This window comes from Ensifer sp. ENS08, assembly GCF_014852195.1.
GTDB classification, from domain to species: domain Bacteria; phylum Pseudomonadota; class Alphaproteobacteria; order Rhizobiales; family Rhizobiaceae; genus Ensifer; species Ensifer adhaerens.
On the sequence record NZ_JACVBF010000018.1, the window covers coordinates 1 to 172,957 of the forward strand.

General features: G+C 60.6%; 151 protein-coding genes, 1 tRNA gene, 1 rRNA gene and 2 pseudogenes. 69 read left to right on the forward strand and 86 right to left on the reverse strand.

From position 1 onward, the window contains the following. The first annotated feature begins 5 nt into the window (after positions 1–5). Positions 6–120, forward strand: a 5S ribosomal RNA gene (gene rrf / locus IB272_RS28085). Positions 121–326: 206 nt separating this feature from the next. After that, positions 327–403 (forward strand) — tRNA-Met (locus IB272_RS28090). A gap of 144 nt (positions 404–547) precedes the next feature. Here the strand turns inward: IB272_RS28090 and IB272_RS28095 are convergent. Genes IB272_RS28095 through IB272_RS28110 form a run of 4 tightly spaced genes read right to left on the reverse strand, consistent with a single transcriptional unit; the run spans position 548 to position 3,957 of the window. Next, complete coding sequence (locus tag IB272_RS28095; protein ID WP_192445560.1) at positions 548–1,813, reverse strand: ABC transporter substrate-binding protein; 1,266 nt, start codon at positions 1,811–1,813, stop codon at positions 548–550. A 19-nt stretch (positions 1,814–1,832) separates the two neighbouring features. Further along, a complete protein-coding gene (locus IB272_RS28100) occupies positions 1,833–2,879 on the reverse strand; it encodes an aldo/keto reductase (protein ID WP_192445507.1) in 1,047 nt (348 codons plus the stop codon). A gap of 1 nt (position 2,880) precedes the next feature. Then, entirely contained in the window at positions 2,881–3,231 is a 351-nt protein-coding gene (locus IB272_RS28105) for a TIGR04076 family protein (protein ID WP_192445508.1), read from the reverse strand. 12 nt (positions 3,232–3,243) lie between these two features. Next, positions 3,244–3,957: a GntR family transcriptional regulator gene (locus IB272_RS28110; RefSeq protein WP_192445509.1), complete on the reverse strand. Its 714-nt coding sequence runs from the start codon at positions 3,955–3,957 to the stop codon at positions 3,244–3,246. A gap of 95 nt (positions 3,958–4,052) precedes the next feature. Between IB272_RS28110 and IB272_RS28115 the strand changes: the two genes are divergently transcribed. Genes IB272_RS28115 through IB272_RS28135 form a run of 5 tightly spaced genes read left to right on the forward strand, consistent with a single transcriptional unit; the run spans position 4,053 to position 8,952 of the window. Beyond that, positions 4,053–4,865 (forward strand): ABC transporter ATP-binding protein, encoded by an 813-nt coding sequence (locus IB272_RS28115; protein ID WP_112977180.1) that lies wholly within the window; start codon positions 4,053–4,055, stop codon positions 4,863–4,865. Further along, complete coding sequence (locus IB272_RS28120) at positions 4,862–5,608, forward strand: ABC transporter ATP-binding protein (protein ID WP_192445510.1); 747 nt, start codon at positions 4,862–4,864, stop codon at positions 5,606–5,608. The genes IB272_RS28115 and IB272_RS28120 overlap by 4 nt, the downstream gene beginning before the upstream one ends. Continuing rightward, positions 5,605–6,516 carry a branched-chain amino acid ABC transporter permease gene (locus tag IB272_RS28125; protein WP_192445511.1) on the forward strand — a complete coding sequence of 304 codons (912 nt, stop codon included), beginning with the start codon at positions 5,605–5,607 and terminating at the stop codon, positions 6,514–6,516. The genes IB272_RS28120 and IB272_RS28125 overlap by 4 nt, the downstream gene beginning before the upstream one ends. After that, positions 6,513–7,472 carry a branched-chain amino acid ABC transporter permease gene (locus IB272_RS28130; RefSeq protein ID WP_192445512.1) on the forward strand — a complete coding sequence of 320 codons (960 nt, stop codon included), beginning with the start codon at positions 6,513–6,515 and terminating at the stop codon, positions 7,470–7,472. The genes IB272_RS28125 and IB272_RS28130 overlap by 4 nt, the downstream gene beginning before the upstream one ends. Positions 7,473–7,482: 10 nt before the next feature. Then, entirely contained in the window at positions 7,483–8,952 is a 1,470-nt protein-coding gene (locus tag IB272_RS28135) for an aldo/keto reductase (RefSeq protein WP_192445513.1), read from the forward strand. Between the two features lie 42 nt (positions 8,953–8,994). Here IB272_RS28135 and hydA read toward each other — a convergent pair whose 3' ends face one another. From hydA to IB272_RS28160, 5 genes are all read right to left on the reverse strand, one after another. Continuing rightward, positions 8,995–10,425, reverse strand: a complete 1,431-nt coding sequence (hydA, locus tag IB272_RS28140) for a dihydropyrimidinase (protein WP_192445514.1) — start codon at positions 10,423–10,425, stop codon at positions 8,995–8,997. A 23-nt stretch (positions 10,426–10,448) separates the two neighbouring features. Next, entirely contained in the window at positions 10,449–11,720 is a 1,272-nt protein-coding gene (locus tag IB272_RS28145; RefSeq protein WP_192357873.1) for a cysteine desulfurase-like protein, read from the reverse strand. A gap of 29 nt (positions 11,721–11,749) precedes the next feature. Beyond that, positions 11,750–12,499 carry an amino acid ABC transporter ATP-binding protein gene (locus IB272_RS28150; protein WP_192445515.1) on the reverse strand — a complete coding sequence of 250 codons (750 nt, stop codon included), beginning with the start codon at positions 12,497–12,499 and terminating at the stop codon, positions 11,750–11,752. Then, a complete protein-coding gene (locus IB272_RS28155; RefSeq protein ID WP_112977457.1) occupies positions 12,499–13,170 on the reverse strand; it encodes an amino acid ABC transporter permease in 672 nt (223 codons plus the stop codon). Before IB272_RS28155 ends, IB272_RS28150 begins: the two co-directional genes overlap by 1 nt. A 63-nt stretch (positions 13,171–13,233) precedes the next feature. Further along, on the reverse strand, positions 13,234–14,028 hold the full coding sequence (locus IB272_RS28160; RefSeq protein WP_192445516.1) for an ABC transporter substrate-binding protein: 795 nt from the start codon (positions 14,026–14,028) through the stop codon (positions 13,234–13,236). 154 nt (positions 14,029–14,182) lie between these two features. Between IB272_RS28160 and IB272_RS28165 the strand changes: the two genes are divergently transcribed. Beyond that, the gene (locus tag IB272_RS28165) at positions 14,183–14,881 is read left to right on the forward strand and encodes an FCD domain-containing protein (RefSeq protein ID WP_192357875.1); all 699 of its coding nucleotides are present in this window, start codon (positions 14,183–14,185) and stop codon (positions 14,879–14,881) included. Positions 14,882–14,903: 22 nt separating this feature from the next. Here the strand turns inward: IB272_RS28165 and IB272_RS28170 are convergent, their stop codons facing one another. From IB272_RS28170 to IB272_RS28225, 12 genes are all read right to left on the reverse strand, one after another. Further along, the gene (locus IB272_RS28170; RefSeq protein ID WP_192357876.1) at positions 14,904–15,686 is read right to left on the reverse strand and encodes an SDR family oxidoreductase; all 783 of its coding nucleotides are present in this window, start codon (positions 15,684–15,686) and stop codon (positions 14,904–14,906) included. Next, positions 15,686–16,615, reverse strand: a complete 930-nt coding sequence (locus IB272_RS28175; RefSeq protein WP_192357879.1) for a dihydrodipicolinate synthase family protein — start codon at positions 16,613–16,615, stop codon at positions 15,686–15,688. Before IB272_RS28175 ends, IB272_RS28170 begins: the two co-directional genes overlap by 1 nt. Further along, entirely contained in the window at positions 16,612–18,072 is a 1,461-nt protein-coding gene (locus tag IB272_RS28180) for an amidohydrolase family protein (protein ID WP_192372642.1), read from the reverse strand. The genes IB272_RS28175 and IB272_RS28180 overlap by 4 nt, the downstream gene beginning before the upstream one ends. After that, positions 18,069–19,538, reverse strand: coding sequence for an ABC transporter substrate-binding protein (locus tag IB272_RS28185; RefSeq protein WP_192372644.1), 1,470 nt, complete (start codon positions 19,536–19,538; stop codon positions 18,069–18,071). Before IB272_RS28185 ends, IB272_RS28180 begins: the two co-directional genes overlap by 4 nt. Then, positions 19,535–20,563, reverse strand: a complete 1,029-nt coding sequence (locus IB272_RS28190; RefSeq protein ID WP_192372646.1) for an oligopeptide/dipeptide ABC transporter ATP-binding protein — start codon at positions 20,561–20,563, stop codon at positions 19,535–19,537. Before IB272_RS28190 ends, IB272_RS28185 begins: the two co-directional genes overlap by 4 nt. After that, positions 20,560–21,540, reverse strand: a complete 981-nt coding sequence (locus tag IB272_RS28195; RefSeq protein ID WP_192445517.1) for an ABC transporter ATP-binding protein — start codon at positions 21,538–21,540, stop codon at positions 20,560–20,562. Before IB272_RS28195 ends, IB272_RS28190 begins: the two co-directional genes overlap by 4 nt. A gap of 17 nt (positions 21,541–21,557) precedes the next feature. Then, positions 21,558–22,430: an ABC transporter permease gene (locus IB272_RS28200; RefSeq protein WP_112976828.1), complete on the reverse strand. Its 873-nt coding sequence runs from the start codon at positions 22,428–22,430 to the stop codon at positions 21,558–21,560. A gap of 7 nt (positions 22,431–22,437) precedes the next feature. Further along, the gene (locus IB272_RS28205; protein ID WP_102018850.1) at positions 22,438–23,403 is read right to left on the reverse strand and encodes an ABC transporter permease; all 966 of its coding nucleotides are present in this window, start codon (positions 23,401–23,403) and stop codon (positions 22,438–22,440) included. An 82-nt stretch (positions 23,404–23,485) separates the two neighbouring features. Continuing rightward, positions 23,486–25,054, reverse strand: a complete 1,569-nt coding sequence (locus IB272_RS28210; protein WP_192445518.1) for an ABC transporter substrate-binding protein — start codon at positions 25,052–25,054, stop codon at positions 23,486–23,488. Positions 25,055–25,101: 47 nt separating this feature from the next. After that, entirely contained in the window at positions 25,102–25,497 is a 396-nt protein-coding gene (locus IB272_RS28215) for a VOC family protein (RefSeq protein WP_112976830.1), read from the reverse strand. After that, positions 25,494–26,873, reverse strand: coding sequence for an amidohydrolase family protein (locus IB272_RS28220; RefSeq protein ID WP_192445519.1), 1,380 nt, complete (start codon positions 26,871–26,873; stop codon positions 25,494–25,496). The genes IB272_RS28215 and IB272_RS28220 overlap by 4 nt, the downstream gene beginning before the upstream one ends. Then, on the reverse strand, positions 26,870–27,529 hold the full coding sequence (locus IB272_RS28225; protein ID WP_112976866.1) for an aspartate/glutamate racemase family protein: 660 nt from the start codon (positions 27,527–27,529) through the stop codon (positions 26,870–26,872). The genes IB272_RS28220 and IB272_RS28225 overlap by 4 nt, the downstream gene beginning before the upstream one ends. 199 nt (positions 27,530–27,728) lie before the next feature. On the opposite strand from IB272_RS28225, the gene IB272_RS28230 reads away from it, so the two are divergent. After that, on the forward strand, positions 27,729–28,436 hold the full coding sequence (locus IB272_RS28230; RefSeq protein ID WP_112976832.1) for a GntR family transcriptional regulator: 708 nt from the start codon (positions 27,729–27,731) through the stop codon (positions 28,434–28,436). 318 nt (positions 28,437–28,754) lie between these two features. Here the strand turns inward: IB272_RS28230 and IB272_RS28235 are convergent, their stop codons facing one another. The 3 genes from IB272_RS28235 to IB272_RS28245 form a co-directional block, all read right to left on the reverse strand. Further along, a complete protein-coding gene (locus IB272_RS28235) occupies positions 28,755–30,800 on the reverse strand; it encodes a PAS domain S-box protein (protein ID WP_192445520.1) in 2,046 nt (681 codons plus the stop codon). 158 nt (positions 30,801–30,958) lie between these two features. Then, positions 30,959–34,582 carry a response regulator gene (locus tag IB272_RS28240; protein WP_192445521.1) on the reverse strand — a complete coding sequence of 1,208 codons (3,624 nt, stop codon included), beginning with the start codon at positions 34,580–34,582 and terminating at the stop codon, positions 30,959–30,961. Positions 34,583–34,843: 261 nt separating this feature from the next. Next, positions 34,844–36,109 (reverse strand): MFS transporter, encoded by a 1,266-nt coding sequence (locus tag IB272_RS28245; protein WP_192445522.1) that lies wholly within the window; start codon positions 36,107–36,109, stop codon positions 34,844–34,846. A 95-nt stretch (positions 36,110–36,204) separates the two neighbouring features. Here IB272_RS28245 and IB272_RS28250 point away from each other — a divergent pair, with 95 nt between their 5' ends. The 3 genes from IB272_RS28250 (at position 36,205) to IB272_RS28260 (ending at position 39,659) form a co-directional block, all read left to right on the forward strand. Then, positions 36,205–36,654, forward strand: coding sequence for a helix-turn-helix domain-containing protein (locus IB272_RS28250; protein WP_089045712.1), 450 nt, complete (start codon positions 36,205–36,207; stop codon positions 36,652–36,654). A gap of 114 nt (positions 36,655–36,768) precedes the next feature. Next, the gene (locus IB272_RS28255) at positions 36,769–37,953 is read left to right on the forward strand and encodes a GGDEF domain-containing protein (protein ID WP_089045711.1); all 1,185 of its coding nucleotides are present in this window, start codon (positions 36,769–36,771) and stop codon (positions 37,951–37,953) included. Between the two features lie 503 nt (positions 37,954–38,456). Next, the gene (locus IB272_RS28260) at positions 38,457–39,659 is read left to right on the forward strand and encodes a TCR/Tet family MFS transporter (RefSeq protein ID WP_113080394.1); all 1,203 of its coding nucleotides are present in this window, start codon (positions 38,457–38,459) and stop codon (positions 39,657–39,659) included. Between the two features lie 9 nt (positions 39,660–39,668). Here IB272_RS28260 and IB272_RS28265 read toward each other — a convergent pair whose 3' ends face one another. Next, positions 39,669–40,514 carry a sulfotransferase gene (locus IB272_RS28265; RefSeq protein ID WP_060520981.1) on the reverse strand — a complete coding sequence of 282 codons (846 nt, stop codon included), beginning with the start codon at positions 40,512–40,514 and terminating at the stop codon, positions 39,669–39,671. A 31-nt stretch (positions 40,515–40,545) separates the two neighbouring features. Further along, a complete protein-coding gene (locus tag IB272_RS28270) occupies positions 40,546–41,751 on the reverse strand; it encodes a glycosyltransferase family 4 protein (RefSeq protein WP_143106254.1) in 1,206 nt (401 codons plus the stop codon). Between the two features lie 198 nt (positions 41,752–41,949). Between IB272_RS28270 and IB272_RS28275 the strand changes: the two genes are divergently transcribed. Beyond that, positions 41,950–43,479, forward strand: a complete 1,530-nt coding sequence (locus IB272_RS28275; protein ID WP_192445523.1) for a pectate lyase — start codon at positions 41,950–41,952, stop codon at positions 43,477–43,479. 315 nt (positions 43,480–43,794) lie between these two features. Continuing rightward, complete coding sequence (locus tag IB272_RS28280) at positions 43,795–45,927, forward strand: exopolysaccharide transport family protein (protein WP_162731906.1); 2,133 nt, start codon at positions 43,795–43,797, stop codon at positions 45,925–45,927. A gap of 375 nt (positions 45,928–46,302) precedes the next feature. On the opposite strand, the gene IB272_RS28285 is transcribed toward IB272_RS28280, so the two are convergent. Next, the gene (locus IB272_RS28285; protein WP_090427288.1) at positions 46,303–47,643 is read right to left on the reverse strand and encodes an oligosaccharide flippase family protein; all 1,341 of its coding nucleotides are present in this window, start codon (positions 47,641–47,643) and stop codon (positions 46,303–46,305) included. Between the two features lie 310 nt (positions 47,644–47,953). On the opposite strand from IB272_RS28285, the gene IB272_RS28290 reads away from it, so the two are divergent. The 4 genes from IB272_RS28290 (at position 47,954) to IB272_RS28305 (ending at position 52,033) form a co-directional block, all read left to right on the forward strand. Continuing rightward, positions 47,954–49,273: a polysaccharide biosynthesis/export family protein gene (locus IB272_RS28290; protein WP_090427291.1), complete on the forward strand. Its 1,320-nt coding sequence runs from the start codon at positions 47,954–47,956 to the stop codon at positions 49,271–49,273. A gap of 161 nt (positions 49,274–49,434) precedes the next feature. Continuing rightward, complete coding sequence (locus tag IB272_RS28295; RefSeq protein WP_090427293.1) at positions 49,435–50,118, forward strand: PIG-L deacetylase family protein; 684 nt, start codon at positions 49,435–49,437, stop codon at positions 50,116–50,118. Between the two features lie 37 nt (positions 50,119–50,155). Then, the gene (locus IB272_RS28300; protein ID WP_112772863.1) at positions 50,156–51,364 is read left to right on the forward strand and encodes a DegT/DnrJ/EryC1/StrS aminotransferase family protein; all 1,209 of its coding nucleotides are present in this window, start codon (positions 50,156–50,158) and stop codon (positions 51,362–51,364) included. Positions 51,365–51,442: 78 nt separating this feature from the next. Continuing rightward, complete coding sequence (locus tag IB272_RS28305) at positions 51,443–52,033, forward strand: sugar transferase (RefSeq protein WP_060520987.1); 591 nt, start codon at positions 51,443–51,445, stop codon at positions 52,031–52,033. Here the strand turns inward: IB272_RS28305 and IB272_RS28310 are convergent. From IB272_RS28310 to rfbF, 11 genes are all read right to left on the reverse strand, one after another. After that, complete coding sequence (locus IB272_RS28310; RefSeq protein ID WP_034798297.1) at positions 51,999–53,372, reverse strand: O-antigen ligase family protein; 1,374 nt, start codon at positions 53,370–53,372, stop codon at positions 51,999–52,001. The two genes, IB272_RS28305 and IB272_RS28310, sit on opposite strands and share 35 nt — an antisense overlap. A 75-nt stretch (positions 53,373–53,447) precedes the next feature. Beyond that, positions 53,448–54,257: a 3'(2'),5'-bisphosphate nucleotidase CysQ gene (cysQ, locus tag IB272_RS28315; RefSeq protein ID WP_112976840.1), complete on the reverse strand. Its 810-nt coding sequence runs from the start codon at positions 54,255–54,257 to the stop codon at positions 53,448–53,450. 53 nt (positions 54,258–54,310) lie between these two features. Continuing rightward, positions 54,311–56,200, reverse strand: coding sequence for a sulfate adenylyltransferase subunit CysN (gene cysN, locus IB272_RS28320; RefSeq protein ID WP_192445524.1), 1,890 nt, complete (start codon positions 56,198–56,200; stop codon positions 54,311–54,313). Next, positions 56,200–57,099 (reverse strand): sulfate adenylyltransferase subunit CysD, encoded by a 900-nt coding sequence (gene cysD, locus IB272_RS28325; protein WP_112772859.1) that lies wholly within the window; start codon positions 57,097–57,099, stop codon positions 56,200–56,202. The genes cysN and cysD overlap by 1 nt, the downstream gene beginning before the upstream one ends. Positions 57,100–57,210: 111 nt before the next feature. Further along, entirely contained in the window at positions 57,211–57,648 is a 438-nt protein-coding gene (locus tag IB272_RS28330) for a GtrA family protein (protein WP_162731905.1), read from the reverse strand. Then, the gene (locus IB272_RS28335) at positions 57,620–58,633 is read right to left on the reverse strand and encodes a glycosyltransferase family 2 protein (RefSeq protein WP_112772870.1); all 1,014 of its coding nucleotides are present in this window, start codon (positions 58,631–58,633) and stop codon (positions 57,620–57,622) included. The genes IB272_RS28330 and IB272_RS28335 overlap by 29 nt, the downstream gene beginning before the upstream one ends. Before the next feature lie 14 nt (positions 58,634–58,647). Then, a complete protein-coding gene (locus tag IB272_RS28340) occupies positions 58,648–59,628 on the reverse strand; it encodes an NAD(P)-dependent oxidoreductase (protein WP_090427309.1) in 981 nt (326 codons plus the stop codon). Between the two features lie 93 nt (positions 59,629–59,721). Next, a complete protein-coding gene (locus IB272_RS28345; protein ID WP_112976842.1) occupies positions 59,722–60,945 on the reverse strand; it encodes a class I SAM-dependent methyltransferase in 1,224 nt (407 codons plus the stop codon). A 2-nt stretch (positions 60,946–60,947) separates the two neighbouring features. Next, entirely contained in the window at positions 60,948–62,198 is a 1,251-nt protein-coding gene (locus IB272_RS28350; RefSeq protein ID WP_112976843.1) for an aminotransferase class I/II-fold pyridoxal phosphate-dependent enzyme, read from the reverse strand. Beyond that, a complete protein-coding gene (gene rfbG / locus IB272_RS28355; RefSeq protein WP_192445525.1) occupies positions 62,188–63,345 on the reverse strand; it encodes a CDP-glucose 4,6-dehydratase in 1,158 nt (385 codons plus the stop codon). The genes IB272_RS28350 and rfbG overlap by 11 nt, the downstream gene beginning before the upstream one ends. Positions 63,346–63,348: 3 nt before the next feature. Beyond that, positions 63,349–64,173: a glucose-1-phosphate cytidylyltransferase gene (gene rfbF / locus IB272_RS28360; protein ID WP_051659417.1), complete on the reverse strand. Its 825-nt coding sequence runs from the start codon at positions 64,171–64,173 to the stop codon at positions 63,349–63,351. Between the two features lie 403 nt (positions 64,174–64,576). Here rfbF and IB272_RS28365 point away from each other — a divergent pair, with 403 nt between their 5' ends. After that, on the forward strand, positions 64,577–66,214 hold the full coding sequence (locus IB272_RS28365; protein WP_112976845.1) for a glycosyltransferase family 39 protein: 1,638 nt from the start codon (positions 64,577–64,579) through the stop codon (positions 66,212–66,214). Positions 66,215–66,252: 38 nt separating this feature from the next. Here IB272_RS28365 and IB272_RS28370 read toward each other — a convergent pair whose 3' ends face one another. The 3 genes from IB272_RS28370 to IB272_RS28380 all read right to left on the reverse strand — a co-directional run bounded on the left by IB272_RS28370 (position 66,253) and on the right by IB272_RS28380 (position 69,302). Then, positions 66,253–67,356: a glycosyltransferase family 4 protein gene (locus tag IB272_RS28370; protein WP_348646642.1), complete on the reverse strand. Its 1,104-nt coding sequence runs from the start codon at positions 67,354–67,356 to the stop codon at positions 66,253–66,255. Between the two features lie 73 nt (positions 67,357–67,429). After that, a complete protein-coding gene (locus tag IB272_RS28375; protein ID WP_112772853.1) occupies positions 67,430–68,089 on the reverse strand; it encodes a response regulator transcription factor in 660 nt (219 codons plus the stop codon). Between the two features lie 127 nt (positions 68,090–68,216). Beyond that, on the reverse strand, positions 68,217–69,302 hold the full coding sequence (locus IB272_RS28380; RefSeq protein WP_112976847.1) for a glycosyltransferase: 1,086 nt from the start codon (positions 69,300–69,302) through the stop codon (positions 68,217–68,219). 425 nt (positions 69,303–69,727) lie between these two features. Between IB272_RS28380 and IB272_RS28385 the strand changes: the two genes are divergently transcribed. The 3 genes from IB272_RS28385 to IB272_RS28395 all read left to right on the forward strand — a co-directional run bounded on the left by IB272_RS28385 (position 69,728) and on the right by IB272_RS28395 (position 72,395). Further along, positions 69,728–70,633: a formyltransferase family protein gene (locus tag IB272_RS28385; RefSeq protein WP_112976848.1), complete on the forward strand. Its 906-nt coding sequence runs from the start codon at positions 69,728–69,730 to the stop codon at positions 70,631–70,633. 87 nt (positions 70,634–70,720) lie between these two features. Continuing rightward, complete coding sequence (locus IB272_RS28390) at positions 70,721–71,692, forward strand: ATP-grasp domain-containing protein (protein WP_192445526.1); 972 nt, start codon at positions 70,721–70,723, stop codon at positions 71,690–71,692. A 4-nt stretch (positions 71,693–71,696) separates the two neighbouring features. Beyond that, the gene (locus tag IB272_RS28395) at positions 71,697–72,395 is read left to right on the forward strand and encodes an HAD family hydrolase (RefSeq protein WP_112976850.1); all 699 of its coding nucleotides are present in this window, start codon (positions 71,697–71,699) and stop codon (positions 72,393–72,395) included. A 90-nt stretch (positions 72,396–72,485) separates the two neighbouring features. Here IB272_RS28395 and IB272_RS28400 read toward each other — a convergent pair whose 3' ends face one another. Then, a complete protein-coding gene (locus IB272_RS28400) occupies positions 72,486–73,676 on the reverse strand; it encodes a calcium-binding protein (RefSeq protein WP_112976851.1) in 1,191 nt (396 codons plus the stop codon). A gap of 251 nt (positions 73,677–73,927) precedes the next feature. On the opposite strand from IB272_RS28400, the gene IB272_RS28405 reads away from it, so the two are divergent. From IB272_RS28405 to IB272_RS28440, 8 genes are all read left to right on the forward strand, one after another. Further along, positions 73,928–75,709, forward strand: a complete 1,782-nt coding sequence (locus tag IB272_RS28405) for a type I secretion system permease/ATPase (protein ID WP_192445527.1) — start codon at positions 73,928–73,930, stop codon at positions 75,707–75,709. Between the two features lie 38 nt (positions 75,710–75,747). After that, positions 75,748–77,028, forward strand: a complete 1,281-nt coding sequence (locus tag IB272_RS28410) for an HlyD family type I secretion periplasmic adaptor subunit (RefSeq protein ID WP_234824582.1) — start codon at positions 75,748–75,750, stop codon at positions 77,026–77,028. 891 nt (positions 77,029–77,919) lie between these two features. Next, on the forward strand, positions 77,920–79,938 hold the full coding sequence (locus IB272_RS28415) for a nucleoside-diphosphate sugar epimerase/dehydratase (RefSeq protein ID WP_234824586.1): 2,019 nt from the start codon (positions 77,920–77,922) through the stop codon (positions 79,936–79,938). 40 nt (positions 79,939–79,978) lie between these two features. After that, entirely contained in the window at positions 79,979–81,202 is a 1,224-nt protein-coding gene (locus IB272_RS28420) for a glycosyltransferase family 4 protein (RefSeq protein WP_192445528.1), read from the forward strand. 213 nt (positions 81,203–81,415) lie between these two features. Then, positions 81,416–82,546 carry a glycosyltransferase gene (locus tag IB272_RS28425; RefSeq protein WP_192445529.1) on the forward strand — a complete coding sequence of 377 codons (1,131 nt, stop codon included), beginning with the start codon at positions 81,416–81,418 and terminating at the stop codon, positions 82,544–82,546. 343 nt (positions 82,547–82,889) lie between these two features. Further along, the gene (locus tag IB272_RS28430) at positions 82,890–83,741 is read left to right on the forward strand and encodes an ATP-binding protein (RefSeq protein WP_112976854.1); all 852 of its coding nucleotides are present in this window, start codon (positions 82,890–82,892) and stop codon (positions 83,739–83,741) included. A gap of 257 nt (positions 83,742–83,998) precedes the next feature. Then, complete coding sequence (locus IB272_RS28435; RefSeq protein WP_112976855.1) at positions 83,999–84,910, forward strand: NAD-dependent epimerase/dehydratase family protein; 912 nt, start codon at positions 83,999–84,001, stop codon at positions 84,908–84,910. 184 nt (positions 84,911–85,094) lie between these two features. After that, positions 85,095–85,388, forward strand: a complete 294-nt coding sequence (locus IB272_RS28440; RefSeq protein ID WP_112976856.1) for a hypothetical protein — start codon at positions 85,095–85,097, stop codon at positions 85,386–85,388. A gap of 15 nt (positions 85,389–85,403) precedes the next feature. Here the strand turns inward: IB272_RS28440 and IB272_RS28445 are convergent, their stop codons facing one another. The 4 genes from IB272_RS28445 to IB272_RS28460 form a co-directional block, all read right to left on the reverse strand. Next, entirely contained in the window at positions 85,404–85,904 is a 501-nt protein-coding gene (locus tag IB272_RS28445) for a GNAT family N-acetyltransferase (protein ID WP_162728859.1), read from the reverse strand. A gap of 62 nt (positions 85,905–85,966) precedes the next feature. Further along, complete coding sequence (locus tag IB272_RS28450; RefSeq protein ID WP_089045683.1) at positions 85,967–86,503, reverse strand: tail fiber protein; 537 nt, start codon at positions 86,501–86,503, stop codon at positions 85,967–85,969. A 33-nt stretch (positions 86,504–86,536) separates the two neighbouring features. After that, positions 86,537–87,037, reverse strand: a complete 501-nt coding sequence (locus tag IB272_RS28455; protein WP_246810453.1) for a tail fiber protein — start codon at positions 87,035–87,037, stop codon at positions 86,537–86,539. A 51-nt stretch (positions 87,038–87,088) separates the two neighbouring features. Then, positions 87,089–87,610, reverse strand: coding sequence for a tail fiber protein (locus IB272_RS28460; protein WP_192445530.1), 522 nt, complete (start codon positions 87,608–87,610; stop codon positions 87,089–87,091). 241 nt (positions 87,611–87,851) lie between these two features. Between IB272_RS28460 and IB272_RS28465 the strand changes: the two genes are divergently transcribed. Continuing rightward, a complete protein-coding gene (locus tag IB272_RS28465; protein ID WP_192445531.1) occupies positions 87,852–94,367 on the forward strand; it encodes a putative Ig domain-containing protein in 6,516 nt (2,171 codons plus the stop codon). Positions 94,368–94,599: 232 nt separating this feature from the next. Here the strand turns inward: IB272_RS28465 and IB272_RS28470 are convergent, their stop codons facing one another. After that, on the reverse strand, positions 94,600–95,010 hold the full coding sequence (locus IB272_RS28470) for a 4-oxalocrotonate tautomerase family protein (RefSeq protein WP_192445532.1): 411 nt from the start codon (positions 95,008–95,010) through the stop codon (positions 94,600–94,602). A gap of 110 nt (positions 95,011–95,120) precedes the next feature. Here IB272_RS28470 and IB272_RS28475 point away from each other — a divergent pair, with 110 nt between their 5' ends. Beyond that, on the forward strand, positions 95,121–95,984 hold the full coding sequence (locus IB272_RS28475; RefSeq protein WP_192445533.1) for a LysR substrate-binding domain-containing protein: 864 nt from the start codon (positions 95,121–95,123) through the stop codon (positions 95,982–95,984). A 126-nt stretch (positions 95,985–96,110) separates the two neighbouring features. Here IB272_RS28475 and IB272_RS28480 read toward each other — a convergent pair whose 3' ends face one another. Then, positions 96,111–96,860: an SDR family oxidoreductase gene (locus tag IB272_RS28480; RefSeq protein ID WP_192445534.1), complete on the reverse strand. Its 750-nt coding sequence runs from the start codon at positions 96,858–96,860 to the stop codon at positions 96,111–96,113. A gap of 346 nt (positions 96,861–97,206) precedes the next feature. On the opposite strand from IB272_RS28480, the gene IB272_RS28485 reads away from it, so the two are divergent. Together IB272_RS28485 and IB272_RS28490 are read left to right on the forward strand one after the other, a co-directional pair. After that, complete coding sequence (locus IB272_RS28485; protein ID WP_192445535.1) at positions 97,207–97,650, forward strand: hypothetical protein; 444 nt, start codon at positions 97,207–97,209, stop codon at positions 97,648–97,650. A gap of 8 nt (positions 97,651–97,658) precedes the next feature. Then, positions 97,659–98,258: a GNAT family N-acetyltransferase gene (locus tag IB272_RS28490; RefSeq protein ID WP_192445536.1), complete on the forward strand. Its 600-nt coding sequence runs from the start codon at positions 97,659–97,661 to the stop codon at positions 98,256–98,258. A gap of 71 nt (positions 98,259–98,329) precedes the next feature. On the opposite strand, the gene IB272_RS28495 is transcribed toward IB272_RS28490, so the two are convergent. From IB272_RS28495 to IB272_RS28505, 3 genes are all read right to left on the reverse strand, one after another. Next, positions 98,330–99,109, reverse strand: coding sequence for an ABC transporter substrate-binding protein (locus IB272_RS28495; protein WP_060521016.1), 780 nt, complete (start codon positions 99,107–99,109; stop codon positions 98,330–98,332). Positions 99,110–99,236: 127 nt separating this feature from the next. After that, a complete protein-coding gene (locus IB272_RS28500) occupies positions 99,237–99,632 on the reverse strand; it encodes a VOC family protein (RefSeq protein ID WP_113079461.1) in 396 nt (131 codons plus the stop codon). 78 nt (positions 99,633–99,710) lie between these two features. After that, positions 99,711–100,619, reverse strand: a complete 909-nt coding sequence (locus IB272_RS28505; protein ID WP_192445537.1) for a DMT family transporter — start codon at positions 100,617–100,619, stop codon at positions 99,711–99,713. 456 nt (positions 100,620–101,075) lie between these two features. Here IB272_RS28505 and IB272_RS28510 point away from each other — a divergent pair, with 456 nt between their 5' ends. Both IB272_RS28510 and IB272_RS28515 read left to right on the forward strand, forming a co-directional pair. Beyond that, positions 101,076–102,176: a DUF475 domain-containing protein gene (locus IB272_RS28510; protein ID WP_034800249.1), complete on the forward strand. Its 1,101-nt coding sequence runs from the start codon at positions 101,076–101,078 to the stop codon at positions 102,174–102,176. A gap of 1,397 nt (positions 102,177–103,573) precedes the next feature. Then, positions 103,574–104,491, forward strand: coding sequence for a zincin-like metallopeptidase domain-containing protein (locus IB272_RS28515; RefSeq protein WP_113079459.1), 918 nt, complete (start codon positions 103,574–103,576; stop codon positions 104,489–104,491). Between the two features lie 407 nt (positions 104,492–104,898). Here the strand turns inward: IB272_RS28515 and IB272_RS28520 are convergent, their stop codons facing one another. Beyond that, a complete protein-coding gene (locus IB272_RS28520) occupies positions 104,899–106,089 on the reverse strand; it encodes a DUF1173 domain-containing protein (RefSeq protein ID WP_192445538.1) in 1,191 nt (396 codons plus the stop codon). Positions 106,090–107,404: 1,315 nt separating this feature from the next. Here IB272_RS28520 and IB272_RS28525 point away from each other — a divergent pair. The 3 genes and pseudogenes from IB272_RS28525 to IB272_RS35065 form a co-directional block, all read left to right on the forward strand. Next, entirely contained in the window at positions 107,405–107,728 is a 324-nt protein-coding gene (locus IB272_RS28525) for a DUF736 family protein (RefSeq protein ID WP_034800240.1), read from the forward strand. 340 nt (positions 107,729–108,068) lie between these two features. Beyond that, positions 108,069–108,236, forward strand: coding sequence for a hypothetical protein (locus tag IB272_RS28530; protein WP_167550717.1), 168 nt, complete (start codon positions 108,069–108,071; stop codon positions 108,234–108,236). Between the two features lie 49 nt (positions 108,237–108,285). After that, positions 108,286–108,521 (forward strand): annotated as a pseudogene (locus IB272_RS35065) (prevent-host-death family protein); the annotation flags it as partial. Positions 108,522–108,951: 430 nt separating this feature from the next. On the opposite strand, the gene traG reads toward IB272_RS35065, so the two are convergent. Genes traG through IB272_RS28545 form a run of 3 tightly spaced genes read right to left on the reverse strand, consistent with a single transcriptional unit; the run spans position 108,952 to position 111,372 of the window. Further along, on the reverse strand, positions 108,952–110,865 hold the full coding sequence (gene traG / locus IB272_RS28535; protein WP_113079457.1) for a Ti-type conjugative transfer system protein TraG: 1,914 nt from the start codon (positions 110,863–110,865) through the stop codon (positions 108,952–108,954). Further along, the gene (locus IB272_RS28540; protein WP_113079456.1) at positions 110,856–111,095 is read right to left on the reverse strand and encodes a conjugal transfer protein TraD; all 240 of its coding nucleotides are present in this window, start codon (positions 111,093–111,095) and stop codon (positions 110,856–110,858) included. Before IB272_RS28540 ends, traG begins: the two co-directional genes overlap by 10 nt. Continuing rightward, a complete protein-coding gene (locus IB272_RS28545; RefSeq protein WP_089045666.1) occupies positions 111,085–111,372 on the reverse strand; it encodes a TraC family protein in 288 nt (95 codons plus the stop codon). The genes IB272_RS28540 and IB272_RS28545 overlap by 11 nt, the downstream gene beginning before the upstream one ends. 219 nt (positions 111,373–111,591) lie before the next feature. On the opposite strand from IB272_RS28545, the gene traA reads away from it, so the two are divergent. After that, entirely contained in the window at positions 111,592–116,211 is a 4,620-nt protein-coding gene (gene traA, locus IB272_RS28550; RefSeq protein ID WP_192445539.1) for a Ti-type conjugative transfer relaxase TraA, read from the forward strand. 25 nt (positions 116,212–116,236) lie between these two features. On the opposite strand, the gene IB272_RS28555 is transcribed toward traA, so the two are convergent. From IB272_RS28555 to IB272_RS28630, 16 genes are all read right to left on the reverse strand, one after another. Then, positions 116,237–118,039 (reverse strand): MmgE/PrpD family protein, encoded by a 1,803-nt coding sequence (locus IB272_RS28555; protein ID WP_192445540.1) that lies wholly within the window; start codon positions 118,037–118,039, stop codon positions 116,237–116,239. Between the two features lie 58 nt (positions 118,040–118,097). Then, positions 118,098–119,027, reverse strand: a complete 930-nt coding sequence (locus tag IB272_RS28560; RefSeq protein ID WP_089045657.1) for a carbon-nitrogen hydrolase family protein — start codon at positions 119,025–119,027, stop codon at positions 118,098–118,100. Further along, the gene (locus tag IB272_RS28565; RefSeq protein ID WP_060643751.1) at positions 119,027–119,674 is read right to left on the reverse strand and encodes an RraA family protein; all 648 of its coding nucleotides are present in this window, start codon (positions 119,672–119,674) and stop codon (positions 119,027–119,029) included. The genes IB272_RS28560 and IB272_RS28565 overlap by 1 nt, the downstream gene beginning before the upstream one ends. Positions 119,675–119,707: 33 nt before the next feature. Beyond that, a complete protein-coding gene (locus IB272_RS28570; RefSeq protein ID WP_192445541.1) occupies positions 119,708–120,568 on the reverse strand; it encodes a TauD/TfdA family dioxygenase in 861 nt (286 codons plus the stop codon). Between the two features lie 122 nt (positions 120,569–120,690). Beyond that, positions 120,691–121,779 carry an ABC transporter ATP-binding protein gene (locus tag IB272_RS28575; protein WP_192445542.1) on the reverse strand — a complete coding sequence of 363 codons (1,089 nt, stop codon included), beginning with the start codon at positions 121,777–121,779 and terminating at the stop codon, positions 120,691–120,693. Further along, positions 121,776–122,579: an ABC transporter permease gene (locus IB272_RS28580; RefSeq protein WP_113136167.1), complete on the reverse strand. Its 804-nt coding sequence runs from the start codon at positions 122,577–122,579 to the stop codon at positions 121,776–121,778. Before IB272_RS28580 ends, IB272_RS28575 begins: the two co-directional genes overlap by 4 nt. 15 nt (positions 122,580–122,594) lie before the next feature. Beyond that, the gene (locus tag IB272_RS28585) at positions 122,595–123,404 is read right to left on the reverse strand and encodes an ABC transporter permease (protein ID WP_246802053.1); all 810 of its coding nucleotides are present in this window, start codon (positions 123,402–123,404) and stop codon (positions 122,595–122,597) included. Positions 123,405–123,484: 80 nt separating this feature from the next. After that, positions 123,485–124,525, reverse strand: coding sequence for an ABC transporter substrate-binding protein (locus IB272_RS28590; protein ID WP_192445543.1), 1,041 nt, complete (start codon positions 124,523–124,525; stop codon positions 123,485–123,487). Positions 124,526–124,741: 216 nt separating this feature from the next. Continuing rightward, on the reverse strand, positions 124,742–124,990 hold the full coding sequence (locus IB272_RS28595) for a hypothetical protein (protein WP_060643745.1): 249 nt from the start codon (positions 124,988–124,990) through the stop codon (positions 124,742–124,744). A gap of 276 nt (positions 124,991–125,266) precedes the next feature. Beyond that, positions 125,267–125,704, reverse strand: coding sequence for a type II toxin-antitoxin system VapC family toxin (locus IB272_RS28600; protein WP_034800191.1), 438 nt, complete (start codon positions 125,702–125,704; stop codon positions 125,267–125,269). After that, on the reverse strand, positions 125,701–125,967 hold the full coding sequence (locus IB272_RS28605; protein ID WP_034800189.1) for an AbrB/MazE/SpoVT family DNA-binding domain-containing protein: 267 nt from the start codon (positions 125,965–125,967) through the stop codon (positions 125,701–125,703). Before IB272_RS28605 ends, IB272_RS28600 begins: the two co-directional genes overlap by 4 nt. A 379-nt stretch (positions 125,968–126,346) precedes the next feature. Beyond that, a complete protein-coding gene (locus IB272_RS28610; RefSeq protein WP_192445544.1) occupies positions 126,347–127,639 on the reverse strand; it encodes an amidohydrolase family protein in 1,293 nt (430 codons plus the stop codon). Beyond that, a complete protein-coding gene (locus tag IB272_RS28615) occupies positions 127,636–128,577 on the reverse strand; it encodes an ABC transporter permease (protein ID WP_089045893.1) in 942 nt (313 codons plus the stop codon). The genes IB272_RS28610 and IB272_RS28615 overlap by 4 nt, the downstream gene beginning before the upstream one ends. A gap of 1 nt (position 128,578) precedes the next feature. Then, complete coding sequence (locus IB272_RS28620) at positions 128,579–129,628, reverse strand: ABC transporter permease (RefSeq protein ID WP_060529687.1); 1,050 nt, start codon at positions 129,626–129,628, stop codon at positions 128,579–128,581. Next, positions 129,618–131,258, reverse strand: a complete 1,641-nt coding sequence (locus IB272_RS28625; RefSeq protein WP_210339526.1) for an ABC transporter ATP-binding protein — start codon at positions 131,256–131,258, stop codon at positions 129,618–129,620. The genes IB272_RS28620 and IB272_RS28625 overlap by 11 nt, the downstream gene beginning before the upstream one ends. 18 nt (positions 131,259–131,276) lie before the next feature. Beyond that, a complete protein-coding gene (locus IB272_RS28630; protein WP_060643741.1) occupies positions 131,277–132,302 on the reverse strand; it encodes a BMP family protein in 1,026 nt (341 codons plus the stop codon). A 520-nt stretch (positions 132,303–132,822) separates the two neighbouring features. Between IB272_RS28630 and IB272_RS28635 the strand changes: the two genes are divergently transcribed. Both IB272_RS28635 and IB272_RS28640 read left to right on the forward strand, forming a co-directional pair. After that, entirely contained in the window at positions 132,823–133,977 is a 1,155-nt protein-coding gene (locus IB272_RS28635; RefSeq protein WP_192445545.1) for an amidohydrolase, read from the forward strand. Positions 133,978–134,093: 116 nt separating this feature from the next. Then, complete coding sequence (locus tag IB272_RS28640; RefSeq protein WP_089045889.1) at positions 134,094–134,375, forward strand: hypothetical protein; 282 nt, start codon at positions 134,094–134,096, stop codon at positions 134,373–134,375. A gap of 190 nt (positions 134,376–134,565) precedes the next feature. On the opposite strand, the gene IB272_RS28645 is transcribed toward IB272_RS28640, so the two are convergent. Then, a complete protein-coding gene (locus tag IB272_RS28645) occupies positions 134,566–135,486 on the reverse strand; it encodes a nucleotidyltransferase and HEPN domain-containing protein (RefSeq protein WP_089045888.1) in 921 nt (306 codons plus the stop codon). 151 nt (positions 135,487–135,637) lie between these two features. On the opposite strand from IB272_RS28645, the gene IB272_RS28650 reads away from it, so the two are divergent. The 3 genes from IB272_RS28650 to IB272_RS28660 all read left to right on the forward strand — a co-directional run bounded on the left by IB272_RS28650 (position 135,638) and on the right by IB272_RS28660 (position 139,034). Beyond that, positions 135,638–136,597, forward strand: a complete 960-nt coding sequence (locus IB272_RS28650) for a LysR family transcriptional regulator (protein WP_089045887.1) — start codon at positions 135,638–135,640, stop codon at positions 136,595–136,597. Positions 136,598–136,745: 148 nt separating this feature from the next. Then, the gene (locus IB272_RS28655) at positions 136,746–137,450 is read left to right on the forward strand and encodes an autoinducer binding domain-containing protein (protein WP_063979496.1); all 705 of its coding nucleotides are present in this window, start codon (positions 136,746–136,748) and stop codon (positions 137,448–137,450) included. Between the two features lie 51 nt (positions 137,451–137,501). Further along, positions 137,502–139,034, forward strand: a complete 1,533-nt coding sequence (locus IB272_RS28660; protein WP_089045886.1) for a hypothetical protein — start codon at positions 137,502–137,504, stop codon at positions 139,032–139,034. 180 nt (positions 139,035–139,214) lie between these two features. Here IB272_RS28660 and IB272_RS28665 read toward each other — a convergent pair whose 3' ends face one another. After that, a complete protein-coding gene (locus tag IB272_RS28665) occupies positions 139,215–139,583 on the reverse strand; it encodes a MarR family transcriptional regulator (protein ID WP_089045885.1) in 369 nt (122 codons plus the stop codon). 93 nt (positions 139,584–139,676) lie between these two features. Between IB272_RS28665 and IB272_RS35070 the strand changes: the two genes are divergently transcribed. The 15 genes from IB272_RS35070 to IB272_RS28730 all read left to right on the forward strand — a co-directional run bounded on the left by IB272_RS35070 (position 139,677) and on the right by IB272_RS28730 (position 150,684). Continuing rightward, positions 139,677–140,198 carry a hypothetical protein gene (locus tag IB272_RS35070; RefSeq protein WP_089045884.1) on the forward strand — a complete coding sequence of 174 codons (522 nt, stop codon included), beginning with the start codon at positions 139,677–139,679 and terminating at the stop codon, positions 140,196–140,198. Between the two features lie 2 nt (positions 140,199–140,200). Then, positions 140,201–140,866, forward strand: coding sequence for a lytic transglycosylase domain-containing protein (locus IB272_RS28670; protein WP_192445546.1), 666 nt, complete (start codon positions 140,201–140,203; stop codon positions 140,864–140,866). After that, complete coding sequence (locus IB272_RS28675) at positions 140,863–141,162, forward strand: TrbC/VirB2 family protein (protein ID WP_060643736.1); 300 nt, start codon at positions 140,863–140,865, stop codon at positions 141,160–141,162. The genes IB272_RS28670 and IB272_RS28675 overlap by 4 nt, the downstream gene beginning before the upstream one ends. Positions 141,163–141,166: 4 nt before the next feature. Continuing rightward, entirely contained in the window at positions 141,167–141,508 is a 342-nt protein-coding gene (locus tag IB272_RS28680) for a type IV secretion system protein VirB3 (RefSeq protein ID WP_089045882.1), read from the forward strand. Beyond that, positions 141,483–143,867: a VirB4 family type IV secretion system protein gene (locus IB272_RS28685; protein ID WP_192445547.1), complete on the forward strand. Its 2,385-nt coding sequence runs from the start codon at positions 141,483–141,485 to the stop codon at positions 143,865–143,867. The genes IB272_RS28680 and IB272_RS28685 overlap by 26 nt, the downstream gene beginning before the upstream one ends. Then, complete coding sequence (gene virB5 / locus IB272_RS28690; RefSeq protein WP_090427443.1) at positions 143,867–144,565, forward strand: P-type DNA transfer protein VirB5; 699 nt, start codon at positions 143,867–143,869, stop codon at positions 144,563–144,565. Before IB272_RS28685 ends, virB5 begins: the two co-directional genes overlap by 1 nt. Beyond that, complete coding sequence (locus IB272_RS28695; protein WP_034800549.1) at positions 144,562–144,774, forward strand: EexN family lipoprotein; 213 nt, start codon at positions 144,562–144,564, stop codon at positions 144,772–144,774. Before virB5 ends, IB272_RS28695 begins: the two co-directional genes overlap by 4 nt. Positions 144,775–144,796: 22 nt before the next feature. Continuing rightward, entirely contained in the window at positions 144,797–145,732 is a 936-nt protein-coding gene (locus IB272_RS28700) for a type IV secretion system protein (protein ID WP_089045880.1), read from the forward strand. Between the two features lie 38 nt (positions 145,733–145,770). After that, the gene (locus tag IB272_RS35075) at positions 145,771–146,046 is read left to right on the forward strand and encodes a hypothetical protein (protein ID WP_060582389.1); all 276 of its coding nucleotides are present in this window, start codon (positions 145,771–145,773) and stop codon (positions 146,044–146,046) included. Positions 146,047–146,050: 4 nt separating this feature from the next. Beyond that, positions 146,051–146,722 carry a virB8 family protein gene (locus tag IB272_RS28705; protein WP_192445562.1) on the forward strand — a complete coding sequence of 224 codons (672 nt, stop codon included), beginning with the start codon at positions 146,051–146,053 and terminating at the stop codon, positions 146,720–146,722. Further along, entirely contained in the window at positions 146,722–147,576 is an 855-nt protein-coding gene (virB9, locus tag IB272_RS28710; protein ID WP_192445548.1) for a P-type conjugative transfer protein VirB9, read from the forward strand. Before IB272_RS28705 ends, virB9 begins: the two co-directional genes overlap by 1 nt. Before the next feature lie 9 nt (positions 147,577–147,585). Continuing rightward, entirely contained in the window at positions 147,586–148,758 is a 1,173-nt protein-coding gene (virB10, locus tag IB272_RS28715) for a type IV secretion system protein VirB10 (protein ID WP_112984674.1), read from the forward strand. Between the two features lie 10 nt (positions 148,759–148,768). Continuing rightward, positions 148,769–149,761 carry a P-type DNA transfer ATPase VirB11 gene (gene virB11 / locus IB272_RS28720; RefSeq protein WP_060582405.1) on the forward strand — a complete coding sequence of 331 codons (993 nt, stop codon included), beginning with the start codon at positions 148,769–148,771 and terminating at the stop codon, positions 149,759–149,761. A 99-nt stretch (positions 149,762–149,860) separates the two neighbouring features. Beyond that, the gene (locus tag IB272_RS28725) at positions 149,861–150,136 is read left to right on the forward strand and encodes a hypothetical protein (protein ID WP_060643727.1); all 276 of its coding nucleotides are present in this window, start codon (positions 149,861–149,863) and stop codon (positions 150,134–150,136) included. 101 nt (positions 150,137–150,237) lie between these two features. Continuing rightward, positions 150,238–150,684: a universal stress protein gene (locus IB272_RS28730; protein ID WP_089045877.1), complete on the forward strand. Its 447-nt coding sequence runs from the start codon at positions 150,238–150,240 to the stop codon at positions 150,682–150,684. Between the two features lie 185 nt (positions 150,685–150,869). On the opposite strand, the gene IB272_RS28735 is transcribed toward IB272_RS28730, so the two are convergent. The 5 genes from IB272_RS28735 to IB272_RS28755 form a co-directional block, all read right to left on the reverse strand. After that, entirely contained in the window at positions 150,870–151,037 is a 168-nt protein-coding gene (locus IB272_RS28735; RefSeq protein ID WP_089045876.1) for a hypothetical protein, read from the reverse strand. A gap of 278 nt (positions 151,038–151,315) precedes the next feature. After that, the gene (locus IB272_RS28740; protein WP_089045897.1) at positions 151,316–151,483 is read right to left on the reverse strand and encodes a hypothetical protein; all 168 of its coding nucleotides are present in this window, start codon (positions 151,481–151,483) and stop codon (positions 151,316–151,318) included. A 206-nt stretch (positions 151,484–151,689) separates the two neighbouring features. Continuing rightward, on the reverse strand, positions 151,690–153,207 hold the full coding sequence (locus IB272_RS28745) for a tripartite tricarboxylate transporter permease (protein ID WP_060583819.1): 1,518 nt from the start codon (positions 153,205–153,207) through the stop codon (positions 151,690–151,692). Positions 153,208–153,221: 14 nt separating this feature from the next. Further along, complete coding sequence (locus IB272_RS28750; protein ID WP_034800575.1) at positions 153,222–153,713, reverse strand: tripartite tricarboxylate transporter TctB family protein; 492 nt, start codon at positions 153,711–153,713, stop codon at positions 153,222–153,224. After that, positions 153,710–154,654 carry a tripartite tricarboxylate transporter substrate binding protein gene (locus tag IB272_RS28755; RefSeq protein ID WP_034800577.1) on the reverse strand — a complete coding sequence of 315 codons (945 nt, stop codon included), beginning with the start codon at positions 154,652–154,654 and terminating at the stop codon, positions 153,710–153,712. The genes IB272_RS28750 and IB272_RS28755 overlap by 4 nt, the downstream gene beginning before the upstream one ends. A 460-nt stretch (positions 154,655–155,114) precedes the next feature. Here IB272_RS28755 and IB272_RS28760 point away from each other — a divergent pair, with 460 nt between their 5' ends. Further along, positions 155,115–155,564, forward strand: a complete 450-nt coding sequence (locus IB272_RS28760) for a DUF1801 domain-containing protein (RefSeq protein ID WP_192445549.1) — start codon at positions 155,115–155,117, stop codon at positions 155,562–155,564. A gap of 60 nt (positions 155,565–155,624) precedes the next feature. On the opposite strand, the gene IB272_RS28765 is transcribed toward IB272_RS28760, so the two are convergent. Next, positions 155,625–156,692, reverse strand: a complete 1,068-nt coding sequence (locus IB272_RS28765) for an ABC transporter substrate-binding protein (RefSeq protein WP_192445550.1) — start codon at positions 156,690–156,692, stop codon at positions 155,625–155,627. Positions 156,693–156,769: 77 nt separating this feature from the next. Here IB272_RS28765 and IB272_RS28770 point away from each other — a divergent pair, with 77 nt between their 5' ends. Both IB272_RS28770 and IB272_RS28775 read left to right on the forward strand, forming a co-directional pair. After that, positions 156,770–157,447: a response regulator transcription factor gene (locus tag IB272_RS28770; RefSeq protein ID WP_034800583.1), complete on the forward strand. Its 678-nt coding sequence runs from the start codon at positions 156,770–156,772 to the stop codon at positions 157,445–157,447. Next, complete coding sequence (locus IB272_RS28775; protein WP_192445551.1) at positions 157,444–158,823, forward strand: sensor histidine kinase; 1,380 nt, start codon at positions 157,444–157,446, stop codon at positions 158,821–158,823. The genes IB272_RS28770 and IB272_RS28775 overlap by 4 nt, the downstream gene beginning before the upstream one ends. 118 nt (positions 158,824–158,941) lie before the next feature. On the opposite strand, the gene IB272_RS35430 is transcribed toward IB272_RS28775, so the two are convergent. The 6 genes from IB272_RS35430 to IB272_RS28800 all read right to left on the reverse strand — a co-directional run bounded on the left by IB272_RS35430 (position 158,942) and on the right by IB272_RS28800 (position 165,220). Continuing rightward, positions 158,942–159,064, reverse strand: coding sequence for a hypothetical protein (locus IB272_RS35430; RefSeq protein ID WP_255381084.1), 123 nt, complete (start codon positions 159,062–159,064; stop codon positions 158,942–158,944). Between the two features lie 213 nt (positions 159,065–159,277). Continuing rightward, positions 159,278–160,303, reverse strand: a complete 1,026-nt coding sequence (locus IB272_RS28780; protein ID WP_034800589.1) for an ABC transporter permease — start codon at positions 160,301–160,303, stop codon at positions 159,278–159,280. A 31-nt stretch (positions 160,304–160,334) separates the two neighbouring features. Continuing rightward, entirely contained in the window at positions 160,335–161,876 is a 1,542-nt protein-coding gene (locus IB272_RS28785; protein WP_192445552.1) for a sugar ABC transporter ATP-binding protein, read from the reverse strand. 165 nt (positions 161,877–162,041) lie between these two features. After that, the gene (locus tag IB272_RS28790; RefSeq protein WP_192445553.1) at positions 162,042–162,971 is read right to left on the reverse strand and encodes a sugar ABC transporter substrate-binding protein; all 930 of its coding nucleotides are present in this window, start codon (positions 162,969–162,971) and stop codon (positions 162,042–162,044) included. Positions 162,972–163,200: 229 nt separating this feature from the next. Next, entirely contained in the window at positions 163,201–164,013 is an 813-nt protein-coding gene (locus IB272_RS28795) for a TIM barrel protein (RefSeq protein WP_192445554.1), read from the reverse strand. A gap of 175 nt (positions 164,014–164,188) precedes the next feature. After that, positions 164,189–165,220, reverse strand: a complete 1,032-nt coding sequence (locus tag IB272_RS28800; RefSeq protein WP_060610346.1) for a LacI family DNA-binding transcriptional regulator — start codon at positions 165,218–165,220, stop codon at positions 164,189–164,191. 163 nt (positions 165,221–165,383) lie between these two features. On the opposite strand from IB272_RS28800, the gene IB272_RS28805 reads away from it, so the two are divergent. From IB272_RS28805 to IB272_RS28830, 6 genes are all read left to right on the forward strand, one after another. Then, complete coding sequence (locus IB272_RS28805) at positions 165,384–166,475, forward strand: fatty acid desaturase family protein (RefSeq protein WP_192445555.1); 1,092 nt, start codon at positions 165,384–165,386, stop codon at positions 166,473–166,475. 30 nt (positions 166,476–166,505) lie between these two features. After that, positions 166,506–166,823 carry a MocE family 2Fe-2S type ferredoxin gene (locus IB272_RS28810; RefSeq protein ID WP_060583797.1) on the forward strand — a complete coding sequence of 106 codons (318 nt, stop codon included), beginning with the start codon at positions 166,506–166,508 and terminating at the stop codon, positions 166,821–166,823. A gap of 49 nt (positions 166,824–166,872) precedes the next feature. Next, positions 166,873–168,099, forward strand: a complete 1,227-nt coding sequence (locus tag IB272_RS28815) for an FAD-dependent oxidoreductase (RefSeq protein WP_192445556.1) — start codon at positions 166,873–166,875, stop codon at positions 168,097–168,099. A gap of 48 nt (positions 168,100–168,147) precedes the next feature. Continuing rightward, the gene (locus IB272_RS28820; RefSeq protein WP_192445557.1) at positions 168,148–168,984 is read left to right on the forward strand and encodes a 3-methyl-2-oxobutanoate hydroxymethyltransferase; all 837 of its coding nucleotides are present in this window, start codon (positions 168,148–168,150) and stop codon (positions 168,982–168,984) included. A 43-nt stretch (positions 168,985–169,027) separates the two neighbouring features. Continuing rightward, a complete protein-coding gene (locus tag IB272_RS28825; RefSeq protein WP_246810454.1) occupies positions 169,028–169,840 on the forward strand; it encodes a sterol desaturase family protein in 813 nt (270 codons plus the stop codon). Between the two features lie 308 nt (positions 169,841–170,148). Further along, positions 170,149–172,128, forward strand: a complete 1,980-nt coding sequence (locus IB272_RS28830; protein WP_192445559.1) for a methyltransferase domain-containing protein — start codon at positions 170,149–170,151, stop codon at positions 172,126–172,128. Between the two features lie 416 nt (positions 172,129–172,544). Here IB272_RS28830 and IB272_RS28835 read toward each other — a convergent pair. Further along, a pseudogene (locus tag IB272_RS28835) lies at positions 172,545–172,858 on the reverse strand (ATP-binding protein); the annotation flags it as partial. Between the last annotated feature and the right edge of the window lie 99 nt (positions 172,859–172,957).

Consider the following 172,957-nt stretch of genomic DNA (forward strand, 5'->3'; position numbering starts at 1 on the left):
GCCGACCTGGTGGTTCTGGCGGGGTGGCTGCACCCGTTCCCATTCCGAACACGGCCGTGAAACGCCCCAGCGCCGATGGTACTTCGTCTTAAGACGCGGGAGAGTAGGTCGCTGCCAGGTCTGCAAATCGCAAGAAAATCCGGAAATCTTCTCGACACAAAACTCGGCCAAGCCGAAACGCAAGGGCCGCCACCAAGCGGCCTTTTTGCGTAGGTAAAATCGAAACACACAACGGGATTTTGCTTCGCAAAACCCGGACCGGAAAAAGCATAAACCGCCAAGCGGTTTACGCTACCGCGCCAAATCCCACAGGGATCTGCGCTGGACGCGGGGTGGAGCAGCCCGGTAGCTCGTCAGGCTCATAACCTGAAGGCCGCAGGTTCAAATCCTGCCCCCGCAACCAAACATACTTGAAAAAGTCTAACCGCTCCCATCTAACGGGGCGGTTTTTGCGTTCGTGGAGGCGAACTCGCTGATGTCCGGTCTGGATACCCTTGCGGTATCGGGCGGCCCTGACGAGCCGCCCGGTGTAGTCTCTGGGGTAGCACTACTTCGAGGGCGAGGCCTTGATTGCAGACACTGCCTCGGATTCCATCTGGCCTACGGTCGTCACCTCCCCGTCGGTGAGCTTCCAGAGGCGGAAGGGGCCGGTGATGTCGCCGTACTGGTCGAAGCTCACAGGGCCGATGACGCCTTCGTACTTGATCGGCTTGCCGTCCTTCAGCAGGCCGAGCGCCTTCTCGAATTCCGCCTTGCCGGCGTAGATCGGCGTGCCGCCGGGTGCTGTGACTTCCGAAATCGCGGTCTTGATCGCGTCCTTGTCGGCCTTACCGGCCTTGGCGATCGCAAGGGCGACGATGGCACCGGCATCGTAGGATCGGTCGGCGGCGGGTGCTGACGGTTCAATGCCACCGGAGAATTCTGCGTAGTTCGCGTTGAAGTATTCGGTGGAGGCCGTCGGCGTGGTTCCCGACGAAGTGCCATAGGCCTCGTTCAGATACTGTGGGCCGACGCTTGCGATGAAGTCCTTGGAATTCATGCCATCATTGAACAGGAATTTCTGCACGCCACCGCCGGAAATCCAGGCGCGGGCAATCGTCGCGCCGTCGACCGGTGTCGAGACGAGGTAAAGCGCATCCGGTTCGCCTCCCATCGCGACTGAAGCTTCAGAGGAATAGCTCGCCTGCTTCTCGTTATAGGGGGTCGTCGAGGTGATCGTTCCGCCGAGCTTGGTGTAAGCGGCGGTGAACTCCTGCATCAGATTGTTGCCGAAGTCGTTGTTGACGTGAATGATGGCAATCTTCTTCATCCCCTGGTCGAGCGCATATTTGGCTGCCGCCGTTCCCTGCAGCGCATCCGAGGTGATGGTGCGGAAGAAGACACCGTTGGTCTTGCCTTCGCGGCCGAGCGCCGTCAGCGTCGGGGAGGAGGAGGCCGGAGACACCTGGACTACACCGGCCGGCGCTGTGACAGATGTCAGGATCGGGATCGACACCGAGGAAATTATCCCGCCGATGATGACCGGCACCTTCTTGATGTTGACGAGCTGTGTGGCCTGATCGACGGCGACATTGCCTTGGCTCTGGCTGTCACGGGTGTCAATCACCAGCTTGCAGCCGCCGACGCCGCCCGCGTCGTTGAAGTCACGAAAGGCCATTTCTACGGATTTCGCGCCTGCCTTGCCGTATTCGCCGGCGGGGCCGGTCAGCTCCATGACCACGCCGACGGTGATGTCGCATCCTTGTGCTGCGGCAGGTGCGGCACCAATTGCAATGCTCGCGAGCATGGTTGAAGCCAGGACGAGGCGTTTCATCTGATATCCCTTGTTCATGTCACTCCCCTTTGTTGAGATTATATTTCATGATGCTGCCGTGACGCCCGGTGCGGTCCCGCTCGAGCGTGTAGACGTCGCCTTCCAGATCGCGTGCTCCAGCGAGGGCAGTCTCGATCTCCCCCAAGTCGACGTCTGAGAGGACGAGATTGGAGATGGCGAGGTTGGAGGTGAGGTGATCGCGATTGCGGGCGCCGACAATGACTGCCGTCACACCGGGCCGGCGGAGCATGGCGGCGCTGGCAATCGTTGCGATGTCGGTTGCATGGCGGTCGGCCACCTTGCGAAGTGTCGACAGCAGTCCCTGGAACAGATCCCAGCCGCCGAGGTCGTCGATGATCAGCTTGTACTTGGTCAGCGAGCGGTTTTCGAGCGGATGCTGCGGTTCTGGTTTGCGGAGCCAGCGGTCCGACAGGAAGCCGCCGGCGACCGTGCCATAGCAGAACAGCGCAAAGTCGTGGCGGGCTGCGAGTTCCACCATGCGCTTTTCCGGGCGCCGGTCGAGCAGCGAATACTGCAGTTGCAGCGAAGTCAGCGGGATCCCGCCATCGAGGATTGCCGTGACATGCTCGCTGTCGAAATTCGTGACGCTGATCTTGTCGATCCGCCCATCCTGCTGGAGCTCTTTCAGCCAGCCAAGCGTCTCCAGCCAGGCAGGCATTTCGTAGTCCCACCAGTGAAACTGGACGAGATCCAGTCGCTCCATGGCGAGCCGTTTGCGCGACGTGTCGATCACACCTTCCACATAGGCCTTGGTGATTGTCGGCAGGACGCCGAGATCGGGCACGAACTTCGTGTGGACGCGAATCTGGTCGAGTGCTGCCTGGCCCTGCATGTCACGGTAGCGCAGCCGGAACCGTCCGATCAGGTCTTCCACGCCGGTATAGATGTCTGCGCAGTCGAAGGTGGTGATGCCGGCATCTGCGAAGGCCACCATGTCTTCGATGGCTGTCTCTTCATCGATGGCACCATGGCCACCGGCAAGCTGCCATCCGCCGCGAATGACGCGGGAGATCTCGTAACCCGGGGCGATGGAGATACGCTGCATGTTACTCTTTTCCTTCGAGGGGCACGGATGTCGTGGCGGCATGGCTGAAACGGCGAAGCCCGGTGCGCCGGATCCGCAATCGGGTGGAGCAGTTGGGATCTGGACAGGCGATGTCCGCATCCGTGGTCATCCAGTCATGCGCATGGGTCGGGCGCTGCTTAGCGGCGAGCAGGGGAAGCACGGAGGCGAGGGAGTAGATCGACAGCCCCTGTCCCGGCGGAAGATAGAGCATCTCGCCGTGGAGCTCGAAATAGTCGCCGGTCTTGGCGCCGCAATAGACGGCCCCACCCTCCGGGATCACCACCTCGACACGTAGGTCAAAGAGCTCGAATGTGTCGTCGGTGATGCTCATCGATGCTCTCCCTCATGCCGCTTCTTCGCCGGCGTCGAGACGCCCGCGCACGAGATCGAACGAGCGCCCGATGTCATTGGAAAGCGCGTTTACCGCAGCCTCTTCATCGCGCGACTCGAGGGCCTCGATGAGTGTCCAGTGATGGTTCGTCGCAGCCAGTCCGCCTTGTTCGTCGTGGATATGGGCGGCGGCCCGGACCACCGGGCCGGACTGGAGCCAGAGGCTTTCCACCATCGGGATCAGCACACGTGAGGAGGCGGCCCGATAGATCTGGAAATGGAAGCGATGGTTGATTTCAGAGGTGATCGGGCCAACGTCCTGGCCATGCCGCTCGAAAGCTGCCTCGCAATCCCGGTTGATCTGTTTCAGGCTTTCGATGTCTTCCGCCGTCAGTCGATGACAGGCGAGCGCCACCAAGCGCCCCTCGATCAGGATACGGGCACGTTCCAGGTCGTCGAGGCGGTCGCGGGTAATCAGCGGCACGCGGACGGAGCGATTAGGCAGGGCCTCCAGGGCCTGTTCGGAGACGAGCCGGCCGAGCGCTTCTCGTACCGGCATGGTGCTCGTCTTCAGCCGATCTGCCATGTCTACGATCCGCAGCATGTCGCCTGCGGAAAAGCCGCCATTGATCAATGTGCGGCGCAGCTGGTCATAGACGCGATCCTGCAAAGTCTCTCGACCGACAGGCGTGAGGAAGTCGCCCGATTGGCCAATCGTGTCCGTCATCCCGCCTCCAAGCCTCCCGGAAATATCGGTTGATTTTCGCGTCCACGTAAAGTTTGATCAAACATCACGGATCAAATCAAGGTTCATTTTTGAAGATGGCTGCTGCCCATTCCCAACCATCACGATCGTTTCAGAGTGCCGCAGCACCGCCTGCCATCGAAGCACGGCATCTGACGAAGCATTTCGATGGGCTGACCGTGGTCTCCGACATGTCGCTTCAGCTCGCACGGGGCGAGATCCTGGGCCTGATCGGGCCGAACGGTGCGGGCAAGACCACCATGTTCAATCTGCTTGCAGGCAGCCTCAAGCCCAGCTCCGGCGAGATCTGGGTCGAGGGGCGTGAAGTCTCGAGCCAAGCGCCGGAGCAGCGCATCGCCCATGGGGGCGCTCGGACTTTCCAGATCCCGCGGCCTTTTCTGGAAATGAGCGTGCTTGAGAACCTCTTGGTCGGCGCTCAGAAGCAGACGGGCGAAGGCCTGTTTGCCAATTTCCTCAAAGCTGGTCTGGTGCGCCGCGAAGAAAAGGCAGCACTTGAGAAGGCACATGCGATCTTGGAGTTCGTCACGCTTTCGCGGCTGGCCCATGAACCCGCGCGCGTGCTGTCCGGCGGGCAGCGCAAGCTTCTGGAACTCGCGCGCGTCCTGATGGCCGATCCGCAGGTGATCCTACTCGATGAGCCGGCAGCAGGGGTGAACCCTGCTTTGCTCGAAGTGATCATGGAGCGAGTGGTGGCGCTGAACGCGGAGGGCAAGTCCATTCTCCTCATCGAACACAACATGGACATGGTGTCGAGGCTGTGCTCGCGGGTAGTGGCCATGGCGCTCGGCAAGCTGCTAGCCGAGGGTGCGCCGGCTGATGTGGCCGCCAATCCCGCAGTCATCGAAGCCTATCTTGGCGGTGGTGCATGATCGATCTTATTCTCAACACCTCTGCGCTGGTCGCAGGCTATGAGCCTGACCTTCCGATTGTTCGCGGCGTGGATTTTTCCGTCTCACAGGGCGAGCTCGTTATCCTTATTGGACCGAACGGCGCTGGCAAGTCCACGTTCGTCAAGGCGATTGCCGGCATGGTGCCGGTGCATTCGGGTCGGATCCATCTGGCGGGGAGGGACATCACGGATGTCGCTCCTCACCGCAAAATGGCCGAAGGTCTGGCCTTCGTGCCGCAGACGGACAATGTCTTTGCCAGCATGACCATCCTGGAAAACCTCCAGATCGCCGTTGCGCTCCTGCCGAAATCAGAGCGTAACCTCGCTATCGAGACGATCCTGACGCGTTTTCCGGATCTTGCCGTCAAGCCGAAGCGCCTGGCAGGCGCACTCTCCGGTGGGCAGCGGCAGATGCTGGCTGTGGCACGCGCGCTGGCGCTCAATCCGCCGGTTCTGATCCTCGACGAACCCTCCGCCGGCCTCTCGCCAAAGATCGTCGGCGAGGTCTTTTCCATGCTGAAGCGCATCAATGGCGAGGGCGTGACGATCGTGCTGGTCGAGCAGAACGTCAAGGCGGCCATGGCGATTGCCGATCGCGCCGTCATTCTGGCCGAAGGGCAGATCCGCCACGAGGGGACGCCTGAGGATCTCGCCGATGATCCACTCATCGGAAAGATCTATCTCGGCACGACTGGGCGCGCAGCCAGTGAGGTCGCGTCATGAACCCGCAATTCCTGATGGACGGACTGATTGCTGGCGCGATTATCGGCTTGGGCGCGGTCGGCGTGACGCTTACCTATTCGATCCTGCGCTTCTCCAATTTTGCGCATGGTGAGCTTCTGTCCTGGGGTGCCTATCTCGCACTCGGCATCAGCAGTGCGCTTGGCGTATTGGCAGCAGGGCTTACGACGCCGATTGGTCCGTTCTCCTTTGGTTGGGCGCTCCCGATCGCTGCGGTGCTCGCCATCGCACTGACGGGGCTCCTGGCGCTTGCCGTAGACGCGGCGCTGTTTTCGAGCTTCCGGCGACGCGGCAGCGCCATCATCATCATGGTCATGGCAAGCTTTGGCGCGTCGCTTGCCCTGCGCAGCCTGCTCGAATTCTTGTTTACCTCGAAGCCTGCCTATTTCAGCCAGGCGCTGCAGATTGCGATGAAGCTGGGACTGGGTCTCAGAGCCACGCCGGACCAGCTGGCCATGCTGGCCGTGGCTCTGGTCTCTGTCGTCACCGTGCATCTCGTCATGACGCGGACGGATATCGGCCGGGCCATGCGTGCGGTCAGCGAAAATCCCGGGCTTGCCGGTATCGCCGGCATCGATGTTCGCCGGGTCATCCGAACGGTCTGGTTCTTAGGCGCCGCGCTCGCCTGTGTCGCCGGCATCATGAGTGGCCTGATCATCCAGATCCGCCCCTATCTCGGGCACGATCTTCTGCTGCCCTTGTTTGCGGCCGCCATTCTCGGCGGTATCGGTTCGGTTCCGGGCGCCATGATTGCCGGCCTGTTCATCGGTCTTTCCGAAGCCTTCACGGTCCAGCTGATCGGGGCCGAATGGCGGGCGGCGGTGTCCTTCGCCATCCTGATTGCGGTTCTTCTCGTCCGCCCCCGCGGCCTGTTCGGAAAAGCGACATGAGCATCGATCTTATCGCCTATGGCGCCTTCTTCCTCACCATGGCCTTCACCTATGCGATCATCTGCCTGGGGCTGAATGTTCAGTGGGGCATGACGGGACTGTTTAATGTCGGGATCGCCGCATTCGTCGCGGTCGGCGCCTATACCTCGGCGATCCTCACGACGCCGGACACGGCAGAGCGCTTTGGCGGCTTCGGCATGCCGATTGCCGTTGGGTGGCTGGGAGCTGCCATCGTCTCGGGAGCGCTTTCCTGGGCCGTCGGCGCGCTGACGATCCGTCTGAGATCCGACTACCTCGCCATCGCAACCTTCGGCGTCGCTGTCACCGTTCAGCTCTGCATGCTCAACCTGCAGAGTATCACCGGCGGGGCCTTCGGGATCGGCTTCATTCCCCGCCCGTTCGCCGATCTGCAGGGCAATGCGCTGCTCTTCAGTCTCGCCAATTGCGGTCTCATGGCCCTTGTCGTGCTGGTCCTCTATCTCGGGCTGCAGCATTTGTCGCGCAGCCCCTGGGGACGTGTCTTGCGGGCGATCCGTGAAGACGAAGTGGCCGCGCAGGCGCTCGGCAAGCGACCTGTCCGTTTTCGCTTGCAGGCATTTGCCAGCGGCGGCGCAATCATGGGCCTGGCAGGGGCCGCGCAGGCACACTTCATTGGCTTTATCGCGCCCGACAACTACATGCCGGTCCTCACCTTCCAGGTCTGGGCCATGTTGATCGTCGGCGGTTCAGGCAACAATCGCGGTGCCATTGCGGGCGCCATTCTCGTCTGGGGGCTCTGGGCTCTCACGGCCGCTGCCGTCTCCGCCTTCGTTCCGCCTGAAGAACAGGCGCGTGCCGCCGCATTGCAGATCGTCGCGATCGGCGTCGGGCTTTGCCTCATGCTTCTGCTGCGGCCGCGCGGCCTGTTCGGCGAGGTGAGCCCGCTCGCGCGCCTGAGCCGCAACAAACAATCCTGACCATCGAGGAATGATCTCCGTGTCCCAGCATCCAGAACGCATCAATCTCACCGCGGACCTGTCGATCAGCCGCCTCGTCTGCGGCCTCTGGCAGGTTGCCGACATCGAAAAAGATGGTGTTGCCGTCGATCCGGAGCAGGGGGCTGATGCACTGCAAGCTTATGCGGAGGCCGGGTTCGACAGTTTCGACATGGCCGATCATTACGGATCAGCGGAGATCATCACCTGCCATCTCCTGAAGCGCTACGCCACTGGCGAAAAGCGACCGGTGGCCTTCACCAAATGGTGCCCTGAGCCTGGTCCGATGACGCGCGATGTGGTGCGCCGGGGTGTGGAGGAAAGGCTTACCCGTCTTGGCGTCGACAAGGTCGACCTGTTGCAGTTCCACTGGTGGACATTTGAACACCCAGCCTGGCTCGATGCCCTGCACGAAATGCAGGTGATAAAGGAGGAGGGCCTGATCGGAGCCCTCGGTCTTACAAATTTCGATGCAGCCCATCTCAATCTTGCACTGTCGGACGGGATCGAGATCGCTAGCAATCAGGTCTCCTTCTCTCTGATCGACAGGCGCGCCGCCGGCGATTTGTCGTCCCTTTGCCTCAAGCGCGGCGTTAAGCTTCTGGCCTATGGCACGCTTTGCGGCGGCTTCCTGTCGGAGAAGTGGCTCGGTCAGCCGGAGCCCGCATCGATCCCCGACTGGAGCCGCTCAAAATACAAACGCTTCATCGATACGGCCGGCGGATGGAGAGTCTATCAGGGTATACTGCGGGCGGCATCCACGATCGCCCGCAAGCATGGCGTTTCGATCTCCAACGTGGCCAGCCGCTGGGTTCTCGAACATCCGGCCGTTGCTGCGACAATCATCGGGGCACGGCTCGGTGAAAACGAGCATCGCGACGACAACCTGAAGGTCTTTACCTTCGAACTGGATGCGGGTGATCGAGATCTGCTCGACAACGCCTTTGCCGAAGCCACACCCATTCCCGGCGATTGCGGCGATGAGTATCGCAAGCCGCCCTTCCTGACAGCATCCGGCGACCTCAGTCATCACCTCGATGCGATCCCGTCCGTTTACAAGGCAGTTCCCGTGCCGGGGCGCGAGGATCGCCTGCGTGTTTCCTCCGGCAGCATCTGGGAACCGCTTGCCGGTTACAGCCGGGCCGTGCGCGTCGGTGACCGGATCCTGGTATCGGGCACGACGGCGACGCACGGCAGTAACCGTTGTGTGGCACCCGGCGATCCGGGCGCGCAGGCGACCTATATTCTCGACAAGATCGCCGCATCCATCTCCGCGCTAGGCGGAAAGATGGAGGATGTCGTCCGCACGCGCATCTATCTCAAGGATGCATCACAGTGGGAGCCTGTCTCGCGTGCCCATGGCCGCTTCTTCTCCGAGGCCTTGCCGGCGAACACCTTGATCGAGGCCGGTGCGCTTGTCGGCGAGTATGAAGTCGAGATTGAAGCGGAAGCCGTGGTTTAGGTTTTTCTTGCGGGCGGCATGAGAGCGGCGCCGCCTGTCAATCTAGGGCCTCACTGACGCGACCGATTTGGTGTCCGCGATCAGGTTCGAGCGCTTGCGGCTCTGATACTGTCCTTGGCTGGCCTCCACGACAGAGCCGCGCTCCATGATCGTCTGGCCGCGGACGAGCACTCGTACCGGCCATCCCTGAATCTCCTGTCCTTCATAGGGCGTGTAGTCGGCGCCGTGCTGGAGGATCTGGTTGGTCAGGGTCACGCGCTCCTGCGGATCCCAGAGCGCGATGTCGGCGTCTGAGCCGATCGCGATTGTACCTTTCTGCGGATACATCCCGTAGAGCTTGGCGTGGTTGGTCGATGTAACCGCGACGAAGCGATTGATATCGATCCGGCCCTTCATCACCCCTTCGGAAAACAGGATCGGCAGGCGGGTTGCCACACCCGGAATGCCGTTCGGGATCCAGCGAAAATGGCGCTTGCCCTTCTCGTTCAGCTTGCCTTCCGGATCGTCGAAGCGGAAGGGGCAGTGGTCGGAGGAGAAGAGGTCGAAGACGCCCTGCTCGATCCCCTCCCAGCACGCATCCTGGCTTGCCTTGTCGCGCGGCGGCGGCGAGCAGACATATTTCGCCCCATCCAGACCTCCGAGGTCGAGATCATCTGCCGTCAGCATCAGATATTGCGGGCAGGTCTCGCCGGCGATCTTCTGGCCACGCTGGCGGGCGCGGCGGATTTCCTCCATCGCCTCGCGGTTAGAGACATGGACGATAACCATCGGCACATCGACGATTTCGGCGAACGAGAGGGCGCGATGCGTTGCTTCGCGTTCTGCCGCGACCGGCCGGGTCGTGGCATGATATTTCGGCGCGAGTTTCCCCTCTTCTTCATGCCGGCCGATCAGGTAGCGGATGGCGTCTTCGTTTTCGCAATGGACCATGACCAGCGCGCCGGTGCGACGCGCGGAATCGAGGGTTGCCAGGATCTCGTCGTCCCGCAGGCGAAGTCCCTCATAGGTCATGAAGACTTTGAGAGAGGTGTAGCCGTCTTCGACGAGAGCCGGCAGTTCCTGGCCGAGCACTTCCGCCATCGGATCAGTGATCACGAGGTGGAAGGAAACGTCGACATGGCATTTTCCGTCGGCCTTGGCGTGGTAGATCTTCAACGCTTCACGCAGGGACTGCCCCTTTTCCTGCATGCAGAAGGCGAGCACCGTGCTGTTGCCCCCGATCGCCGCGGACCGCGTGCCGCTGTCGAAGTCATCCGCCATGACGATCCCGTCGCCCGAGGGCTGGTCGAGATGCACATGGCTGTCGATGCCGCCGGGCAGCACGAAGAGGCCGGAAGCGTCGATGACCTCATCGGCTTCCGTCAGCTCTGCCGCCAGCGCCACGATCCGGCCGTCCCTGATGCCGACATCGCTCACAAATGTGTCGCTTGCCGTTACCACCGTTCCGTTGCGGATCACCGTATCGAAGCGCATCAGTCAGTCCTTTTCGTTGATTTTCAGCTTGCCTTGGCAAGTCCCGCCTCACCGGCGAGGATGGTGTCGAGGGCCGCGGTGAAGCGATCGACTTCCTCGATCGTGTTGTAATGCACCATCGAGACACGCAGCATGCCGCCATGGTCGGTCAGTCCAAGATATTCAGCAAGCCGACGTGAATGGAAGTCTCCGAAGCGCATGGCGATCTTCTCGGCGTCCATGGCCTTGCAGAGGTCTGCCGCCTCGCGTCCATCGAAGCGGAAGGCAATGGTGGGCACACGTTGGCTGTCGGGGTTCGCCGACTGCCCGATGATCCGGCAGTCGTTGCGCGAACGAAGATAGGTCAGAAGCCGCTCGGTGAGCGCGTCTTCCTGAGCGGTGATCGCGCCATAGGCAGCTTCGATCTTCTGCCTGACAGTTCCGGTTTCGCCGGCCTGTTCGCCGAGTGAAACGAGATAGTCGACGATGCCACAGGTCGAATAGGCGAGTTCGTAATTGGGATTGCCCGGCTCCAGTTTGCCCGGCACTTTGTCCCGGCCGTAGAAGTAGTGGTAGAGCGTGTCGAGCTCGAGCAGCAGGTCGTATTTGCCGTACATCAGCGCGTAATGCGGACCATAGGTCTTGTAGAGGCTGAAGACGTAATAGTCGACGTCGAAGGCCTGCACGTCGACCGCCCGGTGCGGGGCATAGGCGACGGCATCAACGCAGATCTTGGCGCCACGGGCATGGACGAAATCGGCGATCTCGCGGATCGGATTGATGGAGCCGAGGATGTTCGAGCAATGAGTCACACAGACGAGCTTCGTGCGCTCGCTCATCAAGGGGGCGAGATCGGCGAGGTCGAGTGACAAAGTTTCCTTGTTCAGCGGCCAGATCTTCAAGATGACGCCGCGTTCCTGCAACCGGTCCCAGGGACCGATGTTGGATTCGTGATCCGATACAGTGATGATGATCTCGTCGCCGGCCGTCAGCTGGCTGTGCATGGCGCGGGCGAGGTTTTGCAGCAGTGCGGTGGTCGAGTTGCCGAAAACGATCTCTTCCGGACGCTGTGCATGCACGAGATGCATGGCGGCGGTCCGCGCCTCGTAGAGGGCTGCCGCCGCGGCCTGCGAGACTTCGTAGGAACCGCCGAGCTGGACGTTCTTCTCATAGAGGAAGGTGTTGATCCGCTCGACGGCAATTTTGAGGATCTGGGAGCCTCCCGCATTGTCGAAGAAGGTCCAGCCGCGGGCCAGGCCCGGGAACTGGCTGCGCACATAGTCGAGATCGAGCGACTTGGTGGAAGGTGTTGCCATTGCGGGTGTCCTCCGATGTTTTTTCCTGTTTAATGGTTGAGGACTGCGCGGAGGAAACCGCGCGTCCGCTCATGCTTGGGGGCGTCGAAGATGTCTGCCGGGGTGCCGCTTTCGACCAGCCTTCCGCCATCCATGAAGATCACCCGGTCAGCGACCTGGCGGGCAAAGCCCATTTCATGGGTGACCACGACCATGGTGACGCCTGATCCGGCAAGCTTGCGCATGACATCAAGCACTTCGCCGACCATTTCTGGATCAAGCGCCGAGGTCGGCTCGTCGAAGAGCAGGACGCGCGGCTCCATGGCCAGCGCCCTGGCGATCGCCACGCGCTGCTGCTGGCCGCCGGAGAGCTGACCTGGGAACTTCTCCGCTTGCTCGGAGATGCCGACGCGGGCGAGCAGTTCGCGGGCCTTACGTTCCGCTTCCGCCACGGATGTGCCGCGCACCCGCATCGGAGCAAGCATGACGTTTTTCAAGACGGTCATGTGCGGAAAGAGATTGAAGGACTGGAAGACCATGCCGACTTCGGCGCGGACCTTTGCGAGGGCCGGGCCGGGCTCGACGCGGATGCCGTCGACGGTGATCCGGCTTTCCGGCGCGAAAGCTTCGAGATGGTTGATGCAGCGGATCAGCGTGGACTTGCCCGAGCCCGACGGGCCGATGACGCAGACGACTTCGCCTTCGGCGATGTCGAGGTCGATACCGTGCAGGACGGTGAAGGCGCCATAGGCCTTGGTGAGCCCGCGGATAGAAATGAGAGGAGCGGTCGTTGCGGTCATCAGCGCTTCCCCCGGCTGAAGTGTTTTTCGAGACGCGAGACGACGGCGACCATCGGCCAGAGCAGGGCGATATAGATGAGCGCCGCGCCGATCAGCGGTGTCGGATTGGCGGCGAGCGCCTGGGCCTGGGTCGCCTGCTTGAGGAGATCCGGCATGGCGACGACGGAGGCGAGCGCCGTATCCTTCATGACGTTAATGCAGTTGTTGGTGAGCGGCGGAATGACGATGCGGATCGCCTGGGGCAGGATCACGTCGATCATGGTGTGGCGGTTCGACAGACCGAGCGCTGCGGAGGCCTCGAACTGGCCGTGCGGGATCGCCTCGATGCCGGCGCGGAAGATTTCCGCCGTATAAGCCGCCGAGACCAGCGACAGTGCAGTGACGGCCGAGAGGAAGGGTGAAAGGCGAATGCCGATGAAGGGCAGGGCATAATACACGATGATCAGCAGCACCAGCAGCGGGATCGAGCGGAAGATGTCGATGTATATGCGGATGAGGATCTTGATGAGGCTCGGTGCATAGAGGCGCGTGACCGCCAGGAAAAGGCCGCCGGCAAGACCGACGAGAATGCTCGTCACCCCGATCTGCAGGGTCACGATCAGCCCCCACAGTAAGACTGGAAGGCTGTTAGCCAGGACATCGAGGTTGAAGAAGGTATTGATGAGTGTCATGCCGCATCGGCTCCCATGGCAGGCCGGCGGAACGAGACCGTCCCGCCGGCCGCGTTTCGAGCGTTACTTGCCCTTGGGCATGTCGAGGACGGCGACCGTCGAGGTCGTGTCTTCGGCCTTGGCGCCGAACCATGTCTCGTGCAGCTTGGCGATAAAGCCTTCCTGCTTCAGTGTGCTGATGACGGCGTTGACTTCGGTTGCGAGCGGATCGTTCTTGTTGAACATGATCGAGTATTTCTCGCCGGTCGGGATGCGCTCGACGACCTTCAGTTCCGGCTTGTCCTTGACGTAGTAGAGCAGTGCAGGGATGTCGGAAATGTAACCGTCGACGCGGCCAGCGACGAGATCGAGCATGGCCGGCTGCAGGCCTTCGAAGCGGCGGATCTCACCGAGCTTGTATTCTGCCTTGTGCGCGTCGGCCCAAATGTCGCCGGTCGACCCGGTGTCGACGCCGACGACCTTGTCGCCCATGTCCTTCAGACCCGTGATGCCGGAGGCGGCCGTCACGGTGAGCGACTGGTCGCTGTCGTAATAAGGCTGGGCGAAGGTAACCGATTCCAGGCGCTTTTCGGTGATGGTGATCGAGGAGATCGCCATGTTGATGCGGCCGGACTGGACTGCCGGGAAAAGGCCGTTGAAGGGCGTGTTGACGAACTCGACTGTCTTGCCGAGGCGCTTGGCAATCTCGTTGACGAGGTCGACCTCGAAGCCCGACACCTTGCCGCTGGCGTCTTCGAATTCCCAAGGTACGTTGCCGATATTGGCGCCGACGGTCAGGTCGGCGGCATAAGTGGAGGTGCCGAACGCGGCCAGCAGGCCCGCGAAGATGGATGCTTTAAGTCCGGTTGAACGTGTCATGAGAGTTCCCCTTGTTTTTTGAACATGTCTCAATCTACATTGGTCTAACTGGTCAGACCAGTCAGGCCAAACAAGCATGCTGCTTTGTGCTTGGCAAGAGGATGGCGGAAAAAATAGATTGCGCGTTGAAGCACGCCGCCAGGAAAGGGACTGCATGTTCAACAAGACGCTCGTTCCCCAGTCCGTGGCACGCGAAATCCAGGGTATGATCCAGTCCGGACAGCTGAAGCCGGGCGAGAAGATCCCATCCCAGCGGGAGTTTTCCCAGAAATTCGGTATCAGCCGGGCCTCTCTGCGGGAAGCGTTGCTGACATTGGAAACGCTCGGGCTTTTGAAGACCGAGGCTGGGCGGGGCACCTTCGTTGCGAGCCCTTCTGCGCCCAGCTCGGGTGCAGCTGGTCACATGGCACCCTGGCGCTATTCCGACAGCCATTCGGTGTTCGACGTCTTCCAGACGCGCATCCTGCTGGAAGGCGAGATCGCCCGGCTGGCCGCGGGGCGTCTCACCCAGTTGCAGCTCGACCAGATGGAGCAGGCGACCCGGACGATGGAAGAGTGCTGGGCGAGCCAGGATCTTCTGGCCAATGTCGAGGCGGATCTCGAGTTTCACGGCACCATCGTCTCCGCCTGCTCGAATGCCATGCTCAAGGCGCTGTACCAGACGGTGCGGGATCAGGTGGCGGAGACTCAACGTCAGCCGATCCCGATCACCGACCCGGAGCGCATGCGGGAATCGATCGGCGAACACCGCAAGATCATTGCGGCACTCAGGGCCAATGACGGTGCACGGGCGAAGCTCGAGATGGAAACGCATATCCGCAATACGGCGCGCTGCGCGGGTCTGGAGCCGTAAGCCGGGTCTGCCTGGCAAACCGTCACACAGATCTTATCGCCCCGCCATCCACCCGGATCTTGCTTCCCGTTACGTAGGACGCGGGCTCGGAGGCCAGGAAGACGGCAACGGCGGCGAATTCCTCCGGCCGACCGTAACGTCCTGTCGGAATACCGGCCGCGGACTCGGCGGCGATCGCCTCGACGCTCTTGCTTGAGCGGCTGGCTGCGGCTGCATCGAGTTCGTCCACCCTTTGTGTGTGAATGCGCCCCGGAAGAAGGACGTTCACGGTAACGCCGTCTGCTGCCACTTCCGCAGCGAGTGTTTTCGACCAGCCGATCAGGGCCGAGCGGATGCCGTTCGACAGTGCCAGCCGTGCGATCGGCTGTTCTACGCCTGAGGAGGCAATCGATATGATCCGACCCCAGCGCTTTTCCCGCATGCTTGGAAGGAGACTGGTGGTCAGATGAAAGATGTTGGCGGCCATCGTCTCGAAATGATTGAGCCAGTCCGTTCGTTTCGCATCGATGGCTGCGGCCGGCGGCGGGCCGCCAGAATTGTTGATGAGGATGTCGACACCACCTGCCGCAACAAGAGACGCAATTGCCCCATTCACGCTGTCGATGTCGGAGAGATCAAGCTGCAGCGGGATGACGGGACCGGCCGTTGGCGCGAGTTCGGAAGCCCAAGCCCAGATGGCGGAGGTGTTGCGGGCGGCGGCATGGACCGTCACCCCTTCTTCCGCGAGCCCGCGGGCGATCGCCGCACCCAGTCCGCGGCTTGCACCCAGCACGAGAGCGGTTTTGTTTTTCAAGCCGAGTTCCATCAGCCGAGCTCCTTCAATCGTCTGTCCTGGCGCGTTATGAGGCGCTCGATCTCGCTGATATCTGCGGGAGAGAGGGCTCCGCCCGGTTTGCGCAGTGCCGACGTGGCGATGGCACCTCGTTTCGCCATGATGTATTTCCGGATGGAAAGGCCAAGGCCCGGTTGCTGTTCGTAGCGGGCGAGCGGGAGATAGGCGTCGAAGATGTCCTGGGCGCGCTCCGGATTTCCCTGCTCGTTATGGTGGACGACGTCGCGCATCATTTCCGGATAGGCAAAGCCTGTCATGGCGCCGTCTGCCCCGCGCGCCATCTCTTCGGGCAGGAAGATGCCGCCATTGCCGCACAGGATCGAAATGCGCCTCTTGCCGGAAGTCTCCGAAGCGGTTCGTAGTGCGGTAATCTTGGAAAGACCGGGCCAGTCCTCGTGTTTCAGGCAGACACAGGTCGGGATCTGATCGATGATCGTCTGGATCACGGAGACGGGGATGGTGACGCTCGTGACGAGAGGGAAATCCTGCAGCACGAAAGGCGTATCGCCGATGAACTCCGCCGCCTGCTTGTAGTAGGTGACGATCTGCTGATCGTTGCGCAGGGACGAGGGGGGAGCGATCATCACGCCAGCCGCGCCATCATCCATGACCATCGAGGTCAGAGCCTGCATCTGGGCAAAGCCTGCAGCAGAGACGCCCGCCACAACCGGCACGCGGCCATCGACCCTGCGTAGGATACGTCGGACATAGGTCTGCGATTCCTCGATGGTCAGCTTTTGCGCTTCGCCCATCATCCCAAGCACGGTCAGTCCCGTCGCGCCGCGCTCGAGGTAGAAATCCACCATGCGGTCCGTGCTTTCCAGATCGAGATCACCCGTTTCCGTGAAGGGGGTGAGTGCTATGACGTAGACGCCTCTTGCCTCTTCATTCAGCCTCATCATTGGCTGTCTCCTTGATGTTTCGAATATCTTGCATGGCCAAAAAAGCCTTCGGGCTGGCCGATCATCTTTTCGAGGCCCATGCGCTCGATCAGCAACCGGGCTTGCTTGTCGGCTTCTGCGATGACCTCACCGAGGTCCGTCAGAAGAGGCCGGCCACCTTCGAGCAGGATCTGCCCGTCGATCACGACAGTGTCGACGTCGTTCCCATTGGCGAAATAGGCCAGGCGGAAGATCGGCATCTGGTAAGGCGCTAAGTGTGGGCGCTGCATATCGACCACCACGATGTCGGCCTTCTTGCCGACTTCGAGGGAGCCGAGGTCCCGGTCTAGCCCCAGGGCGGTCGCCGCATCGATCGTCACCATCTCAAGGGCCTTGCCTGGAGGCAGGACCGAGGGATCGCGAAAATGGGCGCGGTGATAGTGCATGCATTGCTGCATGTGCCGGAACATGTCCGCCGATCGGTCGGGAGCGGTTGCGTCGGAGCCGATGGCGACCACAGCGCCAGTCTCAATCAGTTCGATCGCCGGGCACCGGCCGAGGATGGAGGCGATGGCACTGGGGTTATGGGCGATGCGGGTGCCGGTATCGGCGATGATGCGGATCTCTTCTGGCGTGATGTCGATGGCGTGGGACAGAAGCGCGTTCGGTCCGAGGATGCCGAGCTTTTCGGCGCGGGAGACGGAGCCCCTCCAATGACCATCCTGCGTGAACACCACACCCGCCTCGCGTGAGAGCGCCCGCACGGCCTTGGTTTGTGCGACCGCGGCTTCGTAGTCTGCGGCTGACATGTCGCGTTGGTGTTCGTCACGCAGGACGGGGGTGAGCAAGGCGATGTTCAGGCGTCCGCGCCCGTGCCACAGATCAAGCAGTTTCCGACTGACGCCAAACTGTTCCTCGAAGGTCACCGGTCGTTCTGACGCCTTGCCGTCGTGCCAGGACGCATAGGTTCGCGGATGCGGGGGGCGTGTCGGTCCGACGGCGACGACCGAGCGCGTGCCGACTGCCGCGACGCCCTCGCAATGGGCGCTCCCATAGGCGACGTCATCCGTCCGCATGATCGTGTCGCCGCCACCAAGAAGCGAAACGCCGGTGGTGACGCCGAAGCGCAGGCGCTCGAGGGCGGCAAGCCGCGCCTCCGCAAACCAGAATTCGGGTGTCGAGCCGACGGTATAGGCAGCGTTGCAGATCTCTTCCCAGTGATTGCCTTGCTCCATGCCCATGGTCTTGATCAGACCGTGGCCGGCATGGGCATGGACGTCGATCATGCCGGGCATCACCACCTTGCCGCTGGCGTCGATATGGCGCTCGGCCTGATATTCTCTGGCGATCTCGTCCGTGTGCCCCACCGCGACGATGCGATCGGCAAGAACAGCGACCGCACCCTTGTCGAGGACGCGGCGACTGCCGTCCATGGTGAGGATGGTTCCGTCGCTAATGATCAGATCGACGCGCCTCATGGTGCTCTCTCCCCAGACTGGAAGTCAGGGAGCCGCGTCACGTCGAGCACGCAGTCGTGGCGCATGCGCCAGTCCGGCCAGGACCCGGACAGGCCTGTCACCCTCAGCGGATTGTAGAGATAGAGCCATGGAGGATCCACTTGCAGCGTGTGGAAGGCATTCTCGAAGATCTCCGCACGCTCATGCTGATCAACCGTTGCCCGGCCCTTGTCGAGCATGTCTTCGGCCTTGGCATTATGGAAGCCCAGCCACCAGGAGCCTTGGGCTCTGTGGTCGATCTTTTCCGCGAGGATGCGGAAGGTGCTCAAGGGGCTGGAATCGAAGACGCACATGTCGCGCACCTGCTTCAGGCGGACACCATGGGCGTAGGCCTCGCGGTCCGCGTGGAGGTGTACGTTCAGTGTCACACCAATTGGGGCAAGCTGCTCGGCAAGAGCGGCCGTCAGTGCCTCGGCTTCATCGGGAAGGCGCGTCGGGCAGTCGACCTCGATGGTCAGGCCTTCGCTGAAGCCGGCCTCGGCAAGCAGCATTTTTGCCTGATCGAGATCAGGGCGCAGATCCTCTGATGGCAGGCTGCCGAAATGCACGGGGCTGACGAAGCCGGTCAGTGGCTTTGCTGCACCGCTCACCACCCGATCAATCAGGGCCTGGCGGTCAATCGCCAGATTGAGAGCGCGGCGAACGCGGCTGTCCGTCAGGGGTCCCCTAAAGGCATTGAAGAGATAGATGACGGCGACGGGCACGAGTGATGTGACCCGCGTATGCTCGGCCGTTTCTTCGAGCGCTTTGGAGGCTTCGTAGTCGAGGCTGTTTGCCACCTGCGCCTGGCCGGAGATCAGCATGCCCAGCCGCGTCTCCCTTTTCGGTTCCAGGCGAAAGATGAGTTCGGCATTGGCTGGTCGCTCGCCATGCCAGCCACCGAAACGTTCGAGGTGAAGGGCATGGCCGGGTTCGCAGGAAACCAGGCGATAGGGGCCTGTACCGACCGGCTGCGACGTGTCTCCCGCCTCGTAGCGGTCCAGTGCTGAGGGAGCGACCACGTAGCCATAAACCAGGATATCGAGGAGATCGGCGATCGGCTTCGACAGGCGGATGGCGACTGTTTGGGGATCGACCGCCTCGATCTCCGCATCTCCAAGATACTGGTGCCAGACCCCGAGCGCACCGAGCGTGTAGCCTTTGTCAGGACGGGCCATGCGTATCAGGGATTGGCAGACGGCCGCCGCATCGCAGGGGGTGCCATCGTGAAAGCTCAAGCCTTTTCTCAGCCTGAACGTCCAAATTCGCGCATCCGGCGTGACATCCCAGGAGCTTGCCAGTGCTGGCACGTAGCCATCATCCTTGCCATAGCGCACTAGTCCGTCGAACAGGGCGTCGAAGACGGCCAGCATGTCATTCGCATCGGTGCAGTCATGCGGATCTTCGAGGGCAAGGCGCGGTTGAACAATGACGACGGGTGAACTCACTGGCTTTTCCTTTCGGCATCATTGCGATCATGGAGGTGGCATGCAACGGCGCTGCCATCCGGTTGGGGCGTCAGAACCGGACGCTCGATCGCGCATCGATCGAAAGCAATGGGGCAGCGGGTTCTGAAGCAGCAGCCGGAGGGCAGGCGCAGTACGCTTGGCACTTCGCCGACGATCTCGATCTTCGGTTTCGCCAGCGTCTTGTCGATGGTCGGCGCGGCCGAAAGCAGAACCTGCGTATACGGATGTTTCGGCTGGCTGAACAACTGGTCGCGGCTGGCCGTCTCCACCATGAAGCCGAGATACATGACGCCGATGCGATCGGCGATGTGGTGAACCACCGAAAGGTCATGCGAGACGAACAGATAGGAGAGGCCAAACTCGTCGCGCAGGTCCATCATCAGGTTGAGGATCTGCGCCTGGATCGAGACGTCGAGCGCTGAGACAGGCTCGTCGGCAATGATGATCTTTGGCCGGACCGACAACGCGCGTGCGATGCCGATCCGCTGCCGCTGACCTCCGGAAAACTGATGCGGGTAGCGTCCCGCCTGTTCGGCATTGAGGCCGACCTTTGCCAGCAGCGCGATCGCCTCGTCATGGAGTTCGCGTCGGCTGAGCTTGCCCCCGGCCTGAGCGCGTCTCGGCTCCATCACGATGTCCCTGACCCGCTGCCGAGGGTCGAGGGAGGCATAAGGGTCCTGGAAGATCATTTGTAGTTTGCGGCGGATCGCGCGCATTTCGCGAAATTGCATCCGCGAAATGTCTTCCCCGTCGATCCGGATTTCGCCTGCGGTCGGCTCGTAGATCCGGGCGATGGTCTTGGCCACGGTCGACTTGCCGCAGCCGGATTCGCCCACCAGGGCCATGACCTCGCCGGGTGCAATCGACAGGTCGATACCGTTGACCGCCCGCACCTGCTTCTGAGGAGCGAGAAGTTCTCCCTTTCCGAACTGCAGCCGATCGAAAAGACCTCCCACGGGGAAGGCTTTGACCAAGCCTCTAACATCGAGCACGGGGGTCGTCATGGCGCCGTCTCCTCCAGCGGGAAGTGGCAGGCTGCATCGAGCGAGCCGCGCACGGGGGTGAGCGCCGGCGTTTCTGCCGAGCAGATGGCCTGAGCCCTGAAACACCGGTCCCTGAAACTGCATCCCTCACCGAGCGTGCGGATGTCTGGCACCGTGCCGGGTATCTGGCTGAGGCGCTCCCGGCGATCGGTGATCTTCGGGATGCTGTCCAGGAGACCGCGCGTATAGGGATGGGCCGGGGAGCGGATGATCTCGCTCGTGACTCCCCTTTCTACGACCTTTCCGCAATAAAGCACGACCACCCTGTCTGCCATCTCGGAGACAACCGCGAGATCGTGGGTGACGAGGATCATGGCCGCTCCGCGCTCGACAATCTGGCGCCGCATGAACTTGAGGATCTGGGCCTGGACGGTGACATCGAGAGCCGTGGTCGGTTCGTCCGCGATGATCAGGCGGGAACCGGCCAGGAGCGCGATGGCAATCACGACGCGTTGGCGCATGCCGCCCGAGAACTGGTGCGGGTAGGCGTCTAGGCGGCTGGCGGCCTCCGAGATGCCGACATCTTCGAGCATCTCGATGCAGCGTGCACGCCGTGCATTCTGATCGAGATCGGTATGCAGGCGCAGCATTTCGTCCATCTGCCGCCCGACCGTGTAGACCGGATTGAGAGACGTCATGGGGTCCTGAAACACCATGGCGATCTCGCCGCCGCGCACCGCGCGCATTTGATCCTCGCTCTTGCGCGTCAGGTCTTCGCCGGCAAAAACAATGCTGCCTGCCTCGATACGACCGGGGGGATCGATCAGGGCGAGAATGGAAAAGCCGATCACAGATTTGCCGCCACCGGACTCGCCGACGAGGCCGACCACCTCGCCCGGGCAGACATCGAAGCTGACGCCGTCGACGGCCCTAACTACGCCGCCGAATGTATGGAAATGCGTTTTCAGATCCCGGACTTCGAGAAGTGCTTCGCCCATGGTCACTGTCTCCTTCGTCATTTCAGCCGCGGATTGAGTTCGTCTCGCAGGAAGTCACCGAACAGGTTGATGCCGAAGACGAGGAACATGATGAACAGCCCGGGAAAGGCAGAGGTCCACCAGATGCCCGAGAACAGGACATCGAACCCCTCCTTGACGAGCAGGCCCAGCGAGGGCTCGGTGATGGGGACGCCGACACCAAGGAAACTCAGCGAAGCTTCGATCAGAATGAAGGTGCCAACCTGGATTGTGCCAACCACGATGAGCGGCGTCATGACGTTCGGCAGCACGTGACGTATGATGATCTCGCCGTTTCCTAGCCCCGCCACCTTGGCCGCCTGGATGTATTCCTTCTGGATTTCGCTCAATGTCGATCCGCGAACAGTGCGGGCGTAAACCACCCAGCCGACGGCGGTGAGCGCGATCAGAACCATGCCGATGCCTGTCCCGAATGCCGACATCAGGAAGAGCGCAATCAGCATCGAGGGAAATGACAGCTGGATGTCTGCGATGCGCATGATGATGCTGTCGACGATACCGCCGTAGTAGCCGGAGATCAGCCCGAGTGCCGTCCCGATCACGCAGGAGAAGATCATGGCGGCGAGGCCGATGAAGGCGGAAATCCGCGCGCCATAGACGATGGATGCGAGCACGTCGCGGCCCTGGCCATCGGTCCCGAGCAGATACCTGCTGTCACCACCCTCCAGCCATGCCGGCGGCTTGAAGCTGTCCATCAGTTCCAGCTGGGATACATCGTAAGGGTCCTGGGCGACAAGCAGCGGCCCCAATGTCGCCAGCAGGGCGAAGAAGGCGAGCAGTGCGCTTCCGAAGACGGCCGGTAGATTTCGGCGGTAGTGAAAGAAGAATTCCGAAGAGAAGAACCCGGTCATGCGATCCTCACTTCACGGTAATGCGCGGGTCGATCAGCGTGTAGACGATGTCGACGATGAAATTGATGGCCACGAAGATGAACGCCGTCAGCATCAGGTAGACGACGATGACGGGGCGGTCGCCGCGGTAAATGGAGTCGATCAGCAGCTTGCCGGTTCCTGGCCATGCGAAGATCGTTTCGGTGATCGTTGCGAAGGCGATGAGATCGCCGAGCTGGAGGCCGAAGATCGTAACGACTGGGATGAGAGCGTTCTTTAGGCCATGCCTGAACAGGATGTTCTGACGAGACGCACCCTTCGCACGGGCAAACCGCATGTAGTCCTGCCGCATCACCTCCATCATGCCCGCACGGGTCATGCGCAGCATGATGGCAAGGGTGGCAAGGGCCAGCGTCACGGAGGGCAGGATAATGTGCGACCATCCGTCCGCCGTGAAGATGGATATGCGCAGGCCTAGGATTTCCACCGTATCACCGCGTCCGGAGGAGGGTAGAAGCTGGTAGCGCACGGAAAAGAAGAAGATCAGCATCATGCCCACCCAGAACCCGGGGAGGGAAATGCCGAGCAGCGAGCCTGCCATGATGCCGCGAGACACCGGCTTGTTCGGATTTGCCCCGGCATAGACGCCGAGCGGCACGGCGATTACGGTCGCCAGCATGATTGCGACGAGCACCATCTCGATCGTTGCCGGCAGACGCTCCAGGATGAGGTCCATGGCGGGCTGACGGAACACATAGGAGCGCCCGAAATCGCCCTGCAGCATGTTGCCGAGGAAGATGAAATACTGGCTCAGCAGGGATCGATCGAGACCCAGGAGACGGCGGGCCTGTTCGATCTCGGCGGTGGTGGAATCGATCGGGATCACCATGAAGACGGGATCGCCGGTAAAGCTCATCATCAGGAAGACGATGACCGATACGCAAAAGAGTACCAGCACCATCTGCAGGAGCCGCTTGATCGTGTAACCCAGCAAGGCAGTGTCCCGTCATGAAGAAGTGAGAAATTCGGGACTGTCTCCCTAAAGGTCGACAATCCCGCGTTCGTTCGGGGCAGGCTTATTCCTTGACGTCGATCTCGTAGGCCCAGAGGAACTTGTCCGCGCGCGGTGTCATCTCGACATTGGTCTTTGCGGCATAGAGATCCTGCTCGTAGTGGATCGGAATCATCGGGATGTCTTCCATCAGGATCTTGGTGACTTCCTGCAGATAGCCGTCGCGCTCTTCGAGCTTGGAGGTCGCATCGGCCTTGTCGATCAGCTCGTCCACCTTCGGATTGGAATAGGATCCGCGGTTGACCTGGCCATAACCTTCCTTCTTGTCGCGCGAGTAGAACATCACGCTGTACATCGAGCCGCCGTCACCGGACGGAACGTCCCAGCCACTCATGATCATGCTGGACTTGTCGCTTGGTACCCGGATGTAGCCGAAGAAGTTGGACTTCGGCATCAGGTTGAGCTTGAGATCGATCTTGATCTTGCCGAGCATAGAAGCGAGCGCCTGAGCGATCTGCTGATCGTTGACATAGCGGTTGTTGGTGGTGTCGAGGGTCACCGTGAAGCCGTCTGCATAGCCGGCCTCGGCCATCAGAGCTGCGGCCTTCTCGAGATCGAAGGGATACATGTCGCGGAAGCTTGCACCGTCGACGTAACCCGTGTGGGAAGCAGGGACATACTGCTCTGACGGTGTCGACAGGCCGTTCATGATGATCTTGTTGATCGCATTGACGTCGATCGCGCGGACCATGGCTTCACGGACGCGACGATCCATTATCGGGTTCTTGTCGAGCGCGATGGTCGGACTTTTCTCACGATGGTCGATCGAGACCACGACGTTGAGCAGGCTCGGCTTGGTCATGACCTTGTAGCGGTCATCCGCCTTGACGCGGTCGACGTCGCGGACGTTGAGATCCTGGATGACATCGACTTCGCCGGTCAGCAGGGCTGCCGTACGGGTGGCGCCATTGGTGATCGGGCGGAACGTGACCTCTTCGATCTTCGGTGCGCCGGCGAAGTAGTCAGCATTGGCGGCAAGAGTGATGTGATCTTCCTTGATCCATTCGACCAGCTTGTAGGGGCCGGTGCCAACGGGCTTCAAGTCCAGCTGTTCGTCGCCCACCTCCTTGGCATACTTCTCGCTGAGGATCAGGACGGCCGCCAGATCGTTTGGCAGGACTGCGTAGGGCTTGGGCGTCTTGATCTCGACCGTGTAGTCATCGACCGCAGTGAAGGAAGCGATATTGGCGCCGAGATTGGCCATCAGCGACTTCTTCAGACGGTCAAGAGTGAACACAACATCCGACGCCTTGAGCTCTTCGCCGTTGTGGAACTTGACGCCGTGGCGCAGCTTGAACACCCAGGTCGTGTCGTCCTTGAGCTCCCAGCTTTCTGCAAGGCCGGGTCCGAAGGACAGGTCGGCATTGCGACGCACCAGAGGATCGTAGATGTGGTAGAAGAGGATGTTGCTGGACAGCTCCTCGCCCGCCTGGGGGTCGAGATTAACGGCGTCCGACGTCAGGCCGACGGTCAGTTCCTTGGCATGGACCAGGCCGCCGAGGGCCGTCGAGCCCAACAGGACGAATGCGGCAAGGGCCGCGATACGTCCGGATTTCATGCGAAGATTCAGCATTTTTAGTTCCCCTTTTTTGGTATGCCGACACGTTTGCATGCGCGTTTTCACCGAAGTACGGATTGCACCTCGATCTGGTAGCCTTCCGGGTCTTCCAGCACGAACGCTCGAATTCCGAGAGAGACGCTGTCCTTTGGTTCCGTCAGCCCGATCGCGTTCTGGCTCGAGAGATAGCGATGCCAAGCGTCGACATCCGGCACGCGGATGCAAAGCTGTACGGGCTTGATCGGATTGGCGCGATGCATTCCACGCGCCTCGTCAACGAGACCGACATAGGCATGCTCGGCAATCTTCAGGATCTTCGACCAGCCCTGATCGATCTCGAGCGGGAAGCCCATCACCTCTGTGTAGAAGTCGAACGCTTTGGGCAGGTCGACGTAGTAGAAGAAGGTGATGGCCTTCTCGACGATGCCGTGGTCGGGCCGCGTGGGTGCCTCAGTCATGTGATAAGATCCTTTGGAAACCATGTGCTTTCGCCGCGGCGCAGATAGCGTCCGCTACCGGGCGTGTTGAGGACCGAGCGGCCGTCATAGGCGAGCCTGCCTGCGTGATAGGTCGCGGCAACCCGTGCAGCGAAACGCCGTCCGTCATAGGGGCTCCAGTTGAGACCATCGTGGGCACGGCTCGCCTCCCAGACATCGTCGCCCTCGGCGAGGATCGTGATGTCGGCATCGGCACCGGCGACGAGAGCCCCCTTGCGCGGATAAAGGCCGAAGAAGCGGGCAGGGCGTTCGGCGAGGTATTCGGCACAATAATGCGCTGCATCGACGCCACGCTCCTTTGCGACGGTAAAGAAGGCAGGCAGCAGCGTCTCCATTCCGGGGACGCCCGCACCGGCATCGAAGATGCTGTCGGTGAACTTGTTGTCGATCGGCCAGCTGGAATGATCGGAGCTGACAAAGGCAATCCGGCCCTCGACCAGTTCCTGCCAGAGCCGGTCGATTTGACCAGGACGAATGGGTGGGTTCACCTTCATCCGCGCGCCGAGCTCTTCACCGTCGCGCTCGGGATCGAACCAGAGATAGTGGACGCAGAGTTCTCCGGTCGCTCTGAAGCCCTCTTGCGCATAAATGTCGACCAGCGTGAACCCACGCGGCGTGCTGATGTGCACGATATGCGCATGGCCGCCCGCACTGGCGGCAAGTTCGAGAAAATGCACGGTCGATGCCAGTTCTGCTACTTCAGGCCGGCTTGGCGAATGCGCGTTGATACCGTTTCGCCCTTCGGTTCTTGCACGCGAAACCCGTGAGCGGACGATCTCCTGGTCTTCATTGTGCAATCCAAGCGGTAGGTCGGTTACCGCAAGCGCTTCCAGCAGGTCGAGGGCGAGTGCCGCATCGATCCTCGGAAAACGGGTGGGGCTGCTCTCGAAGGCGGAGATCTTGAAGGCGACAACGCCACCATCGGCGAGCGATTGCACGTCGCCGAGGGATTGCCCGGGCATCACCGTGCCGTAGAGCGCGACATCGCAATGAGAGAAGCGTTGGACGGCTTCGACCTTGGCGTCCAGGTGCTCTCTGGTGCTCAGAGGGGTCGGGTTGTCATAGGGCATATCGACGATGGTTGTGACCCCGCCCGCAATGGCGGATCGGGTCGTCGGCTCGATCCCGGGAAGGCCGAGATAGCTGCCCGCATGCGTTTGTCCGTCGACGATGCCCGGCAAGACAAAAGCGTCTCCAGCATCGTGAACGGTGCCTGCCGCAGGTGCCTGGCCTTCTCCGATTGCGTGAATGATCGAGCCTGAGACCGCGACCCAGCCGTTGGCAATGGTCATCTGGGGCGTAACGATCCGCCCACGAATGACGAGATCGATGCTCACAGTGACCTCCTGCGGTAGCCGAGTTCTGCCTGCATGCAGGCAAGGGCGACACCGGCCTGAACCGGGTCGATGACGGGCAAGCCCAGCTCTGCTTGCAAAGCCTCCCGGTAGATCCCAAGGCCGGCGCAACCGAGGATGACTGCCTCGGCGCCGTCCTGATCGCGAAGCGTCGAGGCAATACGTGTGACAGGCACGACCGCATCCTGGGCAACGAGTTCGGCAACGGTCATGTTGATCGACCGATCGCCTGCAAGTCGGCCATCCAGTTGAAGGTCTTCAAGGTAGCGCCTGTGGCGCTCGATCGAAGACGGCCCCATCGATACGATCCCGAAACCCCGGCCAAGTCCGAGTGCAGTCAGATAGGCCGCTTCGGCAATGCCGATGACCGGGACATTCGTGGCGGCGCGTATGGTCGAAATGCCGGGATCCGAAAAGCAAGCGATCACCACGACGTCTGCCTTTGCTGCCTGCACAGCCTCAACCAACAGCGGCACCACTTCGGCCACATGGGCATCTGTCTCGATACCAGCGGGCGCGCCTTCCAGTTCAATGCAGAGGATCTCGTGACCATTGCCCGTGAAGGGCCTCAGGCACGCTTCCATCGAGTGCGTGACGGCCTTCGAGCTGTTCGGATTGATCACCAAGATATGCGCCACGGTTCCTCCAAGATGGCTCTCCGAAGCCATCAAACTATGATATTTATCGTAGTATACTACGAAATATCTCATGTCAAAGGCTGGCAATCTTGCGGAGTCGGAAAAAGTGGAGGAGAAGACATAAAGGCGCGTGAAGCCTTGTGATCCACGAGCGGGTGCTGGCAGACAGCCCCCCAATCGAGCTTGGAGAAATTCCGTCTTGCAGAGCCTCAGCGTCGAAAGTGGTCCCTCGCCGGCCCGGCAGAAGAAGATATCTCTGACGGAGACAGCCTATCTTTCGCTGCGTGCGCGGGTCCTGTCCGGCACCTTGAGGCCGGGGGCCGAGTTTTCGGAGCTCGAACTTGCGGAACAGCTTGCCATGAGCAAAACGCCGGTGCGGGAAGCGCTCGGTCGATTGGTTGCAGAAGGTTTGATCGAAGCCTTTCCGAGGCGGGGCTACCGGGTAACGCCCGTGACGGTGAAGGACATCAACGATCTCTTTGTGATCCGTGCGATGACCGAAGGCACGGCCGCTGCAATGGCCGCCCTCAATCTTTCAGCCGCAGACCTCGACCGGCTCGAAGCTCTGGCGGATGCTCGCTATGACCCGCAGCAGGGCGAGAGCGTGCAGTCCTTCGTCAAGGCCAACCGCGATTTCCATCTGGCAATCGCCGAGGGCGCGAACAATCCTCGACTCTTGGCGCTGGTAGCAGCGCATCTCGACGAGTGTACGCGTCTCTTCTACCTCGGCGCCGTCAGTCGCGACGTCAATCCGGAAACCAGCGCCGATCATCGACACATCGTCGATGTCCTACGTCTTCGCGATCCTGATCTTGCGCGAGCCGCCATGGTGGAGCACAGCGAGCATACGCAAAAGGGTATTCTGAAGGCGTTGATTTCCAGCGACACTACGTCGTTGACGCTGTGATGTGTGCGGGGAGGTCGTACTTCCTAGAGGTTGCGTCTTCCGCAATGCGCGCGGACTACGTGCTCAAGAGGTGCCATGTCGTACAAGTCTCTGTGCAATCAGGCCCCCGCAACCAAATCAAAAAAGCCCGCCTGGAGAAATCCAGCGGGCTTTTTGACGTTCCGGGACAGGGAAGGGACGCCAACAGGCGCAAGTCGCAAGCTCAGGCAAGGGTCATCGCGTTCAGCGCAAACGCACGCTCCAGTGGGACATAATGGCCGCAAGCCGGGAGGACGTGCAAACGGCCGTCGATGGCGGCTGCGGCCTGCAAGGCGCCCCTCACTCCGGCGGCTGCAGGCGATCCTTGGGGACGATCAGGCGTATGATCAGGCCTTGCGAGTGCCACTGGCGAAGAATTTCGCCGCCGAACTGCCTTTCGATCGTCAGCTTGGCAAGCTTGGTGCCGAAGCCCTCGGTCCCGGTCCGGGTTACCTGAGGCCCGCCCTGTTCGGTCCATTTGAGTTCCAAGGTCTCGCCGCGATCGATGCATTCGATGTCGAGGGAACCGGTGGCGGTCGAGAGGGCACCGTACTTGGCGGCGTTGGTGGCAAACTCGTGCACGACCAACGAAAAGCCGGTAATCGCGGTGCGCGAGATGCCGAAATCGCAGCCACGCGTCGTGACCCGGCGAAGGCCCTGTGGCGTTTCGCCGTCATAGGGCGAGAGCAATGTCGAAAGCAGTGCCTGCAGATTGGCCCGGCCTTCGCCTGCGCCATCACGATCGGGCGTCGGCAAGGTGAGCACGTGTGCGCGCGCCAGCGACCCCAGCCGCGCAACGACGGCTGACGCCAGCTCTTCGGCGGATGCGGCGGCCTTGGCGCTCAGCGACACGACGCTGCTCGAAACCATGAACAAGTTCTTCACCCGGTGCGCCATCTCCTGGATCAGCAGGTCCTTCTGCTGCTCGGCCTGCCGGCGCTCGCTGATGTCACGGGCGATCTTAGAGGCGCCGATGACCAGGCCGGCATTGTCCCGGATCGGCGAGATCCGCAGCGAGATCGGGATGAGCCCGCCATCCTTGCGCTGTCTGAAGGTTTCGAAGTGGTCGACGCGCTGTCCGGCACGAACCTTTGCCAGGATCTCCAGTTCTTCGCCGAGGCGATCCTCCGGGATCAGCAGCGTGACCGGGCTGCCGACCGCTTCTTCGACCGTATAGCCGTAGAGGCGCTCGGCGCCGATGTTCCAGCTGGTGATGATGCCGTCCAGATTCATCGACAGGATCGCATCTTCCGAGGATTCGACGATTGCCGCCAGTTGCTGGGCCGCGCGTTCCGTCGCGCGGCGGATCGCCAGCTCATGTTCGACTGCCTTGAGCAGATGGGCGTTATCGATGGCAATCGCCGCATGTGCGGCGATCGAGGTAATCGTCGCCTCGGTCTCGGCGGTAAAGACAGCTGGAAGATCATGGCCAAAGAAGAGCCCGCCGTGAACATCACCGGACCGTGAGACCACGGGAACCGCGAGGTAGCTTACCACCGGCAGGTGCCCCTTCGGCATGCCGAAATGCGGTGCGGACTGTCCGTAGCGCGGGTCGGTTCGGATGTCGTCGGAGCGTACGATGCCGAGGCCGCGAAAGGTAGGCTCGAATACCGCGGTGTTGCGGGGCAACTGGAAATTTTCGAAGGCCGCGCGCGGTACGCCTGAGAGGGCGTAAAGCGTGTAACGCTCGCCGTCCGGGTCGGCGAGATTGTAGAAGAAGGCGCCGAACTTCGCCCCGGCAAGCTCGGTGGCGGCGTCGGTCACCGTCTGAACTATGTGATCGAGATCAAGGTTGCTGGCGATTGCCTTGGCTATGCGATCGACCGCCTGCAGCCGGCGTTCCGAGGCCTTGCGCTGGGAAATGTCGAGGATGCTGACATAGGTGCGCTCGCAGCGTGCGCCTTCAAAGGTGACGGTGAAGACCACATCCAGCCGCCGCCCGCGCAGCGTCTGCACGACGGCTTCGCTGCCGAAGCGCCTCTGGCCCTGCCAGAGCGCCATCAGTTCTTCTAGGAAGATCGGCGTCGTCTCCGGCAGAAAAACGTTCGAGAGTGAACGCAGCAACTCGTCCTTCTCGGTGGCCTCGAACAGTTCCACGGTGAAAGGATTGACGTCGACGATACGCACCTGCGCGATTGCTTCGTCCAGGCGGCTGGGGTGAGCCTTCAGGTGGGCGCGCAGATCCTCGACGCCATCCGAGCGAAGCTGATCCAGCAGATCGCAGACTGCGGAGAAGTCTTGCTCCCACACCGCGACGCCGGCGTTTTCGAAGATCTCGCGGAACCGCGCCTCGCTCTCGCGATAGGGCTGTTCGGAGGCGTTCGCGCTACTATTGTCGACCAGCATATTGATCGCTCCCACGAACCCGAAGTGGAACCGCATCGGTGATGGCCACACGTTGCGAAAGGCCGCCGCCGCTTTGCGGCGCGTTCTGAAAAGCTACCGCAAGCGAGCCGAAATGCAACGGTTTCCGAAGGAAAGAAGGCTCGATCAAGCGCGGTCCCTCAGTGCCGAAAACGAAGGATGGACTTGGGCTCGCCGACGAGCAGGGCAGCGGCCTCGAGCAATTGTCGAGGGTTGAACGGCTTTGCCAGCAGAGCGGTGTCGGCAAAGCCCGGGGGCAGAGCCTCGCGACCGTAACCGGATACAAAGACGAAGGGGACCTTCTTGTCTGCCAATGCAGCGGCGATCGCGTCAACCGGCTGGCCGCGCAAATTGGCGTCGAGCAGCGCGGCATCCAGGGCCATCTCGTCGATCAGGCGTAGCGCATCGCCGGGTGTCGCGGCCGGGCCGGCGACCTCAGCATCCTCTTCCTCGAGAATCGCGGCAATTTCGAAGGCGATCAGCGCTTCATCCTCAACCACCAATATTCGCTTTCCCTTCAGTTTCGTCGACGCGGCCGGGGCGTTGGCCGCCGGCGCTTCTCTCACAGGCTCCTCCAAGTCGGACAGGGTACTCGGCGGAACATGGGCCTCGAGCGGCAGCCGCACTTCCCAGCGCATGCCATCTGCCTCGGTCGTCAGGTGGGCGCTTCCGCCGCCTCCCGTCGCGACTTTCTCGATCAGGCTGGTGCCGAAGCCTGGACCGAGCGGCATCTTGAGTGGTGGTCCGCCCTGTTCTGTCCAGTTGAGACAAAGTGCATCGCCGCTTACGCTCCATTCGATCGACACCGTCCCATCGCTTAAGGAAAGCGCACCGTGTTTTACTGCGTTGGTTCCGAGTTCGTGCAGGACCATCGCCACATGCGTTGCCGTCTGCGCATCGAATCGCACCGGTGGTCCGGAGGTCGTGACCCGGCGCGCGTCGGCAGTTCCCCACAAGAGCTGATCGCGAATGATGTCGCCGAGGTCAGCCCCTTCCCAAGCCGTTCGGGTCAGAAGCGAGTGCATGCGCGACATTGACTGCAGGCGTCCGCTGAAGCTTGCGGCAAAGTCGGCGGGGTTCTTGGCCGAGCGCAACGTATGCTGGGCGATCGCCTGGACCGACGCGAGCATGTTCTTGACCCGATGGCTGAGCTCGCTGAGCAGACGTTTCCGGGTCTCTTCAGCCCGCTTGCGGTCGGTAATGTCACGCGCCGCACCGAACCACTCTGCGATGTCCCCGTTGCTGTCGAGCATCGGTATGGCGCGCGAATGGGTCCAACCAAGGCTGCCGTCGCGGCGAATGACCCGGTGCTCCATTTCGAAAGCGGCCTTGTTGTCGATAGCATCGCCAATGCGCGCGAGCATCAGCGTCTGGTCTTCAGGCGGAATGTAAGTTTCGAGCCAACTGTCGCTTGGCTCGTCCGTGTCGGCAACGAAGTCCTTGCCTTGCAGAAACCGCATCTCGTGCCAGTCGGGACCCATGCGGTAGACGATATCCGAACTCGCGGTGACCAGAGCACGGAAACGCTCTTCGCTCGCGCGCAGGGTCTCCGCGGCTTCCATGCGATACTGCGACATCTTCAGGTGCGCCTCGATCCGGGCCAAAAGCTCGCGTGCGCTGAAGGGCTTGATCAAGTAGTCGTCCGCGCCCGCCTGCATGCCCTCGATACGGCTCTCCTCACCGGCTCGCGCCGACAAAACGATTACCGGCACGGTGTTGGTACGCGCGTCCGTGCGCAGGCGCCTGAGCAGTTCGATCCCATCGAAGCCTGGCATCATGATGTCCGTGAGGATCAGGTCCGGCTTTTGCGACCCGACGGCGGCGAGTGCCTCTTCGCCGTTGCCGACGATCTTGAGATCGTATTGCGCGCTGAGAAGGCGGCGTAGATAGTCGCGCATATCGGCGTTGTCATCGACGACCAGCAGGGTTCGGCGGCTGCCATTTCGTTTTTCCGGCGAATGCGGCGCCGGGTCGACCTCCGGCAGACCCGCATCCGAGGACGGATGATCCGGCAGCCATCGCAGCGCCTCCTCCACGAACGGCGCTGCGCCGACGGTCGTCGATGAGCGATCCTCGCCATTGCCGTTGCGGTGCTGCGCAGGAGCGCGACTACCTTTGGGGATTGCCACGCTAATGGTCGTGCCTTCGTCGAGGCGACTTTCGGCCGAGACCGTTCCACCATGAAGTTTCACCAATTCCTGGACGAAGGCGAGCCCGATGCCTGAGCCCTCCTGGCTGCGACCCCTTGCGCCTTCGACGCGATGGAAGCGCTCAAAAAGGCGGGGCATCTCGTTGGCAGGAATGCCGATGCCGGTATCGCGGACCGTCAGGACGAAATTGTCGCCATCGTCCGCGAGTTTGACGGCGACATCGCCCCTGAGCGTGAATTTGAGGGCATTGGAGAGGAGGTTGAGGACGATTTTCTCCCACATCTCGCGATCGACATAGGCCGGTTCTGGCAGCGGCGGCGTATCGACGGTCAGGTTCAGCCCAGCCATTTCCATCGCCGAGCGAAAGGCGCTGGCAAGCTCTGCCGTCGTCGTCGCAAGGTTCGTCGGCTCGAAGCGTGCTTGCAGGCGCCCGGCTTCGATGCGCGAGAATTCAAGCAACATGTTGACCAGCTTGAGCAGGCGCAGCGAGTTGCGATGGGCAATGAGCAGACGGTCGTAATCGTCCGGACGCTCTCCGCTACGGGCCAGCAGGTCCTCGATGTGACCGAGCATCAGCGTGATCGGCGTGCGGAACTCATGGCTGACATTGGAGAAGAAGACGGTCTTCGCCCGGTCTATCTCCGCGAGTGCTTCGGAACGTTTACGCTCGTCCTCATAGGACTGGGCGTTGGCGATGGCGCTGGCGATCTGCGCTCGCATGAGATGCAAGAAATCGTGGTAGTGCTCGTCAAGCTTCAGGCGAGGATTGATGCCGACCACGAGAAAACCGGCGGCATCGCGGGCATTGGCCGCGGGCAACGGAAGCACGGCTGCCGTATGTGGTAGATTGGGATGGTTTTTGCTCGCGGACGGCGGGAAACGGCGTCCGAGATCATCGACAAGCATGGGTTTCAGGTCGGCACCGAAATACCAGCCTGCGGAACTGTCCTTTAGCGCCAACTCCACCTCTGCCGGGCACAGCGCGTGATTCGGTTCAAGGCCTGCCCATCCGGAAAGCCGGGCTCGTTTGCGGCCGGGCTCCACGAGGTAGAGAAGGGCGAAGGGCACGTCTCGCTCGTGCGTCTTGAATGTTTCCGCTGCGATCACGCAGGCCTCGTGGGGCGATCGTGCATCGCCCGAGCGAAAAGCAAGATCCCGAAGGACGACGATACGGCGCTCGCCGATCACCTTATCGGTAATTTCGGACACAGTGGCGAGCACGCCGCCGATCCCGTTTTCTGCGGTCTCGTCCGGCACGGGGCTGTAGGCGATGGTGAAATGGGTTTCTTCCAGAAAGCCGTGTCTATTGATTTCGAGCTCGATGTCATCGTTCCAGGTGGCAGGGCCGCCATGGAAGGGCGTATCGATCAGCGGCTTCAAGACATGCCAGATCTCGCTCCAGCATTGGCTGACCGGTTTGCCGAGTGCCCAGGGGTGTTTGGCGCCGAGCACAGGGCGATAGGCCTCGTTGTAGATCGAGACATACTGTGGCCCCCACCACAGCAGGAGCGGAAACCGGTTGCGCAGGAGGAAGGGGATCATAATCTTCAGCGTCGGCGACCAATTCTCCATCGGTCCGAGAGGGGTCGGGGACCAGTCAAAGTTGTCGATCAACGACCGCATCTCGTCGTGAGATGCCGGCCACACATTTCCCTTGGCTACTACATCGCTGTCGGACGTGTTTTCGGCGTCTGACATTGCGTTGATCCCCGATAGATGACGCTCAAGCAACCTAAACGCCCGGTTTGGGGAAGGGTTCCGTAGGGTCGGCGAGAGTGATGTCGAGACGTCTGGCGAAGCGGAGGAGGGCTGGCGGGCCAAGAGCATGACCGCCTGCCGCCGAGGGCGGCCATGCGCAGTGCGGGTGGTGGCGAACTAGCCGTTCAGCATCGCGCCGCCTTGTGGACCTGCGGGTTCCGTCATCAACCAGAACAGTAGGGTTAGGAGGCTGAGTGCCGCGCCCATCAGGCAGACGCCATGCCATCCGCCATAGGCATAGGCGATGGTAGAAAAGGACGATCCGAGCGCACTGCCGAGCGAATAAAAGAGCATGTAGGCGGCTGTGAGCCGGTTCTGAGCTTCCGGACGGACGCGATAGATAAGTGCCTGGTTCGTCACGTGCACGGCCTGAAGGCCGAAGTCGAGGACGAGGACGCCGGCAACGAGCCACAGGAGCGATTGGTCCAGCAGCGAAATCGGCAACCACGCAGCGAGCATCAACGCCAGCGAGATGCCGGTCGTGCGCTGACCAAATCCGAGATCGGCCCAGTGTCCGGCGCGAGAGGCCGCAAGTGCTCCGGCAATCCCTGCCAGCCCAAAGAGACCGACCTGGGTATGCGATAGTGAAAACGGCGGCACGCTCAGCGGCAGGACAAGCGGGGTGAGCAGCGTCGTCACATTGGCGAAGATCAGCATGGCGATGATGCCACGGACGCGCAGAACCGGCTCCTGGGCGATTAGCGTGAAGGTGGAGGCGACGAGGCGGAGATAGCTGAGCTTGCTCGTTTCCCGCTGCTGATCCGGCAGCAGCTTGTAAAGCAACAGAGCGATCAAAAAGGTGAGCACAGAGGATACAATATAGACCTCCCGCCAGCCGGCCAGATCGGTCAGAAATCCGGCGACGGCGCGAGCCGAAAGAATGCCGATGACGATGCCGCTGGTGACAAATCCGACCACCCGACCCCGTTCCGCCTGATGAGAGAGGCTGGCCGCATAGGCCACCAGCGCCTGCGTGAGGACCGCAAGCATGCCAACTGCGGCGATGGAGACCATGAGCATTTCGACGGTGGCTGAAAGGGCGACGAAGCCAAGGGCTGCGACCGACAGCAGCGACTGAAAGATGATGATCTTGCGGCGATCGAAAAGGTCTCCGAGGGGGACAAGCAGGATCAGGCCGAGCGCGTAGCCGAGCTGGGTCGCCCCGACGATCAGGCCGGCGCGTGTTTCCGACAGATCGAGGTCGGCGGCCATCACGTCGAGCAAGGGGTGGGCGAAATAGGCGTTGGCGACCGCGAGGCCGGCGGCGAAGGCAAAGAGCGTCATCATCGGACGCGTCAGCCGCGATGCCGGGCGGGCGCTGGCGACCGGGCACGGGACATCGTTCGCAGCGCCGGCCGGCGCCGCAGCAATTTTACCATCCATTGGACGTATTCCTTGTTATGGTTTAATAATGAAACCAAGGAATGGATATCATTTTGGTTTCATAATGCAACCAAAAATCCAAATGGAGATCATGCATGGTGGCCCGCAGACGGCTGAAGGAAGACTATTGCCCCAGCGCGCGATCACTGGATGCGATCGGTGACTGGTGGTCGCTGCTGATCGTGCGCGATGCGTTCGATGACGTCCGCCGCTTCAGCGATTTTCAGAAGAGCCTTGGCATTGCCAAGAACATCTTGACGGACCGCCTGAGAACGCTTGTCGAGCGCGGCATTCTCGAAACGGTTCCGGCAGGCGAGGCGAAAACGAGGGTCGAGTACCAGTTGACGGCGAAGGGCCGCGACCTCTTTCCGGTCATGGTCGCCTTGCGGCAGTTCGGCGAAAGGCACTTGTTCCAGCCCGGCGAGGAGCATTCGTTGCTAGTCGAGAAGGAAACGGGCCTGCCGGTTAAGCTCGATATCCGCACGCAGGATGGCCGGCCGATCGATGCGGCAGGGACGGTGCTGATCAAGGTTCCCGAGGCGTGATGTCGCTTCAGGCCGGCCCGCGCGCCGGGGCAGTGAACCGTTCTAACTTTAGACGAATATACAGCTTTCTCTGCTAGTCTGTGCCGAGTCTTTCCGCAGTTCGGGAAATAGGCGATGGGCGTTGTGACGCTAGACCAGGTAGAAGGCCAGATCGCGCGAGGCTTTCGCTATCTGCATTTTTCGCCCGAAATAGAAGAGCTCTTCCGCAAGGACTATGCGGCAGAGCGCGTGCGGCTCGCCGCAATCTGGGGCGTGATCGGTATCTTTATCTACGATCTCGTCTATTTCGGCGACCACACCATGTTGCCGGATGTCTTCACCGGGTTGTTTACCGTTCGCTTCCTGGTGTTCACGCCCTTCGTTATCGCCTGCATCCTGGCGGTGCGGCGCTGGCCGGATGCCCGTCTTTACGATGTCCTGGCGGTCGCGATCGCGGTGCTGGGCGTGACCCTGCCGATGGCCGTGGCCACGCAGAGCGCCAGCCCTTACCTTTTCGTCTACCAGAACGGCAATTCCGCTGCCTTCCTGTTCTTCGTCATCGCGCTCCGGCCGCGTTTCTTTGCCGTTCTTTCGGGGCTTGCGCTGATGTGCGCGTCGCACTTCACCACGACGCACCTGACCGGCGCCTTCGACGACGTAACCTATTCCGGCATCATCACCTTCTATCTGACGCTGTCGATATTCCTGGCGGTGAGTGCCTATTTTCTGGAACAGAAGGACCGGCAGAATTTTCTCAATCAGTTGAGAGGCAGCCTCCTTTGCCAGCAACTCGAACGCAACGCTGAACGGGATGAACTGACGGGGCTATTGAACCGTCGGTCGCTGGCGCGGATCGGCGGCATGCTGTGGAACGAAGCGCCGGGGGAGACCGCAGTTTCGGCGATCCTGCTCGATATCGATCACTTCAAGCGGTTCAACGACGTTCATGGCCACATTGAAGGCGACGCTTGCATCCGCGCAGTCTCGCAGTGCATCCGCGCCGCCGTCGACGAGGCCGCTTTCGTCTTCCGTTTCGGCGGCGAGGAGATACTGGTGCTGGCGCCTGGACGGGAGCCGCTGCAGGCTTTGGCGATGGCAGAGAGGATCAGGTCTGCAATCGAAGGGCTGCGCATACCGCATCGCGGCCTGACCGATGGCTGCGTGACCGCGAGCCTCGGGACAGCGTCGGCGATCGCCGCGGATACGACGCTTGAGCGACTGCTGCAGAAAGCAGACGACGCGCTTTATGAAGCCAAGCGCATGGGTAGGAATACGGTCGTGCTGGCCACGGACGCAGAGCCCGACGCGCAGGTTGCCTAGGTGGCGGCCGTGCCGGGAAAAGTGCGGCCTCCTGGCCTCCAAATCAGCGAAAGGACCGGGGTGCCCTTCCATCAACATGGGACGACGATGACCCGATCGGTCGAGCGTCGAATTCTCCATGATTTGGTTCGGCGGGCCACGGGCGATGAGCCGGCCGGTGCCCGGCGCTGGGCACCGGGATAGCGGGCCACAGAGCCAAGCGCAATAGTGGAGTGTAAATTTCATGTTATAGGCGTGCGCGGAGGTAGGGATTGCGGCGTGCGGCTATCTGACGTAAATATTGCCCGTCGCGAAAAGCGACCGCTTCCCTTGATCCGCTCAGTGGCGGAGTAAACAGGTGGACGAATTGGCGTCCAGGCGGTCGAGTACATGCCATCCCCGCCTATTTCGGCGCGGATCGGCCAGCGTCTCCCAGAAACCAGATATCTGACATTTCGTCAGCCCCTGCTCGCGAGCCATTGGCGCCTGTCGGTGCCGCACGCTCGCGTCTACCGGAGCGTGCCATGACCACACCCCTCACCACGAAGAAGCCACTTATCGTCATTTTTGCTGCCATTATCCTCGATGCCGTCGGCATCGGGCTGATCTTTCCCATTCTGCCGTCGCTGCTTAAGGAGCTCACGCAGACGGACGACGTCGCGCCGCTCATCGGCACAATGACGGCCCTCTATGCAGTGATGCAGTTCGTGTTTGCACCGGTGCTCGGTGCGCTCAGCGACCGCATCGGCCGGCGGCCCGTCTTGCTGCTTTCTCTCGCAGGAGCCGCCATCAACTACCTGTTTCTGGCTTTCGCCTCCAACCTCTGGATGCTTTTCGCAGGTCGCGCGATCGCCGGCCTCACAAGCGCCAACCTGGCGGTGGCGACCGCCTATATCACCGACATATCGCCGGAGGAGAAACGCGCCCGCCGTTTCGGCCTGTTCAACGCCATGTTTGGCATCGGCTTTATCGTCGGCCCGGTGCTGGGCGGTATCCTCGGCGACCATGGCTTGCGGCTGCCCTTCATTGCAGCCGCCGTTCTCAACGCCTGCAATTTGCTGCTGGCGCTTTTCGTCCTGCCGGAATCACGCATTCCCGGCCGGCAGAAGATCGACCTGGCCGCGCTCAATCCGATCCGTCCGCTCCGCTGGGCCTTCTCCGCCAAGGGCTTGATGCCAATCGTCGTTCTGTTCATCACCTTCAGTGCGACCGGCGAGGCCTACAGCACCTGCTGGGCGCTGTGGGGCAGCGATGCCTTTCACTGGAACGGGCTGTGGATCGGTCTTTCGCTCGGTGCCTTTGGGGTCTGCCAGGCCCTTGCCCAGGCTTTCCTCCCGGGGCCAGCGGTGAGAAGGCTCGGCGAACGCGCGACGATCCTGACAGGTGTTGCCGGCGCGTGCGTTGGCTTGGTCGTCATGGCATTTGCGACGGAAGGCTGGATGATCTTCGCCATCATGCCGGTATTCGTTCTTGGCGGCATCGGCGCGCCGGCCTTGCAGTCCCTTGCAACCCGACAGGTCGCTGAGACCCAGCAAGGCCAGTTTCAGGGCGTGCTGGCGTCGGCGGTAAGCCTGGCATCGATTGTCAGTCCGCTCGCATTCTCGAGCTTCTATTTCGTCTTCAGGCAGGAATGGCCAGGCGCCATCTGGCTGTCGGTCGTCGCCGTCTATCTGGTGGCCGTACCGCTCGTTCTCAGTCTGCGATTTGGGCGGCGCGCCGAGGGCTAGGCGCCTGCATCAGGCCGCTGGTCGCGCGCTACCGGCGGCCGCCTGCAGCCAGCCTGAAAGGTCCTGCTTCAGAAGCGCGCCGAGCCTTTCGGTCTCCGGCGCGTAGAATTCGACCAGCCGGTTGCGCAGATCCGTCGGCAGCGGCACATAGTCGAGTTCGCGGGCGACCATCGAGCGCAGGCCCTTCACGATGGGGTTGCTGCGAAACGGTGCCGCGATCGGCTTCAGCGGCTGAAGAAGTCGACGCAGCTTCGGCGGCACGACAGGCACCGTCTTGTCCTTGACTTTGTTGACGACCGGATAAAGCGGCGACGACAGCTGCAGAAAGTCTCTGACCGCGTCGAGATGCGCCTGCGGGTTCTGGCGCATATGCTCATAGAGGAGAACCTGCAGGTTTTCGGCTGGAAACAGATCGAGATAGGCTTCGAGCTGGCGGCAATAGAGACCGCCGACCAGGAAACGTCCTCCCTTTGCCTGGCGTGGATCGAGATACCGGGTGATGTCGGTGCCGACTTCCCCGCGGCGATAAAGCATGCAGTAGTCGGAATAGGCGCGGTCGACGGGATTGCGCAGCTGCGCGATCAGCCGTGCGCGCGGCAGCGCCTTCTTGATGCGGGCAGCTGCTTCCGGCTCGTCGAGGTAGGAATTGGATTTCTCGCCGACGATGGTCTGTTCAGGTTTGGGCTCGAATTGCCCCAGATACCAGCCGTCGCCCTTTTCGAAGTTGCGGCTGAAGAAGTGGAGCTCGGGATCCGGCATATAGACGGAAGGGTTCTGCTGCAGCGACTGCTGTAGCCAGGTGGTCGCGCTCTTGGCGGCGCCGATGATCAGGAAATCGATATCCGAGAGCTGCATGTCGTTCTCTTTCTTTCCGCTGTCGGTGGGCTCAGTGCGCGGCGTGTGCCGAGATGTCGGACGGCCGTCTTCCGAGAATTCGCTGATAAATGCTGACGATGCCGTCGACATGGGGCTTGATGCCATAGGCGGCAAGCGTCGAGGTGCGCGCCGTTTCGCTGATGCGCTGCCACTCGTTACGGTCTTTCAGCAGGCGCTCCATCGGGGCGACGAAAGCCTCTGGGTTTTCCGGCTCGACGAGAAAACCGGTCACGTCGTTCTCGATCGCTTCGGGATTTCCTCCGTGATTGGTGGCGACGACCGGGGTGCCGTACATCATGGCTTCGATGAGCGTTCTGCCGAACGGCTCGCTCATGGCCGGCACGAGGAGAATGTCGACGGCGCACATATAGGGCGCGACCGGATGGCGAAATCCCATGAGGTGGATCTTGTCGGCGATCCCGAGAGCGCGCGCGCGTTCTGCTGTCTCAAGGTCGAGCCGCGGCCCTGCCTGTTCGGGTGCGCCGAAAAGCAGGCCGGCTATCGGGAAATCCGGATTGCTGCGGTGAAAGGCGTGCACCGCCTCGACGAAACGGAGAGGGCGCTTGCGCTCGTTGAGAAGCCCGAAGTAGCCGACGAACCGCGTCTCCTCCGGCAGGCCGAGTTCGCGCACCAGCGCGAGCCTGCTTTCCTCCCGATCGGGGACCTGATCCGGATGCCGGAAGGGGCTGTGCAGTACCGAGATACGCCCCTCAAGCGGGAGCAACGGCTTTGCCGGCTGCGCAAATCGCGAAACCGTGACCACGTGCTTGGCAAGAAGCGGCGCAAGCATGTTGACCGCCCGGGCGCGGGGGTCGCCGCGGTGGTGCCACAGAAGTTTGGCGCCGGCCAAGTAGGTTGGAAGCGCCCAGGTGGTATGGATCGCGCCGTCGTTGGTGTGCACGATGTCGATGTTGTGCCGTCTCAGGAGATTGATGATCTTCACCATCGAGATCGGATAACGCAGCGCCGAGAAGGATCGCGTCGCGAAAGGACGATCCCGTTGCGGCGAGAGGATGTCGATGTCCTCGATCGTGACATAGTCGATCTTGTTTTCGTCCATATATCTGGAAAGCGCCTTGCGCGGATGATGCACGAAGACGATGGGGGTTATCCGGTCCCTGTCGAACGACGATATGAGGTTGAGCGCGGAAATATGGCTCCCCCCGATATCGTCACCCGAAAATGGAAATCCGACGGTAATGGCTTTTTGAGACACGAAACGAGGTCCCGAAAGTAAACTAAATATCGCAAGACTGTAGCACCGTCTCAATGCTACTTCGAGAGGTCAAAAGCGCGAGTTATATACCTAATTCGGGTGATGCAAATAAATCGAATTGACGAACTATAACAAAAGTGGAAAGCTTCGCCCCGAATTGCGCGAAAAATATTCTTTTGATTGACGATATAGGGCGGAATGAATTGCCCTGCACGAGCGTTTTCAAGCTTCTGGAGCGGGGCCTCGCCAAAAGGCTTTGGGAGTAACTATATGCCGATTGAAATTTTCATGCCGCGCACACCAGGTGCGCCGCAGCCGGCCGGCCATTTCGGTTCTCGGTCTTTCCAGCAACAGACTCGACGCGCAAAGGCTTTTCAGCATGGTGCGCGCACGCTTGCCCTGCTTTCCGCCTTGTTGGGTGTCGCGGCTTCCGCCAGCGAGCCGCAGATGGTCGCGTTTCCCGGTGCCGAAGGGCACGGCAAGATGGCGCAGGGCGGCCGCGGCGGCCGCATCATCCAGGTGACGAGCCTTGAGGACTCCGGCCCGGGCACGCTGCGCGAATGCATCGAGGCGACTGGAGCTCGAAATTGCGTGTTTCGCGTGTCCGGCATCATCCGGCTCAAATCCTCGCTCGTGATCGGTGATGATAGCAACTCGGTCTCGATCCTCGGGCAGACAGCGCCGGGCGGTGGCATTTTGCTGACCATCGACCAGACGAATGACGAACTAAGGCATACCCCGCTTGTTGCCAAACAGACGCACGACGTGATCGTCCGGCATCTGCGCATTCGGCCGCGGCTGCCGAACTCCGTCAAAAACGTCCACGCGGCGGTGATCGAAAACAGCCAGCGCGTCTATTTCGACCATACATCGATGTCCTGGGCGACCGACGAGAACGTCAGCACCTATTCCAACACGACCGACATCACCATCGCGAATTCCATCTTTGCCGAGGGGCTGAACAAGCACAGCAAGTGCACCCTGCTCGGCGCCGATCCGAGAGTCCCGCAGAACATTACCTTCTGGCGAAATGCCTGCATCTCCAACAATGACCGGAACCCCGACAACAACCACTACGGAAAATCCTGCATCGAGATCGTCAACAACGTGTTTTTCAATGCACGTTCCGAGTGGGGAGAGGTGTTCTCGCAGTATCCCGGCGGCACGCCGATTTCTTATGTCGGCAACTACTTCAAGGCAGGTCCGAGCACTGTCGAGAAAACCTACGCAATCAAATGGCAGAACGTCGAAAGCGCCGGCCAGCCTCAGATCTACGAGAGCGGCAATGTGTTGTGGGCGCCGCCATCCAAGTCGCTTCAATTGCTTTCGCCGGGAACAGACCAATTCGTGGTGAACCGTCCGCCTTGCCCCTTGGCGGTTGATACGCTCCTTGCAGCCGGTGAGGCATATGAAGAGGTTCGTGGCCAGTCCGGTGCGTTTCCCCGCGACGATCTCGATGTCGCCTGGATCAAGGATATGGGTGCACAAGGCGAGAGGGGAGCAGGGCGCATGGTGGTTGCGCCTGGCGAGATCCCCGCGATTAAAGAGGCACATGCGTATGGCGACGAGGACTTCGATGGAATGGCCGATAGCGTGGAGGAAAAATTTGGCGGCGTCGTCGGCGTGAATGACGCCTGGGAGCCTGCCTCGACCGATGGGAGCATGCGCTTCGATCAATTCATGGAATGGTTGTCGCAGGAGCGGATTGCCGGTCGCTACCCGAAGTAGAGGTGGCCCACGGGTTCTCTTCTGCGGCGGCCCGGAAGTGCCCGAGAATGTCTGTCAACCGTGCAGGTCAAATCGTTCCGTGGTTCGATAGCAACCAACTATTGCTCTTCCGGACGTCGTATAATATAGTTTTCTAAATTTGAATGTTATTTCTATGTCAGTATTTTACCTGCGTGGCGTTGTCGATTGCCGCGCGGTTTATGTGCGGGCGTGCTTATACTTCTTTCACGTCAGGTATTTCTATCAAATTTATATGTTAGGGCTCTCATGCTGACCATCGATCGCAAAGTCGAAGCGCCTCCAGGGCGAGGCCAAATGCCTGCGGTTCAGTATCGGGAGGCGCGCGTTGCGCCGCGCGGATATGGCATCCGCGATCTGTTCGAGCTTTTCCGCCGGTATCGCGTCGTCTTCTTCTCGCTGCTGGGATCTGCGTTGCTTGCGACGCTGTTAACGGCCGCATTGCTGCCGCGCTCCTATACCGCAGCTTCGGCCATCGTTTTCGACCGCAACGACGTCCGCCCCTACGAGGCGCAGGTCGAATTGCGCAAGCTCGAACGCGACCGGTCGGTGATGGAAACGGAGCTGGACGTGATCCGCTCGCGCGTCTTCGTGGGCGTCGTCGTCGATGCGCTCAACCTGGTCAACGATCCCGATTTCAACACTTACCTGCCTGAAATCCGGAGCGATCATGAGACGTTCCTGCAGTCGTTCTTCGCCAACATCTCCGAGCTCATTTTCGGCGCGCCGGAAGAAAGTACCCAGAAGGAGCGGCTGATCTCGGAAAACGTGCAGCGCAACCGCGCCATCTCGACGCTGCTGAACTCCTATGTCGTCACCCGTACCGGGGAAAGCCTCGCGCTGACGATCCGCGTGGTGCAATCGAACCCCTTGAAAGCGGCCACGATCGCCGATGCGCTCGCCGAGCAATATCTCTCCTGGACGGCGAAAAAGACCGAAGAGGCCACGAACAACACGGTTGCGTACTTGCGCGGCGAGATGGCCAACAGCGCCACCCGAATTGCTGGCATGGAGCGCGATATCGCCGCCTTTGCCCGCGACAGCGACCTGACCTTCGATCCGCAGGATGATGTTCTAAGAGCCCGCATGCTACAGCTGAACGAGCAATATGTGACCTTGCGCGTCGAGGAAGCGGGCGCGGTTGCGAAATACAACGAGGCCAAGCAGTTGGTGTCTGCGGACGGCAAGGAATTGGCCGGCGGTGCGCTAATCTCGACGCAGCTTGATCAGTTGCGTGCTGAAGAGGCGCGGCTCGAGCGCACGCGTGCGCAGCTCGGCGCCAAGTTCGGCAAGAACCACCCGCTGGTCCTCGACGCCACAAACGAGCTTGAGTCCGTGCGCACCATGATCGGCAACGAGGCGCAGCGCCTCGTGCACGAACTGGCAAACAATGCCAAGGTGGCAACGGTGCGCGCCCAAAAATTCCAGACGGAACTGAGCGCGCTGCAGGACAAGGTCCAGGGGCGCAACCTTGCCGAAATCCGTCGGCGTGAACTTGCCCGCGACCTTCAGTCGGAACAGGCGATCTATGACCAGATCGTGCTCAGGCTGGGCGCGCTCAACCCCGAAAGAGGCGAGTACAAGCCGACCGCACGGATCGCGTCCTATGCGGAAGTGCCGACGAAACCGACGTTCCCGAATAACACGCTAGTGATCGTCGCCGGCAGCATCGGGGCCGTTCTGCTCGCGGTCGTCGGGGTGATCATTTCGGACTCCCTGGAGAGCAGGCTGTACCTGCCGCGCGACGCCGAGCAACTGCTCAACCGTCCGAACCTTGCCAGTGTGCCCGATATGCGCAAGCGCTTGCGGAATGCGTCGGCCTTTTATCACTACATGCTGAACAATCCGGAGTCGCCGGCGGCGACCGCCATGCGCACGCTATGCATGGCCTGGCTTACGATCGACCATGAGGCGGGCGGCAAGGTGGTGATGTTGTGCTCGCCGGCGCTTGGAGACGGCAAGACTACGGTTGCGCTCGGCATGGCGACAATGGCAAAGGTCGACGGACTGCGCCCGATCGTCATCGACCTTGACATGTCGGCGCAGAGCGCGCCGAACATTGCCGGTGCCAACACCAAGGATACCGCCATCACGGCGCCGCTAGAAGGCAAAGTCGATATCAAGAGCCGGATCGCGACGTCGCCGGCCTATCCCCACCTTGAGTTCATTTCGGTGCGGCCCGGCCTGATGAACCTCGATGTCCTTTGTGCCGAACTGCGCGACAGCTACGATCTCATCATCGTCGACGCGCCGGCCGTCGAAGAAAACGAAGGCGTGATCTGGCTCGCGTCGCACGTCGATTCGGTCATTCTGGTCTGCCGCTCGGGCGGCACGACGGATCGCCAGCTCGCCAATGTTCAGCAACGGTTGTCACTGAACCATGCGGTTATTCTCGGCAGCGTCATGAACTACTGCGACCGGTCGGAGTAGGCGCCGCCGTCAGGCCGGGTGGGAAGGGCCCTCGCAACTGGCGAGCGCCGACGGCCAAAGCCGCCTAAGTCGGTCATTTAATCGGCCCATCGTCAAATTGCGAAAGTCATTATGTTCGACAGTCGCATCCGTTGCCGGCTCGTTCGAGCGCGCGTTGGCCTGGCTTCGTGTCGAAGCAGCTTTCGGTGTGCGGTGATCGTCGCTAACGTCTGCGTCCGAACGATCGGTGCAGCCGCTTTGGCAAAGTTCTTGTTCCCTAGGGTCGGCGTAAACTCGTCGAAGGTCAGTGCGACACATGAGTTCGCTCGCGTCGATAGGGGGCGGGTCAGGCTGACTGACGCTGAGCCCGGCAAACGGAAAACCGATTACCCAAGGTCACCGCTTAGTGTCCAGCTTGCGGCGATAGGCGATCGCCATCTGCACAAACCAGACGCCGGACATCACGATATGCGCAACGTTCGCGCCCACGGCACCGACACGTGGGATGAGGGCGATTGCCGTGAAGAGGAAGAGGACGCCCCCAAGAAGCGCGCTTTGCAGCAGGATCTTTTCGTGTCCCATAGCGAGAAGGGCCGAATAAAGGGTTCTGCCGCAAAGAAACATGATGACGGCGACGAACTGCACCATGACGAGAGTGGCGGCCGCCTCGAAACCCGGGCCGGCCGTCACGCGCAGCACCCATTCAATGGTCAGATACGCGCCGACGAGGGCGCAGACGCCGAAGGCGAAGAGCAGCCATGCTGTCTGGCTGACGGTCTTTCTAAATTCGTCTATCCCCTCGGTTGCCCAGACGCGCGAAAGATCCGGATAGAGCACGGCCTGAACCTGCTCGCCCGCCTGCTGCGCGATTTTCGCCACCCGCTTGGCGATATGGTAGAGGCCGGCAGACCCGGGATCAGCGAGGTAACCGACAAGAAGCGTGTCGAATTCGAAGGCGCAGGCTTGGATGATAAGCGCCATGTTGGTCCACAGCGAGAAGCTCCAGAAACCGGGGAAGCGGGTCCGGATATCGCCGAGCGGAACCCACATGACGCCGGTCAGCCCCTGCTTGCGCAACTCGCGGAAAGCCCAGACGGTCCTGTTCAGGCTGCTGCAGATCTGCGACGCCATCCACAGCAGCATGAACTCGAACAGCCCCCATCCGAGATAGACGCCGGCAAGGCACAGGAGGGCCCTGAGGATGCTGGCCGCGACCTGCCCATAGGCGACAATCTTGAAGCGGCCATAAAGCCGCATCACCGCCGTCGGCATGCCGGTTACCTGGAATGGCAGGACCGCGCAGTAGATCAGCACGAAGCGGCTCATCTCTTCGGAAATGCCGAAAAGCGGTCCGGCAAATAGCACGATCAGCACCGCCAGCCCCCATCCCGCAAGGGCGGTGGCGAGATCGATCAGCAGGCCGAATTTGAACAATGCCTTGAGGTCGTCGGTCTCGCCGACCTGAAGGGCCTTCGCCCCGTATTTGATGAGCGGCTGCCAAGAACGGAAGCTGACGAAGCGCTCGATGCCGCGAGTGTAGGCGAAGGACAGGGCCAGGAGCCCATAGTCGGCAGGGCCGAGCGCACGCGCCGTCAGGGCAAAGCCGGCCAGTCCGATGAAGGCGCTGGCGAAGTTGCCGGTCAGCAGGTGCGCTATGTTCTTGAGCCGTCCGTGGAGGTCCGCCTCGGCTTGCCAGGCTAAACGATACTTTCTTGTCTTTTTTAGTAGTGATTCCAATAATATCACAAAATTACATCCTGCTTCGAGGTTGCAATTACGTCTGTTTCATGGAAGAATGCTAATATGTGTTTTAGTGTTCTCGCACTGCGAGGAAAATTTGTTTCCCTGTTTCTGGGAAAATTTAATTACTTATCCATATGCAATTAAAAATTGTGCAGTGGAACCTGTTTTTGAAGCATATCATAGTGACCGAAAGAAATTACAGAGGTCTCGTAAAATAAATTCATCCATTGCTGGAGTTTAATTTCCGCTTCTTTTGGTGCGGTTGAACCACCGTGAAGTTCGGATTTATTCATTAGAGGGAAGCATGAAGTTTCCGGCTCAGACAATCTTTCGCATCGTCAGTCATATCGCTTTCGTCGCGACGGCGACGTTGTTGCTGACGGGTCCCCTTCACGCTGCCGGCGCATCGACCGCCAGTACGCCCAGCGCCACCGCATCGGGCGCTGCAACAGCGAGCGCCGTGCCCACGACCCAGGCGGCGCCCGCCGCCTACCGGGTTTCGGTCGGGGACGTGCTGTCCTTCGACATATTGGATGATGCCGAGTTGCCGACGTCGCTGACGATTGCGACCGATGGAGCGGCCGCATTTCCCTTGATCGGCGCGTTCAAGATCGAGGGGCGAACCATTCCTGAGGCGGTTGACGCCTTGCGCAGCGAATATCTGTCCCGCCAGCTGCTGACCGATCCGAAGCTGTCGCTTTCTATCGTAACGGTTCGCCCTGTGCTGATCCTTGGCGAAGTGCGCACACCTGGCTCCTTCGCCTATTATCCGGGACTGACGGTCGAGCAGGCCGTCGGCCTTGCCGGTGGACCACAGACGGCGATGAGCAATCCGGCTGACCGCATCATCGCCCAGGCGAAGCTGCGCGGCACGATCGAGGAAACGGATGTTGAGATCGTGCGAGAGGCGGTCTACACCGCCCGGCTTTACGCGCAATTACGCGGTTCCGAGAAGGTCGACCTCAAGGATATTCCGGAAAGCGTCAAGATGTATGTCGATGAAGTTTCGGTCGGTCCCGTGGTCGCGATCGAGGAGAAGATCCTGAAGACGGACCTGCTGTCGACAAAGAACCAGATGGAGATCCTCAACCAGAGCATCATGCAGACGGAGGCGAGCCTCACGATCCTCGACAAGCTCAAGGAGCAGCAGGAGGAGGTCGTCGCCCTCAACGAACAGGTTGAGGCGAGGACGCTCGCGCTCAGGAAACGGGAGCTGAATACGGAATCGGAGCTTTCACGGGTGAAAATGGCGACTTCGAGCGAAAAATCGCGATTGCTGGAGCTTATCTCCGAGATCGGGCGCTCCAACCGCGAGCTCGCGAACCTGAAGCTACAGCTCGAAACCTTGAAGGCAAACCGCGAGAAGGAGATCCTGACCTTGCTCCAGGAGCGCGAGGCCACGCTCAAGAAGCTCGAAACGCAGCGTCAGTCAACCAAGGAGCAGATGGTCCTGATGGCTGCTGCCGAGGTCGATTCGAGCAAGAACGAACAGGTATCGTTTCTCTACAAGATCGATCGGGAGACCGGTCGCGGCGAGGCCAAGACCCGGCAGAGCATCGAGGCCACAAAAGTTACGGCTGTGCTGCCTGGCGATGTCATCTTCGTATCGATCGCCGGCCTGTAGCTTCGGAATAATAGGGGCTTCGGCCGTGCATAGATGGAGAGTTGCGTGAGGGGCGAGTTTGCATGTGGGCTGACGTCGGGCTTTGACGACGAGGATGACCGTCATTGTCGGGAAACGGTTCTGAGATCGGCGGCGATCGGGGTGTTGGCGAGGGCAGCAGGATGAGCCTGATGGAAACGCTCGGACGAACGCTGGTCATCGCACCGCATCCCGACGACGAGGTTCTGGGCGCCGGCGGAACGATGGCGCGGCTGGCGGCGCAAGGAAGCGACGTCTTCGTGGCTGTTGTCACAGAGGGAAAACCACCGGCCTATGATCGCGCCTCGGTGGAAGCCGTTCAAGCCGAAGCCCATGAGGCGCATCGGATTCTCGGGGTCAAGGAAACGCGCTGGCTGGGTTTCCCCGCCGCAGCCCTTTCCGAAACCTCCCATTCGGCGCTTAACGCCGCGCTGTTCGAGCTGGTGCGCTCCATCGCCCCGCAAACGCTGATCATCCCCTTTGTCGGCGACATGCATGTCGATCATCAGTTGATTTTCCTGTCGTCGATGGTGGCCGCAAGGCCGCATCAGCCCGGCTATCCCAAGGTGATCCTGGCTTACGAGACGTTGTCGGAGACAAACTGGAACGCGCCTTATGTGACGCCGGGCTTCGCACCGAATGTGTTTGTCGACATCAGCGACCATATCGATCGAAAGCTTGCGGCGATGAAGGCGTTCAAGTCCCAGGTTCGGGCGGCGCCGCATGAGCGCAGCCTCGAGACCTTGAACGCGCTCGCCACATTGCGCGGCGCAACCGTGCTGAAATCGGCCGCCGAGGCCTTCGTGATGGTGCGGCAGGTCATCTGATATTTCCGGAGTTTTCAGTTGAGCGAGGGAGCAAGCTGTGGCGACGTGGCCGGTATATGACGAGGAACAGATTGCGGATGTTGCCGCGGTGTTAAGGTCGGGCAAGGTGAATGCCTGGACCGGGCCGCACGTTGCAGCCTTCGAGGAAGCCTATGCCCGTGCACTCGGGCGCAAGCACGCCATCGCGCTTGCGAACGGTACGCTTGCGCTGGAGCTGGCGCTTTTCGCGCTCGGTCTCGAACCCGGCGACGAGGTGATCGTGACGCCGCGCAGTTTCGTCGCCTCGGCGTCGTGCGTTTCGTTTTGCGGCGGCGTTCCCGTCTTTGCCGATGTCGACGAGAACAGCCAGAACATCAGCGCCGCAACGATCGCACCGAAGATCACCAACCGGACAAAGGGCATCATCGCGGTCCACCTGGCAGGCTTTCCCTGCGACATGCAGGAAATCATGGCCCTCGCCAGACAGGCCGGACTTTGGGTGATCGAGGATTGCGCGCAGGCCCACGGCGCGGAGATTGACGGCAAGCCGGTCGGAAGTTTCGGCGATATCGCCGCGTTCTCCTTTTGCCAGGACAAGATCATCACGACCGGCGGCGAGGGTGGCCTGATCGCTCTTGACGACGAGGCACTGTGGAAGAAGGCCTGGAGCCGTAAGGACCACGGCAAATCCTATGACGCGGCGTTCCTGCGAGAGCATCCGCCGGGTTTCCGATGGCTGCATGAAACGATCGGCACGAACTGGCGCATGACATCGCTGTCGGCCGTTCTCGGCTCGAGGCAATTGGAGCGCCTTCCGGCATGGCACGCGACAAGGTCTCGCAACGCTGCGATCCTCGACGAGGTGGCCCTAGAGCTTGCAGCGTTGCGCGTACCGACGTTGCCGAAGGGATATCGCCACGCGTACTACCGCTACTACGCTTTCGTTCGGCCGGAGGCATTGAAGCCCGGGCACGATCGCGACTGGATTGTCGCGGCGATGAACGCGGCAGGTGTGCCGTGTTTTTCCGGAAGCTGCTCGGAGGTCTATCTGGAGAAGTGCTTTACCGATCTTGGGCTTTCGCCGTCCGAGCGGCTCCCGGTCGCACGAAGGCTGGGCGAAACCAGTATCGCGCTTCTCGTCGATCCGGCGCAGAGCGAAGAGGCGATGACCAAGGCCGCCCGCTTCCTGCATGCCGTCGTCACCGAAGCGTCTCTTCCCGCTCTGGGTCAACGCGCGCCGGTGCTTGAAATGGAAGCGCGGGCATAGAACCGCGATTTCGGAAACGGTCGAGCAGCCGCGACGCGGTTGCCCGGCCATGTGCCGACCGGTGCATGGGAGTTGAAGATGAAGCGGTGCTTTGACATCGTCTTTGCGTTGGTCGCGGGCCTCTTGAGCCTGCCGATCATGCTGGTGGTCGGGATTGCGGTCGCCATCTGGCTTGGGCGGCCCGTGTTGTTTTACCAGACCCGGGCGGGGCTCGACCGGCGTCCGTTTCGCATGATGAAGTTTCGGTCGATGTCGGATGCGCGAGACGCCGAAGGCCGCCCCCTCAGCGACGCCGAGCGCACGGGACGGTTCGGGCTTCTGCTTCGCCGGACGCGCCTGGACGAGTTGCCCGAGTTCTGGAACATCCTTATCGGCGACATGAGCCTCATCGGCCCGCGGCCGATCCTTCCGGAGACGATCGACGCGCTGGGCGAGCGCGGGGTTCGTCGCTGCAGCGTTCGGCCGGGGCTCACCGGCTGGGCTCAGATCAGCGGCAACGCCATTCTTTCGAACGACGACAAGCTCGATCTTGATCTCTGGTACATTGCCAACCGATCAGCCTGGGTCGATCTCAAGATCATCGCCGAAACTGTTCTGGTGATGATCCTCGGGGATCGGATCAGCGAACGCCGGCTCAGCGCGGCACGCCAGAGCGTGCCTGAGCGATAAGATCCTTCTGCCGCAGTTCGGGTTGTGGCGCCGGTTCGGGTTGGGCAAAGGCGTCCGACGTCGCTTTTGCCGAAGCTGAGAGCGCGATGTAGGCGCAGGCAAGGGCCACGGGCAAGACGAGCGGGAAGGGCCAGAAGCGGCTATAGGCGTGCGGCACGGCATTCGCGACCAACAGCAGCATGGAGACGTTGGCGACGATGCAGCCTGCAAACGGTCGCCCGCCGGGAAGCCGCGCCACGGCCAGCGCCGGACCGAAGGCCGAAAGCAGCATCACCAGAAGACCCACCGCCGAGATCAGCCCGCCTTCCGTCCACAGGAGCAGATAGAGATTATGAACCGGCTGGTGAATGGCGCTCGCGATCCGGTACTGGTCCGCGCCGACGCCGAGCAGCAAGGTGCTGTCGGTCATGTTCATCGCTTCATAGATCAGATCGACGCGATGATCGAACGTGCCGGCCTGGCCGATGTCGCCGCTTTCGAGCGCTCCGAGCACGCGTTTCTGGAATGCGGCCGGAAGATAGTCGCGGGCGGATGTGAAGACTGCGAGAACGATGCCGGCCAAAAGGACGACGTTGATGATCAGCCGCTTCCAGTTGACGCCGATGATAGCAAATACGCTCATGCCGAAGACAAGGGCGATGAGGCCAGTGTTGGAGCCGGTCAGCACGATCCCGTAGATCAGGATAAATAGGGCAAAGACGGCATAGATTCGGTTGAGCCGCTTCGTCGTGATCAACACAAGCAGGATCGGGACCGCGAGCGCTATCACCGCCGCGCACTCGTTTTCACGCTCCATAAGGCCGCTGAAGCGGCCGTTGCCGCTGACGAAGTTCGTGTTCGTGCGGCCATCAATATGGATGAGATAGATGCCCTGGAAACAAAGGACGAGGATCGAGAACACATAGGTCTTCGCGAGCAGCACGAGCTGATCGAGCGTACGACCGCTGAACAATAGCACTACAAAGAGATAAGCGTAGAGATATTGGGTGACGACGACGATGCCGCGCATCGGATCCGGGCCCGCGATGCTGCTTACCAGCAGGCCGGAGACCAGCATTGTCAGCCCCAGCCACCACAATCCGCTGCTAACACGCCCGAAGAGCTGAAGATCGATATTGCGGTTGAGTAGCGCAAAGCAGAAGCAAAGAAAGGCGAGGAAATCGGCGACCGTAAAGTTCGTATCGCCGTAGCGAAAATAGTTCATCGAGCAAAAAAAGACGGCGCCGACCAGCAGAAGGAACTCGATCTTTTTGGTGAGCACGATGCCTGGCGCGTCGCGGCGAGCGGCTTCGCGGCGAGCAGCCAATCCGGCCGAAAGGGTATGGTTGAACATGTTCATGGCATGCCGTCACCTTCAACCAACACAAGGCCGTGCGCTCGAACGTCGTCTTCAGGCATTCTAGACTTTCTCCCTTTAGTCTGCTTCCTTTTCGCAGGCCTCCGGCCCGCAATCACGCCCCCAGCCGATGAACCCTGGATTGGCGAAATCGCAATCATTTGCCTGACGCCGCTTTCCGTAGCGGAACGGTTGCCCGTCAAGCGTCGTGACGCGCCCGCCGGCAGCGCGCAGCACGGCATCACCGGCGGCCGTATCCCATTCCATCGTGCGACCGAAACGGGGATAGACATCGGCGAGCCCCTCGGCCAGCAGGCAAAATTTGAGCGAGGAGCCCACCGACGTGCAGTCGCGGATTGCGTTCTGCTCCAGAAAATCCGCCGTCTCGGCATCGCTGTGCGAACGGCTGGCAACCGCGGTCAGATTTTCAGGCCGTTCTCGACACCGTATTTCCGTGGTCCCGGTGATGGCAAAGTCGGCGGTCACCTGAAACTTCTTCGCCCGTCCCCCTTCTGCGACATAGCCAACGAGCCGAGCGGGCGCAAAGACGACGCCAGCCACCGGCTCGCCGTCGCTGATCAAGGCGATGTTGACGGTGAAGTCACTTCGCCGGTTGATAAATTCCTTCGTTCCGTCGAGCGGGTCGACGAGGAAGAAGCGCCGGCCCTCGATCTCGGGCACTGAGCCTGCCGCGACGGCTTCCTCGGCGACCACCGGGATATCGGGGAATGCTCGAGCCAAAATGGCAAGGATGATCTCTTCGGCACGCCGGTCCGCTTCGGTGACCGGCGAACGGTCGGCTTTTTCATCGACCGTGATATCACGCGCATAGACGTCTAGAATGGCCTTGCCAGCCTCTATCGCTGCGGCCGTGAGCGTATCGATCATTATCTTTCTCCGTACTGCCGCTGGGAGCGTCGTCTGCCGCGCCGGACTGGTCGTTATTGATTGTCCAGGTAGGCCTCGATTTCGCCTGCAAGCGCCGTGACTTCGCGGCCCACGGTGTGCAGGTGGATTTCCGGCCTCTCCGGGCGCTCGTAAGGCGAACTAATGCCCGTAAAGTTGCTGATCTCGCCGGCGAGCGCCTTCTTGTAGAGGCCCTTGGGATCGCGGCGCGCGCATTCCTCGATCGGGGTGTCGACAAAAATCTCGATGAATTCGCCCGGGCCGAACAATTCGCGGGCCATGCGGCGCTCCGAGCGGAACGGCGAGATGAACGAAACGAGCACGATTAGGCCCGCTTCGGTCATGAGTTTCGCGACTTCGGCCACGCGTCTGATGTTCTCGACGCGGTCTTCTTCGGTGAAGCCGAGATCGCGGTTGAGGCCGTGACGGACATTGTCGCCGTCAAGCAGGAACGTGTGCTTGCCCCGGGCGTGCAGCATTTTCTCGACAGTGTTGGCGATCGTCGATTTGCCCGAGCCGGAGAAACCGGTGAACCACAGCACGCGCGGCGTCTGATGATTGAGCGCGGAGCGGGCCTTCTTGTTGATGTCGAGGGCCTGCCAATGCACGTTGAGCGCGCGACGCAGCGGAAAGTCGATCATGCCGGCGCCGACCGTGGCGTTGGTGAAGCGGTCGATCAGCACGAAGTTGCCGGTGGTCCGGTTGTCCTTGTAGCTGTCGAAGACGATCGGCGCCTGGGTGGAGAGATTGCAAACGCCGATCTCGTTCATGCGCAGCGATTTTGCCGCTTCCTCGGCGAAGGTGTTGACGTCGATCTGGTGTTTGAGGCTGGTAATCGTCGCGCTGACGCTGTCGACTTCCGTGCGCAGGATGTAGCTGCGTCCGGGAAGCATCGCATCCGAATGAAGCCAGATCACGTGCGCCATAAACTGATCGGCGACATGCGGCCGATTTTCCGGCGGCACGAGCATGTTGCCGCGTGAGATATCAAGTTCGTCCTCCAGCACGAGCGTGACAGACTGGCCCTCGACCGCGCGCGCAAGCTTGCCGTCATAGGTGACGATTTCCTTGACCCGGGTGAGCTGGCCGGATTTTGCCACCGCGAGCGGATCGCCGACAGCTATGCTGCCCGATGCCACCTGGCCGGCAAAGCCGCGAAAGTCGAGATTTGGGCGAAGGACCAGTTGCACCGGGAAACGGAATTCCGCTTCGGCTGCCTCTTCCTCGATCGGCACCGTCTCGAGATGCTCCAGCAATGTTGGACCGCCATACCAGGGCATGTTTGGCGAACGGCTCGTCATGTTGTCGCCAAAGCGCGCCGAAATCGGGATCGGCGTGATCGTCGAGAAGCCGAGGTTCTCGGCAAAGGCCCTGTAGTCGGCGACGATCGTGTCGAAGACCCTGCGGTCAAAACCGACGAGGTCGATCTTGTTGACGGCAAGTACGACATGGCGCACCCCGAGCAAGGACGCGATGAAGGAATGGCGCCGCGTCTGCTGAAGAATACCCTTGCGGCTGTCGACGAGCACGACTGCAAGGGCCGCCGTGGACGCCGCAGTGACCATGTTGCGGGTATACTCCTCGTGCCCCGGCGCGTCGGCCACGATGAACTTGCGGCGCGAGGTAGCAAAGAAGCGATAGGCAACGTCGATGGTGATGCCCTGTTCTCTTTCTGCCTCCAGGCCGTCGATCAGGAGTGCGAAGTCGATGTCGCCGTTGTTTGCGCTGGTGCGTTTGGTCTCGCGCTTAAGTGCTGCGAGCTGGTCGTCGAAGAGCAGCTTGCTATCGTACAGCAGGCGGCCAATCAGCGTCGACTTGCCGTCGTCGACCGAACCACAGGTCATGAAACGCAGAAGCGATTTCTTCTCCTGTTTGGCCAGATATTCGAGCACGCTGCCCGGTGTTGCGGGAATGCTGGCGGTCATCAGAAGTACCCCTCCCGCTTCTTCTTCTCCATCGACGCGGTTTCGTCCGCGTCGATCAGGCGGCCGTGCCTTTCCGACGTGCGGGCGGTCAGCATTTCGCGGACGATGTCCTGGAGTGTCGTGGCGTTGGATTCGATCGCAGCGGTGAGCGGGTAGCAGCCAAGCGTGCGAAACCGCACCAGGCGCTGCTCAACCTTCTCGTCCGCATGGAGCGGCATGCGCTCGTCATCCACCATGATCAGCATGCCGTCCCGCTCGACGACCGGACGGCGTGCGGCGAAGTAAAGTGGCACGATCGGGATGTTTTCCTTGAGGATATATTGCCAGATGTCGAGTTCCGTCCAGTTGGACAGGGGAAAGACACGAATGGATTCGGATGGGCCGACGCGCGTGTTGTAGCTCTTCCAGAGCTCGGGCCGCTGGTTCTTCGGATCCCAGGCGTGCTGAGCGTTGCGGAAGGAGAAGATGCGCTCTTTTGCCCTGCTCTTTTCCTCGTCCCGCCGCGCCCCCCCGAAGGCCGCATCGAAGCCGTATTTGTCGAGTGCCTGGCGCAGCGCAATCGTCTTCATCACATGCGTATGCACGTTGGAGCCGTGGGTGAAGGGGTTAATCTGCTGCTCGAGGCCGTCGCGATTAATATGAACAAGCAGGTCGATGCCGAGTTCGGCCGCAGTCCGGTCGCGAAACTCGATCATTTCTCGGAATTTCCAGGTGGTGTCGACGTGGAGGAACGGGAAAGGCGGCTTGCCGGGATAAAATGCCTTCATCGCCAGATGCAGCATGACGGAGGAGTCCTTGCCCACCGAATAGAGCATGACCGGTTTCGCAAAGGTCGCGGCGACCTCTCGGAATATGTGGATCGCCTCGGCTTCCAGGCGCTGCAAATGAGTTAAGGACATCGGTGCTAATGCTCCAATATTGCAAAAAAACTTGAAACCTCAATTATATATTGCGTTCCGTTTGGAAGTGTATGTATTTTTTAAATTTAGATCTTAACTATACTTATTGTTCTAGGCGTTAGTTCTTGTGGTCGTAGTTGGCGCCTCTGAGCCACGAAAGACCCACAATCGCGACGCCAGATAATTCCAGACAAAGACGATCGGGACGCTGATCACCTTGGCGACCGGTGCCGGGATCGTTAGGGCAAGGCCGGTGACGATCCCCGTCGATATCAAGAGACCCGTCAGGGTGGCAGCGACAAATTTCACCGCCTGCACATGGCTGTGGGCAGCGCGGAAGGTCCAGGTGCGATTGAGCATGTAGCTGACCGCGATGCCGCAGGAATAGGAAACGAGGTTGGACAGCGTTGGCCGAGCCCCCAGGAAATAGAGCGTGTTAAACAACACCATGTCGAGCAGGGTCGTCACGGCTCCCACAGCCGCAAACCGTGCAAGCGTTTCGCCGGCACGCTGCCGGGAGCTAGCGTCTTTTGTTGTCGGCAACGACATCGCCGTGCCTCCAATCCGGCATCGCCGGAGCCGGCCGCCGGTGTTCGTCGTCGTTGAGCGACGCTTCGATAATCGGGGCGGGCCGGCGTTTCGACTGCATGAAGATACGGCCCACATACTCACCCATGATGCCGAGAAAAATCGCGTTCAAGGTGATCGAAATCAGAAGCAGGATCGTTGTCGTTGCAAAGCCCGCCGGCCAGTCCTGGCCGAACAGAAGCTTGCCGACGAGGTAGCCGAACAGAAGCAGCAGCGTTGCTGTGCCCATCACCAGGCTTGCCATCGAGGCCAGTCGCAAGGGTGTCAACGAATGGTTGAGGATCCCATCGACCGCAAGCGACAGCATAGCCTTGAATGGGAACTTGCTTTCACCCGCGACACGGGCCTCACGGTCATACTCGAAGCCAACCTGCGAGAAACCCATCGCACTGATGAGTCCGCGCAGATAGGGCGAGGTGTCGTCGACCTTCCGCAGTTCGTCGAGGATGCGTCGGTCGACAAGGCGGAATTCGCCGGCGTTGAGCGGCAGGTCGTCCTCGCTGAGCGCATTGATACACCAGTAGAAGGCACGGCGGATGCGCGTCGTCAGCCATCCGTCCTTGAGCGTGCGACGGATGCCGTAAACCACCTGGTGTCCGTGGTGCCAAAGCTCCAGCATCCCCGGAATGAGATGGGGCGGATCCTGTAGGTCGCAGTCGATCTGGACCGAGCAGTCGCCCGTGGCAGACTTGTAAGCGACGAGAAGCGAGCGTTGATAGCCGATGTTGCGGCTGAAACGGATCACCCGGACGGTCGGATCCTCGCGGGAGATCTCGGTCAGAATGGGGAATGTGCGGTCGGTGGAATGGTTGTCCATGAAGATGATCTCGCGGTCGTAGCCAGGCAGGCTTCGAAACACGTCAACGATCGCCTCATGGGCGCGCCGAACATTGGACTCTTCGTTGAAAGCCGGCACCAGGATCGAGATTTTGGGTCTCTGCTTCATCGCCACCACCATCTTCACGCCGTTTCTCGAGACCAACGGCCGGCGTTCGAACTGGGCAGCGCGGGGGCCTGCCGGTGCCACTCGACCGTGCGGGTTATTCCCTCGCGCAAGGGGATGCGCGCACTCCAACCGAAGAGGTCCTTGGCGCGCGCCGTCGATGCGCGCAGCTCGTTTGCGCCCGCCGACATTCCTCCCAGACGATATTCGATGAGATCAGGGTCGGCGCCCGTCCGCTCGACGATGAGTTCAGCGACCTCCCGCATGGTTGGTGCGATGCCACTTGCGACATTGACAAGCCGCGTGCTGACCGGCGCGTCGGCGATGCGAAGCAGTGCGTCGACAACGTCGCTCACATGAAGCAGATCGCGACGGTCGCCGGAATGGTGGACAACGCAGGGCTGACCGGCAAGGCAACGTTCGATGAACAGAGGGATCATGAATTCGGTCGACTGCGTTGGGCCATAGACCAGAGCCAGCCTGGTGGTGATCACGGGGAAGGGCAAGCGTCTCTGCAATCCGCCGATGAGGTGGGTGGCAGCAGCGAGTTCGGCACCATAGGCGGTGGCGGGCATTTCCCGGCTCTCTTCCTCATAGGGTCTGGGCGCGGTGCCGTATTCGGCAATCGATCCGGTCCGGATGATTTTCAAGGGCGGATGGGGAACGCTGCTTGCGGCGCCGAGAAGGTTCAACAAAGCGGCGAGGTGTTCTTTGATGCCTGCCTTGGCGTCGCTCAATTCCGCTTCCTCGCGTCTCCTCGGGCGTGCGGCGAGATGGAAGACGAACTCAGGTGAGATCTCCGACAGGCAACACTTCATGGCGTCTTCCGACTGGAGGTCGAAGTTGTGTCGTTCAATCGACTGATCGAGCGCGTCCAGTCGGCTGTCGTCGGAGCCGGGCCGAACCACGACATGGACTTCGTGGCCGACATCAAGGCAGGTTCGCGTCAAATGCGAACCAATGAAGCCAGCAGCGCCCGTAATCAGAACCCTCGACATCGCCCATTCCTATTTGCGCAGGACAGTCGGATTGAAGCCCCGGTCGAGTGCGCTTCCACCGCGACGGGTGGAAACGCCTCACCTCCGTCGCTTTCAGTTGACCATGGCCGGGTACGGCAACGGCAAGAGGAAGCGGCCGCCATGCGCGGCGAAGTCCGCCTGCTGCGCGCGGATCTCATCGAAGAAATTCCACGCGAGCACCAGAAGCACGCCGGGCGCATCCTCCCGCAACACGTCCGGGGAGCGAATTGGTATTTTCATGCCCGGCGAATATAGGCCCTGCTTCAAGGCATTCCGGTCAACCAGGTAATCGAGCCTGTCCGGGCCGATCCCAAAATAGTTGAGCAAGGTGTTTCCCTTGGCAGGTGCACCGTAACCTGCGACGGTGACGCCGTCTTTCTTGAGCTGGTCCAGCATGGCGATCAGATCGACGCCGATCTTCCGGATGCGCTCGGCAAAGGCAAGATAGGTATCCGCCTCGAGCATCCCTGCCTTGAGCTCTTCCGCAAGCATCTCGCTGACGATCGCAGTCGGGGGCGTGGCTGTGGCGGCGTGTTTGAGGAAAACGCGCATCGAGCCTCCATGCACGCCGAGACGATGAACATCGACGACGTCAAGGTCGAAGTACCCGCCGAGCTTGACGAGCGATAGTAGGCTGAACTCGGATACATGCTCGTGATAGATCGTGTCGAACTCGTTGTTTTCGAGAAGATTTTTCGCCCAGGGCACTTCGATGACGAAGACACCATCATCGGCCAGCCAGCCTTTGACGCCAGCCATGAAGTCATGAAGATCGCCGATGTGGTTGAACGTGTTTGTGGTGACGATCGCTTTTGCCGAACCGTACTCACTGATCAGTCGGCCTGAGCCGCTATGGGTAAAGTAGCCGACGTCGACGTCGACACCGCGCGAGCGGGCGATCTCGGCCAGGTTCGCCGCCGGGTCGACGCCGAGCGTCTTTCCACCCACCTTGTTGCACGCCGAAAGCAGGAGGCCGTCATTGCAGCCGATGTCGACGATGAGCCCGTCGCCGGCGGCCTTCTTCAAAATTCCGGCCAGTCCAGCAAAATGGTCATGCATGGATGTAGCGCTCGATGGGACGTAGAGATAGTGCTCAAAGAATCCGTCGGGAACCTGGTCGGAGACCTGGATCAATCCACAGGTCAGGCAGGCCTGCGAGTCTAGCGGATACATGGGCTGGTTCGCGGGCACATCTTCCGGGCGCACGAAGCTGTTTGCCGGTGGGTGATCGCCCATGCAGAGAAACGTCAGTGGGTCGGCTGCAAGGCAGGCGCGGCATCTCAAAAGGCGTGTCATTTTCAAGCTCCAGGTTGCTCAAAGGAGGCTGTTTGCTGCTGGCGGCGCTTGCTGGCGCCCGAGCTCGCGAATTGCGTGGCGAAATCGCTGAACGACTGGTGGATATGGTCCAGGTGCGCCTGTGTCAGGCCATGGTGGCAGGCGAGCAGAATGCCGCCGCGCATCACGTCGTCGGCGACCGGATAGCCGCGCGGCTCGACCTTGCTATGAACGCCGCTCATCGCCGGTTGGCGCAGGATGTTTCCGGTAAACACCGGTCGGGTCTGGATGTCGCGCTGTTCCAGGAAGATCTGCATCTCCCGGCGGGTGAATGGCGCATCCGCGCGCACAGTCATCGGGAATGCCAGCCATCCGGTTCGCGAAAGCGGCAATTGCTTCGGCAGGACGAACCAGTCCTCGTAGGCCTCGAAGAAGGCGCGCTGCTTGGCGAAGTTGCCCTCGCGCGCATCGATGTTTTGCTGCAGCCGATCGAGCTGGACAAGCCCGAACGCCGCGCCCATTTCGGACGGTTCGATGTTGAAACCCAGCACTTCGAACACGAACTTGGCGTCGTAGTCGAAGCCGTCGAGGTCGATGTTGAACCGGTTCTCGATGGTCTCGGACTCGACAAAGAGCGAGGATGTGCGGCCCCAGGAGCGATAGAGCATTGCCTTTCGCGCCAGTTCGTCGTCGTTGACGCAAACCATGCCGCCGTTGCCCGCCGCGGTGATGACATGCGAGCCATAGAAGCTGGTCGTGCTGATATCGGACCGCGCGCCGGTGCTTGTATCCCTGATCGTCGCGCCGAGCGTGTCGGCGCTGTCTTCGATCACCAGCAGTTTGTGCGCGTCGGCGATGGCGCGAATGCGATCCCAGTCGGGCAGGTTCCCGATCAGCGAAGGGATCATCACCGCCTTCGTCTTTCTGGTAATCATCCGCTCGATCGCATCGACATCGATATTGTAGGTACCTTCGACGACGTCGACGAAAGCCGGGATAAGACCGGCGCGCACGATCGGGGCGACGGTCGTCGCAAAGGTCAATGCGGGCGTGATGACCTCCGATCCCTTCGGAAGGTCGGCGATTTCGATGGCGAGATGGTTCGCGGACGAACCTGAATTCACCATGATGCCATGCCGTTTCGCAAAGAGCATCGCGACACGTTCCTGCATCGTCCTGACGGCCGTGCCCATCTGTGTCGATGAGCGCAGGACTGCCACGACGGCATCAATCTCTTCCTGACCGTAAACGGACTGTCCGTAATTAACTCGCATCTTTCCAATCTCCGATGTCGCGCAATGGCAATGGTCTTGCTTCGTGTTCGACTTCCTGTTTCCAGGCGGCGGTGTATTGCTCGATCTGATGCTCCGAGAACGACCGTATGTTCCTCGGATCCTCCCTATACTTGCGGTACCAGGCGACAGTCATGGTTACGGTGTCGCGCAGGCGCAGCACCGGCTTCCAGCCGAGTTCCGTGCGGGCCTTGGTGCTGTCGAGGCGCAGGATGGTCGATTCCACCGGTGCGTTTACCTGCGGCTCGACGATGTACTTCGGTGGCGCGTCACCCCATTGGGCAACGACCATGTCGGCAAGCGTTCCGACATTGACGGTCGCTTCCTGGTCGGGGCCGAAATTCCAGCCGCCGGCAAAGCGCGTTCTGCCGTGAAGCAGGTGCGCCGCCAGCATCATGTAACCGCGAAGCGGTTCGAAGACATGCTGCCACGGCCGGATGCTTGACGGATTGCGCAGCCGCGCGGGGCTGCCGCCTTCCACCGACCGGACCAGATCGGGCACGAGCCTGTCGGCACCCCAGTCGCCGCCGCCGATGACGTTGCCGGCGCGCACGCTGACGAGCTGAGGCCCGTTGGGGTCATTGAAGAACGAGGATCGATAGGCCGCTGCGACGAGTTCAGCGCAGCCTTTCGATGAGCTATAAGGATCGCGCCCGCCCATCGGGTCGTTTTCCCGATAGCCCCAGACCCATTCGCGGTTCTCGTAGCACTTGTCGCTGGTGACGACGATCACGCCCTTCAGGGATTTCATGCGCCTTGCCGCATCAAGCACGATGGCGGTGCCGACGACATTGGTCGCATAGGTGTCGACCGGGTTCTCGAAGGAGGCGCGAACCACGGCCTGCGCGGCCATGTGAATGACGAGATCGAAATCCTGTCCGCCGATTGCCCTCGCCACGTCGGCGGCAGACCGGATGTCGCCCTCATGGCCGTCGATGACGTCGCCGAGGTCGGCCGCCAAGTAGAAGGACGGTATCGACGGTGGCAGCGAGAGGCCGACCACCGATGCGCCCAGTCGCCTTAGCCAGAGCGAGAGCCAGCCTCCCTTGAAACCGGTGTGTCCCGTGATCAGGATCTTTCGGCCACGGAACGCCTCGGCAAGGTCGACCTCGCTGGTGATCAAAGCCATGTCCTACATCCGTACGTGATGGGTGGAGGGTGCGGCTGTCGCGGCGGAAAGGTGATCGCGTTCAAAGTGCAGCCACGGCGGATCTTCGCTTTCGCACAGCCCGTTCAGGTAATCGCGATCGCGGATCGTATCCATCGGATGCCAGAAGCCGTGATGCTTGTAGGCAAACAGTTGACCGGCCCTGGCGAGATTGGTCAGCGGCGACATTTCGAGCGGTTCGGAAAGGCTCGGAATGTAGTCGAGGACGCCGGGTTCAAAGACGAAGAAGCCGCCGTTGATCCAGGTTTCCTTCTTCTGCACCTTCTCGGTGAACTCGACGACCTGGTCACCTTCGATCTCGAGGTTGCCGAAACGGGCCGGTGGCTGCACGGCGGTAACTGTCGCAAGGCGCCCGTGCGAGCGGTGAAACGCCAGCAGCGCCTCTATGTCGATGTTTCCGACGCCGTCCGAATAGGTCACCATGAAAGGCTCGTTGTCGAGCCATTCGCGCAGCCGCAGGAGCCGCCCTCCAGTCATCGTCGACAGGCCGGTGTCCACGACAGAGACATTCCAGTCGAGCGGATGATTGGGGTGCAGCACCATCGAGCCGCTTCCGAGCGCAACGGTAAAGTCTGCGGTCGACAGATGGAAGTTATGGAAGAAGCTCTTGATCGACATGCACTTATAGCCGCCGGCGACGACAAAGTCGCGGTGCCCCCAGTGGCTGTAAATGTCCATGACGTGAAGAATGATGGGTTTGCCACCAATCTCGACCATCGGCTTGGGAATACGCGTGGTTTCCTCGGCCAGGCGCGAGCCAAGCCCTCCCGCAAAGAGAACGACTTTCATAGCGGTCTCCAAGAAGATATGTTTGGGATAGTGTTGACGTCTCAGGTTTTATTCATGAGCAATCGCGATCCAATGCGCGATTTGAGCGTTTTCAATAACTGATTAAAATGCACGTCAATAAAAGCAGGTGGTTACCTGCGCGCTACGGAATATGTCTGGATAAGTCCCAGGGTTTCCGTTATGTTAAGTAACTAATATACAAGAAATACCTTATATTCTGCTTGGCCGCAAGCCTTTTTACGTGTCAGGTTTATCCCTGCACGCTTGTCGGGGTTGTCCCGCTAGGCCATGCGCCGCTGCGCATTACGATCCTGTGTGATCTATTTGAAGCCGTGTGCGACTGCATCGTTCCCGTCGCCAGCCTGTATTTTATACTTCGTCTATTTTTGTTCGGGGTTTTTGCATGACCTATCCAGCAAGTGTTTCTTCGGAAAGACAGGAAACTGTTGAAGGAAAATCGGTCGGGATTTTCTATCAAGTCGCCGCGGCCCTGTTCTTCCTGTTCGTTTTCTATTTTCTGTTTCTTCGGATCATGAATTTCGAGATGCGGCGAGACGAGCAGCTGTATGTGCCGCCGGCCAGGCTCTTGAACGACCAGTCGCTCTACGCCGATTTCTTCTACAATCATCCGCCGGCCTCTGCGTGGTACTTCTACGGCATCAGCAAGCTGACCGGGTCCAGCGACCTGCTCTTAAGCGGTCGCCTCGGTGTCTTCCTGGCCTGGATCCTTATGGCAGTCGCTGTCGGCGGCGTGGTGTATGTGTTGACGCGTTCGGCTTGGGCAACTGTCTGTGTCGGCATCCTGTCGCTGGTGAACGAGTTGTTCCTGACGCAGACGGGTGTCGGCGCCACCAACAATTTCCTGCCGTGGCCCTTCGCCTTTCTCGGCCTCAGTCTTTTTCTTCTCGCCCTGCGTAATGAACAGCGCCGTTCGTTTTTGGTGGCGCTGGCCGGGTTTCTGCTGGCCTTGGCCGTGTGTTTCAAGCTGAGCGCCATCGCCTTCATCCCGGCCGTGGCCGTGGCCGCATTCCTTCTGCCGCGATCGCTGGCGCTGAAGGATCGTATTGCCAAGGTCGCGGCGCCGCTGCTGGTCGGCGGTCTTGCCGGCGGCGCGCCGATCCTTTTTTATCTCGTCAGGGATCCGCAGCTCTTCCTGGCGCATGTGGTGCGCTACCATACCGGTCCGCATCCGCAATACTGGCGGCTGATGAGCGGCGACGGGGAGGGCGGGGCGATGTCGCTCGCCCAGAAACTGGTCATGGCGCAGGATATATGGCTAGCGCCGGCCGTGGCCGTGGCGCTTGCGGCGATCATCGCCGTCGCGTTCATCGTTCTTGCCCGGCGCACCGACAACGTGGCGGTCGAACCACAGCTGCGCATGGGGGAGGTGCTCGTGCTTGCGGGCGTGCTCGTCTGCAGCTTTGTGCTGAGCTTCGTTCCGACGCCCGGGTTCCCCCAGTATTTTGCGCCGCCGCTCGTCTGCCTTCCGCTGGCGTTTGGCCTTTTGCTCGAGGCACTTGGTCCGCGCGCACTCCCCACGGTGCGGCCGATCCTGCTGTCGGCCGTACTTGTCGTCCTTGCGGTCAACGCGCCGCGCCTTGGTCAATACCTCGGCAAGGCGACCCATCCGCAGCAGTGGACGACGATGCGCGTGCATGAGGGAGGCGTGACGATTGCTGAGAGAATGCAGGCCGCCGGCGTCACCGGCAAGGTTGCGACGCTCGCGCCCATCTATCCGCTGGAAGGCGGCCTCGATGTCTATGCCGAGCTGGCGACAGGGCCGTTTGCCTACCGCACCGCCGACATGACGAGCCCCGAGCTGGCGAAGTACTACAAGATGACGTCACCATCGACGATCGAAGCGCTGTTCGAGAAAGACCCGCCGGCGGCGTTTCTGCTTGGCTTTGAAGACGAACTGGAAAAGCCGATGCGTGCCTATGCGGAAAGCCACGGCTACGTGCAGTCCGCGTCTCTCGGTTTCAAGGACAGATATGGGATCCCGACCCTCTACCTGAAGCCAGCAACGCCGCCCGGGTCGTGATCGGGTGATGCGGCGTCGCCTCCTGAGGCGGTGCCGTATCAGGTCGATACGCGCGCTGCCGGGTAAAGCGCGTGGGTCTCTTCAGGAGCGGCGATGACGTCATCCCACTGCTTTAGCACCGACTGGATAGCGTAGCGCGTGGCAACCGCGCGTGCGCCCATGGCGCCGATCTGGTGCCGGAGTGTCGCGTCGGCCGCCAGGCGGGCTATCGCGTCTGCCAGTCGGCGAGTGTCCTCCTTGGGGACGAGCATGCCAACCGCCGGCGTGTCGATGATTTCCGACGGCCCCCAAGGACAATCAAAGGCGATGCTGGCAAGGCCCGCGGACATCGCCTCCAGCAGCACATTTGGGAAGCCTTCGAAGCGCGAACTGAGGACGAAGATATCGCCGGCGTTGATCCACTCGACCGGTGATTTCGTCGTGCCCGGCAGACGAACGCGGCTCGAAAGGCCTAGGCGTCGGACCTGTTCCTCAAGCGCCGGCCTTTCCGGGCCTTCGCCGAAGATGGTCAGCGTCATGTTCGGCGCGCGCCCCGCGATATCGGCAAAGGCGTCTATCAGTAGATCGAAGCCCTTCTGCCTGTCCAGGCGGCCGACGGCTAGCACGCGGGTGTTGGTGCCTGACTGTTTGGCACGTACATGCTGAAGCGTGATCGGATTGGGGATGATCACAGCCTTGGCTTTGAGGGGCGGTGGCAGCGAATTCACAGCTTCCGTCGTCTGCATCACCAGCCGCTCCGCCAGGCGAGCCGCCAGCGGCCGCGCCAATCGCCATAGCGGGTTCATGTCTTGCGTATTGAAGTTGTTTCGCTCGGAAAGGACGAGCCGCAGGCCGAGGCCGCGGCTGGCAAGCACGACTATGATGTTGACCTTCGTCAGAAAGGAGATGACGAGGTCCGGCGATAGGGCGCGCAGGCGCGCGCGCAATCGGGCGATACGCTCGACTGTCCTGAACACAGGCACCGACGAGCCGCCGCCCAGCGCCTCCACGCGGACGGACCTGTCGTAGGCAAAGTAGGTCTCCGGGGTTTCTGCGTTGAGCGCGAGCACGTGCACTTGGTCACCGCGGGCCGAGCGATGGCGCGCAAGGATGTTGACGATCTTTTCAGCGCCGCCGGCACCAAGCCCCGAAAGCACAAACACAATTCGCAATGGCGGCTCCTGTCTCGATTAGGGGCAAGCTGACATCCCGCCTGCGCCCCGACCCGACCACGGCTTATACGGCGCTCATCCAGCCGTGGGTCAAGGCGAAATGGACAATCTGCGCCCGCGTGTGGAGCTGCAGCTTCTCCGTCGCGCGGGCCTTATATGTTTCGATCGATTTGACGCTGACATTGGCGCGCGCGCCAATTTCCTTGTTGGAATACCCAAGGGCTACGAGGCGTAGAACGTCTTGCTCGCGACGGGTCAGCCCCGGCACCCCCCCCGTCTTCATCGCGCGCGACCCGGGATTTGGTGCCGTGCGCGTCAGTTCCTGGGCAGTTGGCGGATCGAGGTAGAGCCCACCATGCGTGACGGAGCGAACGGCAAGTAGCAGGTGTTCTGGCGCAGAGCATTTCTGGAGGAAGCCCTTGACGCCGATCTGAAGCGCCTGCTGCGCGTAGGAGCGCTCCGGGTAAATCGTCATCACCACCACATAGGCCGAAAGCTGCTGCTTGAGTATTTGCTCCGCGAGCGTAAGGCCGCTCATGTCGGGAAGGGCAATATCGATGACCGAAACGTCCGGCTCTGTTTCCTTGATCAGCGCCAGCGCCTCCGCACCCGTTCCGGCCGAGCCGACGCAGACGATATCGTTGGTCGTCTCGATCGTCGCGCGGGCGCCGACGATGACGAGCGGATGGTCGTCGATGATGACTGTGCGTATCGGCTTCGTCATGCTGCCCGCCTGACTGTCGGCGCCAAGTCCCCCGACATTCGCTTAGGTCGCGCCTCTTTGTTATTGTCGTTCATGTGTCGGTCCCCCTCTCCGAATTTTTTCCGCAGCTTGAGCCGTGCGGTGGCTGCTAGAAAGTCCTCAGGAAATTGGAGTAACGCCGTTCGATGTTGTGCAGCGTGTATTCGCTTTCTATACGATTGCGGGCGAGATGCGCGTACCGGCCATATTCCTCCGGCGATAGGTCGAGCACCTTGCGCATGGCGTCGGCAAAGGCCTCGGGATTGCGGGCGGGCACGACGATCCCGGCATTGCCGGCAACCTCTGCCGCGTCTCCCACGTCCGTTGCCACCACCATTTTTGCGTAGCTCATCGCCTCGGCAACGACGTTCGGAAAGCCTTCTGTTCTGGAGGACAGGGCGAGGATGTCGATGCTGCGGTAGAAATCCTCCATGTCCGCGACCTCGCCCCTGAGGTCGATGGCCTCGCTTGGCAATCCGGCATCGGAAATCAGCTGGACGACTTCGGGATTGTCCCAGGCTAGTCCCCGTCCGGCCGCGAGAAAGCGCGTGTCGGGATGGGTGCGCAACACCGAGGCGGCGGCGCGAAAGAAGGTGGCGTGATCCTTCTGCGGGTGGAAACGCGCGACGATCCCGATCCGCCGGGGCGGCGCTTCATGGCCTGCTGCCACTGCCGGAATTTCAAAGCCGTTCGGGATGACGACCGAATTCAGGTTGCGGTAGCCATAGGCGCGGTGCATTTCGCGCGCGCGTGACGAATTGTAAATGATGCCGGAGGCCGAGCCGGAGAGCACGCGGGCGGCGGCGATCGCCATATGCGAGCTTCGCGACAGCGAGGCAACATCATCCAGCGACTGGCGAACATTCCAGATGACCGGCGTTGCGCGGCGCGCAAGCTTGGCAGCGACCGTGCCGACCACCATGGCGTGGTACATCCAGCACAGCATGACACTCGGCTTTTCCTGGCGGATGATGTTGGCAAGCCGCATCGTGCCGTGCAGGATGGCCGGGAGCGAGTGTGCGCCGAGCGCCACATACTCGACGCGCGGATTGTCCGCGAGGTCACGGTTTCGCGCCGAGACATCGAGCAGCGATACGACCATAACGCGTTCGTCAGATGACGCCTTGAGCAGGCGCGCGAGCATCGTCTCAGCTCCGGCGCTTGCGCTGAAATTGGTGATCAAATGCAATATCATACCGTGGATCCGAAGTTGCGCCGCCGTTTGGGCCTTCGTCCGCATTCCCTGAGCCTGACGACAGGGCGCACCTGGGTGCTTCCCGGCGGGGGCACAAGCATTAAATTCCTGGACGCGCCCAGTGCACGCCAAGACATCAACTTCCTATTGCCTCGATTATGGACACTTCGGACGCGATTATTTCTGAAATAGGTTCGTACTCTAAATTGACCTTCCAGGGCGCGCCCTAGAATGCAGTGGTTTCAAGATACAACGGCAGACACTGTCATGCAATTATTCTCTTGCAGTATAGCCCGGCTCTGAAATAGCATCCCGTCATATCATACTTGAAATACATTAATATCGCCCGGATGGGTTATTTCTTCCCTTGGTTGTGATCCGAGTTGTATATTGCGCTCTGACACATTGTGCATTTGAGAACCAAAATGCGTTTTGCTCTGGTTGGTGCCGTCGAAGGATCCTTAATCGCGCTCAATGCCCTGTTGGCGAAGGGGATGCTGCCGTCCCTGGTGGTTACGCTGCCGCCGGAGGCTGCGGATCGCCATTCCGATTTCGCGGACTTGACGACGCCGGCGCGCGCGGCAGGCAGCGCGGTCTGCCATACGACGAATGTGAACGCCGAAGACACGCTCGCAGCCATCCGCGCGAGCGCCCCGGACCTCGTCCTGGTCCTCGGCTGGTCGCAGATCTGCCGCGAGGCCTTCCGTGCCATCCCGCGGCTGGGCGTGATCGGGTTTCACCCGTCGGCGCTGCCGCGTCTGAGAGGCAGGGGTGTTATCCCCTGGACCATCCTGCTTGACGAAAAGACCACGGGTTCGTCGCTCTTCTGGATCGACGAGGGCACGGATTCCGGCCCCATCATTCTGCAGCGTCTGTTTTCCGTCGCGCCGGATGAGACCGCGCGTAGTCTCTACGGTAAGCATGTGCGCAATCTGGCGGAGATGGTGCCGGAGGCCGTTGAATTGGCCGCAGCCGGCAAGGCGCCGCGGGTCGAGCAGGACCACAGCCTGGCAAACTATTGTGCAAAGCGTGTCGCCGAGGATGGCTTGATCGATTGGCAGCGCCCGGCAGCGGAGGTGCTGCGACTGATCAGGGCGGTCGGCGAGCCCTATCCCGGCGCCTTTTCGCGCCCGGACGGAAAGGTCGTCCATATCGATGCGGCGCGGCCCTTCGCGGACTCCTTCCGTTACATCGGCCTTGCCGCGCAAGTTCAGACTCATACGGCGGATGGCTTTACCGTCATGTGCGGAGACCGGCAGTGCATCGAGGTAACCGCGTGGCGCACGGCCGACGGCCGGCGCCCCCCGGTGCACAGCAAGTTGGGAGCGTAATCGCGCGGGCATTGCATCGGGTTCAGTCAGGCGGGGCCACAGTGATTGCCTTGGCCCCTCGTCCTAACAGTCAAGGAGAAGGCTTGTATGGCGTACCGATCGTTCAAGATCCTTGTCTCTTCCGCGGGAAGGCGTGTTGGCCTGATCGAGTGTTTTCGCCGGGCAGCGCGCGCGCTGGACATCGATCTCCAAATTCTGGCCTGCGATCTTGATCCTGACCTGAGCGCGGCCTGTGCAGTCGCCGACCGGGCTTTCGCGGTACCCGCCTATAATCACCCGGAGTTCACGGGCCGCCTGGCGGAGATCGCGCGGGCGCATGATGTGCGCCTGCTCGTACCAACGATCGATCCCGAACTGGTGCCGCTTGCGGCAGCGGTGGGGGATTTCGACCGCTTCGATTGCCGCGTGCATGTGAGCACTCCGCCGGTCATCGACGTTGTGCGCGACAAGCTCGAAACCATGCGCGTGCTCGACGCGGCCGGGGTGCCGGTCCCGCGAACCGGCATGCTGGAGGAGGTTCGCGGCGAACTCTCCCGCTGGGACTGGCCGCTGTTCCTCAAGCCCAATGCCGGGAGCGCAAGCCGCTCGATCAGCATGGTGCGCGCAATGGCCGATCTGCCTGAAACGACAGCAGAGCCGATGATCCTGCAGCAATATCTCGACGGCCCGGAGCATACGGTCAATGCGTTCGTCGATGACGGTGGCACATTGCAGTCGGTCATTTCGCATCGGCGCTTGCGCATAAGGGCAGGCGAAGTCGAAAAGGGCGTCACCGAGCGCCATAAGGCGCATCGGGCGATGGCTGAGGGTATCTTGCGGGCGTTGCCCGACTTGCGCGGTGCGTTCTGTTTCCAGGTCATGGACGATCGGCTCACCGGCCCGCGGGTGATCGAAATCAACGCCCGTTTCGGCGGCGGCTATCCGCTTGTGGATCATGCCGGCGCGACCTTTGCCCGATGGCTGCTGGAGGAAGTGGCGGGCTTGCCGAGAACGGCGCATGACGATTGGCGAGAAGGTGTGTTGATGCTGCGATACGACGCGGCGGTCTTCAGGGGATAAGCGGATGGGCGGGCAGGTGCTTGTCTTCGATCTCGACGATACACTTTATCTGGAGCGGGATTTCGCCCTAAGCGGATTCAGGGCCGTTGATGCCTGGCTGGCGAACCATCTGGGCGCGGAAGGCTTTGCCGGGCACTGCGAGGCAGCTGCTGCGAGCGGGCCCAGCGGACGCGTTTTCGATACGGCGCTGGCAGCGATGGGCATTGCCGTCGACGAAGCGTTGGTCGGCCAGTTGGTTGCCGTCTACCGCGGACACCAGCCGGAAATAGCTCTCGCCGACGATGCTCGCCGCTATCTGGAGCGTGCGCGCGTCGGCCGAAGAGCGATCATTACCGACGGGCCTGCGGCCACGCAACAGGCCAAGGTCAAAGCGCTGGGGCTCGAAGCCTTGGTGGACCGGGTGATCTTCACTGATCTTTGGGGGAGAGAATTCTGGAAGCCGCATGCTCGGGCCTATGAGGCGATCGAGACCTGGGCGGACGTCAAGCGGGACAATCTCATCTACATCGCCGACAATCCGGTGAAGGATTTCGTCACGCCGCGCCGGCGCGGATGGCAAACGGTGATGGTCGCGCGCGAAGCGCGGGTTCACCGCACGGCGGCGCCGGATGATGCACACCAAGCCGATAGGCGGATCAGCGATCTAGACGAACTGGACGAGGCATTGCGATCACTCGCCGCTGGTGAAGCGGTCTCTCGGTGAGCTTTTCGCGAACTGGACTGCCAATACAGGCAGGAACGGGCGGTAGTGGCGGCCGCGGAGCGCGTATTCAAACCCGCGGCCGCCGGTATTTTACGCGAAGGTGAAGTCTGCCGCGCTGAAGTTGGCCGCAGACAGGGTACCGTTCGGATCGTCGACGACGATCTGGAACGCGTGGCCGGCCGAATCCTGCGCCTTCAGGATCACGTCGCCGCTCGGGTCGTCATAAGCATAAACCGTGCCGGGGCCGCCGGTGTTGGCATAGCGGGTGATGCCGAGCTTTTCGAGGACGATGCGATCGAGACCATCCTGATAGTCCATGATGGTATCCTGGCCGTTGAGTGCGCCAGCGCCCTTGAGCACGAAGCGGTCGGCGTCGGCGCCGCCCCAGAGAAAGTCTGAGCCGGTCTCGCCGATCAGGGTGTCCCTGCCAGCGTCGCCGCGGATCGTGTCGTTGCCCGAGCCGCCGTAGAACAGGTCATCGCCATCGCCGCCATTCAGCGTGTCGTTGCCGTCTTCGCCGCTGATGCTGTCGTTGCCGCCATCACCATAGACGAGGTCGTCGCCTGCGCCGACGCTGATCTTGTCGACGCCAGCACCGCCATGGGCCTCATCACGACCGTTCTCAGAATCGAGAATGTCGTTGCCGTCGCCGCCGTCGAGATAGTTGTCGCCGTCGCCGCCATCGACCCGGTCATCGCCGATGCCGCCATAGACGTGGTCATTGCCGGACTGGCCCTTGAGCGCGTCGTTGCCGCCTTCGCCATAGATGTAGTCGTCGCCGGCGCCGCCGCCGACGGCCTGCGTCGTAACCTTGCCGGTCGCCGGATTGATGCGATTGACGAAACCGTCATTGCCGTCGCCGGCATAGATGATGTCATTGCCCGCGCCACCGTCGATATATTCCTCGCCGGCACCGCCGTAGAAGGTATCGTTGCCAGCACCGCCGAGCATGGTGTCGTGGCCATCGCCGCCGTCGAGTGTGTCGTCGCCGTCCTCGCCGTCGAAGATGTCGTTGCCCAGGCCACCCATGAAGCGGTCGTTGCCAAGGCCGCCATCGAAGGAGTCGTTGCCGACACCGCCTTCAGCATAATCGTCGCCTGGACCGGCCTTGAAGAAGTCGTTGCCGTCGCCACCGTACATCCGGTCGTTGCCGTCGCCACCGTCGAGATAGTCGTCTCCGGCATAGCCCCAAAGGCTATCGTCGCCGCCATATCCATAAATTGTGTCAGCTACGTTCGTGCCATAAAGCGTGTCAGCTACGGGTCTTCCCTTAACGATCATGTTTCCATCCTTTATTAGTGTGGCAGAATACGCGCCGTTGCTTTTACCGACCGCCGCGCAAAGACAGCAAGCGACCTTAGCGTGTGAAAACTGTGATCTGTCGTGTTAAATGGTGGGGGTCTAAAATAGCATCTATAAGCAACCGCTACAACAGATGTATAGTACCTACTCAACCTCCGGCACGTTGACATCGGGGAACACTTCCATCGATACGGCCCCACTCAAATTCCTGGAAACGGTGTCGTTGCAGCATGGTAGACAACAGAATCACAAGCGGCAGTTTACGATCTGCGTTCCGGCGCAGCGTCATAGATCTCGGCTTGTTCTCGACGGTCGTCAACGTGTTGGCGCTGACCTCGCCGCTGTTCCTGATCCAGGTTTATGATCGGGTTTTGCCCTCTTCGAGCATCGAAACGCTCGTCTATCTCACGATTATCGCGTTCCTTGCCTTCGCGTTCCTCGGCCTGCTTGATGTGATCAGGGCGATCTATGCGGTGCGCATGGCGGCCAAGCTCGACAGCGAGCTCGGGGCGGCCGCCTTTGCGAACGTGGTCGCGGCAGCGGGCCGGGAACCGGGCGATATCCAGCCTTTGCGCGATCTTGCGACCGTTAGAGGCTTCGTCGCTTCACGCGGCACGCCGGTCCTCTTTGACCTGCCGTTCTCGCCGGTGTTCGCCGCACTCCTTTATCTCCTGCATCCGCTGCTCTTTCTGATGACGACGATCGGCGCGATCGTGATCCTGCTTATGGTTTTCCTCAATCAGTACATGAACAAGAAGGCGTCGCAGTTCGCGCAGGAGCGTATCACCAGCGCTAATCTCACGGCGCAGATGTTCAGCCGCAATGCCGAGACTGTGCGTGCGATGGGCATGACGAACAATGTCGGTGAGGTCTGGGGCCGCCAGTTTGCTGCCGCGACCGCGGCAGCCGACGGAAGCCTCGTCGTCAACGCAATCTTCGGCGGCATATCGCGATCGATCAGAATGATCCTGCAGATGGCGATCCTTGCTGTTGGCGCGACCCTTGTCTTAAAGGGGCAGATGACTGCCGGCATGATTTTCGCGTCGTCGATCCTATCGGGCCGCGCGCTGCAACCGCTCGATCAGCTGGTGGGGATCTGGAAGCAGGCAATGGATGCGCGCAGCGCCTGGTCGCGGTTCGAAAAGGTGATCGAGGCCGGCAGTGTCGATAGCCGCAAGCTTCTGTTGCCGAACCCCGCCGGCGATATCGCCGTGCGTGATTTGCTCTATGTTTCGCCCGACGCTGGAGCCGACCCTGAGCCGATCCTGAAGCGGCTGAATTTCACGATCGCTGCCGGCGAAAGCGTTGCAGTGGTCGGCCCTAGCCGGGCGGGCAAGTCGACGCTCGCGCGACTTCTAACCGGCGCCGTTGCCCCGACAGCGGGCTCGATCACCATTGATGGTGCGGACCTGAGAACCTGGGACGTGACGCAGCTCGGCAGCCTCATCGGCTATCTCGCACAGGACGTGCAGCTGCTGCCGGGCACGATCGCCGCCAATATCTCCCGATTCGAGCCGGATGCAGCCGACGAGGCGGTGGTTGCGGCCGCGCGGGCGGCTCATGCCAACGATCTCATCCTGTCGCAGACGAAAGGCTATCAGACCCCGATTGGGCCCGGTTCCAACAATCTCTCCGGCGGCGAGCGGCAGCGCATCGGGCTTGCGCGCGCCTTCTACGGCTCTCCGCGTCTTCTTGTTCTCGACGAGCCGAACGCCAACCTCGACAGCGAAGGGGAAGCGGCACTCGGACGGGCGCTCAGAGACGCGAAAGCGCGCGGCGTCACGGTCGTCATTGTCACGCACCGCATTTCGATTGCCACGACGTGTGACCGGATCCTGGTGATGAAGAATGGCAGGATTGATGACTTCGGTCCAACGGACGAGGTGGCGCGCCGCGCGCAGTCCGACCGGGCGGACCGGGCCGCGAAGGCAGCGACCGCCAAGCGGCCGTCGAACCTGCCGACTGCAAACATTTCCACCTTCCTACCTGGCAGAACCGGGGATCGGCCATGACGGCGGCGGGCACTCGGCGCTCCTGGCGGGAGACTATCGTGACCGATACCGGTATGGTCGCCCGGCTCGGCTATGGAACGCTTGTCCTCATCCTTGCCGGTTTCGGCTATTGGGCGGCAACGGCGCCGCTCTCCGGTGCCGCAGTCGCTTCCGGCACGATCACGGCCACGGGCCGTAATGTTCTCGTGCAGCATCTGGAAGGCGGGATCGTCAGTGAAATCGCGGTTCGCGAGGGCGATGCGGTCGCAAGGGGGCAGACGCTCGTGGTCCTCGACGACACCGTCGCCCGCACCCAGCTCAACCGCCTTGCCAAGCAATGGGTAGCGCTGAAGGCGCGGGAGGCGCGCCTTGCCGCCGAACGGGACGGCCGGCGGGACCTGACGATCGCGATCGGCAACGCGCCAGCCACGATGTCGGCCGCAAGCCGTGACCTGACCGAAGAGCAGGTCAAGGAGTTCCAGACCCGGCTTGCCCGCTTCACCTCCGAGACCGTTATTCTGCAGCAACGGGTCGAAAGCATCAACGATGCGCTCGATGGCTTGGCCGCGCAGAAGGCGGCCGTCGAGAAGCAGACGCAGATCGTGCGCAGTGAAGCCGAGCGAAAGTTCAATCTCCTGGAAAAGGGGCTGACGAACCGCACGGAGTACACGCAGCTTCTTCGCGTCGAAGCGGACCTGCTCGGCCAGGTCGGCATGCTGCAGGCAGAATCCTCATCGAGCCGCACCCAAGTCGCAGAAGCGCGTGAGCAGATCGAACGGCTGAAGACCCAGCGCGTCGAGCAGGCGGTGACCGCGATGAACGAGGTTAAGACCGGGCTTGCCGACGTGGAAGAACAAGTCGAAGCCGCGCGCCGTGTACTCGAGCGCACCGTCGTCAAAGCGCCGGTAGACGGCGTTGTCGTCGCCTCGGTCTACAATGCCGTCGGCAGTGTCGTCGGTCCCGGCGAGAAGATCATGGAGATCCTGCCGACAGGGGACTTGGTCGTCGATGCGCGTATTCATCCGCAGGACATCGACGTCGTCCATGTCGGTCAGCCGGCAAGGGTCCGCCTCTCGGCGCTCAATACCAGCTTGACGCCAGAGGTTTCTGCGACGGTTGCCCATGTCTCGGCCGACCGCCTCACCGATCCGGCGACGCGCGAGCCCTATTACAGGGCCGTGTTGCGCCTGGATACGCCGCTGCCGCCCGGCGTGCGCATGGAGCAGCTGCATCCGGGGATGCCGATCGACGCCTTTATCGAACTCGGCGACCGCACCTTCCTTGAGTATCTGATCCGGCCGATTTCCGACTCCTATCGACGCGCCTTCGCGGGGGAATGACCCCACAAGGTCCTTCCCGAGCAGGATTGCATTGGGCCGAGGTGTACGCTGATGTCGCAGGCTGGCCTGGTCGGCCGGCTGGTTCGTTTTCCGGCGGTCGGAGAGGTCCTGTCGAAGTTCCTCGATCTTCACCCGAGAGCAGTTCCGGGATGCGCGCTGCTGATATCGGGGCGCATTTTTCAGTCGCGCTAAGATTTAGTCGATTTGTATCTATAGGTATGCTTCATTTTTCTCTGTTATGTATTTTGGATATGCAAATATATTCCAAATTATACATAAAATTGTGTGGCAATGTTCCGGAAGTGAATCTTTATTTATTTCTTTTGGGCGGTCCATTCCGCCCCTTGGGAACTGTAGCGGTCGCTTGCTAACCCCAAAGGGTTATGGATTAAATTGTAGTAATACTATTGAGTTCTAATATAATTAGGTAAATTGCTTCCGATAGAACGAAAAGATAATTTACATACAGGTTTTGGCGTGCGAGAGTTTTGGCGAAGTTGGCGTATTTTATTGCGAAGACAAAGTTTGTATCAGTGCATAGATAAAATAGATTTCAGGTAAATTTGTATGAGCTGATCGGTATCAGAAGTTTATTCCAAACAAATTCAACGAGACATGACGTCTCAAGGCGCATCATTCGTCCGTCCGTTCTCGGCGCGGCGGTTGAATGGCGTTCTATGGATCGAAGGGTGTCGCATGCATCGCAACGAGGCCGCTGCCCAGCCCACGCAAGCCGTCGCCCCGTCTCCGCCGTCTATGGCGAGATACTGGGCAAGGTTCCTTAATCTGTTCACCTGGTTTGCCGCCGTCGCCCGTGCGCTTTTGCGCCTGGCAGCAAGAACGGCCGTATCGTCGGTCAAGCAGGTTCGTCGATCGCGCGTGCTCTACGCGATGGACATAGCGTCTGCAGCCCTGGCGCTCGTGGCCGCCTTTTTCCTGCGCTATGGCTTCGACGCCATGTCGACGCGACCGGAGCTTATCTGGGCGCTGCTAGCCACCGGGCCGCAATATCTTCTGGCCTGTGCGATCGCCTTTCCGATCGCGGGATTGTACGCTCGCGACTGGCGCTACTGCTCCGTCTCTGACCTGCGCTCAATCCTTCAGGCCGTCTTGATCAGTTCAGCGGCGCTGGTGTTGATGTCGTTCTTTGCGAACCGCCTCCAGGATATGCCGCGAAGCGTTGTGCCACTCGAGGCGCTTCTTCTGACCGCATTCCTTTCGGCTTCGCGGCTGAGCTTCCGGCTCGACGAACTGGCGCTGCGCCCAACGCGACGGCAGCCGGTCGCCGAGGGCAATGCCGACCAAATCCCGACCTTGCTCGTCGGCAGCGGCCATGCGGCAGATCTCTATCTGAGAGCGCTCCGCCGCGATCCGCATTGCAGCCACAAGCCGGTCGGCTGTTTGGAAGTGACGCCGGAGCATACGGACATGACCTTGCGCGGCATTCCGATCCTTGGCGCGCTCACCGATTTCGAGACTGTGGTTTGCGCGCTCGCAGAAAGTGGACAGTTGCCGCGCCATGTTGTCTTTACCGAAGCGCTTTCGGCATTCGGGGAAGCCGCTGAGGATGTGATGCGGCGCGCCGAAGCGCGTGGCATGACCGTATCGCGCCTGACGCAGATCACCGAACTCAAGAGCGCCAAGCAGGAAAGCCGTTTCGAACTCCGCTCGATCGAGCTGACGGATCTTCTGGAGCGCCCGCAGGCAGCCCTCGACAACGAGGCAATTCTTCGCCTCGTCCGCGGTCGGCGCGTCCTGATCACCGGCGCCGGTGGTTCGATCGGCAGCGAGCTCACCTTGCAGGTGGCGGCGCGTGAACCGGCCGAACTCATCCTGGTTGAGAACTGCGAATACAATCTCTATGCGATCGACATGGAGCTCGGGGAGCGCTATCCGGCCGTCAAGCGGACGGCAAACCTTTGCAACGTCCGCCGGGCCAATCGCGTCAACGATGTCTTTGCCAAGTACCGGCCAGAACTCGTCTTCCATGCTGCCGCACTCAAGCATGTGCCGATGGTGGAGCTTAACCCTTGCGAGGGCGTACTGACCAATGTGATCGGCACGATGAACGTGGCGAATGCCGCCCGCCGCTTCAAGGTGCAGGCGATGGTGCAGGTGTCGACCGACAAGGTCGTCAACCCGACCAGCGTGATGGGCGGGACCAAGCGGCTGGCCGAACTCTATTGCCAGGCGCTTGACCTTCATTGCCTGAAGAAGGGTTCCGGCCCGCGCTTCATGACGGTTCGCTTCGGCAACGTGCTCGGATCGAGCGGCTCGCTGATCCCGCTGTTTAAGCGGCAGATCGCCAAGGGTGGCCCGCTGACGGTAACCGATCCGCGCATGACTCGCTTCTTCATGACCATTCGCGAAGCCGTCGAACTGACGCTGCAGGCTTCGGCCTATGGTCTGGAAGGCGAAATCGGCAAAGGCGAGATTTTCGTTCTGGACATGAATGAGCCGATCAAGATCATCGACATCGCCAAGCGGATGATCCGGCTTGCCGGCCTTACGCCGGGCAAGGACATCGATATCGAGATCATCGGTCTCAGGCCCGGCGAAAAGCTCTATGAGGAGCTGTTCGACAGCGGCGAGCAACGCATCAGTTCACCTATTCCCGGTGTGCTCGGCGCGATGCCGAACGCCGTGCCCCTGGCGACGCTCAAGGAGATGTTTGCGCGCCTGAAGCTCTTTGCTGAACTCGGGGATCAGGCGATGGTCTTTGCGATCATGAACAGCCTCATTCCCGGCTTCGACAAACATCCGGCTGAAGGCACGGCTGGCGCGCCCTCGTCGGACGACGGGGAGGAAATGGCTGCCGACGCCGATGACGCGCATCTCACCGACGATGTCCTGCAAGCAGCGCTGGCGAACTTTAGGCGGGGCCCGCCTTCGACGCCGATGCCGACATGATCTGTGCGATCTTTCGAACGTTTGTATGGAGAGCGCCCTGATGTTGATTGACGCGAGCGACTATTCTCCGGCCAGCCTGCCGCCACGGCGGGCGGCTGCCGCCGCGGGATCGGCGGTTGCTGGCGTGGTTCCGAAACAACGGATCGCGGTACTTTCGAGCTACAGTCGCTCTCTCACCAATTTTCGCCTGGAGTTGCTGCGGCGCCTGGTGGAGGCGGGCCATTCCGTCTTGGCAGTTGGGCCGGAGCAGGACGAGGATGTCGTCCGGCAGCTTGCCGCAATCGGCGTGGAGTTCGTCCACTCGCCGATGGCGCGCACTGGGCTCAATCCTCTGACGGATCTTGCGACGCTCTGGTCTTACTGGAGGCTGTTTCGTTCGCGGCAGATCGATGTCGTGATCCCTTATACGATGAAGCCGATTGTCTACGGCGGCATTGCCGCTCGCCTGGCCGGCGTCAAGCGGCGGTATTTTCTCGTGACCGGCCTTGGCCACGTCTATTCGGAAGCCGCAGGAAAGCGGTGGGTCGGGCGCCGCATCAAGCAACTGAGCGTGTTGCTCTACCGACTGGCGCTCAAGGGGGCAGGCGGGGTCTTTGCCTATAATCGCGCGGATTCGGCTGATATCGAGAGCTGTAGGCTGATTTCCGATCAGCGCGACTTGACGCTCGTGCCGGGCTCTGGCGTCGACCTCGACCACTATGCTTTTTCGAGCCCGCCCAGCGGGCGGCCGGTTTTTCTGCTCATCGCCCGCCTGCTGAAGGACAAAGGGATTGGCGAGTATGCCGAGGCCGCGCGCCTCGTCCGCCAGCAATTCCCGGACGCCGAATTTCGTCTTCTGGGGCAGTTCGATCCCAGTCCGGCCGCGATTGCCGCGGAAACCATTGATGGATGGGTCAAGGACGGCAGCCTGAACTATCTCGGCGAAACCACGGATGTGCGCCCGCATCTCAGCGATTGCAGCGTCTTCGTCCTTCCGTCCTACTATCGCGAGGGCATACCGCGCAGCATTCTTGAGGCGATGTCGACGGGGCGCGCGATCGTCACAACCGATCTGCCGGGCTGCGACGAGACTGTGGTCGACGGGCTCAATGGTTACCTGGTTGAGCCGCGCAACGCCAAGCAATTGGCCGAAGCCATGTGCCGTTTTCTCAGGGCGCCTTCGCTGATCACAGACATGGGGCTCAGGTCCCGTGAACTGGCCCAATCAAAGTTTGATGTGCATGCCGTGAACAAGCTGCTTCTCGAGCGCATGGCGTTGATCTGACAGGAATATTTCACCTTTTCAAAAATAGTCGCGAGTGTTCGACAAGAAAAAACAACCGCGAAGATGCTTTGTCAGCAACTTTCCGGATGCGCGCTTTTCTAACACGCCAATGACAAATTCATATTTTTCGATGTATACATTGCTAATAGTTGTTGAATTGATCATTGCTATGCATAATCGCCTTTGAGGAATATTTGAGGCGATTTTCTTACGATGGCAGGCAGCGTCGTTCACATCATCAACGACCTTAACGGAAACGGCGGCGCCGAGCGCCTGGTCGTGGAAATGGCGCAGCGGCAGGCGCGGTTTTCGGCAACGGTAATCGTGTGGAAGGGGGCAAATCACGAGCTCCTGGAGGACAACGCTTTTGCTGCCGTGACGATCATCGCGGTCAAGCTGACGAGCCCCAGGTCTATTGCCAAAGCATGGCGGGCGATGCGGGCGGCGGACGTCGTGCACGTCCACCTGTTTCCGTCCCTCTATTTTTGCGCTCTCCTGCCTTTCCGGAAAATCTACACCGAACACAACACCTGGAACCGCCGAAGGGCGAGGCGGTGGCTGCGAGGTATCGAAAGGTGGGTCTATGGCCGTTACGACGGCGTTGCTGCAATCAGCGCACCTGTCCGGGACCACCTCTCCGAATGGCTGGCGCCCATGGCCGCGAAAATCCACATCGTCGAAAACGGTGTCAGCCTGGACCGGTTTGCGTCGGCGCGCGACCGCAAGCCGAGAGGGGATGGCCTCTTTTACATCGGCATGGTCGGAAGCTTCACGGAGAAGAAGGACCAGGAAACCATCGTGCGGGCCCTGCAGCGGCTTCCGGATAGGGTCCAAGCGGTCTTTGCTGGTGTGGGGGACCGCCGACCGATCGTGGAAGAACTGGCCGGAGCTCTGGGTGTGCGTGAGCGCGTCCACTTTTGCGGGCTGGTCCGGGATATCCCGGCGTTCCTCAGCCACATTGATCTCTATGTGCAATCGTCCCATTGGGAAGGCTTCGGGGTGGCCGTGGTCGAGGCGATGGCGTCGGACCTGCCGGTCCTGGTCAGCGATGTCGGCGGGCTAGCCGTGGTCGTTGACAACGACAACTACCGGTTCCCGGCGAAGGACCACGGGCAACTCGCCGACCGCATTCGCGAACTTACCAGCGATGATGAGAAGTATCGCGATGCGACGGCCTATGCGCGCCGCCGTGCACAAGGCTTTTCAATCGACCGGACCGTCTTGTGCTACGAGGACCTTTACGAGCTGATCAAGCCCGCTCCGCCATCATTGACGGCGGCTGGTGCAGATGCCGGCGCCCCTCGGTTCCACCGTTCCTCGCACTCTTCACAGGACCTGCGCTGAGTCGTCGTTGCGTTCGGGCGGAGGGAAGCGGAGAAGAAAGAAGGCGGCACGATCTGGCGAACGGGGGCATGGCATTGACGCAGCGGCTCATTTGAAAGCAACTGCTGAAATGTAACTTGGAATCTCCGGGGGAGTTGGTATTATCCCCCCATTGCTTTCGAATATACTGAAATCAACTGTTGTCGTTTTCATGTTTTGGGAGCCGATGTCGGCCAATCTACCCTCGGGATCACTGTAGCGGGCGCTGAGCCCCTGTCTGGAAGGCGGGCGGCAAAATATTCGGTCGCTGCAAGATGCCCTCTGGGTTCGAGAGCCGCAGGCAATTTTTACAGGTTGTCCGACTATGGTGATGAGCGCCCGGCAATTTTATTCTGGAAACGACGGCTCGACGGACTGGGTCCGGGAGTCGGAGTTCTTCGCAAAACTGAAGATGCGAAACGGCACCTTCAAACTCACGCAGCCGTCGCGCTTTCGCGAGCTGGAAACCGCATTCAGGCCCTTGCTTTCGCAGCGGGCGACGCAGTTGCGGGAGGTGCTCGATGTCGGGGTTTCCACCGGCGTGACAACAGTCGAGCTGTTGCGATACCTGGAGGTCTGCGGGGCGAAGCCGAAGATCACCGCCACCGATCTCTTCATCGACGCGCACATCGTCGAGGTCGCGCCGGGGGTTCGCGTTCTTGCCGATCCGGAAGGCTGGCCACTGCAATATGATGTCGCCGGTCTTGCGATCCGGCCCTGGATCCGACGGCTCGACTATGTCTCCCTTGCCTTCATCCCGCGGCATCTGGCGAAATCCATGCTGCAGCCGCGCCTGCGCGCGCTGATCCGCAGCGGAAGGAGCGAGCCGGTCCAGATGATCACCCGGTCGTTATCGCGTGACGATTCCATCGCGTTTGTCGAGGATGACATCATGCGGCGCTCACCGGATTTCGCCGGCCGCTTCGATCTCGTCAGAGCCGCAAACATTCTCAACAGGAATTACTTCTCTGCCGCGCAGATCAGGTCGGCAGTGTCCAACATTCGATCCTATCTGAGCGGCGCCGGAAGCCTGCTGATTGTGACCCGGACGAACGAGAAGGGTGAAAACGGGGGCACGCTTTTCGAAGTGGGCGCCGAGGGCACGTTCACGGTGCTGATGCGCGTCGGCTCCGGATCCGAGGTTGAAGACCTGATCCTCGGCTGTCCGGCGCCCTGACGCTCTCCCGACCGTCTTCTCGAGGGCAAGCTAGCCTTTTCTCTCATCAAGTCTCTGCGAAACGGTAAACCTGGCTGCGGGAGCCTTGACGCCGCCTAAGCGACAAGGAAGATTGCAACCCAGACGGAAGGTCCGGTCGCGGACGCACTGGCCGAGTGCCGGTCGCGCTCCACGGTCGGCTCGGCGGCTCAGGAATCCACCTACACTTAAGATCCAGGCGCCTCCGATCGCGATGAGGTGTCGCGAGGGAAAACGGCTTGAAAAGGATACTGGTTACCGGTGGAGCTGGCTTCATTGGCGCACACCTCGCCCGTCGCCTGGTAAAGGCCGGCCATGACGTGACCGTGCTTGATGATCTGAGTTCGGGAAAACGAGAAAACGTCCCGCAGCCCTCGACCTTCATCGAAGGGTCGGTGCTCGACCGTGACGCCGTGCGCCGCGCGCTCGCCAATGTGGACGCCTGCATCCATTTGGCGGCGATCTCCTCGGTCGAGCGATGCAAGCGGCAACTGACGTCATCGCACGCAATCAACATAACGGGGTTCCTCACGATCATCGAGGAACTTGCCCACTCCCGCGCTCATCTTCCGCTTGTCTACGCCTCTTCGGCCGCGGTTTACGGGGCGAGCCAAGAACTGCCGCTTTCGGAAGCCGGACGTTGCATTCCATTGTCGCCTTACGGTGCGGACAAGCTTTCCTGCGAACTTCACGCGCGGTCTGCCTATGAGGTCTATGGCATAGCGAGCCTGGGACTGCGTTTCTTCAACGTGTATGGGCCGGGGCAGGATCCATCGTCTCCTTATTCCGGCGTGATCGCGAAGTTCGCCGAACGGCTGGAGCGCGGTGAAAACATCACCATCCATGGGGATGGTCGTCAGACCCGCGATTTCGTCCATGTGGACGACGTTGTGGAGGCTGTGCTGCACGCGCTTGGCCGCTGGGACACGGGCGCGCGCATCGTCAATGTTTGCAGCGGCGTCGAGACATCAATCAGCGACCTTGCGCGGATCATGATCGAGGAAACCGGCAGCCGCTCGGATATCACCTATATCGACGGCCTTTCGGGTGAAGTCAGGCGCTCGCGGGGGTGCGTCGAAGCGCTCCACGCAAAACTGGCCTATCGCTGCGTGACCGACCTTCGAGCCGGACTCGCGCGACTGCTGCAGTGATCTCGATGGCAGAGCGGGCGCGATGCTCGCAAGCTGCGGAGTGGGGGCGATCGCGCTATTGGCGTCCTCTTGCTGTTCAAAGCATGGTGCGTGCCATTCCACGCCCTTGAGACTTTTGTGTTCAACTTCCATGGTGTAGAAACGCCGGAAACGACCCAAACGGGAATCACGAAGGGATCCGCGCATGGAACTGCTGACGCTTCAACATTTCGCGGGTTGCGTTGGTCAGGCGTTCGATCTAACCCTTGGCGAGAGCACGGTGCCGTTGACACTGGCGGAGGCCACGCCCGGTACGACGCCGATCTTGCCGGGCATGATTCGCGCGCCCTTTTCGCTGATCTTCCGCAGCGGTTCAGCGATCGTGCTGCCGCAACAGATCTACCGGCTTAAAAATGCGTCGCTCGGCGCACTGGACATTTTTCTCGTGCCGGTTGCCCGCGACAAGCAGGGTATCGTCTACCAGGCCGTTTTCAATTGACGTAGAAATGGGCGGTCAGCGGCGCTCCGCTTCGTCGAAATCGCCGGGTGACCACTTCATCTTGATATGCGAGCCGAGGTCGTTGATGGCGCGAAACCCAAGGCGCTGATAGAGCGCTTGGGCTCGAAAGTTTCGTTGCTCGACATGCAAGGTTAGAACGCGCGCCTTTGAGGTTGTGGCCTCACGCTGAATAGCCGTCAGTAAGGCTGTGCCTTTGCCCTGTCGGCGCCACTCAGGCAGGAATCCGATGTCGACGATGAGCCAGCGCTCCTTTTCGGAGTCCAGATAGAGCCGGCCGACCGGCTTGTCTCCGATATCGACAACGAGATAGTCCGCGTCCGGATAGACCGACCGGTAGTGGCGGTGCTGGGCGATAAATTGTAGTTCGAGAAAAACTTGCTTCTGCTCGGGCGACCATGGCACGGCCGCCAGTTCGTCCGCCCGAAATGACGAGTAAAGCTGGAGCAGGAACGCAATGTCGTTCGTGCAGGCATGGCGCAGGGAAGTGCCCTGCACCTCCAATCGCGGTGGATTAGACCGGATCGGAAAATTGACCGCGGCAATGTCAGTGTGCGGCTTCACCCGAACGACGGAAAGTTGCCGTTAAGCGCAATGCAGAAATTTACCGCCAGGTAAGGCTGTCGGTTTTCGTGCGGGAGGTTTCCACCCGACAGACCGATCATGGAAGGAGCAAACTGGGCATCCGGTTGGGCAGTGCTCGCCGCCATGACCGTGTGCTCCGTTGGCAGACTGAGCGAGTTTCCGGAAGACGGCGTACTCGCTCTTTTCGTCCCGTCTGTCTGATTGTAGATGGTCAATGAATGCGCATGTGCGGGCATTTCAGTTGAAAGCAGGGTAACATTCTGCGTCCCGAAGACCTCTCCGATCGTCCGGGGCGTAAGACCTGGACCTGTCCCCTGATTGCAGGGTGCACGTCCGGCAAAGTTCGGCAACTGGAAATTGCTCTGACCGTTGCCGCCATACGACGTCCCGATAAGCGAGAACAACGCGGTATTTTGCTGGATGGGCATCAACGGTCCGTTGCAGAACGCCCAACCATAGGGTGCGTAATTGAAACTGAAGAGCTGGATCTCGCCAATGAAAGGCTCTGTCATTCTTATCCCCTTATTGTGAAATACAGGCCCGGATCAGTTCTGCTGCGGAAAGACGCCGTATAGTGCAATGCAAAAGTGCGTCGTCAGCGTCGGCATCGTGTTGTCATGAGGCTGACCGCCGCCTGTGGGGCTGGTCGAGCTCGGCGATGTCCCGCGGCCCGTCAGGCCGCTCACGTCCGTTGCGTAGAGTGTGTCGCTGGCAACCGCTCCTAACATGACAGTCGGCCCGACCGCCGTGGCGTCCGCAGTGCTCGTCGTTGCGACGATCGGGTGGCCGTGCGGTGGGAGTTGGGTGCTGACCAGCGTCACGTTTTCGGTGCCAGCAAGCTGACCGAGCACCCGCGTCGTCAGGCCCTGACCCGTGCCCCAGTGCATCGGCACGCGGCCGCGTAGGTCAGGCACACGAAATGTTGACTGGCCGTCTCCGCCGTAGGTGGTCCCGAGCAGCGTGTAAAGCATCTCATATTCCGCGATCGAAAGCAGCGAACCGTCGCAGGCTTGCCAACCGGTGGGCACCCGGGGGAACCCGAACATTCGTATTTCCCCGACATAGGGAGTGCTCATGCTTACCTCCGGTGGCTGAGTTCAGTTGCGCGACGGGTAGACGCCCGACAGCGCGATGCAGAAGTTGATGACGTTGAAGGGTTGCACATTCGCGTGCGGCTGCCCACCGCCCGCAGGCGCGATGGTCTGGGACGATAAAGGCACCTGAGACCCACCGGGTTGCGCATAGATCGGCAGGGTTGTCGTACCGAAGAGCGACGGCGCACGTTGATCTCCAACGGCCGTCGTTCCATTACCCTGATGAAGATGTGAGGGGATCTGCTGCGTATTTAATGTCACGCTCTCCACACCCCCATACTCCGCCATCGCGGTGGTAGGTTGCCAGCTTGGATCGAGAGAATTGCCGAAGGACATAGGCGCGCGGCCTTGCAAATTTGGAAGCATAAAGTTTGTCGTGCCGTTGCCACCGTAGTAAGTGCCCAGCAGCGAAAACAAGGCCTGATTCTGGGCGATTGCCATCACCTGACCGTTGCAGAGAGCAAAACCCTTCGGCGCAAAACCAAATCCGGTCATCATGATCTGCCCGACATAGACCTCGGTCATCGCTGCCCCTTCCGATAAATCTTAACGACTCTAGTTTGCGCCTTTCGAACACTCTCCCTCATAACGCGCATCTTGGGAAGAGTGCATGCGGACACTTTTTTATTCGAATTCCCGCATAAGTCGCACTAGTCCTGGTTGTGTGACTCGAATTTTCGTGTCAAGCAGTGCGTGGCGTTGGAGGGGGCTGAGCGTGGCGATGGGCTCGCGTCCACGAAACGCGCAGTGCGTACAGGGGCAGGACATGTTTCACCAGATCTTTGGTCGGGCAGGCGCTGGGCGCGGTCACTTTGCGCTACTCTTTTGTTTCCTCACGTTCCTTTTCCTGGTGGCGATGGTGCCTGTGTCTTCGGCGCAGGCTGGTCTTTGCGGAACAACCCAGAACGTGACAGTGCAGTCCGGCGGGACAAGTGTCATCACCTGCTCGGAGTGGGGCTTTATCCAGCCGGCTGTGACCAACCCGTCCCACGGCAGTCTAACCTTCGGTATGCCCACCAATACGAACGCCCTTATTTACACCAACAACGGAGACGGGGCGACCTCTGACAGCTTCGTCGTCTATGATGAAAGCCCCTCATCGCCAGTCACTTTTAACGTGACGGTTGCGCCATCGAGCTCACCGTTGACCGTGACGCCGGCAAATCTGCCGACACCTGTCATTGGTGTGGCTTACATTCAGACACTCAACACCACCGGCGGCACTGGTCCCTATACTTATGCGCTCAGCGGTGGGACGACGCTGCCACCTGGCCTGACGCTTTCGGCTGCCGGGGTCATATCCGGAACGCCGACCGGCTCGGGCCCCTATAACTTCATCGTACGAGTGACCGATTCCACCACGCCGACGGCGCATACTTACGACAAAAGCTACAATCCGACGATCGCGGCACCCGTGATTGACGTTACCCCGGATAGTCTACCGGACGGCGGAGTAGGGGCCGCCTACAGCGTCCATTTTTCTGCGTCCGGCGGCACGCCGCCGTATACATATACTCTGGACGTAGGCACCTTGCCGACCGGATTAAGCCTTTCAACGAGCGGGCAACTGTCTGGCGCACCAACGACGGCAGGAAGCTTCAACTTCAAGATAAAAATCCAGGATAGCACGACGATCTCGACCGGTGGCGTCCATTTCGTGGCGCAGAATTTTACCACCACCATCAATTCCTTCCCGCCAGTGGCGCTCAGCCCGGCGAGCGGCGCGCTTCCTGCCGCAACGGTTGGCAGCGCCTATTCGCAAGGGATCTCGGCGAGCGGGGGGGCCGGGGCAATCAGTTACGCGGTGACCGCGGGTTCGCTTCCCGCAGGTCTCGCCTTAAACACGACGACGGGCGCAATCAGCGGGACGCCCACCGCTGCCGCGATCGGGACTGCAAACTTTACCGTCACGGCGACGGCGGCGACCTCTGGCTCGGCCACCGCGAACTACTCCATTGCCGTCAGTGCGCCCCCCGTAGTGCTGACGCCGGCAAACAACACCGCCTTGTCAGGGGGAACGGTGGGCGTTGCCTACTCAAACAGCTCGATTTCGGCGACCGGGGGTGTCGGTGCGATCACCTATTCGGTGTCGGCAGGTGCCTTACCGGCAGGGCTCACCATCAATCCCTCGACGGGCGCGATCACCGGAACGCCGCTTCCTGACGCCTATGGTTCCGCGCCTTTCACGGTGACGGCCACGGCTGCGAACGTCGGCACCGATTCCAAGGCCTATTCGATCACCATCGCGGCCCCACCGGTGGTGCTGACGCCGGCGGGTGGGGCCCTTGTCGGTGGCGACGTGAACGTCGTCTACCCGGGTGCGTCGATCTCTGCTAGCGGCGGATTGGGGACGTTCACCTATACGGTGACGGCGGGCGCGCTTCCAGACGGCCTCAGTCTGAGTTCGGCTGGGGCGATTGCCGGTACGCCGACGGCGGCCGGATACGGTACCAAAAATTTCACGATCACAGCGACAGGCTCGACCGCCGGTTCGGCGTCGGCCGCCTACAGCATCGCGATTTCCGCGCCACCGATGACGCTCACGCCCGCGGGCGGCGCGTTGACGGCAGCGACGGCGGGGACGGCTTACTCCGACATGTCGATTGCCGCCGTAAACGGGCTCGGGACGGTAACTTACTCCTTAGCATCGGGCACACTGCCGCCCGGTCTCGGCCTTGCGTCTGCAAGCGGCGCAATCACCGGGACGCCAGCGGTTGCGGGAGCCTTCAGCTTCACCATCACGGCCACCGACATGCATAGCCGGACGGCCAGCGAAAGTTACAGCATTAATGTCGTTGCCATCGCTCCTGATGCTCCGACTGGGGCCGCGGCGATGGCGAATGATGCTAGCGCACGTGTGAGTTTCTCTGCGCCTGCCTTTAACGGTGGCAGCTCGATTACAGGCTACACAGTTACAGCGAGCCCAGGCGGCGTTACCGCGACGGGACCGTCAAGCCCGATCGACGTCACTGGCTTGACCAACGGCCTGAGTTACACGTTTACGGTCGCAGCAACCAACCTTGCCGGGACGGGTGTCGCTTCCGGTGCTTCCAACGCCGTGACGCCGAAAGCGCCGCAGACGATAACGTTTGCCAACCCCGGTTCCCAAACTTTTGGTACGACGCCCACCTTGACGGCAACTGCGAGTTCCAGCTTGCCCGTCAGCTTCACCTCCGCGACAGCAGGTGTGTGCACAATCGATCCTGGCGGTAAATTGGCCTTCCAATCCATGGGTACTTGCACAATTCACGCAGATCAAACCGGTGACGCGGCCACTGAGGCTGCGCCACGGGTAAGCCAGAGCTTCATAGTGAATGCGGTTGCTCCGGCCGCACCGACGGGAGTTGTTGCGACGGCTGGCGACAGCCAGGCTATGGTTGCCTTTGTTGCGCCCTCGAGCAACGGCGGGGCGCTGATCTCGCGCTACGTCGTCACATCGAGCCCGGACGGTTTGACGGGAGACGGCACCTCCAGTCCGGTGGTCATCACCGGGCTGACGAACGGCACGAGCTATACGTTCACGGTCGTCGCTGAAAACAACGCCGGTCCTGGCCCTGCGTCGGCCGCCTCCAACGCGGTGACGCCGCGCACGATCCAGACGATCACCTTTGCCAATCCGGGTGCGCAGAGCTTCGGCACGACGCCGACCCTGTCGGCGAGTTCGGACTCCGGCCTGACGGTCAGCTTCACATCGTCGACGACGGCGGTCTGCACGATCAGTCCCGCTGGACTTCTAACCTTCGTATCGATCGGCACCTGCACCATCAATGCCGACCAGGCGGGTGACAGCACCTATCTGCCGGCATCGCAGGTTAGCCGCTCGTTCGTGGTCAACGCTGTTGTGCCGGGCGCGCCCTCCGGTGTTGTAGCCACGGCCGGCAATGCCTCGGCTGAGGTCTCCTTTGTCGCGCCGGTCAATACTGGTGGTGCGCCGATCACCGGCTATACCGTCACAGCCAGCCCCGGCGGCCTGACCGAGACGGGCCCGGCGAGCCCGCTCACGGTGGTTGGCCTGACGAATGGCGCCAGCTACACGTTCACGGTGACGGCTGCCAACAGCAGCGGTCCGGGTATCGCGTCCGGCGTCTCCAACGCGGTCACGCCGAAGGGGTCGCAAACGATCAGCTTTGCCAATCCCGGCCCTCAGGACTATGCGACGCCGGTGAACCTCACCGCGAGCGCCAGTTCCGGGCTCCCTGTGGCCTGGCAATCCATGACGCCAAGCGTCTGCGTCGTCACCTCAAGCGGTGCGGTAACCTTCCGCAATGGTGGGGATTGCGAGATCGAAGTCTCGCAAGCTGGCAATGGCGCCTATCTCGCTGCCCCTTCCGTTCGTCAACTGTTCCAGGTCTCCGCGCCGAACTTCGTTTTCACCCCGGCTTCGGGTGCCCTGCCGACGGCAACGGCAGCGACGGCATACAGCCAGACCTTCAGCGTCAGCGGCGGAACGGGGCCCCATAGTTATACGGTCGTGGCCGGCTCCTTGCCGAATGGTTTGGTCCTCTCCTCTGCAGGCGCCCTGTCCGGGACGCCGACGGTGGATGGAAGCTTCAACTTTACAGTGAGCGCCACCGATACGTACGGCGCGTCAAGCACCAGCAGCTACGGCCTCATTGTTCGGGTGCAGGCGCCGATTGCCGGGACAACGACGATAACAGTTGCGGCCAATTCGACGGGGAATGTGATTGCACCGAACCTCTCCGGCGGTGCGGCAGCCTCTCTCGCCATCGTCTCCGCGCCATCGCACGGAACAGCCACGGTGGCCGGCACGTCGTTCCACTATACGCCCGCGGCGGGTTTCTCCGGTACTGACAGCTTCAGCTACAGCGCAACGAACGCGACAGGGACATCGGCGCCGGCGACGGTCACGGTGACGGTGTCTCCGCCGATCTTCTCCTTTACGCCCGCTCCCGGATCGTTTCCCGGGGCGACGGTTGCAGAGCCCTACGACCAGACGATCACAGCGGCGAACGGAACCGGGCCCTACAGCTATACGGTCATCAGTAGCGCGCTTCCGGCCGGCCTGACGCTTGCAGCCAACGGCCGCCTGTCGGGCACTCCGACGGTGGACGGCAACTTCAACTTCACGATCGAGGCGACCGACGCGAACGGCGCGACCGGCTCTGTCACCTATAGCCTGGCAGTGGCGGTTGAGGCGCCGTCGGCCGGTGCGGTTGCGCTTACGGTTGCCGCAAACTCGACGGCAAACGTCATCTCGCCCAGCATTTCGGGCGGTGCAGCCGCATCGCTCGCGATCGCAAGCCCGCCGTCGCGCGGCAATGCGTCGGTGTCCGGCTTGCAGATCCTCTATACACCCCAACCCGGCTATTCCGGCGCCGACAGCTTCACCTACACGGCGACGAATGCGACTGGCACATCCACGCCGGCAACCGTCACGGTGACGATCTCGCCGCCGGTGCTCGTCTTTTCTCCGACCGGTGGCACGCTTGCGGCCGCCGTCGCCGGGGCTTCCTATAGCCAGAGCCTGACGGCCAGCGCCGGCACGGCACCCTATCTGTATCAGGTTACATCCGGGGCATTGCCGGGCGGGCTGACGCTCGATCCAGTCAGCGGCGCGATCTCCGGGCGACCGGGCGCCGACGGCGACTTCGCCTTCACGGTGACGGCGACGGACGCCAACGGGGCGACGGGGCAGGCGAGCTATCGCATTGCCGTCGTCTCGGCCAACATCGTCTTCAGCCCGGCGGCCGGCAGCCTTCCGGATGCCATGGTCGGTGAGGCCTATTCTGCGCCGATTTCCGCAAGCGGCGGCACCGGCGCCCTGATTTACAGCGTCAAGAGCGGCACTTTGCCAAAGGGCATGGTGCTCAATGTCTCGAACGGCGAACTGACCGGGCCGCTGGCCGCGGATGCGGTGCCCGACACCTACCGCTTCACCATTGGCGTCGTCGACAGCCGTGGCGCCAGCGGTTCGGCGGCCTATACGCTCAAACTCAACCCGCGTGCGGTGACGGCGCCCAGCATCGTCGTCGACGTGCCCGCCGGCACGACACCGAACAACGTCTATCTCAACGCCGGTGCCACCGGCGGTCCGTTCACCAGTGCCGCCGTCGCCTCGGTCTCGCCGCCGATCGCTGGCACAGCCGAGATCATCGAGGGCGAGCTTGCAGCCGCCGGCAGCTTTACGCCGGTCGGCTATTATCTGAAGTTCACGCCCAATCCTTCCTATTCCGGTTCGGCGGTGGTTAGCTACACCTTGAGAAGCGCACTCGGTACGTCGGGTGCTGGAACTGTCACCTACAAGATCTCACTGGACCGTGTCGCAGCCGGGGAAGAGATCGACGGCCTGGTACGCGATTTCGTGCGCAACCGGCAGAGCCTGCTGTCGTCGACGGTCAAGGTTCCGGGGCTGATCGAGCGGCGACGGGCGGCGATGAGCACCGATCCGGTGACGACGGCGGTCACACCATCGGAGAATGGCGCGCGCCTTGGGTTTTCCACCAGCCTCACGCAGATCCAGGCGGCGCGCGACGCAGCCGACGCGGCGGCTGCCGGCCAAACCTTCGTGAAGACCGACCAGCCCTTCGACGTCTGGATTGATGGCAGCTTTCTGTTCCACAAGGACAAGGACGACGATAGCGACAAGTGGGGCAACTTCGCCCTGTTTTCGGTCGGTGCCGATTACCTGATCAGCGAGCGGGCGCTGGTCGGCCTGTCGTTCCACTACGACTACACGAGCGACCCGATCGACGAGGACGCCGAACTGACCGGCAATGGCTGGCTTGCCGGTCCCTATGCGTCGTTCGAAATCGGGCAAGGTGTGTTCCTCGATGCCAACCTGCTCTATGGCGGCTCCTCGAACGACATCGATACCGGTATCTTCACCGGCACCTTCGACACGACCCGCTGGATGGCGGACGTCAAGCTGACCGGCGAGTGGCAGCTCGACGAGATCACGGTGCTAACCCCGAAGCTCAGGGCCGTCTACTTCAACGAAGAGGTCGACGATTACACCGCCAGGAACGCGCTCGGAGAGACGATCGACCTCAAGGGGTTCATCGAGGAGCAAGCCCGCTTCAGCATCGGTCTTGATGTCGAGCGGACGCTGGAACTGGAAAACGGCCTGATCCTGTCGCCGACGGTCGGAGCGGATGTCGGCTTTGCGTCGCTCGATGGCGAAGGCCTGTTTGGCCGGGTCTCGGCCGGGCTCGCGCTCAGCAACAACGACAACTGGGACCTCGACTTCTCGCTGCTCTTCGACATCGAGGGCGACGGTTCGCAGGCGGCTGGTGCGAAAGTCGGTGCGCGCGTCCGGTTCTGACGCCCACGAGGTCTATACGGAGGTATCGCGTTGCGATTGACGCGATACCGATAGATGAGACGGTGCTGGACCGATACTTCCGTTCCAGTTCACGAGGCTGCCGGCGGTACACCGGCCATCATTGGCTCTGCGACACCGGTTTGCTTCTAGCGTTTCCGGCAGCCATCTTTCCGCACCTTTAGGGCTCCGCCTTGGCGAACGTTGGAGGCTGCGGAATGCTTGGTGAAATGCTTCAGATGCCGGATTTGAGCTTGCCACTGATGTAGCGGAATTCCTGCGTCTTGCCACCATAACCATAGGCGGCAGCCGCAACTTCGTGGACGAGAACGTAGCTCTCGTGGTGTACCTGTCCGAGCAATTGTTCAAAGCGCCCGAAGATGGCTTCGAGATAGGCAGCCATTTCCTGCTTGGTGTTGGTGCCGTCGACGACCTTGATGTCGAGCCAGAAGCTGTTGATATCCTGTTCGGCAAGCGACTTTCCGCCAGCGAACCAGTGTTCCGGATCCGCATAGGTGATGACGATTGCCGTGATCGTCGGATCCTTGCGCAGGTGCGCTGCCGTCAATTCGCTGACCGAAGCGGCGATCCGTGACGAGAGTGCGGTGTCCGGCTTGCCGCTGACGGTGACGTTGATGATGGGCATTGGGTGGTTCCTTTCGGGTTTCCTGTTTCGTGTGTGAGCCCAATCTGCCACGTCTCTATCTTCGGAGAAATCGAATTGTTTAATATCATAACTTCGATTATATTGAAGTAATGCAAGCCTTCGATCCCGATCTGCTTCGTACCTTTCTTGCTTTCGCCGAGAGTGGCTCTCTTGCGAATGCGGCCACGGCCGTTGGGCGGACGCCTTCGGCTGTGACCGCCCAGATGCAGCGCCTGGAAACGATGATCGGCGAGCCACTTCTCGCGCCCTCAGGCCGGGGGCGAATTCTCACGCCGGCCGGGGAGGAATTGGTCGTTCATGCACGCCGGATTCTCGAAGTTCACCGGGATGCATGGCTGAGCCTCAAGGGTGCCAGCACCGACGGCCGTCTGGCGCTCGGCTGCACCCAGGATTTTGCCGACAGCAATCTGCCGGATCTCTTGCGCCGCTTCGGGCGCACCCACCCGCGTGTGCGGTTGGACTTGAGGGTCGGCAGATCCCGTGAACTGACTTCGGCCTACGATCAGGGGCTGATCGAAGTACTGATCGTCATGCGGGAGGGGCCGACGCCCGACGAACTTGCCATTCTGCGCGAACCGATGCTGTGGCTATCGTCATCGGATGCTCCGCCCACGGCTGACAGCGAGTTGCCGATCGCGGTGCTGGATCCGCCCTGCGGTTTTCGCGCGGCCGCGACGGCAGCCCTCGATGAGTCCGGTCGTCGCTACCGCATCGCGGCGACAAGCCCCAGCCTTTCCGGTCTGCGCGCAGCCGTGCGAAGCGGGATTGCCGTTACGGCGCGCACAGCACGCTTCCTCGGAGAAGGGATCGCGGTCGCACCCCCGGCACTTTCGCTCCCGGCATTGCCGAATGCGGAATTCAGCTTGCGGCTGAAGGTAAAAGCCGACAAGCCGGCGTCGAACCTCGCCACACTGCTTGCCGAAGGCTTGGCGGCCGGTACCGAGCGGTGGTGAAGACGATCACCCGGAAAGACTGCGGCGCTGCCGCGCCGATCTACGGGCATTCCGGATCCAAGCACACAGCGCCAAGGCGAATTCCGAAAGCAGCCGCTGCACCGGGAAACCTGTCTAGGATGACGTTTACATCTGCGCGGTCATGCCGCCGTCCACCGTCAAGGTGATGCCATTGACGAAGCTGGCGCCAGGCGAGGCCAGGAACACGGCGGCCGGTGCGATCTCCTCCGGTCGGCCCCAGCGTTTCAAGGGAATTCGGATACCGACGAAGGCCTGCAGTGCGGGATCGGAGGCGAGTGCGGCATTGGTCTCGGTTGCAAACCAGCCGGGTGCAATCGCGTTGACCGTCAGCGTCGCCGATCCAAGTTCCACCGCCAGTGAGCGGGTGAGGGCATCAAGACCGCCCTTTGCCGCGGTATAGGCGGGGTCGCCCGGCCGCGCGACGGAGGCGGCGATCGAGGTGACGAAGATCAGCCGGGCGCACGAGGAGCGGCGGAAATAGGGAAGTGCTGCCCGCGCCATCGCATAGGCTGCCGTCAGGTCCGTGTTGACGAGGGTGGCAAAGGCGGCGGGATCCATGACGTCGGTGCCGCGCCGGTCGCGCTCGCCGACGGCGTGAATGAGGATGTCGAGTTGGCCGGTCCTGCCGGCGGCGGCAGCGACGATCTTTTCCGCATCCGTCGAAACGTCGCCGGGAACGATGTCGAGTGCGGTGCCTTCCGATGCAGCCTGGGTACGGGCCGTTTCGAGTGCGGCGGAACCGCGGCCGTTGATCGCGACGGCTGCTCCTGCCCGTGCGAGCGCCTTTGCCATTTCAAAGCCGAGACCGCGGCCGCCACCCGTTACCAATGCCGTCATTCCGCTGAGGTCGAACATGTCGGTCTCCGATGCATTCCGCCGATTCCGGGCTGACGCTACACCAAATCCCGGCAGGAGAGCTTTAGCGCCTGTCATTGCAGCCGCCAATGGCGCAGGCGCACGGACCGCAGGGCCGTCCTGAAGCGGTTACCGTAAAGCGCTTGTTCCGTCCGGCCCGGCTGTCTAGTTCGTCGAATGCAATCGCCCGATCCGGGGCGCACAGGAAGAGAGGGTGCAAGATGACATTGTCCAACGCCGTGCGGCGGTCGGCTGAAGCCGGTCTGAAACGGGACGACCTTATCGTCTCAACTCTTTCTTCTGGCGGCAGGGATGGGATATCCCGCCGCAACAGGATTGCATTTTCATGTTTCTACTCGAACAAGCGGCCTATCCGGCTGCTCACGCCCTCTTAAAAGACTTTTCTTCCACCCACGTAGCCATTGCTGCCGTACTCGACGGCACCATAGACGGTGAAGTCTGGGTCGATCGTCCAGTCGAACCACACGTCGCGCTGCTCGCAAATGGCGACGCCTACTATCTCGCGGGCCTGCCCGTCGAGGCGGGCGATAGCTTTGCCGACCTGAAGGAACTGATCCCTGACTGGGCCTATTTCTTCATCGAAGACCGCTGGTACGATCGTCTTGGCGATATTTGGTCCAACGGCTTCGCACGGCCGCATCCACGCGTCAGGATAGGTTTGCCGGGAGCAAGTTTTGGTCTCGCGACAACGGTGTTGCCTGACGGCTTCCGTCTCGTGCAGATCGACCGCGCCCGCTCGATCTGGAACCCGGCAATATCGACACGGTAACCGATCTCATGGAAGGGTGGGCTGATCCCGAACTCTTCCTGGAAAACACCATCGGCTTCTGCGTACTTCACGACGGATCCATCGTCAGCTATTGCGCAACCGACAGCGTAAGCGGTACCCGTTGCGAAGTGGGCGTCGGGACCGAACCTGCCTATCGGCTTGGCAAAGCGGCAGCGGCTGCGACGATTACCGAGTGCATCAAGCGCGGACGCACCGATATCGAGTGGCATACGCACGCCTCGAACAAGGGTTCTGATCGCAATAGCCAAGGGTTGTGGCCTCATCGAACGCGACCGGCACGTGGCTATAGCGGTAACCTGCCGGCAGAGAACGTCGGCGATCTCGACCTCAACACTTGCCTGGAATGGGGCCTTCATCTGGAGAAGGCAAGCGATCACATCAACTGGAATCGCTTCCACGCAACCGGAGCCTGGATGCTTGCCGGCGACCGCACTCGGGCGATTGCCAATCTCCGCCAGCTTGTCGATGGCGGTTGGGATGGCGAGGCCGAGTGGCTCGAAGGCTACTGGGCCGTGCAATCGCTCGTCGACGATCCCGAATTCAAGGCGATCGTGGCACGGCCGCGCGCGATAAGAGAAGAGGAATAAAAATAAGATCCGGCCGTGCCCGTAGGACGCGGCCGGATCTTAAATTGGGTTGTTCCGCCCGTCTTCACGCGTCACTTCATCGTATAGACGTCGATGGTGAAGTACTTGTCGTTAATCTTCTTGTAAGTGCCGTCGGCGCGGATTTCGTCCAGCGCCTTGTTCAGCCGTTCGCGCAGGTCGTTGTCCTCCTGGCGCACGGCAATGCCGACACCTTCGCCGACGAATTTCTTGTCGGTGATCGGCTCGCCGATCAGTTCGCAGCACGCCTTTCCATCGGCGTTTTTCGTCACCCAGTCGAGCAGCGGCAGCATGTCGCCAACCTGAAGGTCGAGGCGACCGTTGACCATGTCGAGGTTCGCCTCATCCTGCGTCGGATAGAGCTTGATCTCCGCGTCGGGGTATGTGGCGGTGATGTATTCGGCCTGGGTGGTGCCTGACTGTGCGCCGATCACCTTGCCCTTGAGCGCCTCATTGGTGAACTCGGTAAAGCCTGCACCCTTCGGGGCCGCATGCGTCATGGCTGCGAGGTAGTAGGGATTGGTGAAGGCGACCTGCTTCTTGCGTTCCTCGGTGATGAACATCGACGCGATGATCAGGTCGTACTTCTTGGCAACCAAACCGGGAATGATGCCGTCCCAGTCCTGGGCGACGACTTCGCATTCGACCTTCATGCGCTCGCAAAGTGCTAATCCGATGTCGACGTCGAAGCCGCCGATCTTGCCGGCCGGATCGATGAAGTTGAAGGGCGGATAGGCGCCCTCCGTGCCGATCTTGATCTTTTCGGCGGCCTGGGCCGAAACGGCCGTTGCCGCCATGATGGCGAGCACTGCTGCTGCAATCCGCTTCTTCATTCGCGTTCCCCTTGTTGTGCACCATTCTTGATGCTTCCGGGGAAGACTAAGTCGCGCTCGTCTATAAGCGAAATAGATAGGCGCGATAATCGGTATTGTTTTGGTTGATCTGCCTGGCAGCCAGGTCCTACTTGTAGCGACCGTGGCGCTGGAGCACTTCGACCTTGTAACCGTCGGGATCAACCACGAAGAAAAACCGGGCAAGCAGCGCGCCATCGCGGGTGAAGTCGACGATCTTGCCCGGATTGAGACCAGCGTCCGTCAGGCGCTGGTGCTCGGCGCTGAGGTCGTCGACCGACACCGCCAGATGACCATAGCCGTCACCGAGCGCATAGGGCTCGGTCCGATCTTTGTTGACCGTCAGCTCAAGCTCGAATTCGCTTTCCTCGTTGCTGAGATAGACCAGACTGAAGGTTTCGAACTCCAACCGTTCGGCGATTTCGAGCCCAAAGGCCACACGATAGAAATCGATCGATCGCTTCTCGTCGAGAACACGGATCATCGAATGGATCGCTTTGGCCATGGGCATCTCCTTCAAGCTTGGACCTCGGCGGCGTAGCAGAGTGTCGCCGATGATGGAACCCCGCCGAGTTGGTGGAGATTAGGCTTTTGCGCTCCGCTTCTTCAGCTGCTGTTCGCGGAAGAAGATGAAGAGGCCCGAGGCGACGATCAATGCCGCGCCGACGAGCACGGTCGGGCGCGGTGTGTCGCCGAAGAAGAACCAGCCGAAGACGACGGCCCAGAAGAGCAGCGTGTATTGCAGCGGGACGACGGTCGCGGCATCGGCGAGCTTCAGCGACCGATTGACGAGGATATGCGCAAGCATCGCGACGATGCCGAGCGCGCCGAGTTGCAACAGCGCTTCGCCATCGACCGGCGCCCAGCCGGAGGGATTGGCGGCAACGCCGACGAGCGAGAAGATGAGCGCGCCAACGATCTGCCAGAAGACCAGCGTCGTGTCAGGTGTGGAGCGGAGCGTGCGACCGAGCATGAGGGCAAATGCGAAGGCGGTGCTGCCGGCAAGCGCAATCAAGGCCGGAAGGCCGAGGCTTTCCTTGGAGGGATCGAGCGCGATCAAGACGCCGGCAAAGCCGATGAGGATCGCCGTCCAGCGCCGCCAGCCAACCTTTTCGCCAAGCAGGAACGGCGAGGCCGCCGCCACATAGATCGGCGCCGCCAGCCAGTAGGTCATGGTATCGGCGAGCGGCATGTAGGCGACCGCGAAATAAAAGGCGGAAGCGTCGATGGCAAAGAGCAGCGAGCGAAGGGCCTGGAGGCCAGGGCGCTCGACCTGGAACATAGAGCGCAGGCCGCGCCTGAAAATGAAGGGCGACAGGAACAGAAGTGCCGCAACGCTTCGGATCACCATCAGCTGGCTGACGGAGTAGGTCGCCACCAGCCATTTGCCCATGACGTCGTTCAGCGAAAACATCAGCATCCCCAAGAGCATGATGAGCACGCCGGTACGGGCGGCGTTCGGGGCGGTTATGGGGGCGGAGATCACGGTCATGTCAGGGCCTTTAATAAGTTGCGCACGCCATGCCACATTCAGCGCGGCCGATCCATTGCCGAGTGCATATGGAACCATAAGTTTTGCGAATGAATCGGTGGCGACGCTTGGTGCGGCAGCCGAACCAAGACAGGGCTTGGTAACAACCGTTTGGCGATCCACCAGCAAAGCGATTGGCGGCCCCCTTGACGTTCCGCCCGACACTGCTAATTAGTCAAGCGTGCCCGCCGTCCAGACATCGGATCGCGGGTCGAACACTGGTGCCGGGCCCCTCTGGCGAGAGTTTTTACGGCGCTCTCGTGATGTCGGTACCGCCAGCAAATTAGCCGGCGGATTAGCTCTCATGAAAACTGATCTCATGCCTCACGCATGTGCCCCTTTGGCCGTGCGCATTTCTGTTTTGAAACCCCATCTTTTCACCGAATCCGGCGTCGTCCGCGCGAAGGAGGCACGTCGATGAACCAGCCTCAATCGCATTCGAGCGCGCTCGGCTATTTCACCTGGGCCTTCATCGTCACGGTGGTCGGCCTTGTGCTCGGCGCCTGGCTGGGCTGGCAGTCGACCGGCACCATCGGTGGCATGGCCTCCGTCTTCTTCATCTGCACCGTGCTTGCGGTGCTTGAAATCTCGCTGTCGTTCGATAACGCCATCGTCAATGCCAACAAGCTCAAGGACATGACGCCCGAGTGGCAGCATCGCTTTTTGACCTGGGGCATCATCATCGCCGTCTTCGGCATGCGTATTGTCTTTCCGCTCCTGATCGTCGTCATCGCGGCGAAGATCGGCCCGATCGAAGCGATCGTTCTGGCGGCAAGCAAGCCTGAGGAATATGCGCGCATCATGAACGACGCGCATCTGCCGATAGCGGCCTTCGGCGGCACCTTCCTGATGATGGTGGGCCTGACCTACTTCTTCGACCATGAAAAGGACGTGCACTGGATCAAGTGGATCGAAACCAAGATGGCGCGCTTTGCGACCATCAAGGGTATCGAGATTGCGTTCGTTCTCGCCCTCATTCTCAGCTTTTCGACGCTGCTCGAACCGGCAGAGGTCCACACATTCGTGTATTCGGCGATCTACGGCCTCTTGACGTTCCTCGTGGTTGAGGTGGTCGGCGGTCTGCTTGATGCCTCGCAGCAGACCATGAATGCGGCGGCAAAGGGCGGTTTCGGCGCCTTCCTCTACCTCGAAGTTCTCGATGCCAGCTTCTCGTTTGACGGCGTCATCGGCGCCTTTGCGTTGACGCAGAACCTCTTCGTCATTGCGATTGGCCTCGGCATCGGCGCCATGTATGTGCGCTCGATGACGATCATGCTGGTTGAGAAGGGAACGCTCAACGAGTATCGCTACCTGGAGCACGGCGCGTTCTACGCGATCCTGGTCCTCTCGGTGGTCATGTACTTTCAGACGCTGGTCCACATTCCGGAAGTCATCACCGGCCTTGGAGGTGCTGCGCTCATCGGTATCTCGCTCTGGTCGTCCATTCGCCACAATAGGCGCGAACGCGAAATGGAAGAGGTGCAAACGCGGGATTCGCAGGAGCAACTGCGAGCCTGATCGGATCTCTTGACTTGATAATGAGCCCGGCGGGCATGTCCGCCGGGCCTATTCTTTATCGAGAGCAACTTCTCGAGGGGGATCGGTGGTTTTGGTTTGAAATGGCAAAATGACGGCGGGCACAGGACCAAGAAAAGCGTCATCCAACAAAAAGGCCGGGTTAAACCCGACCTTTCGTGATCGCACCATGCCGATGCCAGTACATCCGTGGTCAACGGCAAAGGGTACCTGTGCTCTCAATTCAGCCGTCGATCGCAATTTACGCAAATCGGAAATCCTGATCGCCGTCCCAGTGATGCCGCCTAATCCTGCCGTCTCCCCACGAAGGCCATCTGAAGCGGTGCGCGGGTTCTACGCCTGGCCGGCCCAAGGTTAAATAAAAGCACCGTAGATCAATCTGCCGGATCGAGCCCGTACAAAGCGTGCTGTGTCCTTCCAAGGTCAGCCTTGCGGCGGCTTATTTCCCACGCCGACTACCTTTGGCTGCCGCCGATGTCTCTTCCGTTGGCGAGGGCGCCGGCAACGGTAAGCGCCGTCTAAAACCCAGAGGCGGGATCATCAAGTGTGCTCATTCCCGCTTCCGAGATCACAAGTCCTAACCGCCCACCGATAGCCAGAAAAACCGCCCTGCGAACTGAGGTGTGTCCCAGTCGCCGAGGATGAAGGCCCGTGTTCGATCGACCCACGCCCATGAATGGGCGAAGCCATTGTGCGCGACAAGCGGCGCGTACACCGGTTCATCAGTACCGCTGATGGGCCGCGATAAGCGCGCTCAAGCCGGCGAGCGACACGGCGTCGCGGGTGGCCATCGCCCCCGAGTTCCCTCAAAACGAAGCGCGCGCTGGCCGCAGTCATGCAGACGAGGCGGTGTTAACCAGGTGACGGCAAACGGTGCGGTGAAGGGGAATGCCACGATCTCCACGCTCCCTTAGCGCGTTAGAGACGGTCTTTTCGGAGAGCCCCTAAAGAGTGCGTCCGTGCTCTCGAAGCCGAACCACGGCCGCCCCTGCACGGGCCAAGGCGATCGAAAATGTGGCCTCACCGCATGCGTGTAAGCACATCCATGTCCTGACATTGGAGGTCGCCGTAGGGGGCTATCGTCATCGAGGACTTTCGACAGGCCCGACCCGATCTTGTCGCCAGGGGTGTCTCCTCAAGCACTCTCCGCCAGACGAGGCCAGTTGATGTGGCGCAAGAGCCCGGACTTTTCGGGCGTCGATCATGATCGGCCTCTCCTTCAGCACGCCCGTCGAGACATGGCTCGGTTGTGGCAGACGCTGCCAGCCCATCAACCCTGTTCCGCACAAGCACCGAGAACAGGGTGTGACGGGCCGGCCTCCCGCGCCTGCCCCTGCCGCCTCGCCCTCGACGGAGGGGGCGAGCTAAAGGAGGCACCAATGACCAAAGATCGCAGACGCCAAACACAAGTCGATATCTACGAGCGCGTCACTAACCGGATTATCGCCGCCATCGAGGCCGGCGCCGGTGACTACAGAATGCCCTGGCATCACGACGGATCGGCCATCACCACGCCCGTCAACATCGCCTCAAGCAGGACTTATCGCGGCGTCAACATCCTCTCACTCTGGGCTGCGGCCCACGCGGCCGGCTATCCCACCGGGATCTGGGGCACTTACCACCAATGGCAAGCGCTCGGCGCTCAGGTTCGTAAGGGCGAGCACGGTCACCTTGTCGTGTTCTGGAAGACCCACGATCGCGACAAAACGGAGGACCAAGCCGACGACGCAAATCGTGACGAACCCGCCCGGTCCATGTTTGCTCGTGGCTACTCGGTTTTTAACTGCGCCCAGGTTGACGGCTACACACCGCCCGAGAGCCCGGTGTTGCCGGAAGCGAAGCGGATCAACCGGGCCGAACGGTTCTGCGCGGCCCTCGGCATTGATATCTGCCACGGCGGCTCGCAAGCTTACTATCGCCCGGCTACGGATCAGGTACAGATCCCAAGGTTCGCGTGCTTCCGCGATGCGGTCGCCTACTACGCGGTGCTGCTTCACGAATGTGGCCATGCATCTGGCGCCAGCCACCGTCTCAACCGCGATCTCTCTGGACGTTTCGGCTCGGCCGCCTATGCAATGGAGGAATGCACGGTCGAGCTCCTGAGTGCAATGATTTGCGCCGATCTGGGCCTCAGTGTCGAGCCGCGTCCGGACCATGCCCGCTATATTGCATCGTGGATCGACGTGATGCATTCCGACAAGCGCGCCATCTTCACTGCTGCCAGCAAAGCGCAGGAGATTGCCGACTGGATGCATGCACAACAAGACAAGCAAAATGAGGCAAGGGGCGCCGGCTAGGCGTCCCTTTCAAGAGAAAATGCCATGGATCATCACCTCGCGAGCGAAAATGCGAGGTGATGGGTGCGCCGACGGCGGCGGCAGGGGCGCGGTGTTTGAAATTGCCGGTTGCCGTCGTCGCGGCAATCGGACATTTGAGTTTTCTGAAGAAAGGCAGTCGGCAAAGCAAGTTATGGCGGCTCGCCGCATGACGGCATCTCTGTTGCTTAGCACCCTCTACCGATAAAAAGTTGCCGACAAGAAAGGGAGCTGTAGCCCATGGCGAAGTGCGCTGATGCTGTCCGCAGAACCTGGATTTGTTCGTGAACTCTGCGAACCGTCCGTTTCCCTTTGCGCCTTCCTTCATCATCTAAAAGCTTGCCACCACCGTTGTCCGAGCAAAGGCAACGCAGCCGGCATTCTGACGATCACGGCAACTGCGGCATGTCTCCCTCGGCAATGTACCAAATCCAAGGCGTCATCTCCGGTCGTGCCTCGATCATTTCCGTCAATGCCCGCTGGTAGTTCCCACCTGCACCGGCCGACACGATAAACATCGCAACCGGGCAGGGTCGCTGTTCCGGCAAGGTGACCGACACGATTGGTTGCTCGTGTGAGAGGTTGAAGCGTAAGCCTTTGACGAACTTGCGTCGCAGCCCTGCCAGTCTGTTCAGAAGATGGCGCTCATGGACGTTTTCGAGTGGGATCCAGTTCTCGTTCACCACCATCATCGCGACTTCTTCGACGGCTGCAACCCCGGATGCCGAAATCCCAAACGTCGCGATCATGACGAGGTGCAATTCGTCGTTCGCACGCCACAATTCAAGTTCCGTTTCGTATCTGGCGTTCAACCGCCTCCATGCTTGGTCTTCAAGCATGAAGGGAAAGGGCAGATGCCGCACCACGATCCGGTGTCCGACGCGTGCGGGGATGAACTCCTTTGCTTCCGCAACAGCGATCATCAGTTTGCGCGGTCCTGTCCCGGACGCTTGCGCACCGCAAAGCGCGGTTACTCGGCGTGCGGCAATTGCTTCCTTGTCCTCATGATGGAACGCCTCCGGCACAAACAGCATATCGCTCAGCTGTCCGCCGCGGGTCGTCATCTGCGACGCGGCATTCATGAGGCTCGTGCGAACCCGACCCCAGCCGCGCTTTCCAGTCCAGGAGGGCTGCCATTCGGTCAATTCTCCCATTTCCCACAGGTAGTGCAGCGTTGCGCGCAACGAGAGCTTCTGTGGCTCATTGCGAATGGCGGACTCTTGCGGACCTGCCGATCGAGATGCGGCCGCTCGTGGACCTTTCTTCGTCATCGAAAAATCGATCTTCAAGATTGCTCGCCCGTTCGCATCGACCTGGATCGCATTGCCGATCAAAGGCCCGAGCCCGGACAATTCATAGGGAGGTTCAAAGGATGGGCAAGCCGGGTCATGATTGCGCCCGGAAAGCGGCATGCGTTTGACGAGGTGTTGCTCATCGAGCCGCGCGATGTACATCGCAACCGGCGGCTCCTTGCACTGGCAATATGGCCGAAGCCCCTGTTCATAAGCACGTGGAAGAAGAGCCCGGAATTCGCTCGATGCCTCCTCGAACAGCCTGTCGCCGATCAGAAACCGTCGCACATTCGCCTCCGCTTCCCATTCAATAGGCCCTAAGGGTCAGTGACGATGTAGCATGGATTTTTCGGTTATACTATAACAAAAAAGATAGTATAAAGTGGAAGGGATAGCGCCCTATGCTGTCGCCACGGAGATGAAGGCGGTGCCAAAAGTAAATTTCTCGCCGCAGCATTGGCAAGCGTCTTCATGGATGCGACGTCGATCCACCTTCACGTGGCGCTGGCTTTCATCCCAATCCCTGGAGCATGATAATTGGAAGGAAAGCATCCGTCGCTACTGAAAACACAACGATTCCTAGCGCTATCGGAGGTTCGGCGACTTGCCGGGTCGCCGAGGGCCCGTACTGCTGGATCGCAGCAAGGCTTTCAAACGCACTGCAATCGGAGCGCCATAGCGACCTTTGCGAATCGATGAGATTGGGCGGGGCCGAAGTCGCTCCAGCTCCGGGACATAATCGGGGAAGCAACCACAGAAATGGGCAATCGGCGATGTCACCCGGCCGGCAGCGAATCCGTCTGGCTCAGTCGATGTGGGATATCCCGCTTCGTGCTGATTTCGAGGTTGCGAGCGAACATGGGTCGATGAGCAACCTCGACGCAAAGATGGTTTCCTCACGTGTCAAAAGAACAAGGAGAAATTTTTCGCCGGAGCGATCGGCTGCCTGGCGAACGCGAGGGGCGTGACCTCGAGCCGTAACTCCTGGCCGCGCGGTACGACGTCGGTCGCTCAGGACGGTGGATGGCAATTGGCGCGCGTCTGACGCGGCAACGCGGCTAGGGGCAGCATCGTTGAAGTTCGTTTGTCGATCCCGGCGATGGCCGGGGCGGAGACTTGCAATCCAGTTTGCGGGCGATGTGGTCACCGCGACCGCGCAATGTGCATCCGAGAGATCTGGCGGCAGTCCGTGCTGCTCGCTGCTTCCAATGGGCAGAGACCGGGACGGGCGTATCGTTGGGCGGCGTGCCCAGTTGAAATGTGCCGCGGTCTTATGAGGTGCCGGCGGGTGGCCGGAACGGTCTGTCGCCGGCGTCGGTTGCACTAGATCATTCCCTCTTCTACATCGCCCTTTAGCCGACCGCCTGCCTTTCCGGTCAACCCCTGAAGGGGTACGTCTCACCCAAATATTCTGCAAAATTCCATTTTTGGATCACTGCTGGGCACCGGATGCTTTCCTCCAGCAAGCATGACAAACGCGCACGCGTTTTTTTGAGCAGAACATGGAATTTAGCAGAATATTTGTGCGAGATGACCGCAGCAGATCGGCCGTCTCCTCGCGCGCTATCGGGAATGGTCCCGAGCAACCGAAGGAGACAATACTATGGCCACCACGATCGCAGCTCTCACGCAGAAGACCGATGGCACTCTCGAAGGCGTTTTCGCCACCATCCGAGTGAACGCCCCGATCGCTATCGTCCCCAACGCCAACAAAACGAGCGAAGAGGCCCCTGACTATCGCGTCATCCACCGAAAGACCGGGTTCGAAATCGGCGCGGCGTGGAACCGTATCGCCCGCCAGACCGGAGAAGAGTACCTCTCCGTGAAACTGGAGGCTCCAGAGATCGGCGTGATCTTCGGCAACCTCGCACAGGCTCCCGGCGGCGATCCGAACCGCAAGGTGATCATCTGGAATAACCCAAACTGAGCCACCAGCGCCGGTCCCGATCAATCGGGACCGGCACCCGCTCGTTCTGAATGCGACCGATCCCGAGCGGGATGCCCACGTTTGTACCCAGAAACAGGACGGGCATCGAGCCCGCACCTGTTCTTTTATCCTGCCACACGAGATGAAAAACTATCTGCTCAGATCGCCAAGTCTGCCGCGAGGAATCGTGCCGCCTAAAGGACGAGCGGTCCCCCCGAAATGCTCCGCATTCCGGCTCCCCCACTCGCCGGCTCCGCCGGTCGCATTCGCGATCCTTGACCCGGCCCAATTCTCGCGGCCGGCGGCGTCATCTTTCCCAACAGCCAAGGAGATGACGAAAATGACGGTTGCACTGGAAGCCCACATCGAGGAATTGCGCCGCGAGCTGAACTGCTGCGACCCGGCTGAACGCGCCCAGATCCAGGCCGAACTGGAACAGGCCTATGCGGAGCTTGAGGTCATCGTAGCCGAGCTCGAGGGCCGCGTCAGCAGCGAGCCTCCCTTCTAGGGAGGCTTTCGCCAGGCTCGCATTTACGGCAAATCCAAGAATATAGCAGATCGCCAACCCGCGCTCGGGTTCCTATGCGACGAGCGATTTTTCCCGGAAATCCGGGGACATCATCGCCCCCTGTCTTGGTCAGTAACGATCACCCAGGGCGACAAGCCGCGCTTGGTCCTCCTCAACATTAACGACTATGAGCCCTGATGCGCGTCCGAAGCGCGCTCGGTCGGAACCATCGAAACCATTTCCAACAGCCTCTTTGCGGACTTCGTAAGTGCCGTCGACGTCTTTTGGTCGAGGACGAGCGCTTGCCTGAATAATTCGACGCAGGCAAACCTTGCCGATGGTTCGCTCTTCAGACCAAACAGGTCCGCACACCAGTTGCCGAAAGATCGGACGTTCCGGGTTGGTGAACGGCTTCGAGAGCATCGGGTAGAGCAAGCGCGTTCAAGCGCAGCACACACTCACTGCGATTGCTTTAAGCTACATCCCGCTCGATTTTTCCACCGCGCTCGAACCCGATTTGGACCAGAGCGAAAATTGCCAGATGAGGAACTTGTGCGTCGACCTTAAGATCCTTGCCAAGGGCGAGGGGTCGGCAAGGACATTACCGCTCGCGTCACGAAGACAACTCGGGCTCGTATCGGCGGTGCTGACGTCACTCAAGCCGGATGTCGGCCGGGGCAATAAGCACGGGTAATTGTTGGCTTGGCGTGGAAGGTTAAATCCGGACAAAGCGGTTTGCCTTGGCTGCCTGATCCATGTCCTTCCGCCGAAAATATATCGCGCGCCCGCAGCGGATTGGGCTATGACCTTGCACGATAATGATCTGCTCGTCTTTGCGCATCGACTGCGTGATCTCGTGCGGCATGATCAGCGGTCGGCGCTGGAGATTGACGCTTTCGGATAGGCGCGATCCTGCGTTTTTTGGGCCCCAGCCAATGACGCGTGAGCCTCTCTTCACCTCGACGGTCATCTCGCCGCATTGGGCCGAGACGCTGCGGGCCGTGTCGAGCGCTTTAATCGCGGCATAGCTGGCAAAGGCACAGCCGTCGATCCACGACGTCGCGCCATCCCTCCCGAAATGCCGCTCCAGTTGTCCGACCGATTGGTACATAAGCATCATGGAGATTCCGTACTTTCGGCCGCGATCACGCGCCTCTTCCAGCACCCGCATGTAGCCGAGCAGATCGACCTCATCGAGCATGAACAGCGCACGGCGCTTGAAGGTGCCATCGGCCTGCACCACTGCGTTGATCAGCGAGCCGATGATCACGCGGGCGATACCCGGATAGGAGCGCAGGATCGATGCCGGAATATTGATGAACACGTCATTCTTGCCCGCTACGATGTCGCTCGACCTGAACGCGTTCCCGCAGACAAGCGCCGCGTAGCTGTCGAGCGACAGCCATTGCGTGTCCTTAGAGGCCGTGGAATAGACGCCGCTGAAGGTCTGCTCAGTCATGTTGGTAAAGACGCCCAGCGTTTCGCGGATGAAGGCCGATCCCGAATGGTCCTGGATGTCGCGCAGCATGGCGAGCACAGAGGGTTCTGGCTCGGATACGATCTGCCGGAGACTGCGTAAGTTCCGTCGCCCATCATATTCGGGCGACAGCATGACATGGGCGAGCAGACCGGTCAGCAGATTGTGTGCCTGGTTCTGAAAGTAGGAGCCAGTCGAACTTTCAAAGCGCACGCTCTCCGACAAAAGCATGTGAGCAATGCCGACGATGTCCTCTTCCTTGTGCTTCGATTTCTCGATGCCGTCGAGTACGTTGAAGCCCATGACCGGGCTCGTCGGATCGAGCACCATTACCTCGCGGCCGAGCGCGCGGGTTCTATGCTCGACCACCATTGGCGCGACCTCGGTCGATGGATCGAGGCAAATCAGCGGCCCGGTGTAACGCAGCGCCGTGGGCACAACGTTGCTGGTGGTCTTGTATCCACCTGACCCGGCAAAGAAGAGCACGTGCGTTGAATCGAAATCCTGTTTGTAGGTCAGCAACGATGCCTTGCCGCCCTGGCCCCAGGTTGCTGGATCGTTCGGATCGAAAGGTAATTGATGAACGACTTCCTTGTCGACCCGGTAACGCTCGCCAACGACGATCTCGCCATCAGGCGGAAACAGCTTTCCCGCCGCGGCCATCGACAGCCAGTTCGCGTCCCCGAAGATCCCGCGCTTGGCTCGCTTCACCGGTTCTGGAACAACCGTGGAGATGCGCGCGCCCACCGCCACCGCCAGGAAGCCGGCCACCAAGCCAATGACGGCGACAATGTCGAGATAGGAGAGTGCCCGGTCCCACGAGACCGCACCGCTCGCCACGTACGGCGCGAGCCGATCGAACTCGCGCAGGACATAGAAGCCGGCCACGAACAGAAAGCAGACAAGGTTCACTATCGCGATCGACCTTCGCCGGTGCAGCGGCAACGCACAAACGGTCAATAATCCGACGACCGGCCCAAGCAACAACGCGGGCAGGGGCGAGGCTCGTAGGAACCAGTATGATGTTTTTCCAGATAGCTCGCCGGCAAGCTTCGGCCAGTGCCAGCCGACGATGTAGACGGCAAAGGCGGTGACGGCAATTGGCACCAGAACGAGCAGCAGGCTGGGATGCAGTCTTTCCTTTAGTGCCACTTCGCCGCCTCCTCGATGTGAGATGATCCTCTATCATGCGAAGTCGCCTTGAAGGCTTGCTCACCGATATCGCGCAGCCGCCGATGCTCGTCGGTGCCGGGCACGACGCTTGCCAGTTCCGTTAGGCCACCAAGCAGAAACGCTCGGTCGGCCCCCGCGAGACCCGCTCTGACGATGATGCCACCGAGCAGGAATTTCTCGCGGGCCTCTCGTTTGCGATCATTCGTCATGAGAAACCTCCGCCGTCGTTCCAGACCCGCCACCTGGCTGTCGACGCGACGAAGCTGTTGCGCCAGCAGTCCCCTCCTTCTCCTCTTTGCGAAATCGCGCGGCAATCTGTTCGAAGATCGCGTCGAGTTCTTCCTCCGTGATCTCCATTTCCGCCAATCCCGTTTTTGTCGCGGCGCGCGCAAACCGCTCGGCGGATTTTACGATTAGCGTTCGTCTGCGCTCGCGCAGCTTCTCGATCTGGGCATCGATATCAGAGAGCGATGATTTTACGGCCATTCCAGCGTCCCTCGTGTCGGAGCAATCTCACGGCGATAGTTATACTATCTATTTAGTGATAGTAAAATAGGATAGGTTGCATCACCCCGAAAAAGCCGCAGCCGGAATTTCGGCATCGGCCGTCTTTACGGAAGAGCGGCATCGGCCCTCCGGTCCGATCGGTTTGAGGGCGCAATATACGTCGCTGGCGCGACGTGCTTGAAAGCTTCGGAGACACTCGTGGCGATCATGTTCGTTAGAGCGCAGGTGATCAGCAGGGGAGCGGGGCGCAGCATCGTCTCGGCCGCCGCCTACCGCCACCGCGCCCGGATGACGGACGAGCAGGCCGGGACGTCCTTCAGCTACCGTGGCGGCGCGTCGGAGCTGGTGCATGAGGAGCTGGCGCTGCCGGACCAGATACCTCTCTGGCTGAAGAGAACAGTCGACGACAAGACCGTCGCGGAGGCCAGCGAGGTGTTCTGGAATGCGGTAGATGCGTTCGAGACGCGGTTGGACGCGCAGCTTGCGCGGGAGTTGATCATCGCGCTGCCCGAGGAGCTGACGCGGGCGGAGAATATCGCGCTGGTGCGCGAGTTCGTCCGAGACAATTTGACGTCGAAGGGCATGGTCGCTGACTGGGTCTATCACGACAAGGACGGCAATCCGCATATCCACCTGATGACGACGCTCAGGCCTATTACGGAGGAGAGGTTTGGGCCGAAGAAGGTCCCAGTCCTGGGCGATGACGGAGAGCCGTTGCGTGTCGTTACGCCGAACAGGCCGAACGGCAAAATCGTTTACAAGCTCTGGGCCGGCGACAAAGAAACCATGAAGGCATGGAAGGTCGCGTGGGCGGAAACGGTCAACCGCCACCTGGCGCTGGCCGGCCATGAGCTCCGTCTCGACGGCCGCTCCTATGCTGAGCAAGGCCTCGATGGGATCGCGCAGAAACACCTCGGCCCAGAGAAGGCGGCGCTCTCGCGCAAGGGTGTCGAGATGTATTTCGCGCCCGCCGATCTAGCGCGGCGGCAGGCGATGGCCGACCGGCTACTCGCGGATCCTGCGCTTCTCCTCAAGCAGCTCGGCAACGAACGTTCCACCTTTGACGAGCGCGAAATCGCCAAGACGCTGCACCGCTATGTCGATGATCCAGTGGACTTCGCCAATATCCGCGCGGGGCTCATGGCTTCGGACGACCTCGTGCTGCTGAAGGCGCAGCAGATCGACACCCAAACGGGCAAGGTGACAGAGCCGGCGGTGTTCACAACGCGGGGGATCCTGCGCATCGAATATGACATGGCGCAGTCAGCCGAGGTTCTGTCGATGCGAAAGGGCTTCGGCGTCTCCGGTGCCAAGGCCGCCGCCGCCGTCCGAAGCGTCGAAACGGCCGATCCGAAAAAATCCTTCAGGCTCGATGCGGAACAGGTCGATGCGGTACGTCATGTCACGCGCGATAATGCCATTGCGGCGGTCGTGGGGCTTGCCGGCGCCGGTAAGTCGACACTGCTTTCGGCGGCCCGCGTCGCATGGGAAAGCGACGGCCGACGGGTGATCGGCGCGGCCCTAGCCGGCAAGGCTGCGGAAGGGCTGGAGGACAGTTCCGGGATCCGGTCGCGCACGCTGGCGTCCTGGGAGCTTGCCTGGGCCGGGGGGCGCGAAACAATGGAGCGCGGCGATGTGCTCGTCATCGATGAGGCCGGCATGGTGTCATCGCAGCAGATGGCGCGTATCCTCAGGGCTGTGGAGGACGCAGGCGCAAAAGCCGTGCTGGTCGGCGACGCGATGCAACTGCAGCCGATCCAGGCGGGTGCGGCGTTCCGGGCAATCACCGAACGGATCGGCTTCGCGGAACTTGCCGGCGTGCGGCGGCAGCGTAATGTCTGGGCGCGCGATGCTTCCCGTCTCCTTGCGCGCGGCAAGGTCGAAGAGGGCCTTGATGCCTACGCGCAGAGGGGCTGCATTGTCGAGACCGAAACCAGGGCCGAGATCATAGACCGCCTCGTTGCCGATTGGGCCGACGCCCGCCGGGACCTGCTTCAGAAATCTGCCGTGGGCGAGCATCCGGGACGTCTTCGCGGCGACGAACTGCTTGTGCTTGCTCACACCAACGATGACGTCAGAAAGCTGAATGAGGCCTTGCGCAAGGTCATGATCGACGAGGGCGCGCTGACAGGTGCGCGCCAATTCCGGACGGCACGTGGGCTTCGTGAGTTTGCCGCGGGCGACCGGGTGATCTTCCTCGAAAACGCCCGCGTCCTCGAACCACGGGCAAAGCGGCTTGGTCCCCAATATGTCAAGAACGGCATGCTTGGCACGGTCGTTTCATCCGGCGACGAACGCGCTGACGCACTGTTGACTGTACATCTCGACAATGGCCGGGACGTCGTGATCAGCGAGGATAGCTACAGCAATGTCGATCACGGCTACGCCGCGACCATCCACAAATCTCAAGGCTCGACCATCGACCGGACCTTCGTGCTCGCCACCGGAATGATGGACCAGCATCTGACCTATGTGGCGATGACCAGGCATCGTAACCGCGCCGATCTCTACGTGGCGCGCGAGAACTTCGAACCGAAGCCGCAGTGGGCGCGTAGCGCACGTGTCGACCATGCAGCCGGCGTCACCGGTGAAATGATGGATACCGGGTTGGCCAAGTTCCGGCCGCAAGATGAAGATGCCAAGGAAAGCCCCTACGCCGATGTGAGGACGGACGACGGAACCGTTCATCGACTTTGGGGCGTGAGCCTGCCGAAGGCACTCGAGGAGGGCGGAATCAGGACCGGTGATACTGTGATGCTCCGCAAGGATGGCGTCGAAACGGTCACGGTAAGGGTGCCCGTCACTGATGAAAAGACCGGCAAGAAGCGTCTCGAGGAACGTCAGGTCGAGCGCAACGTCTGGACTGCAACCCAAATCGAAACTGTCGATGCGCGCAAGGCGAGGATCGAGCGGGAAAGCCGTCGGCCGCTTGTGTTCAGAAAGCTTGCTGAGCGCCTCGGACGATCCGGCGCCAAGACGACGACGCTCGATTTCGAAAGCAAGGAAGGCTATCGGGAGCATGTCCTTGATTTTGCCCAGCGGCGTGGCATCGACACGCTCGCCCGGGCCGCTGCGGAACTGGAGGAGGGTGCGGCGCGGCGGCTGGCGTGGCTTACGGAGAAGCGGTCGCGGTTGGCGAAGCTCTGGGAGCGAGCGAGCATAGCGCTCGATTTTGCAATCGACCGGGAACGGAGCGTCTCGTACAACGAGGAGCGCAGAGTATCCTTGGTTGCCGGCATCCCGTTAGCCGGAAACTATTTGCTTCCACCCGCCACCGAGTTCCCCCGCAGCGTTGAAGAGGATGCGCGTCTCGCGCAGCTCGCCTCGCAACAGTGGAAGGAGCGGGAGGAAATACTCCGGCCGGTGCTGCAGAAAATCTATCGCGACCCGGGTGGCGCGCTGTCGGCGCTCAACGCTCTGGTATCGGGCGGAGACGTCGAGCCGCGCAAGATTGCCGAAGATCTTGGCCTTGCACCCGAACGCCTTGGCCGATTACGCGGCTCTGACCGCATGGCCGATGGCCGCGCCGCTCGAAACGAGCGCAACGCAGCCATGGCCACCTTATCGGAGCTGCTGACTTTGGCGCGCGCGCATGCAACCGAGTTCCGCAGGCAGGCGGAGCGCTTCGCCAGCCGCGAGCAGCAGCGGCGCGCTCATATGGCATTGTCCATTCCCGCGCTTTCGAAAATGGCGATGGCGCGTCTCGTCGAAGTCGAGGCGGTCCGGGAGCGCGGCGGGGTCGATGCCTACAAGACGGCCTTCGCCTACGCCGCTGAGGACCGTTTGCTGGTGCAGGAGGTCAAGGCGGTCAACGAGGCGTTGACCTCACGCTTTGGCTGGTCTCCATTCACCGCCAGGGCCGATCCGATCGCCGAGCGAAATGTTGAAGAGCGGATGCCGGAAAATCTCGCCACTGAGCACCGTGAAAAACTGGTGCGCCTGTTCGAGGTGATCAGGCGTTTTAGCGACGAGCAGCATCGCGTAGAAAAGCAGGATCGCTCGAAAATCGTTGCCGGCGCAAGTATCGAGTTCGGAAAGGAAGCAGTGCACGTGTTGCCCATGCTTGCCGCCGTCACGGAGTTCAAGACATCCGTCGCCGATGAATCACGGGAAAGGGCGCTTGCCGCTCCCTATTACAATCATCATCGCGCCGCGCTCATGGATGCAGCGACACGCATTTGGCGCGATCCGGCCGGCGCGGTCACCAAGATCGAGGAGCTTGTCGCAAAGGGTTTTGCCGGCGAGCGGATTGCCGCAGCGGTCACCAACGATCCGGCCGCCTATGGGGGGCTGCGCGGCTCCGGTCGCCTAATGGACAAGTTGCTTGCTCCCGGCCGGGAGCGGAAGGCTGCGCTTCAGGGCGTGTCGGAAGCAGCAAGCTGTGTCCGTTCTCTCGGAGCGTCTTATGCCGCAGCGTTTGAGGCCGAGACCAAGGCTATCGCCGCAGAGCGCCGGCGTATGGGGGTCGCCATTCCCGGCCTATCGCGGAAGGCTGAGGATACGCTGCGGCAGTTGACGGCAAGAATGAAGAAGAAGAGTGGCGGGCTCGACGTTGCTGCGGGTTTGACCGATCCGACCGTCGCCCAAGAATTCGTCGCCGTCAGCCGGGCGCTCGACGAGCGCTTCGGCCGCAACGCGTTCCTGCGTGGGAACAGGGACGTTTTCAACTTTGTGTCGACAGCGCAACGGAATGCATTCGAGGCAATGCAGGAGAAGTTGAAGCTTCTTCAGCAGATCGTGCGGGCAGATAGCGGCCAGAAGATCGTTTCCGAGCGCCAACGACAGGCGGTCAATCGGGGTCCTGGTGTCGAGCGGTAGAGGCAATTCAAAGAGCTTCATTCACTCAGGTGTCTCGGCAGCCGGTCCTTGCTGCACGGCGCGGCAGCGAGTTGCTCCGCAGACCGAACCGAAGAACGGGGTTGGAATCCGATGACGTTTCTCCTTTGGCATCAATCCGGTGCAAGTACATGCTTGGGCCAAGCCCATGGTCTGAAATCTGTTTTGTCCTTTCCCGAAGCCGCACGTCTATGCAGGGATTGAACTGAATACCAACAGGCACAGCTGCCTTGGCCGCGCTACCGGAATTTACAGGTAAAGACGTTGGGTGGCAATGCCGATGGGACACGGCTGACCAAGACGTTGCATCGGCCAGCTGAAAGTCCCTTGCCGTCGACCACAAGCGTTGCTCGACGAGGGCAGGACAGGGGGAGTTCTCCATGGGATTAGCACGATGGCCGTAGCAGGCGTGCTTCCTGCCAGCCTTGGGGACGGGAGTCCCCACGGTCCTTCCCCCTGGCCTGCATAGCGTCGATCCCGCCTTATCCAGCGCGTACACCTTATCAATGGCTTCGCAAGCACCGCTGTCTCCCACGACCGGGCTCGCAAGTCGCAAGAACTTACCCTCGAGAGCTGATTTCGGCATGGGGTTACTTGCCTCTCCCTCCGCAACGTCCACGTGCCTTTCGAAGATTTGTCCGTCGCGCAACTGTAACCAAGCGCTTGCGGCGTGAGCGCCTCGAGGCGAGGCGTGGCTGGTATGTGGCCTGAGCTCGATACTGTCTTGAAACCGCCCGGCGATCTCGTCATGAAGCCAATCATCCACGAACCAGTCGGGACCGGGCTCGACGCCGAATACGGCCATGGCTATGGCGTGCGGTGCGCTGAACTGTGCTGCCCACATGTCCCGTGGACGCACTTTGCAAAATGGCGGTTCGCACACGATCGGAGGCGCGGTCACGATCAGCTTGGCATGCAAGCCGTCGGCAGGATCAATGCCGGCCATACGGATGACGTCGCGGCTGGCCTGGACACTGCTTAGGATGAGTCGGCAGCAACTGAATGGCTTGAAGCCAACCCGAAGAATTTCGTAGGCGTCCCCCAAACCTTTGGTCAGTTTATCGAAACGGCACTCGTCGGCGCCCGCCATCCGCCAGAAACCTGTCTCACCCTCGAAGACATCCAAAGGCCCCTCGTAGCCGGCAGCGGCAAGGCGTGCGGCCAAGACTCCCATTTGCGCGGCCATGCCGAAGTTGTTCTTCGCCATCGAAGGCGCGTCTCCGTAGACGGTCTTCATGACGGACGCTACTGGCGCATTCGCAGCAGCGATCGCGATGGCATGCGCCGCTCGTCCGGCGTCGAGACGCATGAGTCTCGCGGCCGCGGCTGCTGCACCGAATATCTGCCAAGTCCCATGGCCGTGAATCGCCTTTCTGGGCTGGACGTGAGCCAGTGAGATGCCAACGCGGCAACTCACCTCATAGCCGATGATCACGGCCGCGAGGAATTCTGTGCCTGAAGACTTCGTGTGCTCAGCGACCGATAAGGCTGCCGCAATCACCGTGGCTCCGGGATGGCCCTTCTCGTAGATGTCGTCGAAGTCGAGCGCATTGATCAAAGTGGCCTTGACGAAGGCGGCCGCCGCCGGTTCGGCACAGCCACTGACAGGTCCGCCGGAGGAGGGTGCGACCTGGCTGTCCCCCCGTAGGTTTCTCAGCATTCCAGCCGTGGGCAGCTGGCGCCCACCGAACAAGCAGCCAAGGGAGTCCAGAAGGCAAAGCTTGCTCCTGTCGAAAACGTCGCTCGGAACACGAGCGAGTGCTTCCTCGGCGATGTAGCTGCCGAACGTTTGCGTGATGAAAGCGGTCATATCTGTGTCCGATTACCCGACGATGGCGATTGGCGGTCCATTTTCAGGTGCGCGTTGTCTACGTGCTACTAGAAGAAATTTGTGCCCCGAAGGTCTGCGCAGAGGAGCTGCAGGAGGAATTGCAACGATCACTGCGCCTGCAACCTCGGTCGACGCGTGCCTGATCGACAAACGAAACCTTGTGTGACGCGGCGGGAATGAGCTTGCGGACTACCCCCACACGGTCGAGATCGAGGTGTGCGGAAACCACACCGACCTGATCGACGGCGCGGGCTACAACCTGTCCCCAGGGGTCGCAGACGAGAGAGTTGCCGTAGGTGAAACGGCGATCTCCGTCCGCTGCAGTGTAGCCTCCCCACTGACCACAGGCGACGAAATAGACTTGGTGCTCGATCGCGCGTGCACGGCAGAGCACTTCCCAGTGGTCCTTTCCCGTCTGTAACGTGAAGGCCGCGGGCAGAATGACCACATCGACGCCGGCGTCTGCAAGCGCATCAAAGAGCCGGGGGAAGCGAAGGTCGTAGCAAATCGCACAGCCGATCCTGAAACCGCCGGATTCGTAGACGAACAGGCTTTCTCCGGGCGCAACGGTGGCGGATTCTCGATACATCTTGCCATCTGGCGCCTCGATGTCGAACAGGTGAACTTTGCGGTAGCGGCCGACCTCGTTACCTTCTGGGTTAAAGACGACCGTTGTGTTGTAGATCTTCGAACTCCCATCGACCCTTTCGAGCAAGCTGCCGCCGTGGATCCAGACCTTTTGCCGGGCGGCGAACGTCTGCAACATGCGATAGGCGTCGCCGCCCGGCATATGATCAGCCGCCGCCAGTTTCTCCGCCACCGTGCCGCCGGACCAGTCGAAATGTTCCGGGAGAACGATGAGATCTGGTGTATCGCGTGTGATTGCCTGCAGCATCAGGCTCTCGGCCGCGCGTAAATTGCTGTCGCGGTCGGGTTGGGAGTTCATCTGGACGAGGGAAATCTTCATTATACGATCCGATCCAGTTCGAAGATGGAATGGCCGGCCTCAAGGTAGGGCCGGAGCTTAAGGGAACGCTGTTGGCGCTCGAGGGCGACGTCCGCGATGCAGCGCATATCGGACGGATCGGCAACGAAGACACCCTCCGTATCTGCTAAGACCGCATAGCCGGGCAGCACGGCCGCCCCGCCGCATGCGATCGGGACGTTGATCGCGCCACCAATCTGGTGCCGGCGGCTGGTCGTCTTGGACGAGACTCCGCGACACCACACCGGGAAGCGGCTGGCGCGGATCTCCTCGATGTCGGTGCAAGGACCATCGACGATAATGGCGACAGCGCCACGCGCTCGGGCAGCAGCAACGACACCGCCGCCGACGCAGGCGACGTCGTCCCGGTCGACCCGGGAGATGACGAGAACATCTCCCGGGCGGAGCAGATCGATTGCCGTGTAGATGACGGCTCCATCACGGCCGGGCGCGGCGACCGTGACTGCCGTTCCAATTGCCTTGACCGGAAAGACCGGCGCAATTCCTGCCCCAACAAATCCAAGATATTCGAAGTGGCCGATGGTTGCGGTTTCGACTCCCTCAAGCAGGGTTCGCAATGCGTCCGGAATCGCTTGCAGCTGTTTTTCGATCTTGTAAGGCTGGGACATCGATGAACTCCGATCTGCCCTGTGGTTCACAAATCAGACCGGGCGCTCGCCGGATGTCGTCGTCCGATGCATAATCCGGATCGTGTTCGGGTCGAATGAATCGCGCCGGTGCATCGTGCAACGGTTGTCCCACATCACTATGTCGCCCACGCTCCATTTCTGGACGAAGACTTCCGGCGTGTTGGTGGTGTGCTCCCAAAGCCTTGAGATCAGGTCGTTGCTTTCATCGAGCGGCAAGCCGACGATCCACGCCCCTTCCGACGTCCCGCCAAGATAAAGCGCTTTGCGGCCCGTCTCGCCGTGGCTCCTGACCAGCGGATGAACGACGCCGCTCCACTCGCGAAAATCCGCGCTCGTCGGTTCGCCTTTCCCGAGGCGCAATTTTCCCGTTTTGTCGTAGACGTTCTGGAAGAAGATCTGCCGCCCCTCAACAGCACTGCGTAGCTCCTCGGGGAGCGTTTCAAAAGCCTGGTAGGTCGACAGGAAATACGTGTCTCCGCCGGAAGCGGGAACCTCGATCGCCCTGAGGATGGCGCCGGCGGGCGGGCGTTCGTAGAACCATGTGTCCGTGTGCCACGTCGCCTCGCTGTTGCCGAGCGCGCCGCCCGGCTTGCCGTCCTTCATCACATTGCTGATCACCAGAATTTCGCGATGGATCGGGTGTCCGCCTTCCTGTAATTGCTTGGGATGGATGACGAAATCTCCGAAGTGACGGGAGAAGTCGACCTGCTGCTGGTCTGTGATATCGCTCGCCCGAAAGCGAATGACGCCGTATTGCAGCCAGTAGGATCGAACTGCCGCAATGTCCGCGTCGTTGTAGTCGGAGAAATCGAACCCGACGATATCTGCGCAGACGTTGCTGTCATTCTGGATTGCCGAAACTCTTGTTTTCATGTGTGTCTTCGCCTCTGTGTGGGAAGATCCCGGGCTCGGGATCACATAGAGCTTAGCGGAGTGATAAGTCGGCATTCCAATATCAATTCGTTTGCATTAATATTGGAATACAATGAATGTCACTATTGCTCCAGCAGTTGGACAGCGGAATGGGCGATGGCGAGGTCTACGCGGCAGCCGGCCGAGAGCTTCTCGAGACGGGTCGAGCGGATCATGGACTTCAAGGTGATCCCGCCATCGACGAGCATCCAGGCCTCGAGATAGGCGCCCAGATTGACGACCTTTTGGACGGTTCCCGTCAGGCGGTTTGCCGGTTCGTCGAGGGCCCCTGCCGCATCTGCGAGCCTAACGGCCTCCGGTCTGATACAGCAGAAGCGCACATCGTCAGGATCAACGTCCTCTGCCGGCTCGGCGGTGAGCACCGCCTTTCCCGCGCCGAGGGAAACCTTCAGCTTCCGATCGGCCCCGGTCTCTGCGGATACCGGGAGGATATTGGACTTGCCTATGAAATCTGCCACGAAGGAGGTTCTCGGGCGGCCGTAGATATCCGCGGGCGCTCCTTCCTGCGCGACCACTCCGCCATGCATGACTATGATCCGATCGGACATGGCCATCGCCTCTTCCTGGTCGTGTGTGACATAGATGAAGGTCATGCCGAGATCTTCCTGGATCTCTTTCAGCTCGACGCGCATCGCTTCCCGGAGTTTAAGGTCAAGGTTTGAGAGCGGCTCATCGAGAAGCAGCACCGACGGCGAGGGCGCAATCGCCCGGGCGACCGCGACCCGTTGCTGTTGCCCCCCTGAAAGTTCCTTCGGATAGCGATCCTCAAAGCCCTCAAGATGGACACTCTTCAAGGCTCGTGAGACACCGTCGGCGATTTGCTCGCGGGGCCGGCCCTGCATCCTTAGGCCAAAGCCGACATTCTGGGCGACCGTCATATGCGGGAAGAGTGCGTAGTTCTGGAAGACCAGTCCGATTTTCCGGGCTTCCGGCGGGACGCCTTGCTGATCGCGGCCGCGAATTCGGATTTGTCCGCTCGAGGGCGCTTCAAATCCGGCGATCATATTGAGGGTCGTCGTCTTACCACATCCGGACGGACCAAGAATGCTGACGAATTTTCCCTTAGGGATGGCAAGGCTGATATCGTCGACGATGCGGTTTGCACCGAACTGCTTGCTGACGGAAAGGAGTTCAATATCGATGGTGGTCATTTGCTACCCCCGTGGAATTGGGCGGAGAAGCCGCCGATCTTTTCGAAAAGGATGATTACGCCAAGGATGAAGAGGAGTGATGTGACATTCACGGCCGCAAGCACCGGATCCAGGCTGTATTCGAGATGATTGATGACGGTAATCGGAAGTGTCGTCTGACCGGGTCTGACCAGGAAGACGGAGAGCGGGATGTTGTTGAAGGAAATGATGAAGGCGAAGGTCATCCCCGAGAAGAGGCCGGAGCGGATCAGCGGTAACAGCACGTATCGGATCCTCTGCGTGACGCTAGCGCCCAATACGCGTGCCGCGCGGTCCAGCCGCTTGTCGAAACCAAACATCGCCGTGGCCGCCATGCGCACGACGTAGGGCAACGTCAGAATGATGTGAGCCATGACAAGGCCGGGTGTCCCTAGCAGGTCGTAAAGTCCAACCGAGGACAGGAACAGGACGACGGCCACGCCCTTGACGATTTGCGGGACCGACATGGGTGACAAGAGGAACGCCATGATGGCGGTATGCCCCGGACATTTTGCGTAGGCGACGCTGTAAGCTCCAAGGACGCCGAGCAGTCCGCTAGCGAGCGATACGATGACGGCAAGTTCGACGCTGAGTAGAAACGGATCGAGCCAGCGGCTAGTCCATAGTGCCGCGTACCATTGAAAGGTCCATTCGCTTGGGATGAACGTCACAGCCGAAGTTGGACTGAAAGAGGCCGCAACGACGACCACCAGCGGAAGAGTGATAAAGGCAAGGATGGCGACAAGCGCCATCCTGAACAGATATGTGAGCAGTCGGTTCATCGGAGCCTCCCGAAATTAAAGGTGAAGTTTTTGGTGGAGGCGCGACTCCAGCTTGGATCCGACGAAGCCGGCGGCCAGCATCAGGATGAGAAGAACGTTCGCCATGACCGCCGCGAAGGGCCAATCGAGATAGAACAGCACCTGCTCGTAGACCATTGTGGCCATGACTTTGAAACCAGCGCCGCCAAGGAGGGCCGGGGTCGCATAGGCGCTTGCGGCCATGGTGAAGCCAATCAAGAAGGAGCTTACGATTCCTGGCACGGAGAGCGGCAGGATGATGTGCCGGATTACAGCAAGACGTGACGCGCCAAGAATTTGCGCAGATTTTTCCAGACTGGGGTTGATACCCTGGAGGCTCGTCAGAAGCGACAGCACGCCAAATGGCAGGATGACGTGAGTAAGCCCAACCACGACGCCGAGAAGGTTTTTCGACAAAGGCAAGGGTTCCGTGATCAATCCGGTCCACATCAGCGCGGAATTGATAAACCCGCGATCTTCAAGAATGATGAGCCAGCCATAGGTGCGAAGCACGACCCCCGCCAATTCGGGCGCAATGGCAAGCGCGAAGATGACCGTTCGCCAGCGCGACGTGGCGCGAGCCAGATAGTAGGCGAGGGGATAGGCTAAGACGGTCACGCAGAGCGCAACGAGGCTGGACATCACGACGGTGCGGGCCAGGCCAGCAAGGACAAGGTCGTTGCTGAAGAAGCGGCTGTAGCTCGCAAGTGTCGGGCCGCCCTCCGTTTGACTTTGAAAGCTGATCCCGATCATCATGCCCATCGGTATCGCGAAGAAGAGCACCAGGACGAGCGACGGCGCGACCATCGGCAGAAGTCCCTTGGCAGGGGCTCCGGCGGGCGGGGGCTTTGTCGGAGTGGAGCAAACAATGACGGCCATGATCTACCTCACTTGGCCGCCGCGACGACATCACGTTCCCATCGTTCGCCCCAGGCGGAGAGCCGTGTTGCGACCGCCGCGAGATCGGGCAACAGAAGGGCCTTGAGATCGGCTTCGGTGGTGATCTGCTTGGCGCGGATATCGGCGGGCACCTCGATGTCGATTCTGCCGCTGCCGACCTTGTAGCCGGTGACCCATGCCTCCTGGCTGGTCTTTTCGAGAAAGAAGTTCACGAACTTGAGAGCTGCGTCTCGGTTCGCCGCGTGCTTCGGGACGTTCAGGGTTGCGACCAAGGGGATAGAGCCTTCCTTCGGCAGAACATAGTCGACCGGCAAACCGCTATCGACGAGCAGCTGCGCGCGCCCGTTCCAGAATGGCATCGCCCAGACGTCGCCCCCTTTGAGGTACGTTTCCATGACTGAGGATGACTGCTCAAAGCCGATCGACTGTCCGGCGAGCTTGGCCATGGCGGCAAAGCCGGGATCGACGTTCTCGAGCAGATCTCCACCATGGGCGACCGAGAAGATCTCCATCAGGTAGGCGGCCATCACGTTTTGGAATGTCGGCAGAATGATTTTGCCCTTGAGGCCATCATCCAGGAGCGCGTTCCAGGAATTTGGACGCTCTGCCAGCTTGTCCGTCCGATAAAGAAGCGAGAGATACTGTACTTCGTGAACCGCGCCGCAGGGGCCAGCAACGCCGGCAATCACCGACGACAGACGCTCAAGATTAGGAACCTCCTCTGGTGAAAATTCCTCAAGCAGGCCCTCCTTGCATCCTTCGAGCGATTGGGAAGCGGTCATTACGACGAGGTCGAAGCCAGGGCGGCCATTGGTGGCCTTGATCTTGGCGTAATCCTGGGAGGCGGAACCGACGGCGTCGTAGATTACCTTTATCCCGAACCTGGCCTCGAAAGGCTCAATGATCCGCTCCCGAATGATGGTTTCGTACGGCCCGCCATAGCTGTTGACGATGAGCGTTTCGGCGTGGCTGTTCGCAGCCAAAACCATTGATACGATCGCGGGCGCGCACAGCGCAGTGTACCTCATGACGATCCCCTTTGTTGGTGTTGTCGGTACGGTGACATTGCGCCAGCCAGTCTTGCGATCTCCAATATTGATTTCCCGGTATTGATACGGAAATCATATCAATCGTGTTGCATTCGCTGAGCTGGCGGACGGCGTGAAGCGGATTCGGTCTTGAGGGCCTCAAGCTCTATGAATCCGCGCTTGGGTTTATACGCGCTGCCACAGGCAGCCGCTCTGTCACCCCGGCTGGCAGATTTCGTTGATTAGGCGTGGATTGGCTTTCAGGGATTTGAAGATATGAAGCCAGAACCGGTAATGGCTTTCGCGATTGAGATCCCTGGCCTCGAATGCGCGCTTGGCCGCAGCGGTCACGGCGTCGCAGCCGTAAAACTCCATCGCAAGTTCCACAGCCGCCGCCACCGCGACGTCATTTTGCGCACCCGCCTCGTTTGACGGTTCCAGTACATTCTTCAAAGGCTTCGACATGGCGACTCTCCTGTGAGAGTCCGGCGAGGAAATGTGGCCGGACGGTCTCACAGCGAAGATCGCGTCGTCCGGAAGCACACGGTGCCGCTCATATCGAACAGGTTGAATCTTAGCTTACTTCCCGCCCTGGGAGAAGTCCAAAACTCTGCGCTGAAATCTTTGGTCGAGCTTCTTTGAAGTTTTCGGGCTGACGCCCGAGATGATCTGGCTCCTGTGCAAGCTGTTAAGCGGCACCGGCATTGCGGATGCTGGAGCCTTGCCTAACTTGATCATCTCTCAGTTGGAGGCACCCCTAAGTTGCTTTGAGGTCGCGTCCAGCCAGTTTTCAACCCGAAGGTTGGGAATGCGCGTGAACTCACGGGCATTGGCTGTGACGAGGACTGCTCCCGCGGCACAGGCATGAGCAGCGATCAATAGGTCATTTGGGCCGATTGGTTTGCCTGCAGCTTCCAACTCAGTGCGGATGTTGCCGTACTTGGCATCGGCGGGCACGTCGAGCGCGAGCACCAGAATGCTTTCTAGAAGGGCTTCGATTTGGGCCAGCAGCTTCGGGGAACCCTTCTTGGCGCATCCATAACGCAATTCTGCCGCCGTTATGATGCTGACGCAGATTGCCTCCGACCCGACCGCCGCAATACGTTCAGCGACCTGCCCTCTCGGGTTCCGAGCCAACTCGGACACGATATTTGTGTCCAGCATGAAAAGGTTGCTCACAGGTCGATTTCCTTGGCGGGCAACAAAGTCTCGTCAATATCCGGGAACTGATCTTCAGGCCCAAGAGGATCTAGACCTGCCAAGACTTCCAGCAGGTTCTTGCGACGCAGCGGCTCTATTATAAGCCGATCCCCGTCGCGATGGATCATCACTCGATCGCCAGGAAGCTCAAAGTCAGCCGGGATGCGAACAGCCTGGCTCTTGTTATTCCGGAAGAGCTTAGCTTCCCTCGCAGGAGGTTCGTTGTGTCTAATCTGCGGCATAAAACTCTCCATTGCATATACATTTGCATATACACACTGACAAGTGAGATTTCAAGTGAGAGCTTGACTTGCTCGGTGAAAGGAAGGTTTCCTCCAAACAGGATCGAGGCCGTGATAGCAGCCAAACTCGATCTCATGCGACCGGGGCAAGGTGGCAAAGTGTTGTTGCGTTCTGGTGCGGGAACAGATCGGTCTTCCGGTCGCGATCGAGGGATTTCGGAAAGCACTGCTGCAGCGCAAAGCCACGCTCGGCGACATTGCCAACCAGGCCGAACGTCGTGGTGTTGGCATCGTGATCTGCCCTATCTGGAGGCGCAGGCCGCCGATGTTTAAGGAAGTCAAAGATGTTGGCGCTTCGGTGCGCGGGTGCATGTGCATATCAAAACGCTTGCATTGGCACAATGTGACGGCGGTTGATGGTCGCGGGACGGCCCTTAATGGACAGAGTCGTATCGCGCTTTTCGCGTTCTGCCACGACCTTGCCCTTTGCGACGACACAAAGCCGCTCGGCACGCAGGCGAACCGCCTCGATGGGGTTGCCCGCATGGAGTACGACGAGGCTTGCGGATTTGCCCACGGCTAGACCGAGATGATCGAGGCCCATAATCTCGGCATTGATCTTGGTGACCATGTCGAAGCAGGTGCGCATGTCTGTGGGCGAGGACATCTGGGCGACGTGCATTCCCATGAAGGCGACGTCGAGCATATCGGCTGTACCGAGGGAATACCAGGGATCGAGCACGCAATCCTGACCCCAACCGGTGCGGATGCCGACCTTCAGCATCTCGGGCACTCGCGTCAGGCCACGGCGCTTAGGGTAGGTGTCGTGGCGCCCCTGAAGCATGATGTTTATGAGTGGATTGGGGATCACTGAGATGTCGGCTTCCGCAATCAGCGGCAGTAGCTTCGAGACGTAGTAGTTATCCATCGAATGCATCGATGTAAGGTGCGAGGCAGCTACCCGGCCTTGCAGGCCGAGCCTCTGGGTCTCATAGGCAAGCTGCTCGATATGGCGCGATAACGGGTCGTCCGTCTCGTCACAATGCAGGTCGACCATCAGGCCGCGCTTTACCGCGATCTCGCATAGTTCGGTAACGGAACGCGTGCCGTCGGACATGGTCCGCTCAAAATGCGGAATGCCACCGACGATGTCGACGCCCATGTCGAGGGCGCGGATGGTGTTTTCGCGAGCATTCGGGGAGCGATAGAACCCGTCCTGCGGGAAGGCGACAAGCTGGAGGTCGATATAGGCGGCGATCTCCTTCTTGACCTCTAGCAGTGCTTCCACCGCAAGAAGGCGGTCGTCGCATGTATCGACATGGGTGCGGATGGCGAGGAGACCCATCGAGACCGCCCAGTCGCAATAAGCTAGCGCCCGCTGCTTGACGGCCTCGTGGGTCAGGAGCGGCTTGAGTTCGCCCCACAGCGCGATGCCTTCGAGCAGCGTACCTGAGGCATTGATACGTGGCAGGCCGTAGGACAACGTTGCGTCCATATGGAAATGCGGATCGACAAAGGGCTGACTGACGAGGTCGCCCGAGGCGTCGACGACACGACCAGCCTCGGCATCGATGCGTGGCTCGATCGCGGCGATCCTATCGCCCTTGATGCCGATGTCGGCGACGTTGCCATCGGGTAGCGTGCCACCTTTTACGATCAGGTCAAAACTCATCTTTCGCCTTTCTGGTACGGGATCATCAAAGCTTTAGGGTATGCAGCACGACGTGCGACCAGGATCAGCGCCAGGATCGACAGCGCATAGGGCATCATCAGGAAAACCTGATAGGGCACGATGCCGCCCGAAATTTGCTGCAGACGAACCTGATAGGCATCGAAGGCGGCGAAGAGGACGGCGCCGATCAGTGCCTTTCCTGGCCGCCAGGAGCCAAAGACGACGAGTGCGATGCAAATCCAGCCGCGTCCATTGATCATCTGGAAGAAGAACGAGTTGAAAGCCGAGGTGGTGAGAAAGGCACCGCCGACCGCCATTAACGCGCTACCGACGACAACGGCGCCCATGCGGATGCCCGTGACCGAAATGCCCTGCGCTTCGACCGCTGACGGATTTTCGCCGGCAGCACGAACGGCGAGACCGATGGGCGTGCGATAGAGGATCCAGGCAACGGCTGCAACCGAGATGAATGCGAGATAGGTCAATGGCGTCTGGGTAAACAGCGCCTCGCCAACGATCGGGATGCTGGATAAGCCCGGGATCGGCAGGGGCTGGAACGGCTCGATTTTGGGCGGCGACGTCACTTCGGGCAGCGCAAGGCGATAGACGAAATAGGTAAGGCTTGTGGCAAGTAGCGTAACACCGATGCCGACGACGTGCTGCGAAAGGCCGAGTGGTACCGTAAGCGTCGCATGCAGCAGGCCGAACATGGCACCGAAAAGGGCAGCGACCAGCAAGCCGGCCCAAAGATCGCCGCCGGAATATACGGTAAACCAGCCGGCGAAAGCGCCTACCGTCATGATCCCCTCGATGCCGAGGTTAAGAACGCCCGCGCGCTCGCAGATCAACTCGCCCATCGTCGCGAAAATCAGCGGAGATGCTATGCGGATTGCGGCAACCCAGAAAGAAGCGGTGAAGAGGATTTCGAGCGCGTCCATGTCACCTCCACCTGATTCGGAATCGCGTCAGAAGGATCGCGACAACCATCGTCAGTAACGAGGTGGCGACCATGACGTCGGCTATGTAACTCGGTACCTTGGCCACTCGGCTCATGGCATCTGCGCCGACGAAGATGCCGGCGACGAAGATGGCAGAGGCGATGACGCCGAGCGGATTCAGCATGGCCAGCATAGCGACGACGATGCCCGCGTAGCCGTAGCCTGGCGACAGGTCGAGCGTCAGGTTGCCTTTGAGCCCGGAGACTTCGGAAAAACCCGCGAGAGCGGCCAGTCCTCCCGAAAGCAACGCCGTCTTCATCAGAGTGCGGTCGACCAGAATTCCGACAAAACGTGCGCCCTCGGGATTGATGCCGACGGCGCGCATTTCGTAACCGAGAACCGTCTTTTTCATGACGATCCAGATGAGGACGGCCGAAGCAAGGGCGATGATGAAGCCATAGTGCAGGCGCTTGCCCTGGATAAGGCGCGGCAGTTGTGCTTCGGCAATGACCTTCTGCGATTGCGGCCAGCCGAGCCCCATCGGATCCTTGAGCACACCTTCGAGCAGCATCGACACGAACAGCAGGACGATGAAGTTAAGCAGCAACGTTGTGACCACCTCGTCGACGCCGAAACGCGTCTTCAGCACGGCTGGGCCGAGCAGAAGCAACGCGCCTGCGGCCATGACGGCGACCATAATTACCGGGATTAGAACAACCGAAGGCAGGGGCAGTGCGCCCGTTCCCAGCGCCACGGTGACGACGCCACCGATGTAGAGTTGGGCTTCTGCGCCGATGTTCCAGAGCTTTGCCCGAAAGGCGACGGCGATCGCCAAACCCGTGAAGATCAGTGGCGTCGCCCGGGTCAAGGTCTCTAGGAATGCGAACTGTGAGCCGGCCGCCCCCTTCGCCACAAGATAGAAGACGGACAGTGGGGAAGCGCCGGCGGCGAGAACCAGTACCGACGTCAGCACCAGTGTGGTGCCTATGGCAGCCAGCGGAAACAGCAAGGTGATCGCCAGGGACAGCGCGGGTTTCGGTTCAAGCCGCATGATCGCCGCGCTCCCCGCTGTGGCCCGCCATCAGTTCCCCCAGTTCCCGAATGTTGCGTTCGCCCCTTGCAGAGGGTGTGGAAAGGCGCCCCTTGAACATAACGAAGATGCGGTCGGACAATGCCAGGACTTCTTCGAGATCTTCCGAAATGAGCAATATCGCGGCGCCCCGATCTCGCGCTAAGAGCAGCATGCGATGAACATAGGCGACGGCGCCGACATCGAGGCCGCGTGTCGGCTGACTTGCCAGAATGACCGCGGGGTCGGCATCAAGGGCCCGGCCGAGAATGAGCTTCTGCATGTTGCCGCCTGAGAGTAGGCGTATGCGTGCTTCGGGCGAAGGGCATTTGACGTCGTAGTCGGCAATGAGTTTCTCTGCGAAACGCCCGGCGGCTTTCCAATTCAGGAAGCCCATGCGGCTGAACCGAGGGCTTTGGTAGCGTTCGGCGATGACATTTTCCGTCACGCTCATGTCGCCGATGCTGCCGATAGCGTGGCGGTCTTCCGGAATGCGGGCCACGCCATGTGCGAGCGCGGCGCGCGGCGACCAGTCGGCGACGTCCCGTCCAGCGATGGAAATGCTGCCGCTGGTGGGACGCCGGATGCCGGCGATAAGGGCAGCAAGGACAGCCTGACCATTACCGGCGACGCCGGCAATTCCGGTGATTTCACCGGCTGTGAGGGTGAGCGATACTTTGTCGAGGCCCGCCCCGTTGTAGGCCGTTGCGGAGACCTGTTCGAGTGCCAGCAGCGGTGCTCCGAGCTTCAGCGGACTGACGTTGGCTGGCTTGACCTCTTTTCCAACCATGAGCGCTGCCAGTTCTTTGCGATCGGTCGAACCTGTTTCGCGCTCACCTACGAGCTGGCCGGAACGCAGAACCAGCACACGATCGCTGACGGCCATCACTTCGTGTAATTTATGAGAGATAAAGATGATCGACAGGCCTTTGGCGACGAGCAGCTTCAGCGTCCGGAACAGTGCCTCAGTCTCGGCGGGGGTTAAGACAGCCGTCGGCTCGTCCATGATTAGGATTCGGGCTTCGCGATAAAGAGCCTTTAGAATCTCGACGCGCTGTCGCTCGCCGACTGAAAGGCTGGAGACGGTAGCTGTGGGGTCGACGGCGAGGCCGAAATCGGCGGACAATCGCTCGATGCGCCGTCGCGCGGCGGCCCGGTCGAGCCGCAGGCGCCAAATGCTCTGCGTGCCAAGCGCAATGTTTTCCTGCACCGTCATGTTGTCAGCGAGGGTGAAGTGCTGGTGAACCATGCCGACGCCGGCATCTATGGCAGCGCGCGGATCTCCCGGCGGCAGCGGCTTGCCAAATGCCTCGACGGTTCCTTCGTCGGCGACGTAGTGGCCGAACAGAATGTTCATCAGAGTCGTCTTGCCGGCGCCGTTCTCCCCGAGAAGTGCTATGACTTCGCCCTGCTTGAGTTCAAACGAAATGGCGTCGTTAGCCCTGAGTGGGCCGAAGCGCTTGCTGATGCGGGAAAGACGAAGGGCGGTTTTGCTAGACACGTCGGCGACCGGAAGAGGAGTTGTGGGGACTTCCTTTCCCGTCCAAGGAGAGAATGGTCGCTGTTGGCGAAGTGTAATTCCTGGTCCGCCACAGCCGACCACTTCTCCCATGAACGCGAGGAAGGAAGGCTAGGTCGACTTCGGCTCGGCGTCGTTGATCTCGACGGCGAACGAACCGTCCTTGATCATCTTTTCCTTTTCCGCGACCTTGACCTTGATGGCGTCCGGAACCTTGCTCTCAAAGGTGCCGAAAGGCGCCAGTGAACAGCCGCCGTTTTTCATGAAGGAATAGATGCCATAGTCGTCAGCCTTGAACGCGCCGGCCTTCACTTCGCTGATCGCCTTGTCTAGCGTCGGTTCGAAATGCCACAGTGCGGATGCGACAACGGTGTCCGGATAGTCCGCCTGGGTATCGATGACATTGCCGATGGCCAAGACCTTCTTCTCCTTGGCGGCGTCGGACACACCAAAACGTTCGGCATATAGCAAGTCCGCACCCCCATCGATTTGGGCGAAAGCGGTCTCTTTGGCCTTTGGCGGATCGAACCATGAGCCGATGAAGGCGACCTGGAATTTGGTGTCCGGGGCCACTTCCTTCACGCCGGCCATGAATGCATTCATCAGCCGGTTAACCTCTGGGATCGGATAGCCTCCCACCATGCCGATGTTCTTGGACTTCGTCATTGCGCCGGCGACAAGGCCGGACAGATAGGATGCGTCCTGGATATAGTTGTCGAAAACTGAGAAGTTCGGAACAGCGGCGTCGGGCTTGAAGCTCGAGCCCATCAGAAAGGCGACATCCGGGTAGTCTTTGGCAACCGTGCGGGCCGCATCCTCGACGCCGAAGACCTCGCCAAGGATCAACTTGTGACCCGCCTCGCAATACTCACGCATGACGCGCTCGTAATCGTTGTTCGCGGTGTTTTCCGAATAGACATATTCGATGTCGCCGCGCTCCTTGGCTGCATTCGCTGCCTTGTGGATACGACTGACCCACTGCTGCTCGACCGGAACGGTGTAGATGGCCGCCACCTTTATCGGATCCGCAGCGAGCAGACGGCCCGGCAGACCCGTCGCCGCCACCACGGCGGAAGCGCCAGCAGCTTTGATCAGGGTTCTTCTGGAAATGGCAAAATTGAAGGAATCGCTTTGCATTAAGTTCCCCTCTGATTGATTGCGCGTTTGGCGCGCGTCTTTTTTACCACTTGGTCAATGTAGGGGAAGTTGGATTTTGCAGCAATTGGGGTGTGGTACGCCATTCAACCGGATATGACGCAGCTTGCGCGACAAGCTCTGTGCAGTCTGAAGAAAGACGTGTCGCGTCTGAAGCCGCTAACCGATCATTCAACGCGACAAGTTGGAGGCCTCACTTGAAGACCGAGAGCCGTGCGTACTTTGGGCGCAGTTTCGAGCAACCGGTTTCTTGGTTGCGACCTGGGCGAACAAGTTCCAGTGCGACCGGCAAAGCACGTGTGAGATCGGGCTGAAGTCGATCCACTGCAGCTGTGTCCAACGACGTCTTTCGCGCTTCTCTTTCAATAGCGAAGATGGTCTAAGGTCGTGGCTGGGAGACTTTTGAAGGGGCCAGGTCACCAGGATCATGCGTTTCCAGAGGCATGAGCAGTGGAGCCGGAAACTGGAGCTTCTATCCTGATAAAGAAGCGGAGGCGCGTGAATGTTTCTGATCGACCGTGAACTTGAGGCGCTCACCGTTTTTCGGCGCGACCTGCACCGGCGGCCGGAAGTCTCGGGCGAGGAGCGGGAAACGGCGGAAACGATCGTGGCGTCGTTGGCTGAGACGAAGCCGGACGCGGTGATGACCGGCCTTGGCGGGCACGGGGTGGCGGCAATCTATGAAGGACGCGAGCCGGGTCCGACCGTCATGGTGCGGGCCGAGCTCGACGGGCTGCCGATCGAGGAGATTTCGGAAATCGGCCACCGGTCGCAGATCGCGGGCAAGGGGCATCTTTGCGGCCATGATGGGCACATGACGATCCTGGTGGCGCTGGCGAGGGGACTGGGACAAATGCGGCCGGCCAAGGGCCGGGCGATCCTGATGTTCCAGCCGGCGGAGGAAAACGGCGCCGGTGCTGCGGCCGTGCTTGCCGACCCGAAATTTGCTGACATCAAGCCGGATCTGGTCTTCTCACTGCACAATTTTCCGGGATTACGCTTTGGCCATGCGGCGCTGCGCTCAGGACCGGTCAATTGCGCCTCGCGCGGGATGCGGATCTTGCTTTCCGGCAAGACGGCGCATGCCTCGACGCCGGAGGACGGCATTGCGCCGACCTTTGCGATCGCCGCCTTGCTTTCCGGGCTGACGGCGCTTGGCAACAACGGGCCGCTTAACGAGGATTACACGCTGGTCACGGTGACGCATGCCCGCCTCGGCGAGGCGGCCTTCGGCATCAGCCCCGGCTATGCCGAGATCTGGGCGACGCTGCGCACACTGACCGACGAGCGCATGGCCGATCTCGTCGCCCGGGCCGAGGCGCTGGTTGCGAAAGAGGCCGGTGCTGCCGGGCTGAAGGTCACGATCGGCTACGAGGACGTGTTCCACCAGTGCAGCAATGCGGAACGCGCCGTGACGGCGCTTGAACGGGCCATGGACGAGGAGGGCGTCAGCCGTGACCGCGGCGAGGGCGTGCTGCCAATGAAGGGTTCGGAGGATTTCGGGCTTTTCGGGCGCGTGGCACCAGCGGCGATGTTCTTCCTCGGCGCCGGAGAAAACCACGCGCGGCTGCACAATCCCGACTATGATTTTCCCGATGGCCTGATCGGTATCGGCGCCAAGGTCTTCATGCGGGCGATCCGTAACGAACTGGGGTGAGGGCAAAGGGCGGCCACTTGCGCGGCGGCCGTTGTGACGGCACTCTTTGAAATTATACAGCGCCGGCCGATGGCCTGTTTCGCGTCGTTTCGGGGTTAGTCTGGAAGGAGCAGGGGATGAGGCAGTGCAGCTTTCGTGTCGCGCTTTGCCTGGCGCTTGCCATTGCAGGCATAGTGACAGCTCGCGCGGCGGACACGCCCGACGCCGATGCCATTCCTGAGCCGCAGCAGACCGAGAATGCCAGCCTGCAAGACTTCATCAAGGCCAATCCAGATTGCCTGGAATTCACCGATCAGTGCTCGCACTGCGTTGTCGTCAACCGTGTTGCCGAATGCTCGACGGCGGAGATTGCCTGCATCAAGCGAGAGAACCATTGCATCAGGCGGATCGCTAAATGATGCATCCTGCAAAAAAAGATGTCTATCAGGAGCTCAGTGCCGACGGAGTGCTGAAGCGCCGCAATATGGACGGTGCACAACGGGACGCAACGGTACCGCTGATGTGAGCGACGTCTCAGCATGATCGAGGCTGGCTTCAGCGGTGGCACGCGTCTACTCAAGGCTCTTCCGAGATGTAAGCTTGTCGACGCTAGTCTGAGCCTCGCTCCAGTTCCGCCAGCCGCTCCTGGCAGACGAACTCAACGAGTCGAAAAAGATGCTCCGTCCGCTCGAGAAGCCATCCGAGTCCTTCTTCGGTGATCTCAAAGTGCTTCGAATAGCGTGCCTTCACATAGGCTTCGTTAAGAATGTTGTACCAGGCGGCATATCGATGTTGGTCACGCGGCCAAGCCTCGACCAGCCGCTGATCCCGATCCTCGGCGAGACCGCGGAGAAACTTGAGGTTGTGCGAAGGTGGGCTGTAGTTGGTATGAGTGAGGAGAACCGTCGAATACAGTCGTTCTATAACCTGATGCAATGTGAATGCCGCATCTTTTGCCCATTCCGGATCTCCTTTCATCTTATGGAGATGGAAACGAGTTGTTTCTAACAGGCGTTCAGAAGCGGGTAGCATCGCCGAATAGTGGTTCGCTGACGATCGGTAGCGCTCCATCGGGGTCAGCCGTCTCGGCTCGGCCAACGGTCGATCGTCGAGTTCGTAGAGCACGATCCCCTCGCGCAGAATATCGACGAAGAAATATTGTCCGTCTGCAAGGAAGTTGTTCACCTCTCGGGCGCCATGGACAATCAGCCCCACGGGCGTCGAGACTCCTTTGTCCCACATCAATCGGTCGGTCGCCTTCTCCCAGTATTCCGGTTCCGCGAGCTTTTTCGAATTGACGATGACGAAGATATCGTAATCGGAGCGATAGCCCTTCATCGTATGCGGTTCGTCAACAAAGGTGCCGCGGGCGTAGGAGCCGAAGAGGATAATTTTCAGGATCCGACCGCGCTTCTTGAAGTCGGCCGAACCGCCCTCGAGCGCATCGGCAAACTCCTCGTGGATGATCTCCACGACGCGCGCAAGCTCGCGCTGCTTCTTCTCGGGAAGATGTTCCAGGTTCGTTTTCATACTCAACCGATAGGATAAAGACGATTCGCCGTCTACTGCAGCAATTTATGGGTTTTGTGTTATTAAAAAATAACAGATTGATCTATATGGGAGATTAATGGATGATCTGTCTCCGTGTGGAATGACTTGCGCGGATGCAGAGGACAGGCCAATGGAATTCCGTCAAATGAGATGTTTTGCAACCCTCGCCGAGGAGTTGCATTTCGGGCGCGCTGCGGCGACGCTCTCCATGGCGCAGCCCGCCCTTAGCGTGCAGATACAAACGTTGGAAAGGGAGCTCGGCGTGCAGCTTCTCATCCGCTCTACGCGGCGTGTTCAACTGACAAAAGCCGGCGAAGTTTTTTACGAGCGGTGCATCAATGTTCTGCGGGAGATCGAAAACAGTTCCGCTGTCGTGCGGGCCGTTGCGGGCAAGAATGTCGATCGGATCACCATCGGAACCATATATCCCGCGACCTTCGGTGTCTTGTCGCTTTTTCTGAACAAGCTCGGCAAGCGATTTCCCGATATTCAGATCCACGTGAGCAGTGGTTCCACCGATGCAATCATCCGCGACCTGGAGAAGGGCCGTATCAACCTTGGCTTCATCCGGCCGGTCGAAAACATCGGATCGCTCCGTTGGCAGAGCATCGCCAACGAACGATATCTTCTGGCGGTGCCACTTGGCAGCCGGCTTGAGACGGCGGAGACCGTCACAATGAGCGATCTGAAACGGGAACGGATCATCTCCTTTTCCCGCTCAAATCTATCTTACACGGAAAAGTACTTCTTCGAGCAGTTCAGAAAATTTGGCCTTCTCGATCAGGTTGCCTGTAGTTGCGACGACACGCTCTCGTTGGTTTCGCTGGTTGCGGCCGGGATGGGCGTAGGTTTCGTGCCGGAATGGACCAGAGATTTGCCCCACCAGTCGTTCCGCCTTCGGGAAGTGGAGGGGGTGGATTTCACGATCGGCATGGGGCTTGCGTGGAACAAAGAGGACCCGACCGCGAACCGTGAAGAGATCGTAGAAGTTGCCCGCACGCTGGCCGCGGCATCAAGATCGCTTAAAGCTGTGGGTGACGATACCGGAAGAAGCAACACCAAGCGCGGTCTTCCGGCCCATGGCGAATAGGTAGGTAAGTGGCAACGTAAGCCGTCAGAGGTTGGCAATGGGGGTCCTTGGCAGGAGCACAACTTGCCGGCGGCTCTCCAAAAGGTCCAAAATGTCGCTGGGCCGAGTATTGTTTGAGTAAGACGAGAGGGCAAAAAAGGAGGAGAAGGTGAAGGGCTGGTTTCAGAAGCTAACCGATGTTTCCACCGTGGCGCGCACCAAGGAGATGTTCAATGAAGCGCTCACCGAGCTCGCGCAAGAGCTCGGCTTCGAGTATTACGCCTACCTTAATCTTCAACCAATCGGAACATTCGCCGTTTCGAATTATCATCCTGAATGGCAGGATTGGTACTTCGCCAAAAGCTTCAACGAGATCGATCCCGTGATCCAGATTGCAAGGGCGACGATGAAGGCGTTCACCTGGTCTTCCGAAAATTCAAGGACTGTCAGATCGAGGCGCGTTCGGCAGTTTTATCTGGATGCCGCCGGTTTCGGTATTCGGTCGGGGATCACCATTCCAGTCGCGACTGCGTTCAGACGTATAGCAATGCTGACCATGGCCTCACACAAGCCTTCCCTCTCGCTGAAAGGTGATGTCGATCCGGTAGCGGCCGCCATGGCGGTCGCCCAGCTTCATGTGCGGATCGAGCAAACGAACATTGAGCCTACAGCAAAACCGAGCATCGCTTTGACCACTAGACAGGCGCTTATGCTTAAGTGGGCGTCCGAGGGCAAATCCATGAGAGCAATCGCCGACATCGAGAACATGACCTACTGGAACGTCAACTTCCACATGAATAATGCGCGCAGGAAGCTAAATGCCTACTCGCTTCCGCAGGCGACGGCTCTGGCGACGAAGCTAAAGCTGATTTGAAGCCAAGCGCTTCGCCGCCAAACGTCTGAAGTCGAATTTCTAGGAGTACAGATGAAGCAGGCGGCGAACGAGCGCGCGGAGCATTTACGGGCGATTTCGCGTGAACGGCTTGAGGCGCTTGTGCTGGAACGTGCCGAGAGAGACGAGGGCTTTGCCCTTTGGCTCGATGCCAGGTTCGCGGCTTCGGTAGCTGACGAGGCAAGCGCGCTGCTCGATCCGGTGCCGTTTCGTCGTCGCGCCGAAGCGCTTTTCGCTTCGACCGGTTCGGGGCGGCATCGGCACGGTTGGGGCGAACGGTCTGCGGGTATCGATGAAGCGGCGCTCGAACAACTGATTGACGAGGCTGAACCCCTTCTTGCTACCGGGCGCGGCGCCCATGCATTAACGATCTTGAAGCCCGTTGCCTCGGGGCTGGCCGCATATTGGCCGGAAAACGCCGATTGGGATGAAACCCTGCACGAGTTCTTTCCCCGGCTTGATCAATTGATCGCTCAAGCCGCCCTCATGGATGGTGTCTCACAGGAGGCGCGCGATAACCTCGCCGATGAATTGGCCGACTGGCAGCGCGAACTCGCAGAATTCGGCGCCGACGATGCCTTTGCTACTGCCATTGCAGCTTGCATGCAGGGCTGGGACGAGCCAGGCCTTCAGGCGACGCTCGCAGGGCTTGGGCAGAGCTGGCCGCCTGGAGGAGGTAGCGATCCGCTCGATGCCGATCTGACGCGGGCCCGACTTGCCGCGCTCGAAGCCATGGGGCGTGGTGAGCATTTCCTCAACCTTTCCCGTGCGGCTGGGTTTCATTGCGACCATGCTGTGAAGCTGGCGCAGATGGGGCGTGTCGGTGAGGCGGTCGCGCTCGCCCATGTGCGCCTAACCACCCATGGTGATCTCTTGCGGCTTGTCGAGGTCGTGGCTTCTGTCGGCCGGGTGGAAACCGCGTTCGACCTTGCTGCCTGGGGGCTGTCGCGAGACGGGCGCGACGAAGGCGAAGAAAACTGGCATCACAGAGCAGGCAGGGCAATGCTGGCACGCTGGCTGCGCGAAAAGGCGCATGAGGTAGGCAATCGGGATATGATGTTCAAGGCAACGCAAGTAGCCTTCGAAGAAAGCCTTGCACGGGAAGATTTCCGCGTGGCCAAGAAACTCGTTGCTCCGCCGGATTGGCCGAAGTTGCGCGAATTGCTGCTTGCGGCGCTGACGGCGGCACCTTACGCCTATGAGCGGATCGAAATCCTGCTCGACGAGGACTTGGTCGCCGACGCCGTTGCTTGCATCGACCTGCAGGAAACGCGTTTCTTCAGTCCACGTGACCCTACGCTGGGTCGACTTGCTGAACGGGCATTGGCGGATCACCCCGATTGGGTGATTGTCCTTGCATGCCGCATGGCCGATCCGATTATGTCTGAAGGAAGATCAAGCCGCTATGAGACGGCCGCATTGTGGCTCGGGATTGCCGCCCGCGCGCATAAGGCTTGCGGGCGGTCCGCCCAGTGGCTTGCGCACCTTGATGGGCTTATCGAGCAGCACCGGCGCAAGCACAAGCTGCGACCGCTACTGGAAGAGCTGCGGCGCACGGCCAAGTGAATAAAGTACCTCTTGGGATATCGCGATGCAGGCATTCGCCTGACGGCCGCCGAAAAGCAGACCTGGATGGCCGAGTTGAATTTTTCGGCCCCAAACCTACGCCTTCTGAAAGGTCACGATGCTGCGCGTGCTGGTTCAACGCCGCCGTCGCGTGATGCTGTTAGTGTCGTATAAATATCACTAAGCTCCAGATTTCTGCTGCTCTGGACTTAACCTTAGGCGATCGAAAACGTCCGGGCAGAACTCAAACTGCCTCGCAGTTCCTCGTCCCATCGAGTTCTTCACAATCGTTTCGGTCAATATGCCCCGCTCAATGAGAGGATCGATTGATTCCGCCACAGCATTGCGCGTCAAACCGGTAATTTGGCTTATATTCGAGAGCGTTAGCTTTTCATGGTTTTGATGCATCATATAGAGCACCGTCATCATTCCGACCTGCTTTAAACGCGATTGCGGCGTCTCTCCCTCAACCGGTTTGTCGAAAACTTCCTGCAGTGCGTAAGCCGAAAACAGCTGGCTCTGCCAATGGGCATTAAGTGCGCTTGTCATTTTTTATACTGTCAGATATATGATTGTAAAAAGCGACGCGAAATTGCGCCGCTGTTAGGATTGCGCACAATCGCGTTAGTGAAGGTGGTGGCCATGAACAAGTCTCTTATACGGGCATTTGTCACTGCAGCCAGTTTAGCGCCATTCTATCTTGTTTTCGAGAGTAAAGCGCAGGCGGGCGAATGGGGGTGCCAGGTTATCCTGTGCCTTTCCAATCCGAGCGGTCCGACGCAATACGCGGAATGCCGGGCGCCAATCCACAGGCTCTGGCGCGCGCTTGCAAGAGGGCGCTCCTTTCCCACTTGCGGCAGCGTTGGGTTTCAGGCCTCGCGTCCTCGATACGACCCCTATTATTGCAATGACGGTTATCGCCTGACAACGCGGTATGGAGACCATGGGCTCGAAGCGAGTTGTATCTCGGCCACGCCACAGACCGTCTCGAACGCTGAATGCTACTCCAACGATGATCGGATGAACTCATCGGCAGCGTGGCGGCGGAGAGACGGCCGTACACAGTGTCAGCGCTATGTGACGACTCGACCGAACATCCGCCCCCAACCCCATTACATCGACGTGATCATCGACGGGGTTGGCAAGCAACGAGTGTGGTATTGAGCATGCCTGTTGCTTTCCTCGATTTGGCGCAAACGTGCGCACCCACAATTGCAAGCGAGACGCTCGCCGCCATCGTCAGCCTTGAAAGCCGGTTCGAACCCTTCGCCATCCGGGTCAACAGCGGCGCGACACTCTCGGTGCAGCCCACAACCAAGGTGAAGGCGATCGCAATCGCCACGTCATTGGCAGCCGAGCGGCACGACATACAGCTCGGCCTCGGCGGCATCGGCATGGAAGAACTCCGCCAGCTCAATCTTTCGATTTCAGATGCCTTCGACCCATGCCGCAACCTTCGGGCCACGGCGACCATTCTCGATGGGTACTACCGGCTGGCGGTGAAAGCGGGCGCGGACCCGAGCCGGGCCGAACAGGTGATGCTGCACTCCTACTACGGACGAAACGATCCATCTGTCGGCGCGATGGTCAGGTACGATGAGCAGGTCCGCCAGGAAGAAAGCCGGCTCGCCAGCACCATCACGACGCTCATGATCGAAGATGATGGACGGGAACTCAACGAAGCGCCTCTTGTCGAGGCGATCGGCGATGCACGCAAGGACGAGGCCCTTGCCGATCAAACGGCGTCGGTGCCGTCCTGGGACGTTTTCAGATCGAGACGGAGGTCCTCCGTCCTCGTGTTTCAGAACAGTCATATGGAGGAGAGTGAATGACTTTCAGCGCCCGTATCCGCCCGATCGCCGCATCCGCCGTAATGGCAATGGCCATCCTGGCATCCATGGTCGAACCTGCCTTCGCGCAGGCGGCCGGCATCGAGACCGTGCTGCAGAACATCGTCGAAATGCTGACAGGCAACATCGCCAAGCTTCTGGCCGTCATCGCGATCATCGTGATCTGCATAGCCTGGATGTTCGGCTACATGGATCTGAGGCGCGCAGGGTTCTGGATCATCGGCATTGGCGGCATCTTCGGCGCTACCGAACTCGTGAACACCATCGTCGGAAGCTGACGCCATGGCGAGTTTTCGGCCAATCCTTGAGGAAGACACGCTGTTCATCGCTTGCACCCGGCCGGCGATGATCGCTGGCGTGACGATGGAAGCCATGGGCATGAACATCATGCTGACGACCATTCTTTACATCGTCGCCGGCTCGATCGCCTACTTGGCTGTTGGCGTCGTCTTTCACCTCATTTTCCGCGCGCTCGTCAAACACGACCACAACATGTTCCGCATCTTGCTGGCTTGGGTGGACACACGCGGCCGGTCGCGCAACAGCGCCTTTTGGGGCGGAGCGACGCTTAGTCCCCTGAATCTCGCCCGGAAATACGATGAAAGGGACCTCGGATTTGCCTAGCCTGACCACACTCAGATCTCGCGAACTCGGTCCGGAGACCTTCATCCCCTATGTCCGCCATGTCGACGTGTCGACGATCGCGCTCGATTCCCGGGCGCTGATGGTAATGATCGCGCTTGAAGGCGTCTCTTTCGAGACCGCGGATGTTCTCGACCTGAATGCTCTCCATAGGGACCTCAACACGCTCTATCGGAACATCGCCGACGAGCGGCTTGCCTTGTGGACTCATCTCATCCGCCGTCGCGACAACAGCTATCCGGAAGGCACGTTCACCACACCTTTCTCGGCGGCGCTCAATGATAAGTATCGCGCGCGCATGGTTGGGGAGGACCTGTTTCGCAACGACCTCTATCTGACGATCCTGTGGTCTCCGGCCCGCGATCCGTCCGACAAGGCGGCAAGGCTGCTGGCGCGCTTGCGTCGGGCACGTCAGGTTGGGGCCGAACTCGACGAGGAAGCCCTCAAGCAGCTCCGCGACAAGGTCATCGATGTCACAGCGGCGTTGAAACGCTTCGAACCGCGCGTGCTGTGCCTCTACGAACGTGACGGCCTGTTGTTCTCGGAGCCGAGCGAAGTGCTGCATCAGTTCGTCGGCGGCCGTCGGGAGCCGGTCCCGCTGACGGAGGGGCGTATCGCCTCGGCGATCTACTCGGATCGTGTCATTGTCGGCCGCGAGACAGTCGAGATCCGGCACGAGGCCGAAAGCCGCTTTGCCGGCATGCTGAGTTTTAAGGAATATCCGGCCAGAACTCGGACCGGCATGCTCGACGGTGTGCTCACTAGTCCCTTCGAACTGATCCTGACGCAATCCTTCTCCTTCGTCTCGAAGGCGGACGCCCGCGTGATCATGGGCCGCAAGCAAAACCAGATGGTCAGCAGTGGGGACAAGGCGGCCTCACAGATCGAGGAACTTGATGGGGCGATGGACGATCTGGAGTCCAATCGGTTCGTGCTAGGCGAGCACCACCTGACGCTTTCCGTCTTTGCACCATCGGTGAAGGAACTGACCGACAATCTCGCCAAGGCGCGCGCCAGCCTGACCAGTGGAGCCGCCGTCGTCGCGCGCGAGGATCTCGGCCTCGAGGCGGCCTGGTGGGCACAACTACCAGGGAACTTCCGCTATCGCGCCCGGTCCGGCGCGATTACGTCGCGCAACTTCGCGGCGCTCGCACCATTCCACTCCTACCCGATCGGTCGGAAGCACGGCAATGAATGGGGACCTGCCGTCGCTCTTCTCAAGACGGCGTCGGGGTCACCGTACTACTTCAATTTCCATTATGGCGATCTCGGCAACACTTTCGTGTGCGGACCGTCCGGTGCCGGCAAGACCGTGCTTTTGAACTTCATGCTGTCGCAGCTGGAGAAACATGACCCGCATGTTGTGTTTTTCGATAAGGACAGGGGATCTGATCTCTACGTGCGCGCCGCCGGCGGCACCTATCTGCCGCTGAAGAATGGTGCCCCGACCGGGTGCGCTCCCCTGAAGGCACTGGAACCGACGCCGGACAACAAGGTGTTTCTCACGCGCTGGGTCGGCAGGCTTGTCGGCTCGGCAACACGGGAACTGACGGTGACCGAACTCCGCGATATCGCCGTCGCCATCGACGGCCTTGCCGACTTGCCCGTGGAGCGCCGGACGATCGGCGCGCTCAGGACCTTCCTCAACAACGCCGATCCCGAAGGCATTGCCGCGCGACTGCGGCGGTGGGAGAGAGGGGGGCCGCTCGGTTGGGTGTTCGATAACATCATTGAGGACATCGGCTTCGACGGCAAATTCGTCGGCTATGACATGACCGATTTCCTCGACAACGAGGAAATCCGCACGCCGCTGATGGCCTACCTCTTTCATCGCGTCGAGCAACTGATCGATGGCAGGCGCATCATCATCGTTATCGATGAGTTCTGGAAGGCGCTCCAGGATGAAGGGTTTCGCGATCTCGCACAGAACAAGCTCAAGACGATCCGCAAGCAGAACGGACTTATGCTCTTTGCTACGCAGAGCCCGCGCGATGCGATCGTATCGCCGATCGCTCATACGATCATCGAGCAATGCCCGACGCAGATCTTCCTACCGAATTCCCGCAGTAACTACGCCGACTATGTCGACGGCTTCAAGCTCACCGAGCGGGAGTATGAACTCATTGCACGCGAGCTCTCCGTCGAGAGCCGCCGATTCATATTGAAGCAAGGACACAATAGCGTTGTCGCCGAACTGAACCTCGGCGGTTTCGACGACGAACTTGCCATCCTCTCCGGCCGCACCGCGAATGTCGAACTCGCCGATGCAATCCGCACAGAAGTCGGCGACCGGCTCGCGGATTGGCTTCCGATTTTTCAGCAAAGAAGGAGTTTGAGCTAATGGCTTCTAATCGAATTCACGGCGCGGCAATAGCCGCGGCGCTCATTCTCTCCGCCGGCACGGCAGCCGGGCAGGGGATCCCGGTGATCGACCGAACCGCGATCGCCAAGCACCTCGAGAGTATCGCCCAACTGAAAGCCCAGCTTGATGCGCTCAATCAGCAGATAGAGCAGGCGCAGCAGCTTTACGGCTCGCTCAACAAGATCACCGATATGGCGGATGTTGCCGGCGTCTTGAACGATCCTGCCGTCCGCAAGGCGCTGCCTGGGGACTTTAACGTCATCGATGGACTGTTCAAGGGAAGCGGAACGGGCGTGTTCGGCGATACGGCCACGAAATTCCTTGAGGGTAATTCGACCTATCGGACCAGCGCAGAGGACTTCTACGCGCAGGAGCTTTCGCGCATTCAGAACAAGAATGCCGGCCAGATGAGCCTAGCGCAGCATATCTTCGATGCCGCGGCCAAGCGCGTCGATGGCATTGACCAACTCCGCGAGAAGATTTCGACCGCGGCTGACGCCAAGGACATAGCCGACCTTCAGGCGCGACTTCAGGCGGAAACAGCTTTCCTCCAGACCGATGTACTGCGCATGGAGGCCCTCCGAATGGTCCAGCACGCACAGGCCCAAATTGACGAGCAGCGCAAGGCGGAAGACTGGCGCCGGCGCCTCGACGCGATGGGGGCGGCACTGCAATGAAGAGGCATGTCGTTCTTCTCGCTGTCCTATTGGTTAGCTGCTCCGAGCAAGCCGAGCGCACCTACACTGTCGACGAACTCATCGCCGACGAGGCCCTGCTGTCCGAAATCATCGCGACGTGTCGCAACAACCCTGGTGAATTAGGCAATACCCCGAATTGCCAAAACGCCGCGGCCGCAGACTTCAAGGCCCGTCTTAAGCGGATGTGAAAGGCACCTGGAGGTTGAGGGCATGTATCAGGTCTTTGCCTTCGTCGACGAGCAGTTCAAGGCTCCGCTGGAGACCTTCGTCTCCGACGGGACCTCGAACATCTCAGAGTGGATTTCGGGCCCCCTGACGGCAGCGGTCACGCTCTATGTCGTGCTTTACGGCTATCTCGTGCTCCGCGGCTCGGTCCAGGAACCGATCCTCGACTTCGCATTTCGGACGATCAAGCTCGCCATCATCGTGATGCTGGTGAGGGACGCCGACGAATACCAGACCTACGTCACCGACATCTTCTTCGAGGGATTGCCGCGTGAGATTTCGCAGGCGTTGAACTCCGGCGCAGCACCAAGTGCCTCAACCTTCGACAGCCTGCTCGATAAGGGGCACGCGTGTGCCAAGGAGATCTGGGCCCGCTCCTCTTGGCCGGTCGATTTCGTGACAGGCATCGGCGGCATGATGGTCATTGGCGCGAGCTTCATCGTCGCGGCGATTGGCTATATCGTATCGCTCTATGCCCGGCTGGCGCTCGCCATCGTGCTCGCCATCGGTCCGATCTTCGTGGCCCTGGCGATGTTTCAGGCGACGCGGCGCTTCACCGAGGCGTGGCTGGGACAGCTTGCGAACTTCGTGATCCTCCAGGTGCTCGTCGTCGCCGTCGGCTCACTGCTGATCACCTGCATCGATACGACCTTCACGGCAATTCAAGGATATACCGACGTGCTGATGCGTCCAACCGCGCTCTGCGCCATCTGCCTCGCTGCCCTCTATGTCTTCTATCAGCTTCCGAACATTGCTTCGGCGCTTGCCGCCGGCGGCGCGTCGTTGACCTACGGCTACGGCGCTGCACGCGACGCCCACGAAAGCACGCTCGCCTGGGCGGCGTCCCATACCGCCCGTGCGGCCGGACGCGGTGTCCGGGCCATTGGTCGAACCTTCAGCTCGAAAGGCTCGGGCTCGTGACGCTTTTCGCACGAACAAGAAAAAAGGGCTCTTCAGGAATGATCAGAACATTTCCGCTGCTCTGCATGGCGGCTGCCTTAAGCGGCTGCGCATCGCTGACGTATCCGCTCCCAAATTGCGATGGCTATTCGCGCCGCCCCCTCAATCGCTCGATGTGGCAGTGGGAAGACAATAGCAACGTCAAACAGAAACAGTCCTATGCGGGACCGGCGACCTCTCAGTCCGTCGCCACCGCGTATGTCGAAGAGGGTAGGGAATCTTTCGCCTTTGCCCAGTTCGACGTCGACGCCTCCTATCGTCCAGGCGGGGGCTGACGCGATGGTCTCCGGCGACGAACTCAAGACATACTTTGACAAGGCGCGGCGCTTCGACCAGGAACGCATGATCCAGGTCGAGCGCTCTTCACGCGTTGCCTGGTCCATTGCCGTCGCGGCAAGCATTCTCGCCGGCGCTTCGATCCTTGCCGTTGCCGGCCTCACGCCGTTGAAGTCGGTCGAGCCGTTTGTCGTGCGGGTCGACAATTCGACAGGCATCGTTGATGTCGTCTCGGCGCTGACGTCGACGGCCGGCACCTATGACGAGGCCGTGACGAAATACTTCGCCGCGAAATACGTCCGCGCTCGCGAAAGCTACGTCTGGAGCGAGGCAGAGGACAACTTCCGCACAGTCGCTCTTCTTTCGACGCAGCCGGAGCAGGCTCGGTTCTCGGCCCTCTATCGCGGCAGCAATCCGGAGTCGCCGCAGAACACCTATGGGCGCGGCGCCACCGCACGCATCAGCATCGCCTCGATCTCGCTGATAAATTCGCATGTCGTATCCGTCCGTTACATGCGCACCATCACCCGCGGGGAAGAAGTCCGGACAACCCATTGGGTTGCAACGCTGACGTTCTCCTATGCAAACGCGCCGATGTCGTCGACGGATCGGCTGGTGAATCCTCTCGGTTTTGCCGTCAGCGAATACCGAGCCGATCCGGAGGCCATCAACTGATGCGGACTATTTTCATTGCTACTCTCCTCCTTACGACGTCCGCCAGCACGGCATCTGCACTCGATATTCCGCGCGGCGCGGCGCAGGACAGTCGTGTCCGCTTTGTCGATTACCAGCCCTACAACATCACTCGCATCATAGGCTCCTTGCGTTCTTCGGTGCAGGTGGAGTTCGCGGCCGACGAGGAGATCGCCCATGTTGCGCTGGGCAACAGTGTAGCTTGGGAGGTGGCGCCGGCAGGAAACATCCTGTTTCTCAAACCGCGGGAAAATCAGCCGGTCACCAATCTCTCTGTCGTCTCCACTCGGCGCGACGGCTCGACCCGAAGCTACCAAATGGAACTGATGGTGCGGGACGGAAAAGTGGAGGTGGGTCATAACACCTACTTCTACGTCAAGTACCGCTACCCGGCCGATGAAGCGCAGCGGCGCCGCCAAGCTGCGGCGGCGCGAGAGATCGCTGCTCAGTCGAAGGAGGCCGACAATGCCCTGGCCATTCATGAGGGCTATGGTGCTCGGAATTGGCGTTATTCGGCGCAGGGCTCCCAGGCGCTGGAGCCGCACTCGGTCTACGACAATGGCAAGGTTACGACATTTGCCTTCGTCGGCAATCAGGAAATACCCGCGATCTACATCGAGAACTCAGACGGTAGTGAAAGCCTGGTGCCGAAATCCGTAGACGGCAATCTTGTCCTGGCCCACGCGATTGGCCGGAAGTTCATCCTGCGGAGGGGACGGGACGTGCTCTGCGTCTTCAACGAGGCCTATGACCGCGTCGGTATCAATCCGGACACCAACACGACCTCGCCGGCGGTCGAGCGGGTCGTTCGGACTGGAGCCGGCGCGGCGCAATAGGAGACAGTCATGCTTGAGGAAGATGAAAACCGGATACCGGGGGAGCGCGGCGAAACGGTTCCCGGGGGGAGGATCGACAGCAATCCTTTCTTGAAGCGCGGCGCGGTTGCGCTGGCTGTTGTTACCTTTGTCGCTTTCGCCCTGTGGTCGATGAGCGGCGAGCACACTCCGACGGACAGAACCAGACCCGAGCGGGTTGTCATCCGGCAAACGGCGAATTTCGAGCCCGTCAAGGAGAAGATGGAGCCGGTCCAAGCCGTGCCGGAAGTGAAGCTGCCGACCCCGCGCGCGGCAGAGGAGGTGCAGGCCGAAGATCCCCTGCTCGACTCGGCGCGCCGGGCGCCGGTCATGGCCTTCAGCGGTGGACAGAAGAACTCAACGTCGCACCATGAGACCGCGGATCCGGCGGTGCCCGCGGACAGCCATTTCGTGCCGCTTGATGGAAGCATGATGGGTCAGAACTCGGCCAACGCCGACGAGCAGCGGTTCAACGGGCTGCTACGGCCGACCAGGCTTGAGGGCTCGCGCGCCGGCACGCTCGGCAATCGGAACTTCGTAGTTGCAATGGGATCGTCAATTCCGTGCGTATTGGAAACTGCCATGGCATCCGATCAACCCGGCTTCACCAGCTGCGTAATCAACCGAGATGTTCTATCGGACAATGGCCGGGTTGTCCTGATGGAGAAAGGTACGCAAGTTGTTGGCGAATATCGGGGCGGCCTCCAGCGAGGACAGAAGCGCCTATTCGTGCTCTGGAACCGCGCGAAAACCCCGAACGGCGTCATCGTCACCTTGGCTTCGCCGGCAACGGATGCGCTCGGCCGGGCGGGCGTGAATGGCTATGTCGACACTCACTGGTGGGAGCGGTTCGGGAGTGCGCTTCTCCTGTCCATCGTCGGCGATGCCACGAGCTACGCCAACAGTCGCCTGCGTAACAGCGACGTCGACGCTGAGACCACCACAAACGCAGGCCAGCAGGCGGCAGCCATCGCCGTCGAGCAATCGATCAACATTCCGCCAACGCTCAATAAGAACCAAGGCGAGCTCGTCTCGATCTTCGTCGCGCGTGATCTCGATTTTTCCGGTGTTTACGGATTGCGCGTGATCGGGCCGAAAAACAAAATCCTTGACCGCGCGTTGCTGGGAGATGTCCGCCCGCGGTCGGCGCGCGTGACGAAGTAGGGTGCGGGCGATGACCGAAGGTCCTGATGCGACGGTCGTTCGTGAACTGCTGTCTCCGTTCATGCCGTACCTTGACGACCCCTCGCTCTACGAAGTGATCGTCAATAGGCCAGGCCAGGTGCTGACAGAAGGCTCTGGTGGATGGCGGACCCATAATCTGCCGGAGCTATCCTTTGAAAAGCTGATGCGCCTTGCCAGGGCCGTGGCTAGTCTTTCCCATCAATCCATCGATGAAACGCGGCCGATCCTGTCGGCAACACTGCCGGGGAATGAGCGAATCCAGATCGTCATCCCGCCTGCGACCACTCGGAACACGGTCAGCATCACCATCCGAAAGCCCTCGTCGGCCGCATTAAGTCTTGGCGACCTTGAGAAGGGTGGCTTGTTCACTGACATGGCGCCCGGCAGTCACATGGCCGGTGCGACGGACCGGAAACTCATCGATCTGCATCAGACGGGCGCGTGGGCCGAGTTCCTTCGCCAGGCGGTGCTGGCCCGGAAGAATATCGTCATCTCAGGAGCGACGGGGTCGGGGAAGACAACGCTCTCCAAGGCACTCATTCGTCATATTCCGGATGATGAGCGGGTCATCTCTATCGAAGACACGCCGGAACTCGTGATTCATCAGCCGAACCACGCGCGGTTATTCTATTCCAAGGGAGGTCAGGGGCTCGCCAAAGTCGGCGTGAAGGAGCTCCTGGAATCCTGTCTGCGCATGCGGCCCGATCGAATCCTATTGCAGGAACTGCGCGATGGGACGGCTTTCTACTTCATCCGCAACGTGAACTCTGGGCATCCCGGCTCAATCACAACGGTGCACGCTGACTCCGCGAAACTGGCGTTTGAACAGTTGACCCTTCTGGTAAAGGAATCGGAGGGCGGACAATACCTGCAGCGCACCGACATTCGCGAACTCTTGAAAATCGCCATTGACGTCATCGTACAATGCAAGCGCATCGATGGGCAGTTTCGCGTAACGGAAGTCTATTTCAGGGCCCATTGACGAATAGATGTTTAGGAACGGTGCTGGAGCGACGACCTATTTCGTTAGGTCGTCGTGTCGCACATTGCCACACCACACGCTGCGCGGGATAAACATCGAATGCTGGCCAGTGATTTAAGGAACGTGCTTGAGGAGCTCTATAACGCGGGCGCCTATCGGGTGCCGGGAGATGAAATCTACTGGCCACCGGAACTGCACCCGGCGGTCTTTCGCGCCCTGAACATGCAATACATCACGCGAAGAGAGGTAGATGACGGTCGCGTTGAATTCTCGCTGACACAAGCTGGCTACCAGGCGATCAATGCCGAGGTGCCTTGGTCCGTCATCCTGCGGCGGCGACTGCGACATTTTTTCCGCTTCGACAAAGGTCGCTAAGTATTCGCCTCCCTGCTGAAATCCGGAACGTTGATCGGGATCAAAGGAATAGGCCTCTCCACGCACTAAGCTTCCTCTGGAGCTTGGAAGAGGAGGATCCCATGTTTCGCAATATTCTTATAGCCACCGACGGCTCGCCCTTAGCAACAATCGCTGTCGATGCAGGCATAACCTTTGCAAAGGACGTCGGCGCACGAGTGAACATCCTTGCCGTTACCGAACCATTCCACCTCTATTCGGTCGATCCCGAGCAGTTGTCGAGCACGCGCACCGAATACGAGGCGCTGGCCAGCAAACATGCCGCGGAAATGCTCGCGGCTTTAGCGCGCAAGGCTGCGGCGGAAGGCGTGGAGTGCCAGACGGAGCAGGTCCGCAGCCACGAGGTCTACCGCGCAATCTGCGACCAGGCGATATACAAAGATGCCGATCTCATCATCATGGCGTCCCATGGTCGCAGTGGAGTCGGAAGCCTGATGCTCGGCAGCGTAGCTGCCAAGGTGCTGGCTCACTCCACGATACCGGTATTGATCTATCGCGCGAAGAAGTGAGGCGACGTCGCGCGACGCCTCGTTGATGTCCTACATACGCCGCCAACGCGTTGACGGCGTTCGACGAACCCCGACGAGGAGGGACGCGCTTTTCCATAATGGCAACGGCCCGGTGGTCTCTCGACCCCGAGCCGTTCTTCATCATCCTTGGAAGGATAAGGCGCCCTCGTGGGCGCTGGAATTTGTTAGCCGCGGCGCGTGTCGGGGAAGTTCGCCGGATCAATGCCCAGCGTGTGCAGGTCGCTTGCCTTCGGGCGGCGGTGACCTTCGACAGCGGCGGCGGCAGCGCTAGCAGCGCCGAGAACTGCGAATGCACGACCGATGAAACCCTTGTGATAGGTTGTGGTAGTCATCTTCTTGCTCGCTTTCGTTTTCTCTTCGATGAAATAAAGATGAGGTCTGGTCGGTCTTTTTGCAATGCACAATGAAGCACCCCAGCCATGCAACGAAAGCACGCTGCCTCAACTTGGGACGAGTGGGCGTCGGACCGTCTGCCCTCTTGAGCCGGGTCTATGAAGTGCCGGGGGCTGAAGATGCCGGCTGCCGGAAAATAAAACGGCTCGGTGGTCTCTCGACCCCGAGCCGTTATATCCTTGGGAGGATAAGGCGCCCCTCGGGGCGCTGGAATATGTTAGCCGCGGCGCGTGTCCGGGAAGTTCGCCGGATCGATGCCCAGCGTACGCAGGTCGCTTGCCTTCGGGCGGCGGTGACCTTCGACAGCGGCGGCGGCAGCGCTAGCAGCGCCGAGAACTGCGAATGCACGACCGATGAAACCCTTGTGGTAAGTTGTGGTAGCCATCTTCTTGCTCGCTTTCGTTTTCTCTTTGATGAGCAAAAGATGGGGTTTGGTCGGTCTTATTGCAATGCACAATCGGACAGGCCAGCCATGCAAAGGAAGCAGGCCCGGTCGGTTTTCAAACCGGCCGGGCCTTCGGATAGGCCTTGGGAGGAGGCGCTATGTCGATCGGGTCCGAAAGGGTTTCCGGACCCGATTGTTATTGGGGCTTAGTCTTCGTTGGCGGCGAGCTGCGAAAGGACTTCGCCGCGGCCACGGGCCCGAAGGATGAGCGGTACGATCAGCGCTGCAGCTGCGATGATCAGGAGGCCTGCGGCAATCGGCGAGGTGAACAGGACCGAGTAGTCCCCCTGGCTGATCGCGAGCGCGCGGCGCAGCTGCTGTTCGGCGAGCGGGCCCAGGATCAGGCCGACGACGACAGGCGCGATCGGATATCCGAAGATGCGCATCGCGTAACCGAGCAGGCCGAAGGCGAGCAACATGCCGAGCTCGTAGACCGACGGGTTGGCCCCGATCGTGCCGAGCGTGGCAAACAGCAGGATGCCGGCATAGAGCCAAGGCTTCGGAACTGTCAGCAGCTTCACCCAAAGACCGATGAGCGGCAGGTTCAGAACCAGCAACATGAAGTTGGCGATCAGAAGGCTGGCGATCAGGCCCCAGACGAGCTGCGGATTGGTCGCAAACAGCAGCGGTCCGGGCTGGAGGCCATACTGCTGGAAGCCGGCAAGCATGATCGCCGCGGTTGCCGTGGTCGGCAGGCCAAGCGTCAGGAGCGGCACGAGCGTGCCAGCGGCCGAGGCGTTGTTGGCCGCTTCCGGACCGGCGACGCCTTCGATCGCGCCATTGCCGAATTCTTCCGGATGCTTCGTCAGACGCTTTTCGGTGGCGTAGGACAGGAAGGTGCCGATCTCAGCGCCGCCAGCCGGCATGGCGCCGATCGGGAAGCCGATGAGGGTACCGCGCAGCCACGCCTTCCAGGAGCGTGCCCAGTCGGCCGCATTCATCCATACAGAGCCACGGACGGCCTCGACCTTGTCGGGCCCCTTGTCGCCCTGTGCAGCGATGTAGAGCGTCTCGCCGATGGCGAACATGGCAACGGCGAGCGTCGTGACTTCGATGCCGTCAAGCAATTCGGGAACGCCAAAGGAAAGACGTGCCTGGCCGGTCAGTTGGTCGATGCCGATGACTGAAAGCGCCAGGCCGACAAACAGCGATGTCAGACCGCGAAGGGTGCTGTCGCCGAAGGCGGAGGAAACGGTGACAAAGGCGAGAACCATCAGCGCGAAATATTCGCGCGGACCGAAAACCAGGGCCAGCTTGACGATGTAAGGCGCGATGAAGGCAAGAGCAAGCGTGGCGATCAGGCCGGCGACGAAGGAGCCGATCGCGGCCGTTGCCAGTGCGGGCCCGCCGCGACCCGCCCTCGCCATCTTGTTGCCTTCGAGCGCAGTCACGATCGAGGCGCTTTCACCGGGCGTGTTGAGCAGGATCGACGTGGTCGAGCCGCCATACATGCCGCCGTAATAGATGCCGGCAAACATGATCAGCGAGCCGCCGGGATCGAGACGGTAGGTGACCGGCAGCAGGAGCGCCACGGTCAGTGCCGGGCCGATGCCGGGCAGGACGCCGACCGCCGTGCCGAGCGTTACGCCGATCAGCGCGTAGAGCAGGTTCATTGGCTGCGCAGCAACCAGCAATCCCTGCATCAGGAATTCAAAAGTAGCCATGGTCGTCGGCCCTCTTAGAAGAACAGGCGTTCAAGCGGCCCCGCGGGCAGCGACAGGAGCAGCAGCTTGGCGAAGATCACCCACACGACAAAGCAGATCGCAATGCCGACGGGGAGCGAGAACCAAAGCTTGCGCTTGCCGAAACCGCGTGCGGTCAACGCGAACAGAATGCCGGTGGCGATCGAGAAGCCTGCAATGTTCAACAGCAGCATCTGGGCGGCAAGACCACCGACGATCCAGATAACCGGAGCGACTTCCTGGTGCTCACGCTCTGGAAAATCGCCGCGAAACGCTTCGATCGCGGTCCAGATCGCAAGGCCGAAAAGACAGCAGGCGATCGCATAGGGGACCGTCGTCGGCCCGACCTGGGAGTAGCCGGCAGCGCCCGTCAGGCGCGACACATCCCAGAAAATGAGTCCAGCGATAGCGGCGAGAACCACCGCGATGAAAAGCGCCGCCCGATCCGGGCGACGCGTTGCAGTTGAAGGGTGATGCCCCTTGATCATTTCACCAGTCCAATGTCCTTGAGAACGCCCTCGGTCGCCGCAACGTCCTTGTCGAGCTGGGCTTTGAACGCATCGCCGGCGAGATAGCTGTCCTGCCAGCCCTTGGTCTTCAGGACTTCCTGCCAGCCAGCGGACTTCGCGAGCTTCTCGATATCGGCCGAAACGGCGGCCTTCTGCTCGTCCGAGAGGCCAGGAGCGGCTGCGACCATGCGCCAGTTCTCGACGACGACGTCAACGCCCGATTCTTTCAGCGTTGGAGCATCGACGCCGGCAATGCGCTCGGCGCTGGAGACGGCGAGCAGGCGGAGCGTGCCGGCCTTGACCTGCGATTCGAACTCGCCGTAGCCCGAGATACCTGCGGTAACCTGGCTGCCGAGGATAGCAGCAAGCGCTTCACCGCCGCCGGAATAGGCGATGTAGTTGATTTTGGTCGGATCGACGCCGGCCGCCTTGGCGATCAGGCCAACGGCGATGTGGTCGGTACCGCCGGCCGAGCCGCCAGCCCAGGACACGGCGCCCGGATCCTTCTTCAGGGCTTCGACGAGGTCGCCCATGGTCTTGATGTCGGACGAGGCCGGAACGACGACCGCTTCGTATTCGCCGGTGAGACGCGCGATCGGCGTGACGTCCTTAAGAGTGACCGGGGACTTGTTGGTGAGGATTGCACCGACCATGACGTAGCCGCCGACGATCAGGGCGTTCGGGTTGCCCTTCTGCTGGCTTGCGAACTGGGCGAGACCGATGGTGCCGCCGGCGCCCGGCACGTTCTGAACCTGAACGTTGCCGGAGATGCCTTCCTGCTGCATGACCGTCTGCAGCGAACGCGCCGTCTGGTCCCAGCCGCCGCCCGGGTTTGCAGGTGCAATGATCGTGTAATCAGCGGCAACAGCCGGGAGCGACATCGCACCGGCGAGAATCGTTGCGAGGAAAATATGTTTCAAGGTCAGTCCTCCGTGAGGCGCGTTTTCACCGCGCACGTTGTTGCTGTGTGCGAACGGGAAGACGGCGACGGGCTCTTTCGACCCTTATCGCTTGACCGGATTGGTGGCTTCCTCCCAGTACGCAACCGGCGGCCCGCCTCCACGGGTGCCAGTGACCTTAAGGCACCATAGAAAGCTGACATTTAGCTGACATCAAGCCCCGAATGCGAAAATCCTGCCTCATCGTTTACGGAATTTTAGGTTCTCGCATGCGCTGACAGGCGATGTTGCCGGTTCCCGGCGTTCAAATTGAGCCAGGTCCCGACCGGATTTCGCGACGGTACCACGAATCGTTGCTCGGATATTGCCGCCAGCCGGCCCGAGCCTAGGTATGAGGAGCAACGCCGACAAAGGCGAAGACGGTTTGCACCGGCCCCGCCTGAAGGCGAGCTCCGGCAAGGATGATGGGAGAGTAAATACGATGGCAAAAGCGACGACCAAGGCGAAAAACGACGATGCGGCAGAAGCCGCCGCTTCTGCCTCCGGGCAGATTGACGCGAGGATCGCGGAACTTGGCGACTGGCGCGGTGCGACGCTTGCGAAGATACGCAAGCTGATCAAGGAAGCGGATCCTGACGTCGTCGAGGAATGGAAATGGCGAGGCGTCCCGGTCTGGGAGCATGCCGGCATCATCTGTACCGGCGAGACCTATAAAGCGGTTGTGAAAATGACTTTCGCCAAGGGGGCAGCACTCGACGATCCGGCAGGTCTTTTCAATTCCAGCCTTGACGGCAATGTCCGGCGCGCCATCGATATCCACGAGGGCGAGGCGATCGACGAAGAGGCGTTGAAGGCGTTGGTGCTTGCTGCCGTCGATCTGAACCTTTCCGCGCAGGCCCTACGGTCCGGGCGTACGCGGAACAAGGCTTAAGCCTGAAGCTGGCGGGATTTGCGATCGGACCGGGAGCGCCGCGCTTCCGGTCCGTCGTCTTCAATGGAGCCTCAGAACCTCGTTCCATTTGGCAATCAGCCGTGAGCGCTTTACCTGATCGAGATAGACCATCAGTCCCGGGCTTACCGGGACGGGGCGCAACTGGCCGCCAAGCATCTCCTGCATGGTGTTGGCGGTATTTTCACCCGCGACCTCTGGGCTGACGGCCGGGATTTGCAACTCCCGGGCCATAATCGTCTGGCCTTCCTTCGACATGAAGAATTCAAGGTAGCGCCAGCCGAGGTCGGGGGAGGCTGCAGCTTGCGGGACGAGGCCGATGCGCGACATCACCACGGTATAATCCTTCGGCAGAACGATGCCGACATCCGGATGCCGTGCCGCCCAGTCCGCCGCATAGGATCCGAGGATGTTGTAGCCGAGCACGAAGCGGCCGTCGGCGACACGCTCGAGGATTGCTTCGCTCGTCGAGTAGAGTTTGACGCCGGCCGCCCCCATCGCCTGGATGACATCCCAGATATCGCCGAACTGTTCCTGGTCGCGCGACATGAAGAGGAAGCCGACGCCGGACCGCTCGATGTCATAGGTTCCGATCCTGCCGAAGACGGCCGCGCCCTGGCGCTTCAGGTAATCGACGAATTCCGCGCGCGTCGACGGCGGTTTCTCCTTGGTGAAGCTCGGCTTGTGATAGACGAAGACGGCAGGCTCGAAGGTCAGCGCATAAGCCGTGTTGCGCCAGTTGGCCCAGGCGGGCCAGCGGTCGCTCATCGGCAGGTCGCTGCGCTGGGCGTAACCGTCGTTGCTGAGCTTGACTTGCAGGTCCATGGCGGAAGAAAAGGCGAAGTCCGCCGTCTTCATTCCGGCGTCGGTCTCCTTGATGATGCGGTCGTAGATTTCTCCGGTTAGCATGTCCTCATAGCGCACGGCCACGTCCGGATTGGCCCGCTGGAAACCGATGATCATCGGCTTTGCGAGCGGCTCGTCGAGTGATGAATAGACGACCAGCGTGCGCACGTCCGCTTTGCCGGAAAGGGCCGGGAATATGATAGGGGCCGCAAGGAGCAGCTGAGGACAAAGAGCAAAAAAAAGAAAAGAAATCAAGAACCGCATGAATCCACAATGCCTCAGTGTCGTACCGTTCACAAGCAAGGCGTCGGCGGATAAGGTGGTCGGGGGAGTGATGATAATTGCGTATCTTGCTTGTTGAGGACAACCAGGACCTGGCCGAGGGCCTGTCGGCGATCTTGCGCGGCAGTGGCTATGCCGTTGACGTCGTCAGTGACGGTGCGTCGGCGCATGCGGTGGCCGCCACCGAAACGTTCGATCTTGTCATTCTCGATCTCAATCTGCCGGAAATGGATGGCCTCGATGTGCTGAGGGCGATGCGTGCTCGCCAGAACCGCGCCGCGGTCTTGATCCTGACGGCAAGGGGCGCGCCCGAAGAGCGGATCAAGGGGCTCGACCTCGGCGCCGACGACTACATGATCAAACCTTTCGACGTCGGCGAGCTCGAAGCGCGCGTGCGCGTGCTCTTGCGCCGTCAGGCGGGCCTCAGGGCCTCGACCGTCAGTTACGGCAATGTGTCGCTCGATCTCAACACCCGCAGCTTCTCGTCCGGCGGCGCGCCGATCGAGATCCCGGCGCGCGAGCTCGGACTTCTCGAGCTTCTGTTCATGCGTGCCGGCAAGGTGGTCGCCAAGGATGCGATTATGCAGTCGCTGACAGGCTTCGACGACGACTTGAGCTCCAACGCGATCGAGCAATATGTCAGCCGGCTGCGCAAGCGGCTCGCACCGCATGGGCTGACCGTGCGCACCGCCCGCGGCATCGGCTACTATCTCGACAAAGCGGCCGGGCCGGAATGAGTACGACGGTCTATTCCCTCCGCCGGCGCCTGCTTGGCTGGCTGTTGATCTCGACGGTAGTGATCGGGGTCATCGCGCTGACGGATACCTATCGGGAGGCCGTGACGACCGCCAACGTCGTTTCCGATCGGGTGCTTGCCGGCTCGGCGCTGGCAATCGCCGAGCGCGTGGTCGTGGCGGAAGACGGGTCGCTCGAAGTCGACATCCCCTATGTCGCGCTGGAAATGCTGACGTCGGCCGCGCAGGACCGGGTGTTCTACCGGGTCGACGGCCCGCCCGGCCAGTTCATCACCGGCTACCAGACGCTGCCGTCGCTGGCGGAGGAGCCCGGCGCATCGACCACATTTGCGGATTCGATCTTCCGCGGCGAACCGATCCGCATTGCCGCCCTTCGCCGCTCCGCGTCAACCGGCATCAATTCCGTGCCCTTCGTGGTCACGGTTGCCGAAACGACAATCGCGCGCCGACATCTGGCGCAGACGATCTTGGTGCGCTCGGCGCTCCGCCTCGGCATGATGATTGCCGGTGCGGCGGTGATCGTCTGGATCGCCGTTACCTTTTCCTTGCGCCCGCTCTACAGGCTGGGTGACGCGATCTCGGAGCGCAGTCCGGACGATTTGCATCCGATCGGCGAGCGGGTTCCGAACGAAGTCCAGGGTCTCGTCGATACGGTCAATTCCTTCATGGGGCGCTTGCAGTCGGCGCTCGATGCGCTTCGCAATTTCACCGGCAATGCCAGCCACCAGCTGCGCACGCCGCTCGCCATCATCCGCACGCAACTCGCCCTGGCGCAACGCGCCGGCTCGATCGTGGAGACGAGAAGTGCTGTGAAAAAGGCCGACGAGGCGGTCGCCAATGCCGAGCGCATTCTGGGGCAGTTGCTGCTGATGGCGAAGATCGACGCTGCCGGCAAGGACGAAACCGGTTCGCTCGAGCGCATCGATTTGGTCGAACTGGTGCGGGAGATAACGGCAGAGCATGTGCCGGCGGCTGGAGACGCGGATATCGATCTCGGCTTTGACGGTGAGGGTGAGGCTTTCATCCGCGCCGAGCCGTTGCTCATCGGTGAACTCCTCAAGAACCTGATCGGCAACGCGCTGCTTTATGCCGGCCGCGGTGCGGAAGTGACGAGCCGTGTCTTTGCGCGGGAGGTTTCGGTGTCGCTGGAGGTGGAGGATAACGGACCCGGCATTCGGCCGGAATTGCACGAGACGGTGCTCAGGCGTTTCGAGCGTGGCGGCAGTGACGCGCCCGGCTCAGGGCTCGGGCTGCCGATCGTCGAAGAAATTGCCGAGCTTTACGGCGCGACTACCAGCCTCAGCGAGGGGGCTGACGGCCGCGGCCTCAAGGTGACCATCCGCTTTCCAGCGGGCTAAGCACGAATAGGCTCAACCCGGCGCCGCCAAATGCGGGCCGGTTAAGCGAAAGCCATCTGCGAGCGGTCAGCCGACACGTTCACAGGGCTGGGGCAATTCAGGTTTTTTGGGGTCTTGCTTAGCGGCCGCGGTGGCCGAAGAAGGAAGCTGTCTCGCGGGTCTGTACCCGCAGCATCGCGTTCCAAAGCTGAAGAACGAAACGCGGCTGAAACTGGCTCGCAAGCTTGCGCTGCGACAACATGGGAAGTCTCCAATAGTTTTGAACGCCTCTCTTATAGTGCATCGCCAAGGATCTTGCCAGAGCGCGTGCGCCGGGGCAGCCCTGCGCGCCAAGCATATGTGGAAAACGGCTTGAGACTGGCGATATAGCCTTCTGAACAAAATAAAATGCCGGGATGACTTTCGTCATCCCGGCCAGTTGGCTTCACTGGGAGGAGAGTATTGCTTTCAGGACTCAGGCCTTCTTGCGGTTCTTCTGTCGATAGACGTCGATGACGACAGCCGCGACGATGATCAGGCCCTTGACGATTTCCTGGTAGTAGGCGTCGACCCGAAGGAAGGTGAAGCCTGAGGTCATGACGCCAAGAATGATGGTGCCGATGACCGTGCCGGTGACCCGGCCGACGCCACCCGTCAGCGAGGTTCCGCCGATAACGGTCGCGGCGATCGCGTCCAGTTCGTACATAACGCCCATGCCGGCCTGTGCGGTCTGGGCACGGGCGGCGGTGACGACACCAGCCAGCCCGGCCAGCATGCCGGCAATGGCATAAACCTTGATCAAATGCGCCTCGACATTGATGCCGGAGACACGGGCTGCCTGCACATTGGCGCCGATCGCATAGGTGAACTTGCCGTAGCGGGTGTAGCGCAGCGCGATGTGGAAGATGAGCGCGACGACCAGGAAGACGATGACGGGCCAGATGCCGGTTCCGATGAAGTTGAACTGATCGGTGAGGCCCGAGACCGGCTGGCCCTTGGTGTACCACTTGGAAATGCCGCGTGCCGAAACCATCATGCCGAGTGTGGCGATGAAGGGCGGGATTTTGGTGCGGGCGATCAGCTGACCGTTGATAAAGCCGGCAAGTAGCCCGATGCCGATGCCAAGCCCGATCGGAACGATTGCCGGCATGTCGGTCAAGGATGGATAGAGCGCGCGCGGCCAGGTGGAGGCCTGGGCGACGCTTGCCGAGATCATCGCCGTCATGCCGACGACGGAGCCAGAGGACAGGTCGATGCCGCCGGTGATGATGACCTGGGTCACGCCGACGGCGATGATGCCGATCACCGAAACCTGCAGGATCATGATCGTCAGGCGCTGCGGGTTCATGAGGAAGCTCTGGCCGACGAAAATCCAGCCGAGGATCTCATAGACCAGCGCGATGCCGATCAAGACCAGGAAGATGTTGAATTCAGGCGGCAAGCGGCGCCTTGTCCCTGAGAGCGGTGCGCTCGCGCCCTGTGCGGCGACATTGGTATCCATTTTCAGTCCTCCCTTTGGGGTCGTTTCCCGCTCAGCTCGCGGCGAGCTCCATGACCTTGATCTGGGTTGCTTCAGCCCTGTCGAGGAAGCCGGTGACGCGGCCCTCGTGCATGACCATGATGCGGTCGCTCATACCGAGGACCTCGGGCATCTCCGAAGAGATCATGATGACGGCGACGCCGTTGCGCGCGAGTTCGGTGACGAGACGGTGTATTTCCGCCTTGGCGCCGACATCAATGCCGCGTGTCGGCTCGTCGAGGATCAGGATGCGCGGATTTGTGAGCAGCCAGCGGCCGATCAACACCTTCTGCTGGTTGCCGCCCGAGAGGTTCTCGATGCGCTCCTGCAGGTTCGGCGTCTTGACACGCAGCTTCCGGCTCATCTCTTCGCAGGCCGCAGTGACCTGTTTTTCGGTAACGAAGCCGCCCTTGACGAAGCGGTCCTGAAGCACGGCGATCTGCATGTTTTCGAGAATATCGAGGATCAGGAGACAGCCGGTGTCCTTGCGGTCTTCGGTCAGAAACGCCATGCGGTTGCGGATCGCCGTGTTCGGACTGTCGATCGAAAGGGTCTTTCCGTCGATCGAAATCGCGCCGGAGCTTGCAGGCGTGACGCCGAAGAGGGTTTCGGCGACGTTCGAGCGCCCGGAGCCGACGAGACCGGCAATGCCGAGGATTTCGCCGGCGCGGACGTCGAAGGAGACGTCGCGGAAGACGCCGTCAAGCGCGAGGTTCTTGACCGACAGGACAACGTCGCCGATCGGCACTTCCTCCTTCGGAAACATCTGGGTGATCTCGCGACCAACCATCATGCGGATGATGTCGTCGCGGGTAACGTCGCTCGACGCGTGCGTGCCGATGAACTTGCCGTCGCGAAACACCGAGAACTCGTCGGCGATCTCGAATAGCTCGTTCATCTTGTGGGTGATGTAGACGATGCCGATGCCCTGTTCGCGCAGGTCCCGAATGATTTCGAAGAGGTGGGCGACCTCGCGCTCGGTCAGCGCAGACGTCGGCTCGTCCATGATGAGCACGTCGGATTCGTAGGAGACTGCCTTGGCGATCTCGACCATTTGGCGGTTGGCCACTGACAGGTGACGCACTTCGATTTCAGGATCGATCTTGATCTTCAGGCGATCGAACAGGCGGGCGGTGATGCGCCTCATCTCGCCGTGATCGACGAAGCCAAAGCGGTTCTTCGGTTCCCGGCGGATCCAGATGTTTTCCGCGACCGTCATGAACGGCATCAGGTTCAGCTCCTGATGGATCATGGCGATGCCGTTTTCGAGGGCGTCGAGCGGCGACTTCAGCCGGATTTCGGCACCTTTAAGCTTCACGTCACCTTTGTCGGGCGTGTAGATGCCGGCGAGGATCTTCATCAGCGTCGATTTGCCGGCGCCGTTTTCGCCCATCAGCGCATGTACCGTGCCGCGCTTAAGCTTGAACTCGACATCGTCGAGCGCGACGACACCAGGGAATTCCTTGCGGATCCCTTCCGCAGAAAGAAGATATTCGGCTTTGGGTACCGCGCCGCTGGCGCGCACGGCTGCCATCGTTGTCGGACTGAGCGTCATGTTCCTTGCCTCCCCGTCGTTTCCGGCTGTCGCGGATAGTCCTCGTCGCTGGCGGGTGACCAGCCCATCTTACCGCATGCGGCATCCATTGGACGCAGGCATTTGCGGACGGACCTGCATTTTAAAGGGGGAGCGCGGGTTTGCCCGCGCTCCCGACTGTGGCGATCAGTTCTTCGCCTGGTACTTGTCGAGGTTGTCCTTGGTGACGAGCTCGAAGGGAATGTAGACCTTCTTGTCCACCGGCTCGCCCTTTGCGAGCTTCAGTGCGGCGTCGACCGAGCCCTTGCCCTGGCCGGCGGCGTTCTGGAACACCGTGACGTCGAGATCGCCGGCGGCCATGGCTGCCAGAGCGTCCTGCGTTGCGTCGATGCCGCCGATGACAACGCTGTCCATCGAACGACCTGCGGCCTTCAGCGCCTGGATCGCGCCGATCGCCATTTCGTCGTTGTTGGAGATGACCGCGTCAAACTCAAGACCGGCCGAAAGCCAGTTCGTCAAGAGGTCCGAGCCTTGCGTGCGCGACCAGTTGGCGGTCTGCTCCTCGACGATCTCAATGCCCTTGCACTGGTCGGTGGCAAGCACGTCGTGGATGTCCTTGGTGCGCATGCGGGCCGCCTGGTTGGACAGTTCGCCCATCATCACGACGGCCTTGCCCTTGCCGCCGAGCATCTTGCAGATTTCCTGCGTCTGCAGCGTGCCGGATTCCTGTTCGTTCGACGCGACGAAAGCCTGCTTATCCGGCAGCGTGTCCACGTTGACCGGTTCGCGGTTGACGTAGACGAGCGGGATGCCGGCATCCGCAGCGATCTTCGACATGGCAGCCGTCGCATCCGTATCGACGGGGTTGACGATGATCGCGGTCACGCCGGCGGCGATGAAGTTCTGGATCTGGCTCTGCTGCTTGGAGACGTCGTTCTGCGCGTCTTCGATCTGCAGTTCGACGCCATCGAGCGTCTTGGCGTAGTCGGACATGCCGTTGCGCAAGACCGTCAGGAAATTGTCGTCGAAAAGGGCCATGGATACGCCGATGGTGTCGGCATGGGCTGCCGTCGACATCATCATCGCCAGCGCTGTGCTGAGCACAAATTTCTTCATTGTCTTTCTCCTCCACAATGTTGCCCGGCGACACCTTCTCCTGCCGGGGACGCAATGCCGGATTGCGCTCATTCATTTCAAAAGCGGCACTCCCGCTGCGCTTTCGAGTAAAACGGAATAAACGAACCAGTAAATTGCGATTACGGAATATGTATTCCATTTTATACGGGCGCCGTCAAGGCCTGATGCGGCGCCCACTGTTGATTTGCCGGCCTCGCGCCGGGGGAGCTTAGATATGGCTTCGGATGTAATCCACGCTCTGTCCCACCGCGGCGGCGGGATCCGCCAATCCGTGGACTTCGGCGGCGAATGGCTCAAAGGAAAGCGGCCCCCCATAACCCGCCGCGCGCATGCGCCGAATCTGTCCGACATTGTCGAGCAGGTCGCTCCGATCAACGAGAACGCGGTGCGAATCACGCAGATCCGCCACCGCGACACGTTCATCCGCGACCCCGGAAATGTGGATGAGGCCGGTCATCTCAGGATAGATTGCAGGTTCGCCGGCGAGGTGGTGGTGGAACGTGTCGTGCACCAGTCGGAAGATCTTCTCACCGTCGACGGCCTTGATGGCCTCAACAGCCTCCGTCTTCGAGCGCAACGAGCAGATCTCGAAGCCGAGCGGTTCGACGAGGCCGATGATTCCGGCCGTTTCGAGCATCGGTTTCAGTGCGGAAAGAGCCTCGCGAAGATTTGCCTGGCGCTCGCCATCGGCCTGGCCCGTGCCGTCGTTTACGGGAACTAGGACAAGGGCCTTGGCGCCGCAGTCGCGCGCATAGGCGATCAGTTCTTCGGCTTCGGCCTGACGGGCCTCGTTCCATTCGTTGAAACGTTGAAGGGCATTGATCGAGATGATCGTGATGTCGTGACGGCTGGCGAGGGCGGCGACGTCGTTTGCGGGCGTGCCGTCGAGGATTGCGTTGCCGGCGAGATCGTTGCGGATTTCGACGGATGAAATGCTGAGGGATCTGGCGAGTTCGAAAAAGGCGCCAAGCGGTAGGTTCGGCGTCGTTATGTGGTTGAGGGCAAAGGGCAGGGCGGTCACGGGAATGTCTCCTCCAGTTGGATGGGCCAAAGGCTATAAATAGAACGTTCATTCCATTTATAGCCTTGCGGACAATTCACCAACTGTTGGAGCGCAGTCAGAGCGCGCAACGCGCAAAGGTCTTGCATCCCTGCAAGATTGCCTTTCGTCAATGATGGAATTCCATCAGGATCCGCTAGATATTCTCCGGCGTAAAAAGGTCGAAGGGAAGGAAAGTTTGCCCCGGCGCCCCGGTCGGGCCTTTGTCGATCGCCTGGATCATCAGGTTGATCGTTTCCCGGGCGAGCGCGGGAGTCGGGGTCGATATCGCCAGTGTCACGACATCGTCGCCAAGGGCCGCACGGGAATCCGGTGTCAGCTCGTTGACGACAGCGATCAGTTTTCCCTCAAGCTTTTCCTCGCGGATCGCCGAGATCGCCCCTTCCATACCGCCGCCGCAGACATAAAAGCCGATCAGGTCCGGGTGGCGCTGCAGCAGATTGAGTGTCGCTTCATGGGTGATCTCGGCGGTGTCGAGGTTGACCATCGTATCCAGCACTTCGAAACCAGGTGCGTGCTCGCGAAAATAGGAACGAAAGCCAATCTCCCGAAGCTCGTGGCCGAGAAAGCGGTGGCTGCCGACGAAGGCTGCGACCTTGCCAGGACGTTTGGCCGCCTTGGTGATCATCCACGCGGCTGTGCGGCCGACTTTGTGATTGTTGAGGCCGACATAACCTTCACGGACGCCAGCCGCAAAATCCGATAGCAGGGAGAAGACCGGAATGCCGCGTTCCTTGAGTTCCTCGATTGCGGTGGTCACTGCCGGGTAGTCGGGAGCGACGAGCGCAATGGCCTGGTTGCGCACTGCGGCGGCCCGAAGCTTCTCCGTGATGGCCGATGGAGTGGAATTTGCCACAAAATCGACCTGGGCAAAGACGCGGGCATGCGACAGCGACAGCGCGGCGCTTTCGATTTCCTTCGCAACCGTTTGATAGAAAGCCTGCTCCGGCTTTTGCAGCACAAAGCCAAGCCTGTATTGCGGCAGGTCCTCAAAGACGCGTTGCCGGATCAAGCCCACGGCGTGATAGCCGATTGATTTAGCAGCCTCATAGACCCGGCGCGCGGTTTCCTCGCGCACCGGATGGCGCCCGTTGAGTACGCGGTCGACGGTGGCGACGCTGACGCCGGCGGTGCGCGCAAGGTCGGCAATTGTCGGTCGGTTGCTCATCGCGTCTCCTGATAGGTTTGCATCATGAATGAAATGCGAATGATGACATCATTTGAGAGAATATATCATTGCTGCATTGAGACCTGGCAAAAGTCAACCTATCGTCATTGCACGACATGAGACGTCGCCGGCCAGATCGGGTCGACCGCGGGGAGGAGCGCAAATGACGATGACACCGACGAAGCGAGACTACAGCCTGCTTGGCCGAGATGCCCAGGCGGCCGTCGCCAACGGTCTCTCTGCCGCGGAGTGGTATCACACCGACATTCCGCGCAAGCAGATGAAGGAACTGATGAAGCGCGAGGATGGTCCGGCCATCCGCGACACCGCGATCTGGCTCGGCTGTCTCGTTCTGTTCGGCGCACTCGGCATCACCTTCTGGGGCACCTGGTGGGCCGTCCCGTTCTTCCTCGCCTATGGCGTTTTCTACGGTTCGGCCTCCGATAGCCGCTGGCATGAATGCGGCCATGGCACGGCCTTCAAGACGATGTGGATGAACGATGCCGTCTACCAGATCGCCTGCTTCATGATCATGCGCAATCCGGTCACCTGGCGTTGGAGCCACACCCGCCACCACACGGATACGGTGATCGTCGGCCGGGATCCCGAGATTGCCGTCATGCGGCCGCCGGATCTCCTTCGCCTCGTCCTCAATTTCTTCGGTATGCTCGATGTCTGGCACGCGATGATCGATATGGTGCGCAACACGTTCGGTATCATCAGCGTCGAGGAAGCGACTTTCATCCCTGAAATGGAGCAGCCGAAGGCGATCCTGGTCGCACGCATCTGGTTTGCGATCTATGCAGCCACCATCGCCGCCTGTTTCTATCTCGGCTCGATCCTGCCGCTGATGCTGATCGGTCTGCCCAGGCTCTATGGCGCCTGGCACCACGTTCTGACCGGGCTGCTGCAGCATGGCGGTCTTGCCGACAACGTGACCGACCATCGGCTGAACAGTCGTACGGTCTACATGAACCCGGTGAGCCGCTTCGTCTATTGGAACATGAACTACCATGTGGAACACCACATGTTCCCGATGGTGCCTTATCACGTGCTGCCGAAGCTGCACGCCATGATCAAGCATGATCTGCCGGAACCGAACCCGTCGATGCTGCACGCCTACCGCGAAATGATCCCGGCCTTTCTGCGGCAGTTGCGGAACGAGGACTATTTCCTGAAACGCGAGCTGCCGGCGACGGCAAAGCCCTACCGGGAAGAATTTCACAGCGATGCGATCGTGCACGCAGCCGAATAACCAACGAATGCCAGGAAATGGGAGGAAATCATGAGCGGAAACTGGGTTGAAGTCTGCGCAGCGGACGAAATCGACGAGGAAGATGTCATCCGCTTCGATCACGACGGACGGACCTTTGCGGTCTACCGCAGCCCCGACGATGAGTATTTTGCCACCGACGGGCTCTGCACCCACGAGCATATTCATCTCGCCGATGGCCTCGTGATGGACGACATCATCGAATGTCCGAAGCACAACGGCCGCTTTAACTACAAGACCGGCCAGGCCAAGGGCGCTCCCGTGTGCGTCAACCTGAAGACCTATCCGGTGAAGGTCGAGGCCGGAAGCGTGTTCATCGCGCTCGGCTGAAGCCGCTCTCGATGGGATTGGGCTCGCCGCGGCGGGCAGGGAGGTTGAGATGGGTTCCATCGTCATCGTGGGTGCCGGCGAATGTGGCGCAAGGGCCGCCTTTGCCCTCAGGGAAAAGCAATACGACGGTAAGATCACTCTGATCGGCGCGGAACCGCATCTTCCCTATGAGCGGCCGCCTCTTTCAAAGGATGGTCTCAAGGCAGAGGTCGCGCCGAAGTATGTCGCTGATGCCGAGCGCTACGCGGCAGCCGGGATCGAAGTGCTGACGGATATCCCGGTCATGGCCATCGATCGCGCCGAAAAGCGCGTGACGCTCGCAGACGGAAGCAGCATCGCCTATGACCGGCTGTTGTTGACGACCGGTGCGCGGGCGCGAACCATCGATGGTATGGACGAGGCGCCACACCGCATCCGCACGCTCAGAACCCATGCCGATGCTGAAGAGATCCGCCGCGAACTTTCGCCCGGCCGCAAGCTTGCGATCATCGGCGGTGGCTTCATCGGTCTGGAGCTCGCAGCAACGGCGCGCCGACTCGGCGCTGCCGTGGCGCTTATCGAAGGGTTGCCGCGCATTCTTTCGCGGGGCGTGCCGGAGGAGATCGCTGCAATCGTTGCCGCGCGGCATCGTGCAGAAGGCGTCGACATACGATGCGACGCGAAGACCGAACGTATCGACGCGGACGAAGGCCGTGCGCGCGTCGTTCTCGCCGGCGGTGAGACAATTGAGGCCGATCTCGTCGTCGTTGGCATCGGCGCGGTCCCGAACACGGAGCTTGCAGCCGTCGCCGGCCTTTCGATCGAGAACGGCATTGCGGTCGACGCAATGCTTCAAACCAGCGACCCGGATATCTACGCCGCTGGTGATTGCTGCTCGTTCCCGCTCTGTCACTATGGTGATCGTCGGATACGTCTTGAGGCGTGGCGCAATGCGCAGGATCAGGGGACGCTCGTTGCCGGCAATCTGCTCGGCGGTGGCGAGGCAATCACCAGCGTGCCGTGGTTCTGGTCCGATCATTATGATCTGACGCTGCAGATCGCGGGGCTTGCCGAGGGTGCTGCAACGACCGTACGGCGCGACCTTACCGACGATGCCTTCATTCTTTTTCATCTCGACGATACCGGTCGGCTGCTTGCGGCCTCCGGCATCGGACCGGGCAATGCGGTCGCGCGCGACATTCGGCTTGCAGAAATGCTGATTGCAGCCGGAAAGCGACCCGATCCGCAGGCGCTCATCTCGCCCGAAACCAAGCTCAAAGCACTCCTCGCCGCCTAGCGCGAGCGGCAAAGCGCGTCCTGTTTCCATTATTTCCGGAGCCGTCTCATGAAAAGCCACCGTCCGACCGTTGCCGATCTCCTGTCGATGAAGGGCAAGCGCCAACTCACCATGCTGCGTGTCGAAACGCTGGATGAGGCCGAAGCGGCGGAAGCCGCCGGCATCGATCTCGTCTCCGTCCCGCCGGCGCTCTTAGGGCCCGAGTTTCGTGAGGTGGCGCCGACCTGTTTTGCCTTTCCGGGCCTCGAATACGGCGACTACGTCACTGCGGAAGACTATATGCGTGCAGCCTTCAAGGCGCTGAAGGCCGGCGGCGATGCGGTCTACTGTGCTGCCGGGGTTTCGACCGTCCGGCGGATGCGCGAGGAGGGCATTCCCGTCTGCGGCCACGTAGGTCTCATCCCTTCCAAGGCCACCTGGACCGGCGGCTTTCGCGCCGTCGGCAAGACCGCGGCGAGCGCGCTCGAGATCTGGCGGCAGGTCAAGGCGCTTGAGGAAGCCGGCGCCTTCGCGGCAGAAATCGAGGTCGTGCCGGGAGGAGTTGCAGGGGCGATCAGTGCCAGAACCTCGATGCTGATGCTTTCGATGGGAGCGGGTTCCGGCTGCGACGCTCAATATCTGTTTGCCGCCGATGTGCTCGGCAGCAATCGCGGCCACGTGCCGCGCCACGCCAAGACCTATCGCAATTTTGCCGCCGAATACGACCGGCTTCAGCGTGAACGGATCGCCGCGTTCTCGGAGTTTGCCGAGGATGTGCGCTCGGGCAGGTATCCGCAGGAGGGCCACCTCGTCGGCATTGACGGCGCGGAATTGCGAGCATTTCTGGCCGAACTGGAGCGCGGTCAGAGCCCGGATGGCTTGCGCGGAAGAGGGTGCTTGGTATAGTCCACGCGCCAATTCAACTTTTCTTTCCGCGACGGATCACGATTTGAGCGCCCTTCTTCAGGACAGTCTCACCTTTGTCGGCTTGCTGGCTGCGATTTATGCAGCGACGGTGGGGCTGTACTTCTTCCTCGGCTACGGCATCACCTGGCTCAACGACCGCAACCCCGAACGCCGCATCCAGAAGGGGCGGCGCGGCGAGAAGCGCAAGGCCATCGAGATCCGCCAGAGCATGGCCTCGATCCTCGTCACCTGCACGTCGGTCGCGATCGGACTTTTCGTCCAGTACAAGGGATGGACCCTGTTCTCGCCCTGGGAGTTCAGCTGGTGGACGGCCGTTCCGCTCTTCGTGCTCTGCATGGTGCTCTTCGACGCCTGGTTCTATTTCGCCCACCGGCTGCTGCACACCAAGCTCTTCTATAAGTACCATCTCCTGCATCACCGCAGTGTCGCGCCGACGGCCTGGAGCAACGATTCGATCGGCCTGGTCGATACCGCCATGAGCCAAGGCTATTACGCCGTCATCACCTTCTTCGTGCCGTTCCCGCCGATCATCCTTCTGGCGCACCGTTTGTTCGACCAGATCAACGGCACCTTCGGCCACGCCGGCTTCGAATACTTCGCCTCACGCACGGCGCGCTACCCTTCGCCGATGCTTTGCACCACCTATCACGACCAGCACCACGCGGAGTTCAAATACAACTACGCCAACTACTTTTCGTTCTGGGACCGCGTGATGGGGACCGTCGCGCCGAATTATGATCAGAGGGTGGAGGCCTTCGAGGGCGAGGCGTCGGCGCTGAACCTGCGAAAGGCGGCAGGTGCAGTGGGCGTGGCTGAAGGGTCTGCGGCCGACTGAAGCGTTCTTGTTTCGTCGGGTACTTATTGTCCCTCTAACCAGTAGATCACCGTTGCGGTCCGAGAACCGAGCCGCGCGGCCGGCGGCTGTGAGTCGCGCCACGGCCGACGCTCCAAATCAAAGCCAATACACTTAAACTAAGTTGTCCAACGCTAACTGCATCCTCTGGGTGCCGCCGGCCGCCCCACTTTAAGAACGAAAGTTTTTACGCACAGATTGCAGCGATCAACTAATTGAAACGTCTTCGATGATGTGCTCTGTAAAACCCGCGCCAGAGCCCGCAAGGCTTTAGTTTCAGGGGGATTAACGTGACGCTAGAAAACGCGGTGGCAGAGCTGCCGGAAAAGTACCAACCAATTTACGGACACAATGAACTTTCTGGCGATGTTTCGAGAAACTCTTTAGACCGCTTTGTCAAGATTCTCGATTTGTATAGGTCGTTGTCGACCTATCTAGGCCGAGAATTGAGAGTTCTAGACTTGGGATGCGCGCAGGGCTTTTTTAGTTTTTCTCTTGCGGAACTTGGTGCCACGGTAATTGGCGTGGACTACGATCAGAAAAACATAGACGTATGTCAGGCGATCGGCGCGGAGTATCCAGAGTTCGATGTTTCCTTTCGAACCGATACTGTGGAGAATGTCGTAACCAGTCTGTATGACGGTCAGTTTGACTTGGTTCTTGGATTTTCGGTCTTCCATCATGTAATAAACGTGAGGGGTCTGCGTTACACGTCAGGGCTCCTAGAAAAAATTAGTCAAACGACGGCTGTTATAGTCACAGAACTCGCGTTAAAAGAAGAGCCGCTCTACTGGGCTAAAAATTTGCCTGACGACCCACGCTCAATTCTACGATCTTATCCGTTCGTCTTCGAGGTCGGTCAAAATTCGACGCACCTTTCCAGTGTGATTAGGCCGATTTTCGTCGCTAGCTCCAAGTATTGCTTTCTTGGAGGGCATGTTTACCCGTTCAAGAGATGGTCTCATAAATCCAATGCGCTTGCGGTTGATGTATTCGGGGGGACTCGAAGCTATTACTACAGCGACACAACGGTCGTGAAAATCTATAGACTTGGGCTCTCGCATGACGAAACGAATCGCCGTGATATGCAAAGGGAGCGTGAGGTTTTAGCTAGGCTTCCCACTTCACTTACTGGTACCCGGGTGATTGATCGTGGTGAGACGGAGGCGGCAGGTTGGAATGTATTGAGCCGAAAACCCGGCTCGTTGTTGTCCGAAGTTTTGGCCAATCATCAAGAATTCAATCCAAACATTATCCTTGAGGATATTTTGGCTGAATTGGCCACATTGGAGAATAATCAATTATACCATAACGACGTGAGAACGTGGAACATTATAGTTGACGATGCTGGGCGCGCTAGTTTGATCGACTTTGCATCTGTAGTTAGCGACCAAACAGACTGTAGTTGGCCCGAGGATTTGTTCCTCTCGTTTTTTATGTTTGTCAACGAACTGTTTGAGCCCGATTCCCAGCGAAACGCCGGCGGACGTCGGGTGAGGTTGAGCCCATTTTCATTGCCGTCCGCCCAAAGAAGATGGGCGGTAAAATTCTGGCGCCGACCACGGTGCGAGTGGTCTTTCTCGAATATGCTCTTGGACTATCGAAAGAGTGAGGAAGCTACAGAAATTAGTGCAGAGGCGACCGAGTGTTGGAACCTAGCGCTTGAGAGCGGATTGGAATCACAAAGAATTCAACTTGATGACTTGCAGCGCAAGGTTCTGTTGCTGCAGCAACGAAGCCCGGTGAGCGCAAGCCTTGGTGATAGTGCTGAGGACGAGGATTTTATAAAACTCAAGGGTGAACTAGAACTTGTTCGCGGCGCTCTCGCTACTCTGACAGCCCACCGTGACCTGTTAGCGGATAGTTTTGCCGAACTTATAAAGAGCCCCCTTGGCCTTGTTTATGCTCCTGGTGAATCTCGAACAATCGTCGGTGCTCTTCGTAGCGGAAAACTAGCTACAACTGCTACGGCCGGCATGCTTGCCTTTGGGCCCTACATTCCGCTGAGCGAAGGTGACTATGAACTCAACGTACGAGTTGAAGACGCTGTCTGTGTGACTGAAGTGTTGGTCGACGTAGTTTCGTCACAAGGTAGCACCGTTTTGATGTCGGCCAGGAAACTTGATCTAACCGAGAGCGAACCAATCGCTAAATTTAACTTTAGTCTTCAGGTCCCGCATGAGGACGTCGAAATTCGGCTTATGGTAGGCGATCAATCAAACTTCTCAATCCAATATATATCGGTTCGTAAATTAGCTGTGGCGCGCTAGCGGGATGGCAAATCCGACGCGTAGGCTCGTAGAGAGTAGCTTCCTCTCACAGCGCATATTATTCCAGACGGCCGGTGGAGCACTACGCGTTGAACGTTGCGAAGAGCTTTGGGGGGTGACTGTGGCCGTTAAAGGTCAGAGCCCCGAGCTCTTCGAATCGGCACAATTCCTTGGCGACGGCGAAAGAGTTGGCTGAAATGGGACGAGGCGCATGTTTTGGCCGCCGAAAGGTTGCATGGAGATGACACGACAGTTCCGGTCGTGGCGAAGATCAGACCGATACCGGCCGGATATCGACCTTGGTCCGGAGTCCAGCGAATCGAGGAATTGACCCCTCGAATTTGCCTGACCACGGTATCAAGCGTCATCGTGAACTGGTCCTTAGGCGACACGCAAATCTGGTCCGCCAAGGGTGTTTAGTTACTCTCCATACCGGCTGCCGTCGTGGACTTCTGTAGAAGCCCGCTACGGCGCTTTTCTCGTAGCCTGTAGCTGTCGCCACGGATTGTGATGACGTGGCTGTGATGCAGCAACCGATCAAGGATAGCAGTTGCCACGACGGGGTCGCCGAACACTGTTCCCCATTCTCCGACACTGCGGTTGGAGGTGACGAGCATTGCACCCCGCTCGTAGCGCCTCGATACGAGCTGGAAAAATAAGTGGGCTGCATTGGGCTCGAGTGGAAGATAGCCAAGCTCGTCGTGAATTAGCCCCCGAAAGGCCCGGACATGCTCCCCCACTTAGTTAAGTGTGTAGGAGTAATGTCGGCATTATGACTAGCAGCAATTTTAAGATGGAAGTTCTCTCTGGGCCGGAACGTCGGCGGCGC

What these genes read in the sequence shown, in the direction of transcription:
- IB272_RS28095 (WP_192445560.1), bottom strand. Translation starts at nt 1,813, where the DNA reads ATGAAACGCCTCGTCCTGGCTTCAACCATGCTCGCGAGCATTGCAATT.
- IB272_RS28100 (WP_192445507.1), bottom strand. Translation starts at nt 2,879, where the DNA reads ATGCAGCGTATCTCCATCGCCCCGGGTTACGAGATCTCCCGCGTCATT.
- IB272_RS28105 (WP_192445508.1), bottom strand. Translation starts at nt 3,231, where the DNA reads ATGAGCATCACCGACGACACATTCGAGCTCTTTGACCTACGTGTCGAG.
- IB272_RS28110 (WP_192445509.1), bottom strand. Translation starts at nt 3,957, where the DNA reads ATGACGGACACGATTGGCCAATCGGGCGACTTCCTCACGCCTGTCGGT.
- IB272_RS28115 (WP_112977180.1), top strand. Translation starts at nt 4,053, where the DNA reads ATGGCTGCTGCCCATTCCCAACCATCACGATCGTTTCAGAGTGCCGCA.
- IB272_RS28120 (WP_192445510.1), top strand. Translation starts at nt 4,862, where the DNA reads ATGATCGATCTTATTCTCAACACCTCTGCGCTGGTCGCAGGCTATGAG.
- IB272_RS28125 (WP_192445511.1), top strand. Translation starts at nt 5,605, where the DNA reads ATGAACCCGCAATTCCTGATGGACGGACTGATTGCTGGCGCGATTATC.
- IB272_RS28130 (WP_192445512.1), top strand. Translation starts at nt 6,513, where the DNA reads ATGAGCATCGATCTTATCGCCTATGGCGCCTTCTTCCTCACCATGGCC.
- IB272_RS28135 (WP_192445513.1), top strand. Translation starts at nt 7,483, where the DNA reads ATGATCTCCGTGTCCCAGCATCCAGAACGCATCAATCTCACCGCGGAC.
- hydA (WP_192445514.1), bottom strand. Translation starts at nt 10,425, where the DNA reads ATGCGCTTCGATACGGTGATCCGCAACGGAACGGTGGTAACGGCAAGC.
- IB272_RS28145 (WP_192357873.1), bottom strand. Translation starts at nt 11,720, where the DNA reads ATGGCAACACCTTCCACCAAGTCGCTCGATCTCGACTATGTGCGCAGC.
- IB272_RS28150 (WP_192445515.1), bottom strand. Translation starts at nt 12,499, where the DNA reads ATGACCGCAACGACCGCTCCTCTCATTTCTATCCGCGGGCTCACCAAG.
- IB272_RS28155 (WP_112977457.1), bottom strand. Translation starts at nt 13,170, where the DNA reads ATGACACTCATCAATACCTTCTTCAACCTCGATGTCCTGGCTAACAGC.
- IB272_RS28160 (WP_192445516.1), bottom strand. Translation starts at nt 14,028, where the DNA reads ATGACACGTTCAACCGGACTTAAAGCATCCATCTTCGCGGGCCTGCTG.
- IB272_RS28165 (WP_192357875.1), top strand. Translation starts at nt 14,183, where the DNA reads ATGTTCAACAAGACGCTCGTTCCCCAGTCCGTGGCACGCGAAATCCAG.
- IB272_RS28170 (WP_192357876.1), bottom strand. Translation starts at nt 15,686, where the DNA reads ATGGAACTCGGCTTGAAAAACAAAACCGCTCTCGTGCTGGGTGCAAGC.
- IB272_RS28175 (WP_192357879.1), bottom strand. Translation starts at nt 16,615, where the DNA reads ATGATGAGGCTGAATGAAGAGGCAAGAGGCGTCTACGTCATAGCACTC.
- IB272_RS28180 (WP_192372642.1), bottom strand. Translation starts at nt 18,072, where the DNA reads ATGAGGCGCGTCGATCTGATCATTAGCGACGGAACCATCCTCACCATG.
- IB272_RS28190 (WP_192372646.1), bottom strand. Translation starts at nt 20,563, where the DNA reads ATGACGACCCCCGTGCTCGATGTTAGAGGCTTGGTCAAAGCCTTCCCC.
- IB272_RS28195 (WP_192445517.1), bottom strand. Translation starts at nt 21,540, where the DNA reads ATGGGCGAAGCACTTCTCGAAGTCCGGGATCTGAAAACGCATTTCCAT.
- IB272_RS28200 (WP_112976828.1), bottom strand. Translation starts at nt 22,430, where the DNA reads ATGACCGGGTTCTTCTCTTCGGAATTCTTCTTTCACTACCGCCGAAAT.
- IB272_RS28210 (WP_192445518.1), bottom strand. Translation starts at nt 25,054, where the DNA reads ATGCTGAATCTTCGCATGAAATCCGGACGTATCGCGGCCCTTGCCGCA.
- IB272_RS28215 (WP_112976830.1), bottom strand. Translation starts at nt 25,497, where the DNA reads ATGACTGAGGCACCCACGCGGCCCGACCACGGCATCGTCGAGAAGGCC.
- IB272_RS28235 (WP_192445520.1), bottom strand. Translation starts at nt 30,800, where the DNA reads ATGCTGGTCGACAATAGTAGCGCGAACGCCTCCGAACAGCCCTATCGC.
- IB272_RS28245 (WP_192445522.1), bottom strand. Translation starts at nt 36,109, where the DNA reads ATGGATGGTAAAATTGCTGCGGCGCCGGCCGGCGCTGCGAACGATGTC.
- IB272_RS28250 (WP_089045712.1), top strand. Translation starts at nt 36,205, where the DNA reads ATGGTGGCCCGCAGACGGCTGAAGGAAGACTATTGCCCCAGCGCGCGA.
- IB272_RS28255 (WP_089045711.1), top strand. Translation starts at nt 36,769, where the DNA reads ATGGGCGTTGTGACGCTAGACCAGGTAGAAGGCCAGATCGCGCGAGGC.
- IB272_RS28260 (WP_113080394.1), top strand. Translation starts at nt 38,457, where the DNA reads ATGACCACACCCCTCACCACGAAGAAGCCACTTATCGTCATTTTTGCT.
- IB272_RS28265 (WP_060520981.1), bottom strand. Translation starts at nt 40,514, where the DNA reads ATGCAGCTCTCGGATATCGATTTCCTGATCATCGGCGCCGCCAAGAGC.
- IB272_RS28275 (WP_192445523.1), top strand. Translation starts at nt 41,950, where the DNA reads ATGAATTGCCCTGCACGAGCGTTTTCAAGCTTCTGGAGCGGGGCCTCG.
- IB272_RS28280 (WP_162731906.1), top strand. Translation starts at nt 43,795, where the DNA reads ATGCCTGCGGTTCAGTATCGGGAGGCGCGCGTTGCGCCGCGCGGATAT.
- IB272_RS28290 (WP_090427291.1), top strand. Translation starts at nt 47,954, where the DNA reads ATGAAGTTTCCGGCTCAGACAATCTTTCGCATCGTCAGTCATATCGCT.
- IB272_RS28295 (WP_090427293.1), top strand. Translation starts at nt 49,435, where the DNA reads ATGAGCCTGATGGAAACGCTCGGACGAACGCTGGTCATCGCACCGCAT.
- IB272_RS28305 (WP_060520987.1), top strand. Translation starts at nt 51,443, where the DNA reads ATGAAGCGGTGCTTTGACATCGTCTTTGCGTTGGTCGCGGGCCTCTTG.
- IB272_RS28310 (WP_034798297.1), bottom strand. Translation starts at nt 53,372, where the DNA reads ATGAACATGTTCAACCATACCCTTTCGGCCGGATTGGCTGCTCGCCGC.
- cysQ (WP_112976840.1), bottom strand. Translation starts at nt 54,257, where the DNA reads ATGATCGATACGCTCACGGCCGCAGCGATAGAGGCTGGCAAGGCCATT.
- cysN (WP_192445524.1), bottom strand. Translation starts at nt 56,200, where the DNA reads ATGACCGCCAGCATTCCCGCAACACCGGGCAGCGTGCTCGAATATCTG.
- cysD (WP_112772859.1), bottom strand. Translation starts at nt 57,099, where the DNA reads ATGTCCTTAACTCATTTGCAGCGCCTGGAAGCCGAGGCGATCCACATA.
- IB272_RS28330 (WP_162731905.1), bottom strand. Translation starts at nt 57,648, where the DNA reads ATGTCGTTGCCGACAACAAAAGACGCTAGCTCCCGGCAGCGTGCCGGC.
- IB272_RS28335 (WP_112772870.1), bottom strand. Translation starts at nt 58,633, where the DNA reads ATGAAGCAGAGACCCAAAATCTCGATCCTGGTGCCGGCTTTCAACGAA.
- IB272_RS28340 (WP_090427309.1), bottom strand. Translation starts at nt 59,628, where the DNA reads ATGTCGAGGGTTCTGATTACGGGCGCTGCTGGCTTCATTGGTTCGCAT.
- IB272_RS28345 (WP_112976842.1), bottom strand. Translation starts at nt 60,945, where the DNA reads ATGACACGCCTTTTGAGATGCCGCGCCTGCCTTGCAGCCGACCCACTG.
- IB272_RS28350 (WP_112976843.1), bottom strand. Translation starts at nt 62,198, where the DNA reads ATGCGAGTTAATTACGGACAGTCCGTTTACGGTCAGGAAGAGATTGAT.
- rfbG (WP_192445525.1), bottom strand. Translation starts at nt 63,345, where the DNA reads ATGGCTTTGATCACCAGCGAGGTCGACCTTGCCGAGGCGTTCCGTGGC.
- rfbF (WP_051659417.1), bottom strand. Translation starts at nt 64,173, where the DNA reads ATGAAAGTCGTTCTCTTTGCGGGAGGGCTTGGCTCGCGCCTGGCCGAG.
- IB272_RS28365 (WP_112976845.1), top strand. Translation starts at nt 64,577, where the DNA reads ATGACCTATCCAGCAAGTGTTTCTTCGGAAAGACAGGAAACTGTTGAA.
- IB272_RS28375 (WP_112772853.1), bottom strand. Translation starts at nt 68,089, where the DNA reads ATGACGAAGCCGATACGCACAGTCATCATCGACGACCATCCGCTCGTC.
- IB272_RS28380 (WP_112976847.1), bottom strand. Translation starts at nt 69,302, where the DNA reads ATGATATTGCATTTGATCACCAATTTCAGCGCAAGCGCCGGAGCTGAG.
- IB272_RS28385 (WP_112976848.1), top strand. Translation starts at nt 69,728, where the DNA reads ATGCGTTTTGCTCTGGTTGGTGCCGTCGAAGGATCCTTAATCGCGCTC.
- IB272_RS28390 (WP_192445526.1), top strand. Translation starts at nt 70,721, where the DNA reads ATGGCGTACCGATCGTTCAAGATCCTTGTCTCTTCCGCGGGAAGGCGT.
- IB272_RS28395 (WP_112976850.1), top strand. Translation starts at nt 71,697, where the DNA reads ATGGGCGGGCAGGTGCTTGTCTTCGATCTCGACGATACACTTTATCTG.
- IB272_RS28400 (WP_112976851.1), bottom strand. Translation starts at nt 73,676, where the DNA reads ATGATCGTTAAGGGAAGACCCGTAGCTGACACGCTTTATGGCACGAAC.
- IB272_RS28405 (WP_192445527.1), top strand. Translation starts at nt 73,928, where the DNA reads ATGGTAGACAACAGAATCACAAGCGGCAGTTTACGATCTGCGTTCCGG.
- IB272_RS28415 (WP_234824586.1), top strand. Translation starts at nt 77,920, where the DNA reads ATGGACATAGCGTCTGCAGCCCTGGCGCTCGTGGCCGCCTTTTTCCTG.
- IB272_RS28420 (WP_192445528.1), top strand. Translation starts at nt 79,979, where the DNA reads ATGTTGATTGACGCGAGCGACTATTCTCCGGCCAGCCTGCCGCCACGG.
- IB272_RS28425 (WP_192445529.1), top strand. Translation starts at nt 81,416, where the DNA reads ATGGCAGGCAGCGTCGTTCACATCATCAACGACCTTAACGGAAACGGC.
- IB272_RS28430 (WP_112976854.1), top strand. Translation starts at nt 82,890, where the DNA reads ATGGTGATGAGCGCCCGGCAATTTTATTCTGGAAACGACGGCTCGACG.
- IB272_RS28440 (WP_112976856.1), top strand. Translation starts at nt 85,095, where the DNA reads ATGGAACTGCTGACGCTTCAACATTTCGCGGGTTGCGTTGGTCAGGCG.
- IB272_RS28450 (WP_089045683.1), bottom strand. Translation starts at nt 86,503, where the DNA reads ATGACAGAGCCTTTCATTGGCGAGATCCAGCTCTTCAGTTTCAATTAC.
- IB272_RS28455 (WP_246810453.1), bottom strand. Translation starts at nt 87,037, where the DNA reads ATGTTCGGGTTCCCCCGGGTGCCCACCGGTTGGCAAGCCTGCGACGGT.
- IB272_RS28460 (WP_192445530.1), bottom strand. Translation starts at nt 87,610, where the DNA reads ATGACCGAGGTCTATGTCGGGCAGATCATGATGACCGGATTTGGTTTT.
- IB272_RS28465 (WP_192445531.1), top strand. Translation starts at nt 87,852, where the DNA reads ATGTTTCACCAGATCTTTGGTCGGGCAGGCGCTGGGCGCGGTCACTTT.
- IB272_RS28470 (WP_192445532.1), bottom strand. Translation starts at nt 95,010, where the DNA reads ATGCCCATCATCAACGTCACCGTCAGCGGCAAGCCGGACACCGCACTC.
- IB272_RS28475 (WP_192445533.1), top strand. Translation starts at nt 95,121, where the DNA reads ATGCAAGCCTTCGATCCCGATCTGCTTCGTACCTTTCTTGCTTTCGCC.
- IB272_RS28480 (WP_192445534.1), bottom strand. Translation starts at nt 96,860, where the DNA reads ATGTTCGACCTCAGCGGAATGACGGCATTGGTAACGGGTGGCGGCCGC.
- IB272_RS28485 (WP_192445535.1), top strand. Translation starts at nt 97,207, where the DNA reads ATGTTTCTACTCGAACAAGCGGCCTATCCGGCTGCTCACGCCCTCTTA.
- IB272_RS28490 (WP_192445536.1), top strand. Translation starts at nt 97,659, where the DNA reads ATGGAAGGGTGGGCTGATCCCGAACTCTTCCTGGAAAACACCATCGGC.
- IB272_RS28495 (WP_060521016.1), bottom strand. Translation starts at nt 99,109, where the DNA reads ATGAAGAAGCGGATTGCAGCAGCAGTGCTCGCCATCATGGCGGCAACG.
- IB272_RS28500 (WP_113079461.1), bottom strand. Translation starts at nt 99,632, where the DNA reads ATGGCCAAAGCGATCCATTCGATGATCCGTGTTCTCGACGAGAAGCGA.
- IB272_RS28505 (WP_192445537.1), bottom strand. Translation starts at nt 100,619, where the DNA reads ATGACCGTGATCTCCGCCCCCATAACCGCCCCGAACGCCGCCCGTACC.
- IB272_RS28510 (WP_034800249.1), top strand. Translation starts at nt 101,076, where the DNA reads ATGAACCAGCCTCAATCGCATTCGAGCGCGCTCGGCTATTTCACCTGG.
- IB272_RS28515 (WP_113079459.1), top strand. Translation starts at nt 103,574, where the DNA reads ATGACCAAAGATCGCAGACGCCAAACACAAGTCGATATCTACGAGCGC.
- IB272_RS28525 (WP_034800240.1), top strand. Translation starts at nt 107,405, where the DNA reads ATGGCCACCACGATCGCAGCTCTCACGCAGAAGACCGATGGCACTCTC.
- IB272_RS28530 (WP_167550717.1), top strand. Translation starts at nt 108,069, where the DNA reads ATGACGGTTGCACTGGAAGCCCACATCGAGGAATTGCGCCGCGAGCTG.
- IB272_RS28540 (WP_113079456.1), bottom strand. Translation starts at nt 111,095, where the DNA reads ATGACGAATGATCGCAAACGAGAGGCCCGCGAGAAATTCCTGCTCGGT.
- IB272_RS28545 (WP_089045666.1), bottom strand. Translation starts at nt 111,372, where the DNA reads ATGGCCGTAAAATCATCGCTCTCTGATATCGATGCCCAGATCGAGAAG.
- IB272_RS28555 (WP_192445540.1), bottom strand. Translation starts at nt 118,039, where the DNA reads ATGACCGCTTTCATCACGCAAACGTTCGGCAGCTACATCGCCGAGGAA.
- IB272_RS28560 (WP_089045657.1), bottom strand. Translation starts at nt 119,027, where the DNA reads ATGAAGATTTCCCTCGTCCAGATGAACTCCCAACCCGACCGCGACAGC.
- IB272_RS28565 (WP_060643751.1), bottom strand. Translation starts at nt 119,674, where the DNA reads ATGTCCCAGCCTTACAAGATCGAAAAACAGCTGCAAGCGATTCCGGAC.
- IB272_RS28570 (WP_192445541.1), bottom strand. Translation starts at nt 120,568, where the DNA reads ATGAAAACAAGAGTTTCGGCAATCCAGAATGACAGCAACGTCTGCGCA.
- IB272_RS28575 (WP_192445542.1), bottom strand. Translation starts at nt 121,779, where the DNA reads ATGACCACCATCGATATTGAACTCCTTTCCGTCAGCAAGCAGTTCGGT.
- IB272_RS28580 (WP_113136167.1), bottom strand. Translation starts at nt 122,579, where the DNA reads ATGAACCGACTGCTCACATATCTGTTCAGGATGGCGCTTGTCGCCATC.
- IB272_RS28585 (WP_246802053.1), bottom strand. Translation starts at nt 123,404, where the DNA reads ATGGTCGCGCCGTCGCTCGTCCTGGTGCTCTTCTTCGCGATACCGATG.
- IB272_RS28590 (WP_192445543.1), bottom strand. Translation starts at nt 124,525, where the DNA reads ATGAGGTACACTGCGCTGTGCGCGCCCGCGATCGTATCAATGGTTTTG.
- IB272_RS28595 (WP_060643745.1), bottom strand. Translation starts at nt 124,990, where the DNA reads ATGTCGAAGCCTTTGAAGAATGTACTGGAACCGTCAAACGAGGCGGGT.
- IB272_RS28605 (WP_034800189.1), bottom strand. Translation starts at nt 125,967, where the DNA reads ATGCCGCAGATTAGACACAACGAACCTCCTGCGAGGGAAGCTAAGCTC.
- IB272_RS28610 (WP_192445544.1), bottom strand. Translation starts at nt 127,639, where the DNA reads ATGAGTTTTGACCTGATCGTAAAAGGTGGCACGCTACCCGATGGCAAC.
- IB272_RS28615 (WP_089045893.1), bottom strand. Translation starts at nt 128,577, where the DNA reads ATGGACGCGCTCGAAATCCTCTTCACCGCTTCTTTCTGGGTTGCCGCA.
- IB272_RS28620 (WP_060529687.1), bottom strand. Translation starts at nt 129,628, where the DNA reads ATGCGGCTTGAACCGAAACCCGCGCTGTCCCTGGCGATCACCTTGCTG.
- IB272_RS28625 (WP_210339526.1), bottom strand. Translation starts at nt 131,258, where the DNA reads ATGGGAGAAGTGGTCGGCTGTGGCGGACCAGGAATTACACTTCGCCAA.
- IB272_RS28630 (WP_060643741.1), bottom strand. Translation starts at nt 132,302, where the DNA reads ATGCAAAGCGATTCCTTCAATTTTGCCATTTCCAGAAGAACCCTGATC.
- IB272_RS28635 (WP_192445545.1), top strand. Translation starts at nt 132,823, where the DNA reads ATGTTTCTGATCGACCGTGAACTTGAGGCGCTCACCGTTTTTCGGCGC.
- IB272_RS28640 (WP_089045889.1), top strand. Translation starts at nt 134,094, where the DNA reads ATGAGGCAGTGCAGCTTTCGTGTCGCGCTTTGCCTGGCGCTTGCCATT.
- IB272_RS28645 (WP_089045888.1), bottom strand. Translation starts at nt 135,486, where the DNA reads ATGAAAACGAACCTGGAACATCTTCCCGAGAAGAAGCAGCGCGAGCTT.
- IB272_RS28650 (WP_089045887.1), top strand. Translation starts at nt 135,638, where the DNA reads ATGGAATTCCGTCAAATGAGATGTTTTGCAACCCTCGCCGAGGAGTTG.
- IB272_RS28660 (WP_089045886.1), top strand. Translation starts at nt 137,502, where the DNA reads ATGAAGCAGGCGGCGAACGAGCGCGCGGAGCATTTACGGGCGATTTCG.
- IB272_RS28665 (WP_089045885.1), bottom strand. Translation starts at nt 139,583, where the DNA reads ATGACAAGCGCACTTAATGCCCATTGGCAGAGCCAGCTGTTTTCGGCT.
- IB272_RS35070 (WP_089045884.1), top strand. Translation starts at nt 139,677, where the DNA reads ATGAACAAGTCTCTTATACGGGCATTTGTCACTGCAGCCAGTTTAGCG.
- IB272_RS28670 (WP_192445546.1), top strand. Translation starts at nt 140,201, where the DNA reads ATGCCTGTTGCTTTCCTCGATTTGGCGCAAACGTGCGCACCCACAATT.
- IB272_RS28675 (WP_060643736.1), top strand. Translation starts at nt 140,863, where the DNA reads ATGACTTTCAGCGCCCGTATCCGCCCGATCGCCGCATCCGCCGTAATG.
- IB272_RS28680 (WP_089045882.1), top strand. Translation starts at nt 141,167, where the DNA reads ATGGCGAGTTTTCGGCCAATCCTTGAGGAAGACACGCTGTTCATCGCT.
- IB272_RS28685 (WP_192445547.1), top strand. Translation starts at nt 141,483, where the DNA reads ATGAAAGGGACCTCGGATTTGCCTAGCCTGACCACACTCAGATCTCGC.
- virB5 (WP_090427443.1), top strand. Translation starts at nt 143,867, where the DNA reads ATGGCTTCTAATCGAATTCACGGCGCGGCAATAGCCGCGGCGCTCATT.
- IB272_RS28695 (WP_034800549.1), top strand. Translation starts at nt 144,562, where the DNA reads ATGAAGAGGCATGTCGTTCTTCTCGCTGTCCTATTGGTTAGCTGCTCC.
- IB272_RS28700 (WP_089045880.1), top strand. Translation starts at nt 144,797, where the DNA reads ATGTATCAGGTCTTTGCCTTCGTCGACGAGCAGTTCAAGGCTCCGCTG.
- IB272_RS35075 (WP_060582389.1), top strand. Translation starts at nt 145,771, where the DNA reads ATGATCAGAACATTTCCGCTGCTCTGCATGGCGGCTGCCTTAAGCGGC.
- IB272_RS28705 (WP_192445562.1), top strand. Translation starts at nt 146,051, where the DNA reads ATGGTCTCCGGCGACGAACTCAAGACATACTTTGACAAGGCGCGGCGC.
- virB9 (WP_192445548.1), top strand. Translation starts at nt 146,722, where the DNA reads ATGCGGACTATTTTCATTGCTACTCTCCTCCTTACGACGTCCGCCAGC.
- virB10 (WP_112984674.1), top strand. Translation starts at nt 147,586, where the DNA reads ATGCTTGAGGAAGATGAAAACCGGATACCGGGGGAGCGCGGCGAAACG.
- virB11 (WP_060582405.1), top strand. Translation starts at nt 148,769, where the DNA reads ATGACCGAAGGTCCTGATGCGACGGTCGTTCGTGAACTGCTGTCTCCG.
- IB272_RS28725 (WP_060643727.1), top strand. Translation starts at nt 149,861, where the DNA reads ATGCTGGCCAGTGATTTAAGGAACGTGCTTGAGGAGCTCTATAACGCG.
- IB272_RS28730 (WP_089045877.1), top strand. Translation starts at nt 150,238, where the DNA reads ATGTTTCGCAATATTCTTATAGCCACCGACGGCTCGCCCTTAGCAACA.
- IB272_RS28735 (WP_089045876.1), bottom strand. Translation starts at nt 151,037, where the DNA reads ATGACTACCACAACCTATCACAAGGGTTTCATCGGTCGTGCATTCGCA.
- IB272_RS28740 (WP_089045897.1), bottom strand. Translation starts at nt 151,483, where the DNA reads ATGGCTACCACAACTTACCACAAGGGTTTCATCGGTCGTGCATTCGCA.
- IB272_RS28745 (WP_060583819.1), bottom strand. Translation starts at nt 153,207, where the DNA reads ATGGCTACTTTTGAATTCCTGATGCAGGGATTGCTGGTTGCTGCGCAG.
- IB272_RS28750 (WP_034800575.1), bottom strand. Translation starts at nt 153,713, where the DNA reads ATGATCAAGGGGCATCACCCTTCAACTGCAACGCGTCGCCCGGATCGG.
- IB272_RS28760 (WP_192445549.1), top strand. Translation starts at nt 155,115, where the DNA reads ATGGCAAAAGCGACGACCAAGGCGAAAAACGACGATGCGGCAGAAGCC.
- IB272_RS28765 (WP_192445550.1), bottom strand. Translation starts at nt 156,692, where the DNA reads ATGCGGTTCTTGATTTCTTTTCTTTTTTTTGCTCTTTGTCCTCAGCTG.
- IB272_RS28775 (WP_192445551.1), top strand. Translation starts at nt 157,444, where the DNA reads ATGAGTACGACGGTCTATTCCCTCCGCCGGCGCCTGCTTGGCTGGCTG.
- IB272_RS35430 (WP_255381084.1), bottom strand. Translation starts at nt 159,064, where the DNA reads ATGTTGTCGCAGCGCAAGCTTGCGAGCCAGTTTCAGCCGCGTTTCGTT.
- IB272_RS28780 (WP_034800589.1), bottom strand. Translation starts at nt 160,303, where the DNA reads ATGGATACCAATGTCGCCGCACAGGGCGCGAGCGCACCGCTCTCAGGG.
- IB272_RS28785 (WP_192445552.1), bottom strand. Translation starts at nt 161,876, where the DNA reads ATGACGCTCAGTCCGACAACGATGGCAGCCGTGCGCGCCAGCGGCGCG.
- IB272_RS28790 (WP_192445553.1), bottom strand. Translation starts at nt 162,971, where the DNA reads ATGAAGAAATTTGTGCTCAGCACAGCGCTGGCGATGATGATGTCGACG.
- IB272_RS28800 (WP_060610346.1), bottom strand. Translation starts at nt 165,220, where the DNA reads ATGAGCAACCGACCGACAATTGCCGACCTTGCGCGCACCGCCGGCGTC.
- IB272_RS28805 (WP_192445555.1), top strand. Translation starts at nt 165,384, where the DNA reads ATGACGATGACACCGACGAAGCGAGACTACAGCCTGCTTGGCCGAGAT.
- IB272_RS28810 (WP_060583797.1), top strand. Translation starts at nt 166,506, where the DNA reads ATGAGCGGAAACTGGGTTGAAGTCTGCGCAGCGGACGAAATCGACGAG.
- IB272_RS28815 (WP_192445556.1), top strand. Translation starts at nt 166,873, where the DNA reads ATGGGTTCCATCGTCATCGTGGGTGCCGGCGAATGTGGCGCAAGGGCC.
- IB272_RS28820 (WP_192445557.1), top strand. Translation starts at nt 168,148, where the DNA reads ATGAAAAGCCACCGTCCGACCGTTGCCGATCTCCTGTCGATGAAGGGC.